The sequence below is a fragment of the Williamsia sp. D3 genome, assembly GCF_000506245.1.
Taxonomy (GTDB): domain Bacteria; phylum Actinomycetota; class Actinomycetes; order Mycobacteriales; family Mycobacteriaceae; genus Williamsia; species Williamsia muralis.
Window position 1 is genome coordinate 1 of sequence record NZ_AYTE01000001.1, and the last position, 215,711, is coordinate 215,711.

A 215,711-nucleotide genomic window follows, 5' to 3' on the forward strand; every position below is an offset into this window, starting at 1 on the left:
CGGTGGCCCGCTGGCGGGCGCGCCGATCGTGATCGCGTGTGGGGCGCGTCATCGCGGGCTTCCGGGGCCACGACGCCCGTCGGCGGTGGCGTTCGTCGCTCGGGAGCACGTCATGGTTGTCAATTCTCTGCTCCGCTAACGGGTTTGCCCTGAATTTGAGCCCGGCGCGCCGCCGGTTGGGGGAAGAACATTGGTGAATCCGGGTGTGGTGGCCGGATTTGCCGGAGTCTGCGGCTGGGCCGGCAGCGGTCCGCTGGTCGACTCCTCCGGCGGCGCACCGTTCACGGGGGCACCCTGCTCGACCGGAGCGCCTTGCTGAATCGGGGTTCCTTGTTGAACCGGGGTGCCCTGCTGGCCCGGTGTGGGGGCAGGCGAGGTTCGCGATGGATCCGAGTTCGCCGAAGAGGTCGAACGCGGAGTGTCGTTGAGTGAGGGCGCTTTTGGTCCGTCCGCCGGTGTGATGTCACCGACAACCGTTGATCTGCCGTCGGTGCCGACGACCAGGCGCGGTACGTCCGTGACGGGGATCATCCCGAGACGCCCTGCCTTGTCCGACAATTCGGGCGCAGAATCGCCTGACTCGTAGGTCTTGACGAGTGCGTTGAGACGGTCCGACAGCTGCTCGTTCTGCTCCCGGGCCACACCGAGTTGATACGAATCCTGAGCCGATTTCGTCGACAGCCACAAGGTGAGCGCCAGACCTGCCAACAGCAATCCGACCACCACCACCGCAAAGGGGATCCGCCGTGCGGCCTTGATCGGTGACGTGACGAGGCGAGCGACAAGATTCGAATCTCGTTCGTTCGCAACGGTTTCACTCGTCGCCCGCAGGGCGTCGCGTCGGTCACGCGACCGCACTGGCGCATTCGGCTCGCGCACAAGGCGTTTGCGTCGACGCTCGAGTGCCCTTTGCGCGGCCGCCGATCGCTGCCGGGTACCGGGCTCGGCCGTGCGACGACTCCGGGCACCGGGCTGATCATCGACTACGGTCACGGATTCCTCCTGGCGATTCGTTCGACTGCACGTACCCGCACCGAGGCCGAGCGTGGATTCTGTTCGATCTCGGCGTCCGAGGCACGCTCCGCTCCGCGGGTGATGAGCTCGAATTCGGGTGCGGTACCGGGCAAGTCGACGGGCAGCCCGCGCGGCGACGTGGATGTGGACCTGGCGACGAATTCACGTTTGACGATCTTGTCCTCGAGTGACTGGTAGGCCATGATGGCCAGCCGGCCTCCGACGGCCAAGTTGTCCAAGGCGGCAGGCAGCGCGTTGCGTAGCGACGTCAACTCACTGTTGACCTCGATCCGCAATGCCTGGAATGTGCGTTTGGCGGGATGTCCACCGGTTCGGCGCGTTGCTGCCGGGATGGCGCGGTACAGCAGTTCGACAAGCCGTCCGCTTGTCGTGAACGGCTCGGTCTCCCGCTCGCGCACGATGGCCGAGGCGATCTTGCCTGCGAACCGCTCGTCGCCGAATTCGGAGAGTATGCGCGCGATCTCCCCGTGTGAATACGTGTTGAGCACGTCGGCGGCGGTGAGGTCGTCGGCCGGGTTCATCCGCATGTCCAAGGGCGCGTCAACCGAGTAGGCGAACCCTCGTTCGGGTTGATCGAGCTGCATGGAGGAGACACCGAGATCGAACAATCCCGCGTCGTACGATTCGACACCCGCCTGCCGGAGCGCTTCGGCCACGGCGTCGTAGCGTTCGTGAACGAAAGTGATGCGGTCACCGAACGCCGACAGTCTGTCGCGGGCGAGTTCGAGAGCATTCTCGTCTCGATCGATCCCGATGATCGCGGCACCGGGGAAGGTTTTGGCCACGAGTTCGGTGTGGCCGCCGGCTCCGAGTGTGCCGTCAAGATAGGTCGCGCCTGTGCCGTCGTCGTGATGACGGGTGAGTGCGGGAGTGAGGAGTTCGACCATTCGCGCCGCCATCACCGGGACATGCCCGAATCGGCCCTCGACGTGATCCACGGTACTGCTGCCCTTCGTGCGGTGTGGGTACCGGAAAGACCGGCACCGCGGCGTCGATGGAATGCCGAACTCCGCGTAGAGCCGAAGCTCGAGTGGCGGGTGGATCCTGGTCCCTGCCCGATCGGCGAACCTGGCGCTGGGGAAGTGCGTCAGGGTCGGATCGGGCAGAGGCCTCGATGCACCCACGTGAGTTCTCTTCTGGTCCCGGCCTACAGAACCGTGTCCAGAGCGTCGAACCCAACGCTCGAATAGTTCTCCTCGTGCTCGTCCTGGTAGTCGCGCCAGGTCTGCGCGTCCCAGATCTCCAAGTGGCTCATGTTGCCGATCACCACACATTCTTTGGCCAACCCCGCATATCTGCGGTGGTCGACCGACAGGGTTATCCGGCCCTGCCCGTCGGGGCGTTGCTCATCGGTCGCCGAACTGAGTTGCCGCTGGAAGGCCCGGGCAGCGGGATCGTTCTTCGAGGCGGCCAGAACTCGTTTGGCCAACTCGTAGAAGTCATCTCGCAGGTACACGGCAAGGCTGCGGTCTTGACCTTTTGTGATCATCACGCCTCCTGCCAGTACGTCTCGGAACTTCGCGGGCAACGTGAGCCGCCCCTTGTCATCGAGCTTGGGCGTGTAGGTGCCGAGGAACATAGCGTCAGCCATGTCGACACCTCCAGCCCGAGGTCAGTGGGGAAAGTCCGGTTCTCTCCCACCAACGATCACCACTGTACCCCACAACACTCCACTTTCCACCCCAAAGTCCGCGTTGAACCCGACTGCTCGCCTAAAACTGCAGGTGAAAACCAAATCGACCGTGGGGGGTAAAATCTGCCATGGCGTGTCAGCACCGGTTGACCAGCTCAAAAGCGCGACACAGGTGCCCCTCCAGTCACAACTGCAAGAGAAACCGGCCATGGTGGGAGAAAGTGGGGAACGGGGTGGAGAGTGGGCGCTCAGCCCTTTTGAACAAACAAAAACCGCGTATCGCTGATGCGATACGCGGTTTGAGAGGTCTGTCGAGGGGCTTGCGGCCTACTCCTCTTCGAACCGACGATTGAAACGCTCTTCCATCCGCTCGGAGAACTTCCTCCCCCGTTGCTCGCGGCCGGACGAGCCACCACGTGGCGACTGGGGTCCCGCAGCAGCGTCGCGAGTCGGAGTTGATCCGGCACGCGATCCCCACAGGGCCAGCAGTCCGGCACCGAACATCACGAGGAAGCCGATCAGACTGATGATTGGGAAGCCGCCGAGTCGAACCTCGACGACAACTCCGCCGATCAGCAGGAACAAGCCCACGAGGAACAACACAGAGGCCTGTAGACGACGCCGAGCAGTGGAACCGCCGAAGCGACGCGACCGCACGTTCGAAGCAAACTTCGGGTCTTCGGCGTACAGAGCGTTTTCGATCTGTTCGAGCATGCGCTGCTCGTGCTCTGAGAGTGGCACCCGCCCCTCCTTCAGCACATGGTTTCGGTAGGGCTCACGGGGAGGCAGATTCCGGTTGCCCGAGTCCACTTTGGTGGGCTCACCTGAAATGATACGAGGTGTTGGGATTCTCGACCACCATTCCCTGGCACGAGTTGGTGAAGAAGGCCCTGAACGGCCGAAATTTGAGACATCAAGCCGCTCCCGCCGGAAAATTTGACGACTTTCCTTGCTCGCGACGCACCATTTCCATCTCGACAACGTGAAGGAACTCGTCGACACGGACGCGCAGCTCGTCGATCTGGGCCGAATCGACGGCCCGGATGCCGGCTTCGGCGTCAGCGCGCAGCCGCGACAGACCCGCGAAGTAGGTTGCCCAACCGGTCATCTCCGGGAGGGCATGCGGCAGACGGGACCAGGCGCTGCGCGAGCCGCGACGACGGGTGGGCCGTTCGGCCACGGCAAGCGCGGCGCCGGCACCCCGAAGAGCGGCTTGATAGAGGGCACTGAACTCGTCGGTGGGATCTGTGACGATGTCGGACTCGCGCAGCCGAACCTCGGCGCGTTCCAGGAGATCGCGTGCCGCGATGATCTGCGACGGCTCGAGCCTCGAGGCTTCGGACGTCCGGTTGCGAGCTGCGCCACGTGAACGCTGGGCGGTTGTCGGCGACATCTGCTCTACTCCCTTCTCCCGGAGGTGAACTGTGGAGGGTTCGGTCCGATGGCCCACGCTTCCCTCGTCGACCATCGGACCGTCCTCGCGTCTTGCGGGCAACGATGCGGCGTAGCCTTTGCGGAGGTTGAAGCCTCGAACACCCGTTCGACATATTCAATATACCTACGACGGTGTGAACCCTCAAGCGAAGAAGGCGGAAACTTCAGTGGCCATCCGGCTCGTGGACCTCGCGGCCCAAGATGCTCGGACGTGGCTCCCCGACGCCCTGACGGTGTATGTCAGGGCGATGAACTATCCCCCCGGCACCGAGATGCAGCGTTCTCCGCTGTGGGAAGACCACGTGCACCGGCCCGGGTGGAAAGCGGTCGCTGCCGTCGACTCGCCCGAACGTGCCGGAGCCCGCGACAGGCTGGTCGGGATCGCATACGGCTATCGCGGTGCACGAGACCAATGGTGGAACCAGCAGGTACGTTCGGGGCTGGCCCGGGCCGGTTGCAGTCCAGAACGGATCGAAGCGATCACCGGCGACTATTTCGAACTGACCGAATTGCACGTCCATCCGTCTGCCCAAGGGCGGCAGCTGGGAGAAGCCATGTTGTCCCGACTCCTGTCCGACCGGCCGGAACCCCAGGTCCTGCTGTCCACCCCGGAGGTGACCGAGGAGAACAACCGCGCGTGGCGGCTCTACCGACGCCTCGGGTTCGTGGACGTGCTACGCAGCTTCACCTTTTCGGGGGATCCCAGGCCGTTTGCGGTACTCGGCCGAACCCTCCCCCTCGGCCGATGACCGCCGGCATGATCGACACAGTCGTCATCGGCGCCGGGCACAACGGACTGATCGCGGCGTGCTACCTGGCCGCGGCCGGACAACGGGTTGTGGTGCTCGAACGCGACAGTGTGCCCGGGGGTGCGGTGTCCACGGTGGAGCGATTCCCCGGCTACAAGGTCGACCGCGGGTCGTCGGCACACCTGATGATCCGCCACACGCCGATCATCGACGAGCTGGGTTTGGCCGACCACGGTCTGCGCTACGTCGACTGCGATCCGTGGGCGTTCTCCCCCGGGACCGCGGACGGGCCGCCGATCGTCTTCCACCAGAGTCTCGACCGGACGTGTGCGTCGATCGAGGCGGCGTGCGGAGCGGCTGACGCCGATGCCTACCGGCGCTTCGTGGCCGTGTGGGGGCCCAGGTCGGACGCGATGATGTCGGCGTTCACCTCCTCGCCTTCTCCCATGGCCCTGGGCCGGGCCTTCTGGGGACTGACCGGCCGGATACCGGGCGGGGGTGGAACAGCCGGCATCGGCCTGTCCCAGGAATTCCTGATGTCCGGGAATGCCTTGCTGGACAACTGGTTCGAATCCGAGCACCTCAAGGCCGCGCTGGCTTGGTTCGGGGCACAATCCGGGCCTCCGATGAACGAGCCCGGCAGTGCACCGATGGTCGGCTTCTGCGCTGCGATGCACACCATTCCGCCCGGCCGGGCCATCGGTGGCAGCGGGGCACTGAGCGAGTCGCTACTGCGCAAACTCGACTCCGATGGCGGCCAGGTGTTCCTGTCCGCTGCCGCAACGGCTCTGGAGCCCCGCGGCGACGGCTGGCTGGTCCGCAGCGCCGACGGCGGCGAGCACCGCACCAGATCCGTGGTGAGCGCCTGCCACGTACTGACCACGCTGGAGTTGTTGCGGGCCGGCGGTTTCGATCGCACCGCTTTGGATCGCTGGCGATCGCAGATCCGTATCGGCAACGGCATCGGGATGGCCGTGCGGCTCGGCGGTACGGACGTACCGACCTACCCGGGCCTGCCTGCGGACACCGACGTACATGCCGCACTCGGCCTGCTGGTCACCGACCGGGGGCATCTCGCGCGGGCGTACGCAGACGCCTCCGCCGGCGATCTCCCCACGCGCCCGGCCCTCATCGCGATGAGTTACTCCGCGATCGACCCCACGCTGGCACCACCGGGACACCACATGACCAGCCTCTGGGCACAGTGGCATCCCTACCGGTTGTCGGGCGGGCGTAGCTGGACCGACCACGCCGACGAGGCCTCCGACGCGATCATCGCCGAATTGGAGCGCCACGCACCGGGTTTCACCGACTCCATCGAGCACGTCCATGTCCAGACACCCGCGGATCTCGAGTCCGAGCTCGGCCTCACCGGCGGCAACATCATGCACGTCGAGATGTCGCTCGACCAGATGATGATCTGGCGCCCCCATCCCGAATTGGCCCGTCACCGGGTACCCGGTGCGGCCGGGCTATTCCTTGCAGGCGCCTCGACCCACCCGGGCGGCGGCGTCTGCGGCGCAAGCGGCCGGATCGCGGCATCTGCCGTACTCGTCGATCGACGGTCGCCGCTCGCGAGGATCACTCGCGGCCGATGGGGATGACCTCCGGCGACGACACCCCGACGCGGGCGTCGACTCCGGGCGCCGCACTGCTGTGGCTGTCCACCGCATTGTTGGCCACATCCATAGCCGCCCAGATCATCTACCCGCTGGTGGAGGGCGCCGGCCGCGACCGCGCGACCGTTGTGGTGGTGCTGGCTTCCGCGGCAGCCATGATCGCCCATTCGGCCGCCCGGCTGGGGGCACTGCGCACCGTGGGTGTGTTCGCGGCCACCGCCGGCGTCGGCTGGACGGCCGAGATCCTCGGCACCGCAACATCTTTCCCGTTCGGAGCGTACGAGTACGCAACCGGGCGCATCGGCCCGTCCGTTCTCGACGTACCGATTGTCATCGGCCTGGCCTGGACGGCCGGCGGCTACTGCATGTGGTGGATCAGCTCGCTGGTGACCTCGAACCCGGCGTGGCGGATTCCACTCGCGACCGTCGGGATGGTGGGCTGGGACCTCTATCTGGATCCTCAGATGGTCAGTGCCGGCCTGTGGACGTGGGATGACCGCGACAGCGGGCTACCCGGAGTCGACCAGATCCCACTGACCAACTATGCGGGTTGGGCGGGCGTGGCGGCGCTGATGTTCGTACTGCTCGCCGCACTCGATCGCGAACCCGTCGACACCACGCCGCCGGCCCCCATCACCCCTGTCGGTTGGTTCTGCTGGACCTGGCTCGGTTCGGCCCTGGCCTTTCTGGTGTTCCTCGATGATCCGGACCTGCCACCTGCGGTGCCCTACGGATTGATCGTGATGGGAGTGCTCGGTGTGCCTGCCGGATCGGCACTGTGGCGGCGGCGGACGCGAAACCGTTCGCGGGACACGCTGTGAGTGCAAATGGCGCACCGGTGCCCGGATGCACCGGCCTGATGGAAAGATGATCGCGTGCCTGTGATCCAAACCCGCCCCCGTGGTCGCCGTACCGGCGGCCTCACGCTGGTCATGCTGCTGATGGCCCTCGTCGGGGCCCCACTCCTGGCGGCGTGTTCGGACTCCCCCGCCCAGTTCGGTGACCGCATGTGGGGCGCTCTTGTCCTCGCGGAGAAGGATGTCGGCCAGGAGAAGGGTCCCCAGATCGACGTGCCCCAGTCGCTGGAGACCGTGGTCAGCGCGACCGAATTCAAACGCGACGGACTGATCGGCACCCGTGCCACTTTCACCGAGGCGACTCTGGGCCAGTTCACCCAGCTGGGTGAACTCGTCGAAGATGCATATCCCGACGCGGCCGTGGCCATGGACCTGCAGGCTCAGCGTCGCGGCGACGCGGTCACGTTCCGCGGTACCGCCGACCTGCTGGGTCTGGCGCCCGGCCGCGACTATGTCGAGTTCTCGGTTCAGTTCGCCGGTCCGGTCAGCGCCACCAACGGACAACAGGATGGCGACGACGCGGTGTCGTGGAAGCCGGAGATCGGCAAGGCCTCCCCGATGACCGCGGAAGCGCGCTACGACGAACCCGGAACGGCGGCCTTCACCGGCTGGACTGGCCTGATGGCCGGCATCGCTCTGGCGGTGACCGTTCTCGTCGTCGCCCTGGCCTGGGTCAACCGGGACCAGTCCCCCCGTCCAGGTGCCCCGGCCAGGAGACCACGCGACAAACAGGGATCATCCCGCTGATCGGCAACCTCGCGGCTGCGGTGTCCATCGTCAATCTTGTTCTGACAGTGGTGAACACCCGGCGGTTCACCGATCTCGCAGCCGACGCCGACCCGGTGGTCGGGGCGGTGTGGGTGTGCGTCCCGGCACGCGACGAGGCCGAGCGGATCGCCGACCTGGTGGACGACCTGAAAGTCCAGCACGCGATGGCGGACCTGCGCGTGCTGATCTGTGATGACGATTCCACCGACGGCACCGCGGAGGTGGCCGTCGCGGCAGCGGCCGGGGATCCCCGTTTCACGGTGGTCCGCAACCAGCAGCCGCCACCGGCCGGATGGACCGGCAAGAACCATGCCCTGGATCTCCTGACGGCCCAGATCGGCGACGGAACCCTGGTGTTCGTGGATGCCGACGTGCGTCTGGGCCCTGCCGCATTGCACCGCGCGATCGGCACACTGGCCAGATCGGGCGGCGGGCTGCTCACCGTGTGGCCGTCGCAGCAGGCCGGATCGCTGCTCGAATACCTGGTTCAGCCCCTGCTCAGTTGGTCCTGGCTCAGCTCGGTGCCGTTGGCCATCTCCGAGCGTCTGCTACCCCGGTCGATGGCCGTGGCAAACGGGCAGTTCCTGGTGACGTCGCTGGATGACTACCGCCGCGCCGGCGGCCACAGCGCGGTTCGCGCCAACATCACCGAGGATCTCGCGTTGGCCCGCCGTTATCGCTCCGCCGGGATGTCGTCGGCGATCCGCAGCGGTCGTGGGGTCGTCTGGTGCCGGATGTACGACGGTGCGGCAGACACCTGGGGCGGATACCGGCGGTGGCTGAGCACCGAGTTCGGAAGCCCTGCGGGCGCGAGCGTCGTCGCCTTGGTCGCCGGTGCCGTCTATGTACTGCCGGTGGTGGACCTGGTCCGCGGTCGACGACGGTCCCGTGCGTTGCTGTCGCTGACTGCGGCGTCCGCGTCCCGAATGGTCGCCCGACATGCCGAAACCGGAGCGCTCAGCCCGGTCGACATCATCTCGGCCATCGCACATCCGGTGTCCACCGCACTGGCCGTTGCAGCGGTGGGCGACTCACTGCGAGCCCGCCGGCGCGGCACACTCGACTGGAAAGGTCGCGGTCTCACGCCACGCTGATCGACGGGCGGAGCCTGTCGGACTGTCAGGCAGCCATCACGTTCATACCGAGGCGCTCGAGGACCTCGCTGGTGGCCTTGGCGAAGTTGAGACTGCAGAAGTGCAGACACGGCACGCCCTCATCGATCAACCGCTGGGCCATCTCCGTGGCCAGGTCGATCCCGACGGCCCGCACAGCTTCCCGGTTCTCCTCCGAACCGTCGCCCGCCGCCGCGGCGAGCCGCCGGTCGACGGCCTCGGGCAGCACCGATCCCGACAACTCGACCATCCGCCGTACCGACGCCAGTGACGTGATCGGCATGATCCCGGGGATCAGCGGCTTGGCACCCTGTTCGGGGTCCATGGCGGTGACCCGGTCGCGCAAGCGCAGGAAGTCGTCGACATCGAAGAACATCTGCGTGATCGAATACTGGGCTCCGGCGCGAAGTTTCGACACCAGATACTTGGTGTCGTGGTCGAGGTCCGGCGCCCGGTGATGGCCTTCCGGGAACGACGCGACACCGACGTTGAAGTCTCCGAGTTCCTGCACGAGCCGCACCAGTTGCTCGGCGTACTCGACGCCCTCGGGGTGCTTGACCCACTCGCCGAGCGGATCGCCCGGGGGGTCACCGCGCAACGCGAGGATGTTGGTGATGCCCTTGTCCGCGTACCCACCGATCATCGCGCGCAGTTCGGCGACGCTGTGCCCGACCGCGGTCAGGTGCGCCACCGGCAGCAATGTGGTCTCCCGGGCGAGTTGACCGGTGATACGCAACGTGCGGTCGCGGGTGGACCCGCCCGCCCCGTAGGTCATGGACACAAAAGCGGGGCCCATTCGTTCGAAGATCCGCACCGTACGCCACAGACGCGCCTCGGCCTGCTCATCGCGGGGCGGGTAGAACTCGACCGAAAACGGCACCGGCCCCGGATGTGGCTCGGCCAGCCGCTGCACGATCGACGGGTGGGATTGCTGCGAACTCACCTGACAAGCATACGGTCGGCGCCGTGGTCGAGACCATGTGGTGCCACAGACGTGGTCATACCGCGACAACACGACGTGGATCGCGCCACCGCTAAGGTGAAGCCGTGGCAATCGAGTTCCTGCGCGACGTCCCGATGGCGACCACCGAGTTGTTACGGCAGGTCTTCGAAGATCGCAGGCCCACGGTCACTGCCATCTCCCCGGGTTTCGCCGAAGCAGTGGATGCGATGGAGGCTTTTGTACTGCGCGGCGGCAAACGGGTCCGGCCCACCTTTGCCTGGGCCGGTTACCGCGCTGCCGGCCCGGCCCGGACACTTCCCGTCGAGATGCTGACCGTGTGCGCGGCCCTCGAGCTCGTACAGGCCTGCGCCCTGATCCACGACGACATCATCGATCGTTCCGACACCCGCCGGGGTCACCCCACCATCCACCGCCAGTTCGAGGAAGGACATCGGGCTGCCGGCTGGCTAGGCGCGGCGGACCACTACGGCGAAGGCGCGGCCATCCTGCTCGGCGATCTCGCACTCGCGTGGGCGGACGATCTGCTCGCAGGCGCCGGATTCGCCCCCGACGTGTTCGGCCAGGTCACACCGGTGTGGTCCGGGATGCGGACAGAGGTACTGGCCGGGCAGCTGCTGGACATCCGGACCGAGGCGTCGGGGGACGAATCCCCTGCCGCTGCTCATCGGGTGATGCGGTTCAAGACGGCGGCGTACACCGTGGAACGGCCGTTGCAGCTCGGTGCCGTGATCGGTGGCGGCGATGACGCCCTGGTGGATGCTCTGCGCTCGTTCGGCACCGACATCGGAGTAGCGTTCCAGCTTCGCGACGACCTGCTCGGAGTGTTCGGCGATCCGTCGGTGACCGGTAAGCCGGCAGGCGACGACCTCCTGGCCGGCAAGCGCACCGCATTGCTGGCCGCCGCACTCGATTTCGCCGACACCAACGATCCGGTTGCAGCACAGAAGCTTCGGGACGGGATCGGGCACGACCTCGGTCCAGCGGACTTGGCGGAGATCACCGGGATCATCGAGAACAGTGGTGCAGTGCAGGCTGTGGAGCAGCAGATCGACGGTCTCGTCGACTCGGCGCTGACGACCTTGGCCGCCAGCAACGCGACCCCGGCCGCCAAATCCGAATTGACGGACCTGGCAACGGCCATGACCCGGCGGCAGACCTGAATGGCTCGCTCTGACACCGCGCGTCCGCGCACGCCGGTGGGCGACAACATTCGTCGGCTGCGTGAGTTCGGTGCGACGGCGATCGGCGGATCCGTCCTGCTCGGTTTCGCCGGATCATTGCTCGTCACCATCGGGAGCTTCGGAGTCGGCGACATCCCGCGGAATCAGACCTCACTGCAGGATCTGGGATTGTCATGGCTGTCGTTCGGACACGGGAAAACCCTGGCGGGGATGTCGTTCTGGCTTGGTGTCGCGGTGATGGTGGTCGCCTGGGTGCGCGTGGGTCGCACCCTCCGCGCCGCCACCCCGACCGACGGCGCCGCCCGCACTGTCGGCTGGGCAGCCATCGCGTGGTCGGCGCCCCTGATGGTCGCCGTGCCGCTCTACAGCCGAGATGTGTACGCGTATCTCGCCCAGGGGGCGTTGTTACGCGACGGATTCAACCCATATGCCGATGGGCCTGCCGTACAGCCCGGGGCCCTGCTCGACTCGATGGCCCAGGTATGGGCGACCACCACAGCTCCCTATGGTCCCGCGTTCATGTCGCTCACGGGCGCGGTCACCCGGGTGACCGGCGACGAACCCGTCGTGGGTGTGCTGGTCATGCGGCTGGTCCTGGTGCCCGGGCTGTTCTTGACGTTGTGGGCGCTTCCGAAGCTGGCGAGGCATTTCGGCACCGACCCCGCTCTGGCGCTCTGGCTCGCCGTCCTCAATCCTCTTGTGCTGGTGCACCTGGTGGGAGGACCGCACGTCGAGCTGCTGATGATGGGCGTCCTGATCGCCGGGGTCACGCTCGTGGTGACACGCAGACACGTTGTCGGCGTCGGCGTTCTCGCACTCGCCATGTCGATCAAGATCACCGCCGGTGTCGCCATCCCCTTCGTGTTGTGGATCTGGTTGTCCCACATCCGTGATGAGCGTGATGTCCGCCCCAAGGACGTGGCTCGCGTTCTCGCCTGGATCATCGGGGTGTCCGGGGCCGTCTTCGGACTGCTGACGTTGCTCGTCGGCCACGGGTTCGGCTGGCTGCTGGGGCTGACGTGGGCGGCAAAGATCATCAATTGGCTGACCATTCCCACCGCGGTGGCGCACCTCATCGCTTTTGGCGCATCACCTTTCACCGCCTTGCCCCTGTTGCCGGTGCTCGAGGTGACGCGCGCGGTGGGGTCGGTTGTCCTGGCGCTCACCCTGGTGGGTCTCTGGTTGTGGTTCCGACGAGGCGAGCGCGCCGCGGTCACCGGGATGGCGTGGGCCATGCTCGCCGTCCTGTTACTCGAACCGTCCACGCTGCCCTGGTATTACACCTGGGCGCTTGTGCTGGCTGCCGCCTTCACCATCGAGCGATGGGCGGTCGTGGCCATCGTGTTCTATTCGGTGTTCCTCCTCCAGGTGTTCGGGCCGGACGACGAGATCTTCATGTACAAGCTGACCGATGTGGTTGTCGCCGTTGCCCTCTCGGCACTTGCGGGTTGGTCGTTGATCCGCGAGGACCCCCTGCGTCTGCGCCGGGTGACCCGTGGACCCTCCCCCGCCCCCGTCACCGGAGCACCCGCATGATCGGTGATGGGCGACTCGAACCCGCCTACGAGCACTGCCGCAAGCTCACCGCCACCCATGGCCGCACTTACTACCTTGGTACGCAACTGCTCTCGCGGCGACAACGTGCCGGGGTCTATGCGCTCTACGGTTTCGCGCGCATGGTCGACGACATCGTCGACACGGGATCCGGGCAACACCGACTGTCCGCACTCGACGCGATCGAGGCCGACCTGCACGCGGCCCTGTCCGATCCGGGGCATCTCCCCCGCCGGCCCGAAGTGCTGGCGGTCGCGGACACCATCACCACTTTCGACATCGACCGCCGGTACTTCGACGCGTTCATGCGATCGATGAGGATGGACATTCCCGAGAGCGACGTCCACGTCGCGCGGTATCGGACGATGGCCGAACTGCGCGACTACATGTACGGGTCGGCAAGCGTGATCGGATTGCAGATGTTGCCGATCCTGGGCACGGTGGTCGACGGGGATGTCGCCATCGCTCCCGCCCGAGCGCTCGGCGACGCATTCCAGCTGACCAACTTCATCCGGGACGCCGGCGAAGACCTCGATCGCGACCGCATCTACCTACCTACCGACGAACTCGCGATCTTCGGGGTGGACGAATCCATGCTGCGACGGTGCCGACGCACAGGTCAGGTACCGGGTGAATTACGCCGTGCCCTGGCGCATCTGATCGCGGTGACCCGTGCCGAATATCGCCGCGCCGAACCGGGAATCGAGATGCTGTCGCCGTCGAGCCGGCCGGGCATCCGAGCAGCATTCACCATGTACCGCGCGATCCTCGATGAGGTGGAACGTAGCGGCTACCGGGTACTCACCGAACGCGTGCGGGTGTCAAAACCGGCCCGCCTCGGTCACGTCGCCCGTGCCGTGAGCACCCGGGGCCGCACGCTTGCCCGGTCCTGAGCACCGGTACCCGGCCGGACCGATCAGGAGGGACTGGTCAGAACGCTTCTGCCTGGGCCCGGCGCACCATCTCACGGGCCTGATGCCCGTGCAGTGCCTGAGCCGGGGTGATGGCGAGGTCATCGTGAGGCGTGAACAGCCACCGCAAGGCCTCGTCGCGGCTGAAGCCGCCGTCGAGGAGGACATCGATGAGCCCGGGAAGGTGTTTGGTGATCTCCGGGCCGTCCAAGAACAGGGCCGGGATGGCCACCTGCCCGTCACGGCGAACCGCGAGCAACTGGTGGTCGGTGATCAGGTTGAGGATCTTGCTGTTCGAGAATCCCATTCGGGAGGAGACCTGCGACACCGACAACACCTCGACGTCAGCAGGCAGCGTGTCTTCGGAAAGCGGTACGGAACCCACGGGGACGAGCGTACCCAGGCGATGGTCGAAGCGTCGAATCACCGGTCCGGGCGCGGGCGCCACACGTGTTCCGTGATCTTTTCTCGACACTCCCTCGCTAGGGTGGACTCGTTGCTCGTGTCCCGCCCTGCCGAGAAAGGCCCAAGTTGGTGAACGCCCCGTCCGACGTGTTGCTCGGCGTCCTGATCGAGCGTCGCTATCGGATCGATGCGCTGATCGCCCGCGGCGGGATGTCGAGTGTGTACCTGGGCATGGATCTGCGCCTCGATCGTCCGGTGGCGGTCAAGGTCATGGATCCGCGTTTCTCGGCCGACCCGCAGTTCCTTGCCCGCCTGGAGTTCGAGGCCCGGTCGGTTGCCCGGCTGAAGGACCCCGGCCTGGTCGCGGTGTACGACCAGGGCGCGGACGGCGACTACGCATTCCTGGTGATGGAACTCGTCCAGGGCGGCACCCTGCGCGAGTTGCTGCGTGAGCGCGGACCGATGCCACCCCACGCGGTCACCGCGGTCGCGGCGCCGGTCCTGGGAGCACTCGGTGCCGCGCATCGTGCCGGGCTGGTGCACCGCGACGTCAAACCCGAGAACGTCCTCATCTCCGACGACGGGGAGGTCAAGGTCGTCGACTTCGGGTTGGTCCGGGCGATCGCTGCCGCCGGGATCACCTCCAACAGCGTGATCCTCGGAACAGCTGCCTACCTCTCCCCCGAACAGGTGGAAACCGCGTCGGCCGATGCTCGTTCCGACGTGTACTCAACCGGCATCCTGGTGTTCGAGATGCTCACCGGCCGAACACCTTTCACCGGCGACACCGCCCTGGGTCTGGCCTACCAGCGGTTGCACAACGACGTCCCGCCGCCGGGTTCGGTGATCCCGGGTGTGCCCCGCGAGTTCGATGAGTTCGTCCTCACCGCGACCGCCCGCAACCCCGCGGATCGCTATCGCGACGGACATCACATGCGCGAGGTACTCGACGAGATCGCGGACGATCTGCAGCTGCCCGCGTTCACCGTCCCGGCGCCGACCCGCTCCGCCGAACGCGAGACCATGGTCGCGTTCCGCGACCGTCAGCAACACCGTCCCGGGGCCGCCGTCGACCCGGACCTCACCGACCCGTTGCCGGCCAAGTCCGCCGCGCAACCCGACGTCCGTAACCCGACTCGTGTGCAGACACTTCCACCGGACACCCGGCAACCCGAAGGTCACGGACCGCCTCAACCGCCCACGCCCCCACCCGCCTACGCCCAGGGCCCGCCGCCCGGCTCGCCCATGTTGCTGTCGCATGCCGCCGAGTTCGAGGAACGCCGGCGCAAGTCGCGCCGCAATGCGCTGATCTGGGTGCTCGTGGTGGTGCTGCTCGCCGCGACGCTCGGCGTCGCCGGATGGTGGCTCGGGTCGGGTCGCTTCACCACCGTTCCGGAACTGAACGGGATGGACCGCGTGGCAGCCACCGAGGCGATCGAAGACGCCGGACTCGACGTGGTGGACAAGCCGACTTACGACAACGAGCTGCCGGTCGACCAGGTGATGGCCGTCGAGCCCGCGCCCGGCACGCGCGTCAGCAGATTCTCGGACGTCGATCTGTCGTATTCGGTGGGACAGCCCAAAGTCCCGGACCTCTCCTCTGGTGATCCGCTCGCCGTGGTCGAGAAACGTCTACGCGACCGCACTCTCACACCCGTGGTTGCACGCCAGCAGTACAGCGCCACCGCGCCGAAGGGCTCGGTGGTCTCACTCAGTCCCAGTTCCGGCACCACGGTTGCGGTCGGCAGTGAAGTGCAGATCATCACCAGCAGAGGCCCCGAGCCGATCTCGGTGCCCGATGTGGCGGGACGCGATCAGGACGACGCCACCGCACTGCTCAAGACGGCGAAACTCAAGGCCGGCACCGTCCGCAAGGAGTTCAGCCCGGATGTCGACGGCGGCAAGGTGATCGGCACCGACCCCGGCGCGGGCACCCTCGCGGAGCCGGGCAGCACCGTCACACTCGTGGTGTCCGACGCGATCAAGGTGCCGGACCTGTCCGGCAAGACCCCCGACGAGGCGAGGCGGGTCCTGCAAGACGCGGGGCTGATCGCGCAAGACGGCGGCACGTCCACCGACGGTGACGCGAAGGCGGGCACCATCACCACGGCCAGCCCCGCCTTCGGGGCGCGGGTGGACCCTCGCGACCCGGTCGTGCGCATCTTCGTATCCGACGGCGTCGATGTCCCGAACGTCACCGGCGACACGGTCGGGACCGCGAAGAGCAAACTCGAGGCGGCCGGCCTCTCCGTGGACAGCCGGGGCCTGACGCGCTCGAGTGTGTCGCTCGTGGTCGGGCAGAATCCGGGTGGCGGTACCCGGGTGAAGCAGGGCAGTACGGTGCAGATCACCTCGTTCCCCTGAGGTTGCCCGACCGGCGAACATGCCCGGTCTCCTTCGAGTGGCCCGGTGTGATGTGATTGCCGGTGACACGGGGTGCCGAACACGTCGGCTGAGATCAGACCCGCTGTACCTGACCAGGTAATGCTGGCGGAGGGATGTCCATCGTGAACTCAGTTGCGCCCGAGAACGATTCCGATCACCGGCCACTGTCCGAGCAGATCGTCCTGGTGACCGGCGGGGCCCGTGGACTCGGCGCCGCCATCACCCGGGCGTTCGCTCTCCAGGGCGCGCGGGTGGTCATCAACTTCCACCGCAGCCAGGCGGCCGCCGACGCGCTCGCCGACCAACTGGGGGCCGGCCGATGCCTGGCCGTGCAGGCAGATGTCACCGATCGGAATGCCGTGCTGGACATGTTCGCAACCGCCCGTGCGCATTTCGGAGCTCCCGTCACCACCGTGATCAACAACGCGCTGATCGATTTCTCGTTCAACGGCGATGCACGGCCGGCAGTCGACGCCATCGAATGGCAGGCGTTCGACGCCCAACTACGGGGCAGTGTTGCCGGCGCCCTGCACACCACACAGGCAGCTCTGCCCGGGATGCGCGAGGCGGGATTCGGCCGCATCGTCACCATCGGGACCAACCTCGTCCAGAACCCGGTTGTGCCCTACCACGACTACACCGCGGCCAAGGCTGCACTGCTCGCGTTGACGCGGACTTTGTCGGCCGATCTCGGACCCGAGTCGATCACCGTCAACATGGTGTCCGGTGGCCTGCTGCGAACCACCGACGCCAGCGCCGCCACCCCCGAGGCGGTGTTCGATCTCATCGCCCAGAGCACGCCTCTGCGACGGGTCACCACTCCCGCCGAGTTCGCCGACGCGGTTCTGTTCTTCGCGTCACCGTGGGCACGGGCGGTGACCGGTCAGAACCTGGTGGTCGACGGCGGCCTCGTCAAGGACTGAGACACCGACCACGACGTCGAGCGGGTTACCCCCGGAGCATCTCCGCGACGAGGAACGCCAGCTCCAGTGACTGCTGGGTGTTCAGCCGCGGATCACACGCGGTCTCGTATCGGCCGGCCAGATCCATGTCCGAGATGTCCTGTGCACCACCGAGACACTCGGTGACGTCTTCCCCGGTGAGTTCGATGTGCACGCCACCGGGATGGGTTCCCAGTGCGTGGTGGACCTCGAAGAAACCTTGCACCTCGTCGACCACGCGGTCGAAGTGGCGGGTCTTGAAGCCGGTGCTCGCCTCGTGGGTGTTGCCGTGCATCGGATCGCACTGCCAGATCACCTTGTGCCCGGTGGCCTCGACCGCCGCGACGATCGGCGGCAGCAGGTCACGAACCTTGCCGTTGCCCATCCGGGCGACCAGGGTGAGACGGCCGGGCACGTTGTGCGGATCGAGTCGCTCGACGTACTCGGCGGCGAGCTCGGGCGTGGTGCTCGGGCCGATCTTGAGACCGATCGGGTTGGAGATCAGCTCGGCGAAGGCGATGTGCGCTCCGTCGAGCTGTCGGGTCCGGTCGCCGATCCACAAGAAGTGCGCGGACAGGTCGTACAGCACCTTCTTGCCGCTGTCGGGGTCTTCCGGGTCGTCGGCCAGCCGCAGCATCGCACGCTCGTAGTCGAGCACGAGAGCCTCGTGTGAGGCGTAGATGTCTGCCGATTCCAGGTTCGAGTCGCGAACCCCGCATGCGTCCATGAACCGCAGCCCACGATCGATCTCCGAGGCGAGCGCCTCGTAACGCGCACCGGCCGGCGATGTGCGCACGAACTCCCGGTTCCAGTCGTGCACGCGGTGGAGGTCGGCGTGACCTGCGCCGGTGAGCGCTCGCACCATGTTCATCGCGGCACTGGCGTTGGCGTACGCCCGCACCAGTCGAGACGGATCGTGCTCTCGGACGGACTGTTCGGCGACGAAGCCGTTCACCATGTCGCCGCGGTAGGACGGCAGCCCCAGGGCATCGGTGTCGGACGAGCGCGGCTTGGCGTACTGGCCCGCGATGCGGGCCACCTTGACCACAGGCATGCTGGCGCCGTAGGTCAGCACCACTGCCATCTGCAGCAGGGTGCGGATGTTGCCCTTGATGTGCGGTTCGGTGTTGTCGGCGAAGGTCTCGGCGCAGTCGCCGCCCTGCAGCAAGAACGCTCGTCCCAGCGCGACCTCGGCGAGCTGCGCCTTGAGGCGCTCGACCTCGTTCGGCAGGCAGATCGGGGGGACACTCTCGAGCACCGTGCGCATCGCACGTGCCTTGTCCTCAGGCCAGCTCGGTTGCTGCAGCGCAGGCTTGTCAAGCACCTGCGCAAATCGCTCTGCCAGGTCTCCCGGCAGCGGCGGCAGTTCGGGCAGTTCTTCAATCGGAACGTCTACGGTCCAGTTCACCACGTGCCCAGCCTAATGCCCCGCGCGATCGAGCTGCCCCTCACCTCGGAACGCCTCGATGGCCAGCCACTTGTTCAGGTTGTGCCGGGCGTCGGCGAGCGCGTCGTGGGCGTCGTCGGGAGCCGGAGGCAATTCGGGACGGCCGCTCAATTCCCAGTGTTGGCGCAGCTCACGGGTGTACCTCGGCATCGACCGGGGCAGGGCGGTCATCGGTCCCCACAATTGGCAGAGCACCACGTGGTCGTAGGCGCCCACCCAGGCCCACAGCTCGATGCGGCCTTCCCCGGCGGTCAGGAACTCCAGCAGGTCGTCGCGGATGCGCGCGCGGCTACGCCATGCCTTGGACGCCGGCGACGGCAGCTTGGGCAGAACCTGTGCGCGCACCCACTGGCCGGCCCGGTCGGGATCGAACTCTGTGGACACCGCGTAGAACTCACGTCCGTCCTCGGCGACGACCCCGATCGACACCAATTCGATCGTTCGTCCGTCCTCGATGAACTCGCAGTCGTAGAAATAACGCACCGGCGGCTCAGGCGGCCGGCGATGTGTTGGTGGCGGGCGGCTGACCCTGCTTCTTGAGCGAGGCGGCGTACACGTCCACGTATTGCTGACCGCTCAGGTGCATCAACTCGTACATGATCTCGTCGGTGACGGCGCGCTCGATGAAACGGTTGCCCTCCATCCCCTCGTAACGACTGAAGTCGAGGGGCTTGCCGATCTTGACGGTGATGCGTCCGAACCGCGGGATCGTCGTCCCGGGCGGGTTGAGTTCGCTCGTGCCGATCATGGCCACGGGGATCACCGGGACACCGCATTCCATCGCGATCCGCGCGAGGCCGGTCTTGCCCTTGTAGAGTCGCCCGTCCGGCGACCGGGTTCCCTCCGGATACATCGCCATCAGGTCGCCGGTGTCGAGTTTGCGTTTGGCGGCCGTCAGGGCTCCGGCCGCGGCGTCGGCACCGGTGCGATCGATGGGGATCTGACTCGAGGCGTTGAAGAACCACCGCTGGAAGGCGCCCTTGGCGCCCGTTCCGGTGAAGTACTCGCTCTTGGCGAGGAAGTACATCCGCCGCGGCACCATCAGCGGCAGATAGAAACTGTCGACCACCGCAAGGTGATTACTCGCCAGGATCGCCGGGCCCTTGGCCGGAAGGTTCTCCAGCCCTTCGACTTTGGGGCGCCCCAGCACTCGCAGCGCCGGCCCCATCAGGACGTATTTGAAGACCCAGTACCACATGTCTTCCCACTCTCCGACGAATCACTTCCGACCGCCACTGTCACCGACACCACATACGGACAAAACCTTACCCACCCCGCTGCGGTGGCGTCAGCGCCTGGCCTCGGTCCTCGCGATCTGGGCTGCGCCGATCATCCCGGCCGCCTCGCCCAGCTGGGTCCCGCGGATTCGCGCCATCCTCCGGTGTCCGGCACCGGTGAGCAACGCCGAGTAGTGTTCGCGCGCCTCGTCCAGGAACAGTCCCGAGGACGAACCGACACCGCCGGCGAGTACCACCAGGTCGGGGTCGAACACGTCACAGCACATCGCCAGCCCCAGACCCAGCCATCGGGCGAACTCGGCGAACGCCGCCAGCGCCAGCGCATCACCTTCGTGCGCCGCCGCCGCTATCCGCCGTCCGGTCAGCGAGCCGGGGTCGTCCGCGATGTCGCGGGCGAGTTTGCTGTTCCACATACCGCCGTCGGCGATCAGCTCGACCACCGTGTCGACCAGAGCCGTTCCGCTGCAATACCTTTCCCAACATCCGAACTTGCCGCACGAGCATGGCCTGCCGTCGGGCATCACCCGCAGATGGCCCAGTTCGGGGGCGACACCGAAGCTGCCGCGGTAGATCTCGCCGTCGAGCAACAACCCCGCTCCGATGCCTGTGCCGATCGCGATGACCAGCGTGTTGTGACCTCGCGCGGCCGCGCCGAAGTGATACTCGGCGACTGCGGCGGCGTTGGCGTCGTGTTCGCAGACCACCGGCAGTCCGATCCTGCGCGACATCTCCTCGGCCACACGCGCCTCGCGCCAGGGCAGATGAGGCGAGAAGCGGATGACCTGACGATCGCTGGTGAGGAACCCGGCGACGGCGAGACCCACCCCGATGACGTCCCAGCGTGCGGTCAGTTCGGCGACGGTGCGGTCGAGGCAGGTCTCGAGCGCGGACACCGTCGTGGGGGTCTGAGCCCGTACCGTGTCGTGCACCTGCCCCTGCTCGTCGACGATCGCGGCACGGATGCTGGTGCCCCCGATGTCGATACCGATCGCCATGTCCCCGCGCTGACCCTGACGGTTCGGCGTGGACTCGTGGGCACTCACGGATCACCCCGCGGGACGTCCCCCCACCGGCTCGAACAGCACGGTGATGGGCTGATAGCCGGCGTCACGGGCACTCGTGCCGGCCGGATGGCGCGGCCCGGGTTCCGGACGCGCCCCGATGACCTGCTCCAGCGCCTGCTGGACCGCCTCGAGGATGGCGATCAATTGACTGAGCAGCTGCCACAACAGATCCCCGGCCTCGTCGATGATCGTGTCGAACGCCAAGCGGGCCTGACCGGCGAAGTCGGTGGCCACGAACGAGGCGCCGTCCCCCGCCGCGCCGGCCGCCCTTCTCGCCGCTGCCCCGTTCTCGTCGAGCAGCACGGACGCGAAGTGGTCGACTCGCTCGAGGACACCGAGGACGAGGGTGCGCCAGGCCTCGGCTTCGCCACCTGACGGGGCGCCGCTGGGCCCACCTGCGGCCCTGCCCTGCTCGTCGCTCACGCCGGCCTTCTCTCGTTCGACTGCTTGCGCCATCGGACACTCTCGCGGTGCCCGCCATTCTTACTCATCTGTCAGTTCTGCGGCCACACGTCGGGGTCCGGCCGAAAGCGTACGGTGAGGTCGCCGGCGTCCCAGAACGCGCCCAGGACGACGCAGCGCCGCAAGACCGACGGCAACCGTATCCGCTGCCGCACCCCGCTCACGGTGATCATCAAATCGTCGCCGCTGCGGCCGAGCTGTAGTCCCGACGGGTCGGGAAGCGACTGCGTCCACGTCATCCGATAGACCGAATCGAGTCCGGCCCCGGACTCGCGTTCGACCCGCGCGGCCCGTGGACCCACCGCTGCCATCTGTCCCCCGGACAGATCGACGCCGAGCTTGCGCAACGACAGGACCGAATCGATCGGCCCGGACACCCACGGCACGCACACCACTTCGGCCTCGTCCTTGGTCGCCCGCAGATGATCGAGCGCGGCCGACTGGGCAGCGATCTGATGGTCGAGCCACGAAGAACCGCCTGGCGCGTCCGCTGTGTGCGCGTCGACCGACAACATCTCGGGCAGAACACGATTGGCCAGGATGGTCGACACCGGCAGCCCCATCACCTGCAAGACGGCCCGGGCACGGTCCAGCGAGGACGCACCGTCGCGGTCGACCCCGACCACCACGTGGACGTGAACACCGGACGCGTCGAACAGCAGCTCGTCGACGTCCGCGCAATCGCGCACCAGGGCATCGACCATCCCCACGACGCGGGCGATACGTGCGTTGTCCGCTGCGGCCGCCAGGCGTCGGTGACGCGGCCACAACCTCTCGATCATGTCGGCCACCATCTGCGGAACCCGCATGAGCTCGAAGGGATCGACACCACCGGACATGTCGATCACCACCTGCGCCCATTCACCCGACGCCGCCTCATCGCGAATCCGGCGCAGTGCCAGCAACGATTCGACTCCGGGCATCCCGAGGATCTCCTCGGGGTCCAGGCCGGACACCACCGCGCCGGCCCCGGGCACACCCGTACCGGTCAGTTCCCCAGCGGTCAGCGCAGAACGCACCGAACCCCACATCTGCGAGACCATCGCCAATGTGTCCAGTTCGAGTATGTCCACCTGTTGCGAGGCAGGGACAGGCTCGCCCGGCGATGCGAACACGCCAAAGATCGCCGAGACGTCACGGAATCGGCCGAGTGACACCAGAAGCGTCTTCCCGCGTCGTCCGGACCCGCTGTGGTGTTGCGGCAGGCCGACGGCACCGGCGGCGGCAACCGTCGACGTTCCGGCACCACCCGGCCCGAGAACGAGGTGGATGGGCGCTAGATCGATCAGTCTTCGACTCTCTTCTTCAGTTCTTTCAGGGCCGCGTCGGTGATGGCCTTCTCAGCCCGCCGCTTGAGCTGGCCGATCATCGGTATCGACAGGTCCACGGTCAGTTCGTAGGTGACCTTCGTCGACCCGGGTGCCTGCTGCACCAACCGGTAACTACCGTGCTGCGCGGTCTGCAGATCGCTGCTGACCAGGTCCCAGCTCACAGAGTGCCCATCGGCGGCCCATTCGTAACTCAATTCGTAGGTGTCCTTGAGGACGCCGGCATCGAGCACGAACCGAACCTGCTTCGCGCGACCTCCGGGGCCCGGGACGGTCACCTCCACCTTGCGCGCGGCCGAAACCCACCGCGGGTACTGCTCGAAATCTGCGATCACCGCCATGATGTCGGCTGCGTCTGCGTTGATCACGATGGATTGTTCGGTGCGGTCGGTCATCGCGACCCTCCCGCGGCCGGGGCACCGGCTGCCGGTCCGCCGACATGACGGGATTGCTCGAGGCGGTCCTTGACCTCGAACGACATGGCGCGACCGGCCACCCGGCGCCGGTGGTTCATCCGTGCCAGCTCGGTCCCGCGCGCCCTCGGCTCGGACGGAAGCGTCCCGGTCGGCTCCGCGTGCAGGAAATAGTGCAGCACGAAGCCGTCGAGCACCCGCTCGAGCCACAGCTCGGTCGTCCCCTCGACGGGGCCCGACACCTTCCAGCGCACACCTTGCTCTTTTCGGTCCTGAACCACGGTCAGCCGCAGATCAGGCCACCATCGGCGCCAATTGGCGCGGTCGGAGATCACCGCGGTCGCCGACTCGGGCGGCGCCGCGATGAAGGTTTGGTCGGCAACCTGGATACTGGTCACCGCATTAGCTTCACATATCGGTGCACCGGTCCGATCACAACCCTGCCTCCATGACGCGCTGAAGGGTCGTGGTCACAGCAGCTGCCGGAGCCGGCCGGCCATGTGCTCCCACCGCCACCGCGACTGGACCCAATCCCGTCCCGCAGCACCCATCGATGCGCACAGGTCCGGGTCTCCCAGCAGAGCTGTCAGGGCATCGGTGATCTCTCTGATCGACCGGCCGTCCACGACCAGACCCGTTTCGCCCTGCTTCACCGTTTCCGGGGCGCCTCCCGACTCACCGGCGATCACCGGGATCCCCGACGCCGAGGCTTCCAGGTAGACGATGCCGAGACCTTCGACATCCAGTCCCCGACCTCTGGTGCGCGCCGGCATCGCGAAGACATCCGCGATGTTGTGGTACGCGGCAAGCTCGTCAGCGGGTACCGAACCGGTGAACAGAACGTGCTCGGCGACACCGACTTTGCGTGCCAGGTCCCGAAGCCGCTCGGCATCGGGGCCACCCCCGACGATCACCAACGTGGCGTCGCGGATCTCTGCACGGACCTCGGGCAACGCCCGGATCAACATGTCCTGCCCTTTGCGTGGGACCAGCCTGGACAGACACAGTATGGTCGGCGCGTCACCGAGTCCGTGCAATTGCCGAAGACGTTGTCTGGCAACGTCATCCGGCTTGAACCGTTCGGTGTCCACACCCGGCGGTAGGTGTTCGAGTGCTGCGCGGGGGCCGAATGCCGCACTGAAACGGTCACGCGTGTACTTGCTCACGTACGTGATCACGTCCGTGCCTCGGCCGATCACGCCGAGACCCTGCCGCGCCACCGGAAGCATCGACCAGCCGACCTCGTGCCCGTGCGTACTGGCGATCACACGCTGTGCGCCTGCGCGTCGCACCGCCGGACCGAGCACGGCCAGAGGAGCCGCCGCCCCGAACCAGACGGTGTCGACCTGATGCGCCCGAACCAGATCGGCTGCCCGCCGCGCAACCGCAGGCGTGGGCAACATCAACGTCGTGGGATGGCGGACGACCTCGTAGTCCTGCTCCGCATCGAACCGGATGTGGCTGTCTTCGCGCCATCGCGGCGCATAGACGACCACGTCGCCGGCGGGCAACCGCTCGACCAGGTTCTGCAAGTACGACTGGATTCCCCCCTGCCGGGGCGGAAAGTCGTTGGTGACCAACAGCGTACGGTGCATTGGCTCACCGTAGCGGCGATCAGGGTGACGCAGTGAGCCAGCCACGCCACTGATCGACGAGTTCCTCGCGCGAGATCCCCAGAACGATGTTCGATGCGGTGTCCTGGGACTTGACCACCAGCTGAGGGTCGGTCGGCTGATCAGCGCCGGCCAACGCCACATAAAAACGTTTGAGTTTGTCCTCGCCGAACTTGTCCGCGATGAAGGCCGCCACAGACCATGCGGACTGGTAGGACAACGCCGCGTCGGGACTGCCCGGAGAGAAGTTCGCATCGCTGGGAAGGTCCGCAGGCACCTCACCGGCTGCGACCTGCCCGGCCAGGGTCGGGGCGGCGTCGGCGAGGCGGGTGTACGTCCCTCGGCGGCCGACATACTCGGCCACCCCTTCGGTCACCCAGACCGGGGCCGCCTGAGCGGTGACGGTGCGAGCGGCGACGTGGAACAGCTCATGCCGGAGCACCGCCGCGAGTGCGTTCGGATCGAGTTGCGCTGCTTGAGGACTGAAGACCACACGTTGTCCCAGGGCGGTCGGTCCAGCGGGATCGACTCCGGTGAAGATCGAGACGGCCGCGGCAGCCTGGGCGTCGGCGGTCGCAGCACCGGTGAGTGACCGGAACTCGTCGTCGGTGGGGGCAGCGATGATCCCCGCGCCTGCGGCCACTTGGTGCCCCAGAACTGCGTGACTGCTCCGGCGGCGGCCGGCAGCAGTTCCTTCAGGCGGGCGGTGAAGCCGGTGTCGGAACCGTTGGTCAACACCAAGGACTCTCCCGGCGCGGTGGCGACGGGCGTCGCCGACGGCGAGGGGAACTCCCACACCTGACCCGCAGGCGCGGGCTGCCCAAACAGCGGCCCTGCATCGGCGACCATCTTCCAGCCTCCGGGTACTGGGCCATCACCATGGGGAGGTCGAGCACAACCGGGATCGAGTCGATCCCCTCGTAGCCGTATCGCAACTGCACGGGGGCCACCCAGGAGTCGCTGCTCCCCTGCGCGTCGAGACGCTCCTGGAGTTCGGCGGGGACAAGACGCTCGAACTCGCGGCTCGCCGACAATCGGAAGTCGAAAGCACTGAGCGGCAAGGCCGGCAGACCCGCTGCCGATGCACCCGTCCGCTCACGCAAGGCAGTGGTCGCCGAGGCATCCAACTGCGCCAGAGCCGACTCGGCATCCCCCTCGCGCAGGGCATCGGTGTAGGCCTGCAAGGTCAGGGTGACCCCCAGCGACCGTGACTGTTCGTACGGATTCTGCGGACGCGCGGACTGAGTTGCAGCAGGTGGATCGGTGTCCGAGTCCGACGGCCTCACCAGCACTGTCGCGACGATGCCGACAACGGCCACCAGCACCACGGCGATCAGGACCCACAACCACTTCCGGCGCAGCGGATTCCGGCGCTCGGACGTGGCATCCGCTGCCGGTGCGGCGTCGAGGTCCTCGCGCTCTGGGGACTCGCGCTCGGAAGTCACTGGCGGTCCGGTGACTTCAGTATCGACGGGCCGAGTTGTACGGGCCGGCTCCGTCGATCGGAGCGACCTTGACCGGGACACCGAATGTCGAGGCGTGCACCACGTAGCCGTTACCGATGTACATGCCCACGTGGGTGGCGTCGGGGTAGTAGATGATCAGATCGCCGGGCCGCAGAGCATCTCGCTCCACCGGGGTGCCGCCCGCCAGTTGCGCCTGGCTGGACCGCGGCAGCATCTTCCCTGCTTGTTTGTACGCCCACACCATCAGCCCGGAACAATCGAATTGATCCGGCCCGGTGGCGCCCCACACGTAGGGATCGCCGATCCGGGTGAGCGCAGCACGAACAGCGATGACCTCGGGGGCCGTCCCGGCGGGCAACATCGAGGCGTCGAACTCGATCTTGGGCCCGGCCAGCGCAGCGAGCTGCTTGCCGGTCAACGACTCGTACATCGCCCTGATCTCGGTGGCCTTGAAGATTCGTTCACTCTGCTTGGCCTGCAGGTCTGCGCTGGTCTTCTCGGCGGCGGCGACTGCCTGCTCGGCCTTCGTCTTCGCGTCCTGCGCCACCTTTTGCGCTTCCAGCGCTTTGTCGTTGGCGATTTTGAACGTCTTCACGTCGGCAACGGTCTGACGCGAGATCATCTCGAGTCCGGACATCTGGTCGAGCAACGATTGCGGCGAGTCACTGACGAGGACGGCGTAGAGACGGTTGACCCGCGCGCCCCGGTAACTGGCGTTGACCAGTGCATCAACTGCGCCCTGCAGGCTCTCGGCCTGCTTCTCCTGCTCGGCAAGGGTGCGCTCGGCCGCCGACGCGGCCTCGTTCGCCGCCGTGACAGCGCCGCGCTGGTTGTTCAGTTCGATCGTGGTGTTGTGAATGGCCTCGGTGGCCTGCTCGGCCTCGCGGCCCAGCTGCGTGTATTCGGTGAGCATGTCATCCGGGCTCTGCGGTCCCGGCTCGGCCCCGGCCGGCGCACCTGCGCCCAGTGCAACCGCCAACGCCAACACCACAGCCGCGATCACGGTCTGCATGACGGCGGCATAACGCTTGCGCACCACGACGATGAAACTCCTCAACACTTCACGCGGGCCAACCCGAGCCCTTCTACCTCTGTGTGTACCGAACAGATCAGCTGCCCACTCGGTACGTCTTGTTCGACCGATCCCGCTGCACTGACCAACCCGGCCAGGCTACACAGGCCTTCCCCCCACCGAGCGCGGACGGCCAGACTGTCTGCAACCGGGTGTTCGGAAGCCATTGGGCGGGTGCCGCTCGAGTGCGGCCCCGCCCAATGGTCGTGTTCAGTTGTGCAGATCAGTAGCGACGGATGTCGACGATCGACTGGTCGTTGAGACCCATCCGACCGACGGGCACGCCCTCGGTCGAAGAGTGGACGACCTGGCCGCCACCGACGTAGATGCCTGCGTGGCCGCCACCGCTGTAGATCACGACATCGCCGGGCTGGATGTTCGCAGCGTCGACGTGAGTGCCACCGCCGAGCTGGCCGTAGCTGTCCCGGGGAATGGTCTGACCGGCCTGCTGGTGCGACCAGTAGACGAGACCCGAGCAGTCGAATGCGCTGGGGCCGGCTGCGCCGTAGACATACGGCGAACCGATCTTGCTCACTGCGGCATCAGCGGCGATCTGGCCTGCGGGCCGGACCGGCTGCGCTGCCTGCGGCAGGATGTTGGGGGATTTGAACTCATTGGGGATCTGGTTTTCGGCCAGGCCCGGGATCTCGAAGGTTCCGACACCGGGGACGGTGATCGGAGCAGCCATGGCCGGCGCTGCGGCCATTCCCATGGTGCCGAGAGTGATCGATCCGGCGATCAGTGCGCCCCGGGCGCTCTTGATGCCCCGGTTCGGCTGTTGCAAACGATGTTTCGCCACGAAGCGATGTCTCCTGTTTCTTCCCTATCCGCCTACCGGGTTAGCTGTCGGATTCGGGCCGGAAGATGGCCCTACCCGGTGAACCCAGAAGTCTGAAGACCTCAGGGTTCAATGGGATTCACCCCGGATGTGAACTCGCATTCGCATCAGTGGTTCCCCGGTTCACCAGGACGGTGATTGAGCGGCGACCCTACGATCCGCTCCGGTTGGAGTGGACGCTTTCGCAAGGTCTCAGAAAGGTTACGAAACCGTGATGGTCCGTGTCCACTAGGGGACCGACAGGAGACCGACCGGCGTGTCGGGTCATCCAGCTCGCAGATGACCGCCAGATCCGGGAACAAAAACCCTGTTACCTGCGTTGACTGCCACGTCCTGACCGTGACGGTCAGACTTGCCGATCATGCCCGCAGCATGGAACACCGCAATGGCGTCATCGATGCGCGCCTGGTGGTCAATAACGAATTCATCACAGCGAACTTCGTCGTTTGCGCTGTTGGGGACACCTACGGGACCCAGGAAAACGGTCATCATGCAGTCGTCGCAGGCGACCCGACGGCCTGGGCAGGTGTTGCAGTCTATGAGCATTGTGATCTCCGTCTCATTCGGTTTAGGGGGCCTTTTCTCAGGGTTCTCAGGGTTCTCCCTGACGTCCGGAGCCCTCTGATTCGACCCCGATGGCCGAACGCTAACTCCACGGTCTGACAAGCCATCTCGCACTGCGCCACCGCGGCGATGTCGGTGGATCGAACTAATGTTCGCGGTGTGAGTGTTGTTGGTGAGGCTGCTGGGACTCAGCTGTGTTTCGACGATCCCGTACTGGACCACCCCGACGACGTCCCGCTGCGGGAGACCACATTCGTGGTGGTGGACCTCGAGACCACCGGGGGCAGCCCGATGGGCGACCGGATCACCGAGATCGGCGCCGTGAAGGTCCGGGGCGGCGAGGTGCTGGGCGACTTCGCGACTCTCGTGGATCCACAGTGCGGCATCCCCCCACACATCGTTCGCCTCACCGGCATCACCGAAGCGATGGTCTACCAGGCCCCCACGATCGACCAGGTGCTCCCGGCCTTCCTCGAATTCGCCCGCGACTCGGTGATCGTGGCGCACAACGCCCGGTTCGACACCGGCTTCCTGCGCGCCGCTGCCACCGAGCTCGGCCACCCGTGGCCGTTCCGCCGGGTGCTGTGCACCGTGAAGCTGGCCCGTCGAGTTCTGACCAGAGACGAGGCACCGACTGTCAAACTCTCGGCTCTCGCCGACCTCTTCGCCGTCCAGACCCGCCCGACCCACCGAGCGCTCGACGACGCCCGCGCAACCGTCGAGGTGATGCACCGGCTCTTCGAACGGGTCGGCAATCTCGGCATCCACACCTTCGGCGACCTCCGCGACTTCCTGCCCGGGGTCTCCCGTGCCACGCGGAACAAGAGGGGCCTGGCAGACCACCTGCCGTCGGAACCCGGTGTCTATATGTTCCGGGGCCCCTCTGACGAGGTCTTGTACGTGGGCACCGCAACCGACCTGCGCAGGCGGGTCCGCAGCTATTTCACCGGTTCGGAGAACCGCACCCGGATACGCGAGATGGTCGAACTGGCGACGCGCGTCGACCACGTCCAGTGTGCCCACCGGATCGAGGCCGGGGTGCGCGAACTGCGCCTCCTCGGCGCCTACGCGCCGCCCTACAACCGCCGTTCGAAATTCCCGCATCTCGGCTGGTGGATATGCCTCACCGAGGAGGCGTTCCCGCGCTTGAAGATCAGCCGCAGCCCGACCGCGACCTCGTTCGGCCCCTTTCGTTCCCGCGCCATCGCCTATGACGTCGCAGACCTCATCGCCGACACATGCGGCCTGCGCACGTGCCGTACCGCACTACGGGCCACTGCACTTCATGTGTGCGAGGTGGGCCCGGGCGGGCGGCGCGTGGTCGGCGGCTGCCACGCGGCCACCACCGAACCACTTGCCGTCGAGGCATATCTCCCCCGAGCCCGAACCGTCGCCGAGCTGTTCAGTGGCCGAACCGACCTCCCTGTTCAGCTGGCTCTGGACAAACTCGAGTCGCTCGCCCGTGCCGAGCTCTTCGAGAACGCCGCGCGGTTGCGCGATCGCCTCGACCACCTCATCGCCCACCTGGAACGGTGTCAGAGGTTGGCTGCGCTGGCCCGCATCTCGGAAATGGTCGCCGCCGCACCCGATGGACGCGGCGGATGGGATCTGGCGGTGATCAGGCACGGCCGCCTCGCAAGCGCCGGGGTCGCCGCGCGGGGCGTTCCTCCGATGCCCGTGGTCGCCGCGCTCGCGGCCGGTGCGGAGACAGTGCTCCCCGAACCGGGACCGCTGTACGGCGCGCCCCACGAGGAAGTCGCGTTGGTGTACCGGTGGCTCACCGGACCAGGTGTGCGAATCGTCTGTGCCACCAGCGGGTTCAGCTTGCCGCGGCACGGTGGCGGCCGGCACGTCCACTGGCGCGACAAGGTGGGTACGGCGCGTCGCACCATCACACCCGAGGGCGACCTAGGCTGAGTCAATGATTACCGCCATCGTCTTGATCCAGACCGATGTCCATCAGATCCCGGAGACCGCCCAGGCTGTGGCCGACATCTCAGGCGTCACAGAGGTGTACTCGTGTGCCGGTGACGTCGACCTGATCGCGAAGATCCGAGTCCGGGACCACGCGGAGATCGCCGACGTCGTCACCGCCGCGATCAGTCGGCTGCCGGGTGTGAAGCACACCGCCACCCACATCGCCTTCAAGAGCTACTCCAGCGCCGACGTCGACGCCGGCTTCTCCATCGGCGAGTAGCGAGGGAACACCCGTCGGCCGCCCTGATCGGTGGCCTACCGGGGAGCCCGACGGACAACCCCTATCGAGGGTGCGTCATAGGGCGTTGCTCACGCGCACCCAGTTGTCGAGCAGGGTCGCGGCCGCGCCGGAGTCGATTGCGTCGGCAGCCACGCCGATCTGCGTGCGCAGCTGTTCGTGCAGATCCGCGCCGCGGTCGCGGCGGTAGGCAGCCAGCGCGCCGGCAGCATTGAGCACCACGGCGTCGCGTACCGGCCCCGTCGCTCCGGCGAACAAGTCCCGCGCGACCTGCGCGTTGTGGTCCGCGTCGCCGCCTCGAAGTGCTTCCAGCTCGACCCGGGCCAGACCGATGGTCGTGGGGTCCACAGTCTGTTTGTGCACGGCACCGTCGACGACCTGCCACACGGTTGACGTCGTCGTCGTGGTCAGTTCGTCGAGGCCGTCGTCGCCGCGGACGACGAGTACAGAATGACCACGATCAGCGAATGTCTGGGCGAGTACCGGCGCGAGATCGGCAAAGGCACACCCGACAAGACCGCTGGTCGGCTGTGCCGGATTGGTCAGGGGGCCAAGCACATTGAAGACCGTCGGTATGCCGATCTCCTTGCGGGGGGCCGCCGCGAACCGCAACGCGGGATGAAACACGGGGGCGAAACAGAAGGCGATGCCCGCCTGGCCGACACAGGTGGCGACGCCGTCGGCGCTCAGCGCGATCTTGACGCCCAGAGCCTCCAGGACATCGGCGCCACCGCTCTTCGACGACGCCGCGCGATTGCCGTGTTTGACCACCGGCACACCGGCTGCGGCCACCACGACCGATGCCATCGTCGAGATGTTCACCGTGTTCGACCGGTCACCACCGGTTCCCACGATGTCGACGCAATCGCCTGTTGTGGGCACCACAGTGGAGTGGGCGAGCATCCCCGTTGCCAGGCCCAGCAATTCCCCGGGTGTGGGGCCCTTGAGCTTCATCGCCACCCCGAAAGCGGCGATCTGCGCGGGGGTCGAGTTGTCGGTCATGATCTCGTTCATCGCCCACTCGGCACCGTCGGGATCCAGGTCGTGGCCATCGGCCAGAACACCGAGAATCTGCGGCCACGTACGGGCCGGAACGTTCGAGTGGGTCACAGGGGCAGCCTAGCCACCGCCCGCAACCCGATTCGTCGGCGGTTGCAGTACCTGCCAGCCCACTGCAGAGCCGCCGTGCCGCTGGGCCAGACCGGCCATCCGGGAGCGTTCCTGGGACACGTGCAGGGCATCGATCAGCTGCACGCGAGCCAGTGCCACCACCTCGTTGCCGCCGGCGGCCTCGACACCGGTCCCCGGCGGAACCGGAACGGGCCCGTAGTGGTCCTGGGCCGCGAGCTCCAGCGCCCTTGGGACGGCCCCGGACGGCAGCACCAGCAGGTGCCGCAGAACCGACTGTTCGTGCTCGCGCCAACCGGAATCGGCGAGCACCGCCGACGCCGCCTCCGCGTCGTCGAAACTCTCGGCTGTCACCACGAGAGAAGGATCGTCGGCAGACAACTCCCCGTTGGCCTTTCGGCCACCGGCGAGCCGACCGGACCATCGTTTCCACCAGGACACTTCGACCGGGTTCCCGTTCACGTCGCGAGGCACCCCACCAGCCTCCCAGGTGTGTGATTTCCAGCTCTCGGACACGCCGGGAACAGGGCAGATGCAGGCGTCTACCTGGGTCGGCGCGACCCGCCGGAAAAAATTCTGGACCCAAGTAGTCAGCGCTTACTACGAACCGTCATACTTCTGGGGTGACTAGCGCTGCAGCACCCACAGGATCAGCTATCACCCAGCGCGTGCACTCGCTGAACCGACCCAACATGGTCAGCGTCGGCACGATTGTGTGGCTTTCGAGCGAGCTGATGTTCTTTGCCGGATTGTTCGCGATGTACTTCGTCGCGCGAGCCGGAAACTACGGCAACTGGCCGATGGAGCCCACCGAGCTCAACCTGACGTTGGCGATCCCGGTGACCACCGTGTTGATCCTGTCGTCGGTGACATGCCAGCTAGGTGTCTTCGCCGCCGAGCGTGGCGACGTCTTCGGCCTTCGCCGGTGGTACACGATCACGCTGATCATGGGCGCGATCTTCGTCGCCGGTCAGGCGTACGAGTACTACCACCTGGTTCACGAGGGCACGACGTTGTCGTCGAGCGCCTACGGCTCGGTGTTCTACATCACCACCGGGTTCCACGGCCTGCACGTCATCGGCGGTCTCGTCGCCTTTGTCTTCTTGCTGATCCGCACGCGGTTGAGCAAGTTCACCCCGGCTCAGGCAACCGCCGCGATCGTCGTGTCCTACTACTGGCACTTCGTCGACATCGTCTGGATTGCCCTGTTCGCGACCATTTACTTCATCCGGTAACGCGCACCACACTTTCGCCCAGGCAGAGTCAGTCCGCTTAGCAGAGAGACACAGATGAGTTCATCTCCCCCACCCACCTCACCCGGGGATTCGGTTGAGGGCGCCCTGAGCGAGGGCGCAGGCAGGATCGACGCGAAAAAGGCCAAAGCACGCCGCAAGTTGCGACGTCGCGCGTCCGGCATCCTGCTGTTGCTCGCGGGTCTTGTGGTCGCCGGAGGCCTGGCCACCGCGATCACCCCGGACCCGCAGGTCGCCAAGGCGGACAGCGAGTCGAGTGCGGCGCTGATCCAGGATGGCCGCAAGCTCTACGAGACGTCCTGCATCACGTGCCACGGCGCCAACCTCGAAGGTGTGCTCGACCGCGGACCGTCACTGGTCGGCGTCGGCGATGCGTCGGTGTACTTCCAGGTCTCGTCCGGGCGTATGCCCGCGGTCCGTGGTGAGGCTCAGATCCAGCGCAAGCCGGCCAAGTTCACCCAGGCCCAGATCGACCAACTCGGCGCCTACATCCAGTCGGTCGGCGGCGGCCCGCAGGTCGTGTACGCCAAGGACGCCAACGGAAACGTCATCTTCGAGGACGGCTACCCGGTTGTCGAGCAGGAGCAGTTGCGCGGCGAGAACATCGGCCGCGGTAGCGAGCTGTTCCGGCTGAATTGCGCGTCGTGCCACAACTTCACCGGTCGCGGCGGCGCACTGTCGTCGGGCAAGTTCGCGCCGGTCCTCGACCCGGCCAATGAGCAACAGATCTACACGGCGATGTTGACCGGACCGCAGAACATGCCCAAGTTCTCGGACCGTCAGCTCACCGACGAGGAAAAGCGGGACATCATCGGCTACGTCAAGTACGCGACGCGCCCCGAAGCACCGGGCGGGTACGCCCTGGGCGGCTTCGGACCGGTCTCCGAGGGAATGGCGATGTGGGCTGTCGGCGTAGTGGCTATCGTCGCCGCCGCGATGTGGATGGGATCACGCACATGAGCGATCAACACAAATCTGTCCCCACCCAGGACGAGCTCGACGGGATGAGCAACGACCAGCTGGTCAAGCTCGGAACCAATCTCGATGGTGTCGAGATCATCCACCGTCGGGAACGGTTTCCCGAGCCCGGCAGCAAGGCGGAGAAGCGCGCGGAGCGGTCGGTCGCGTTCTGGTTCCTGCTGGCCGGCCTGTCAGCAGTGGCCTGCTTCGTGATCTTCATCTTCAACCACTGGGAATTCGTGATGCCCGGTGGCGACCACTACTGGCAGTACATCTTCAACACTCCCCTCCTGGGCGTGACCTTCGGATTGTCGATCCTCTCCATCGGAGTGGGCGCCATCCAGTTCACCAAGAAGTTCATCCCCGAAGAGATCTCGGTCCAGGACCGCCACGACGGCGGCTCCACCGAGGTCGACAAGAAGACTGCTGCCGCCATGCTCGGCAACACCATGACGTCGTCCACGATCGGTCGTCGGAAGATGATCATCGGGGCCGGACTCTTCGGCCTCGGAACCTTCGCGGTCACCGGCCTCGTCGCCCTGGTCGGTGGAATCATCAAGAACCCGTGGGCCGAGGGCAAGGACTCCCCGCTCTGGAACACCGGGTGGTCGCCGATCCACAACTCGCCCGAAACCCCCAACGAGACGGTCTTCCTGCGTCGCGACACCGGCAACCCACACCAGGTTGTCCTCGTCCGGCCCGAAGATCTTGATGCCGGCGGCATGGAGACGGTCTTCCCATGGCGGGTCTCCGATGGCGTCGGAGAGACGGAAGAATCTCGGCACAAGCTTCTCGAGGGACTGCGCGCGGTGGACAACCCCGTGATGTTGATCCGCCTGCGTCCCAACGATGCGGCCCGGGCCATCAAGCGCAAGAACCAGGAAAGTTTCAACTACGGCGACTACTTCGCTTACACGAAGGTCTGCTCGCACCTCGGTTGCCCGGCATCGCTCTTCGAGCAGCAGACCAACCGAATCCTCTGCCCGTGTCACCAGTCCCAGTTCGATGCCCTCGAGTTCGCCAAGCCGATCTTCGGTCCAGCTGCTCGCGCGCTCGCGCAGTTGCCCATTACTGTGAATGAACAGGGTTATCTGGTGGCGGCCGGCGACTTCATCGAACCCGTCGGGCCGGCGTTCTGGGAACGCGGCCAGGGGAAGGACAGACCATGAGCAAACTCGCGCAACGCGCAGAAGAGGTCGACAGCCGGTATCACCTGGCTCCCGGTCTCCGTCGGCAGATCAACAAGGTCTTCCCCACCCACTGGTCCTTCCTGCTCGGCGAGATCGCGCTCTACAGCTTTGTGATCCTGCTGATCTCGGGTGTGTACCTGACGTTCTTCTTCGATCCGTCGATGAGCGAGGTCGTCTACAACGGCGCCTACGAACCGCTCAACGGCGTGATGATGACCAAGGCGTACGCCACCACGCTTGACATCTCGTTCGAGGTTCGCGGCGGTCTGTTCGTCCGACAGCTCCACCACTGGGCAGCACTGCTGTTCGCGGCGTCGATCATCATCCACATGGCCCGCATCTTCTTCACCGGTGCGTTCCGCCGGCCACGTGAGGCCAACTGGGTCATCGGCTGCATGCTTCTGCTCCTGGCGATGTTCGAGGGCTTCTTCGGATACTCACTCCCCGACGACCTGCTCTCGGGCACCGGCGTCCGCGCTGCCATGTCGGGCATCGTCCTCGGAATACCGCTTGTCGGTACCTGGATCCACTGGGCCTTGTTCGGCGGTCAGTTCCCGGGCGACATCATCATTCCGCGGCTCTACATACTGCACGTGCTGCTTTTCCCAGGGATCATCCTGGCCCTGATCGGTGCACACCTCGCACTGGTCTGGTACCAGAAGCACACTCAGTTCCCCGGCCCCGGCCGTACCGAACAGAACGTTGTCGGCGTCCGCATCCTCCCGGTCTTCGCGGCGAAGGCCGGTGCGCTGTTCGCGGTCACCTTCGGCTTCCTCGCGATCATCTCCGGCATCTTCCAGATCAACCCGGTGTGGGTGCTCGGGCCATACAACCCGGCGCACGTGTCCGCCGGTTCGCAGCCCGACATCTACATGATGTGGACCGACGGACTTGCCCGCCTGATGCCGGCGTGGGAGGTCTACTTTGGAAACGCGTACACGATCCCAGCGATCTTCTGGGTGGTTGTTGTCATCGGGATCATCATCACCGTGATGTTCGCCTATCCGTGGATAGAGAAGCGCCTCACCGGCGACGATGCTCACCACAACCTGCTACAGCGGCCTCGCGACACCCCGGTTCGTACAGGTATCGGCGCGATGGCACTCGCCTTCTACATCGTGCTCACCGTGTCGTGCATGAACGACATCATCGCGTACAAGTTCCACATATCGCTCAACGCGACCACGTGGATGGGACGCATCGGTCTGATCATCGTGCCGCCGCTCGCGTACTACATCGCTTACCGTTGGGCCCTGGCCCTGCAGCGCAGTGACCGCTTCGTGCTTGAGCACGGCATCGAGACCGGAATCATCAAGCGTCTCCCGCATGGTGAGTACATCGAGCTGCACCAGCCGCTCGGACCTCTCGATGATCACGGTCATCCGCTTCCGATGCCGTACGAGGGCGCAGCGCTACCCAAGCGGATGAACAAGCTGGGCTCGGCCGGACACCCCGGTAGCGGTTCGCTCCTGGTGGCTGACCCGCCGGAAGAGCAACAGCGTCAGATCGAGCTCGACAGCGAAGCCCACCACGTCGAGAAGGACGCCCTGCGCGCTCTTCAGGCTCGTGGCGGAAGCCCGTTCACCGACTGATCTGCAACACCACAAGAGATCCGGGTCCCCATCACGGGGACCCGGATTTTTTGTGCCCGGGTTCTTAGTGTGAGGGAGGTTCCTCAGACGAGGCACCTCTCCCCTACCCCACCTTCATGCTCGCGGCCGGTGTGAACAGAAGGACGCCTCCGGAGCGTCTCGACAACGACGGGAAAGACTGAGCCACGGCGCGCGCACCGCGGCCGGTCAAAAGACGATCTGGCCCCGGAGACGCCCGACACGGAACACACGAGCAGGCAGATAGGCGGCGGCGCTACAGGGCCAGCAGGATCACCAGAGGTCGCCGGAGCGCCAGTCGCACAGCAGACGACCATCGGGCCGTCCGATTTCACCGAAGACGTGAACGCCTCCACGGTCGTCAGGCGTCGTGATCGAGCCGTCTGGCGTCAGCGCCCCGAGTTCGCCTTCCCAAGGGCGCCAGCCTCGTGCACGATAGAGGGCTTCGCCTGCCGCGCTGGCGCTGAGCGCCCCGAAGTCGTAGGCGTCGAGGACTATTCGCTCGCACGCTTCCATCACCTGGTGGCCGAGACCCTGTCGTTGCCGTGTGGGGTCGACTGCAACCGCTTCCACATACCCGACGCGGAGTGTTCTTCGTCGACGACCATGGATCTGGCCACCACTGCCGCATGGGCTACCACGTCGCCGCCGTCGGACGCGACCGTGACGTGCAGGCCGCCGAGGGCGTGGTCGTAGTCGGTGTCTGCGAACTCACCGTCGAAAGCGCGGTCGAAGAGCTCACGCAGGTGACGGCGCTGCAAAGCACTCAGCTCCCAGGTGTGCCGTATCTCTACGGACATCCCAGGAGCTGAGTGCAAAGAAGGATCGATGTTGTTCTGCTGGTCAGTGCTTTTCTTGCCCGGTGTGGTACTCGAACACCAGGCCGGCGACTGCACCGATGATGCATGCGGCTGCGAAACCCACAAACCAGAAGTTGCTTGTTGCCATGGCCACGGCGAGCACTGCGGCGCCGAGCGCGATCACCACAGGCCACCAGCTGCCGGGGCTGAAGAAACCCAATTCGCCTGAACCGTCGGACACCTCGGCGTCTTCGTAGTCCTCGGGGCGGATGTCCACGCGGCGAGCGACGAATCGGAAGTACGTTCCGATGATCATGGTCAGGCCGCCGGTCATGACCAGACCGGTGACACCGACCCACTCGACGTTCTTGCTGGACAACCCACTGGCCAGCCCGTAGGCGATGGCGACCAGGAAGAAGAACCCGGTGAGTACCTCGAAGAGGCGCGCTTCAATTCTCATCTCGTGGCTCCTGGGTACTAGTTCGAGGCCGTCTGGGTGCCGCGGCGGGTGTCGAAAGGCTTGGTGGTCAGCGCTGTGGCGGGCTCACCGATCGATTCGAGTGCCTGGGCGTTGGTGGCGTTGGGGTTCGATTCGCGGAACTTGATGTAGCGGTCGAACTCCTCGGGACTGACGGCACGCACCTCGAAGTTCATCATCGAGTGGTACGTACCGCACATCTCGGCACAACGCCCGACGAAGGCGCCTTCGCGGTCGATCGAGCTGACCTGGAAGCGGTTGTCGGTGTGGTTCTCCTCCGGGAAGGGGAACACGTCGCGCTTGAACAGGAACTCGGGGACCCAGAACGAGTGGACAACATCGTTCGAAGCGATCTCGAACTCGATGCGCTTGCCGGTCGGCAAGACCAAGACCGGGATCTCTTCGGAGTTACCGGTGGTCTCGATCTTGTCGTACATGAGGTACTCGCGGATGTTGTTGCGCTCCGCGTCGATTGCGTTCTGTTCGTTGTGGCCGGCCTGCTCGGCCTTCTCGCCGGCGTGCTCTTCCAGCTCGGCCCGCTGGTTCTCGTATGGGTTCTCGCGGGTGCCGTCGTAGCGGGAGCCGTCTTCCAGCTGCACCGTGCGGTAGCCGAACTTCCAGTTCCACTGGAAGGCAGTGACGTTCACGACCACATCTGGATCGGACTTCTTCGCCTCGACATCGTTCTGCACGATGATCGTGAAGTAGAAGAGCACCGCGATGATCACGAACGGGATGGCCGTATAGGTCAACTCGAGCGGCACGTTGTATGCGGTCTGACGCGGGAACTCGTCGCCACCGGGCTTCTTGCGGTGGAAGGTGACGGTCCAGAAGGTCAGCGCCCACACGATGATTCCCATGACGAGGGCAGCGATCACCGACCAGGTCCAAAGGTGACGCATGCTTTCGGCCTCGGGCGTGATGCCCTCTGGCCAGCCGAACCGCATCACTTCTTCAGCGCTGCAGCTCGACAGCATCATCGCGCCGACACCCAAGAACAGGGTCGCGCTGATCTGCTTGATTCGACGTCCGCGGTGCTGACGCTTAGTCGATGCCGGAGGTCGCCCACCGTGTGCCAATTTCACGCCTTCCTACCCTGCCCAGACTGCAAACAGCCACACCGCCACCCACGATTGGTAGCTCGTGTACTACGCAGCGTAGACCAACCGCCCGCAACATTCGTATCGGGGTTTGGGTTCGTGTCACCGACGCCCGGAATGCCGAGGACGGGCATGGGCCGGGCGGGCGGGGGTGGCCGTTGTTGCGGCATACTCGGGCATGTTCGAAGTGCTGTCCGGAGGACGAATTGAGGCTTTTTCGTGTGTGGTCTGCTAGGTCTGTTGTCCAGCGACGCGTCTGCGGGAGAGTCTGCCGAATTGGTGGCCGCGGCGTCGCACTGCATGCGCCACCGTGGGCCTGACGAGCCGGGTGGAACGTGGCACGACGCGGATGTCGCCTTTGGGTTCAACCGTCTCGCGTTCATCGACATCGAGCACTCGCATCAGCCGCTGCGCTGGGGTCCCACGGACAATCCGGAGCGGTACGCGTTGGTCTTCAACGGCGAGATCTACAACTACCTCGAGCTTCGTGAACAGCTGAGCCGGGACGAGGGTGCAGAGTTTCGCACCCAGGGTGACGGCGAGGCCATCGTCGCTGCCTTCCATCACTGGGGTCCTGACGCGGTCGCCCGGCTGCGTGGCATGTTCGCCTTCGCGATCTGGGACACCGAGGAGCGGTCGATGTTCATCGCCCGCGACCCCTTCGGCATCAAGCCGCTCTTCATCGCGACGGGCTCGGGCGGAACAGTCTTCGGCAGCGAGAAGAAGAGCCTCCTCGAACTTCTCGACCGGATCGGCGTCGCGGACGGTCTCGACCCCCGCGCAGTCCAGCACTACACGGTGCTGCAGTACGTACCGGAACCAGAAACCCTGCACGCGGGCATCCGTCGCCTCGAGTCCGGCAGCTACGCCACCATCAAGCCCGGACAACGACCGCAGGTGCGCCGGTACTTCACACCCCAGTTCAAGGTTCGCCCGTTCACCCCGGACACCCAACAGAAGCGATACGACGAGATCGCCGCAGCGCTCGAGGATTCGGTCGCCAAACACATGCGTGCCGACGTCACGGTGGGTTCGTTCCTCTCCGGAGGCATCGACTCGACGGCCATCGCGGCGCTGGCGATCAGACACAACCCGGACCTGATCACGTTCACGACCGGGTTCGAGCGCGAGGGCTACTCGGAGGTGGACGTGGCAGCCGAATCGGCCGCGGCCATCGGCGCTCGGCACGTCGTCAAGGTCGTCGGACCTGCCGAGTTCGCCGCCGCGATCCCGGAGATCGTGTGGTACCTCGACGACCCCGTTGCCGACCCGGCTCTGGTGCCGCTGTATTTCGTGGCGAAGGAAGCACGTAAGCACGTCAAGGTGGTCCTGTCCGGAGAAGGTGCCGACGAACTCTTCGGCGGGTACACGATCTACAAGGAACCGTTGTCGCTCAAGCCTTTCGAGCGGCTACCCCGAGGACTGCGAGTGGCAGCGGGCCGGTTGTCGGACCGCATACCAGAGGGCACACGCGGTAAGAGCCTGCTGCATCGCGGCTCGATGTCGCTCGAAGAGCGGTACTACGGGAACGCGCGCAGCTTCGACGACGCCCGGCTACGCGCTGTCCTGAAGGACTTCCGGCCGGACTGGACCCACACCGATGTGACAGCTCCGATCTACGCAACCTCGCAGGGGTGGGACCCGGTGGCGCGGATGCAGCATCTCGACCTGTTCACCTGGCTTCGCGGCGACATCCTGGTGAAGGCCGACAAGATCACCATGGCGAACTCGCTCGAGTTGCGGGTTCCCTTCCTCGACCCCGAGGTGATGCGGGTCGCCGAGGCCCTGCCCTTCGACGAGAAGATCTCGCACGGCACCACCAAATACGCGTTGCGGAAGGCCCTCGAGCAGATAGTCCCGGCGCACGTCCTGCACCGCAAGAAGCTGGGGTTCCCCGTTCCGCTGCGTCACTGGCTGGCCGGGACCGAACTCTACGACTGGGCTCAGCAGACCGTCGAGAAGTCTCAGACCGAGCACATCTTCAACAAGGACGCGGTGCGGCAGATGCTGACCGAGCATCGCGCCGGAGTGGTCGACAACAGTCGACGACTCTGGACGGTGCTGATCTTCATGGTGTGGCACGGGATCTTCGTCGAGGGCACCATCACGCCCCAGATCGAAGATCACCGCTACCCCGTCAAGCTCTAGCCTCGGCGTAGGCCGGGGCGGTCATCTCACGCCGTGATGACCGCTCCGATCTCGGCTGCGGCCTCGTCTCCGTACGCGCCCGCAATGCGTGCCAACGCTGATTCGCGGTTCCACGTCCAGTCTTGCGGCGCAATGGTTTCCAGCACCAGAACGGCGACCATCGAGCCGAGCTGGGCGCTGCGCTCATGACTCAGACCCGCTGCGTTGCCGACGAGGAATCCGGCCCGGAAGCCGTCTCCGACACCGGTCGGATCGACCTTCTCGGTTTCGGGCACCACCGGCACATGGGTACGTGTTCCGTCGGCCTCGACGATCTCGGCGCCGCCGCTGCCCAGCGTGGTGACACGCAAGCCGACCATCTCGGCGACCTGGGCATCACTGAGACCGGCCTTCTGACGTAGCAGGCCCCACTCGTACTCGTTGGTGAACAGGTAGGTGGCCCCGTCGATGAGTTCGCGTACTTGTTCGCCGTCGAGTCGCGCGAGTTGCTGCGAGGGGTCGGCGGCAAACGGTATGCCCAGCTCACGACATTCCTGACTGTGCACGATCATCCCCTCGGGATCATCGGCGCCGATCAGGACCAGCTCGGGCTTGCCGAACTCCTCGGCGAGCCGGGCGAGCGAGATCTGGCGGGATTCACTCATCGCTCCGGCGTAGAAACTGGCCAACTGGGCCATCTCATCGTCGGTGGTGCACATGAAGCGTGCCGTGTGGGCTGTCTCCGAGACGCGAACACCACGCGTGTCCACACCGTTGTCCTCCAGGAACTTGCGGTAGTCGTCGAAGTCGCTGCCCACCGACCCCACGAGCAACGGCGAACCACCCAGGACACCCATCGCATACGAGATGTTTCCGGCGACACCGCCGCGCCGGATGATGAGTTCCTCGACCAGAAAGCTGAGAGAGATGTGGTCAAGATGTTCGGAAAGCAGCTGCTCGGAGAACTTCCCCTGAAAACGCATCAAATGATCTGTTGCGATCGATCCACAAATGGCAATGGCCACGAAAACGAGCCTTTCTGTTCACCCGGTGATGGGGCTAACGCTACATACGCCCACAGACGAAGCAGGGCATACCCCGAATCCGTCGAAAGTATGGGCGGGCGCCTCCAGCCGGGCCGGCATGACATATGCCTGGACAGGACAACGGCCGCATCCGAGTGATCGGATGCGGCCGTTGCCGAGAGCCAGTGCCCCGTCGGGGCTGGGCGTCAGTTGAACGAGTCGCCGCAGGCGCAGCTGCCGGTCGCGTTCGGGTTGTCGATGGTGAAGCCCTGCTTCTCGATGGTGTCGACGAAGTCGATGCTCGCGCCCATGACGTACGGCGCGCTCATCCGGTCGACGGCCAGTCCGACGCCGTCGAACTCGACAACCAGGTCGCCATCGAGGTTGCGGTCGTCGAAGTAGAGCTGGTAGCGCAGGCCCGCGCAGCCACCGGGCTGAACCGCGATGCGCAGCATGAGCTCTTCGCGACCTTCCTGCTCGCGCAGGGCCTTGGCCTTCGCGGCAGCGGCATCGGTCAGAATCACACCGTGGGCAGGCGCTTCGGTCTCGGTCTGCACAGCGGTCTCATTCGATGCGGTCATGGATTCTCCTCAGTGTGCGGGGCGTAGGCGTGCGATCGGCACAGTTGCCAGGTATCGGATGCGAACTTCCAACGCCTATAACCGTACTCCTGTCCCACCTATTCCCGCGTCACGCGGGCGGGCGAAAGCGCCGGTCACCACTCCTCGGCGACGTGCCGCGCGAGTCGGCGCAGCTGGTTGTCGGCGTCATCCATCGCGAGCTGCACCGAACCTGCGATGTCGACGATCGAGTCAGCCCTGGCGATACCCGCCTCGGCGATCTGCGCGGGGGTGAGCGTCACCTGGCCTGCCAGCACAACGGTCGGGATACCTCGCCGACGCGCGGCGGTGGTGAGCGCCGCGACGACCTTGCCCTTGAGGGTTTGTTCGTCACACCGCCCCTCGCCGGTGATCACCAGGTCCACGTCGTCGATGAGTTGCTGTTGTCCGGTCGCCTCGGCGATCACGGTCGCCCCGGACACCCTCGTGGCCCCGAGCGCGATCAGCGCGGCGCCCAGTCCCCCGGCCGCACCTGCGCCTGCATCCTCGGTGATGTCGCGGCCGGCGAGACCATTGAGTGACGTGGCCCATTCGGCCATGCCTTCCTCCAACAAGGAGACGGTCTGTGGGTCGGCGCCCTTCTGTGGCCCGAACACATGTGCCGCGCCACCTGGGCCGAGCAGCGGGTTCTCGACATCCGAGGCAGCCACCAACGTGACCGACCTCAGCAAATGTGCGGCGCCGTCGAGACCACCGAGCGCGTCGATCAGACCGCGACCGCCGTCGGTACTCGCGCTGCCGCCCAGACCCACAACGATCTCGGTGGCGCCGGCGGCCACCGCGGCGGCCACCAGCTGGCCGACCCCGAATGTGTCCGCGGACAGCGCGGTCCGCGGAGTGGGGCCGCCTCCCAACTGGTGCAGCCCGCAGGCCTGCGCACATTCGACGTAGGCGGTCGCACGGTCCCCCCGACGATCCAGCAGCCAGTCGGCCCGAACCGACGCTCCGAGTGGACCTGCCACCGTCTGGCTGCGGCGATCGCCGAAGCGGCTGGCCAGGACATCGACGAATCCTGGTCCGCCGTCGGATTGCGGCACCGATATCAACTCGTCGCCGGGACGTCCGAGCTTCCACCCGGCCGCGATGGCCTGGGCGGCCGCGACCGCTGTGAGGGTGTCACCGAAGGAGTCCGGGGCGATCAAAGCCTTCATGGAGGGAGTATAGGAACGACAAAGCAGCTCCGGCAGCGCAGCGAAGACGCCGGCCGCCCCGGCCGGCGGGGAGTCCTGCACCACCCGGGGATCAGAACTGCCGCCGGGGAGATAATCTGACGGGGTGAAATTGCCCTGGAAGAAGGACGACGTCGAAGGCGACACCGTCGACACGACCCCCGGTCAGACAACGGTGGAAGAAACTGCGGGCAGTCGCAGGTACACCGAGGGCAAAGGTCGCCCGACTCCCAAGCGGCGTGACGCCCAGGGCAAGCGACGCGGACCGGTCAGCCCGGCCCCGCTGACCCGCGCCGAGGCACGGGCACGGAAGAAAGAACTCAAGGGGTCGAACGTCACCCTGACCAAGGCCGAGAAAAAGGACCAGGCCGACGCTCGGCGTCAGCAGCGCGCCGATCAGCGTCAGAAGATGATGGAAGGCGACGAGCGGTATCTGATGCCGCGCGACAAGGGCGAGGTGCGTCGTTACGCCCGCGACATCGTCGACTCCCGCCGGAACTTCGCCGGGATGTTCATGCCCTTCGCCATCCTGCTGATCATCGTCATGTTCGTGCCGGCCATCGCGGTGTACGCCACGCTGCTCATGCTGGTCTTTGTGGTCTTCCTGGTAATCGACGGAGTGTTGCTGGGACGGATTTTGAACAATCGCGTCCGCGAGCGGTTCCCGAGCACCGAAGACGGCGGATTCAAGCTCGGCTGGTACGGATTCAGCCGCGCTATGCAGCTGCGGTTCATGCGGGCACCAAAACCGAGGGTCAAGCCGGGTGACGCGGTCTGAGCGACGATGCGCACTCTGATCCTTGGTGGAATTCGTTCAGGTAAATCAGCTTTCGGCGAGGGACTGCTCCCGGCAACCGGCGTCCGATACATCGCCACCGCGGCCGATCCGGCGACTGGCGACCCACAGTGGTCACAGCGGATCGCCGCGCACCGGTCACGACGGCCGGTCGGTTGGCAGACGGTGGAGTCCGCCGACGTCGCCGGTCGACTTCGCTCCGACCCGGACGTGGCGACTCTTGTCGACGATCTCGGCGGGTGGGTCAGCAGACAGATCGACGATGTGGGCGGCTGGGACGACGACAACTTCGACCTCTCCGACAAGATTGCCGAATTCGTCTCTGCGGTAGCCGAATTCACCGGGGACCTGGTCATCATCAGTCCCGAGGTGGGCCTGTCCCTGGTGGCGCCCACGCCGGCGGGACGGCTGTTTCAGGATCAGCTGGGGCTTCTCAACAACGCCGTGGCGGCAACGTGTGACCGGACGGTCCTGGTCGTCGCGGGCAAGGTCCTCGAGATCGGCGACCCTCAGCCGGCTGCCACCGGCGCTGTCAGCGCGGCGCCCGCCCCGGCCCAGGCATCGACAGCCGATGACATCGACGCCACGTCGGCAACCTCACAGACCGAGGGGTCCGACGATTCCGGGCAGCACGCCGGCCTCGGCGCCGCATCGGAGTTCGAACTCCCCGAGCAATTCGACTTCATCGCCGCACCCGACCGTGATGCCGCCATTGCGGCCAGGGCACGACAGGGCGAACTGACCAAGCCCACCGGCTCGCTGGGTCGGCTCGAAGAGATCGCAGTGTGGGTCGCTTCATGCCAGGGGGTCTGTCCCCCATCGCCTTTCGGGCAGCCGACTGTTGTTGTGTTCGCCGGCGACCACGGGGTCGCCCGCGCTGGGGTGTCGGCGTACCCACCTGAGGTGACGGCACAGATGGTCGCCAACTTCACCGCGGGTGGAGCCGCGGTGAACGTGCTGGCCAGACTGCACGGTGCAAAGGTCAGAGTCGAGGATCTCGCGGTCGACGCCGAGACCCCCGAAGCCATCAGCCGGTTCAAGGTACGGCGCAGCTCGGGTGACCTGACCATCGAAGACGCACTGACCACCGAGCAGACCCGCGCCGCCCTCGCCGCCGGGCGGGCCATCGCCGACCAAGAGATCGACAGTGGCGCCGATCTGCTGATCGCTGGCGAGATGGGTATCGGCAACACCACTCCCGCAACGATTCTCGTCGGTCTTCTGACGGACAACGAGCCCGTTGTGGTGGTCGGCCGCGGAACCGGCATCGACGACAACGGCTGGATCCGCAAGACTGCGGCGGTGCGCGACGGGATGCGTCGTGCGCGCCCCCACGGCAGGGTTCCCCTCGAGTTGCTGCGCACCGTGGCCGGCGCGGAGATCACCGCGATGGCGGGGTTCCTGGCCCAGGCTGCGTTACGGCGCACACCGGTCATCCTCGACGGTCTTGTGGTAACAGCCGCTGCGCTGGTTGCCAATGACATGGCGCCCGGCGCCCGCGAGTGGTGGTTGGCCGGGCATCGATCCGCCGAACCGGCTCACAGCATCGCGCTCAAGCAGCTCGATCTCGAGCCGCTCCTGGACCTCTCGATGCGCCTCGGCGAAGGCAGTGGCGCTTTGACCGCTCTCCCGGTGGTGCAGTCTGCGGTGGCCACACTCGCCTCCATGGCCACCTTCGCCGAAGCCCAGGTCACCGGCGCACCGGAACCCACGCGCGCCGGTCGATGAGCCTTCGCCGCGCGCTGCGCGGTCCCCAGACCGCGCTGTCCTGGTTGACCATCCTGCCTGTGGCGGAACCACCGGGCCCGTTCGACCGCGCCTTGGGCGGCGCGGTGATCGGGTCCACGCCCCTGGTCGGTGCGGTCCTCGGCGGCATCGCCGCCACAGCCGCGTTCGGGTTGTCGTTCACCGACTTACCGGTATTGATGCTCGGTCTGTTGATCGTCGGGTTGTTGGCGGTCCTGACCCGGGGCATGCACCTCGATGGGCTGGCCGACACCGCCGACGGACTCGGCTGTTTCGGTCCGCCCGAGCGTGTTCACGAGGTGATGCACAGTGGCAGCACCGGTCCGTTCGGCGCGGCGACGCTGGTGCTGGTGATGGGTGCGCAGGCAACCGGATACGGCGCCCTCATCGAACAGGGAAACTGGGCCGCCATCGTCTTCGTGGTCTTCCTCAGTCGCGTGGCCCCCGTGATCGGATGCCGGATCACGTTGCACGCCACCGAGAAGTCCAAGTTCGGTGCGTTGACCGCGGGCACGCAAAGGCTGACCATCCCGTTCTGGGTGATGGGGGCTGTGGTCGCCGGGTTCGCCATCGAGCCGGTACCGCCCATCCCCGGTGCGTTCACCGCCGTGGTGGTCGCAGCCTTCGCCTGGGCATTCACCGCGCACTGTTCCCGACGGTTCGACGGCGTGAACGGCGACGTTCTCGGCGCTCTCGTCGAGCTGAGCGCGCTGATCGCCTTGTGCGGGATGTTGATCGGCTGACAGGCCGGACGCCGACCTCAGCCGTAGAGCTTGGTCATCCAGCCGTGCGTGTCGGCGAACGTCCCGCGCTGTATGCCGGTGAGGGTGTCGCGCAGGGCCATCGTCACCTTGCCCGGCTGGCCGTCGGCGATCGTGTAGTCGTCGACGTCGCCCTTGACGTGTCCGACCGGGGTGATCACCGCGGCGGTGCCACACGCGAAGACCTCCGTGATCTCGCCCGAAGCCACGCCTTTGCGTAGCTCCTCGACGCTGATCTTGCGTTCACTGACGTCGAACCCGGCGTCGGTTGCCAACTGCAGCAACGATTCCCGGGTGATCCCAGGCAACAGAGATCCCGACAGCTCCGGGGTCACGAGCTTGGCGTCGGCACCGGACCCGAACACGAAGAACAGGTTCATCCCGCCCATCTCTTCGATGTGACGACGCTCGATGGCGTCGAGCCAGACCACCTGGTCGCATCCGTGCTCGGCGGCCTGGGCCTGGGCGAGCAGCGACGCCGCGTAGTTGCCACCGAACTTGGCCGCGCCGGTACCGCCGGGCGCCGCCCGCACGTACTCGGTGGACAGCCAGACACTCACCGGATGAACGCCGCGGGGGAAATACGCGCCGGCAGGCGACGCGATCAGCAGGTACCGGTACTCGGTCGCGGGCCGCACGCCGAGACCGGGCTCGGTGGCGATCATGAACGGGCGCAGATAGAGCGACGACTCGCCGCCGGCTGCGGGCACCCACTCGTGATCCGCGGCCAGCAGGGCTTGCAGCGAGGCCATGAAGTCCTCGGTGCTCAGTTCGGGCATGGCCAGCCGACGCGCCGAACGCTGCATCCGTGCTGCGTTGGCGTCGGGCCGGAACGATGCGATCGTCCCGTCGGACTGCCGGTAGGCCTTGAGACCTTCGAAGATCTCCTGGGCGTAGTGCAGCACCATCGCCGAAGGATCCAGGGCGATCGGGCCGTACGGGACGATGCTCGCGTCGTGCCAGCCCATGTCCGCGCTGTAATCGATGATCACCATGTGGTCGGTGAAATGCCTGCCGAATCCCGGGGCTTCCAGGATGTCGGCGCGGCGCGACTGGGACACCGGCTGGGGATGCTCGGTCCGGACGAACTCCAAGGTCATCAGGCAATGGTAACGCTCACCCGTCAGCCGATTCCGACCACCGATTCCGTGTGGCCCGACCACCCCCGGTCCGCAGGCGAAATGGGTGGGGTCAGCCGGCGTTCGCGGTCACGAACGGCGGCAGCACCACCTCACACTCGAGAGCCCGCCCCCGGACATCGACCACCACGGTGTCGCCTTTGGCGACACCGGCGGCACTGTCGATGAGCGCCAGGGCAATTCCGGTCTTGAGCGTCGGAGAGAACGTGCCCGAAGTGCACACGCCGATCCGGTCACCGCCTGCTGCCGACAACACGGGCAGATCGGCACGCGGCACGCCGCGCCCGGTCGCCCGCAGCCCCCACAGTCGGCGCACCGGGCCCGCCTCTTTCTCGGCCAGCAGGGCGTCGCGACCGAAGAACTCCGGCTTCTTCCATCCGACAGCCCAACTGCAACGGGCCTGCAGTGGACTGATGTCGACGGACAGTTCGTGTCCGTGCAAGGGGTAACCCATCTCGGTGCGGAGGGTGTCGCGAGCTCCCAATCCGGCCGCCTGCCCGCCCGCCGCGACAACTGCGGACAGAAGGGCATCGAAGACCGGCGCGCTGTCGTCCCACGACGGCAGCAACTCGTAGCCGCGTTCACCGGTGTACCCGGTCCGGCACACCCGCACCGGATACCTCGCGTCACCCACCGCCAACTCGGCATCGGCGAACGACATGTAGTCCATCTCCGTCGGCACGCCCAGATCCGCGAGCACCTGCGCCGAGCGTGGACCCTGAACCGCGATGACACCGAAGTCGCGATGACGGTTCCGGACCTCGATCCCGTCCGGGGCGACGGCCGCAAGCGCCGCGACCACTGCAGCCGTGTTCGCTGCGTTCGGAACCATGAACACCTCGTCGTCAGACACCCAGTAGACGATCAGGTCGTCGATGACCCCGCCGGTTTCGTTGGTGCACAACGTGTATTGGGCCTTGCCCGGCGCGATCTTGTTCAGATCGTTGGTGAGGGTGCGGTTCACGAACTCCGCAGCTCTCGGTCCGTTGACGGACGCCTTGCCGAGGTGACTGACGTCGAATATCCCGACCGCCTCACGCACGGCGGTGTGCTCGGCGACGGTGCCCGCATAGGACACCGGCATGTTCCATCCGCCGAATGCCGCGAAACTCGCGCCCAGTGTGCGGTGCGATTCCTCGATCGGTCCGGCCAGCAATTCACCTTCGCTCATGGCGTTACGCTATCGCGCCCACGGCGGGCCCGGGAGCGAGGCGAACTAGGATCGACAATCGGGAAGCATGTCGGCTACGAGTGGGAGTGAAACGTGAGCAAGTCAAGCGCGAACCGTCGGCTGGGTCCGGAACTGTCTCTGGTGACCCAGATCGGCAAGGGCGACGACGTTCTGGTCATCGGATTGACGACCGCCGAGGACGACGGCACTCCCACATTGGTGATCGGCGACGGACTGCTCGACGATGCGCAAGCAGGCGCAGTGGACGCCGCGCTGTCTGCGGTCGGGGCCACCGGCGCGGCCGGCCAGCTCACCCGGATCCCGGCACCTCCCGGACTCGGCGTCTCCTCTGTCCTCGCGGTGGGCCTGGGTGCCCCGGCCAAACTCGATGACAGCGAACACGTTCGACGACAAGCAGGTGTTGCCGCCCGCAGCCTCGACGGGGTGGCCAGCGCGCTCACCACGCTGTCCACGATCGATCTGACCGCCGCCGCCCAGGGCTTCTTCCTCGGCTCCTACCGCTTCGACGAGTTCCGTTCGAAGGAACCGGAGAAGTCCGGGGTCACCGCGGTCAAGCTCCTGGTGCCCGCCGCGGACAAACAAACCAAGAAAGAACTCGAGCGCGCCGAAGCCATCGCCACCGCGGTCGCGACCGCCCGCGACTTCGTCAACACCCCGCCGAGCCATCTGTACCCCGACGAGTTCGCACAACGCGCCAAGGCCCTCGGCTCTGCCGCCGGCCTCAAGGTGGAGATCCTCGACGAGGCAGCCCTGGCCAAGGACGGCTACGGCGGCATCGTCGGGGTCGGCCAGGGCAGTTCCCGGCCACCGCGCCTGGTGCGACTCACCCACACCGCGGGCCGCAAGTCGAAAACCGTTGCGCTCGTGGGTAAGGGCATCACCTTCGACACCGGTGGCATCTCGATCAAGCCGGCAGCCGGCATGGACCACATGACCTCGGACATGGGCGGAGCTGCGGCGATCGTGGCCACCACCATCCTCGCGGCCACACTCGACGTCGGCGTCAACGTCATCGCCACCGTCCCGATGGCCGAGAACATGCCGTCCGGCACCGCCCAACGTCCCGGCGACGTCCTCACCCAGTACGGCGGCAAGACCGTCGAGGTGCTCAACACCGATGCCGAGGGCCGGCTCATCCTCGCCGACGCGATCGTGCGCGCGTGCGAGGACAACCCTGACTACCTCATCGACACCGCAACACTCACCGGGGCGCAGATGGTGGCCCTGGGGACACGCACACCCGGTGTGATGGGCACCGAGGAGTTCCGTGATCGTGTCGCGACGATCTCCCGCTCGGTGGGCGAATCAGGTTGGGCGATGCCGTTTCCCGAGGAACTGCGTTCAGATCTCGACTCCCGGGTCGCCGACCTGGCCAACATCACCAATCACCGTTGGGGCGGAATGCTCTCGGCCGGCGTGTTCCTGCGCGAGTTCGTCGTCGACGGAGTCGAGTGGGCGCACATCGACATCGCCGGACCTGCGTTCAACACCGAAGGCCCGTGGGGCTATACCGGTAAAGGCGGTACAGGCGTCCCCGTACGCACCATCTTCGCCGTGCTCGAGGAGATCGCTGCCGAAGGGTAGAGCAAAAGGTAGGGTTTAGACCGGCGGTTCGGCCCACCAGGAAGTACCGCCACAACGCCGCGTCACCAACACCGGTGGCCCGGACTCAGACCGCAGACCGTACACCGGATCTCGAAATCGAGGAGTCGACAACGATGGCCTTCTCCGTCCAAATGCCCGCCCTGGGTGAAAGCGTCACCGAGGGCACAGTCACCAGGTGGCTCAAGCAGGAGGGTGACACGGTCGAGGCCGATGAACCGTTGCTCGAGGTGTCGACCGACAAGGTCGACACCGAGATCCCGGCCCCTGCCTCAGGTGTCCTGACAAAGATCGTCGCCCAAGAGGACGACGTGGTCGAGGTCGGCGGCGAGCTGGCCCAGATCGGCGAAGAAGGCGAATCGGGCGGAAGCTCCGACGACGCAGACTCCGGCGATGCCGGTTCCGACGAGGCGCCCGCCGAGCAAGAAGCGGAACCCGAAGCCGAACCAGAGCCTGAATCCGAACCCGAGCCGGCCAAGCCCGCCGCTTCGGGGTCGGGATCGAGCGAAGGCACCGACGTCACCATGCCCGAATTGGGTGAGTCCGTGACAGAGGGCACTGTGACGCGCTGGCTGAAAGAGGTCGGCGACTCGGTCGAGGCTGACGAGGCCCTCGTCGAGGTGTCCACCGACAAGGTCGACACGGAGATCCCATCGCCGGCGGCCGGCACCCTGCTCGAGATCGTCGCCCAGGAAGATGACGTGGTCGAGGTCGGCGGGCGTCTGGCGGTCATCGGGTCGGCCGACGCCAAACCCTCCGCCCCCGAGCCTGAGCCGGAACCCGAGCCGAAAGCCGAGCCGGAACCAGAACCCGAGCCCGAGCCGGAACCTGAGCCCGAGCCAGAACCCGAGGCGAAGAAACCCGAACCCGCCCCGGCCCCGAAGTCCGAGCCCGCCCCGAAGTCCGAGCCCGCCGAGAAGTCGGCCCCTGCGTCCAGCGGTGGCGACAGCGGCTCGAGTCCATACGTGACGCCGCTGGTCCGCAAACTCGCGGGCGAGAACAACGTCGACCTGAACTCGATCAAGGGCACCGGTGTCGGTGGCCGCATCCGCAAGCAGGATGTGCTCGCCGCCGCCGAGGCCGCAAAGACCCCGCCGGCAGCCGAGAAGTCCGCCGAGCCCGCACCCGCGGCGCAAGCGTCCTCGTCTGCGGTCGCACCGCGGCCGGAGCTGGCCCAGCTGGTCGGTACCACGCAGAAAATCAACAGGATTCGCCAGATCACGGCCAAGAAGACTCGTGAGTCCCTGCAGGAGAGCGCTCAGCTCACGCAGGTCTTCGAGGTCGACATGACCAAGATCGTGACGCTACGCAAGGCGGCGAAGGAAGGCTTCAAGTCGAGCGAGGGCGTGAACCTCACGTTCCTGCCGTTCATCGCGAAGGCTGTCGTTGAGGCCCTCAAAGCCCATCCCAACGTCAACGCCTCGATCGATGAGGACGCCAAGGAGATCACCTACTACTCGAAGGTGCATCTCGGTATCGCTGTGGACACCGAGCAGGGTCTGCTCTCGCCGGTCATCCACAACGCCGACGACCTCTCGGTCGCCGGACTGGCGCGGGCGATCGCCGACATCGCGAGCAGGGCGCGGAGCAACAAGCTCAAGCTCGACGACCTGACCGGTGGCACGTTCACCATCACCAACATCGGCAGCCAGGGCGCGTTGTTCGACACCCCGATCCTGGTTCCGCCGCAGGCCGCGATGCTGGGCACCGGCGCGATCGTCAAACGCCCGGTGGTGCTCACCGGAGCAGACGGTTCCGAATCGATCGCGGTGCGGTCGATGTCGTACCTGCCGCTGACCTACGACCACCGATTGATCGACGGTGCCGACGCCGGACGCTTCCTCACTACGGTGAAGCATCGTCTGGAAGAAGCGGCGTTTGAGGCAGATCTCGGCCTCTAACCGATGCGCATCGCCGTTGCGGGATCATCTGGATTGATCGGCACGGCCCTGGTGGACAGTCTCACCGGGGCCGGCCACCAGGTGGTCCGTCTCGTTCGCAGGCCGACGACGGCGCAGAACGAGATCCATTGGCAGCCTGAATCTTTCGGCATAGATCCCAGTTCGCTGCGCGGCACCGATGCCGTCGTCAACCTGTGTGGCCGGGGCATCGGCGACCGGCGCTGGTCCGGGCATGTCAAGCAGCAACTGCGAGACAGCCGGATTATCCCGACACAGGTGCTCGCCGATGCCGTACGGGCCGCACAGATACCGGTACTGGTGAACGCCAGCGCAACCGGCTACTACGGCGACACCGGGTCGACGGCGGTCACCGAGGAGAGCCCGTCCGGGACGGGTTTCCTCGCCGACCTGACCACCGACTGGGAAGCCGCGGCGATGTCGGCATCGGTACCCGGCGAGCACCGCGTCACTCTGCTCAGGATCTCGCCCGTGATGTCGCCGACGGGCGGAATCCTCGGCAAGCTCCGACCTCTGTTCCGGCTGGGTCTGGGAGCGAAACTCGGTGACGGCCGTCAGTATCTCCCCTGGATCAGCCTCGTGGACGCTGTCCGCGCGATCGAGTTCGTGCTGGACCGGTCGCTTGCCGGGCCGGTCAACATCTGTGGCCCGGCGTCGGTGACGAACAACGAGTTCACCAAGACATTCGGTCGCACTCTAGGGCGCCCGGCTCCGTGGACGGTCCCGGGTTTTGCGCTCAAGAGGGGTGCCGGTGAGATGGCCGAGGAAATGTTGTTGGGGGGCCAGAACGTTGTACCTGCTGTGCTGACCGGCGACGAATTCGACTATCGGCATCCGACCATCGCCGCGGCGTTGGCGTATGCCACCGGCCGCGAGGGCCGAGGAGTGGCAGGATGAAAAAGTGATGACCAATGCACGACTGTCCCGAGACCCGATCGAGGTTCGCCGACTGGGCCGGGTGGACTACCAGGAGACATTCGACCTGCAGCATCGGCTCGCTACTGACCGTGCCGACGGTGTGCTGGACCACGACATACTGCTGTTGCTGGAACACCCGCCCGTCTACACCGCCGGCAGGCGAACCGAGGATGCCGACCGGCCGACGGACGGTTCACCCGTCATCGACGTGGACCGCGGCGGGAAGATCACCTGGCACGGCCCTGGCCAGCTCGTCGCCTATCCGATCGTCGCGCTCGCCCAGCCGGTTGATGTCGTGGACTACGTGCGCCGGCTGGAAGAGGCCATGATCGCCGTGTGCTCGCAGCTCGGCCTCCCGACGTACCGGGTCGACGGCCGGTCGGGCGTCTGGGTGCTCGGAACAGGAGGCGGAAGTGCGGATCGGAAGATCGGTGCCATCGGCATCAGGGTCGCTCGCGCTGTAGCCCTGCACGGGATCGCCATCAACTGCAATCCGGATCTCGATGCGTTCGGTTCGATCATTCCGTGCGGTATCCCCGACGCCGGGGCAGGTTCTCTGACAGGCGAATTGGGTCGCACGGTCACAGTCGACGAGGTGCTCCCCCTGCTGGAGAAGGCCGTGGTCGACGCGCTCGACGGCATCCTCCCGGTCAGCGACCACCCGGCGCCGACCGAGCCCTCCCCGCAGGTCTTCGCACCTGCCCGCACCGGCGTAGCATCGATCCAGTGACCGTTTCGCAGGACAAACCATCTCAATCCAGCGCCCCCGGGTCCGTAGGTCCCAATGGCCGAAAGTTGCTCCGGCTCGAGGCGCGCAACGCCGAGACGCCGATCGAGCGCAAGCCGTCGTGGATCAAGACCCGCGCCACCATGGGCCCGGAGTTCACCGAACTCAAAGCCCTGGTGAAGAGCGAGGGCCTGCACACGGTCTGCGAAGAAGCGGGATGTCCCAACATCTATGAATGCTGGGAAGACCGTGAGGCCACCTTCCTGATCGGCGGCGAACAGTGCACCCGTCGGTGCGACTTCTGCCAGATCGACACCGGTAAGCCCAGCGACCTCGACCGTGACGAGCCCCGCCGGGTGGCGGAGTCGGTTGCGACGATGGGGTTGCGCTACTCCACCGTGACCGGTGTGGCGCGCGACGACCTCCCTGACGGCGGTGCCTGGCTGTATGCCGAGACCGTGCGTTACATCAAGCAGCTCAACCCCAACACCGGCGTCGAGTTGTTGATCCCCGATTTCAACGCCGACCCGGACCAACTCGCCGAGGTGTTCGCCTCACGGCCCGAGGTGCTGGCCCACAACGTCGAGACGGTGCCGCGCATCTTCAAGCGCATCCGTCCCGCGTTCCGCTACCAGCGCAGCCTCGACGTGATCACCGCTGCGCGCGACGCCGGCCTGGTCACCAAGTCCAACCTCATCCTCGGGATGGGCGAGACACCGGACGAGGTCCGCGAGGCCATGGCCGATCTGCACAATGCCGGCTGCGACATCCTGACCATCACGCAGTACCTGCGTCCGTCACCGCGGCATCATCCGGTCGATCGGTGGGTCAAGCCCGAAGAGTTCGTCGAGCACTCCACGTTCGCCGACAACCTGGGGTTCGCCGGCGTGATGGCGGGGCCACTGGTGCGTTCGTCGTACCGGGCCGGCCGTCTGTACGCCCAGGCGATGGCTCACCACGGCCGGGAGTTGCCCGCCGAGATGGCCCATCTTACCGACGGTGGTAGCGCCACCCAGGAAGCCACGTCGCTGCTCGCTCGCCTCGCCCGCTGACCCGGCACTCCGCCGCCACCGGACGTTGACCATCGGGTTGGGACGGCCTGGTCAACTGATTTGGATGGTTCAGTATCCTGGACCTCATGGCTAAGGCACCAAAAGCGACAAAAGAGGCGAAGGCAGCAGCGAAGGCTGCCCGTAAGGAAGCGTCGCGGGCCCGCCGCAAGCAGCTCTGGCAGGCGTTCCAGATGCAGCGCAAAGAAGACAAGCTGCTGCTGCCCTACATGATCGGCGCGGTTGTCCTCCTGGTCGGCCTGGCCGTGCTCATCGGTGTGCTCACCGGGTCGCTGGTGTTCGTTCTGCCGCTGGGCATCGTTCTGGGTGTGCTGATCGCTTTCATCATCTTCGGTCGTCGTGTTCAGAAGACGGTGTTCACCAAAGCGGAGGGCCAGGCCGGCGCCGCAGCGTGGGCGCTGGACAACATGCGTGGACAGTGGCGGGTCAAGCAGGCGGTGACGGGCACCGCCCATCTCGACGCGATCCATCGGGTCATCGGCAAGCCCGGGGTCATCCTCGTCGCCGAAGGCGCGCCCCATCGCACCAAATCGTTGCTGGCACAGGAGAAGAAGCGGATCGCCCGACTGGTCGGCGATACACCGATCTACGACGTGACCGTCGGCAACGAGGAGGGCCAGGTACCCCTGAAGAGCCTCGAACGCCACCTGAACAAACTGCCGAGCAACATCAACAAGGCCCGGATCGACGCCCTGGAATCACGTCTTGCCGCGTTGGGCGGGAAGCAGCCCGGACCGGGAATGCCCAAGGGACCGATGCCGCAGGGTGCGAAGATGCGCAACGTCCAGCGCGCCGCCCGCCGCCGCTAGTCCTCCGCACTTCGCACTTCCCCCACTCCGCCCTTCCAGCACGTCAAATTCTCCTCACAGTCCGAACAGAACAGCGCCACCCGTTCTGGTCACATCCACCCTGCAATTGGTGGATGGGCCGAAACGGGTGGCGCTGTCGTCGGTGCGTGTTGTGGCGGGAGGCTAGCGCGTACGGACCAACGCGGTACCGGTTGCCCGATCGTGCAGTCCTCGGCCATCGGCATCATTGATCAGAGGCGGAACCAGGAAGACGATGAGGATCTGCCGGCCCAGCGACCGCAGAAGTCCCACCCGCTCGCCCCCGTCCACCCTGGCCACCCGCAAGCCGGTGATGAACTGGCCCGGGGTGAAGCCGAATGCGGTCAAGGTCACGGCTCCGACCACAAACCAGACGAGCAGGACGATCGTCGACAGCGACGACGACTGCAGGTCCTGGACAAACAGCAGTGAGATACCGCCGCACATCAGCCAATCCACGAGCAGACCCACGCAGCGGTGCCACGACGACGCCAGCGCCCCGGGACCCGATTCGGGCAGTCCGAGCTGTTCACCGCGGTAGGTGCCGTCGTCGACACCATCGTGGAGAGCCGACTGAGGGCCCGAGAGCCACGATCCGGTGATTCGTCCCATTGCCCAATCATAGATGTGCTGGCGAATCCGTCGGACCGGACGCGACTCGCCCCGACACGCCGTGATCGGTACCGTCGTTGCGTCGCGGACTTCCCTACGTAACACAGGCGAAACACCGAGGTATCTGCCAAGCAACCTGGTGTCAATACGGTCAGCGGTGATGATCCGCCGCTCTAGAGTGGCAAGGACAGTCGTCAGACCCAGGTAGAACCCAAGAATCGGTCTGACTACAACGGGTACGAGTGAAGGAGTCACCCACAGGTGTACAACACAAAAGAAGAACTGCTCGAGGGCATCAAGTCCGAGGGCGTCGAATATGTCGACATCCGGTTCTGCGATCTCCCCGGGGTGATGCAGCACTTCTCCATCCCGGCCTCGGCTTTCGATGAGAGCGTCTTCGAGGACGGCCTGGCATTCGACGGATCGTCGGTGCGCGGCTTCCAGTCGATCGACGAGTCGGACATGATGCTCCTCCCCGACCCGGCGACTGCGCGGATCGACCCGTTCCGCAAGGCGAAGACGATGAACGTCACCTTCTTCGTGCACGACCCGTTCACGCGCGAGGCCTACAGCCGCGACCCGCGAAACATCGCCCGCAAGGCCGAGGACTACCTGGCCAGCACCGGCATCGCCGATACCTGCTTCTTCGGCGCCGAGGCCGAGTTCTACATCTTCGACTCGGTGTCCTTCAGCTCCGAGATCAACGGCACCCACTACCAGGTGGAGTCCGAATCAGGCTGGTGGAACACCGTTTCGCAGACCGACCCCGACGGTTCACCCAACCTCGGATACAAGGTCCGCCAGAAGGGCGGGTACTTCCCGGTCGCCCCGTACGACCACTACGTCGATCTGCGCGATGAGATCTCGACCAACCTCCAGAAGGCCGGGTTCATCCTCGAGCGCGGACACCACGAGGTGGGCACCGCCGGACAGGCCGAGATCAACTACAAGTTCAACACCCTGTTGCACGCAGCCGACGACGTTCAGCTGTTCAAGTACATCGTGAAGAACACCGCATGGCAGAACGGCAAGACCGTCACCTTCATGCCCAAGCCCCTCTTCGGCGACAACGGATCGGGCATGCACGCCCACCAGTCGCTGTGGAAAGACGGCAAGCCGCTCTTCCACGACGAGGCCGGCTACGCGGGACTGTCGGATCTGGCCCGCCACTACATCGGCGGCATCCTGCACCACGCGCCGTCACTGCTGGCGTTCACCAACCCCACGGTCAACTCCTACAAGCGGCTCGTGCCGGGCTACGAGGCCCCCATCAACCTGGTCTACAGCCAGCGCAACCGCAGCGCCTGCGTGCGTATCCCGATCACCGGCAACAACCCGAAGGCCAAGCGCCTCGAGTTCCGTTGCCCGGACAGCTCGGGCAACCCGTACCTGGCGTTCGCCGCGATGATGATGGCCGGCCTGGACGGCATCAAGAACAAGATCGAGCCGCACGAGCCCGTCGACAAGGACCTCTACGAGCTCCCGCCCGAGGAGGCCAAGGGCATCCCCCAGGCCCCCACGTCGCTCGGCGCGGTCATCGACCGCCTCGAAGAGGATCACGAATACCTCACCGAGGGTGGCGTGTTCACCGAGGACCTGATCGAGACCTGGATCTCGTTCAAGCGTGAGAACGAAATCGAGCCGGTGCAGATCCGTCCGCACCCCTACGAGTTCTCTCTCTACTACGACGTCTGATCCGCCTCCGGCGAAGGACGTCTGATCCGCCTCCGGCGAAGGACGTCTGACCCGCCTCCGGCGATCAGCGCCTGAGTAAGTCAAACCCGGCCGCCCGGTGAACTGCCACGCAGTTCACCGGGCCGGTTCTGCGTATCCAGGCCCACACCCTGCCCACGGAATGAACCGACGAGCGCACCGGTTGGCGTGAAGAGGTTCAACAGTCACAACATCGCAGGGAGTCAATCGTGAAGATCGGCATCATCGGAGCAGGTTTTATCGGCGGAACGCTCACCCGTCGCCTCACCCAACTGGGTCATGAGGTCCGGGTCGCCAACTCGCGCGACCCGCAGACGCTCGCCGACCTGGCGTCGGAGACCGGAGCCACCGCGGTGTGGGCATCGGAAGCAGCCGAGGACGCCGATCTCGTGATCGTCAGCATCCCGCAGAAGAACACTCCTGACCTGGCGCCGGGCATCGTGTCGGCGCGCAAACCCGGTGCACCCATCATCGAGACGAACAACTACTACCCGCAGCAGCGCGACGGCAAGATCGACGCCATCGAAGACGGCACACCCGAGAGTGTCTGGGTCTCACAGCTCCTCGGCGAGCCGGTCTACAAGGTGTTCAACGGCATCTTCTGGAAGCACCTGCTCAACAAGGGTGTCCCGGCCGGAACACAGGGCCGCATCGCACTCCCGATCGCGGGCCCGGATGACGAGGGCAAGAAAGTCGTCTCCCAGCTCGTCGACGAACTGGGTTTCGATCCGGTCGACGCCGGCAGCCTCGACGAGTCGTGGCGTCAGCAACCGGGCACCCCGGTGTACGGCAAGGACTATGGGATCGACGGCACCATCGAAGCGCTTGCGCAGGCGACGCCGGAACGCACCGCCGAGTGGCGCGCCTGACCCCACGAGCGACGTCCGCCCGCGCCGAGTGATTCGTCGCGGGCGGATGTGTTTGCGTCACAGCACATTCGCCGACCGCAGTGATCGGTCAGCGATCAGCAACTGCTACGTTGCCTGGATGACCTACAAGCGTTTGCTCCCGGCCCTCATCGTGTCCTCGACGCTGATGCTGGCCGCATGCGGCTCCGACGCCGACTCCGCCACCTCTGAATCAACCGCCGCGGGGATCACCACCACCGCAGCACCCGCGGGATGCCCGACCGTGGCCCCGGAGTCCGATGTGGCACCGGAGTGGACGTTGTCAGGAACCACCGGTGAGGTCGCCGTCACCGGCTCCACCGACACCACCGCGCCCGCCGTCGAGGTCACCACACCCTTCTCCGTCGACCAGACGACCGTTCACACGCTGACCGAGGGTGACGGCGCACTCGTGCCCGACACTGCCGAGGTGACGGTCTGCTACATGGGGGTGAACGGCCGCGACGGCACCGTGTTCGACAGCAGCTACGAGCGCGGCGTGCCCGTCGACTTCCCGCTCGACCGCGTCGTTCCAGGCTTCCAGAAGGCCATCGCCGGCCAGAAGGTCGGATCCACCGTGGCCGTCGCGATGACGTCTGCCGATGGTTACGCGAACGGCAATCCCCAGGCCGGTATCGAAGCCGGCGACACGCTGGTTTTCGCCATCAAGATCATCTCCGCCGAGAGCTGATCAGAGGGCCAAGAAGCGAGGCCGTGGCCGGCTCGGTACCGAAGAGACGTCAGCTCGGTACCAGTGCGACCACCAGTGCGCGATGGTCAGACCTCGTCACCGAGAAGGTGGACAACGATGTCGCGGTGAATCCGCGCGTCACCACGTGGTCGATGCCGATCAGCGGCGGGTAGCTGCGGTCGTCCGGGTAGGTCAACTGCACGCCCTCGCCCGCCTGCTCGGTCGCATCCCGGAATCCGCGCTCCAGTAGCGACCGGTACTGCGCGTGGTCCCATGTCGCGTTGAAGTCTCCGCTGACGATCACCCGATCTCCGGTGACCCCGTGCAGCGTTTCGCGCAGGCGTTTCATCTCGTCCACCCATCGATCCGGGTCGTAGGGGTAAGGCGGGATCGGATGTACGGCGAAGACGGTGGTGCCGGGCGCGCCCGGAAGGTCCACGTCCGCACGCAGATTTCCCAGCGCGAACCCGTTCAGTTCAGCAGTGTTGCGGAGGGGGTAACGGCTGAATATGCCGGTGCCGGTACCACCTTCGCCGGGTACCACGAACTCGTACGGCATCATGCCGCGTAGATCTGTGCCCTCGAGTGCAGCAAGGGACTCGGGCGTGAGCTCCTCGACGGTGAGCAGCGCCGCACCCGTCGCCCGGACCCGCGACACCACTTCCCCGGCATCGGCCTTGCCGAGCTTGAGGTTCGCCTGCACCACTGTCACCGACCCGCGAGCGGGTGCATCGGCCGCTTTGAACAGCGGCGCCTGGGTCCAGATGCCCACCCCCAACAGGACAACGGCCAGCACTGTGGAGATCCACCGTCGTGTCACGGCGAGGATGAGGATCGCAGGAACGATGGCAAGCAACATCAGCGGTACGGCACTGGCAGCAGCGATCGCCACCTGCCCACGGCCTGGGAAGAAATGCAGCCACACCGCCGCCAGGGCAACCGCGAACAGCGCCCAGCCGATCACCACGGCAAAGAAGTAGAGGACCTTGAACGCGGCTCCCCGGTCTGCCAGACGCTGCGAGCGCCGCCTCACCCGCCGAATACCTTCAGTACCACGGCTTTTGCCCGCCGGGTCACGCGCAGATAGTTGTCCAAGAACTCCCCCGAGTCGTCATCGTGCCATCCGGCCGCAAAAGCGACCGCGCGCAACGTCTTTCCCGGCGCCGGCAACTGGTCCACTGCCTTACCGCGCACCAGCACCAGCGCATTGCGTGCCTTCGTCGCCGTCAGCCACGCCTCCTTGAGGAGGTGGACGTCATTCTCCCCGAGCAGTTCCGCCGAGCCGATGGCGTCGAGACATTGCAAGGTCGATGTGTTGTGCAGGGCCGGGATCCGGTGCCCGTGCCGCAACTGCAACAGCTGAACCGTCCACTCGACGTCGGCGAGGCCACCTCGTCCCAGTTTCGTGTGAGTTGCCGGGTCGGCCCCGCGTGGGAGACGTTCGGCATCCACCCGGGCTTTGATCCGCCGGATCTCACGGACCGCATCCGAGGACACGCCGCCCTCCGGGTATCGGATCTGGTCGGCCATGTGCAGGAAGGCGACTCCGAGGTCCTCATCGCCGGCGACCTGGTGCGCTCGCAGCAACGCCTGGATCTCCCAGGCCTGCGCCCACTGCTGGTAGTACGTCGCGTAGGCGGCGAGGGTGCGAACCACCGGGCCGTTGCGGCCTTCCGGGCGCAGCCCGGTGTCGACCTCGAGCGGAGGGTCGGCACTCGGCGTCCCGAGGAGTTGGCGCACCCGGTCGGCGATCGAGTTGGCCCATCGGACCGCCTCGGACTCGTCCACGCCTTCCACGGGGTCGCAGACGAACAGCACGTCGGCGTCCGACCCGTAACCCAGTTCACCGCCACCGAGCCGGCCCATGCCGATCACGGCCATCCGGGCGGGAGCGGGTGATTTCCGTTCGGCGACCGAGGCTTTGGTGACCACCGTCAGCGCGGCATTCAGCACACCGGCCCATACCAGCGACAGCGCTCGGCACACCTGCGGGACGTCGAGCATGCCCAGGATGTCGGCCGAAGCAACCCTGGCCAGTTCGGCTCGCCGGTGTGAGCGCGCCACTGCGATGGCCGATTTGAGGTCACGCTGCCGGACGGCCGAGGCGACCATGCCGCCGACCACGTCCTTGGGATCGACCTCGACGAGCTTGGGACCCAGCGCGCCGTCCGCATACAACCGGATCACATCTGGGGACCGCATCAGCAGCTCGGCTGCGTAGGCCGAAGTGCCCAGCACCGTCATCAACCGTTCGGCGACCACACCCTCGTCGCGGATCAGGCGCAGGAACCAGTCGCGATCGGCCGCTGCGTCGCACAGCCTCCGGTAGTTGAGAAGGCCCGCGTCCGGATCTGGTGTGCGACTGAGCCATTCGAGCAACGTCGGCAGAAGCAGTTCCTGGATCTGACCGCGGCGCCCGGTCTCGGAGACCAGCGCTTTCAGATGCCCCAGCGCGTTCTGCGGTTTGCTGTAGCCGAGCGCGCCCAGACGCCGGATCGCCGATTCGTCCGACAGTCTCAACTCGTCCTTGTCGAAACGTGTGACCGCTTCGAGCAAGGGACGGTAGAAGATCTTCTCGTGCAGGCGGCGAACCCGATGCGACTGTCGTCGGATCTCTTCGCGCAGCACGCCCCCCGCATCGAGGTCGCCGGTGGGTCTGATGTGTGCGGCGCGGGCCAGCCACCGCATGGCCTCCACATCGGTGAACTCGGGAAGCGTATGCGTGCGCTTGAGCCGTTGGAGCTGCAGGCAGTGTTCCAGCAAACGCAAGAACTCGTAGGAGGCAATGAGATTGGCGCCGTCGTCGCGGCCGATGTACCCACCGTCCCGCAACACCGTGAGGGCCTCGACGGTTCCCTTGACCCGAAGCGTTTCGTCGACCCGGCCGTGCACCATCTGCAAGAGCTGAACGGCGAACTCGACATCGCGCAGCCCACCGCGACCGAGTTTGATCTCGCGCTCGCGCATGTCCTCGGGCAGCATCGACTCGACGCGGCGGCGCATCGCCTGCACGTCGATGACGAAGTCTTCGCGCTCAGAGGCCTCCCACACCATCGGGCTCAGCGCGTCCACGTACTGGCGGCACAGTTCCATGTCGCCGGTCATCGGCCGCGCCTTGAGCAGGGCCTGGAACTCCCACGTCTTGGCCCAGCGCTTGTAGTAGGTGACGTGCGCATCGAGGGTTCGGGTGAGAGCGCCCGCCTTGCCTTCCGGCCGTAGCGCGGCATCCACCTCGAAGAAGGCAAGCGATCCCACGCGCATCATCTCGCCGGCGATACGGCTGGTCTGCGCATCGGCGGGCTCGCTGACGAAGATGACATCGACGTCGCTGACGTAATTCAGTTCGCGCGCACCGCATTTGCCCATGGCGATCACACCGATGCGACAGGTCAGCGGGTCGTCACCGCAGATCTCGGCAATGGCGACCGCCAAGGCCGCCGTGAGAGCCGCGTCGGCGAGATCGGCCAAGAAGTTGCTCACATCGCTGAACCACAGGACCGGTTCGTCCTCGACGGTGGGCGCGAGGTCGCGGGCGGCCACCTGCAGCAGCAGGTCGCGATAGGCGAGCCGCAGCGCAACCACTGCTTTCGGGCCTGTCTCGCGTGCCCGGAACAGCAGGTTCCCGTTGTCTTCGTGTCCCGACTCGGGTTGTGCGTCAACGGCATCGAGCATCGACTGCAGAACCTCTGCCGGTTCGGGCAGGTCCTTACGAGTCAGCAATCGCCACGCGTGGTTTTCGGCGACGATGTGGTCGCCCAACGCCGTCGACGAACCCAGTACGGCGAACAGACGTCCCCGGAAACCGCGGTCGGTGCGTAACAGTGCGTCGATGTCCGCCCATTCCGGGCCGACGGCCGCGTGCAGCCGGACGAGCGCTCGGAGCGCGATGTCCGCACTCGGTGCGCGCGAGAGCGCCCACAACAGATCGACGCTCTCTTCTGCATCCCAGCCGAGCGTCGCCAGATCCGCAGCCGCTGTTGCTTCCAGCAGTCCGAGTCGGCCGACACTGGGCACTCGAGATCGCGAGGCAGGTGGGTTCACAACACACAACGGTACTGGTCGAGCTGTCGACGGCACCATCAGCCCACACGGGCCGGCGCCGCCGGAGAGTTACAGGGCCAGGTAGTTCTTCAGTTCGAACGGCGTGACGTGGCTGCGGTACTCGGTCCACTCCGCCCACTTGTTGCGCAGGAAGTACTCGAAGACGTGTTCGCCGACGGCCTCGGCGACCAATTCGGACTTCTCCATCTTCGTGAGAGCCTCGGCCAGACTGCCGGGCAACTCGCGATACCCCATGGCCCGGCGCTCTGCCGGGGTCAGCGCGAACACGTCGTCTTCGGCGTGTTCCGGGAGCTCGTAGCCTTCCTTGATTCCCTTGAGCCCTGCAGCCAGCAATACGGCGAAGGTGAGGTACGGGTTGCATGCGGAGTCGGGGCTGCGGACCTCGATCCGGCGTGAGGAGGCCTTGTTGGGCGTGTACAGCGGCAGGCGGATGAGCGCCGAGCGGTTGGCCGCGCCCCAGCTGGCGGCGGTCGGGGCCTCACCACCGTGGATCAGGCGCTTGTAGCTGTTCACCCACTGGTTCGTGATGGCACTGATCTCGTCGGCGTGGTGCAGGATGCCGGCGATGAACTGTTTTCCGGTGTCCGACAGCTGCATCGGGTCGTCGGGATTGTGGAAGGCGTTGGTGTCGCCCTCGAACAGGCTCATGTGGGTGTGCATCGCCGAGCCGGCGTACTCGCTGAACGGCTTGGGCATGAACGTCGCCCAGACGTTCTCACCGATCGCGACCTCTTTGACGACGTAGCGGAACGTCATCACGTTGTCGGCCATGGACAGGGCGTCGGCGTACCGCAGGTCGATCTCCTGCTGTCCGGGTGCACCCTCATGATGCGAGAACTCCACCGAGATGCCCATCGACTCGAGGGCTTCGATGGCGTGGCGCCTGAAGTTGGGCGCCGAATCGTGTACTGCCTGATCGAAATAGCCACCGCTGTCGGCGGGGATCGGGATCGACCCGTCGACACTGGGCGGGTTCTTGAGCAGGAAGAACTCGATCTCGGGGTGCACGTAGCAACTGAATCCTTGATCGGCGGCCTTGTTCAGCTGCCGACGGAGGACGTGGCGCGAATCTGCCCAGGACGGTTCACCGTCGGGCATCACGATGTCGCAGAACATGCGCGCGGAGTGGTGCCGCCCGGTGCTGGTGGTCCAGGGCAGGATCTGGAACGTGGACGGATCGGGCTTAGCGATCGTGTCGGCCTCGGACACCCGTGAAAAGCCCTCGATGGCCGACCCGTCGAACCCGATACCCTCGGCGAAAGCGCCTTCGAGCTCGGCAGGCGCGATCGCAACCGACTTCAGATATCCGAGAACGTCGGTGAACCAGAGGCGAACAAAACGAATGTCGCGCTCTTCAAGGGTCCGGAGCACGAATTCTTTTTGGCGATCCATGACATCGGAGCCTAGGAGCGCGGTGTTAAATCGATGTTACAAGCGCGCATCAACCAGAATATCCAGCGGATTTCACCCTGGAATCTCAACATTTGAGGTTTTCTTCCGGAAGTGTGAGATCGACGAAGTATGCGGTGATCGCGTCGTCCACACAGTCATCGCCCTGCAATGATGCCGTGTGCTGATCGCCTTCGAACGTGATCAGCCGGGCGCGTAGTTGCCGCGCGAGTTCCACACCCGCCTGGTAGGGAGTCGCCGGGTCGTTGGTGGTGGACACGACGACCGTGGTGGGCAGATCGGGGACATCGAGTTCATGGGGCGTGCTACTCGGTGGTACCGGCCAGAACGCGCACGCGTCACGGGCGCCCCGGCCGGTTCCGCGACCGTCGTCGGCAAACGGCGCCACCCTGCGGGATTCGACATCGAGACGATCGATCTGGGCCTGATCGGTCAATGGCGGGTCGTCCACACAACGCACCACCGTGAAGGTGTCCAAGGTGTTGGTGTACGCGCCCGAGGAGTCGCGGCCCTCGTACAGGTCCGCCAGCCGCAGCAACGTACTCCCGGTGCCCTCGGTCAGCTGCGCCAAGCCCTCTCGCAGCGGTTCCCAGAGCGTGTCCGAATACAAGGCCTGGCTCACCCCTGTCATCGCGTCGCCGTAGGTGAGTCGACGGTCTTGCGTCGTCGGGACCGGCGCGTCGATCAGCGGCCGGGTCAACTGCTGGAACCGTGCCGTGGCCTTCGACGGGTCCGGACCGAGTGCGCAGTCGGAGTACCGGGCGCAGTCGGCAGAGAACGCATCAAACGCCGATTGGAAACCTCCTCGCTGCGCCACGGCATCCTCGACCGGGTCGGCCGACGGATCCACTGCTCCGTCGTTGACCATGGCCCGGACCTTGGTCGGGAACTGCTCGGCGTACGTCGCACCGATGCGGGTGCCATAGGAATAGCCCAGATAGTTCAACTGCTCGTCGCCGAGTACCGCACGGAGAACGTCCATGTCCTTGACCACGTCGTCGGTACCGACATGCGCGAGATACTCCGTACCCAGGCGTTCGGCGCACTTCTGGGCGAACGACCGCGCACGGTCCTCGATCGCGGCGATGCCATCGGGCGTCATGTCGACGAGGGTCTCGGCCCGTTCCGCGTCGCGTTCCTCGTCGGTCAGGCAACGGATCTCCGGCGTCGATTTGCCGATGCCCCGCGGGTCGAACCCGATCAGGTCAAAACGTTCGGAGACGTCGAGATCGCCGAGGAAGTCGGCCTGCGCCGCGATGAACTCGACCGCGGAGGCTCCCGGTCCGCCCGGGTTCAGCAGCAGCGAGCCGATCTTGTTGCCGGACGCCCGCAGCCGGAACATCGCGATCTGTGCCACCTGCCCTTCGGGGTCGGCGTAGTCCACCGGGACCGACACGGTCGCGCAGTCGCTGCGGTCGGCCGGATAGCCGTTCAGCTCCTGGTCGGCGAAGTCGGTGCACGGACCCCAGCGGACCTTTTGTCCGTAGAACCGGTCGAGGTCCGGAGTCGGGGCCACACCGGTGGTGAACGTTGCGTCGGTCGGTGTGCCCGACACACCTTCGGTGCATGCGGCCGTCAGCAACAGCGCCATCAGGATCGTCACCACCGTGACGACTCGTCGCTGCCCGGTCGGGCCCTGGTCCACGAGCCGGGTCGGCCTCTCATCCATGCTCACCGTCATCATCGTGCCACGCGAACGACGCCGCACAGGCCCGCTGCGAAGTCGGTGAGGTTCCGTCGAGATCACGTCCGTGTGACAAGTTCCACTGCCGACACCATTTCTCCGCGCGCCGCGGAGTGCCACACTGGTGGGGTCATCCACCCACCCGGGTACCCGCGGATGCGGGACTCGAGGCACGAAAGAGACAACGATGTCCGAAAATTCGGTTTATGGCGCTGCTCCCTCCGCACCAATTTCTGGCGAAGCAGCCACCTCCTCCCCCCGCCGCCGCATCACCCGCGTGCATCACCTGGCCCAGATGAAGTCTGAAGGCGAGAAGTGGTCGATGCTCACCGCGTACGACTACTCCAGTGCCCGGATCTTCGACGATGCCCAGATCCCGGTTCTCCTCGTCGGTGATTCCGCGGCAAACGTCGTCTACGGCTACGACACCACCATCCCCGTCAGCATCGACGAACTGCTCCCCCTGGTCCGCGGGGTCGTGAAGGGTGCGCCGCACGCGCTGGTGGTCGCCGATCTCCCCTTCGGCAGCTACGAGGCCGGGCCGCAGCAGGCCCTGGAGTCCTCGATCCGATTCTTCAAAGAGGGCGGTGCCCATGCCGTCAAACTCGAGGGCGGCGAACGCGTCGCCGACCAGATCGCCACTCTGACCGCGGCAGGCATCCCGGTGATGGCACACATCGGCTTCACTCCCCAGAGCGTCAACGGCCTCGGCGGTTTCCGCGTTCAGGGCCGTGGTGATGCCGGCGACCAGCTGATCGCCGACGCCATCGCCGTCCAGGAGGCCGGCGCGTTCGCTGTGGTGATGGAGATGGTCCCTGCCGACCTCGCGGGACAGATCAGCCGCAAACTCACCATCCCCACCGTGGGCATCGGGGCCGGCAACGAAACCGACGCACAGGTACTCGTATGGCAGGACATGGCCGGCTTCACGCACGGCAAGACCGCCCGGTTCGTCAAGCGCTACGCCGACGTCGGCGGCGAATTGCGCCGTGCCGCAGAGCAGTACGCGGACGAGGTGCGTCGCGGACAGTTCCCCGGACCCGAGCACAGCTACTAGGGCTTACAACTCGGTCGGCCACAAATGCGAGCCCGTCCGCGGACGGACCGGCATAGTGGTCGGATGCGCGACTTCTATCCGGCCATCGAGCCGTACGCCTCCGGACATCTCGATGTCGGTGACGGGCAACAGATCTACTGGGAGCAGAGCGGCAACCCGGGCGGCAAACCCGTGGTGTTCGTCCACGGCGGTCCGGGCGGCGGTACGTCACCGAATCAGCGACAGTTCTTCCACCCCGACGCCTATCGGATCGTCTTGTTCGACCAACGGGGATGTGGGCAGTCCCGGCCCCACATCGCCGACGGCGCCGACTTGTCCGTCAACACCACCGACCACCTGATCGCCGACATGGAGAAGTTGCGCACGGAGTTGGCGATCGACCGGTGGCAGGTGTTCGGCGGTTCCTGGGGGTCGACGCTGGGACTCGCCTACGCACAGCGGCATCCCGAGCGGGTCACAGAGCTGGTGCTCCGTGGGATCTTCCTGCTGCGCCGCAGCGAGATCGACTGGTACTACAACGGCGGTGCCGCCAACATCTACCCGGATCTGTGGGAGTCGTACCTCGAGCCGATTCCCGAGTCGGACCGCGACGGCGACCTCGTCGAGGCCTACCACCGGCTGTTGACAGGCGACGATCGCGCCGCAGCGGTGCGGGCCGCAGTGGCGTGGACGACGTGGGAGAAGTCGACCAGCTACCTACTTCCTCAGCGCGCCAACGCAGACGAGGACGGCGACTCCGAACGCTTTGCTCTCGCTTTCGCCGGCATCGAGAACCACTACTTCACGCACCGCGGTTTCCTCGACGAGGGGCAACTGCTGCGCGACGCACATCGGATCGCGCACATCCCGGGTGTGATCGTCCAGGGTCGCTATGACGTGGTGTGCCCCGCACGAAGCGCCTGGGACCTTCACCGCGCGTGGCCTGCGGCCGAGTTGCATATGGTGGACGATGCCGGGCATGCCTCGTTCGAAACGGGTATCCGCCACCAACTGATCGAAGCAACGGACCGCTTTGCCGGTCTCGACCAACAGAAGGGAAGAACCCGGTGAGCGCCGACGAGGTTCTGGAAGTGGAACTCAAGTACGACCTGAATGCCGGAGCGTCCGTACCCGATCTGACCACTCTCGACGTGGTGCATTCGGTGTCCGGACCGGTGGTCGAGCACTTGGACGCAACCTATTACGACACCGAAGCTCTCGATCTGGCCAGCAACAAGATCACCTTGCGCAGACGGGCCGGAGGACACGACGAGGGCTGGCATCTCAAACGTCCCGCCCCCGCGAACAGCAATGCCCGCCGCGAGCTACACGCCCCGCTGGACTCGGTGACCGACGCCAGCACCGAAACACAGACGGACCATTTCGCGGCGGTGGTGCCCCACGCACTGGCCGACCAGGTCGGTGTTCACGTCCGCGGTCGACGCCTGGTCCCCATCGCGACGATCGCCACCGTGCGGCACATCACCGAACTGCGCGACGCGGACGACAACGTGCTGGCCGTCCTGTGCGACGACAACGTGACCGCCCAGTCGCTGCTTCCCGGCGGACACGCCCAGAGCTGGAACGAGTGGGAACTCGAACTGGTCAACGGCAACGAGAAGCTGCTCAAGAAGGCCGACAAGTTGTTGCGCGTCAACGGGGCTCGTACCGCGTCCAGTGCATCGAAGTTGGCCAGGACGATCGGGCCGACCCCCACCGGCAAAGCCCACTCCATCGGGAAGAAACCAAGCGCTCTCGAGCTCGTCATCTCGGAGCTTGCCGAGCACCGCGACCACCTGATCGCTCAGGATCCCCTCGTCCGCGAGAATGCGCCCGATTCTGTGCATCAGATGCGGGTGGCAACCAGACGAGCGCGTAGCGTGCTGCAGTCGTTCCCGCATGTGCTGTCCGCCGACACGGCCGAACATCTGGGCGGCGAGCTGAAACATCTCGCAGCAGTTCTCGGCGAAGCCCGGGACGCCGAAGTACAACTCGAACGCAACGAACACCTGCTCGAGAACGAAAAGGCATCGGAGTCGATCGTCACCGCACTGATCGACGACCAACGCGAAACGCACCGCATCGCACTCGAACTGGCCATCGACTTCCTGCGCTCGAAGCGGTATTTCGAGCTGCTCGAAGAGCTCGACCGCACCATCGCCGAGCCCGAAGCCGGCGAGGATGCAGAACTCACCGCCGCCGACGCGCTCGACCACGCGATCAAACGCAGCGCCAAGCGTGTCGAGAAAGCTCAGCACAAACTCGAGGAACTCACCGACGGCACACCTGAATGGGTGGAGCAACTCCACACCATCCGCAAACGCGCAAAGCAGTTGCGGTACAGCGCCGAATCGGGTGAGCAGCTGCAGAGCAACAAACACCGCAAGATCGCAAAGGTCGCCAAGGGCGAACAGAGCGTGCTGGGCGATTTCCACGATGCAGAAGTCAGTCGCGAGCACCTCGCATCGCTGGCATCCGCATCCGGCATCACCCCGGCTGATGCCTTTGTCTACGGTCGCCTCGACGCACGTGAGGAGTTCGCGGCCAAGGCTGCGCTCGCCGAGTACGACAAGATCCGCTTGGCTCGGTGATCGCGTGGCCGATCATCACGGCACAGCGGTGAAGACCACCGTCGGTTCGTGAGGGTCGGCCTCGGTCAGCCTCACCTGGATCCGAGTGCCTTCCGGCGGGTCGCCGAGACAGCTGCCGAACACCGCTGGGTCGGAGATGAAGACCTGAGCGTGACGGTTACCCCGCTTCCCGTGCAGGACTGTGGCAGTGAAACTCTCGCCCACCCGGCTCGACAACAGCATCGCCTCGGCGAGGTCGAGGCCGGCCCGGTCGGCCTTGCCGGCAACCGAACTCGAACTCCGCATCACATCGGGAAGAGTCGGTAGCGCCGTGCGGACCCACGGAGGAATCGACTCCCCCGACGCGAGCGCCAGGCACACCTCGGTCGCGAAACGATCGGCAAGCCGGCGCAGCGGTGCCGTCACATGCGCGTACACACCGGCGATACCGCCGTGGCCGGTGACCGTGTCCGGCGGGATCTCCCCCAACATCGCCAGATAGTCACTGCCACGCAGAAGAGTGGTCGCATCCGACATCAACGCCAGGGTGCTCGGAGCGGCCGGATCGAGCCCGGCCAAGAAGGCGCCCGCCGAAACACCTTGTGCCCAGGGCACATCAAGAGCAGAGGCGGATGCACGCAGTTTGTCCACGTCTTCCGGACGGGCATCGGGCAGGGTCCGCAGGAGCCCGGTCTTGGCCTCGAGCATCATCTGGCCGGCGCACATCCCGGTGAGCAGCGACACCTGCGAGTTCCACATGTCGGCGCGAGTGCGGGGTTGCACCACCAGCTGCCAGTCGCCACCCGGCTCGCGGACGACCTCTTGTTCGGGCAACCCCAATTCGATGGCGCCGCGGCTGATCGACAGTCTGCTGCGGAGTTCTCCGAAGGCGGGCAGCGCCGCGATCGACGGGTGCAGGCGACCTGTGTCCGCGTCGCGCTGCACCGCCTCGTAGTCCAGACGAGCCACCGAACGCACTGACGCCCGGTGCACGTCCACCGACGTCGGCTCCCCCGCGGTGTCCACCGTGATCCGCCACAGCACCGCGGGCCGCGTCTGATCGGGCAGCAACGACCCGATGTTCTCCGAGAGCGGCCGAGGATGCAACGGCACGTTCCCGTCGGGGAAGTAGACGGTCTGCCCTCGCCGACGAGTCTCCTGGTCCAACGGCCCCTCGGGAGGGACGAGCGCGGCGACGTCGGCGATGGCGTAGTGCACCACGAAGCCGTCACCGTCGGCAATGATATGGACCGCCTGATCGAGATCAACCGAACCGGGAGGGTCGATGGTGACCAGTGGGAGGTCGGTGCGGTCGGTGCGGGAATCGGCGAGCCGGTCGGTTGCGTTCTGCGCCTGTTCCTGTGCGGCGGCGCCGAAGTCTTCGGACAAGCCCAGGTCGGTCCGGATGGCGCCGAAGTCTATGTCCGCTGCGCGGAGTCTGCGTTGCACCGCCCAAGACTAACGGCGGGCTCCCCCGGCAACGGCTTGACGGGACAAACATTCGGATGTGGGCGAACGAGCCGGCCTGTAAGCCGGATCCTGTACCGGCGACCTTGCGGTCGCCGGTGGCGGCCATCCATCTGGGTACACCGTCGCCGGGTACCTCGAGCGGTCCACCCGCAGGCTCGGGCGAGCCGCCCTCGAACACCTGCGCAGCCGCACCAGTTACCTGATGCGACCTTCGACCTTGCTCCGGGTGGGGTTTACCGAGCCATCACGGTCACCCGTGATGCTGGTGCGCTCTTACCGCACCGTTTCACCCTCACCGGCTTTCGCCGGCGGTCTGTTTTCTGTGGCACTGTCCCGCGAGTCACCTCGGGTTGCTGTTGGCAACCACCCTGCTCTGTGGAGTCCGGACTTTCCTCGACCGCGGGCAGGTCGCTGGAGCAACTGTTCCCGCGATCGCGGCCGCCCGGCCGACTCGTTCGCTCCATCACTGTACGTTCCCTCCTGTCCGATTGGTCCACCCGGCCGGGCGCAGGGAACAATCAGCGCGTGGATGTTGCGGCTCTGGTGCTGTTGGTCGCGACGCTGGGGATTGCTGTCTGGCGGCCGCGTGGGCTTCCCGAGGCCGCAGCCGCAGTTCCGGCAGCCGGGCTCGCGATCGCGATCGGCGCGGTGGCCCCTGATCGGGCCTGGGCCGAGATCCGAACCCTGTCACCGACCGTCCTGTTCTTGGCGGCCCTGCTCGTGTTGTCGCACGCGTGTGCCGCACTGGGGATCTTCACCTGGCTCGCCAGGACCATCGCGCGCCGATCGGTTCCAGCCGCAGGCACGCCGGCGCCGAAGTACCGGCTCCTCGGTTTCGTCTTCGTGGCCGGCGCCCTCACCACTGCCGCCCTGAGCCTCGACGCAACCGTGCTGTTGCTGACACCAGTCCTCCTGTCGATGACCCGGACGCTACGGGTGGCCGCACGTCCGTACAGCTACGCCTCTCTCACCCTGGCGAACTCGGCATCGACGCTGATGCCCGTATCGAACCTGACCAATCTGCTGGCATTTGCCGCGACAGGCCTGGGTTTCGTCGAGTTCACCTTGTTGATGGCGCTGCCGTGGCTGGTGATCGTGACAGTCGAGTACATACTGTTCTGCTGGTACTTCCGTGACGACCTGAAGACCCTCCCGCGTCCAGAACACACCGAGGAACCCGGCCCCGCCCCCACGGCAGCCTTGGCCGTACTCGCCGCCACACTGTTGCTGTTCGGGCTCAGTTCGGTGATCGGTATCGAACCGGTGTGGTTTGCCGTCCTCGGTGCCACGGTGATGGCGGCGTTGGCAATTCGCTCACGCAGCACCTCCGTGGTCGAGATCGCGCGGTCGGCAAACGCAGGATTCCTCGCCTTCGTGTTCGCGCTCGGTGTGCTCGTCGTCGGGATCGCCGACGGCGCACTGGGCTCCCGGCTCGCCGAGTTCCTCCCCGACGGAACCGGCCTGCTCGACCTGCTGCTCGTCGCAGTCGTGTCAGCGGTGATCGCCAACGTGATCAACAACATTCCCGCGACCCTGCTGATGCTCGCCGCGCTCGGTGCCGGATGCCCGACTCCCCTGGTGCTCGCCATGTTGCTCGGCGTCAACATCGGCCCGACTCTCACCTATCTCGGATCGTTGGCGAACATGTTGTGGCTCAAACTCGTCCGCGTCGGCGGTCAAACCGTGACGGTCAAGGAATTCACCGCAGTCGGTCTGCTCACCGTTCCCGCCGCCCTCGTCGCCTCCGTGGTGGCGCTCTGGCTGGTGACCTGAACAGCCCACCTCCGCTCGAGCTCCGCTACGCTTCGTCTCCGGTCCGCCTGTGTACGGCCTGCAACGTTGCGATCAGATCATCCACGATCTCCGAATGCGCACCGGGCGAACGAACAACAGCAGACACCGGAACCCTCAGTGCGCGTTCGCGGTCCCGCGTGAAGGCGATACCCGCCAGCGGCATCCGTTCGTACAGCACCGTCCATTCGTCGGGGTGGTTCAGCAGTTCCATGGTGGCCGTGTGATCCACCGGCAACGGCGGCGCCTGACGAGGGCGATCCAGTCCATGCCGGTCGAATGCATCCCGGATCACGTTGTGCAACAACACCTGATCGCGCGCAGGCGGCAACAACAGCGGATAGGCACCCAGTTCGGCCAACGGGACGTCGCCGGTGCCCGCGAGGGGATGCCGATCCGACATCGCCACCACCAGATCGTCCACCCACAGTCGCTGCACCGCCAGGCCCGGGCGTCGATGTCGCCTCGGATCAACGCGAGGTCGACGTCACCACCGAGCACCGCCTCGATGCGCTGATCGAAACTCTTGATGATGAACTCGATCTCGACATCGAGATGCTCGGTACGCAGTTGCGCGATCGCGGCCAGCGACTGCTGAGCGAACGACATGTTCGCCGCCATGCGTACGCGGCCACCAGGCGCCCGAGCCGCGGCCGTGATCATCGATTCGATGCCCAGCATCTGCCTGGCTAGCGGGAGCACCTGCGCGCCCAGCTCGGTCAGCCCCACGGCCCGGGTGGACCGTTCGATCAACTTGGACCCCAGCTCGTGCTCGAGCCGGGCAACCTGATGACTGATCGCCGACTGCGAGATGAAGCAGCGCTGCGCCGCCCGGCTGAAGCTCAGCTCCTCGGCGACAGCCACGAAATACGTCAACTGGCGAAGCTCCATGTGAGCAGCATATATGTCGAATCGCGATAAGTCCTATCTTTAGAATTCGTTTGATCAGGGGCTGAAGAGGGATTACTCCTTGATGAGTCGACGCTGTACTTAGCAGATGTCGCACCCAGGAGATAAAAGGATCATGGACGCACCTTTCGCAACGACCAGCACGAATCAGCAACTCGACGCCGACGTCGCCATCGTCGGATCGGGTTTCGGTGGGCTCACCGCAGCGCAGCGGCTCGCCAAGTCGGGTCTTCGGGTGGTCCTCGTCTCGAGCACTCCCGAGCACCTGTTCCAGCCGTTGCTCTACCAGGTCGCCACCGGCGTCCTGAACAGCGAGGAGATCGCCCCGGACGTGGCCGGCATCCTCCGTCGCCACAAGAACATCGAGGTGCGGCTGGGAACGGTGACCGCGGTGGATCCCGATGCCGGGCTCCTCACATTCCGCGGAGAGGGCGCAGCCCAGACCGTCCGGTTCCGCTATCTGATCGCGGCCACAGGTGCCACCCAGTCGTACTTCGGTCGTGACGAGTTCGCACGATATTCCTTTGCGCTCAAGACGATCGACGATGCCACCCGTCTTCGCGCACAGATCCGACGCTGCTTCGAGGAGGCCGCGCGCACGGACGATCCTGACTTGCGTCGCCGGTTGCTCAGCTTCGTGGTGGTGGGCGCCGGCCCCACCGGCGTGGAGGTGGCCGGCCAGATTCGCGAATTGGCCACGCGCTATTACAAGCTCGATGACGTCTCGGTCTACCTCGTCGAGGGCGCGGGGGCCGCGCTCCCCGTGTACGGGGGTTCGCTGTCCGCCTATGCGCAGAAGGCCCTGGAACGTGGCGGTGTCGAGGTGGTACTGAACGCCTTTGTCACCGAGATGGATTCAGAAGGCGTCACCGTCAAGATCGGCAACGGGGCGGCAACGCGCCGCATCGCAGCCGACACCATCGTGTGGTCGGCCGGAGTGCAGGCAAGCGCCTTCGCGGGCGTACTCGCCGAGGTCACCGGAAGCGCGACCGACCGCGCCGGCAGGCTGTTGATCAACCCCGACCTGACGGTCGGTGGCTACGCGAACGTGTTCGCCATCGGCGACATGACGTCGTTGAACGGCTACCCCGGTCAGAGCCCGGTCGCCATGCAGGAGGCGCGCCACGCTGCGGACATCATCAGCCGGAAGAAGCAGCCGGGCACCCCGTTCCAGTACCTCGACAAGGGCAGCATGTCGGTGATCAACCGCTTCAGCGCGGTGGTGGCCATCAACGAGCGAATCCGGTTCGGCGGCTTCATCGCCTGGCTGACGTGGCTGGCAGTGCACCTGTTCTACCTGGTGGGGTTCCGTAACCGGTTCGCGGCCGTCGCCTCGTGGCTCTTCGCCTTCGTGGGCAGCAACCGTCCCGGATTCGACCAGGCCGAGCGGATGCCGGCAGAGAAGCAACGTCGCCGCAAGGCCAGTTGAGTCAGATCTCGCCGAGGTGGTTGGTGTCGTTCACCAATCGCACCGACGCACCGCCGTCGGGATAGAACTCGGCGAGGCTCAGCGACGCCAGATCCAGGTGCAGTCTATAGAGAATCGACGGACCCACATCGAGCGCTGAACGCAGCAACACTTTGATGGGTGTCACGTGGGATACCACCAGAACAGTCGACGACTCGTTGCCTGCGACGATCTCTGACCGTGCCTGCAGCACTCGTTCGGTGACGGTGTCAAAACTCTCGCCCCCGGGCGGGGCGACGCTGGTGTCACCGAGCCAGGTCTTGAAGAGCTCGGGATCGCGCTCTGCGGCCTCTCGGAACGTCAGGCCCTCCCACGCCCCGAAGTCGGTCTCGATCAGACCGTCGTGCACCGTGACCGGCAAACCCAATGCGGTAGCGGCTGATTCGGCGGTCTCCCTGGCGCGGCCCAACGGAGAGCTGATCACAGCACTGACGTCCGAGGGGGTCCGTGAGGCCAGCCGCTTGGCGGCCAGTGCTGCTTGTTCGCGGCCCAGCTCGGTCAGTTCGGGATTACCCCTACCCGAGTAGCGACGCTCGACCGACAGCGCTGTCTGCCCGTGCCGTAACAGCAACAGACGTGTGGGAGCACCGCGCGCGCTGTCCACCCCGCGACGTCGCCGGCGCTTTTACCGTTGTGCCGGTGTCGGATTCGAACGACGCGGCAGGCGTCACACCTGCAGCGGCGTCCATTGCTTCGTTCGCCAATCGATCTGCGTGCCCGTTCTGATTGCGCGGTATCCAGACGAACTCGACGTTGTCGAACCGTCCGGTCAGGCTCTTGGCCTCGCGAGCCAGCGGGATCATGTCCGGATGCTTGATCTTCCAGCGGCCCGACATCTGCTCGACAACGAGTTTCGAATCCATCCGCATCGTGACCTCAGCGGCCCCGAGCTCGGAAGCAGCTGTGAGCGCCGCGATGAGGCCCCGGTATTCAGCCACGTTGTTGGTGGTCACCCCGAGCGCCTCTTTGCGTTCCGCGAGAACCGCAGAGTGGTCGGCGTCGAAGACGACCGCCCCGTAACCGGCCGGACCGGGATTGCCGCGTGAGCCCCCGTCTGCCTCCGCTATCACCTTCACCGGTTCCTCACCCTTCGTGCCGTCGGTGCACCGTCGTCGCGTGCGATGTCGTCGAGCGCACAGGCGCCGCGGTCATTGCCGGGTCAGACCGGATTCGTTGGTGCGTACCAGGATTGCGCCACACTCGTCGCATCGGACGACCTCGTCGGCCGGGGTGGCAGCGATGCGGCCGAGCAGACCGCGGTCGAACTCCATGCGGCATCCGCCGCAACGTCCGGCCCGGAGCAATCCGGCTCCGACCCGTCCCGCTTTCGTCTGCCGTTCATAGATCGCCATGAGGGCGGCATCGACGTGTTCGAGCATCGCGTCACGTTTGGTCTGCGCCGCAGCTTCTGCCTCCGCGATCTCGGCCAACGCGACCTCGCGGCGGGCCGTGGCGTCGTCGATCAGCCGTTGGGTGTGGGCCGTCATCGCCGACGCGCGCTGCTCGTCCGCGCTGACGGCTTCCTGCTGCTCCATAACCTCGAGCATCTCGTCCTCGAGATTGGACCGACGACGGATCAACCCGGCGACCTCGTGCTCGAGTTCGGTCAGTGCCTTGGCAGGCAGATTGCCTGCCGCCAACTGCTGGTTGTCCTTGGCCTCGCGCATCGACATCGAGTTGATCTCGTTGTCGAGCCGACGCGATTCACGCAGCAGGTCTTCGGCGGCGATCTGGGCGCGGATTGCCTCGTCGCGCTGGGTCTGCAGCTGTTCGGCAAGCCTGCTCAACTCGGCGTTCTCTGGAAGGACCGCCCGCCGATGCGCGATGCGGTGCAATTCGGCATCGATGTCGGCGATGTCCAACATGAGTCGTTGGCTGGCCGGGTCTGCTTTCACCAGTGCCCTTTCGTTTTATGCATGGATGTGCAACCGTACGCGGTCTGCGACGACCCACTCGGTTCAGCTCCCGCCGCCCTCATCCGCCGTGACCCCCTCGATGGACGGTCCACGGATCAGTCGGGTTGGCGAACACGGTGGCCGAGAGCCCCGGCAGCTCGGCACCCAGGAGATCGACAACCTGCTCGCACCAAGGAAACTCGGTGCTCCAGTGGCCGGCGTCGATGAGCGCCGGACCACCCCCGCGCAGATGTTCGTCGACCGGGTGATGGCGTAGATCCCCCGTCACGTAGACGTCCGCTCCGGCGGCCCGCGCGGCCCTGAGCAGCGAGTCGCCCGCTCCACCGCAGACCGCAACGGTCCGGACCGCCTGTTCGGGATCACCGGCGGCGCGTACCCCTGACGTCGATACGGGCAGGGCGTCGGCGACGAGCTTGGTGAACGCGCCCAGCGTCAGCGGTCCGGCGAGCTCACCAACCCGGCCGAGTCCCTCCCCACTGATCCCTGCGGCCGGCTCGATGAGATCGAAGGCCGGTTCCTCGTAGGGATGGGCTGCTCGCAGCGCGCCGAGAACGGCTGCGCGCACCGTTCTGCGTGCAACCATCTCGACACGGTCTTCGGCAACCTGGGTCAGCTCACCGCGCGCACCGACCGCCGGGTCCGCATCTGCGCTGGGAAGGAATTGTCCGGTTCCGGACGTACTCCAGCAGCAGTGGCTGTACTCCCCGATCTCGCCCGCTCCCGCAGCGAACATCGCTTCCCGTACGGAGTCGGCCTCGGCGGCGGGAACGAACACCGACCACTTGTCCATGGCCGCAGCAGGTTTCGGGTCGAGCGGCCGCAGGTCGGTCAGTCCGAGCGCGCCGGCCAACGCATCCGACACTCCCGGGGATGCCGAGTCCGCATTGGTGTGTGCGGTGTACAGCGCGCACCCGTTCCGGATCAGCCGGTGGATGAGCCGGCCCTTGGGGGTATGGGCGCCCACTGTGTCGACGCCACGGAGGAGCAGGGGGTGGTGGGCCACGATGAGGTCGACCCCTCCGGCCACGGCGAGATCGACCACCGCGTCGGTCACGTCCACGCAGCACAGCACCGAACCCACCGTCTCGGCAGGGTCACCACACACCAGACCCACCGAGTCCCAGTCCTCGGCGAGCCGTACCGGGTATGCCCGTTCGAGTACTTCGATCACGTCTGCAAGGGCGGTCATCAGCCCACCTTTCCGATCGCATCGATCAACCCGGAGACAGTGCTCTCGTCGCGGACCGCGAGCCGGAGCACGTCCGGCCCCATCCCGACGAAGTTGGCGCAGCTGCGCACCGCATACCCATGATCGCGCAGCCGTTCTTTGAACGCAGTGCCGTTCGGGACGGCGATCGTGACAAACGACGCCGAAGGCCGTCCCAACACCTCGACACCTACTCCCTGCAGTGCCGCGATCATCGAGGCGCGATGCGCCTGTACCTCCGCAGCCTGCGCCGCCGCGTACGCAGCACCCTCGGGGCCCGCACACACCTCGAGCGCGACCAGCTGCAACGTCCCCAGTGGCCAGTGCGGTCGGGCCCGGGCCAGCCGGCGCAGCAACAGGGGGTCGCCAAGGAGATAGCCGGCACGCAGCCCCGCGAGTGCAAATGTCTTCGTGATGCTCCGCAGAACCAGCACACCGTCGAGACGATCACCCGCGAGGCTCTCCGGCTCCCCCGGCACGATGTCGGCGAACGCCTCGTCCACCACGACGACGCGACCGGGACGTCGCAGGGCGTCGATCGCGGCGCGGGGGTGGAGCACGGACGTGGGATTGGTGGGGTTGCCCAGCACCACCAGGTCGGCGGACTCGGGCACGAGATCGGGGTCGAGATTCCAGGGTGGCGGGAGCACCACCTGTTCGATCGCGACGTCCGCTGCGCGCAAGGCGCGCTCGGGTTCGGTGAACGAGGGTTGCAGAAGAGCCGCCAGCCGGGGCTGCAACTGCGGCAGCAACGCGAAACCCTCGGCGGCCCCGGCCAGCAACAACACCTCGGACGGGTCGCGGCGGTGATGCCTGGCAATGGCCTCCACGGCCCGCCGCTCATCGTCGACCCCGGGATAGCGGGCGAGATCACCGATGCGGGCATTCAGCGCTCGCAGCAGGAAGTCAGGGGTGGTGCCACGCACGTTGACCGCGAAGTCGACGAGTCCGGGCTCGACGTCACGGTCGCCGTGACGAGCAAGGTCCGTGAGCAGCTGCCCCGCAGGAACTCGGTGTTCTCCCCCGGTCGGTGCGCTCGGCGATTTCACAGTTGTCGAGCCTACGGGCAGGATGGACTGGTGAGTTCGCGCATCGACACCAGCCTCCCCGACCCCGCTGATCTGCCCGACCCGACCGCCGCGTCGACGGTGCTCCTGTTCGACCTCGACGGCACCATCACCGATTCGTTCGCAGGCATCGAGAAAAGTTTCCGCCATGCCCTCGACACCGTGGGCGCACCGCAACCAGATGAGTCGGTGGTGGCCGGGATCGCGGGGCCACCCATGATCGACAGCCTTCGGCGACTCGACCTCGATGAACCAACCGTCGATGCCGCGATGAAGGCGTACCGCGAGCGGTACGTCAGTGTCGGCTGGCTGGAGAACTCGGTGTTCGACGGTATGGACGGACTCCTCGCCGACCTGTCCGCGTCCGGTCGCAGGCTCGCGGTGGCGACCTCAAAGAATCAGGCCACCGCCCGGCGGATCCTCGAGCACTTCGGACTCGACAAGCACTTCGAGTACATCGCGGGGGCATCCGACGACGGCTCACGGCGCACCAAATCCGACGTGATCGGGCACGCACTGACCTCCCTGGGGATCACCGACGTCTCCGATCACGCGGTGGTGATGGTCGGCGACCGTTCGCATGACGTTCACGGGTCGGCCGAGTACGGCATTCCCGCGGTGTTCGTGCGGTGGGGATATGCGGTGTCCGACGAACACACCGACGCGGCGTGGGCTGTGGAATCGGTGGACCAGCTCCGCGGGTTGCTTTATGCCTGAACGCCTGCACGTCACCTTCGTCTGCACCGGGAACATCTGCCGCTCACCCATGGGGCAGAACATCTTCCGGCATGCGCTCGACGAGGCCGGGCTCGCGGAGCAGGTCCGGGTGACCAGTTGCGGTACGGGCCACTGGCATGTCGGCGATCCCGCCGACCTCAGGGCCCGTACCGAATTGACCTCGGCGGGGTACGACGACGACCACACCGCAGCCCAGATCGGACCCGAGCACCTCGGAGCCGACTTGTTGCTGGCGATGGACAGCGGGCATCTGCGTGCACTGCAGGAAGAGGGTGTCGGCGAACGAGCACGGTTGCTGCGCAGCTTCGACCCCGACGCCGATGGGCCGGATGTCGCCGACCCGTACTACGGATCGGACGACGGTTTCGCCACCGTTCGTCAGCAGATCGAGGCCGCCGTCCCGGGGCTCCTGGCCTGGGTGCGCGAACGCCACTGACCCCGGGAACCCGCGGGGTCAGAGCACGGCCGGCGCGATCAGTCCGTGGATGAAGCGCATCTTCGACAACACCTGTTGCGGGAGCACAAACGGGTACAGATCCTGATGTCCCATCGATCGGTTGATCTGGTTGAGCGCCCACGTCAGCGGGAGCCACAGGTCGATGATCTGGTCGAATCCCACATCGCCGAGCAACACGCTGTCGAGGGTGGCTCCTGCCGGCGCCATCGCGAACGCCGCAGCGGTGTCGAGGGTGTCGCGGATGTGCAGGTAGTGCGCGAACGTCTCGGCCCAGTCCTCGGCGGGGTGCATCGTGGCGTAGGAGGAGACGTACTTGCGCCGCCAGTCCGTCGGGGGTCCATCGCCATAGTGGCGGTCGAGTGCCGCCTGGTAGTCCTCGTCCGGGTCTCCGAACAGTTCCTCGAACCGTTCCCGGTGTTCACCTGAGCCGACCAGGACCATTTGGTAGTAGTGCCCGATCTCGTGACGGAAGTGTCCGATCAGGGTGCGATAGGGCTCGTCCATCGACACCCGCAACTGCTCGCGGTGCACATCGTCGCCCTCTGCGAGGTCGAGGGTCACCACCCCGCTGGCATGTCCGGTGATGACCGGGTTCACGGCGCTGGACAGCAGATCGAACGCGAGGCCCGTGTCGGGGTCCACGTCGCGGCCCCGGATGGGAAGCCCCAATTCGTCCAGTTCGAGGATCACCCGGCGTTTGTTGGTCTCGGCAACCCCGAACGCCTCCATCGCGGTGGTGTCGGTGTCGGCGGGCCGCGTTCGGGTGAGCCGGCATGACTCGCACAGAGTCGACGGATTTGGTTCGCCTGCAGGTGTTTTCGCGCCGGGTTTGACTTCCGGGATGATCCAGTTGCAGGAGATGAGCGCGAAGTTGGTGCATCGCACCAGCTTTTGCCCGTCGAGTTCGGTGGTCGCCTCGTCGTCGAGCACATACATGGTGCGCGTCGGCATGTGGAATCCGAGCGGGCTCTTGCAGTTCAGGCACAACGTGTTCTCGAACGACAGTCGCTGACCACACTTACGGCAGACCAGATCGCGCATGGGTGACGCTCCCCTCGTGGTGATGATGACGGCGTGATGCCGGCCCGTCGCCGGGCGGACCGCAGTTTTTGCACCGTCCCACTGCGTTGAGCGTAGTCGCTGGTCCGGCCGCGTCGGACATGGCCGATCGGGGAATCGGACGCGACACCGTGTCGGACCTGGTGGGTGGACTCGGTACCGTGGTGATGTGCGTGTCCTGCGAAACTTCCTGCGTCCCGGATGGATCGCGCTTGCCGTCGTGGTGATCGCGTTCGCCGTCGCGTGCTTCTGGGTGCTGGCCCCGTGGCAGCTGGGTAAGAACTCACGCACCGAGCATCAGAACGACCTCATCAAACGAGCGGAGTCGTCTCAGCCCGTTCCCATCGGCGACCTCTATCAAGATGGTCGTCCGGTCGAGGACGCCGAATGGAGCCGTGTCTCGGTCACCGGCAGGTACCTGCCGGACAAGCAGGCGGTGGTACGGCTGCGCTCCATCGAAGGGTCGCCCGCCTATGAGGTGCTCACCCCGTTCGCGGCCGACTCCGGCGACACCTACCTGGTCAACCGCGGATACGTGAAGCCTGTCCAGGGCACGGCCTTGCCTCCGATCACCCCGCCGCCGTCCGAGCAGGTCACGCTGGTCGCCCGCATCCGTGCGGCGGAGGGAACGAGTCCGGGGCGTGAGCCGCGTACCGAGGCCGGCGCCACACAGGTCTATTCCATCGACCCGGTGGTCCTCGGCCGTGCCGTCGACGTGCCTCTGGCCGCCGGATATCTCCAGCTGACCGACGACCAGCCCGGCGGACTCGGCGTGATCGATCTCCCCCAGCTCGATTCAGGCCCGTACCTCTCCTATGGGTTGCAATGGCTTGCCTTCGGCGTGATGGCGCCGTTGGGGCTGGGCTACTTCGTGTGGTCGGAGGTCAAGCAGCGGAAAGCTGCGAAGACTGGTGCCCCGATACCCAAGAAGCCACGCGAGCGGGGCCGCCGGACGCGGGAGGCACTGGCCGCGTCGTCCACCGGCGCAGTAATCCATTCGGAGGCGCGTGGGCCGATCGGCTCAGGACCGACGAGCGCGCCGGACGACAAGCTGTCCGACCGCTACGGTCGCTAAGGCGCCGATCTGCACCCGCCGGGACAACGCCGCGGCGCGGTACAGGTCGCGGCCGGTGGGAGCGCGACCGTCGCCCAGCGTCGGGCGAATCTCGGTCCGGTGCCGGTAGACCGTGACACCGCCGAGCTCCACGCCGAGTGCTCCCGCGAACGAGGCCTCGACCACACCCGCGTTAAGACTGGGGTGTGCCGATGCGTCCCGACGCACAGCGGTGGCCGCCCCCGCCCGGTCGTCGCCGAGCGCCACCACCAGGAGTGCGGTCAGGCGGGCGGGCAGGAAGTTCGCCACGTCGTCGAGTCGAGCGCTCGCCCAGCCAAAGTTGGAATATCTGCTGTTGCGATATCCGACCATCGCATCGAGCGTGTTGATCATCCGGTACGCCAGCAGTCCCGGGATCCCGGCGATCGCTCCCCAGACCAGCGGACCCACTGTTGCATCCGAGGTGTTCTCGGCGACGGATTCGAGCGCGGCGCGGGCCATCCCGTCTGCGTCGAGACTGTTCGGGTCACGGCCGCACAGACTGGGTATCAACGCGCGGGCGCCCTCGAGGTCGTCGGACGCCAGCGAGTCGGCCAGACGCTCGCCTACCGACGTCAGGGAGGTACCGCCCAAGGTCGCCCAGGTGATCAGCGCCGTCGGCAGCACCCCGGTGCGGCGGCCCATCATGCCCGCACCGGTGACCACTCCCACGCACGTGACGGTGAACATGGTTCCGGCCCAACGTGAGTCGCGATACAGGACGCTCTCGAGCCTTCCCGCGGCGATACCCATGCCGGCCACGGGGTGATAGCGGGTCGGGTCGCCGAAGATGCGGTCGAGGAGATATCCCGCGGTCAGCCCGAGGGCGCGGTCCCAGCCAGCAGTCACCATGGTGTGCTCATCCTAGGACTTGGTGAGGCGCGCCCAGCGACGAGAGCAAGTGAGGGTACCCTCATCCTGCTTGGTGCCGCTTCAACGACGCAGCGGTGCCCGGCCCACCCGGGGCACTGGTTCCGACATCACGAACAATGGTGAGCTAATGAGAACGACCAACCTGCCAGACGACCTTGACCATACCGGCGACCAGCGATTGTGGTTGTCGGGTTTCCTGGCCGGTTTCGACGCCGGCTCGACAACGGATGGCGTCGTCGCGGCCGACCGCGACGCGGTTCTGGCCGCCGCCCGAGCGGCACTCGCCGAGCTCGACAGCGGGGTGTCGGCCCCGGAGATCCCCGGCGCCGAGGAGATCGCAGACCGCCCGGCCAAGCCGAAAAGGTCGCCGTGGACCCGCAAGAACCCCTATGCCGCCACGCTTGTCGCCAATCGACCACTGCGCGGGTCGGACTCGGCCAAAGACGTCCGTCATGTGGTCTTCGATCTCGGCGACAGCGACATCGACTACGAAGCGGGCGACGGCCTCGGCATCCGGCCGGTGAACGACCCGCACCTGGTGTCGGCGTTGATCACCAGGATCGGGGCAGATCCGCACCAAGTGATCACCACTCGCGCCGGCGAGTTCACCCTGGTGGACGCGTTGACACACGAGTACGAGATCTCGCTGCCCACCCGCGACCTGATCGACTTCATGGCCGAACGGTCGCGCGATGCCGAACTCGATCACGTTCTGTCCACCGAGGAACGTGAGGCCCTCGAGGGATGGTTGTGGGGCAAGGACGTCCTCGACCTGCTCGACCTGGAACCCGCGCTGGAAATATCCGCGACCGAGCTGCTCGAACTCCTCAGACCGCTGACCCATCGGGTGTACTCGATCTCGTCGAGCCCACTGACACACAAGGGGATGGTTCATCTGACCGTGTCCGCGGTTCGGTATCGCTCGGCGCAGCGCGACCGCCGAGGGCAGTGTTCGACCTACCTCGCCGACCGGCTCAAGGCGGGCGATACGGCCGGTGTCTTCTTGTCGAAGAACCGCTCGTTCCGCCTGCCCGACGACGACTCGGTACCGGTGATCATGGTGGGCCCGGGTACAGGCGTCGCCCCGTTCCGCTCCTTCCTCTACGAACGCAAGGCCAGGGGCGCTCGGGGACGCAACTGGCTCTTCTTCGGGGACCAGTTCCGGGCAACGGACTTCATGTACGAAGACGAGATCGTGCAATTCCGCCGCGACGGCGTCCTCGACCGGCTTGATCTGGCGTTCTCGCGGGATCAGGAGGAGAAGGTCTACGTGCAGGACCGGATGCGGGAGAACGGCGCCGACCTGTTCACCTGGCTGGAGGACGGTGCCCACTTCTACGTGTGCGGCGACGCCTCGCAGATGGCGAAAGATGTGGATTCCGCTCTTCATGACGTGGTCGCCGAGCACGGTGGGTTCGATGCCGAGACCGCGGAGGACTACGTCAACACCCTCAAGCGGGAAAAGCGGTATCTGCGAGATGTGTACTGACCTCTGATGGGCCGCGCATCGCGACAACCCAGGGCCCGCAACGATTCCGGTGGGCCTCAGCCCGGCGTGTACCCGATCGACACCGGCAGCTGCGAGCTGGTTCGTGACCACCTCACCGACGGTTGGATACTGAACGTCAACGGCGTGCAGAGTTCTCACATCAACCTCTCCGACCCCACCCAGCTCGACTTCGAGTACATGCAATGGATGGCCGCGCTCATCGCTGACCGCTGGCCGGCCTCGAGCCGACTGCGCGTACTTCACCTCGGCGCCGGCGCGTGCTCGATGGCTCGCCATCTGGCTGCGAACTATCCGCAGGCCCGCCAGGTCGCGGTCGACATCGACGACACACTGGCTCGATTGGTGCGGGAATGGTTCGATCTGCCTCGTGCTCCCCTGCTCCGACTGCGGGTGGGTGACGCCCGCGAGGTCACCGAATCACTCACCGACAACAGCCGGGATCTGATCATTCGTGACGTGTTCTCCGCCGCCGTCACCCCACCGGCACTGACCACCGCCGAGTTCACCGCCCAGGTTCGTCGGGTGCTGGCCCCTGGCGGTGTCTACATGGTCAATTGTGGTGACACCCGCGACCTTTCACTCGCCCGATCAGAGGCCGCCACCTTGGGGACCTTGTTCGAGCACCTCGCGATCATCGCCGACCCTGCGATGCTCAAGGGCCGTCGTTACGGCAACATCGTGATCGCCGCCGCTGACACCCCGCTCGGCGAGTCACCAGCAGTTGCCCGGACACTCCTCGGCGGCGGCGTTCCGGCGCACATCTGGCTCGACCCGAAGGTGCGTTCCTTCGCCACGGGTGGTCGCGTTCTGCACGATCAGGCCGGGTGACCCCGCCGGCAGCACAAGGGTGTGATCACGGCCCGATGTTGCCGCCGTAGGTCGCGATCTTGTACTCGGTGGCCGCCAGCGACAGCTCCAGTTCGCGGATGCGCCGGGTGATCGTGTTGCGTTGCTCCACCATGATCTCGAGGCGCTCGGCAACCGTCCGCTCCCCTTGGTCGGCCAATTCCACATAGTGCTGCAGATCCCGCATCGGCATGCCCGACAAGCGCATTCGGGAAACGAAGACCAGCCGCCGAACGGCGGCGCCATCGTAGGCACGGTGGCCGGCGAGATCTCGTGGCACCGTGACCAGGCCGGCCCGCTCGTAGTAGCGAAGTGTGTGCGCAGACACGCCGAGCAGTTCGGCCACGTCGGCGATGCCCAGCGGGCCGTCCACGTCGCCGGTGTCGACCAGACCGTGGACCACCTCGACGGTCATCGACTCGTCGCCGCCCTGCAGCGCCTCGAGCGCTCGACTCATCAGATCTCGGGTCGCCATGATCCAACGCTAGACCGGTCGAACCGATTCCGGGACGCCCGGAAAGTCAGCGCTCTCGGACAGTGCGGCGATCTTGTCGAGCTCCTCGAGTCCACGTCGGTGAGCGGTGGCGAGCCGACGTACCGCTTCACGTCCGAGTGGGACCCGCAACGGCGCGCTCTCGGCGTCCACCAACGACCGGATGATGTCCGCCGCCCGAGCGGGATCGCCCTCCTGCTTTCCGTCCACGGCCAGCATGTCGGCGCGCACCGCAGCCAGCAGAGGGCCATAGGTCTTCGATGGCGTTGCGAGTTTGAGTACGTCGGGTGCGTTGAAACCGGTTCGGAAGCGGCTCGGCTCGACGATGAGAACTCTGATCCCGAATGGTTCCACCTCGCCGGCCAACGCTTCAGACCACCCTTCGAGCGCGAACTTGCCCGCGGAGTAGGACCCGGCACCCGGGAATGACACGCGTCCGCCTTGGCTGCTGATCTGCACGATTGTTCCTTTGCCCTGCTCTCGCATACCGGGCAGTACCGCCCGTACCAGGGCCGCAGGACCGAACAGGTGCTGGTCGAGCATGTCTCGCAATTGCCGGTCGTCGATCTCCTCGGCTGCCCCGATCTGCCCGACTCCACCGTTGTTGACCAATACGTCGATGGCACCGAAGCGCTCCACGGCTCCGGCGACGAGGTGGGCCGCAGACGCGGTGTCGCGCACGTCGTGGTGAACCGCCAGCAGAGCGTCGGGGTACGCCGTGAGCAGATCGGCGATCCGCTCGGGTCGTCGCATCGCGGCCACCACGCAGTCCCCTGCTGCCAACGCCGCCTCGGTGAGAGCCCGTCCGATGCCCGAGGATGCGCCGGTGATGATCCAGTTCTTTTGCATGGAGGAGACGCTAGGTCTTTGAGCGCACTCGAACGCAACCCTTTGTCAGAAGGCCGACTTGTCAGAGGCCGACGTTAATCTCCCGGCACAACGATCTGCACCAGCCAGACAGCCAAGGAGGACGCCATGCGTCAGCAATCCGATCCGGTCGATTTCGCCCACCGCGCGATTGCCAAACGCTATTGGACGGTCACCGCGGTACGGGCGGCCGTCCAGGTCGGATTCCCGTCGCTCGCCTACACCACCGGGCTGACCTCGCTGGCACACCCCGAACTGATCATCTACGGACTCGAACCGGGCACCGCCGGATCCATCCTCAACACTGTCGGGCACCGAATCGCAAGAGCCGGAGGCAGCCTCACCGCCGGTGAACGCCTCTCGGGTTTCTTCGACAACGACCTTGACCTGGTGGCCATCGAAGCACTCACCACATCGGACCTGCGCGTCGCGAACCGCGTCTACGGCAGTGTGTCGGCGTGGCAACTGGTCTGGCCGGATTCGGCAGGGCTCTACCCGTGGAGTGCCGGCTACGGCATCGCCAAGACCGTGCAGCCCCTGGCGGGCCTGCCTGCTGCATGACCTCGGATCGGATCGGCTGATGGGCCGACATCAGATGCGTGTTCGGCGCACCATCGTCGATACTGAGCGCCATGGTCACCCTGTCGCGAGGCGCAAACACACCCATCTCTTCCGGCGTACTCACTGTCGCGATCACCGGAGTGGCGCCCGGCGCGGTTGACGTGATGGCGTTTCTTCTCGGCGACAACCACAAGACGCGAACCGATTCGGATTTCATCTTCTTCAACCAGCCGCAGTCGGCCGATGGCGCGGTTGTGCTGTCGGGTGGCACCACCCTGACGGTCGACCTCGCGAGGGTGCCAGCCGACGTCCACACCGTTGCCGTTGGGATTGCCTGCGACGAGGGGTACTCGTCTCCCCTGTCGGCGCTACCCGCTCTGGCGGCCTCTGCGAGCGGCACCGGGTTCCAGATCGAGCTACCCGCAGCCGGGTTTAGTACCGAACGTGCCGCGGTGTTGGTCGAGATCTATCGGCGGGGCGGTGAGTGGAAGATCCGCAATGTCAGCGCCGGATGGGATCGCGGCTTCGCGGATCTGGTTCGGGAACACGGTGTGGAGGTCGATGACGAACCCGCGGCCACATCGCCCGCCCCCGAGGTCCCGGCGGTGAGATCTGTTGCGGGCGAGGAGAAACTATCCCTCGACAAGCGCCAGCGCCTCGACATGCGCAAGCGTGAGGTGCACAAGGTGCTGCTCAGCAAGAACGCGACCGGCGTCCGAGCCCGGGTGATTCTTGTCATCGACAAGACCGGGAGTATGTCCAGGCAATACTCCGGCCGGGTGGTGCACCGCGTGGTCGAACGGATGCTGGCGGTGGCCACCCAGATCGACGACGACGGCCAGTTGGAGCCGTACATGTACGCCCGTGGTTTTGCGCGTGTCCCCGACATCAGCGTGACGAACGTCGAGTCGTGGACCGAGGAGTTCCTCCACCTGTCGGGTGTTCACGGGGGCATCGACTACGACGCGATCGGAGCGTCGAACGATGAACTGCCGATCATGAACGAGATCCTGAACACGGTTGTCCCCGGACGGCCGGTACTTGTCCTGTTCTTCACCGACGGCGGTTTCCGGAAAAAGGGACCGATCAGCGAGCTGATGCGTGCTGCGTCGAGCGCTCCGGTGTTCTGGCAGTTCGTCGGGATCGGCAGGGCCAACTACGGAGTCCTCGAACGACTCGACGACATGGACGGCCGCGTCGTGGACAACGCCGGCTTCTTTGCTCTCGACGACATCGATCAGGTGTCCGACGACGATCTGTACCAGCGTCTGCTCTCGGAATTCCCTGATTGGATTCGGGCTGCCAAGACCGCAGCCATCCTGCCCTAGAGGATGCGAACCGCAGTCTGGCCTTGTCACGCACTCCGCCGAGGAGTGCGTGACAAGGCCACATCTGGTGATGGGATCAACTGCGCGACGCCGCACTGATCGCCCGCACACCTGCGGCAATTCCACCGACGGCCACGATGAGAGCCGCGATCACACCGGATAGCACTGTCTTGGTGTCGAAGTCGCCGACGAACAGCGCGCGCTCTGCTTCCACCACGTAGTGCAACGGGTTGATGTTCACCAACACCTTCATCCATCCCGGCGCGTCATCGAGCGGGAGCATGGTGCCCGACAGGATCAGCATCGGGAACATCAGCGTCTGCTGTACCGTCCAGAACACCCAGTCCTGTTCTCGCACAGCAAGAGCCAACGTGTAGGACAGTGCCCCTAGTCCTACGCCGAACACACCGAGGATGAGGATGCCGATGGCCGCTCCCCCGAGGTTGATGTCGAAGCCCAACGGCAGACCGACCAGCAAGATGATCACGGCCTGCGCTGCGAGCGGCACCATTTCCTTCAACGCGCGTCCGATCAGCAACGAGCTGCGGCTCAACGGCGTGACGAGCATCCGCTCATGACTGCCCGAGTGGATCTCGTCCATCAGGTTGGAGCCGGTCATCGACGTGCCGAAGATCGCGATCATCGCCAGCACACCCGGAATGAACCAGTTCCACACATTGCCCGAATCACCGGCACCCGGAACATCTTTCAGAAGCGGGCCGAACAGGGCAAGCAGGATCAGCGGCTGCACGAGGCTGAAGATCACGGTGAACGGATCCCGGACCGTCGGCCGCAATTCACGGGTCAGAACGATGGAACTGTCGCGGATGATTGATGTTGTCATCGGTTTCTCCTGAATACTTGGCAAAGGGTTTGAGAAAAGGTGTTCAGACGGCTGCGGTTTCGCGCAGGCTTCGGCCGGTGAGTGAGAGGAAGACGTCGTCGAGGGTCGGGCGCGTCGATGATGCACTGCGTACCGCAACTGCCCTGGCCGCAGCTGCAGTGATCACCTGGGGCAGCACCTTGTCGGCACCGACAACCTGCAGCTCAACCGACTCGCCTGTCACCTCGGCACTGCGTACTGCATCGATCGAGGTAGCGATCCGGGCCAGTTCTACGGCCCCGTCGGAGGAGTCGGCGGTGAGGCTGATGCTGTCGCCGGCAAGAGTGTCTTTGAGCGCCGCAGCAGAGTCGTCGGCGATGACCGTGCCCTTGTCGATGACGACCACTCGCTCGGCCATCGCGTCGGCCTCGTCGAGGTAGTGCGTGGTCAGCACGATCGTGGCGCCGGTCTCCGCGCGCAACCGCTGGATATGTGTCCACAGGTTGGCCCGGCTCTGCGGATCCATGCCCGTGGTCGGTTCATCGAGGAAGATCACCGGAGGGCGGTGCACGATGCCGAGCGCGATATCGAGTCGGCGACGCTGACCTCCCGAGAGAGTGCTCACCTTTCGGCTCTCCATACCCGTGAGGTCGAGAGCCGCGATCAATTCGTCTGCGCGAAGCGAACTCTCGGCTTTGCCGAATCCGTAGCACAGACCCTGGGTGATGAGTTCTTCACGCACGCGGTGGTTGTTGCCGCCACCGTTGCCCTGGCCCACGTAGCCGATCTTGCGCCGGACCGCATCGGGCTCGTCTGCGATGTTGTGGCCGGCCAGCCACGCCGCGCCGGACGTGGGCCGCAACAGCGTGGTGATCATCCGCAGCGTGGTGGACTTACCCGCCCCGTTGGGCCCGAGGAATGCGACGAGTTCCCCCTCCTTCACCGCTAGATCGATGCCCTTGACTGCTTCGACGATGCTCTTGCCCTGCTTGAAGGTCTTGGTCAGGCCCACCATCTCGATGGCCTGCATGTCGTGTGTCTGAGTCATCTCTGTTGTCCTCCCGGAATGAGTCGCGAACTGCGATGAGGAGAACCTATGACCCATTGCGGACAGTAACGGTCCGCAATATCTGGCATTGTCGAAAACATGTTGGATACCTCAGCGCGACTACTCCGGCTCCTGAGCCTGCTTCAGACCCGTAAGGACTGGTCGGGAGCAGACCTGGCGGCACGGCTCGGCATCACCACCCGCACCGTGCGCCGCGACATCGACCGGCTACGCGAACTGGGGTATCCGGTGGACGCCAGCGTGGGCGTCGGCGGCGGGTACCAACTCGGCGCCGGAGCCGAGATGCCACCCTTGCTTCTGGACGATCACGAGGTGCTGGCGGTGGCACTGAGTCTGGGCGCCGGCGCAGCCAACTCGGTCAGCGGCCTCGATGAGGCGTCGGTGCGCGCGATGTCCAAGTTGCGCCAGGTAATGCCGTCCCGGCTTCGGCACCGGCTCGATTCGCTGCAGGTCGACGCCACCCCCACCCGAACCCGGGTGGCGGTGGATGCCGGCGTTCTCGCCGATGTCGCGGCGGTCTGTCACCGACACGAGCGACTCCGGTTCGACTACAAAGCCCGTGACGGAGCAGAGAGCAGGCGTGAAGTGGAGCCCTACCGCCTGGTTCGCAGCGGCGCGCGGTGGTACCTGCTCGCGTGGGACCTCGGCCGCGATGACTGGCGTTCGTTTCGCCTAGACCGGCTCACCCCGAAAATCCCGACGGGCCCGCGCTTTTCACCTCGGCTGCTGCCCGAAGGCGGCGCCGCGGCATTCATCGCGCGCAGCCTGGGGTCCGTGTACCGCCAGGCCAACGCGCGGGTGCAGATCCACAGTCCCGTCGAAAAGGTCGCCGACATGGTCGACGCCGAGTGGGGCGTGGTGGAATCCGGCGACACCGACAGCTGCGAGGTACAGCTCTACGGTCAGTCTGTCGCGTCGATCGCACGGTGGCTGCACGCGTTCGACGCCGATTTCACAGTTCTGTCGCCCACCGAACTGCGCGACGAATGTGTGTCGCTCGCCGAGTACCACCTTCGGGTTGCCGAGCGTTATCGCAACGCCTAACGCCGGCTTCCGGGCGAGGCGCACAACCCATCGACGGTCTTGGCGAGGTCGTCCGCGAGATGGCGCGCGTCCTGGAACACCCGCTTGGCGCCGGCACCCCGGAGGGCATCACCGCCGATGCCGCCGGTCAGCACGGCCACCGAACGAACACCCACCTTTGTTGCCGCGATGGCATCCCAGGTGGCATCGCCCACCATGACCGCGTTCGAGGCACTCACCCCGGCGCGCTCCACCGCGATCTTCACGACGGTCGCGTCGGGTTTGGCGGTCTCTACGTCTTCCCCGGAGGTCACCGCATCGATGTGGTCCTCGACCTCGAGCAGATCACGCAGGATCTCCAGTTCCTGTTGCGGCGCCGAGGTCGCAAGGACCACAACGTATCCGAGCTCTTTGGCCCGTCTGACGACGTCGCGCCCACCGGGCAAGATGGTCAACGAATCGGACCGACGGAGATAGGCCTCGGTGTGTTTGCTCGACGCCGCATCAGCCAGATCCGACCTCCCCGGTGCGTCCGCGCCCACCCCCGCGATGTCCAGGAGTTCGTCAACCAGGAGCGACCCATCCATCCCGATGCGGCGGTGGATCTCCCAGTGGGGAACGGTGAGATCGACCTCGGCCAGCGCCTCATGCCAGGCCGCGACGTGGGCATACACCGAGTCCACGAGGGTACCGTCGATGTCGAACAGGACCGCGAGTTTCCCGTGGTCGATCTCTGCCATGCCCTACGCCTTCTGCTGCATGCCGGCGCGAGCCGGATTGCCCTGGTCTGCGGCCTTGGGATCGGACTCCCCGGCCTTGGACTCCACACCATCCCGGATCGCCTTGCCGACACCCGGGTCGATGCGCTCCCAGTACTCGAAGGCCCGGCCGAGCACCGGCTCCTCTACTCCGTTCAGCAGATGGCCGACAACGTTGTCCACCAGCCGATCTCGGGCATCCTGATCCATCACCTCTCGGATGAGCGTGCCGGCCTGACCGAAGTCGTCGTCCTGTGGGTGGTCGACGTATGCGGTGCGCACGATGTCACCATCGGCCGCCCAGCCCGGCTCACCCTGGAAGTCGTTACGCGCGGCAGGACCGCCTTTGGAGTTGGGCGCGTACACGGGATCGGACACGTTGGTGACCCGCATCGCGCCGTCCTTGGAGTAGCTGTGCACCGGATACTTCGAGGCGTTGACCGGAATCTGCTTGTAGTTCACGCCGATTCGGTATCGGTGTGCATCCGCGTAGGCAAACGAGCGCGCCAGCAACATGCGGTCCGGACTCAACCCGATCCCGGGGACGAGGTTGTTGGGCTCGAATGCGGCCTGCTCGATCTCGGTGTGATGGTCGGTGGGGTTCCGGTCGAGCTTCATCCGGCCGACCTCGATCAGCGGATAGTCGTCGTGCGGCCAGACCTTGGTCAGATCAAACGGATTGAACCGATACGACGTTGCGTCGTCGAACGGCATCAGCTGCACCTTCATGGTCCACGTCGGGAAATCGCCACCGTCGATGGCCTCGTACAGATCACGGGTGTGGTAGTCGGTGTCGGCGGAGGCCATCTGGTCGGCCTCGTCCTGGGTGAACGTCTCGATGCCCTGATCGGTCTTGAAGTGGTACTTCACCCAGTGCTTTGCACCGGAGCTGTTCACCCAGAGATAGGTGTGGGAGCTGTAACCGTTCATGTGCCGCCAGGTCCGCGGAATCCCGCGGTCACCCATGAGCCAGGTGACCTGGTGCGCCGACTCCGGGGACAGCGTCCAGAAGTCCCATTGCATGTCGTGGTCGCGTAAATTGTTGTCCGCGCGCCGTTTTTGTGACCGGATGAAGTGCTGGAACTTCAGCGGGTCCTTGATGAAGAAGACCGGCGTGTTGTTGCCGACCATGTCGTAGACACCCTCGCTGGTGTAGAACTTGAGCGCGAAACCGCGGGGGTCCCGCCAGGTGTCGGGGCTTCCACGCTCGCCCGCCACGGTGGAGAATCTCGCGGCCATCTCGGTGACGGTGCCCGGCTGGAAGACCGCTGCGCAGGTGTATTCGGACACATCAGCGGTGACCTCGAACGATCCGAACGCGCCACTGCCCTTCGCGTGGGGCTGCCTTTCGGGCACTCGCTCGCGGTTGAACTGGGCCATCTGCTCGATCAAGTAGTGATCGTGCAAAACGATGGGACCACCGGCGCCCACTGTCAGCGAGTGCTCATCGCTGGTGACCGGAGCACCGGAATCCGTTGTCGTGTTGAACCGTTCGTCTGCCATGCGCGCCTCCAGGGCTTGCTGTTCGATCGGTCTGTCGACCCGGGGGCTACAGGCCGACTCTTCGTAGCCTAGCGACTGGCCTACCGCTTTTCATTGCTTCTACGGTCGCCGATCCACCGATAGGCGCTACGACCAGCTGCTTCTCGGCGCGGGTCACGGCCGATGTTCGGCGTCGCCCGAGCCGACGACCGCGCCATCGGTCGCCGATCCCGGGTGCGGCTGTGGTGTCAGCCGAGCGATGTCGGCCCGCAGGTCGCGGACCTCGTCGTGCAGCGCGTCGATCTGACGCTTGGTGGCCGCGAGATTGGCTTCGTCGGTCTCGTTGACGCGTTCGACGATCCAGGTGGCGATGCTGGCCGTGACGACGCCGATCAGGCTGATGCCACCGATCATCAGACCGACCGCGATCATCCTCCCGGTGAGGGTGGTCGGCGCGTAGTCGCCGTAGCCGATGGTGGTGACCGTGGTGATGGACCACCACAACGCGTCTTCGAAGTTGCGGATGGTGGCGTCGTCGCTACCCCGCTCGGTGTCGAGGATTGCCAGCGACGCGACGAAGATCAGCATCAGGCAGGCAACGACCGTGTACGCCAGCACCCGCCCGCGGATTGCCTGACCGGCAACGCGATGGAGTACGGCAAGTACCGCGAGCAGACGCAGCAGACGTAGCGGGCGCAAGACGGGTAACGCGACGATCAGCAGTTCGGGTAGGTGCCGGACGAACCAGCGGAGTCGCTCACCCGCGAGACCGAGCCGTACGAGATAGTCGATGACGAAGCCGGCCCAGGTGATGAAGATGACCGCCTCGAGGAGGTCCTCCGCCGTTCCACCCGGTTGGGCGAGTACTTCGACGGCGTAGCAGAGCACGAACACGATCCCGGCGATGGCCAGCGGCCACTCGGTCAGATGGATCCACCGGTCCTGCTGTGAGATCGCAGGGCTGTGCGCGCCATCGTCGACCTCTGTGGCCACCTGGTCCCCTCACGTCGCGAACGCCCTCCCGACGGGTGTGACCCCGTGGGGTTGTTCGATTCGCCCATTTCAGCAAATTGTCGACGGTCACCGCATGAAAACAGCTGTGCCGCGGACCAGCGGTCCGCGGCACAGCATTGCCAGAAGTGAGACTCAGGCAGTCACCGGCTTCTTCGTGGTGTCCACCTTCGTGCCGGAGTCGTCGTCTTTGTCCCAGCTGTCGTGGCCGTCGTCGACCATCGTCAGCTCGTCGAACGGATCGTCACCGCGCAGCACGCTGTCGACCTGATCCTTGTCGATCGTCTTGGTCCAGGAACCGACCAGCATGGTTGCCACCGCGTTGCCGGAGAAGTTGGTCACCGCACGCGCTTCGGACATGAACCGGTCGATTCCGACGATGATCCCGACGCCGTCGAGGAGTTCGGGACGGTGGCTCTGCAGACCGCCGGCGAGCGTGGCCAGGCCCGCGCCGCTGACGCCGGCCGCCCCCTTGGAGGCAACGATCATGAAGACCAGCAGCGAGATCTGCTCCCCGAGCGAGAGCGGCTGGCCCATGGCATCGGCCACGAACAGCGAGGCCATGGTCAGGTAGATCGCCGTGCCGTCGAGGTTGAACGAATAGCCGGTCGGGACAACAACTCCGACAGTGGTGCGCTCGACACCGAGGTGCTCCATCTTGGCGATCAGCCGCGGCAACGCCGACTCCGACGAGGAGGTGGCGAAGATCAGGAGATATTCACGGGCGAGGTAGCGCACCAACTTGAAGATCGAGACGCCGGCGACAAAGCGGAGCAGCAGGCCGAGGATCCCGAAGACGAAGATGACGCAGGTGACATAGAAGCCGAGCATCAACGTCAGCAGTTCGGTGACCGCACTCCAACCGGTTTGGCCGACGACGTTCGCGATCGCGCCGAAAGCGCCGATCGGGGCGAGCCACAGCACCATGGCGAGCACCTTGAACACGATCTTCTGCAGCGTCTCGATGGCTCGCAGTGCGGATTCGCCCGACTTGCCCAGACTCTGGATGGCGAAGCCGACCAGCAATGCGATGAACAGGGTCTGCAGCACACTGCCTTCGGTCAGCGCCGAGAGCATCGACGTCGGGATGATCGACTGGATGAAGTCCAGCGTGCCGCCCGATTCGTGGGCCTTGTCGGCGAGTTCGGTGCCCTTTCCCATCGCTGAGGGGTCGAGGGTCAGGCCATCACCGGGCTTGAGCAGGTTGCCGACCACGAGTCCGATTGCCAGTGCGACCGTCGACATACCCAGGAAGTAGGCGAAGGCCAGGCCGCCGACCTTTCCGACGGTGGCGGCTGCGCGCACCGACCCGATGCCGAGGACGATGGTGCAGAAGATGACCGGGCTGATCATCATCTTGATCAGGCTGACGAACATCGTGCCGAGGACTCCGAGGTCTTTGCCGACCCCGGGAGCCAGGATGCCGACCAGGACACCGGCGATCACAGCCACGATCACCGCGATGTACAGCCAGTGCGTTCGATCGCGTCGTTTCGGAACGGCAGCGTCCCCGTCGGCCTGACGATCGTGTGTGGTTGTCATGATCGAACTTCCTTCTGACTGGTGACAAGAATGGGTCTGCAAGGATGGTGTTCTACGGGGGTGAGCCAGGTCACTATTTAGTTCATTACGTTCAACCGACGGAGAGGTTTCATGGCCAGGTTGGTGCCCCGTTCACTTGCCGGCCAAACGTTTGTGCTGCAGCTGGTCGTGATCGCGGTGATGGTCCTGGGCGGCAGCGCGCTGGCGATCGTCGACGCGAGACGCGACGGTGACGCCGCGGCGCGGTTGCAGGTCACCGGCATCGCCAGCGCGCTGGCCGAATCGCCGGCGACCGCAGCGGCCATCGAATCCGGAAGCGCGACAGCGGTGCTGCAACCGGTGACCGAACGGGTTCGGGCAGATACCCAGATCGCGTTCATCACGATCATGGCGCCCGACCGGACACGTTTCACCCACACGAATCCCGAACTCATCGGCCGGCCCTACATCGGGACCATCGAGCCTGCGTTGCAGGGCCGCACCTTCACCGAGGTTTACACCGGCACTCTCGGTCCGTCGATCCGCGCCGTCGCGCCGGTGCGCTCGTCGTCCGGCGAGGTCGTCGGACTGGTGTCGGCCGGGATCACCCAGCAGACGCTGTTCTCGCGCTGGCAGCAGCAGTTGCCTCAGATCCTGCTGATCGCCGCCGGCGCGTTACTCGTGTCCCTCGTCGGGATCTGGGCGATTCGCCGTCGCCTGCTGCGGCAGACACATGGGTTGGCTCCCACCGAACTGCAGGTGATGTATGAACATCACGACGCCATCCTTCACTCGGTGTCGGAAGGATTGATCGTGCTGGATCGACATGGCGTGGCCCTGGCCAATGACGAAGCCCGGCGCTGCTGGCACTGCCCGCCGGCGAGGTGGACAAAGGGAGCCTGCCCGCATTTCTCCGGTCGTACTCCCCCGGCGCACGCGACGAAGTCCACGTGACGGGTGACCGGGTACTGGTGGTCAACAGGTCTCGGGTCCCCGGCAATCGGTCGCCGGAGACCGAGGTGGTCACCATTCGTGATCGGACCGAATTGCAAGGCGCCCTGGGCGAACTCGACTCGATGAAGGTGTTCACCGAATCGCTGCGATCGCAGGCTCACGAATCGGCGAACCGTCTGCACACCATCGTGACGCTGGTGGAGATGGGACGCGGCGACGAGGCCGTTCGCTTCGCCACCACCGAATTGGAGCTGTCGCAGCAGTTGGTCGACCGGCTGTCCGAATCGGTCGGTGAACCCGCACTGGCCGCCCTGTTGCTGGGCAAGAGTGCTCAGGCCGATGAACGGGGTATCGAGTTGACGATCACCGACGACACCGTGATTCCCTCGGACAACGAACACGCTGTGTTGTCGGGCCAAGAACTCGTCACCGTGGTGGGCAACCTCGTCGACAACGCCTTGGATGCATGCGACCGGTCCGACCCCTGGGTGGAGGTGACCGTACGGCAAGATGGCGAACATCTGCTGATCCAGGTCGCCGACAGCGGCCCGGGCATGGATGCCGAGGAGTTCAGAAAAGCCAGGCAGCGCGGGTACTCCACCAAGTCCGGTGGCGAATCCGGCAGGCGCGGACTGGGTTTGGCGCTCGTATCCCAGGTTGTGGATCGCCACGAAGGGACCCTCACTGCCGAGGTGACCTACGGATCGGTTGTCACCGTCACCTTCGGGCCGCAAGCATGATCAACGTTCTCGTCGTCGAAGACGAACCGCTGATCGCCGAAGCCCACCGCACGTATCTTGGCCGGATCGACGGCTTTTCCGTTGTCGCCGTGGTGCATACGGCGCAGGACGCCATGCGATCGGCCGCAGAGGCCGCGACAACGACAACACCCATCGACCTCGTACTCCTCGATCTGGGACTGCCCGACGCCAGCGGGATCGACCTGGCATCAGCACTGTCAGGGTTACGCCCGGCCCCCGACATCATCGCCATCACGTCCGAACGAGATCTGGAGATGGTGCGAGCCGCCGTGGCCCACGGGGCGCTGGCGTACCTGCTCAAACCGTTCACGTTCGCCGCTTTCCGCGACCGCCTCGAGCGGTACCAGCGTTATCGACAGGCGTTGCCCGCGGGCACCGACGCGGCCAGCCAGATCGAGGTCGACCGGGCGATCGCCGAATTGCGGGGCACCACAGACAAATCCGCGGCCCCGAAAGGCGCGGCACCCGGCACCACCGACGAGATAGCCCGCCGGATCCGCGACAGTCCCGAAGGTCTCACTGCCGCCGAGGCCGCCAACCAGGTCGGGGTGTCGCGGGTGACGGCCTGGCGTTATCTCGAACGCCTGGCCGACGAGGGAACCCTCTCTCGCCACACGGACTACGGCAATGCCGGTCGACCCAAGATTCGTTACCAGTGGCGGCGCTGAGCGGCTATGTCTCGCACGCCACCCCGTCGCCATCGCGGTCGAGGGCGGGCCGATAGCCCGCTTCTCCCTGCATGATCGGAGCAGCACCCGCCGCTTTCACCGCTGTGCAGTTCTCGTAAAAGACCGCTCCGGCATCTGAATCGGGTGCGACGGGCACATACACCGGTGTCGACGTCCGCGGCATGACAGGCAGCGGCGCCTGAGTCGCAGTGTTCGAGTCCGGAATGTCGCGGGTGACCGGCACCTCCACGATGGAGGTCACCACTGAGGTCACGATTCGGGTCGGCGGTGCCGTGGTCGTGGTCGTGGTGGTGGTCGTCGATGTTGTCTTCGGCGGTGACGTCACCGCAGGTGTCGACGTTTCGGCCACAGCTTTCGGTTTCTCGTCAGCCTTCTCCTCCGAAGGCACGACCAAGCCGACGATCACGAAAAAGGCGAAGACTGCAGCGACAATCCACGGCCATTTCCGCTTTTTCTTCGGTGGCTGGCCATATGGGGAACCACCGGTTGGCCGATCCCAGTTGTCGGGCATGGAGAACTGCTGCGTCATGAGAATGAAAACCTTTCGGAAGGGTAATGAAATGCGCTGCTACCAGCGACTTCCCCACCGGTCCGAGCCATTCACCCACCTATATCGGTGGGCCACCAGTTCGTTACACACAGGGCCCGTCGTGGCTTTTTACGAGTTATAGCTGCTTTCCCCCAGCCTCCTCCTGTCCGCGTTGCAATGTTGCCCTGGGACCATGCCGCGGAGTTTGCCGTCGATGATCAACGGGTATCTGCCGGATCGAGTCAGATCATGGTCGTATCTATGAAAGGACAACCGATGGTGTCGGAAACACACGTCCGGGAACTTCTCGAGAGTTCATACGAGGATGCGCATCTGATCTTGGAGATGGGCCAGCTGTCGGTCATCGACGGGGCCAGTGCGGAGAAGGATGAGTCGGCGCTGGTGGTAGCCACCGCGCGCGAATTGCGCGAGAGTCATGACGTCGCGCACGTCAACGACGAGGAACTGACATCCATCGCGGCGCTCCTCGATGACCGCATCGCCAAGCTCGGCGCCTGATCGCCGGACGCGTCACAGCGCACTCGAATAGCGGATGGCGGTAGGGCCAACAGGCCGTGAACAAACTAGAGGGTCGGACGTCCGCGCCGTACGGTCAAAGCTATGAACCCCGAGGATCAAGAGCAGCAGCAGATCGAGCAGATCGCCGACAAACTCGCGGACAAGCACGCTGATGTGCCGACGGAAGCTGTCGCCGAGGTCGTCGAGGACGCGTACCGGAAGTTCGATGGCCAACCCATCCGCGACTTCGTCCCGCTTCTCACCGAACGCAGGGCAGAAGAAGAGCTCGGCGGAAACCCGGTCGCCACGCCTGAGTCCCTCGAAGAATCGAGCTGAGGGCTACTACGTCGAGGAAACGGGAAGCGACATCACGCGCTTCCCGCGGTCTCCTTTGGCCGACCCGCAGACTGCAGAGCGCGAAGGTCTGCGGCCTCGGCTTCGAGATCTGCGTGACTGATCACGCGCGCCATCACCATGGCGACAAAGATCGAGATCAATACCCAAGCGGCTACGGCGACGCTTATCCAGATGAACACGTCGAAAGTATGGCCCAATATCCCGAATTGGGAAACTGTTCTTTTGGAAGTAATTTCGAATTGATCGTGACGATCAGAGTTTTTGATTCTGACGATCAGAACCGTCGGATTCCAAAGCCTGTTCGAACAATGTCGAATCACATTCGCGGCCCGGTTCCCACCCTGATCGTCCCACCACGACAGCCTTCCTGCAACGTTGCCCCTGGCTGGGGAGCCGCGGACCAGCGGGCTGTCTTGCGTGCGGCACCGGGCCGGTGTGCGGTGCGCGGGACTCCGCGGGTCGCCTCGCCGTAGCTTTCCAGAGCCGCAGCCTGGCGGTGTAGCCGTCCGGTTCATTCGTCTCGCCATCGCGCATCGCCCGACCGACCACGTCGAGAAATTCAATTGCGAACCCTTGCTAAGCGGGTTGGATTGGTTCTGCGAACAAATACTCACCGACTCAAATCGATCTTCGCCGACAAAGCCGATTGAACAATTCAGTTTCGCCATTGTGGCGATTCAAAACAGGCCTGTGGTAATCGGGTCGGTCCAGCACCCCCACCGTGGACACACCTGCTCACCAAGTCGGGGTGTCGTACGCTCGCACCTGTGGGCATAACGAACGACGATGTACAGCACCTACGGCGATGCGTGGATCTGGCACGCGAAGCACTGGCGGCCGGCGATGAACCCTTCGGTTCGGTGCTCGTGAGCGCAGACGGCCGAACACTTTTCGAAGACCGCAACCGCGTCAAAGACGGCGACAACACCAGGCATCCCGAGCTGACGATCGCGTTGTGGGCAGTGGAGAACATGGAGCCGGCCGAGCGGGCAGCGGCCACGGTGTACACCTCCGGAGAGCATTGCCCGATGTGCGCCGCCGCGCACGCCTGGGTCGGGCTGGGCCGAATCGCCTATGCGGTGTCGTCGTCTCAATTGTCGGAGTGGCTCGCGGAATGGAATGCTCCGCCCTCACCGGTCGCCGGGCTGCCGATCAACACCGTTGCGCCCCAATTGCCGGTAGACGGACCGGCTGATGCTCTGGTCGACGAGATGCGGGCCCTGCACGCACAGCGATTCAGCGTTTAGCCGGGGCTCTGTCTCCGACCGGCGGTGTGTAGCACCTACCGCTCAAGTCGGTTCAGATCTCGCACGCCGACGTCCCTTCGTGGCCTCCACCGGATCGATCGACCCGCCCGACCACTCGGCGGCCATGGCAAGACTTGCCTGCCGGCCCGAATGAACGTGATGGAACGCTGATTCGGCCGCACGGTCGGCGTCGTGGGCCGCGATGGCGGCAAGAATTTCCTCGTGCTCGTGGCACTGACGGCCCGGATCCCGGTCTTTTGTCAGATGAAAGAGCCACTGTGTGCGCGCCTCCAGAGGGCGCAACAACGACTCCAGCAGAGGGTTCGCGGACAGGTCGACGATCATTTGGTGGAACTTGGCATTGGCCGCTGCGATCGCTGGGCGGTCCCGCTTCAGGGTCGCGGCACGAGCGGCTTCGAGTTGCTCCGACAACCGGGCGAGACCCTCTTCGTCGGCACGCTCGGCAGCAAGCCGGGCCGCGAGAACTTCTAGGCTCTCGCGGACGTCGAACAGGTCTCGGACGTCGTTCTCGCTGAAGGGCGAGACGATTGCACCCTGTCTCGGCACCAGAACCACCAGTCCGTCCTGCTGCAGCAACTGCAATGCCTCGCGCAGCGGGATACGCGAAACATCGAGTTCTGCAGCGAGATCGCGCTCGACCAGCCTTGACCCCGGCGCCAGCCGCAGATCTACGATCTGGCGCCGAATTTCCTCATACGCGTGCTGGCGCAATGACTTTCGATCGTTTGCCGAACCCGTCAGCTCTTCTACCGCAGGCATGAACACCAAGTCCTCTCGCGGATTTCGCCTCGTTCAGCCGAGTCTAGCCAGACCCACTTAGCGGTATACCAATAACTAACCGCCTCGTAATCGGATGGAAACACTCAGCCCCCACTCTTCTCGTAACGGTATACCGCTAAAACACAGCGGCCGACGACAGGAGACACGATGAGATTTCGATCCACAACCGTCCGCGTACCGGTGGCGCTGCTCGCGGCCGGAGCCATTGCGGTAGGAATGTCAGGGTGCGGCACATCGGGAGCCGACGCCAACGACGGGAGTCTGTCCGTCGGAGTCTTCTTCCCCGGCTCCGTCACCGACACCGGGTTCATGGAGTCGGGCTACCTCGGATACCAGAGGGTCGAGAAGGCACTCGGTGACCAGGTGGACCTCAGCTATGTCGAGCAAGTTGCACCAGCCGACTACCAGCAGGCATTGCAGCGCTTCGCATCTGAGAACGAATTGGTCATCTCGGTTGGCGGCCAGACGGACGCCGACGTGCGAAAGATCGCCCCTCAGTTCCCAGACGTGAAGTTCGTCGAAATCGGTGGCCCTTCCGACGCCGAACCTATGGACAATCTCGCTTACTACGATCCGCAGCAGGCCGAGGCCGAATTCCTTTCCGGCGCAGTGGCAGCGGCATCATCGACCACCGGAACGGTCGGATTCGTCGGAGGCGTCGAGTTGCCGGCCATCGTCAATGCGGCCAAGGCGTTCTCGAACGGGGCGACGTTTGTCCGACCCGACGTCAAGGTTCTCAGCCCCCAATATGTGGGCGACTTCAACGATCCCGCCAAAGCCAAACAGGCAGCGGGCACCGGGTATGCGGGAGGTGCCGACATCCTCGGTCAGATCGTCAACCTCGGCAAACAAGGCATCGAACAAGCTGCACGCGACTCGGGCAACCGCATGGTCGGCGGACCGATTCCCGGAGATTGCGCAAACCCGGTATACGCAGGTTTTGTCCGCACCGACATCGGGACCGAGATCGAATACGCCGTCTCTTCAACGCTCGACGGCTCGTGGGAGGCTGCACAAGTTCCGTTCGGTCTGACAACAGACAAAGGTGGCAGCGACTTCATCCTCTGCTCGGAAGACCCCGCCGCCACCAAAGCGCTGACCGACGCAAAGGCGGCGTTGACATCCGGCTCCGTCGCGGCCTACTGAACCGGCCGACGCGATGACCCCAGCAACCAGCCCGCTGTTGACGCTCGACCGAATCGGTAAGTCGTATGGCGGTGTTCGCGCGCTCGACGATGTCACCATGGCCGTCGAACGCGGCACGGTGCACTGCATCCTCGGAGAGAACGGAGCAGGCAAGTCAACACTGTGCAACGTCGTGTACGGAACGGTGTCTGCGGACCAGGGCAGTATGACCATCGACGGAACCCCGTATCGCCCCTCGACACCGGCAGCGGCACTCGAGTCCGGCGTCGCCATGGTGCATCAGCACTTCTCACTCATACCCACCATGACGGTGGAGGACAACCTGCTGTTGGGCCGACGGGGGTTTCGCCAGCCACACGATGAGGTGAAGCAGGGCCTGGCGCGCATAGCCGATTCGTACGGATTGACCGTGGACCGCACCGCTCGCGTCAGTGACCTGCCGATCGGCGCACGACAGCGGGTCGAGATCGTCAAAGCCCTGCTTCGCCGGCCAGACCTCATCCTGCTCGACGAACCGACTGCGGTGCTCGACCCTGGTGAGATCGACTCGCTGATCGAGACCTGCAATGCCCTTGCCGCCGATGGCAGGTCGGTTGTCCTGATCACCCACAAACTCGGGGAGGTCGCCCGCGTGGCCGACGCGGCAACCGTGCTTCGCGGCGGGACGGTCGTCGGCGGAGGTCGACTATCGCAGACACCGCTGGACTCATTGCTCGACCTGATGCTCGGTGGCGCACAACCTGTTGCGTCCGAACGACGTCCGGCATCGTCCCCGCATCACACAGCACCCTGCTTGGAAGTCAGGGGTGTCACGCTGTCCCGCCCAGACGGCAGCACAGCCCTGTCAGACGTCGATTTGACTGTCCCCTCAGGAGAGATCGTCGGTATCGCAGGTGTCGAAGGCAATGGCCAGTCGGAGCTGGCGGCAGTGTTGTCCGGGTCCGTCGCCGCTGATCGCGGAACAGTCAGTGTCGACGGACTCGACATCACCGAACACACTCCAGCGCAGCGCACCCGTGCGGGCATGGGTGTCATTCCCGAAGACCGGCATGCCGAGGGCATGATCGCTGAACTATCAGTCGCCGAGAACTATGCGCTCGGCCGATTGAGTGACTACCGGAGCTGGGGCCTCCTGGATCGCCGACGCATGAGAGCTGATGCCGCGCAGGCCATCACGGAGTACTCGATCCGCGCCGATGGTCCCGACGTCCCCATCGGATCATTGTCCGGCGGCAACCAGCAGAAGGTTGTGCTGGCCCGGGAATTGTCGACCCCAGGGCTGCGTGTTGTCGTCGCGGCGCAACCCACCCGCGGGCTCGACGTCGGCGCCGTCGCTTTTGTGCTCGACCGCCTTCGGGACGCCGCGGCGTCTGGCGCAGCAGTGTTGGTGATCTCCAGCGAAATCGACGAGCTCGTCACACTCTGCTCGCGCATCGTCGTCGCCTACCGCGGCACCATCCGCGGGTCGGTCGACTCCGAGTCCTCCTCTGCCACCAACGACATCGGCGAGCTCATGATGGGGGTGGCACGATGATGCCGACCTCTGGGCTGCTCCGTCCCAAACTGCGGCAGGGCGATTGGGCCCACAGCCCACTTGTGGTCGCCGTCGTTGCCCTGGCGATCGCCGCAGGCGTTGGACTGCTGCTGGCCGCAGGCGCTGGGGCCGGACCCGCCGAGGTCGTCGACGCCCTCATCCAGGGAACATTCGGCTCGCCCTTCGCCGTCGGCACCTCGCTGAACAACGCTGCCATCATCATGTTCATCGCGGCGGGCTTCACCGTCGCGTATCGGGCCGGTCTGGTGAACGTCGGGGGCGAAGGCCAGATCTGTCTCGGCGGCATTGCTGCCACCGCGGTGGGCGTGACCATCCCCGACGCCACGCCTCTCTTCCTCGGAGTCACCCTGGCGCTGGTGGCTGCCGTAGTGGCCGGCGCTTGTTGGGCGGCCATCGCGGCGTGGCTCTATGTTCGGCGCGGTACCAGCGAGATCATCACCACCCTGCTGCTCAACTTTGTCGGCCTGGCGTTGGTTGTGTTGATGGTCCAGGAGCCGAGCTTGCTTCGGCAGCCGATGACCTCGTCGGAGACGCTCCCCCAGTCCGAGTCGCTGAGCGAAGCGAGCCACCTCCCGCTGCTGGGACTGACCAAATCGCCTGCACGGTGGCCATCGTCATTGCTATCCTTGCCATCACGGCAGTCGGAGTAGTCCTGCGGCACAGTGCAATCGGACTACGGCTCCGCTCAGTGGGTCTGTCACCGACTGCGTCGGCCCGACTTGGTGTCCCGGTTGATCGCGTCCGTTTCCTGGGGCTCTCCACCGCAGGTGGGTTTTCCGGACTTGCCGGTGGAATCCTTGTCACATCCGCCCCGTTCGTTCTGGCCGAAGGGTTCTCGTCGGGCTTCGGTTTCACCGGGCTCGTGGTCGGTTTGCTGGCGCGCGGGTCGATGACAGCAGTTGCCGGGGTGTCGCTGTTCCTGGGATTCCTGGTTGCCGGCGGTATCAATCTGCAGTTGGCCGCGGGAGTTCCGTCCTCCACCGTGACCGTGGTGCAGAGCGTGCTGATCATCTTGATCGCGGGCGCTGCCTTGTGGACCACCCGGTCGAGATCAGTGGCGCCCCCCGAGGCCACTTTGGCACCCGCCATCACAGCCCCCGCAAAGGCGACGTCATGAACATCGACATGCTCACCCAGGTCCTCACCAGCGGGGTGGCCTTCGCGATCCTGCTCATCGTGGCCGCAGCAGGTGAATCGATCAGCGAACGTGCAGGCGTGCTCAACCTCAGCATGGAGGGCATCATGCTCACCGGCGCTTTCGCGAGCGTGTTGGCCTCGGCCACACTCGATTCGGCGATGCTCGGCCTTGTCAGCGGGGTGCTTGCCGCAATCATCTTCGGAATCATCCAGGCGCTGCTCACCGTGCGGTTCCGCGCCGACCAGATCGTTGTCGGAATTGCCGGCAACGCGTTGGCGCTGGGGTTGACCACCTACGGTGCCCGCATCTTCCTCGAGGACGGCAAGGGCCAGGGTGTGCCCGGCTTCAACGGCGTCGATATCCCCCTGCTGACCGACATCCCGATCGTCGGTCCGGCCCTGTTCGGCCAATCAGTCCTCGGTTACCTATGCGTGCTCGTGGTCGTCGCGCTGGCACTGCTGTTCTCCGGCAAGACCATGGCGGGCATCCGCGTGGACGCCGTCGGCGAGGACGCCACATCGGCCGGCTGGACAGGATTGTCCGTCAACAAGATCCGGGCCGCGTGCGTCTTGCTCGCTGCCGCAACAGGCGGTCTCGCAGGATCTCAACTGGCCCTGTCGGAAGTGCAGTCGTTCAGCGAGAACATGACTGCCGGCCTCGGCTACCTCGCCGTGGTGGCAGTGATCGCGGGGCGCTGGAAAGTGATCGGAATCGTGTGGGCGTGCCTGTTCTTCGGGATCGCCCGATCGCTTCAGTTCGCCTTGCCTGCCGTCGGAGTCGACATCCCTTACGCGATTCTGCTGATGCTGCCGTACGTCATTGCCATCGTCGCGATCAGCGGCGTGGTCGGTGGCCGCCGAGCCCCGTCGTGCCTCACCGTGCCGTACGCCGGCCGTTCCTGAACCTCTTTGCCCCGGAAGGCGACATGACACTCATCCTCACCCACTCCGACATCGACGCGCTCATCGACCGGACTTCGGTCTACCGCGCCGTGGAGCAGGCTCACGCTGATCTGACATCAGGTGCTGCGAGTAACCCCGCTCCCCCTCAGTTGCCGATCGCTGACGGCGGCACCGCTCTCCCGATGGTGGCGTCGTCAGAACCGTTGGGCGCCAGCGTCGTCAAGATGTTGTCGGACATGCCGGCCAATGTCGGCCGCGGGCTCCCGAGTCAGCGATCGACCATCCTGCTGATGTCTGCACAGACCGGCGAGTGCGAAGCAGTACTCGACGGCCGCCTCATCACAGCCATCCGTACTGCTGCGGCGAGCGCGGTGGCGACGGCTCACCTTGCCACGCAACGGAGCTCGATTCTGGGACTCATCGGTGCCGGAACCCTCGCAGTGGAGCACGCCCGCGCCATCTGCCGCATCCGAAACATCGAGAAGGTTTTGGTGTGGTCGCGGTCGGCGTCGACCGTCGACAGCTTCCGCCGTCGGACAGCCGATCTCGACATCCAGATCGAATACGCCGAATTCCCTCGGTCTATTCTCGCCTCCGCCGACATCGTCTGCACACTGACGCCGTCGCGCGAACCGATCGTCGAGGGCGCGTGGTTCCGCCCGGGCCTGCACCTCAACGCCGTCGGCGCTCCTCCCCGCGCAGACCACCGTGAGATCGACGGCCCCGGGATCGGCAGCAGCCGGCTGATCGTCGACAGCATTCCGACCGCACTCACCAAATCGGGAGATGTCCTGTTGGCGATTGCCGAAGGCCACCTTCAGACGCAGGACGTTGACGTCGAACTCGGCGATGTGATCGTGAACCCCGCCCTCGGCCGCCGAAGCGACGACGACATCACCCTGTTCAACTCCGTGGGGATCGGCCTACAAGATCTCGTGACCGCCCGGACGCTGGTCGATGTGGCGAAGCAACAGGGTGTTGGCGCGAGTGTGCGGCTGAATGCTTAAAGGAATCGGCGTTGATGGTGGTGCGCGCAAAGGGATTCGAACCCCTGACCGCTGGTGTGTAAGACCAGAGCTCTACCGCTGAGCTATACGCGCGGGGCGACCGAACCGAAGGCGAGTTCGACCGGCCGCGACGGCGAGAGAAAACATGGACTCGCCGCCCGTCCGACACCCGAAGGCGTCAGACACCTTCAAGAATCTAGCGCGGCCAGGGCTTTCTCCCAAAGCGACTGGTCACGGACCTGCCCGGCGGCCATCTGCTCGGAGAATGTGATGTGTCCGGTCTTGTCGATGACAAAGGTGCCGCGGTTGGCGTAGCCCTTGTCCTCGTTGAAGACGCCATACAGCTGAGCGACGCGGCCGTGGGGCCAGAAGTCCGCGAGGATCGGGAAGAGATACCCCTGGGCCGCCGACCACACCTTGTGGGTGGGCGATGTGCCCACCGAGATCGCGATGAACGCCGAGTTGTCGTTGTCGAAGTCCGGCAGCCGGTCGCGCACCATGCTCAGCTCGCCTTCACAGGTGCCGGTGAACGCCATCGGGAAGAACACCAGCAGCACGTTCTTCTTACCGAAATGGTTGGACAGGGTGATGTCCTGATTGTTCTGGTCACGCAACGTGAAGTCAGGAGCCGCGGTTCCCACCGCGAGCTCCTGATGAACGGAGTCGGTCATGCCTTCTTGCCGGCTCGCGTCTTCGGTTGAACCAGACGAGATCCCAGCCAGTCACCGAAACTCACGGCACTGGTCTGGGTGAGGCCCGCGGTCGGCGCGGCTTCGGCGACCTCACTGGGGTCGACGTAACCGTCGCTTCCGGTCTTCGGCGACAACACCCACACGAACCCATCGTCGGCGAGCGGTGTGATGGCATCCATCAGGGCGTCGACCAGATCGCCGTCACCGTCCCGCCACCACAGCACCACCATGTCGACGACCTCGTCGGAGTCGTCGTCCACCATCTCGGCGTCGATGGCATCCTCGATGTCGGCACGCAGGTCGTCGTCGGTGTCCTCGTCCCACCCCAGCTCCTGCACGATCATGCCCGCTGTCACTCCCAGCTTCTGGGCGCGATCACCATCTGAAGCGGCAACCAACGCGACGACCTCCTGTCAGTAGAAAAATAGGCGAACACTGTCCGTGTCCGCTTCGATGACTCAAGCGAACAGGGTAAACCCCCAAGTTGCAAGCCGAATGGCACCTTTTTCAACCGGCAACTTTCCCGCACGCGTCCACAGCCTTGTTCCTGGCGTCGATCCACTTGTCCGCCGGATCGTTGAGGCCGGCCCGATATTCGTTCCTCACCGCGGTCACCAACTCCCGGTTGCGGTCGAGAAAATTCCGCACCAACGTCTGGACGGGCTGCTCGACGCCGACCACCAGTTTCGCGGTAATTGCCTGCTCACCGGCGGTGAGCTGGTCGATCACCACCCGACTGCTGTCGCCCATCTGCGAATAGGACTGCACGTCATTGAGTTTGGTGACGAACTCGTTGTAGCCGTTGAGCATGGTCACCACGGTCGTGGTGAATTGCGCGCAGAGGCCAACCGTCAGCGTGCGTGCAGCCTCCGCGGCCCTCGACGATTCTGCGATCCTCGATTGCTCCGCCGCGACGGACACGTCGCTCTGATAGGCACGCACGTCGTTGGGGTCCACGCCACTGGAACCGTCGACAGTGGTGGCACATCCGGTGAAAAGTGCCCCGGCCACCACAACGCCGGCCACCCACCTGGACTTCACAGAGCAGATACTGCCCCATGTACCGCTCGAACATCCAGAGCAACACATGTAGGTTCGGCTAGTTTGCCGTCCTCCGATGCCAACGAACATCACATGCGGCACGATTGAGAGAACGCCGAGGACCTCACCAGGGTCCAGCGCCACATTTGGTTTCTGGCAGTCACCCTGCCGGACGACTCGAGGAGAAGACCAGCGTAGTGACTGACAGCACGAAAGCACCGAAGAACCAGCAGCGGGTTCGCGTCATCCGAGAGGGAGTCGCGTCCTACCTCCCGGACATCGACCCGGATGAGACCACTGAATGGCTGGAGTCCTTCGACGGTCTTCTCGAGAACGCCGGCCCCGGCCGGGCCCGGTACCTGATGCTTCGCCTGCTTGAGCGCGCCGGGGAGAAGCGGGTCTCGATCCCAGCCCTCACCTCGACGGACTACGTCAACACCATCCCCACCGAGAGCGAGCCCTGGTTCCCCGGTGACGAAGAAGTCGAACGCCGTTTCCGCGCGTTCATCCGCTGGAATGCCGCGATCATGGTGCACCGCGCACAGCGTCCCGGCGTCGGCGTCGGCGGCCACATCTCCACCTATGCCTCGTCGGCCGCCCTGTACGAGGTCGGTTTCAACCACTTCTTCCGTGGCCAGGACCACGCCGGTGGCGGCGACCAGATCTTCATCCAGGGTCACGCCTCCCCCGGTATCTACGCGCGTGCGTTCCTCGAGGGCCGCATCGACGAGAAGCGGATGGATGGGTTCCGCCAGGAGCACTCCCACGCCGGCGAGGGCGGTGGGCTGCCGTCATATCCCCACCCTCGGCTGATGCCCGACTTCTGGCAGTTCCCGACCGTGTCCATGGGCCTGGGCCCGATGAACGCGATCTATCAGGCGCGGTTCAACCACTACCTGAACGACCGCGGCATCAAGGACACCAGCGATCAGCACGTATGGGCGTTCCTCGGCGACGGCGAGATGGACGAGCCGGAGTCACGCGGCCTGGCGCACGTCGCCGCAACCGAGGGCCTCGACAACCTGACGTTTGTCGTCAACTGCAACCTGCAGCGCCTCGACGGTCCGGTGCGCGGCAACGGCAAGATCATCCAGGAACTAGAGTCGTTCTTCCGCGGAGCCGGCTGGAACGTCATCAAGGTCGTGTGGGGCCGCGAGTGGGATTCGCTGCTGCACAAGGACCGCGACGGCGCGCTGGTGAACCTGATGAACAGCACCCCCGACGGTGACTTCCAGACCTACAAGGCCAACGACGGTGCCTACGTCCGCGACCACTTCTTCGGCCGCGACCCGCGAACCAAGGAACTCGTCAAAGACCTCAGCGACGCCGACATCTGGAACCTCAAGCGCGGCGGCCACGACTACAAGAAGGTGCACGCGGCCTATGCCTCGGCGCTGGCCCACAAGGGCCAGCCGACGGTGATCCTGGCGCACACCATCAAGGGCTACACACTCGGCAAGCACTTCGAGGGCCGTAATGCCACGCACCAGATGAAGAAGCTGACCCTCGACGATCTCAAGGACTTCCGCGACAGCACGCGCATCCCGATCAGCGACGCCGAGCTCGAAAAGGATCCTTACCTGCCGCCGTACTACCACCCCGGCAACGACGCACCCGAGATCCAGTACATGCTCGATCGTCGTAAGACGCTCGGCGGTTTCCTGCCCGCTCGGCGCACCAAGAGCAAGGTGCTCAAACCGGACACCGCGCCGGCACTGAAACTGGCCGCGAAAGGTTCGGGCAAGCAGCAGGTCGCCACGACCATGGCCGTCGTCCGCATCTTCAAGGAACTGATGCGCGACAAGGAGGTCGGCAAGCGCCTCGTGCCGATCATCCCCGACGAAGCCCGCACCTTCGGCATGGACTCCTGGTTCCCGTCGCTCAAGATCTACAACCGCAACGGTCAGCTCTACACCTCCGTCGACGCGGAGCTGATGCTCGCGTACAAGGAGAGCTCGGTCGGACAGATCCTGCACGAGGGCATCAACGAAGCCGGTTCCACGGCATCGTTCACCGCTGTCGGTACGTCGTATGCAACACACGACGAGCCGATGATCCCGCTGTACATCTTCTATTCGATGTTCGGCTTCCAGCGCACGGGCGACGGACTGTGGGCGGCGGCCGACCAGATGGCACGAGGATTTGTCCTGGGAGCCACCGCCGGTCGCACCACACTCACGGGTGAAGGTCTGCAGCACGCAGACGGCCATTCGCTGCTGCTCGCGGCGTCGAACCCGGCAGTGGTGGCCTATGACCCTGCGTTCGGATACGAGCTCGGGCACATCATCGCCGACGGCCTGCGCCGGATGTACGGAGAAGATCCCGAGAACATCTACTACTACATCACCATCTACAACGAGCCGATCAGTCAGCCGGCGCAGCCCGACAACCTCGACGTCGCCGGACTGCTCAAGGGCATCTACCGCTACGCCGAAGCTCCCGAAGGCAAGGAGTACCCGGCGAACATCCTGGTCTCCGGCATCACCATGCCCAGTGCCCTCAAAGCACAGGAGTTGTTGGCCGAGGAATGGAACGTGGGCGCAAACGTCTACTCGGTGACGTCGTGGAACGAGTTGTCCCGTGATGGTGTGGAGTACGAGAAGGCATCGCTCCGCGATCCCGACGGTGAGCACCAGCAGCCGTACGTCACCGAGGCGCTCGCCGAGGCCGCGGGTCCGTTTGTCGCGGCCAGCGATTTCATGCGTGGGGTTCCCGAACTGATCCGCGCCTGGGTCCCGGGCACCTATCTCACCCTCGGTACCGATGGATTCGGTTTCTCGGACACCCGGCCGGCCGCGCGTCGGTTCTTCACGTCGACGGTGAGTCGATCGCGGTGGGTGTGCTGTCGGCGCTGGCCCGCGACGGCCACATCGAGGCCAAGGTCGCTGCCGAGGCCGCCGCGAAGTACAAGATCGACGACGTACTCGCAGCGCCGAAGCAGACGAGCGACCCGGGTCCCGGCGCCTAGGCCGAGTCCCACCCCGCCCGACGAGGGGATCGCCTGCGGGCAGCGTCCGACCTGAAACCGTCCCGCTGACATAGATTGGTCAGATGGACGAGTCACGTGCGGTCGAGCAGCCCGCCGGCGATCTCTTCGGGCCGCGGGGTGCCCATGTGCCCGCCCCGGCCAACGTGCACGACGCATTGCCGGACACACTGCTCCGCCGGGTGAAGCAATACAGCGGCCGGTTGGCCACCGAGGCTGTGCACTCGATGCAGGACCAACTGCCCTATTTCGCCGACCTCGAGGCAGGGCAGCGAGCCGATGTGCAGCTGGTCGTGCAGACCGCGGTGGTCAACTTCGTCGAGTGGCTTCAGGATCCTGAAGGCAACGTGAAGTTCACGGTGCAGGCGTTCCAGGTGGTGCCGCAGGATCTGGCCCGGCGGATCAGCTTGCTGCAAACCGTCGAGATGGTCCGGGTGGCCATGGAGTTCTTCGAGAAGTGGCTGCCCCTACTTGCCCGAAACGACGCCCAGCTGCGGGCACTCACCGAATCGGTGCTGCGCTACGGGCGCGAGATCGGGTTCGCGGCGGCATCCATCTACGCGTCTGCAGCCGAATCGCGCGGTGCCTGGGATTCGAGGCTTGAAGCGCTGGTCGTCGACGCCGTGGTGCGCGGCGACTCCGGACCCACCTTACTGTCGCGAGCAGCCGCGCTGAACTGGGACACCGAGGCCACCGCAACGGTGCTGGTGGGTATGCCGCCACCCGAGCGCAACGTGTCGGTTCCGCTGGCGGTGCACAACACCGCCCGCCAGCACGACCGCGCGGCGTTGTCCGTCGTCCAGGGCAGCCTTCTGGTCGCCATCGTCAGTGGGCCGGTCGCCGTGAGCGAGCCGTTTGTCACCGATCTGCTGAAGCTCTTTGCCGAGGGCCCGGTGGTGATCGGCCCGACAACACCCAATCTGGGGGCCGCGCACGCCAGCGCCATAGACGCACTCGCCGGTATCGAAGCAGTGGCGGGTTGGCCCAGCGCTCCGCGACCGGTGCATTCCTGGGAGCTGCTGCCGGAGCGGGCACTGCTCGGCGATCAGACCGCGATGACCACCCTCAACGACTCCCTGATCACTCCGCTGACCAAAGGCGGCGACACTTTGACCGTCACGCTGGACGCCTACCTCGACTCCGGAGGGTCGGTGGAGTCCTGTGCCCGTGAACTCTTCGTTCATCCAAATACTGTCAGATATCGACTAAAGCGGATTTCGGACATAACTGGCCGCGATCCGATGAACCCGCGAGATGCGTACGTACTTAGGGTTGCCACAACTGTCGGCAGATTGGCACGAGTTCGACACGACATGCGCACAGTTTTCTCTTCAGTCACACGAGCAACAGGACACTAGGGGCCTAGGTGACAATTGTGCATCACTTCACATTCGGCTAACGCATATCGATGTGGTGACGATGCAGGCACGCTGATGTGGTCATTTGTGGGAACCCCACAAAGGCCTTGCTCAAGGTTCATCGCGTCCAACACCCTCACCACAGGCCGATAGGGTGTTCTCTTGTCAGGTGCTCTCCTTGCTTGCGCCCGGACAGGGTTCCCAGACCGTCGGTATGCTCACCCCTTGGCTAGAGCTGCCCGGCGCCCGCGACCAGGTTTCGACCTGGTCGAAGATGACGAAACTCGACATCGCACGACTCGGCACCACCGCGACGGCTGACGAGATCACCGATACCGCCGTCACCCAGCCGCTGGTCGTGGTGTCCGCACTGCTCGCATTCGACGAACTCTCCAAACGCTCTCCCCTGCCGGTCGACGCTCTCGTCGCCGGCCACTCTGTGGGCGAGTTGGCCGCAGCCGCCATCGCCGGCGTACTGACTGCCGATGAGGCCGTGGCCCTGGCCGCTGTTCGCGGCGCCGCCATGGCTAAGGCATGTGCACTCGAACCCACCACCATGGCTGCGGTGCTCGGTGGCGACGAAGCTGCCGTCCTGGCCCGTCTCGAAGAACTCGACCTGGTTCCGGCCAACCGCAACGCGGCGGGACAGATCGTCGCTGCGGGCGCAGTCGCGGCCATCGACGAGTTGATCGCGAACCCGCCGGAAAAGGCGCGCATCCGTAAGCTCGCGGTCGCCGGCGCCTTCCACACCAAATACATGGAGTCTGCGCAGGAAGCGGTGGCCCAAGCTGCCGCGGACATCGTCCCGCAAGACCCGAACAGGACGTTGCTCTCCAATTCCGACGGCCAGCCCGTCACCTCCGGGCGCGATGCGCTCGACAAACTGGTCGCCCAGGTCACCAGCCCGGTGCGGTGGGACCTGTGCTCAGCCACGATGCGCGACAAAGCCACCACCGCGCTCGTCGAGTTGCCGCCCGCCGGCACACTCACCGGAATCGCCAAGCGCGAACTCAAGGGAACTCCCACCCGGGCCCTCAAGACCCCCGACGACCTCGAGGGACTCACCGATCTTGGATAGCGGTGGCGACGCACCTCGCGTCTCCATCCCCGGAAAGTGACAGGCCGAGCACGCAGGTCGTCACAGTCCAACGCGGCGTTCGCACGCCGTCCGGAAGACACCCCGCAATACGAAGAAGAAGGGAGCCACATAGTGGCCGCCGCACAGGAAGAAATCATTGCCGGACTCGCTGAGATCATCGAGGAGGTCACCGGCATTGAGCCCTCTGAGGTGACTGTGGAGAAGTCGTTCGTCGACGACCTTGACATCGACTCGCTGTCGATGGTCGAGATCGCAGTGCAGACCGAAGACAAGTACGGCGTGAAGATCCCGGACGAGGATCTGGCCGGACTGCGCACCGTCGGTGACGCCGTGTCGTACATCCAGAAGCTCGAGGCTGAGAACTCCGACGCCGCTGACGCGATCCGCGCCAAGATCGAGGCCGACAAGACCACCGGTGAGTGATTATCAGTGACTAACTCTCTTCGCGATTACTCCACCCTCGGCGGGAATTTCCCGAACGTCGTCGTGACATCGATGGTTGCCACCACTTCCGTCGGCGAAGACCTCGATTCCACGTGGAAGGGTCTTCTCGCCGGAGAGAGTGGCATCAAAACGCTCACCGACGACTGGGTCGAGGAGTACGACCTCCCGGTCCGGTTCGGTGGGCGGCTTGTCAAAGATCCGACCGACGAGGTCTCGCGGGTCCAGGCCCGCCGCATGGCCTACGTCGAGCGGATCGCCTACGTGATGGGCAAGCGCCTCTGGGTACATGCCGGCGAGCCCGACGTCGAGAAAGATCGTCTCGGGGTTGTCATCGGCACCGGACTCGGTGGCGGCGACGCTCTCATCGAGGCCGACAGGGTCATGAAGACCACGGGCAACTACCGCAAGGTGTCCCCGCTGGCAGTACCCATGTCGATGCCCAACGGTCCCGCCGCGGTCGTCGGCCTCGAGATCGGGGCCAAGGCCGGCGTCATCACGCCGATCTCCGCCTGCTCCTCGGGATCTGAGGCAATCGCCCACGCGTGGCGTCAGATCGTCATGGGTGACGCCGACATCGTCGTCACCGGTGGCGTCGAGGGTCACATCGACTCGGTGCCCATCGCGAGCTTCGCGATGATGCGTGCGATGAGCACCCGCAACGAGGACCCGGCCGCAGCCTCGCGCCCGTTCGACAAGGACCGCGACGGCTTCGTCTTCGGCGAAGCCGCTGCACTCATGGTCATCGAGCGTGAGGACCACGCTCGTGCTCGTGGCGCGCACATCCACGCGCGCGTGCTCGGTGCGGGCATCACATCCGACGGCTACCACCTGGTCGCACCCGACCCGGAAGGAACCGGCGCCGCGCGGGCAATGAAACGCGCGATGTCGACAGCGGGGCTGAGTGCATCGGACATCACCCACGTCAACGCCCACGCCACGTCCACCTCGGTGGGAGATACGGCTGAAGCGTTCGCGATCAACGCGGCCGTCGGCGATCATGCCGCGGTCTACGCACCGAAGTCTGCCCTCGGGCACTCCATCGGTGCGGTGGGGGCACTCGAATCGGTTCTGACCATCAAGGCCATCGAAGAGGGAGTCATCCCTCCGACCTTGAACCTCGACAATCAGGATCCGGAAATCAACCTCGACGTGGTTCACGGTGAACCCCGTTACGGCCAGATCGAATACGCCATAAACAACTCGTTCGGATTCGGTGGGCACAATGTCGCGCTCGCCTTTGGGCGCTACTGACCCGTTGCCCCCTGTTCCTTCACGACAGGGCGCTTGAAGATCTACCTGTAAGGAGATTCCATGACCACCATGGCCCCGATCACCAAGCACGAAGAGTCGGTCGATCCGCGAGATCCATTGCTGCGCTTGACCAATTTCTTCGACGAAGCGTCGATGTCGTTGCTGCACCCCCGCGACAAGTCGGGAGTGCAGGCTGCAGTCGGGCGAGTCAACGGTGTTCGCACTGTCGCCTACTGCACCGACGGCACCGTGATGGGTGGGGCCATGGGGGTGGTGGGATGTAAGCACATCGTCAACGCCATCGACACCGCCATCGCCGAGCAGGCACCGGTCATCGGTATCTGGCATTCCGGCGGAGCGCGGTTGGCCGAAGGCGTCGAGGCACTGCACGCCGTCGGCGAGGTGTTCGAGGCGATGGTCCGCGCGTCGGGTTACGTCCCGCAGATCTCCGTGGTCGTCGGCTTCGCAGCCGGCGGCGCCGCATACGGCCCAGCCCTCACCGACATCGTGATCATGGCCCCGGCCGGACGCGTGTTCGTCACCGGCCCCGACGTGGTCAAGAGCGTCACGGGCGAGGTCGTGGACATGGAGTCGCTCGGCGGCCCACTCACCCACGGCAAGAAGTCGGGCGTCTCGCACATCACCGCAGACTCCGAGCCCGACGCCTACTGGCGAGCACGCCGGCTCATCGCCACCTTCAGCCAGCAAGGACACTTCAGCCGTCAGAAGGCCGAAGCCGGCGACACCGACCTGCGGGCCCTGCTGCCCGAGTCGAACCGTCGCGCGTACGACGTCCACCCGATCGTGCGGGCCCTGCTCGACACCGACATCGCGGCCGACGGCGAAACCGAGATCTCGAGTTTCGAAGAGCTGCAAGCAAAATGGGCTCCGAACATCACCATCGGGTTCGGCCGACTGTCCGGCCGAAGCGTCGGCGTCATCGCCAACAACCCCCTGCGCATGGGCGGCTGCCTCAACTCCGAAAGCGCCGAGAAGGCCGCACGTTTTGTGCGTCTCTGCGACGCATTCGGCATCCCCCTGATCGTGATGACCGACGTCCCGGGCTACCTCCCCGGAGTCGGCCAGGAATGGGACGGCGTCGTCCGACGTGGAGCCAAACTGCTCCACGCATTCGCCGAATGCTCGGTTCCACGCGTCACCCTGGTCACCCGCAAGATCTACGGCGGCGCCTACATCGCGATGAACTCGCGTGCCCTCGGTGCCACCGCCGTGTTCGCATGGCCGGGATCCGAGGTCGCCGTCATGGGCGCCAAGGCCGCGGTCGGCATCTTGCACAAGAAAGCTCTGGCAGCAGCGCCCGACGACGAGCGCGAGGCACTGCACGAACGCCTCGCCGTCGAGCACGAAGCCATTGCCGGGGGCGTGGGTCGCGCACAGTCGATCGGCGTGGTCGACGAGATCATCGATCCCGCCAAAACCCGCAGCATAATCGCCGAAGCCCTGGCATCGGCGCCGGCGCGACGCGGACGCCATAAGAACATACCCCTATAACTGTTCGCTTTGGTGTGGGCCTTGTTGCGTGCTCTTCGCTCGTCACGTGGCCGCTTCGCGACCGCGTTCCTCACTGCATCGCACGCGGCCCACACCTTCGCTCACGTAGGGCCGCGTTCCTCGCTGCATCACGCGCGGCCTACGCCTGCGCTCACGTGAGGGGCGGCATCAAGAGCACCAACGACACCGGCCCGGACTTTTCAGTCCGGGCCGGTTTTCGTTGTCTTGTCTACGCGTTCAGCCCACGCGCTGATGCAGCCAGGTGACCTCTGCGCCATCGCCGCCCATGCGGAATGACTCGAGGGCCTCGTCCCACGCGGTGCCGAGCGCGGCATCGAGCGCGCCGGCCAATTCCATTCCGTCGGTGTGCGATTCGATGAGTGCGCGCAATTGCATCTCGCCCACGATCACGTCGCCGTTGGCGCTCATCGAACCGCGCCACAATCCGAGACCGGGTACATGGCTGAAGCGTTCACCGTCCACACCTTCGCTGGCGTTCTCGGTGACCTCGAACCGCAGGACAGTCCATTCACGGAGAGCATTGGCCAGTCGGGCACCCGTACCCACGGGCCCCACCCAGTCGACCGTGGCACGCTGCAACCCCGGCCCTGCGTCCTGCGCCGACCATTTCAGGTTGGCGCGGGCGTCTAGGGTCGACGAAAGAGCCCACTCGACATGTGGGCACAACGCGACGGGTGCGGAGTGTATGTACACAACACCCGATGTCACGTCCGCAAACTGATTCAGATTGCGCACTTTCCACCTCCGGTTTCGACGAGAACGTCTTCCCCAACGTCTGTCGCACCAGGAGCAGATATCACACCTTTGGTGTTTATTGTGCCTTAAGTGACCCGTGTTGCGCTAGTGCGCGGTGATTTCAATGTGTCAGCGACTCGACAACTGAATCGTTGAACTCGCTCCACAACGGCTTCGCCCACGGCCCAAAAGCGCGGTCGGTCAACACAACGCACGCAGCCGACAACGCCGGATCGACCCATAAGAACGTGCCCGACTGACCGAAGTGCCCGAAAGTCCCCGGGCTGTTAGCCGCGCCGGTCCAGTGCGGATCCTTGTTCGAGCGCAATTCGAACCCCAGACCCCAATCGCACGGACGGTGCTTTCCGTACCCCGGCACGAATCCGTCGAGCCCGGGAAACTGAACCGACGTCGCATCAGCGAACAACGAGGGCGACACCAATTTCGGGTTGAGCAGCTCGACCGCAAAAGCCGTAAGGTCCCCGACCGACGAGTGCGCCATGTGCCCCGCCGACCCCTGCAATGATGTGGACCCCATGCCGAGTGGCTCGCACACGCCCTGCTGCAGGTAGTCCGCGAACTCGATGCCCGTCTCCGCCCCGATCAGATCGGCGAGCACCTCGAATCCTGCACTGGAGTAAATCCGCTGCTCCCCCACACCCGCCGTCGGGGCACGGCCCTCGAACGGCAGGCCCGATGCGTGCGCCAACAGATGGCGAACGGTGGAGCCCTCCGGCCCGGCCGGCTGATCGAGCTCGATCGCCCCCTCTTCGACCGCAACCAGTGCTGCATGTGCTGTGAGCAGCTTGGTGACCGACGCGAGCAGGAACACCCGCTGCTGGTCGCCATGACTTTCGACGACCTCTCCGCCGGCAACCACCGCGGCCGCCACCGTGTCGACCGGCCATTCCTCGAGTTGTCTGAGCATGGGTTCATGCCATCACGACCGAGGCGACACGAGCAACACGCCGCAGCTACACACCTTGAAAATCGTTGCCGCGCAGCGGTTGGGTTACTCCTGTGTAGGCGCCCGACCGATCCCAAGAGACAAAAAAGGGGCCGGCGAGTGTGCGCTCGCCGGCCCCGGTGAGAGGGTTTCGGGTTGATCAGACCGCGTGGTCTTCTTCGGTGAAGCGGATGACTCCACGAATGTTCTTGCCGTCCAGCATGTCCTGGTAGCCCTCGTTGATCTGGTCGAGGCGGTACTGGCGGGTGACCATGTCGTCGAGGTTCAGCTTGCCCATCTTGTACAGCGACAGCAGCTGCGGGATGTCGAGCTTGGGGCTGGCGCCACCGAAGATCGTTCCCTGCAGGTTCTTCTGGAGCAGGGTCAGCATTGCGAGGTTGAGGGTGACGTCGGACTCCATCATGTTGCCCATACCGGTGAGCACGCAGGTGCCGGCCTTGGCCGTGATGCCCATCCAGAGATCGACATCCTTGCCGTGCACCTCACCGACGGTGACGATCACCTTCTTTGCCATCTGCCCGGCGGTCACCTCGGCGATGGTCATGGCTGCTTCTTCGACGCTGGCGAATGCGTGCGTGGCCCCGAACTTCATGGCCTGCTCGCGCTTCCACTCCACCGGGTCGATCGCGAAGACGTAGCGCGCGCCCGAGAGCACAGCTCCCTGGAGAGCGGAGATACCGACACCACCGATGCCGACGATCGCGACATCTTCACCCGCCTGCACGTTCGCACTGTGGGTGGCCGAGCCGTAACCGGTGGGAACACCGCAACCCACCAGGCAGGCGACCTCGAACGGGATCTCTGGATCGATCTTCACCACCGAGGTCTCGTGGACCACCATGTAGGGCGCGAACGTACCGAGCAGGGTCATCGGGTAGACGTTCTCGCCGTCTGCGGTCTGCACGCGGAAGGTGTGGTCGGACACCGCTTCTCCCTGCAGGAGCATGGCCCCCATGTCGCAGAGGTTGCTCAGCCCGGAACGGCACGACGGACATTTGCCGCAGGAGGGAATGAACGAGAGGACCACATGGTCGCCGACCTGGAAGTCGGTGACGCCTTCGCCGATCTCGTCCACGACTCCGGCGCCCTCATGGCCGCCGAGCACCGGGAACCCAGCCATCGGGATGCCGCCTGTCACCAGGTGGTGATCGGAGTGGCACATCCCGGCGGCTTCCATCCGGATCTTGACCTCGCCCTTGCGGGGGTCACCGATCTCGATCTCTTCGATCGCCCACTTCTCGTTGAAGTTCCGGAGCAAAGCGCCTTTGGTCTTCATTCAAACCCTCCACTCGCGGCGCCCGACGCGGCACCGCTCTTCTGCATTGAAGGTGACCACGTCACCACGGTTCGACCACTGCAGTGACGACGGTCACTGGTCTTCGAGAAGTGTAACGTGTTTCAGTTTTGAGGGCCAGAACGAGTCTTGACCTGTGTCAGAAGACTTTCCGAAAATCGGGCAAACGGCGAGAAATTACGAGGACCCCCGACCGTCTCGCAAAGACCCCCGACCGTCTCGCAAAGAGTCGATCGGGGGTCCCGCGGTGTTCTCTGGGTGTCAGTGTTTGAGACCGGCGTCCTTGCCGCCGTACTCCTTGCGCAGCGACGGCTTGACGACCTTGCCCGACGCGTTGCGTGGCAATTCGTCGATGACGATCATTTCCTTGGGCTGCTTGAAGCGCGCGAGATGTTCGTTCAAGAACTCAATCAATTCGTCGAAGGTCAGCTCTTCGCCGGGCTTGAGCACCACGATCGCGACAGGTACCTCACCCCAGCGGTCATCGGCCTTGCCGACCACCGCTGCCTCGAGGATCTTCGGATGGGCGAACAGTGCATTCTCCACCTCGGCGCAGTAGATGTTCTCGCCGCCGGAGATGATCATGTCCTTCTTGCGGTCCACGACGTAGATGAAACCCTCGTCGTCCATGCGGACCAGGTCACCGGAATGGAACCAGCCGCCGGCGAATGCGTCGGCGGTGCCCTGCGGGTTCTGCCAGTAGCCCTCCATCATCGTGGGACCGCGGTAGACGATCTCGCCCACCTCGCCCGGAGCCACATCGTTCATCTCGGCGTCCACCACACGGGCCTGAACCGCGGGGATCACCTGGCCCACCGAACCCAGCTTCCGGAGCGCGTCCTTGCCCTCGAGCACACAGGTGATCGGCGACATCTCGGTCTGACCGAACACCGCGACGTTGATCGCTTCCGGGAAGGTGTCGGCCATGGCCTGCAAGACCGTGTCCGATGCGGGAGCCGCACCCCAGGAGATCACGCGCAACTTGAGGTTGCGGGGCTTGGCCTGCTGCACCGCGCACACCACCTGCCACTGAGCCGGGACCAGGAAGATCGAGGTGATCCCTTCCTTCTCCAGCACGTCGAGCAGCGATTCCGGGTCGAAGGCCCCGAGGGGATGGATCACGGTGCGGATGCCCATGTAGAACAGCGGAGCCATCGCACCCATCGCGGCGATGTGGAACATCGGAGCCACACAGGAGCCCACGTCATCGTTGCGGATGTGCAGAGCCGAGATGCAGGTGACCGCCTGCGCCTGCATGTTCGCGTGAGAAAGCATGGCGCCCTTAGGGTTACCTGTGGTTCCCGAGGTGTACATGATCATCGCGATCGAGTTCTCCGGCACGTCGATCGCCGGCAGATCGGAGGGGTCCTCTGCAACAAGGTGCTCGTAGTCGAGCGCGTCGGCGACGTCGGACGGGCCGACGATGATCAGGTTCTCGATGCCATCGGTGCCCTTGCGGACCGCATCAGCCAACGGCGCCAGCAGCGACTCGGTGATGACAACCTTCGCACCGCTGTCGGCCACGAGGAATCCGACCTCGGGAGGCGTCATCCGGATGTTGACCGGCACCGCGATCGCGCCGATGAGGTTGGCGCCGAAGATCGCCTCGACGTACTCACTGCGGTTCAGCATCAGGATCAGCACCCGGTCGCCGAAACGCACACCCCGTCGGTACAGGGCCGCAGCGAACGCGACCGAGCGGTCGTCGAGTTCTTTCCACGTGGTGTCCTGACCCTGGAAACGCAACGCCACGTCGTTCGGCTTCATCGTCGCGTGCCGCCGCACGTGGGTGTTCCAGTTGTTCCGGCGCGACCGGAAAGGCTCTTCTACCAAGTGGTCTGATTGGGCCAACGTGGTGCTCGTCATGTTCTGCTTCCTGTCGTGGGACCGCCCGTCCGCGTCGAACGGGCCATGTTGTCAATTACTGGTCGGACGCCGATACGGGCGTGCGCGCTTTGCCTCGGGAGGCGAATGCTTCGATGAGCGCCGCGAACTCGGGCGACTGCAGCAATTCGATCTGACCCTCGCGTTCGAGGTCGAGGGCAAGGTCGAACCCCGCCAGCGTCTGAGCGTCGACTGCCTGTTTGGTCAGCTCCAATGCCCGTGGCGATGCGGCCAGCAGTTTGTCGATGACCTTGTCGACCTTGGCCTGCAGCGCATCCGGTTCCACCACCGCCGTCACCAGACCGTCTGCCCAGGCCTGCGCGGCCGGCAGCTTCTCTCCGAGGAGCGCCATCGCGTTCGCCCGGGCCCGGCCGACCGCGGCAGCGACAGTGGCGGTGGCGGCACCGTCCGGCATCAGCCCGATGTTCACAAAGGCGAGCAGGAAGTAGGCGTCAGACGCGGCGTAGACGAGGTCCGAGGCAAACGCGATCGAGGCCCCGATACCGACAGCCGCCCCACCGACCACGGCGACCACGGGAACCTTGATCGCGCGAATGGCGCGGACCACATCTGAACCGGTGTCGATGGTCTGTTCGGCACGGGCCCTGGCTTCTTCCGGCGACTGCGGCGGCTCGGCTGTCGCCATCGCCACGATGTCTGCCCCGGTGCAGAAGTCGCGACCCGGTGCGCCCAGTACAACCACACGCACGGAGTCGTCCCTTGCCCACGCGGTCATCACCTCGATGAACGCCACACTGGTCTCGGAGGCCATGGAGTTCTTTCGCTCAGGCCTGTTGATCACCAGCCGAGCCACTCCACGTTCGTCGATCGACGTTGTCAGGCCGTCTTGCCCTTGCATAGATGCCACCCTCGGCTCAGATCTGGCAGCTGCGACACAGATCACGTGAATCCACATTAACTTCTCAGATCGTGGTCGGGGGCGTCAAGTGACGTCGCACGTCGCCTGTGGCGACGCACAACACAGGCGGACCACCCCTGCGCCCACGCGGTACCTGCAGCTAGCATGATCGGATGGCATCTGCCAACGGCCGGTTGAAGACGGCCCAGACAACCACCGGCGACACGCCGAAACCTCGGCAACGACCGAAGGATCGACGCGATCAGATCATTCGCGTCGCTGCCGAGTCGTTCAGCCAACAAGGATATTTCGCGACGGGCGTGGACCAGATCGCCGGCGAGGTCGGGATCAGTGGACCCGCCCTGTATCGCCACTTCCCCAACAAGTACGCGCTCTTCTCAGAGACGGTGCGCACGCTCGGCTCCGACCTGGAACGTGCCGTCGAAGTTGTCCCCGAGTTAACGGAAGACCCCGAACAGGAACTGCGCCTGTTGATCACCGAATTGACCAGGACCACGATCGACAACCGGTCGCGGGGGGCGCTGTACCGGTGGGAGGCGCGATACCTGACTCAGCCTGATCGGCAGGCACTGGGCGAGATGGTCGGCCGCATGCACACCCGCTTCGCAACGCCCCTCGGCAGGATGAGACCAGAACTCACCGAGACCAATCCGACCGTCGCCGGCCGACTCAACACCGATGCCAAATACCTCAGCGGATCGGTGCTGAGCGTGATCGGCTCGATCACCACGCACCGGGCGTCCCTGCCGCGCAAGCGCATCGAAGCGATCATCATGTCCGCGGCGATGACGGTGGCGTGCACCGAACTCCCGCCCGTGGAGGCCCCTGTCGGGGACGCCGCCGCCGGCCCGGTCGGAATGGCGATGGCGTCCAAACGCGAAGCCCTTCTGACCGAGGCCATTCGGCTGATGCGTGGGCGCGGTTTCCACGACGTCACGATGGAAGAGATCGGCGCAGCCGTCGGCATGAATCAGTCCGGCGTGTATCGGCACTTCGACACCAAGGTCGCGATGCTGACCGCCGCTTTCCAACGTGCCAGTGAGCGTCTCACGGCCGGGATCAGCGACGCCCTCGCGGAATCGGCTACCCCGCGAGAAGCCCTCGACAACCTGGTGTCGCGGTATGTCGAAATGTCTTTTGTCAACAGTGACCTGCTGAACCTGTACCTCTCCGAAATTGGTAGCGTGCCCGACCCGCTACGCGCCGAGCTACGCGACCAGCAACGCCGCAATGTCGAGGAATGGGCGCAACTGGTCGTCCAGATCAGGCCGGATCTGAACCCCGTGGAGGCACGGTATCTCGTGCACGCCGCCACCAACACCGTTCTGGACCTTGGGAACTGGGAACGCTACGACGCACGCCCCTCCACCCGCAGACGCATCGAAGCGGTCATGTCGGCGATCCTTCTCGGCAACGGGCAAAACATCACCTGACCTGCTTCAGATCACCTTGAAGTCGGCCAGCTTCCAGCCGTCCGGCATCCACTGGAGTGTCACCTCGACGCGCGACTGGTAGGGCACGCCGTCCGGGAACTGCTCCGCGGTCCCAGGCGCCATCACGGTCTGGTCGATGGCCAGAAGGACAACTGCCTCGGTGGACGACGCCGAGACCACACCGGCAGAGACCACCTCGGCCTTGGCGACCGCCTGGGCGTTCGCCGTCCCTTCGCGGGCCTGCCGCGACCCTTCGATGAAGTCTCGGGCGAATGCCGGTGTGGAGATCTCGGTGATGCGCTCGTCGAGCGCGGCAAAGTTGGCCGAGTCATAGGTCAGGAGTGTGGTTGCGTACTCGCCGGCGAGCTGGACTGCGCCCGGGCGCAACTGGTTGACCTGGTCTGCCGAGTCGGCGCGGCTGTCCGCATCTCGGTAGAGGTAGACGAAGACACCCGCGACGGCCAGTGCGACAACTAGCAGTACCGACAGCACCCGAACGGTCCAACGGCCATCACCGGATCGCTCGAGTTCAGCATCGGCGGACTCTGATTCGGCGGCCGTGGCCGGTGCGGCGGCGGCCGACCGCCGCCACCACCGGCCCGACCGTCTGCGCGCACGAGCCTCCTCCTTGGCACGGCGCGCTTGGGCAGCGGCCCGCATCTTGTCGCGGTTCCGGCGGTTGGCCTCGAGGAACTCCGCAGAATCGAACGGAGAAGGATCGTTCCCGGCCGCGGCGTCTCGGCGGGGGTTCGACGAAGTCGTGTCCGTCTCGGGAATGTCAGGAGCATCGGGCGGCGTCGAATCGGCACCACGATCGCCGGTTCCCCCCAGCTTGGCTTTCGGGCTCATGCCGACAATGTAGGCCCTGTGGCCCCTGACACAGCAACAGGCCATCAAATATATTTGATGTGATACCTTCGCGACAGCAGGCCACGAACTGATCTAGGAGCCGTTTTCATGTCGATTCTCACCCCCGAGCAGACCGACTTCGCCAAGTCGGTCGCCGATTTCTGTCAACGCGAAGCGGGGACCCGCGAGCAGCGCGACGCCCTCACCGCCGCCGGTGCCGAACTGCACTCGGTGGAGCTGTACAAGAAGATGGCCGACCTCGGCTGGGCAGGCATCCTCGTTCCCGAGGAGTTCGGCGGAGCCGGCGCCGGCAATGTCGAGATGTGCATCCTCCTCGAAGAGGCCATGCGCGGCAACGCCCCCATCGGCGGCATCGGCCCCACCTTGATCGCCGCGGGCGCTTACCAGAAGTTCGCCGACGAGCAGCTCAAGAAGGAAGTTCTCGCCGATGTTGTTGCGGGTGAATCACTTTCCATCTCGATGTCGGAGCCCGAGGCCGGTTCCGATGTTGCCGCACTGACCTGCCGTGCCGAGAAGGTCGACGGCGGCTGGGTCATCAACGGTCAGAAGACCTGGTGCTCCAACGCGCACTTCGCCAAGAGCATCCTCCTCGTGGCTCGAACCGATCGCACCGGCAAGAAGCACGAGGGACTGACCTTCTTCCACATCCCTGCCGGCACCGAGGGACTGGAGATCAAGGGCATCGACACGCTCGGCGGCCGAGAGGTCAACGACCTCTACTTCACCAACGTCCGTGTTCCCGACAGCGCTGTGGTCGGCGAGGTCGGAGGCGGCTGGATGCAGCTCATGAGTGGCCTCAACACCGAACGCCTGATCCTGGCTGCCATGCAGCTCGGTGTTGCAGAACGGTCCTTCGCCAACACCCTCGAGTTCGTCACCGAGCGCAAGCAGTTCGGCCGCCCGGTCGGCACATTCCAGTCGCTGCGTCATCGGCTGGCCGACCACGCCACCGAGATCGAGTGCACCAAACTGCTGGTCTACAGCGTGGCCCAGAAATCCGACGCCAATCCCAAGAAGATGCTGCCGCGTGAGGCATCGATGGCCAAACTCAAGGCCACCGAGGTGTCGAAGGCGATGACCATCGACGGCATGCAGATGATGGGTGGTTACGGCTACGCGACGGAGTTCGATGCAGAGCGTCTGATGCGGGGTGCGATCATATCGACCGTGTATGGCGGAACCAACGAGATCCAGCGCGACATCATCGGCAAGACGTACGGACTCTGACGTCTTGACGACACCACCGCGAGCGACGATGCGCCGGCGACCTGGCCTCTCCGAGGAGGTCGCCGGCCATCTGCGTCACCTGATCATGTCCGGGACGATTCGGCCCGGCGAGTTCATCAGGATGGACGAGACCGCGGTGGAACTGGAGGTCAGCGTCACCCCCGTGCGAGAAGCCCTGCTGACGTTGCGGGGCGAAGGCATGGTCAACCTGGTTCCGCATCGGGGGTACGTGGTCGCCGACCTCACCCGCCAGGACGTGGCCGACATCTTCTGGCTACAGAGTGTGCTGGCCGTGGAACTGGCGGTGCGGACTGCTTCGACCATCACCTCTGCCGAGCTCGACCGCCTCGCCGAATTGAACGAGGCCCTGCAGGACGCGCTGGCCGCCGGCCGAGTGTCCGAGATCGTGTCGGCCGAGTTCGAGTTCCATCGGGTGCACAACCGAATCGCCAACGGCGACAAGTTGGCGTGGTTCCTGCTCAATGCCACCCGGTACACCCCGCAGGAGCTCTACGCGAACGACCCACAGTGGGGGCAGGTCGCCTACGACAGTCACCTCAAGCTCATCGACGCGTACCGGCGTGGCGACCGCGACGAGGTCGTCGAACAAACTCGCCGGCAGTTCACCGACGGTGCCGAGCGGCTGATGCGCCACCTCGAGAGCATCGGGTTGTGGTCTGACGACGCGGACAATGCGGCTGCCCCGGGCTGAACCGCCCGACAGGATCGTGGAGTTCGCCGGGTGATCTACCCGCTCGGGTGTCGAAGGTGCACCGATGTCTCTATCGTCGGTGTCTATGTCTGACATCTCGGTGCGAGTTCTCGGCGCACTCACCGTCATTCGCGACGGTGAACCGGTCACCCTCGGTGGTCCCCTCCCCCGCGCCTTGCTGGCGAGATTGATCATGTCGAACGGCCACATGGTCCCCGACTCCACCCTGATCCAGGATCTCTGGCGCGACAACCCGCCTCGTTCGGCCCAGCTGACGCTCCAGACATACGTGGCAGCTCTGCGCAAAGCCCTCGAACCCGAGCGCGGACGCGCGGCACCGGAAATCCTGGTCCGCCGAGGCACCGGGTATGCGCTGGTGGTCGACCCCGGCCAGGTCGACGCCGCCCGATTCGAGACGCTCGCCACCGCGGGCCGTGAACAATTGGCCGCCGGGGACAGCGAATCCGCCCGGCGCACCATCTCTGAAGCACTCGAACTGTGGTGGGGCCCGGCGTATGCGGATGCGGCGAATTGGGAGTTCGCCGCCATCGAGACGGTGCGGCTCGAACGTCTGCGGGCAGATGCCACCGAAGACCTCCTTGCCGCGCGATCTGATTGCGGCGAGTTCACCGCCGTCACAGCGCAGCTCGAGTCGGTCATCGCGACCGATCCCCTACGCGAACGTGCCTGGGAGTTGCTCGCCCTGGCCCATTATCGAGCCGGCAACCAGGGCGACGCCCTCCAGACACTGCGCGAGGCACGCAGCCGGATCGCTGACGAGCTGGGTGCCGATCCCCGGCACAGCCTCCTCGAACTGCAGGACGCGATCCTGCGGCAGGACCCGACGCTGATGCCACGTGAACGACATTCGGCAACCGTCACCGCGCCCGGGCCAGTCGGTAATCCGGAACGTCCGACCGGCAACATCCCGTTGGCGCTGACCTCCCTGGTCGGCAGGGAAGAACAGATCGAACAGATCAGCGACCTCTTGAACTCACAGCGAATGGTCACCCTCACCGGTCCGGGCGGGATGGGTAAGACCCGCGCTGCCCTCGAGGTGGCCCGTGAACGCAAAGATGCCGATGGGCCCTGGCTGATCGAGCTCGCCGGGGTCACCCGTCCCGGTGACACGCTGGACACCGTCATCGCGACACTCGGGCTGACCATCTCCGGCGGAATCGGCGTACTGACTTCACTCCTGCACGACCGCAATTTCCTTCTCGTTCTTGACAATTGCGAGCATCTGCTCGACGAGGTCGCCGCACTCGCCACCACGGTGCTACAGACGTGTCCGAAGATCCAGATCCTGGCCACGAGTCGAGAAGCAATCGGCGTCGCCGGGGAGACCGTCTACGAGATGCCGCCGCTGGACGATTCGGCGGACCTCTTTCTCGAGCGGGCGGGCTCGGCCGCGGCCGATGCCGAGCATGCTGATATCGAACACCTCTGTGCCGCACTCGATCACATGCCTCTGGCCATCGAACTCGCCGCCGGCCAGTCCTCCACCCTCTCCGTTCGCCAGATCATCGACATGCTCGACGACCGTTTCGATGTGCTGCGCGGCGGACCCCGTACCAACAAGCGGCACGCCACCATGCAGGCAGCCATCGACGGCTCGTACTTCTCCCTCACCGACAGTCAGCAGCAACTGTTCTGCGATCTGGCGGTGTTCAGTGGCGGATTCGATCTGGACGCGGCGAGACAGGTCACCCGGCACCGACATCTCCTCACCGACCTCAACGCCCTGATCGACAAGTCGATGCTCAAAGCCGTCGGCGGAGATCCGCGGCGTTATCTCATGCTCGAGACCCTGCGCAGTTACGCTCTCGTGCAACAAGATCCGGCTCGAGCGACGGAACTCGAAAAGGCCCACACCGCGTGGGTGGTGGCGGTGGCCACCGACGCCTACCTCGGACTGCGCGGCCCGCAATGCCTGGCGTGGACGCGCAGGCTCGGTGCCGACATGGACAATATCCGCGCCGCGCTCTCTCGGGAGAGCACCTCACCGGAGACGTACCTCGAAGTGGTCGGGAACGTGTACTGGTTCTGGTACCGCCGCGGGCACACGGACGAAGGTATGCGGATGCTCGCACCCGCCCTGACCGCCCCCACCGACATCCCGATCGCGACCAGGGTCCGAGCCATTGCCGGCCGGACCATCATGAGCTACCTGGCTGCCGATCTCCCGGCGTTGTTCGCGGCCCTCGGCACTCTCGGCGAGGTGTTTGCAACGTTCGATGTGGACTCTCCGGACGCAGGCGAACAGGTTGCCCGCGGCGACGCAGCGGTCACCCTCGCCTTTTTCGAATCCGGCTCGGGGCTGGTGGATGCCGGCCGGGAGCATGCCGCCATCGCGCTCGAGATCGCGCGGCGATACAACTACCCCTGGACTGCAGCCGAATCCTTGATGTCGCTGGGCACCGCAGATTTCCGTGCCGGCGATCACGCCGCCGCTGCAGCGCATTTAACCACCGCGCTGGAGACTGCCCGCGGTTGCGGTTACGACTGGTGCGCTGCCTCGATCCTCTGGATCCATGCCAAAAGCGATATCGCACAGGAGAACTGGAACGGCCCCGCCGAACGAAAACTCGGACACATGCTTGCGTACTGCGAGCGGGCCGATGACCTCACCTCGGCGATGGTGGGCCTCTTCACACTCGCCTACGTCCTGTTCCGCCGCTCTGAGCCGGCTGCGGCTGCGCAGCTGATCGGAGCCGTGGATGACCTGACCGAACTCACCGGGTTCTCACCCGAGCGGATGGATGTGGTGGAGCTCGCGGCATTCGGGGCCACCATGCGCGACGAGATAGACCCGGATGTGTTCGCGGCGGAATCCGCTGTCGGGCGCACCCTGGGTCTGGCCGGCGTCCGGGACCTCGTGTACCACTGGGTCGGCGTACCCGACGTCAGGTGACGCGGTCTTCCTGGCCATTCTCCGGCTCGAGTGGACAGGCCCCGCAGCCGGTTCCATACTGGTCAGCAATGGTCTCCACCAGGAGGTTCAGCATCCAGCACGCCCCTCGGCAACCCGTTCCGATCACCGGTCGACGCCTGCCGGGTTCGGCCGGCGAGCGATGACTGCGCAGCGGGTGGACGTCGCCATCGTCGGTGCAGGACTGATGGGCGCGTGTGCCGCGTGGCAATTGACCGGGCGCGGGCTCTCGGTCGCGTTGATCGAAGCATTTGATCTCGGGCATACCCATGGCAGTTCGCACGGGCGCTCCCGGATCTTCCGCCGCGCGTACCCCGATCCCCTGTACGTCGCGATGACCGGTTTGGCACTGGAGAAGTGGCAGGCGCTGCAACAGGAATCGGGCACGACTCTGATCACCGGTACCGGTGGCCTCGACCACGGGGTCGAGCGGATGCCCGCGACGCTGGCCGACCAAATGGCCCTGCACGGCGTCGACCACGAGTTGCTCTCCCCCACCGAGGCCGCCCAGCGTTGGCCGGGCATGCGGTTCGACACCGACGTGATGTTCCACCCATGTTCGGGCGTGATCGACGCGGAGAGCACCGTGTTCGCGGCCGCGTCGCTCGCGGCTGCCGCGGGCGCGCAGATCCTTCCCCGGACCCGAGTCGTCGACGCGAATCCGACACCGACGGGCGAGGTCACCTTACGTACGGCCGGCGGTGATCAGATCATCGCCGACGTGACGGTTCTCACCGCGGGCGCCTGGTTACCCGACTTCGCCGGCGCACTTCTCGAGTTCGGTCGGCCTGATGACAAGTTGTTGCCTCCCTTGACCATTCGTCAACAACAGGTGTTCCACTTCCCGATGCGGCCTGGCCACCCCACCCTTCCCACTTTTGTCCACATGGACGGCCGACAGATGTACGGTCTGGCCTCGGGCGAGGACGTTCCGGTGCCGGCGATGAAGGTGGCCCGATTCGACGACGGCGTCGCCACCACTGCCGACAGCCGGGACGGTCGCATCACCGATGAGCAAAGACAAGACGTCGTCGACTACGTCAGCGAATGGCTGCCGGCCCTGCATCCCGAACCGATCGCCGAGTCGAGTTGCCTGTTCACGATGACCAGCGATGAAGACTTCATCCTCGACCGCAGTGGCCCCTTGGTGGTCGCCTCCCCCTGTTCGGGACACGGGGCAAAGTTCGCGCCGCTGATCGGGAGCATGATCGCCGATCTGGTGACCGGCCAGGCACAGCCGGCACCTCGGTTCCGGATGGATCGAGGCGCCGGGATGACGCCCACCTGACCGGACGTCGGATGCGTCTGTGATCAGCGCGCCAGCGCACCCGCGAGTTCGTGTAGGTAGTTCGACACGGGTCCAAGAGTCAGCAATCCGCTTCCCGCTCCGGCGATCTCGCCCTCGGCCGGTAAAAGCGCCTGATGGGCACGAGTCATCATGCCGCGGTCATTCACAGCGATGGCGGCCCGCGCGGTGAGACACCACAGCGCCTCCTGCAGATGGTCCGGCGGCGGATCGGCGAGGCGTCGAAGGGCTTCTGTCGCTTCGTCTTTCCGGTGATGAGTGGCCAGGAGGAGCGGGCGCACCCAGGGTTCGTAGGGCCCCCAGTCCGTATCGCCTCCGTCTGAAGCCTGCGGCGGATGCGCCCGCTGAAGGCGCAACGACAGGAGAGCCAGAGCAAGCAGGCCGTGATGCAGTCCGGGCATACCCGCGTTCTCCGAACCGGAGGCTGCCGCACGGTACGCCACGGTGACGTCGTCGAACGGCGCGTCGGTCAACGCGAGCCGCAGCGCCCGGAACCACTGCGTGAAGACGGCCACCAGCGGTGATTCGTAGCCTTCGGCGAGCCGATCCGCCGCAGCGGCATGATGGTCGGCGCCCGTCAGATCGCCGATGGCACAGCAACTCTGCATCGCTATCAGGTGCCCCAACACCTCGTACGTGACCAAGTCGTGCCGTGATGAGAGGGTGATCAGTTCACTGGCGATGGCGGCGCGCCTACCGGCCAGCCCCGCGCGCGAGAACGACTGCATGAACGCTCCGTTGAGCGCGAATACAAAAAAGGCCCGGATCATCGACGCTACGCGCGATCTGTTCGGCTTCGCGGGCGGCGGCCGCGGCTCGCTGATCCGATGATCCCCTGGTCTCCAGGGCAATCGTCGCCAGCAATCTGGCGCGGATCGAGGCTACGGGCCCGGAGGGCAAGGTCGCCAGCGCCCGCTCGGCCGCAGCGACAACTGCTGCCGCGTTCTCCGGATCGTCTGACCGTGACCAGATCGCCGGGACGTCATATGCCCCGATCACCTTGGCCGTCAGACCAACATCACCCAGTTCCTCGGCAGCAGCAATCGTGGCGAGTCGTTGTTGCTGCGCCACCCGCATCCCTTCGCCTCCGGTGGTGGCGAGACTGCGCAGGAGGTCGACGGTGGAACGCAGCCGAGCTCGCGAGCCGGTCGCCACAGCCCGGTTGTATGCCGCGGCGGTCTGCGCCCACACTCCTTGCGCGCTCTGCCGGATCGGCGAGGTGGATCCCAGATTCGGCGACTGCCGCAAGATGTCGGTGTACAAGTCGGCGAGGGCGGGTCCCGGCTCGACGCCCAACTGATCGACCAACAGCCCACGAGCCCGCCGGAGAACGGTGAGCGCATCCCCTTGTCGGCCCGTCCGATACAACGCGAGGGCCAGCAACCGCCAGCCTTCCTCGCGCCAAGGATGTTCTGCGACATGGGAATCGAGATCGGGAATCGCCTCGGCGTCGAGACCCAGGTCGAGGCGAGCCATCGCCAGGAGTTCCACCGCGTGCAGGCGGACCTCGGTGAGGCGGGATCGTTCAGAGCGGCTCCAGTGTTCGTCGAGAAAGTCCGCGTATGCAGGGCCACGCCAGAGTGCCAGCCCGTCGAGCAGTGTGGTCAGCGCGTCCTGTGGGCTGAGGTTTCGTACCGACTCGACGGCCTGCCCGAATCGCCATGCGTCCACATCCGATGCGCGTGCACGCAGCGCATAGCCGGTTCCCTCGGTCACGAGCAGTCGGGCCGGCGACCGTGGTGCCCGTTCGGGTTCGATCGCTCGTCGCAAGGCGCTGACGAATGTCCTCATCGCGCCGACGGCGTCCGGCGGCGGGTCCTCCCAGAGGTCGTCGATGAGCGTTGCCAGAGGCACACTCCTGCCCCGAGCGATGAGCAACCGGGCGAGTACGGCTCGATGGCGGGGGCCTTTGAGGGCGATCGTGTTGCCTTCGCCATCGTGGGCTGTGACCGACCCCAAGACGCTGAACTCGATCGACACCTCACCATTGTCCCCGCCGAGTCGGCCCTGCCGTGGCGAGGGGCGTTGCGAGTGGGGCTTTGTGCTGACTGGATGCTCATCGGGACGCGGCACGGTGACGAGGTACATCCAACGTTCGCCAGAGAGGCCACCCATGAAGCCGTCCATTCCTGATTTCCGGTACCAGGAGATCCCCGTCGCCGACGGCGTCGCACTGAATGTCGCGACCGCAGGTACGGGTAGCCCGATCGTGCTGCTGCACGGATTCCCGCAGACCCACCTGATGTGGCGTCACGTTGCGGCGGATCTGGCCGCGGACCACACCGTGATCTGTCCCGATCTGAGGGGATACGGCGACAGCGACAAACCCTCCGACACCGATGCCTCCACGTATTCCAAACGAACCATGGCCGCGGACATCGTGGCGGCCGCCGCGGCGCTCGGTCATGAGCGGTTCGCGCTGATCGGGCACGACCGCGGCGCGCTGGTGGCGTTCCGGGCCGCCCTCGATCATCCGGGCGTCGTGTCCCATCTGGCGTCGCTCGATGTGCTTCCCACGCTCGACATGTGGGACGTCTTGCACGGAACCTCGGCGGCAGTGGGCTTTCACCTCTACCTGATGGCACAGCCGCCCGGCCTGGCCGAGACCATGATCGCGGCGAGCGCCGACGCCTTTTTCGGCTACTTCCTCGACATCTGGACGCGGGATCCACAAGCCATTCCCGGCGACGTGCGTAATGAATATCTCGCCGCGAGTGCGAAGGCGGTGCCCTCGATCGTTGCCGACTATCGCGCTTCGGCCGGCATCGATGTTCAGCACGATCTCGAGGATCTGAACTCATCCAGGCGGTTGTCGATGCCGGTGACGGTCATTGCTCAGGACTGGGGCTCAGCTCTGGGATTCGATGCCGAGGCACTATGGCAGAAGTGGGCAATCGATGTGCAGCACCGCATCATCGAGAGCGGACATTTCATGGCGGAGGAATCACCGGACGAAATCTCCGCAGCGATTCGCGAACTGCTATTGCGATAGTTCGCCAAGAGATCCGCGCACACGGCTGACAGTTCGATACACCCTGCATTACCGCGTGCGCGGATGTACTTTCATTCAGTGACTTCTGCGAACAAATCGCCCTTGGGCTCGTCAGCACGCTCCACCCTCGCGTGGTTCTGCGTCCTCGCCGGCGTACTACTGACCGCTCTTGCGGTCTACGACCTCATCGACGGCGAACGCAACGTCAGCTTGTGGGTCGGGATCGTCTGCTGGCCGATCGTGGCGATCTCGGGCGCACTGCAGCTGGTTCGGATTCGTCGAGAAGGCTGAGTTCGCGGGCCTTCTCGCAGCCGATTCCACCGCCCGCGGGCTGCCGCTTGGTCCATGATGATGCGATGGACGACAATTCGAACCGCGCACCCGATGAGCTGAACGACGACGAGCTCATCGCATTCATCCACGACCAGACAAAGCTTGTGCAAATGGAGTTCGATTCACTCCAAGCAGACGGTGATCGCGCATCGTACGACGACAGAATCGCTCAATTGGACAATGCAAACAAAATCGCCGAGCAGCGTGGACTCGAAGTTCCGCGGCGCGCCTGATCGGTCGGAGTTGGATTTCGGCGCTGAGTTGCGAAACGGATTCGCGAGCGACCCATCCAGACCCATAGATGAGTCGAACCACTGGTGCTGGGAGATCCCCCGACCCTTCCGGCACGAATGCCCCTTGGCTCGCGCCAAGGGGCATTTCTATGTTCGCGGTGGTGGGGCGGGCGGGGCTCGAACCCGCGACCAATGGATTATGAGTCCACGGCTCTAACCAACTGAGCTACCGCCCCGAGGCTGCGTCATCGACGCTGCGAACGTGCTGATGCTACCGAGCCGCGCGCACCACGTCGTACTCGACCCGCCGCGAGCCGCACTCGCGCGACCCTTGGATACAAAAGAGCCCAGGCGGTCCGGCGAAAACCGGTCTACCTGGGCTTATCTGCTCCCCCAACTGGACTCGAACCAGTAACCGTCCGATTAACAGTCGGAAGCTCTGCCAATTGAGCTATGGGGGAATATCTGGCGCGAGCGCCGAACAATGACTTTAGCCTACAGGTGCGGTGACATGCCAAATCGCCTGCTCGCCGGGCGTCCGACCAGGCGAGTTCCGCGTGCGGAGACCACATCAGGCAGGATGGGGCGAGCAATCGCGAACACGGCGCCGTGTTCGCCCGTCACCTGCACTGGAGGCAAGACTTCCTATGGTTCGATTCCTCGCCGCTGTCAGCGTCGGTTACGTCCTCGGGGCGAAAGCCGGTCGCAAGCGCTACGAGCAGATCAATCGCGCCTATCGCACCGTCGCCGCGTCGCCCGCCACCAAGAAGGCTGTGGACGTGGGCAGGCAGAAGTTGTCGGAGAAGCTCAGCACCCAGCCCAAACTCACCGAGTTGCGCGAGATCGACGACACCACCACCGTGTTGGGCCCCGACGAGGTCCGCAACAACTGACCCCAACCGGTCAGCCGGCGTCCTGGGTGGGCGCCACGGCTTGCTCGAGCAGGCTGCGTCGATAGGCCTCCAAGGCCACCAGATCGCCGAACAGCGCGTTGTAGGCGTCGGGGTCGTCGCCGGGTGACATACGACGTAGCTTCGACTTGAGGTCGGCGATCTGGGCCCCGACCCACACTTCCTGCAGCCGGGCCAGCACGCTGCCGACGTACTTCGGGATCATGTACTCCGACACCGGCATCGACTCGACGGCGAGTTCGGTCACCAGCGACTCCAGCACAGCGCCTTCAAGGCACTGACTGACGCTGTCCACCCACTGCGCTCCCCCGTGCGACGTCCCCGTGCCCCCGGCAGTGGCAATCGCTTCGCGGATGACCTGGTACGCGGGCTCGGTGAAGCATTCGGGCGGCAGGGAATCGAACACCGTCCCGGCGATGGCGGGGTACTGCAATGCCGCCTTCAGCGCCTCACGTTGCGCCCACAACCGCGGATCAGACGGACGCGGCCGAACCACGGTCGGCGTCTTCGAGTCGGCCTTCGGCCGATCTGCGTCCTGCACTGCATCAACCCGGCGGTCTCGGTTCTTCGATGTGTCCGCAGCGCCGGACCGGGCCGCTTTGGCCTGCTTGCCCGCTTCTTCGCGTACCCGCCGCAACACCTGCGAGGTGTCGTCCCAGCCGACCCATCCGGCCAGCTGCCGCGCATACTCGTCCCGCAGCGCCACATCGCGGATCCGTGCGACAACGGGCACCGCCTCCCGCAACGCGTGTACCCGCCCCTCGGCCGTATCCAGGTCGTAGTTGCCCAGCAGCGCCTTCACCGCGAACTCGAACATCGGGATGCGCCTGGCGATGAGATCCCGGACAGCCGCATCCCCGTGTTGCTGGCGCAGCTCGCACGGATCCATCCCGTCGGGCGCCACGGCGACAAACGTCTGACCGGCGATGCTCTGTTCACCCTCGAATGCCTTGAGCGCGGCGGCCTTTCCGGCCTCGTCACCGTCGAAGGTGTAGATCACCTCGCCACGGAAGTAACTGTCGTCCATCATCAGTCGACGCAGCAGCGCGAGGTGGTCCTCACCGAATGCGGTGCCACACGAGGCGATCGCCGTGGTCACGCCGGCCTGATGCATCGCCATCACGTCGGTGTAGCCCTCCACCACGACGGCTTGATGGCCCTTGGCAATTGACTTCTTCGCGTGGTCGAGACCGAACAGCACCTGGGACTTCTTATACAACATGGTCTCTGGCGTGTTCATGTACTTGCCCATGTTGTCGTCGTCGAACAACTTGCGGGCACCGAAACCGATGACGTCGCCACCGAGGTTGCGGATCGGCCAGAGCAGACGGCGATGGAACCGGTCGATGGGGCCGCGCTGTCCCTGCTTCGAGAGCCCCGCGGCCTCGAGTTCGGCGAACTCGAAACCCTGAGACAGCAGGGCTTTGGTCATCTTGTCCCAGCCGGCCGGCGCATAGCCCAAGCCGAACTTCAGCGCCACAGCGCCGTCGAACGACCGCTCGGTGAGGTAGTCGCGGGCGGTCTGGGCTTCGGGAGTCTTGAGTTGCTCCGCGTAGTACTTCTGGGCGGCGGCATTGGCCGCCACCAGTCGTGCCCTGGTTCCCCGATCACGGGCGACGCTGGTGCCGCCCCCTTCGAAGCTGATCTGGTACCCGACCCGGTCCGCAAGCTGCTCGACAGCCTCGACGAAGCTGACGTGTTCCACCTTCTGCAGGAATGTGTAGACGTCGCCGCCTTCACCGCAGCCGAAGCAGTGGAAGTGACCGTGATTGGGCCGAACATGGAACGACGGCGACTTCTCGTCGTGGAACGGGCACAATCCCTTGAGTGAATCGGCGCCGGCCTTGCGCAGGGCGACATACTCACCGACAACTTCCTCGATGTGTGCCTTTTCGCGGATAGCGGTGATGTCGCGATCGGGAATTCGGCCTGCCACGACAGCAAGTCTAGGCCGCTGCGGGCGACCGGTACCCGCCCCCCGAAATGGTGGGTTTCGGCGACGCCGACCTGCATAAACGCTCACCCGAACCCACCAGAACCGGGCTAGCCGAGGTGGGCTGACGCTCCGAGGTTCTGCTTGTCCATGCGCTCGAGACGGCCCTCGGTCATCGACGCGATCTGGTCGATGATCACCCGCATGCGTCCCGCGTCGTCGGTTGCCTGGTGCCACGCGGGAACCAGCAACGGGTCCAGACCACCGGGAGCGGCGTGCACCAGCCAGTTGGCGACCCGGTGGATCCGATCACGCTGGCGGGCCTGATGGGCGCGATGGCGTGGATCGGAGAAGATGAACCGCAACGCCAGGGTCTTGAGCACCGCGACCTCGGCTGCCACGGCAGGCGGGATGACCAGATCCGCTTGATAGCGGCTGACACCGCGCTCCTGAGCCTCTCGACGGGTCATGCTGATCGCGGCGGACGCGAAACGGCCGACCAGTTCGCTGGTGAGCCGTTTGAGAGCGACTGAGCGAGCCAGTGTCCCGTCGTACTCCCCCACCTCGTTCACGATGTCCATCCCCCACAGCCGGGCCGCCGCCTCGATCAGCACGTTCTCTTCGAGGCCGGGGAACTCACGTAGTCCGACTGCGGCCAGGTCGCGCTGATCGGTGGGGTTTCCGAGGCTGCGCAGGTCGATGCGGCCGGCCATCACGCCGTCTTCGACATCGTGCACCGAGTACGCCACGTCATCCGACCAGTCCATCACCTGACATTCGAGCGATTGCCGGGTATCGGTGCGGCCGTTGCGGATCCAGTCGAGCATCGCTGAATCATCGCCATAGGCGCCGAACTTCGCACCGGGAGACGGCCGCGTCCAGGGATACTTCAACGTGGCATCCAGGGACGCCCTGGTGAGGTTGAGCCCTGCGCTGCGTCCTTCCGCGTCAAGGATTTTCGGTTCGAGCCGCGTCAGGATGCGAAGGTTCTGGGCGTTGCCCTCGAAACCGCCATACTCGCTGCTGACCTCGTCCAACGCGCGCTCACCGTTGTGGCCGTACGGCGGGTGTCCGATGTCGTGCGCCAGGCCCGCAAGGTCCACCAGGTCGGGATCGCATCCCACCCCGATCGCTATCCCGCGGCCGATCTGGCCGACCTCGAGGGAATGGGTGAGCCGGGTACGGGGCGTGTCACCCTCGTGCGGACCGACCACCTGGGTCTTGTCGGCCAACCGACGCAGCGCAGCACAGTGCAGAACCCGCGCCCGGTCCCGGGCGAAGGCACTGCGATAGTCGTTGCGGGTGCCGGCGAGTCCGGCCACCTTCGAGCCTTCGGGGACCAGCCGCTCTACATCGGCCTCGTCGTACTCGGCTCGTAGGACCGGCGGGGGCGTTCCCGCGGACGAGTCAGTCAAACACCCAGCCCCGGGCGATGGCGAAGTCGGTGACCCGCTGCCGGATCGCCAGGATCTGCGCGGCGGTCAGAGTTCCCGAAGCGTCGAGGAGGAGCTCGGTGATCTCCTCCGAGAAGGTGCCCGCATCCAGGGTGGCCGCATCGTTGTGCCGCGGCTTCCGGCGGTCGTCGCGGCTGTCGTGCTTGCGATCCGGGCGTCCGCTGTCGCGCCCGCCCTCTGAACGCCGCGGACGCTCCGGAGCAGACCCGGCGGGTGCCGCACCGGTCACCACCAGATTGATCGCCTTGGATCCACGGTCGGTCTCTTCGATGTCGAACTCGACGGCCGCACCCGGTTTGAGCGAATGCTCGTCGATGTCGATGTCGTTGATGTGGAGGAACACATCCGAGCCACCGGCATCGGGTGCCAAGAACCCAAATCCCTTGTTGGGATCAAAATGAACGATTTTCCCGCTTACAGACACAACTACCCACTCTCCTGCCGTCACTCTCGGCCGCGCCCCATGCGCGCCCAGACGGCTTGCTACAGAACCCGAGTATCCCAGATCAGACGGATTTCAGACAGTTCAGCTGCTGAATACGTCCACGGCGCGACCACACCGGTCGTCAGCGGTTGTCCTTCTTCGCCTGCCGACGTTTGCCCGCAGCCTTCGACGACGCCGCAATCTTCTTGCGGCCGGGCGACTTCCGCGTCTTGTCAGCACGGGTGGTGCCCTCGGAGATCACTGTGCCCTTGCCGTCGGCAGGACCGCTGAACGGAGTGCCTTTGCCCTTCGCGTTCGACAGGCGTTCCTTCTTGAGCTCGGCAGCACTGCGTTTCGCGACAACACCCAGCTGCCTGCTCACCCGCGCCAGAGCGGCCTCGAAGGCCTCCGCCTTGGCCGCGTTGTGCTTGGTGGCGGGCCGGGCGGCACCGCGTCCACCCTTCGCTCGTACGGATTGGGCAGCGGCCTGCCGGTAGTTCTTCACGTGTTTGTTGCGGGCCCGGCGGGTGCGCACGTGCAACGCGATCAGGGAGTCCTCGTCCAAATCGGTCAGTTGCTTTCGCTTGGTTTGGTGAACCAAGCGGTACTCGTCCTCGGACAGAGACTTCAAGACCTTATTCATGACCCGCTCCTGACTGATCGGCGACGCTGCCTACGGCGATCATAGGCAGCGGCGCCTGCGGTCAGCAGCCGATCAGGCGGACGGCCAGATACTCGACGACCTTGTCCAGGGCGACTCGCTCCTGGGTCATGGTGTCGCGCTCGCGCACTGTCACCGCATTGTCCTCGAGGGTGTCGAAGTCGATGGTGACGCAGAACGGTGTGCCGATCTCGTCCTGGCGGCGGTACCGCTTGCCGATGCCCTGGGCGTCGTCGAAGTCGACGTTCCAGTTCTGGCGCAGCTCGGCGGCGAGGTCTTTCGCCTTGGGTGACAACTGCTCGTTGCGCGACAGCGGCAGCACGGCGACCTTCACCGGGGCCAGTCGTCGATCGAGCTTGAGAACCGTGCGGGTGTCGGTGCCGCCCTTGGCATTCGGGACCTGCTCTTCGGTGTACGCGTCACAGAGGAAGGCCATCAACGAGCGGGTCAGACCGGCGGCCGGCTCGATCACGTACGGCACGTAGCGCTCACCGGACGCTTGATCGAAGAACGACAGGTCCTCGCCCGAATGCTTGATGTGGGTCCCGAGGTCGAAGTCCGTGCGGTTGGCCACACCCTCGAGTTCGCCCCATTCGCCTCCGGCGAAGCCGAAGCGGTATTCGACGTCCACCGTTCCCTTGGAGTAATGCGACAGCTTCTCTTTGGGGTGGTCGTACAGACGCAGATTGTCCCGATCGATGCCGAGGTCGGTGTACCACTTGAGCCGGTAGTCGATCCAGTACTGATGCCAGGTCTCGTCCTCGCCGGGCTTGACGAAGAACTCCATCTCCATCTGCTCGAACTCCCGGGTACGGAAGATGAAGTTTCCCGGCGTGATCTCGTTGCGGAAGCTCTTGCCGATTTGCCCGATGCCGAACGGCGGCTTCTTGCGCGTTGTCGTCATCACGTTCTTGAAGTTGATGAAGATGCCCTGCGCGGTTTCCGGTCGCAGATAGTGGAGGCCGGCCTCGTCGTCCACCGGGCCCAGGAAGGTCTTCATCAGACCGGAGAACGCCCGGGGTTCGGTCCAGGATCCGGGCTGGCCGGTTTCCGGGTCGTTGATGTCGGCCAGTCCGTTGGGCGGAAGGTGGCCGTGCTTGTTCTCGTAGGCCTCGATCAGGTGGTCGGCGCGGTAGCGCTTGTGCGTGTGCAGCGACTCCACCAGGGGGTCGCTGAAGGTCTCCACGTGGCCGGATGCTTCCCACACCTGGCGCGGCAAGATCACCGACGAGTCGAGACCGACGACGTCATCGCGCGAGGTGACCATGTTCCGCCACCACTGCTTCTTGATGTTGTCCTTGAGCTCCACGCCGAGAGGGCCGTAGTCCCAGGCCGACTTGGTGCCGCCGTAGATTTCTCCACACGGATACACCAGCCCCCGTCGTTTACAGAGGTTGACGACGGTTTCCACGAGATTGGTTTTGCCTGCCACGCGACTAGCCTAACGGTCGCGCGCGGGGCCTCTGTCCCCCGGCAGCGCGCGGCCGGGACACGGCCGCGGACGTCCTGGCCGAGTGCGCCACGTTTGACATAGCGTCCAACGCATATGAAAATGGTTGTCAAGAGCTTTCGTTCGTTCGAACCCCGGGAGTAGTCGTGACAACCCAACCCCTCAGCGGCCGTTCCGCCGGTACCGGCCAATCAGAGATGGCTGCTGCCGCGGGAACAGTCAGGCCATCCGCCGAGAACCGTGTGGACAAACAGGTCCTCGACGCTGCCGGCGAATTGCTCCGCGCGCTGTCGGCTCCCGTCCGGATCGCGATCGTTCTCGAACTGCTCTCCGGCGGACGATGCGTGCACGAACTCGTAGGTGCATTGTCGGTACCGCAGCCGCTGATCAGCCAGCATCTCCGGGTGCTCAAATCGGCGGGCGTCGTCGAGGGCCGCCGTTCGGGTCGAGAGGTGCTGTACACGCTCGTCGACGACCACCTCGCGCACATCGTCACCGATGCGATCGCACACGCGACCGAGGAGTCCACGAACGGCGGGGCCCGGCCATGAGCTCAGGCACCGAACAGCGTCCGGTCACCGGCGTCCGATCCACCAGGCAGCGCAGCGCCATCGCCGAATTGCTCTCGGGCAGCGAGGAATTCCGCTCCGCCCAGGACCTCCACGATCAACTCAAGGCCTCCGGACAATCCATCGGCCTGACAACGGTGTACCGCAACCTGCAGGCCTTGGCCGACGCCGGACAGGTCGACGTGCTGCGGACCGATTCGGGCGAATCGGTGTACCGGCATTGTTCGTCGAACGATCACCATCATCACCTGGTCTGTCGCGAGTGCGGCACCACCGTGGAGGTGCAGGCCGACGTCGTCGAACAGTGGGCCACCGAGGTCGCGGCCCAACACGGGTTCGTCGACATCAGTCACACGGTCGAGGTGTTCGGCCGCTGTAGCGCCTGCTCCTGACCGGCCGCCGAAACAGCCGAGACACCGTTCATCCCCGAATCCGGGCACCCACCTCGGCCCCTACACCGAGCACCATCATCAGCATCGTGCGCAACGCTTCATTGGACAGGGTGCCGGCCGGAAACGTGTAGTGCAACAACACATCTGCGGTCACTTCGTGCACCGCGAGTTTGACGGTGCCGAAATTGGACGATCCCGACGCCTGCTCCACGTCGGCTCGCAGTTGATCGGTCACCGGTAGGTCCCACGCGAGCACTTGGGTCAGGGACAGCACGTCGAGTCCGGGCGCGAGAGACAAGGCACGCATCGAGACCACGGTGCCCTGGAAATACACGGTGAGCGAATCATCCTCGCCCGGCTGCACCGAGACCTCCGACGCCAGCACCTCGGCGGTTCGCGCGATGAGTCCGGCCTCGTCCTGCGCCTCAGGCACCGGAAGACCCCGGCACGCCACCGAAACGTCGGTCGCGGCTTGCGTATTCGACGCACGCATCCCACAGGTCCCGGCGATCGAAATCAGGGAACAGTTTGTGCTGATACACCATTTCTGCGTAAGCCGATTGCCAGAGCAGGAAATTGGAGATGCGCTGTTCCCCGGAGGGGCGCAGGAACAGATCCACGTCCGGCATGTCGGGTTCATCGAGATAGCGCGCGAAGGAGGCCTCGGTGATGCGTTCGGGGTCCAGCGTTCCGGCTGCTGCGCGACGGGCGATCTCGCGGGCGGCATCTGCGATCTCTGCCCGGCCGCCGTAGTTGACGCACATCGTCAAGGTCATGGTGGTGTTGTCCTTGGTCAGCTCCTCGGCGACCTCGAGCTCACGAATGACGCTGCGCCACAGCCGTGGTCGTCGCCCGGCCCAGCGCACACGCACACCCATCTCGTGCATCTCGTCGCGCCGACGCCTGATGACGTCGCGGTTGAAACCCATGAGGAAGCGGACCTCGTCCGGACTGCGGCTCCAGTTCTCGGTGGAGAACGCGTACGCGGACAGCCACCCGACACCCATCTCGATGCACCCGCAGACCGTGTCCATGAGCACCGCCTCGCCGCGCTTGTGGCCTTCGGTGCGCGGGAGGCCGCGGTCGGTGGCCCAGCGGCCGTTTCCGTCCATGACGAGGGCGACGTGTTTGGGAACGAACTCGGCCGGTATCTCCGGAGGCCGAGCGCCCGACGGATGCGGGTCGGGCGGACGGATCACCCGTGATGTCGCATCCGCTGCGGCCTGTGCCTCAGCTTGCCGCGCCGCGCTGCGTCGTCGCTGGATCACTGATGTCCTTTCTGACAGGGGCGATGGGCACGCCGGCGGGGACGAGCCCCCGGTGTGGCGCCTCGCGTTCGATCAGCGGCAGTGTGCGCAGCTGGCGTTCGAGATGCCATTGCAGATGCGCTGCGGTCAAACCGCTGGCCTGCCGCCGAGCCGATTCGGTGATCTCTGTGGTGTGTTCCCACTGGCCACGGTAGAGCGCATCCATCAGGTCGAGTACCCCGGGTGAAGGCGTCGCCGAGCCGGGTGGGCGGCAGTGCACACAGACCGCACCGCCGGCCGCCACGTGAAAGGCACGGTGAGGCCCGGGATCACCGCAGCGCGCACAGTTCTCCAGCGCCGGCATCCAACCGGCGAAATCCATCGCGCGCAACAAAAATGCGTCGAGTACGAGCTCTTTGGGCCGATCCGCCGCCGCGACCGCTCGCAACGCACCCACCGTCAACCTCTGGAGGCGGGCCGCCGGGGCCCGTTCCTCACCGGCCAGACGCTCCGCGGTCTCCAAGATCGCACAGGCCGTGGTGTACCGGCCGTAGTCGGAGACGATGGCCGAGGCGAACGTGTCGAGACTGTAGACCTGGGTGACGATGTCGAGGTTGCGACCCGGGTGGAGCAACACGTCGACGTGCGCAAACGGTTCGAGCCGGGCACCGAACTTCGAGCGGGTACGCCGCACTCCCTTGGCGACGGCACGGACCAGCCCGTGCTCCTTGGTGAGCAGCGTGATGATGCGGTCGGCCTCGCCCAGCTTGTGCTGGCGGACGACCACCGCCTCATCCCGATACAACCTCACCCGGACATTGTTCCACCGGGCACCGACCTGCGTCCGATCCGACATGCCTCACCAGGCCCCCGATCGGGTCCGGCGATCACGCCAGTTGCACGATGGCCGTCGCCTTACCGAAGATGCGGCTTCCGCGAGCGGTGGCGTTGAGCACGATCGTGGCGGTCCGGGTCGACTCGTCGAGCTCTTTGATCTTGCCGGTGTAGGTCACTTCTGCCGGCGTGGTCGCCTCGACGAACACCGGCCGGGTGAAACGCACGCCGTACTCGATCACCGCCCCGGGATCGCCCACCCAGTCGGACAGGTAGCCGCCGCCGAAGGCCATGGTGAGCATCCCGTGTGCGACGACATTGTCGAGGCCCGCGAGATCGACCACCTGCTCGCTCCAGTGGATCGGGTTTTCATCGCCCGACACCCCCGCATAGTTCACCAGATCGCCGCGGGCGACCTGCACGGTGCGGGCCGAGATCTCGTCACCGACGGAGACGTCGGCGAACCGCCGCTTGGGTTGCGGCGCAACGGACTCGGCGACTGTCAGCGCGCCGGTGTCGTCCTCCACGAGATGCACGATCGACGAGCCGATCTCGCCGCCGGCCTCGGTGGCGGCGCGCATCAAGATACCCTCCACGGCCTGGGCGATGTTCTCGTCGACAACCCCGCCCGAGCGGGCGACCGCGGTGGTCCACCCGGTCTGCACAAGGGCGCCGGTTTGATCCGACATGTCGGTTCTCAGGACAAACGAGTCCTGTCCGTGACCGGCCCGGAAGCCATCGAGAGTGATCCGGCAGGTGATGTCGTCGCCCCCGCGCAACGGCCGATACTGGCGGATGCGCTGTTCGGTCTGCAGCACCTGGCTCAAGTCGTAGCCGGGCAGGAACTGTTCGAAGACACAGCGCTGCGATATGCCGCCCAGGATCGCGGTGAAGGTGACCGGCGCCACCAACCCCTCGTGTCCCAGAGCGCGCGCGACCCGCACGTCGTAGTGCGCAAGGTGGTGATCCTGCACTGCCCTGGCGAACTCCCGGATCTTCTCCCGCCCGACCTCATAGGTGTCGGACAGGCGGTAGGGCCGACCCAGGAGGGAGGTTGCCACGTCTGCGGTTGGAACCGCTTCTTGCTGCACGCTCATTGCTGCGCTGAAAGAGGCTGCTGCTTGGACAAACTGAATTGCATGACGTCGATATAGCCTTTCCGGAAATAGTCCACACATCCACTGAGGTATTTGACGTAGGTGTTGTACACCTCGGGTGAAGCGATGGCGATCGCCTGGTCTTTCTTCTCTTGCAGCGTGGCCGACCAGATCTCCAATGTCCGCGCGTAGTGCTGCTGCAGAGGGTGGATCCGCTCGACGGCGAAGCCTGCGGCCTCGGCGCCGTCGACAACCCACTTGGGTTCGGGCAACTGACCTCCGGGGAAGATCTCGTTTTGGATGAATTGGGCGAACTCCAGCACTTCCCTGTTGATCGGTAGACCACGCGCACGGATGTCATGTCGATTGTATTGCGTGATGGTGTGCAGCAACATTCGACCGTCCGCGGGAAGAATGTTGCGACACTTTTCGAAGAATGCGTCATAGCGCTCACGCCGGAAATGTTCGAACGCGCCGATGCTGACGATCCGGTCGACCGGTTGGTCGAAGTCTTCCCAACCCTGCAGTCGCACTTCGGCACTGCGACCGGTGTTACCCCGCTGCTCGAGCAGCGATGCCACGTGGTCGTGCTGGTTCTGGCTCAACGTCAGTCCGATGACGTTGACGTCGTACTGGTCCAGTGCTCGCAGCATCGTCGAACCCCAGCCACAACCTACATCGAGCAGTGTCATACCGGCCTGCAGGTTGCATTTGCCCAGCGCAAGATCGACTTTCGCGCGCTGCGCCTCTTCGAGCGTCATGTCGTCGCGTTCAAAATATGCGCAGCTATATGTCCTGGTCGGGTCGAGGAAAAGTTCGAAGAACTCGTCAGACAAGTCGTAATGAGCTTGGACATCGTCGTAGAAAGGAGTCAGGTCATTCGTCATCGCGGCATGGCCTTTCAGCGTTCGAACACGTGGAATTGCCGTGCCGCTGATTGGACACCGCGTCACCGGCATCAGCCGATGTCCCTACCGCTGCGGCGCACGCCCCGACTCACTCGCCGCCGTCACGGATTGAACGTGTTATTCCCCACTAAGCGAGGGATCAAACGTCATTTAATCGCCAGTATTTGATACCACGCGTATTCAGATGGCTGATTTCGACGATTCCGCAAGGTGGCGAGGGGCCAATCCCCCGGGTGCACGCAGCCAGCCCTTGCGGTCGTACAACTGGGTCACCACGGCGCCCAGCACCAACCCGATGACCAGGCCCACGCCGGTCATCACCAGCGCCCGACCGAGCCCGGCAGAGAAGTTGACGTCAAAGTACAGGATCGCTCGCGTGCCCAGATATACCTGATGCATCGGTTCGAACCACGCGAGCCAATGGAACACCGAGGGGGTGGCCTCCAGCGGGACGGTGCCCCCCGAGGACGGCAGTCCCAGCACCACGAACACCACCATGTTCACCAGCAGACCAAAGGATCCGAGGGCCGCGGCCACCGACATGCACGTCACCCCGACCGCCGTGATCACCAGAACCCCGAACATCCAGAGGGCGAAGGCATTGGAGAGATCCATCCCGACCACTCGGCACACCAGCAGATACACCGACGCCAGAACCAGAGCGATCACGAACATGATCCACCACTTGATCACCAGGGTCCCCCACCGCGAGATCTTCAGCGGAGCCATCAGTCGATACAGGGGTCCGACCTCCATCGGACCGAAGCCGAGCATGCCGTCGACGAGGGTCTGCACGATCACCGACCCCGTGAACCCGGCGAGCACCAGCAGCAACGCAAAGTAGAACGCCGTCAGTCCGTTGCCGGCGTTGCCCGGGAGTGGATCAGCAGGGTCGATCCGGATGTCGATGGGAGCGGCCAACCCGAGCAGGGACGCTCCGGTCACGGTCAATCCGGCCTGTTTGGCCTGATCGATGACCCCGGCCGCCAACTGCTTGCCGAACGTGGTGTTGGCCTCGGTGAGAGCGGTATCCGCGTAGGCGGTGACTATCGAGGACGCGAGTGCGCCGGCACCCGGATTGGTCCAGACCTGGATCACCGGGCGATCGACCTGGGTGAAACCCACAGCCGATCCGGCGAACTCGATCGATGTCGAGGTGAAGTTCCGCGGAATGACAATCGCCCCGTAGGCCTCGGCGTTGTCCAGACGGCGGAACGCGGTGTCCGAGTCGACCACCTCGAGATCGAATTTCTGTGTGTCCGAGCCCTTCTCGAGCCCGGACACGATCTGCGCGCCGAAGTTCTGCTCCGGTCCCTCGCCGCCCCCCGGCGCGGGCAATCGACCCCCCTCGTCCTCGTTCACCAAGAGCACCGGGAACTTCTCGAGGTGTTTCTGCGGGTCGGCCACCGAACCCACGTACGTCGCGGCCAGCAACGACATCAGCACCACCACCGCGCCAACGGGAACGAGCCAGAGCCACGGCGAACGGATTTTGCGCGCTACGTCCGGATCCATCGGGCGGCTCCCTCGATCGTCGTTGTCGCGCGCCCGTCAGAAGCCGAGTCGTCCCAACTGCTTGGGGTCGCGCTGCCAGTCCTTGGCCACCTTCACATGAAGGTCCAAGTACACCTTGGCACCCAGTACTTTCTCGATCTGAACGCGGGCCACCGTGCCGACCTCTTTGAGTCGAGCACCCTTCTTCCCGATGATGATGCCCTTCTGGCTATCGCGTTCCACGTACAAATTCGCGTGCACGTCGACCATCGGGATCTGCCCTTCCGGAGCCTCCCGTTCGATGATCTCCTCGATCACCACGGCGAGGGAATGGGGCAGCTCGTCGTGGATTCCCTCGAGTGCGGCCTCCCGGATGAACTCGGCCATCAAGGTGGTCTCGGGTTCGTCGGTCAATTCGCCGTCGGGGTAGTACGCCGGGCCCGGCTCCATCAATCCGCGTAGGACGTTGACGAGCACGTCCAATTGTTTGCCCTTGGCAGCGGAGATGGGCACCACCTCGCTGTCGGGTCCGAGCAGTCCGGACAATGCCATCAGCTGCTGAGCGACGCGGTCGGGTTTGACCTTGTCGATCTTCGTGACCAGGCCGACCACGGGCGTCTTCGGGGCCATCTCTTTGAGCTGCTGAGCGATCCAGCGATCCCCGGGCCCGATCTTCTCGTCGGCAGGGACACAGAATCCGATTGCGTCGACTTCCGAATACGTGTCGCGCACAAGGTCGTTCAGTCGTTTACCGAGAAGGGTGCGGGGCCGGTGCAAACCTGGGGTGTCCACCAGGATGAGCTGGGTGTCCTCGCGGTTCACGATGCCCCGGATCGTGTGCCGAGTGGTCTGCGGCCGACTGGAGGTGATCGCGATCTTCTCCCCCACCAGCGCGTTGGTCAACGTCGATTTACCGGTGTTCGGCGCGACGAAACAGACGAAACCCGACCGGAAGTCGGAGTCGCTCTCTGGAACACTCACGCTGGTACCGCCAGATGCCGGACATCGCCCGAAGAGTTTACTGCCAGCGCGTACGCACTGGCGCTGACCTCGGTCAGCGGTGCCAGACCCGGATCCTCGCCCACATCGGCACCGGACGCGATGACCGCCGCCTCGAATCCCTCGGCGCCGCTGGCCACTGCCATCGCCACTGCCACCTGCAGCGCAGACAGCCGCAGCGAGGTGAGAGCGACGGGACCGGCGGCATACGTCCTGCCATCGGTGTCCCGTACCGCCGCGCCGGTGTCGCCGCCGGATCGAGCCATCGCACCCCGCGCCAACGTCAACAGTTTGCTGTCCTCGTCATCGAGTCCGGAAGCCGCTGGTCGGCTCATGACGCCTCCTCGTGTAGCTGGGTGGTGCGTTCGGCGGTGTCCGGCTGGTGGTCGGCCGTGTCGACGTTCTCGGCTTCGGAGACGTCGCGCTTCTTCTTCCGCTTCTTCTTCTTCTCGAGTTCTTTCTCGGGAACCCGGTGCACCACAACCGACGTGATCCGTACGCGCCCCTGCCGATTCGGCCCGCCCTCGGCGATCAACTCGAGTCCGTGCAATTCCACAACGGCTCCGGGCAGCGGAACCCGGCCGAGGACAAGGCCGAACAATCCACCGACGGTCTCCACGTCGTCTTCGTCGAACTCCACGTCGAACAACTCCGCGAGGTCCTGGACCGGCAGTCGCGACGACACCCGGTATCCGTCCGTGCCGTCGTCGAGAGCCTCGATGGGCGGGGTTTCGTCGGTGTCGTACTCGTCGTTGATCTCGCCCACGATCTCCTCGAGCACATCCTCGATGGTCACCAGACCGGCGATACCGCCGTACTCGTCGACCAACAGCGCCATGTGATTGCGACTGCGCTGCATGTCGGCGAGCACCTTGTCCAGGGGCTTGGAATCGGGGATGAACTCGGCTTCGCGCATCAGTTCGCGTACTTCCACCGCAGTCGGCTGAGCCGGTGGAAGTCCGCGCTGCACCAGGTCTTTGAGGTACACCACCCCGAGAACGTCGTCGGGGTTCTCGCCGATCACCGGCAGACGGGAATGTCCCGACCGTACGGCCAGCGACGTGGCCTGGGCAGCGGTCTTCGTCGCCTCGATCCACACCATCTCACCGCGGGGAACCATCACCTCGCGTGCGCTGGTGTCGCCGAGGTCGAACACCGACTGGATCATGCGTCGTTCGCCCGCGGCCACGACACCGGTGAGCTCGGCCATGTCGACCACCTCACGCAACTCGACCTCGGTGGCGAACGGTCCGTTGCGAAAGCCCTTTCCGGGGGTGATCGCGTTACCGAGAGCGATCAGCAGCCGGGTCAGCGGGGTGAGCAGCACCCCGATGATCTGCAGGACAGCCGCGGAGTTCACCGCGAACGAGTAGGCGTTCTGGCTGCCGAGGGTGCGTGGGCCCACTCCGATCACCACGTAGCTGACCACTGCCATCACGCCGATGGCCACCACGACACCCCAGGGGGTACCGAGCACCTCGACGGCGTATCCGGCGGCGAAAACCGTTGCGGCAGTTTCGCAGACGATGCGCAGCAGCACGGTCAGAGCAACGTACTTGGCCCGATCGGTGAGCACGTCGCGAAGCCGGCGAGCGCCAGGACGGCCGTCTTTGACCAGGTCCTCGACCCGCGCGGGCGACACCGTCACGAGTGCGTTGTCGATGGCCGCGAAGACGCCGCCGATCGATACCAGCGCAACTGCGGCGATCAGCGGGGCTATATCAGCGGGCACTGGTGATCAGCTTCCCTCGGAGGTCGGTGAGTCGTCGTCGAAACCAGTGCTGTGCAGCAGCTTCGCGTCTCGCTGGGCCATCCGGGCGGCACGGGCGCGAGCGCGCCGGTCGTCATACCAGTCTTCGATGATCTGGCCCTGTAGACCGAACATCGCCTTCTCTTCCTCGGGCTCGGCATGGTCGAAGCCGAGGAGGTGCAGCACGCCGTGCACGGTGAGGATGGACAATTCGTGGTCGGTGGAGTGCCGGGCGGTCGCGGCCTGCTCCGCCGCGAACTCCGGACACAGCACGATGTCACCGAGCATCGAAGGCCCTGGTCCTGCGGTGTCGGGGCGTCCGCCCGGACTCAGTTCGTCCATCGGAAAGCTCATCACGTCGGTGGGACCGGGCAGGTCCATCCAGCGCATGTGCAGCTCTGCCATCGTCTCGCTGTCGACCAGCACCATCGACAACTCGGCCGCCGGATGTACATCCATGCGGCCGAGCGCGAAGGTGGCGACGTCGATGAGCATTTCTTCGGGCACATCGACGCCGGATTCGTTGGAGACCTCGATACTCACAGGTCTCCGCCCGTCGTTCGGGGTGAGTCCGCGTTCATCGGTGACGCCCGCCGGCTGCGGCACGGCGCTGTGCGCGATTGCCGTGCAATTCTGCCGCTGCCTCATCTCGGCCATAGGCGTCGACGATGTCGGACACCAGGCGATGGCGTACGACGTCGGCGCTGGTGAGGTGCGAGAAGAAGATGTCGTCGATGTTCTCGAGGATGCGGCTTGCGGCACGCAGCCCACTCTCGGAGTTGCCCGGCAGGTCCACCTGGGTCACGTCGCCCGTCACCACGATCTTCGACCCGAAGCCGAGCCGGGTGAGGAACATCTTCATCTGTTCGGCCGTGGTGTTCTGCGCCTCGTCGAGAATGATGAACGCGTCGTTGAGGGTGCGGCCACGCATGTAGGCCAGCGGTGCCACCTCGATGACCCCGGCTTCCATCAGTTTCGGGATCGCCTCGGGATCCATCATGTCGTGGAGGGCGTCGTGCAGTGGCCGCAGATACGGGTCGATCTTCTCGTGCAAGGTGCCCGGAAGGAACCCCAGACGCTCGCCGGCCTCGACCGCAGGACGGGTCAGGATGATCCGGCTCACCTCTTTGGCCTGCAACGACTGCACAGCCTTGGCCATCGCGAGGTAGGTCTTGCCGGTACCGGCCGGACCCATCCCGAAGACGATGGTGTTCTTGTCGATGGCGTCGACGTAGTGCTTCTGGTTGAGCGTCTTGGGCCGGATGGTCTTGCCGCGCCTGGAGATGATGTCCAGACTCAGCACCTCCGCAGGCGAAGCCCCCGACCCGTCGGTCAGCATGCCGACGCTGTGGCGGACGAGGTCCGGCGTCAACGGGGTTCCGCGCCGCACCACCGAGGACAGTTCGGCGAGAACGCGCTCGGCGATCGCCACGTCGGCGGGTTCTCCGGTCAACTTCACGGCGTTGCCACGTACATGGATGTCGGCGGTCAGATCGGACTCGAGCTGCTTCAGATTCTTGTCACCAGCGCCCAGCAGTCCGAAGATGACGTCCGGTGACACTTCGAGGGTTGTTGTCACCGTTGTACGCGCCGATGTCCCGTCCGCGTCGTCGCTGGTTCGGGTCGCGCTGTTGTCATCTCTCACGAAGTTCTTTTCTCCTGCTCTGCCGCTGGGTTCGATTGATTCTACGTCGATGAAACGCCCGGTTTCACGTCAATATTTCGCTGCTCGCCGAAGGCGGACCTCGCGCCGTCAGATACCCAGTACCCGGACCGTCTCCCGATGACCCCTGCTGCGCGGATTGACGAACACGTCATGACCCTCACCGGGGACCACGATCAGTTCGGCCGACTGGCCGGCGTGCACCACGCGGTGCACGTAGTCGCGACTCACCTCGACCGGCACGGACTCATCGAGCTCGCCGTGGATCGCCACGACATGGGCGGGAAAGGGTGCCTGCTCCACCGGCGAGGCGTCGCGGTAGAGCTGCGGCGCCTGCTTGATCGAAGCCCCCATCAGCGCACGCAGTGACGGGCGTCCGGCGCGTCCACCCGACTGCAGATCGAGCGGTGCTGCTTGCGCGATCACCGTGGAGATCGCTGCTCTCTTGGTCGCGGCGCCCAGCTGGGCCACGGCCCACACCCCGAGCTGGCCGCCCGCCGAGTGCCCGATGACGGTGACCCGCGACCAGTCGGCTGCGGACGCGATGTGCTCGGGCAAGGCGTATCGGACCGGGCCGTCGAGCGCGGAGATCGCGGCGACGACGTCGTTGCCCGTGCGTGGCCATCCGCCGCCTTCTTCCCCGACGCGGCGGTACTCGATGTTCCAGACCACAGCTCCGCGGGCGGCGAGATCGCGGGCGATGGCGGTCTCGATGGTGAGCCCGAACTCGGTGCTCCAGTAGCCGCCGTGCACGAGGACGATGACCGGCACACCGTTCTCGGCGGGCGATGTCGGCAGGTAGACGTGTCCGAACTGCGAATTACGCTCGCCGTAGGCAAGTTTCACCCTTGTGACCCTCACCTCCATGGCGTGCCCACCGCCCACCGCGGGGTCAGCGCGCCGATGGCACCGAGCGCGACCGCCGCGGCACTGGAGGTGCGCAGCACCTCGGGTCCGAGCAGGACCGCGACCGCACCGACCGACACGAGGGCATCGATCTCTGAATCGTCCAGTCCGCCTTCGGGTCCCACGATCAGCATGATCTCCGCAGCGCTCGACAGGTCCAGCGCGGCAAGGCTCGTCCGGGCACTCTCGTGCAGGACCGCGACGATGCCGCCGGCCGCGACGACCTGTTGTGCGCGCGCCACGACGTCCCGCGTCGCCGCCAGGTCTTCCACCTCCGGGATGAAGGCCCGCCGGCTCTGCTTGGCCGCCGACCGAGCGGCCGCCCGCCACTTCGCCACACCCTTGTCCGCTTTGGGCCCAACCCATTTCGCCACGCAGCGCGCGCTCTGCCACGGCACGATCGCGTCGGCACCAGCCTCGGTGGCGAGGTCGACAGCGAGCTCGGATCGTTCAGATTTGGGCAGGGCCTGCACCACGGTCACCCGCGGTCGCGTCGCGGACCTGCGACGTGATCGAGTACCCGCGCCTGAAGCGACGCCTTGCCCTCGGTCGTGATCACCTCGGCCAGCCCGGAGGTCCCCAGACCGTCGGCCACGATGATGCGTTCGCCCGGCGAAACCCGGGTGACGGTGACGGCATGGCGACCCTCGTCGCCGTCCACGGTGGCGATCTCCCCGGCAGGCGGCACGGTGCCGACCCAGAACAGCGGCGGACTCATGACGGCGTTCTCGGCACGGCCCTGCGTCAGCGCCCGGCGAAGGCGTTGCGCAGCCGCGAGAACAGTCCCCCGGTGTTCGACGATCCGGCGTGCACCAGTTCGATCTGGTCCTCGAGTGTCAGCTTCCGGAACTCCTTGAGACGCTTGGTCTGTTGCGAATCGAGGCGCGTCGGCACCACCACGTCGAGGTGCACATGCAGGGTGCCGCGCACCCCGGTGTGCAGGTGCGGCATTCCCTGACCACGGATCTTGGCGATCTGGCCTGGCTGCGTTCCGGGTTCGATGACCACGCGGGTGGAGCCGCCCAGGATCGTGTCGATGTCGATCTCGCCACCGAGGGCGGCGTCGACCATCGGGACGCGAACGGTGCAGTGCAGATCGTCGCCGTCGCGGACGAACACGCTGTGTTGCTTCTCCTGGACCTCCACGTAGAGGTCGCCGGCAGGACCGCCACCGGGCCCCACCTCGCCCTGGCCGACGAGACGAACCCGCATGCCATCGGCGACACCAGCGGGGATCTTGACCGTGAGGGTGCGGCGCGAGCGCACTCGTCCGTCACCACCGCATTTGTGACACGGATCGGGAATCGTCTCACCGGCGCCCCCACAGGTGGGGCACGGCCGCGACGTCATCACCTGGCCGAGGAACGAGCGTTGCACCGACTGCACTTCGCCTGCGCCACGGCAGGTTTCACACACGACGGGCTTGCTGTTTCCGTTTGTGCCCGACCCGGTGCACACGTCGCAGAGAATCGCCGTGTCGACCGTCACCTCTTTGCTGACACCCGCCGCGCACTCGTCGAGGTCGAGTCGCATCCGCAGCAGCGCATCGGAACCTGCTTGGACGCGACCACGCGGACCCCGTCCGCCGCCGCCTCCCGCGCCACCGAAGAACGCCTCGAAGACGTCGCCGAGGCCACCGGTGAACCCGCCGTTGCCGAAGCCACCGAAGCCACCGGCGCCTGCCGATTCGAGCGGGTCACCGCCGGCATCCACGATTCGCCGCTTCTCGGGGTCGGTCAGCACCTCGTAGGCGGCGGTCACGTCCTGGAAGCGGTTCTGGGCCGACTCATCAGGGTTGACGTCGGGGTGCAATTCGCGCGCCAACTTGCGGTACGCGCGTTTGATTTCCTGGTCGCTGGCGCCTCTGTCCACACCAAGGATCCCGTAGTAGTCACGTGCCACGGCGATGCATTTTCCGTTCTTTGATTCATCTCCGGGAGCACCGAGCAGGCGCGTCCGGATGGGTTGTTCAGGTCAGTGTGCGGCGTTGCACGTCATCGATCGGCGAGTACCTCGCGACGTATCTGGCAACGGCGGCGACGGACGCGATCGTTCCCGGATAGTCCATCCGGGTCGGTCCGAGCACGCCGAGACCACCGAACACAGTGCCCGAGGCACCGTACCCGGTGGAAACCACGGCGGTGCCACGCAGGTTCTCTTCTCGGGTCTCCTCGCCGATCTGCACCGTGACGGTGCCGGTGTTCTGTGTGGCGGCCAGCAGTTTGAGGACCACCACCTGCTCTTCGAGCGCTTCGAGGACCGATCCCATGGCGCCGGCCATCGGCGCGAAATCGGCGGCGGCCCGAGTCAGATTGGAGGTGCCACCCATCAGCAGCCGATCGGCCGATCGCTCGACCAGTGTCTCCACCAGGACGGTCGCGACCCTGATGAACGGCTGACGCAGGTCTTCGGGCGCCTTGTTGGCCAGCTCCGCGACCGCGTGGGAGGCGACCTCGAGCCGCTGACCGTTGAGCGCGGCACCGAACATGTCGCGCAGCCGGCTGATGTCCTCGTCGTTCAGGTCGGAGCCGAGGTCGACGATGCGCTGTTCGACACGGCCGGTGTCGGTGATCACCACCAGCAGCAACCGCGCCGGGGTCAGTGCCACCACCTCGAGGTGACGGACCGAGGACGACGAGAGCACCGGGTACTGGATCACCGCGACCTGCCGCGTGAGTTGCGCCAGCAACTGCACCGACCGCCGGAGTACGTCGTCGAGGTCGACGCCGGAATCGAGGAAGCTGAGGATCGTGCGCCGCTCCACCGGTGACAGCGGCTTCACCTCGCTGATGCGGTCGACGAACAGGCGGTATCCCTTGTCCGTCGGAACGCGGCCGGAGCTGGTGTGCGGCTGGGTGATGTACCCCTCGGCCTCCAGGACGGCCATGTCGTTGCGGACGGTGGCGCTGGACACACCGAGGTGGTGGCGATCCACCAGTGCCTTGGAGCCGATCGGCTCCTGCGTCGCGACATAGTCGGTGACGATGGCGCGAAGTACTTCGAAACGACGTTCATCGGTGCTCGACATGAGCAGTTCACCTCCAGCCCTCGGCTTTGGACAATGGGCACTTCACAGCATTCATCAAGTCTACGGCGACGGAGAACCGATACGGTGAACCGGTGATTTTCAAGGGCGTCCGCGACGGGAAGCCGTACCCGGACCATCAGTTGTCCATTCGCGATTGGGCCAAGATCCCCCCGCGCCAGTTGCGGCTCGATCAGCTCATCACCGTCACCACGGTGCTCGCTCTGGACAAGCTGCTCTCGGAAGACTCGACCTTCTACGGAGACCTGTTCGCACACGCCGTGCGCTGGCAGGGCGACATCTACCTCGAGGACGGCCTACATCGCGCAGTCCGGTCGGCGTTGCGCAACCGGCACGTCATCCATGCACGACTACTCGACCTGGACAACGTGTCCGAACTCACCCGCGAACCGAGTACCGGTGTCGAGAGTGTCAGCCCGCCAACAGGTCACGGACCACGCCATCAGCCAGCAGACGCCCACGGTTGGTCAGAACCAGGGACGATCCGACCCGTTCGGTGAGCCCGTCGGAGATCGTTCGCGCGGCCCGCTGTTGCTCGTCGGGACGGAGTTCGGACCACGCGAGCCCGACCGAACGGCGGATCGACAGCATCACCCGTTCGGTGTGTTGATCGTCCGGAGTCAGCTGTTCGTGGCCGGCAACCGGTAGTTCTGCGGCGGCTACCGCGGCGGCATACCTGGCCGGGTGTTTGTGGTTCCACCAGCGGACCCCCGCGACGTGCGAGTGCGCCCCGGGCCCGGCACCCCACCAGTCGGCGCTGTCCCAGTAGCCGAGATTGTGCCGACAGAACGCGTCGGGCACCGAGGTTCGCGCCCAGTTCGACACCTCGTACCACCGCAGCCCCGCGGCCGAGAGGCGCTCGTCGATCATCTCGTACCGGCTCGCGAGCACGTCGTCATCGGGAGCAGGCAGCTCCCCCCGGCGCACCCGGCGGGCCAGGGCGGTGCCGTCTTCGACGATCAGCGCGTATGCCGACACATGGTCGACCCCGGCATCGAGAACCGCATCGAGGGACGAGGCGAGATCCTCGTCGCGCTCTCCGGGGGTGCCGTAGATCAGATCGAGGTTCACATGTCCGAGCCCGGCGGCCCTGGCCTCACGCGCGGCGGTGACGGCCCGGCCGGGGGTGTGCGTGCGGTCCAGCACTGCGAGAACGTGACCCGCCGCCGATTGCATCCCCAGTGACACGCGGGTGAACCCGGCCGCGAGGATGCCGTCGAAGAATTCGGGTGACGTCGATTCGGGATTCGATTCGGTGGTGATCTCGGCCCCCGGCGCGATGTCGAAGTGAGTTCGCACCGATGCCATGACGCGCCCCAAACCCTCCGCACCCAGCAGGGATGGGGTCCCACCGCCGACGAAGATCGTCGACACGGGCCTGGACTGATCGAGGTGGGTCGCCGCCATCGACAGTTCACCGTCGAGTGCGGAGAGCCACTGCTCCGGCGACGAGCTGCTGCCCAGCTCACCGGGTGTGTAGGTGTTGAAGTCGCAGTAACCGCACCGCGTCGCACAGAACGGGACGTGGATGTACAGCCCCAGAGGGGTCTCGGATCGCGACTTCGGGATGAAGGTGTTCGGCATCGTGGTTCGATCATCCCAGTACTGGCGACAACATCAGAATCAGTGCAACTGGCGAGGGACAAAACCGATGACAGGACCCGGTAGGTCAACAAATTTCATCCAGTTGCCGAAGAGCGTCCTGGTGTGGGCTCTGCTGCGATCGGTCGGCAGCGTGGTCCTTTATCTGATCGCGTACTTCGCCCTGCCGTGGACGGTTGTAGACGACTGGGGCGCGGTGATCATCATCCTCGTATTCCTCGCCGCGGCGGCTCTGGCCGCCGTCTGGCAGGTTGGTCGAATCTTGCGTGCACAGGCGCCGGCGGTCCGGGCGTTCGAGGCGCTGGCGATGATCACCCCGCTCTACCTGCTCGCGTTCTCGCTCGGGTATTTCATGCTCTCGGCCCACGACCCTGCCCAGTTCAACGAGCCGCTGTCCCGGATGAGCTCGCTCTATTTCACCTTGTCGGTGTTCGCGACCGTGGGCTTCGGGGACATCACCGCGGCCGTCGATCTTTCTCGCGCGATCGTGGCGATACAGATGGTCCTCAATCTGATCGTCGTCGGCGTGGGCATCAAGGTCATCGTCGCGGCCGTCCAGTGGAGCAGGACAAAGAAGAAAGAATCTGGCGGGGAGGAATGACCACGGCTCGACGGGTGTTGACACCTGAATACGTCGGTGTCGACCGCGCCGATGGACTTCGGCTCAGAGTGAGCCAAAGTAAGCCCAAGTAGACGCATCAAGGAAGGCCGTGGCACTATGGGCGACGTGACTTCTCAAGGGGTGTGGCTCGCGATGCGACGGCACATCGATCTCAAGCGCGTTTGCAGCGCTTTCTGTCTTAACTGACAAGCGGCACAACCCACGGTCCCCAGCCCGGACCGCAGATGGTGACATGCCCGCGCCACGCTCTTCCCTTGTACCAATCCTTTGCAGGACTCCCGGGTGCCTCGAGCCCTGATCACCCGTGCTGCCCGGAGTCCGCCAGACAGGAGAATCAATGACGTCGACCGCAGACGCCCCCGGCAAACCGGCGCGGCGGGCACGTCCGACGAAGCGCCGCGCCGAGGGCCAATGGAAACTCGGATACCGGGAGCCGCTCAACCCCAACGAGCAGGCCAAGAAGGACGACAATCCGCTCAACGTCCGCGCCCGCGTCGAGAACATCTATTCCAAGCAGGGCTTCGATTCGATCGACAAACAGGATCTGCGCGGCCGGTTGCGTTGGTGGGGTCTCTACACCCAGCGCGCCGAGGGTTATGACGGCACCTGGACCGGTGACGACAACATCGACCTCCTCGAGGCCCGCCATTTCATGATGCGGGTCCGCTGCGACGCCGGCGCACTGACTGCCGAGCAGTTGCGCACGATCGGTCAGATCTCCACCGAGTTCGCCCGCGATACAGCGGATCTCTCCGATCGTGAGAACGTCCAGTATCACTGGATCGAGATCGAGAACGTCCCCGAGATCTGGCAACGACTCGAGGCCGTTGGCCTCAAGACCACCGAGGCGTGCGGGGATTGCCCCCGCGTGGTGCTCGGTTCCCCGCTCGCCGGTGAGGCCGTGGACGAGATTCTCGACCCCACACCGGCGATCGACGAGATCGTCCGCCGGTACATCGGCGACCCGAAGTACTCGAACCTCCCCCGCAAGTTCAAGACGGCGATCTCCGGCCTGCAGGACGTAGCCCACGAGATCAACGACGTCGCCTTCATTGGCGTCAACCATCCCGAGCACGGGCCCGGACTCGACCTGTGGGTCGGCGGCGGGCTCTCCACCAACCCGATGCTGGCGCAGCGGGTCGGTGCATGGGTCGCACTCGACGACGTCCCGGACGTCTGGGAGGGCGTGGTCTCGCTGTTCCGCGACTACGGATACCGGCGTCTGCGTACCAAGGCCCGGCTGAAGTACCTGCTCAAGGACTGGGGCATCGAGAAGTTCCGCCAGGTGCTCGAGGACGAATACCTGGGGCGCAAGCTGATCGACGGACCGGCGCCTGCCCCGCTCACCGCACCGCGCGACCACGTGGGCGTGCAGAAGCTGAAGAACGGCCTCAACTCCGTCGGGTTCGCAGCGATCGCCGGACGCGTGTCGGGCTCCAAGCTCACCGCTGTCGCCGATGCCGCAGCCCGGGTCGGGTCCGACCGCATCCGCTTCACCCCGTACCAGAAGCTGGTTGTCCTCGACGTCGCCGACGACAAGGTCGAGCAGCTCATCTCCGAACTCGCACCTCTCGGGCTGATCGCCAGGCCGTCGCCCTGGCGGCGCAACCTGATGGCCTGTTCGGGTATCGAGTTCTGCAAGTTGTCGTTCACCGAGACGCGCAAACGATCGCAGGTGCTGGTGCCCGAGTTGGAGTCGCGGCTCGCCGACATCAACGACCAGCTCGACGTCCCGATCACGGTGAACATCAACGGCTGTCCCAACTCGTGCGCCCGCGCACAGATCGCCGACATCGGATTCAAGGGCATGCTCGTCGAGGACGCCGATGGCAACACCGTGGAAGGCTTCCAGGTTCACCTCGGCGGCAGCTTGGTCAGGATTCGGCATTCGGCCGCAAACTCCGTCAGCACAAGGTGCTCTCCGGCGAGATCGGTGACTACATGGACCGCGTGGTCCGCAATTTCGTGAAGCAACGCAGTGACGGTGAGCGTTTCGCCCAGTGGGCGATTCGCGCCGACGAGGAGGATTTGCGATGAGTACCGCAGTTCGCAGTGAGACGGAGTTGCGCGATCTGGCGGCGGAAGGGGCTGCGCTGCTGGGCCCGGACGCCTCAGCACACGACCTGATGCGCTGGACCGCAGACACTTTCGGCACCGACTTCATCGTCGCATCCAACATGCAGGATGCGGTGCTCGTGGACGTTGCGGCCTCTGCCGTCACCCCCGAGCAGTTGAACGGCAGCAAACTCAAGGTGCTGTTTCTCGACACCGGCTATCACTTCGCCGAGACCCTCGGCACCCGCGACGCCGTCGAACAGGTCTACGGCGTCGAGATCGTGAACGCCAAAGCGGAGCAGAGCGTCGCCCAGCAGGATGCGATCGTGGGACGCAATCTGTTCGCCTCCGATCCCGGCGAGTGCTGCCGGTTGCGCAAGGTGGTGCCGCTCAAACGTGAGCTGTCGGGCTATCGCGCGTGGGTCACCGGTATCCGCCGGGTGGAGTCCCCCACTCGTGCCAACGCGCCTCTGATCTCCTTCGACGAGGCATTCGGGTTGGTGAAGATCAATCCGATCGCCGCCTGGACCGACGACGAGTTCCAGGACTACATCGACCGCAAGGGCGTACTGGTCAATCCCCTTGTGGACGAGGGATATCCGTCGATCGGATGCGCTCCCTGCACCACCAAGCCGATCAACGGCGCCGATCCCCGAAGTGGCCGATGGGCCGGACTGGCCAAGACAGAATGCGGGTTGCACGCGTCATGACAATCGACCAGAACACCGACGTACTGCCCATCGAGACCGCGGATGAGTTCAGCACTCTCGACGCCCTCGAGTCCGAGGCGATCCACATCTTCCGGGAGGTGGCAGGCGAGTTCGAACGCCCGGTGATCCTGTTCTCCGGAGGCAAGGACTCGACGGTGCTGCTGCACGTCGCACTCAAGGCGTTCTGGCCTGCGCCACTGCCGTTTTCACTGCTGCACGTCGACACCGGGCACAACCTGCCCGAGGTGCTGCAGTTCCGTGACGACGTGGTGGAGCGGCACAGCCTGCGCCTGCACGTCGCCAAGGTCGAGGACTACCTGGCCGATGGCAGGCTGACCGAACGCCCGGACGGCATCCGGAATCCGCTGCAGACCGTTCCCCTTCTCGACGCGATCACCGAGAACCGGTTCGACGCCGTGTTCGGTGGCGCCCGCCGGGACGAGGAGCGTTCGCGCGCCAAGGAGCGGATCTTCTCGCTCCGCAACGCCTTCGGGCAGTGGGACCCCAAGCGCCAGCGGCCCGAACTGTGGAACCTCTACAACGGCAAGCACGCACCCGGCGAGCACGTTCGCGTGTTCCCGTTGTCGAACTGGACCGAACTGGACGTGTGGCGGTACATCGCCCGCGAGCAGGTGCTCCTCCCCTCGATCTATTACGCGCACGAGCGCGAGGTCTACTCACGCGACGGCATGTGGATGACGCCCGGCCCCTGGGGCGGACCCGCCGACGGTGAACAGATCCAGAAGCTCTCGGTCCGGTACCGGACCGTGGGCGACGGATCGACCACCGGGGCCGTGTTGTCCGACGCGTCCGACAACGAGGCCGTCCTGGCCGAGGTCGCGGCCTCGCGCCTGACCGAACGCGGTGCCACCCGCGGCGACGACCGGGTCTCGGAGGCCGCGATGGAAGACCGTAAGCGCGAGGGATATTTCTGATGAGTGCTTCACCTGATCTGCTGCGTCTGGCCACTGCCGGCAGTGTGGACGACGGCAAGTCGACCCTCGTCGGCCGGTTGCTGTACGACACCAAGTCCGTGCTGGCCGACCAGATCGACGCGGTCACCCGCGCCTCGGTCGACAAGGGCCTCGATCAACCGGACCTGTCGCTGCTCGTCGACGGTCTGCGCGCCGAGCGCGAACAGGGCATCACCATCGATGTCGCCTACCGCTACTTCGCCACACCGACGCGTTCGTTTGTGCTGGCCGACACGCCAGGGCATGTGCAGTACACGCGCAACACGGTGTCCGGCGCGTCCACTGCGGGCCTGGTCATCCTGCTCGTTGATGCCCGCAAGGGTGTCATCTCGCAGACCCGCCGGCATGCCGCGGTGATGGCCTTGCTGGGTGTGCCCCGACTTGTGTTGGCAGTCAACAAGATCGACCTGGTCGACGACCCGGAGAAGGTGTTCGGCGAGATCCGGACCCAGTTCACCGACATGACAACCTCGCTCGGTTGGAGTGCCGATCGGGTCGTCTCGATCCCGGTGTCGGCGCTACACGGCGATAACGTCGCCGTGCGTTCGGACAACACGCCCTTCTACGACGGACCGACACTGATCGAGCACCTCGAGTCCGTGCCCGTCGAAGACGACCGCAAGCCGGTCGGTTTCCGCTTCCCTGTGCAGTACGTGATCCGGCCCCGCACACCTGAGTACCCCGACTACCGGGGATACGCCGGTCAGGTCGCCGCCGGACGGGTCACCGTCGGCGACGAGGTGGTTGTCCTGCCTTCGGGCACCCGCACCACCGTCGAACGCATCGACACCGCGGACGGTTCGCTGCAGTCCGCCCACACCGGGCGCAGCGTAACCGTGCTCCTCGCGGACGACGTCGACGTCTCCCGCGGTGACGTGATCGCCGCAGTCGCCGATGCGCCAGAACCCATTTCGCAGTTCAGTGCCACGGTCTGCTGGCTCGGCGACAAGGCTCTGCGTCCGGGTGCTCGACTCCTGCTCAAGCACGGCGCCCGCACCACCCAGGCGATCGTCGGCGAACTCGAGGTGCTGTTCGACGAACAGGAACTGGTACTCCGCGATCAGCCCGAATCGCTGGAACTGAACCAGATCGGCCGGATCTCGGTGCAGACCGCACAGCCGATCAGCGCCGACGATTACAACACCAACCGCGAGACCGGCAGTTTCCTGTTGATCGACCCGCAGGGCGGCAACACCCTCGGCGCCGGACTGGTGGGCGACGCCCTGTCACAGCTACACCTGAAAGAACTTGTGTGACAACACTTGTGCTCGCCGCCCATGGCAGCCGCGACCCCCGGTTCGCGGCCACCATGGAACGGATCACCCATGGTGTCCGCATCCGGCTTCCCGGGGTCGATGTGCGCCTCGGCTACCTCGACCTCAATTCTCCGAGCGTCGCCGGAGTCCTCGCGGGCTGCACTGGCCGGGTGATGGTCGCTCCCCTGCTGCTGTCCAACGCTTTTCACAGCAAGGTCGATCTTCCGGCGATCGTCTCCGACGCCTGCGCCGCCAACCCCGACATCGAGGTCCGGCAGTTGCCTCCACTCGGAGATGATCCCCGGATCGTCAGCGCGCTGATCGGCCGGCTGGACCAGGCCGGCATCCGCGCCACCGACGGCGTCGTGTTGACCGCGGTCGGATCCAGCGATCCCACTGCCGACGAGGCCGTTCGGGCCCGCGCCGCAGAACTCGCCGTCCGGCTCCGGACACCGTTGGTGCAGACGGTCTTCGCGACCCGACTGGGCCGGGATCACAGCGATCTGCATCAGGCTCTACGGAGTCTGCGTCGCGGCGGTGCACGACGTGTTGTTGTCAGCCCGTATTTCTTGTCCGCAGGATTGCTGACCGAACGCGTCGACGCGGCCGTAGACCATCTTGCCCCGGGGTCTTTGATAGCCGGCCCGATCGGGGCTCATCCTGACCTGATCGACGTGGTGTGCGACCGCTTCCGCGGCGCGACCATGGCCAGCCCGGCTCCGTTCTCTGCGTTCAGGTAGAACGCTTGGTCGTCGCTTTCTCGGTCAGCGGCATCCCTTGGTAAGTACCTGCCAAGGCCGCCCCGGCCGCGAGTAGTGGGGCGGTGTCGCGCAGGGTCCGGGTCATCACAAAGGCCCCCTCCAACGCGCAGATGATGGCGATGATGACCTCCCTCGCCGTGTCCGGGTGGATGCCTCGACTCTCGAAGTACGCCGTTCCCAACGTGATCCAGTCACCGAACACCGATGCTGCGGCCAACCGGAGCGATTCGTCGGCATTTGCGACCTCACCGGCAACGGTGGACACGGGACACATGTTTGCAAAACCGGTCTGCTCGATGTCCTCGGCAGCCAGGGCGAACGCCGCTCTGATGCCGTCTGCGAGGTCGGCCTGGTCGGCGAAGACCGCCGGGATGATTGCGGCGTAGGCGACGCCCGCGTTCACCAGTGCCTCACGGGCGATCTGCGCCTTGCCCTCGGGAAAGTGATGGTAGATGGACCCGATCGGCGCACCGGAGCCGGCGACGATCTGCTTCATGCTCAGCGCTGCGTACCCGTGCACCCGCATCAGTTCGACCGCCGTGGTCAGGATCGTCTCGCGCGTTCCTCTTGCCATCATCACCTCCGCGTCCCATACTAGAGCAATCGTTCTAGAACGATTGCTCTAGTGCCGGGGAGGTCACCATGCAGACAGTGCAGCTGAGCGCAGGAACCATCGAGTATCGCGAGGTGGGAAATCCGGAAGGCCCTCCCGTGGTGCTCACCCACGGATTGCTGATGAACGACCACCAGTGGGATCTGGTGCTGCCACTCCTGCCTGACGGCTTCCGCTACCTGTTGCCTGTACTGCCATTGGGCGGCCATCGCATCCCGATGCACCCCGATGCCGACCTGACGATGCCCGGAATGGTCGGCATCCTCTCCGAGTTTTTGGCGGCACTGCACCTGCAGCAGGTGACGCTGATCCTGAGCGACTGGGGCGGGCCGTTGTTCTTGCCCGAGCTCACGTCCGGTGAACGGATCACCCGCCTGGTGGTCTGCCCGGCCGAAGCGTACGACAACTTCCCACCGGGGTTCCCCGGCAAGGTGGTGAAGGTCGCGGTCTCGGTACCGGGCGGAATCCTGTTCGCGCTGCACCAGTTTCGCAACCGCTTCTTACGCCGGACTCCGATGGTCCTCGGGCTGATGGCAAAAAACGCATCCCGGACGACATCATCGCGCAATGGACCGATCCCGGGGTGGCATCAGCCGACGTCCGCCGAGACGTACTGGCCTACTGCCGAACGAGATTCGACAAGGCAGCTCTGATCGCTGCAACCGAGAAGCTGCGCGACTTCGCGGGGCCTGTGCTGATCATCTGGGCGCCGGAGACCAACGTGATGCGGCGTGAGCACGGGCAACAGCTCGCCGACCTGTTCCCCAAGGGCACCCTCGCCGAGGTCGACGACGCCTACGTCTTGATCATGCTCGATCAGCCCCAGCGCACCGCCGAGCTCATCGGTGAGTTCCTGGTGAGCACCTGACTCTCGCCCCGGGGGCGTACACACGTGAAAACGACCCAACCGGCCGGCTGGGTCGTCTTCACGTCAAGGGTCAGGCGAGCGCGGCGTCGGGCACCCGAGTAGCCCTGACGTACACGTCGTCGCCATCCCTCAGGCCCAGCGCCGCGGCATCACCACGGGTGATCTGGGCGTGGAAATCCTCGTTCGTGGCAGCGTTCTTGAGTTCGACTCGCACCTCGAATCCGAGGTACACCACGCGCTTGACCCGCGCCTTGAGTACTCCGGTCTCCGCCGCGTTCTTGTCTGCGGACGCCAGTGCGAGGTCGGGGGTTCGGCCGACGCGGATGTCGTGTGGCCGGACGAGTACCCCGTTCAGCTTTGCCACCGAGCCGAGGAACGACATCACGAACTTGTTGTCCGGCCGGTCATAGAGGTCGGCCGGTGAGCCGATCTGCTCGATGCGACCCTTGTTCAGCACTGCGATACGGTCGGCGACGTCAAGCGCCTCCTGCTGATCGTGGGTGACCAGCACGGTGGTCACCTGGACATCGTCGTGAAGCCTGCGCAGCCATGCCCGCAGATCCTCTCGGACCTTGGCGTCGAGTGCGCCGAACGGCTCGTCGAGCAACAACACCTTGGGGTCCACGGCCAACGCTCGCGCCAGCGCCATGCGCTGTCGCTGTCCGCCGGACAGTTGTGCGGGATAACGGGTCTGGAAACCTGCCAGGCCCACCACCTCGAGCAGCTCGTCGACCTTCGCCTTGATCTCGTTCTTGGGCCGCTTACGGATCTTGAGCCCGAACGCCACGTTGTCCCGCACCGTCATGTGCTTGAAGGCCGCGTAGTGCTGGAACACGAACCCGATGTCGCGACGCTGTGGGGAGATCCGCGTGACATCGTCACCGTTGATGAGCACGGTTCCCGAGTCGAGCTGATCCAGTCCTGCAATGGCGCGCAGGAGCGTCGACTTGCCCGATCCCGACGGTCCGAGCAGTGCGGTCAGCGAGCCGACCGGGATGTCGATGGACACGTTGTCGAGGGCGGCGAAGTCGCCGTAACGCTTGTTCGCGTCGATAACCGAGATCGTCATACCAGTTCACTCTCCTGCGTTTTCGGGGCTGTCTCGGCCGGGTCCGCGGCAGCGTCGGACTCGTTGCTCGCCTGTCGGCGCTCGATTTGATTGGTTCCGGTACGCCGCTGCACGAGTGTCATCAGCAGCAGCACGATGATGGCGATGATCATCAGCAGCGTCGCCGCCGCGTAGGCGCCGTATTCGTTGTAGTCGTCGGTGTACCGCGACGACACCAGCAGCGTGAGGGTCTGAGAGATGCCAGGCAGATTCGACGACACGATGATCACCGCGCCGTACTCGCCGAGCGAGCGCGCGATGGTCAGGACCACGCCGTAGGAGAGTCCCCATCTGATGGCGGGCAACGTGATCCGCCAGAAGGTCTGCCAGCCGTTGGCCCCCAGCGTCGCCGCAGCCTCCTCCTGCTCGGTTCCGATCTCGCGCAGCACCGGTTCCACCTCACGGACCACGAAGGGCAGTGTGACGAAGATGGTTGCGAGCACCATGCCGGGCAGCCCGAAGATCACCCGGAAGCCGAGGCTCTCGACTCCGCCGAACCAGCCTCCGTACCCCCACAACAGGATCAGGGCGACACCGACCACGATCGGAGAGACTGCGAACGGCAGGTCGACGATTGCCTCGACGACGCCTCGACCGCGGAAACGTCCACGTACCAGAGCCATTGCGGTGAACACACCGAAGACCACGTTCAACGGGACCACGATGAGAACGATCAGCAGACTCAGCTGCAGAGCGGAGATCGCTGCGGGCGTGGTGATCCAGTCCCAGAACTGGCCGATGCCGTGCTCGAACGACCGATAGAAGATGAGTGCCACCGGAACCACCAGCAGCACAAAGAGATACAGCAGTGCGATCACACGCAGGGTGAGTTGCGGGAATCTGGAGATCTTCATCAGTTCGCCTCCTCACGGCGCGAGGTCCAGCGACCGAGTACTCGCAGGACGAGCAGCACGACAAAGGCGATCAGCAGCAGGGCCACCGATACCGCGGCGGCATCAACTGGTGAGTCGATCTCGAGTTGCTGCTGGATGTATTGCGACGCCACCTGGGTGTCGCCGGGGATGTTGCCGCCGATCAGCACAACCGATCCGAACTCGCCGATGGCGCGGGTGAAGGCCAGACCTGCACCCGAGAGCACCGCCGGAGCCAGTGACGGGAAGATGATCCGCCACCAGATGGTCCAGTTGCCTGCACCCAGAGACGCGGCTGCTTCTTCGACCTCTTTGTCGATCTCGATCAGCACGGGCTGCACCTGACGAACGACAAACGGCAACGTGACGAAGGTCAGAGCGATCACCAGTGCCGGGCGGGTCGCGTTGAGTTCGATGTCGATCGGACTGCTCGGTCCGTACAGGGAGAGCAGTACGAGGCTGGCGACGATGGTGGGGAGCGCGAACGGTAGATCGATGAGCGAGTTGACGATTCGCTTGCCCGGGAACTCGTCCCTGACCAGGACCCAGGCCACGATGGTGCCCATCACCACGTTGATCAGTGCGACGACCAGTGAGACGAGGACCGTCACCTTCAGGGCGTCGACCGCGCCGTCGTCGCTGACGGCGGCCCAGAATCCACTCCAACCGTCGTCGAATGCCTCACTGGTGATCGCGGCGAGCGGCAGGAGCACGATGATGCTCAACCACAGACCGGCAATACCGATGCTGAGCGGCCCGACGCTGCCCCATCCTCGCTTGGGTGGACCTGATGAAGCGGGTGGCTTCAACGGCGTCACTGTGGCGGTCATACCTTGCCTCCGGCGTCGTAGATCTCGGTGATTGCCCCGGAGGTGCCGAACAGCGCTTTGTCCACTGCCGGCCAGCCTTTGAGGTCTTTGCCTTTGTTCTCCGCGGCGGTGCCCTCGCCGAGGACCTTGCCCAATTCGCTGATCGTCCACAGTTTGGTGATCACACCGGGGAACAGATCCTTGGTCTCCTCGATGACCGTCGGGTCGACGGGACGGAAACCCTGCTGCGCCCAGAGCCGTTGCGCCGGTGGGGTGAACAGATAGCTGACGAAGGCGTTGGCCGCCTCCTTCTCCTTGCTGAAGTTCACCACTGCGACCGGGTTCTCGATCTTGAACGTCTCGGGTGGGATGACGTAGTCGACGCGCTGCCCCGGCTTGGCGGTGGGGTTCTGGTTCTTGAGGAAGATCGCCTCGTTCTCGTAACTGATCAGCACATCGCCTTGACCCTGCTCGAATGCGGTGGTCGCCTCACGGCCGGACTTGGGCTGTACCCGGGTGTGGTCGCGGACGAGTTCGGCCACGTAGTCCAGCCCGGCTTGCTCGTTCAGCCCACCGTTGCTCTTGGCGGCGAACGGCGCCAGCAGATTCCATTTGGCCGATCCCGAACTACCGGGGTTCGGGGTGACAACCTGGACACCGGGCTTCAAGAGGTCGTCCCAGGTACGGATGTTCTTCGGATTTCCCTCGCGGACCACGAGCGCGACCACGGACCCGAACGGGGTACTGCCGTTGGGGTATTGCTCGGCCCAGTCCTTGTCCACCACCCCTTCTTTCACCAGGCGGGTGATGTCGGGTGCGACGGAGAAGTTGACGACATCGGCCGGGACGCGGCGGGCGACCTTACGTGACTGGTCGCCGGACGCGCCGTACGACTGCGAGAAGCCGATGCCCTTGCCCTCCTCGGTGTCGCGGAAGGCCGGGATGATCGCGTCATAGCCGATCTTCGGCACCGCGTACGCGAAGAGGTTGAGGTGCCGTGAACCGCTGGAGATGTCCTGGCCGCCGGGCTCGTCGGTGGAACCGCCGCCGCAGGCCGAGAGCACCAGCGCGGACACGGTCAGCATGGTGAGGATCCCGGCCGACGATCTCCGAGCGCGCCTTCGCGTACTCGTTCGGCGGGAGAGACGGAAAAGCACGGTTGTGTCCCCTTGTTTCAGGTCGGATGTGTTCGAGTCGAATCAGCGCAGGGCAATGCCCTGGAAAACGTGTTCAGCGACAGAGCGCGTCGAAAACGCAGCGGTAATCGACCGCGAACAACGCCAGGGTGTGGCGTACGCGGTAACCGACGGCTGCAGACATAGGCCGAAGACTAGCAGGATGAATTGGTCGGCAAACTCACCAAAAGAGGGCCGGATGAGCCCCTGCTCAGCCGAGCAACAACCAGGCCACCACTACCAACAGGATCAAACCGATCAGGGCCATCGTGACCTTCGAGCGAGGCATCAGTGTTCTCCGGAATCGGATTCGGTGGACTCGCGCCGGTCGACAACCCGAAATGAGGTGTCTACCAGCAGATTCATCAGATAGGACAGACCGATGGCCAGCGGTACGACCACCGCGGCGCAGACAAGAATCTGGGGGACGAACGACAATGACGTCAGCCACTCCTCGACGCCGTCCCACCACGTTGTCATCGCATCCACCACCACAGCCTAGCCCGACGACTTTTGTTCACCGTGATTCAAAATCGGCCAGGACTGTGTTCGGTGGAGTCGGACGCTGTGCGGCTCGCCCCTACGAGTATCGCTGCATCGGTGGCATGGGGCATCGCGCAACCGCATGATAGAGCGATGACAACCCCAACCGAGGGCAGCAGCATCTCTGACCTCACCGGCAACACAGCGGTCCCCCGCCCGCATGTGAGCCATTCCGCCCTCAGCGGCGCGGCCCCCCATCAGTCCGCTCCAGTGGTGCAATCTGCGTTCCCACCCATCGGTGACTACGCCTTCTTGTCCGATTGCGAAACCAATTGTCTGATCGCCCGGAACGGATCAGTGGAGTGGATGTGCGTTCCGCGGCCGGACTCCCCCAGTGTGTTCGGTGCGGTGCTCGACCGTAGTGCCGGACATTTCAAACTGGCCCCTTACGGGGTGAACGTCCCCGTCGACCGGCGGTACCTTCCGGGAAGCCTGATGGTGGAGACCACCTGGCAGACGGATACGGGTTGGTTGATCGTGCGCGACGCACTGGTGATGGGACCGTGGCACGACAACGATGCCCGCTCCCGCACCCACAAGCGGACACCTACCGACTGGGACGCCGAACACATCTTGCTGCGGACCGTGCGGTGCGTGAACGGCACCGTCGAATTGGCGATGAGCTGCGAGCCGGCATTCGACTACCACAAGGGTGGCACGAAGTGGGAGTACTCCGGGCCCGCGTACGGAGAGGCGATCGCCACCGCGACCGGTGTGACCGGCGACTTCCCGGCACTCAAACTCACCACCAATCTCAAGATCGGCCTCGAAGGTCGTGAGGCCCGGGCCCGCACCCGGATGACCGAGGGAAGCGAGATCTTCGTCGCCCTGAGCTGGGGTAGTCCTCCCGCCCCGCAGACCTGGGAAGATGCGGCCCAGATGATGTGGGAGACCTCCGAATCCTGGCGGCAATGGATCAACGTCGGCAGCTTCCCCGACCACCCGTGGCGAAATCATCTGCAGCGCAGCGCACTGACCCTCAAAGGGCTCACCTACTCGCCCACCGGTGCACTCTTGGCCGCTGCGACCACCTCGTTGCCGGAAACACCCAAGGGCGAACGCAATTGGGACTACCGCTACGCTTGGGTTCGCGACTCCACATTCGCCCTGTGGGGCCTGTACACCTTGGGCTTGGACCGCGAGGCCGGCGATTTCTTCTCGTTCATCGCCGATGTGTCGGGAGCAACGAACGGCGAGCACCATCCACTCCAGGTCATGTACGGGGTGGGCGGCGAGCGGACTCTCGAAGAATCTGAGCTCAATCACTTGTCCGGTTACGACGGGGCACGCCCGGTGCGGATCGGCAACGGCGCCTACAACCAGTCACAGCACGACATCTGGGGCACCATGCTCGACTCCGTCTACCTGAACACCAAGACCACCGAAACCGTCTCGGAGACATTGTGGCCTGTGTTGAAGGCACAGGTCGAAGAAGCCATCAAACATTGGCGCCACCCCGACCGCGGGATCTGGGAGGTGCGTGGCGAACCGCAGCACTTCACCTCGTCGAAGGTGATGTGCTGGATCGCACTCGACCGGGGGGCCAAACTGGCTGCCATCCACGGTGAGACGTCGTACGCCAAGACGTGGGCCGAGAAGGCTCAGGAGATCAAGGCCGACATCCTCGAGTTCGGGGTCAACGATCGCGGGATCTTCACTCAGCGCTACGGCAGCGACGCCCTGGACGCGTCTCTTCTGCTCGTGCCGTTGCTGAGGTTTCTGCCCGCCGAGGACCCCCGCGTGCGCAACACCGTGCTCGCGATCGCCGACGAACTGAGCGAGAACGGTCTGGTGCTCCGGTACCGGGTGGAGGAGACAGACGACGGCTTGTCCGGCGAAGAGGGATCGTTCACCATCTGTTCCTTCTGGCTGGTGTCCGCCCTGGTGGAAATCGGTGAGCTGCCGCGGGCAAAAGCCTTGTGCGAGCGTCTGTTGTCGTTCGCGAGTCCGCTGAAGCTCTACGCCGAAGAGATCGAGCCCACCACCGGCCGCCAGCTCGGCAACTTCCCGCAGGCCTTCACCCACCTGGCGTTGATCAATGCGGTGATGCATGTGATCAGGGCCGAGGAAGCTCAGGCCACGGGATGTTCATCCCCGCCAACTGAACCCGATGATGTGCGGTTCTGGCGACGAAACCGCCAGGTCGGCACCGCCAGAACCCCACATCATCGGAGAGCCTGCGGCGATCAGACCATCGGTGGGTTGAGTCGGGCGAACCCCTCCTGCCGGTGATATGGAAAGTAGGGGTAGGGCGCCTCGCGAACACTGACCGCGTCGAGCCGGGCGATCTGTTCGGCGTCGAGGCGCCAACCCACAGCACCCAGGTTGTCGCGGAGCTGCTGCTCGTTGCGAGCGCCGACGATCACCGAGGAGACGGTCGGTCGGCGCAACAACCAGTTGAGGGCGACCTGCGCGACCGTGTGCCCGGTCTCGGCTGCGACGTCGGCGAGCGCATCAACGATGTCGAAGAGCAGCTCGTCGTCGACGGGCGGGCCCGCATCGGCGGTCGCGTGCAACCGGCTTCCTTCCGGCAGGGGTTCGCCCCGTCGGATACGTCCGGTCAGCCTGCCCCAGCCGAGTGGGCTCCACACGATGGCGCCGACACTTTCTTGGTCCGCTAGCGGCATCAGTTCCCATTCGTAGTCCCGCCCGACCAGCGAGTAGTAGACCTGGTGCGCGACGTACCGCGAATAGCGCTGGCGGTCAGCAATTCCGAGAGACTTCATCAGTTGCCACCCCGAGAAGTTCGACACACCTGTGTACCGGATCTTGCCCTGCTGCTGAAGGAGGTCGAGAGTGCTGAGCACCTCGTCGATCGGCGTACTCGAGTCGTAGGCGTGTAGCTGGAACAGATCGATCCGGTCGGTCCGCAGCCGCGTGAGCGCGCGCTCGACGGCACCGATCAACCGCGATCGCGACGACCCGTGGTCGGACGGCCCGTCTCCCGTCGGCAAGCTCGCCTTCGTGGAGATGAGCACATCGTCTCGGCGCCCTTCGATCGCCGCGCCCAGAACCTCCTCCGAGGCTCCGGCGGAGTAGACGTCTGCTGTGTCGAAGAGGGTGATGCCCGCCTCCAGACACACGTCGACGATCCTCCGGGCCTGGGTGACATCGGTGTCGCCCCAGGCTCCGAAGAGTTCGCCCGCGCCGCCGAATGTGCCTGCGCCGAAGCTTAGTTCGGACACCACCAGTCCTGAATTACCCACGCGCCGATACTCCACGATCTTCCTCCTTAACGGGACTTTTGTTCCTTTAATGAAGGTAGCACGACAGCTCGGTTAACGAAACGGCGTTCCCGTTACACTCTTGGCATGACTGAGCCAGGGATGGTCAGACCAGGCGGCCGAACGGCGGCGGTCCGCGCTTCGGTTCTCCGTGCGACCGGAGATGTACTCGCCGAATCAGGCCTACCCGGCCTCGACCTCACCGACCTGGCCAGTCGTGCCGGTGTGGGCAAGACCACCGTGTATCGCCGGTGGGGTTCGGCGCCCGGCCTGGTGGCAGACCTGTTGTCGGAGATGGCCGCCGAATCCGTGCCGCGGGCAGACACCGGCACCCTGTCCGCCGACCTGCACGCCAATGCCGCGTTGGTGCGAAAAACCCTGTCGGACAAGCGTCAAGGTCCGTTGTTCAAGGCGATCATCGCTGCGGCGACCTGCGACGCGCGCACCGCTGACGCACTGGCGCATTTCTACGACACCCGCGTCGCCGAATGGGCACCGTGTGTGCTCGACGGGATCGCCCGTGGGGAAGCGCCCGCCGGCACAGACGCCGCAGCTGCGATCCGGCAGGTGTCAGCACCGCTCTACTATCAGTTCCTCACCTCGACAAGGCCTCTGAAGAAGGTCGATGCCGAACGCGCCGCCGAGTCGGCACTGGCCGCGATCGCGGCGGGCGTGCTGGTCTCAGGCAGGTAGCAGACCGCGCCGACGCAGCAGGGGTTCGATCTCGGCGGGACGGCCCAGGAGGTCCTGGTGCGCGGCAATGGGGTCCACGCTGTCGCCCCGAGAAAGGGTCGTCTCGGCGAACCGGGCCCCCAGATCCGAAGACAGGCCACCGCCGGAGAGGAACCACTGTTCGGTCTCGGCGTCGAGGACCTCGGACCAGATGTACGAGTAGTAGCCGGCCGAATATCCGCCGCCGAAGATGTGATTGAAGTAGGCGCTGCGGTATCGCGGCGGGATGAGGTCGGCCGCGGCACCGGCGTTGGCCAGTGCCGCCTTCTCGAAGGCCTCGACGTCGTCGATGTCATCCTCGACGGTCACCCGATGCCAGGCCATGTCGAGGATCGCGGCCGCCAGGTACTCGATGGTGCCGTGGGCCGACTCGACGTCCGCGCTTGCCCTGGCGGCCTCGGCGAGGTCATCAGGGATGGGTTGTCCGGTCTCGTGGTGTTTTGCGTACTGTCGCAACACCTCTGGGTGCAGCGCCCACATCTCGTTCACCTGTGACGGGAACTCGACGAAGTCCCGAGGGACCGATGTCCCCGATTGCGACGGGTACCGCACCGCCGACAGCAGGCCGTGCAGTGCGTGTCCGAACTCGTGGAACAGTGTGGTCAGCTGGTCCATGGTGAGCAGGCACTTCTCACCTTCATCGGGTTTTGTCAGATTCAGTACGTTCACGATCACCGGACGGGACTCGAGCAGCAGGCTCTGATCGATGAAGTTGTTCATCCAGGCGCCGCCCCGCTTGCTCGGGCGGGCGAAGAAGTCGCCGAGGAACAATCCGATCGAGGTGTTGGTGCGGTCGAACACCTGCCAGACGCGGACATCAGGGTGATACGTGGGCACGTTGTCCAACTCGACGAACCGCAGACCATAGAGTCGGCCGGCGGCGTAGAACACTCCATTGGCAAGCGCGCTGTCGAGTTCGAGGTAGTCCGACAGCCCGCTCAACGAGACCGCAGCACGCTGTTCTTCCTGCCGCGCAAGCCAATACGTGAGATCCGCCGGACCTATGTCGGTGCCGACGGTCTCGGTGATGGTGGTGAGCTCGCGCCCCCCTGCCCGCATGGCCGACGCGATCAGGTCTCTCAGCAGTTCCTCGACGGCCTCGGGACTCGGAGCGGTCTCTTCCGCGATCACATACTCGGCGTGGTCGCGATAACCCAGTAGACGTGCCCGTTCGGCACGAAGACGGACGATGTCGAGGATGAGTGCCCGGGTGTCGTTGTTGTTGTCACGCGAACAGCGGTTCACCGACGCCTCGTACAGCCGGATCCGGGTGTCGCGATCCTCCAGCACGGCGAGAGCGGATTGGCTCGACGGCAATTCGAGGGTGAGGAGATACCCGGTGTCGTGTCCTGCATCCTGCGCGGCGCGGCGCGCAGCCGCGATCTGGCCGTCGGACAAACCGGCGAGCTTGCCCACGTCGTCGACGAGCACCGCAGAGTCGTTGCTGTCGTTCAGTATTCGCTGACCGAACTCGGTCGTGAGGGTGGCAAGGCGCTCGGAGATCTGCCGCATCCGGGCCTGGCCGTCGGCGTCGAGACCGGCCCCGGCGCGGATCGCGTCGCGATGGCGCCGTTCGAGCAAACGCAGCGATGGCTCGTCCAGACCGAGGCCGTCGCGGTTCTGGAACAACGTGTCGATCCTGGCGAACAAGCCGGCGTGCAGTGCGATGGCGTTGCCGTGCGCGGTGAGCTTCGGTGCGAGCTCGGTGGCGATCGCATTGCGCTTGGGGTTGGTGTCGGCACCGGTGAGGTTGAAGAAGATGCCTGCCGCCCGCGCCAGCGCCTGCCCGCTGCGTTCGAGTGCCTCGATGGTGTTGGCGAAGGTCGGTTCGGCGCGAGCGCCGGCGATCTTCTCCACTTCACGCAGGTGCTCGGCCATCGCCTCTTCGAAGGCGGGCACGAAGTCGTCGTCGGTGAACGACGGGAAGTCGGGCAGACCGTGCAGATGGGGACTACGGGCCAGGACCGGGTTAGAGGGCATGGCCCGATGGTACTGCGGTGCTTGACTTTCGGTCCTGATTCCCTCCGGCCTTATTTGCCCTTGGGTTTGTCGCTCGACGCATCCGACGACAGTGCAGCCACAAACGCCTCTTGCGGGACCTCCACCCGACCGATCGTCTTCATCCGCTTCTTGCCCTCTTTCTGCTTCTCGAGCAGCTTGCGCTTACGGCTGATGTCGCCGCCGTAGCACTTGGCCAAGACGTCTTTGCGGATCGCCCGAATGTTCTCGCGCGCAATGATCTTGGCACCGATGGCGGCCTGGATGGGGACCTCGAATTGCTGGCGGGGAATGAGTTCCTTTAGCTTGGTTGTCATCTTCGTGGCGTAGGCAGCGGCGCCGTCCTTGTGGACGATTGCACTGAAGGCGTCGACGGCTTCACCCTGCAGGAGGATGTCCACCTTCACCAGGCTCGACACCTGCTCGCCTGCCTCCTCGTAGTCGAGGCTGGCGTAGCCGCGGGTACGCGACTTGAGCGAATCGAAGAAGTCGAAGATGATCTCGGCCATCGGCAGGGTGTAGCGCAGTTCCACGCGGGTCTCGGACAGATAGTCCATCCCGCCGAGTTCGCCACGCCGGGACTGACACAGCTCCATGATCGAACCGACGAATTCGCTCGGTGCGATCACCGTCGTCTTCACAATCGGCTCGAAGATGTTGCGTGCCTTGCCGTCCGGCCAATCGGACGGATTCGTGACGATGTGCTCGGTGCCGTCCTCCATCTCCACGCGGTACACCACGTTCGGTGCGGTGGAGATCAGGTTCAGGCCGAATTCCCTTTCGAGTCGTTCGCGGCTGATCTCCATGTGCAGCAACCCGAGGAAGCCGCAACGGAAACCGAACCCCAACGCCACCGACGTCTCTGGCTCGTACGCCAGTGCGGCGTCGTTGAGCTGCAGCTTGTCGAGGGCTTCTCGCAGGACCGGGTAATCGGACCCGTCCACCGGGTAGAGACCGGAGTAGACCATCGGCCGTGGCTCGCGGTAGCCCGTCAGCGGGGTCTCCGCGCCATGACGCGCAGAGGTGATGGTGTCACCGACCTTGGACTGGCGGACGTCTTTCACACCGGTGATCAGATAGCCCACCTCGCCGACGCCCAGCCCCTTGGACGGCTTCGGGTCCGGCGAGACGATGCCGACCTCGAGGAGTTCGTGGGTGGTGCCGGTGGACATCATTTTGATCTTCTCGCGGGGCACGATCTTGCCGTCCACCACACGGACGTACGTGACGACGCCGCGATAGGTGTCGTAGACCGAGTCGAAGATCATCGCGCGGGGCGGGGCGTCGGAATCGCCGACCGGAGCCGGGATCAGCCGCACCACCTCGTCGAGCAGCTCCGTGACGCCGACGCCGGTCTTGCCCGAGACCCTCAGGACGTCGTCGGGTTCACAGCCGATGATGTGAGCGATCTCGGCTGCGTAACGGTCGGGGTCGGCGGCCGGCAGGTCGATCTTGTTCAGAACCGGGATGATCGTCAGGTCCTTGTCCAGCGCCAGGTACAGGTTGGCCAACGTCTGAGCCTCGATGCCCTGGGCCGCGTCGACGAGCAACACTGCGCCTTCACACGCTTCCAGTGCACGTGACACCTCATAGGTGAAGTCCACGTGACCGGGGGTGTCGATCAGGTGCATCACGTAGTCGGTGCCGTCCACGTTCCAGGGCAGCCGGACGTTCTGGGCCTTGATCGTGATGCCGCGCTCACGTTCGATGTCCATCCGGTCCAGATACTGCGCCCGCATGTCGCGCCCCTCGACCACACCGGTGACCTGCAACATCCGGTCCGCCAACGTCGACTTGCCGTGGTCGATGTGAGCGATGATGCAGAAATTCCGGATCTTCGCGGGATCGGTGAACGTGGTGTCGGAAAGCCTGGGAATTGAACTCACTCCTTGCAGTGGCCGAGATACCCGTCCAGTTTCTCATGCGCAGGCACATCGACCATCCATCGGCGGTCTCGACGCTAATGTTCAGGACGTGAGCGTCGAGGAGTGGCAGTCAGAAGGTGTGGCCGGCGCATTGCATCGGCCCGATGGCGACCCGCTCGCCGTGGTCGTGCTCGCGCACGGCGCGGGCGGTGACCACAATGCGGTCATCCTGCGCCGCATCGCCGAGGAATTGTGCGACCGCCGGATCGCTGTCGCCCGCATCGACCTGCCCTACCGTCAGAAACGACCCAAGGGGCCGCCTCATCCTTCCGGCGCGGCAGCCGACCGCGCAGGGATAGCCGCGGCGTGTGACGCCTTCCGCGATCAGGCTGCCGGCCCCCTGATCGTCGGCGGCCATTCGTACGGAGGACGCCAGGCCTCGATGACGGTGGCCGAGAACCCCGACATCGCCGATGGACTGTTGCTGACCTCGTACCCGCTGCACCCACCCGGACGACCGGAGAAGATGCGCACCGATCACCTGCCCTCCATCACCAAGCCGGTCCTGGTGATCCACGGCGCCACCGACCCGTTCGGCACCACGGACGAGCTGACCGCCGCCATCGCGATGATCCCGTCACCGACCCGATTCCTCGATCTCCCCAAGGTCGGCCACGACCTCAAACCCGATCGGTCAGGCGCGCCGCGGCTGATCGCCACCGAGGTGCTCGACTTCTTCTCGATAGGCTGACGGCGTGGCAGGCACCTTGGGGCAGATGGCGATGTCGTTGATCCGTCGACACGGGCCGCGCGTGGTGCGCGAACTCACCCGCTCTGCGGCCACACGGCCCGGCCGGGAATCTGCGCCCTCACCGCGTGGGAACCGGGTGACGCGCACGTCGCCGACGGCCACACACGCGCGGGAGATTGCTTACTCTCCCCGCCTCGACGGCGCAGCCGATCCCGGCGAGGTGGTGTGGACCTGGGTCGAGTTCGAAGATGATCCAGGTCGAGGTAAGGACCGTCCGGTCGTGGTGGTCGGACGGGAGGGACCCGATCTCGTCGGACTCATGCTCTCCAGTCAGGAGCACCGGCGCGACGACGCGAACTGGATGAGCATCGGGACCGGCGAGTGGGACAGCGCCCACCGCGAGAGCTTCGCCCGGCTCGACCGGGTGCTCACGGTGCCCGAAAATGCCATCCGCCGCGAGGGTGCGATCGTCGATCCAGGCCAATTCGATCGGATCGCAACAGTTCTGCGAGACCGGTACGGGTGGCGTTGAATCCGGCCACCCACGTCTAACTCAGGACAGCGGCGCCTGCGTCCAGTTGTTGACGAAGTCGAGACCGCTGCGCACGAAGAGCTGCGAGACAGGGCACCGTCGTTCGGTTTCGGCGACGAACTCGGAGAATTGTTGCTCGCTTGCGTCTGATTCGACCACGGCCGACACGGTGACCTTGTCGAAGTTGGCGTTACCTTCGGAGCCTTGCACGAGGACTGCGGTGTCGAGATCACCCTGCACCTCGAAGGTGAACTCCCCCAACGCGATCCCGAGGTCCTTGGCAACCAGCGACGCGGTGACCTGATTGCACGACGTCAGTGCGCCGAGAGCGTAGAACAACGGGCTCGGGGCCTTGTCCTCACCGCCGAACGCTGGGTAGGCATCGGTGTGGAACTCGTGAGCCGAGCCGCCGGTGACAAGACGTTGCGCGACCCCGCTACCGGTTGCGCTGACAACAAACGGGACAACGGATCGCTTTGCTGCAATGGTCATTGCACGACTGTGACACCGGAACGGCCGCACACCGAGGGTTTGGTGCACAGCGAGCGAATGGGTGGCGATCACGCCAAACGGGTGATCTCTACCTTCACCTCGAGGTCCTTGGCGCCCGCGCCTGTGTAGATCCCCTTGAGCGGAGGCACGTCAGAGTAGTCGCGGCCCACACCGACCGACACATGCTGCTCGGAGATCGCGAGGTCGTTGGTGGGGTCGTACCCCCACCACCCGCCGGTCCAGGCCTCGACCCACGCATGACTCTGCCCCTCGACCGTGCGGTCGATGACTGCCGACCTGCTCGGGTGCAGGTAGCCGGACACATAGCGCGACGGGATGCCGAGGCTGCGCAACATCACCAAGGACAGGTGCGCGTAATCCTGGCAGACGCCTTTCTTTTCTTTCCAGGCCTCGACCGCGGAGGTGTGGACGCCGGTGGTGCCGGGAACGTACTCCATCTCGGTGTGCACCCATTGGCACACGGCGAGCACAGCCTCTTGAGGGGTGAGCCCCTTGGTGAGGCGTTTGGCCACCTGACCGAGCTGCCTGCTCACCGGTACGTATCCGGTGTTGCTCAGCACCTCGTCATATCGGTCGATCACCGAGTCGTGGTGCAGCGATTCCCAATCGAGCAATTCGTCGTCCGAAGGCATTGCGTCGGGCTCGGTTTCGACCACCGACAGGCCCGACACCTCGAGTTCCTCGTGAGGAGCATGCAGGTCGAAGGCGGTGACCGCGGTCCCCCAGTAGTCGGTGTACCGATACGACCTCGTCGCGGGGATCGTCTCCACGCGGTTGATGATCACGTTCTGCCGGGTATCGCTCCGGGGCGTCAGCCGGGCCTCGTTGTACGAAGAGGTGACCGGGGCGTTGTAGGCAAATCCCGTCGAATGCACGACCCGCAATCGCCAGCTCACAGCTCACTCTCCTCGATGAATCGGTCGACCGAATCGCTTGCGGACGTATCCGCCCACGCGACATACGGCGACACGTGAAAGTACTGGGCCGTCACGGCCTCGCTGACCTCGCGGCACGTCTCCTGCAGATCGAGCAACCGGGTCTGCAAGTCGTCCAACAACATTCCTGGCTGCATGAACTCGAGCCCGCTTCGTGCCCGGCCCAGGAGACGTTGCGCCTCGGCCTGCGCGCCCACCCGGCTCGGCCGGTTGTCGAGCTCGATCAATTGCCGTTCGGCCAGGCTGATCGCGTGGAACACCGATCGTGGGAACAGCCGGTCGAGGAGCAGGAATTCGACCACCCGGGTCGCATCGAGTGCGCCCCGGTAGGTCCGTAGGTAGGTGTCGTGTGCACCCGCGGACCGCAGCACCGTCACCCACGCCGGTGAACCCGATCGGTCACCCGCGCGCGACAACAACATCCGGATGGTCATGTCCACACGCTCGACCGATCGGCCGAGCAGGAGGTAGCGATAACCGTCATCGTGGCTGAGGGTGGCGTCGGCCAGTCCGGCGAACATCGCCGCCCGGTTCTTGACAAAGGACAGGAACTCGTACGGCCCGAGCTTGCGCGACGCCCGCTCGGCGTCACCCAGGCCGTTGTAGGTGGTGTTGAGACATTCCCACATCTCGCTCGACGTGACTTCGCGTGCGCCCCTTGCATTTTCCCGGGCCTGACCCACGCTGTCGACGATGGAGCCAGGTTCCTTCTTGGAGTAGGCGACCCGGTCGGTCAACGACCAGGCGTCCAGCTCCACATCGGCTGGGGGCAACTCCATCCCCAGCACCTGCAAGACCAGTCGACACCGGCCGTCGGGATCAACCGTGGCGTCCTCGAGCAGTTGGTGTACCGCCACATCAAGGATCCGGGCTGTGTCGTCGGCGCGTTCTACGTAGCGTCCGATCCAGTACAGGGATTCGGCGTTGCGTGCGAGCATCATCGGCGGGCACCACCCTGCTGCGACATCGACTGGCTCTGCCTCTGACCGGTCGGACCCTGACTCTGGATCTGACTGTGTCGACCGGTCACACCCGCCTGCTGTTGCTGCTGTTGTTGCTGATCCTGCATGGCGGCGGTGTCCGGCCCCTGCTCGGTGGGAGTACTCGGAGCCCTGAGGTCTTGGCTCCGGACGAGTTCGTCGCCCGAGAGTTCCCGCTCCTCACCCGACGTACGGGTCGCGAGAACCCAGGTGTCCTTGGAGCCACCACCCTGGCTCGAGTTGACCACCAGACTGCCCTCCGGGAGCGCCACCCGGGTCAGCCCGCCGGGCAGCACCCACACCGACTCGCCATCGTTGACGGCAAACGGACGCAGATCCACGTGACGCGGCGCCAGCTTGCCACCGATCTTGGTGGGCACCGTCGAGAGCTGCACCACCGGCTGCGCGATCCAGCCACGAGGGTCGAGTCTGACCTTGCGGGCCAGCACGTCCAGTTCCTCCGATGTGGCATCGGGACCGAAGACGATGCCGTAACCCCCTGATCCCTCAACGGGTTTCACCACGAGTTCGTCAATCCGGTCGAGCACCTCCTCGCGCTCGTCGTCGAGCCAGCAACGCAAGGTGTCGACGTTGCCGAGGCTGGGCTTCTCGCCCAGGTAGTACTCGATGATCTCGGGAACGTAGGTGTACGTGAGCTTGTCGTCACCGACCCCGTTGCCGACGGCACTGGAGATCACCACGTTGCCGGCACGTGCCGCGTTGAGCAGTCCGGCGACGCCCAGCATGGAGTCGGGGCGGAACTGCATCGGGTCGAGGAAGTCGTCGTCGATGCGGCGGTAGATCACGTCTACTCGCTGCTCCCCCTCCGTGGTTCGCATGTACACCACGTTGTCGCGGCAGAAGAGGTCGCGGCCCTCCACCAATTCCACACCCATCTGCCTCGCGAGAAGCGAGTGCTCGAAGTACGCAGAGTTCGCCACGCCGGGGGTGAGGACGACGACGTTCGGGTCGGCCTCGTTGAATGCCGCCGACGCCCGCAGGGCCCGGAGCAGGTGGGTCGAGTAATCGCCGACCGCCCGAACCCGGTGTGAGGCAAACAGATCCGGGAACACCCTGGCCATGGTGCGACGGTTCTCCATCACGTACGACACACCCGATGGCGAGCGCAGGTTGTCCTCGAGCACCCGGAAGTCACCGTGCTCGTCGCGGATCAGGTCGATGCCGGCGACGTGGATACGAACCCCGTTGGGAGGCCTGATACCCACCGCCTGGCGATGGAAGTGCTCACATGAGGTGATCAGCCGTTTGGGAACGACCCCGTCGCGCAGGATCTCCTGCTCGCCGTAAATGTCGTCGAGGAACATCTCCAGGGCTTTGACCCGCTGGGTGATTCCGCGTTCGAGCTTGGCCCATTCACCTGCCGAGATGACTCGGGGAACCACGTCGAGCGGGAAGGGGCGCTCCTGCCGCACAGCGAGAACGTGATGCCCTGATCGATGAAGGCCCGACCGAGAGCGTCGACGCGGGTGTCGAGGTCGGCACCGTCGTAACTGCCCAGGGACTTGTGGATCCCCCGGTACGGTCCGCGAACCTCGCCGTTGTCGTCGAACATCTCGTCGAACGCGCCGTCATAAGGGCCCGCGGCGTAGCCGTTGAAGATGCCGCTCGGCTTCGCAGCGCCCTTCGCCGCGGTCTTCTTGGCCGGCGGCTTGGAACCGTTGCCTTTCGGCCCGGCCACCTTTGCCGGCTTCTTCTTGCCCGTCGTGGTCTCGGCTGACACCTTGGTACCGGTGGCACGAGTGGCCACGGCGCGCTTTGACCCTGCTGCAGTTGCCGCACTCATGTGAACATCGTGCCGTAAGTGGCTGGTGTTGGCAGTCTTGCCTGCGGTATCCGCTACCTGCGCCGCTGCGATTTGGGTGCACACCGGGCCGGCTGGTAACGTAGTGCGCTGGTGCTGACACCAAAACCCGTATCGCTGAGCTAAGGAAAACACACGCGTGGCAAACATCAAGTCGCAGATCAAGCGGAACAAGACCAACGACAGCGCACGGCTGCGCAACCAGTCGGTGAAGTCGTCGCTGCGGACCGCGATTCGCTCCTTCCGCGAGGCTGTCTCAGCCGGCGAGAAGGACAAGGCTTCCGAGCTGCTGGTCAGCACCAGCAAGAAGCTCGACAAGGCCGCGAGCAAGGGCGTCATCCACGCCAACCAGGCAGCCAACAAGAAATCGGCGATGGCTGTCTCGCTCAACAAGCTCTGATCGAGCCCGCCCGATAACCGGGCACAACTGAACTTTTATAACTCGCTCACCCCGACGATCCCCCACGCGGTCGTCGGGGTGAGCGTCGTCTGTCATCACCGCGTTTTTCGGACCAAAGCCGTTGACCGTGCCGAAACTCCCGTTCACCGGGCCCTAGTTCGCATCGACCGTGCCGAAACGCTAGTTCACCGTGCCGTAAGTCGAATCGAGTGGGCCTAAGCACCTCAGTCTCCCGATCGCTACAGCGAGTCGAGATGCTCGTGCCCACTTTTTCGGCACGGTCAGCGGCTGTTACGGCACGGTCAACGGCTGTTTCGGCACGGTCAACGGCGTCAGCGACGACGAGAGGGACGCAGATCTGCGACCGCGGCCACCGCGCGTTGCAGACTGTAATCCGCGTCGGCGGCTTGACCTTTCACCTCGCCGTTCAAGGTTGCCACCACGGTCATCGCCTTGGCGATGGACACCGAGTCCCACGCCGACGCCTGGCCCTGAACCTTTTTCACCCGCCACGGCGGCATGCCCAGTTCCGACGCAGCCGAATACTGATCCATTCTGCCGATACCGCGAACCCGGGCGATCGCATGCACCGCTTCGGCCAACGCATCGGCGAGCAGAACGTGCGGAACACCGTGATGATGAGCCACTGCAACGATTCCAGCGCTCCAGGCCGGTCACCGGTGACCGCCTTGTCTGCGACTTCGAAGCCGGTGATCTCCGGGCGACCCGAGTAGTAGCGGGCGACCGCGGCCACATCCACCTTGCCCCCGGTGTCGGCGGCCAACTGACTGCATGCTGCAGCCAGCTCGCGCAGGTCTGCCCGTACCGAATCCAAGATCTTCTCGATGACGTCGGGGCCCGCCTTCACCCCGTGACTGCGTAACTCGTTGCGGACGAAATCCGCTCGCGCCGATGGTTTGAGCGCAGCGCAGTCATGTTCTTCGACACCCGACTTCCGCAGGGCAGCGACCATGGATTTCGCACGCCCCGATCCTGAATGGACCACCACCAGCGTGACGCCTTCAGGTGGACTCGCTGCCACTTCGGTGACCAGCTTGGCCGGTTCCTTCCCGGCTTCACCGGCGGCCTCCAGGATCACGATGCGATCTTCGGCGAACAACGACGGACTGAGCAGTTCTGCGAGTTCGTGTTCGGTCGCATCTCCGGCGCGCAGCCGCGTCACCGGGATATCGCCAGGATTGTCGACCGCCCCCCTGACAGCGGCAACGATGCCCGCGGTTGCCCGCTCACAGAGGAACTCGTCGTCGCCCAACACCAGATGCACACTGCTCACCCGGTCATCGTGCCAGAGACCGACGACAGGTCACCACAGAGTGATCGTGGCCATCGGAAGAGAACTCAACTGCTCGGCCACCACCACCATCCACCACAGCGCCGGACCGACGAACCGGACCAGCAACGTTGCCAGCGGCGGGCAGAGCACCACCAGGGCCGCAGCGGCCGTACCCAGCACCGTGATGGGCGGGACCGCAAGTGTCACCGCGATGTTCGCGACGATCGCCACCAGGCTGATCTGACCGCTGATCATCACGACGATCGGAAGGGTGACCACCTGCGCCGCGACGGCGACGGCAAGCACCTCGGCGAGACCACCCGGAACGCGGTGCCGTCGAAGCCGATCCACGATCGGCGGCGCCATCACGATCAGCCCAGCGGTTGCCGCGATCGACAGCATGAACCCCGGATGGACGGCAAAGGCGGGCCAGATCAGCAACAGCACAACGATGGCCGTACACAGCGCTGGCATCGCCTGGGCCCGTCGCCTGACCAGCAATGCGAGCAGTCCCACCGCACCCATCACAGCTGCCCGCACCACACTCGGACTCGGTCGGACCAGCAGCACAAAAACCACGATGGCGCAGGCGATCACAGCCACCGACAGGCGGGGCCCGGCACCCACCGCTCGCACGGCCAGGAGCAGAGCACCGATGATGATCGCAAAATTAGCGCCCGACACAGCCGTGAGGTGCGACAGCCCGCACGTTCGAAATGCGGTCTTGAGGTCATCGTCCAGAGTCGAGATGTCCCCCAGCACCATTCCGGGCACCAACCCCGATTCCGGGGTGACCAGTGCCCGTGAGGCCGTCTCCTGGAACCGGGTTCGGACCTCTGCTCCGACGCGCTGGTACCAGGGCGGCGCTCTCACGCGGCTCGGCGGCGCGGAGACGGTCAGCGTGGCCACGGTGAGGTCAGGGCGCCGCGGCGCGGACACCTTGGCAACAGTCGAGAGTGTTTGTCCCGGAACAAGACCGGACCATCCGTCCATCGGCCCCAGCACGGTTGCCGCCACGTCGGTGACGTCCCGGCCCCGCACCGCCACCACATCGACCGCAAGCACCACTCGATCCGTGCCGGCGATGATGCGCGGGTCGTCTGACACCCGAAGGGTCATGGTTGTCTTGCTTCCGCGCATCGACTCGGCCGCCAGCGGGTGCTCGGCCAGTTGGTGCTGACGCACCACCAGCGCCCACCCGAATCCGGCCATGGTTCCGGCGACCCCCAACACCACAGGCAGAACCAGCAGACGAGATCCGCGTGCCGTCCAAGCGATCGCCACGAGCGCAACCACACTGGCCGATACGCTCGCCGCAACCGTGATGCCAAGGGGGCCAACAATCCCCACGACCGTCATCGTCCACGCTCCGACTGCCGCGGGCACCAGCCGCACGTCGAGACCCACCGACGTGGGCGCCCGGACGTCGGTGCCGTTCACACCGTGACCTTGTCCTTCAGCTTCTCGAGGCGGGCGGGACCGATCCCGTCGACTTCGGCCAGCTGATCGACCGAGGTGAAGTTCCCGTGGGCCTGCCGCCACGCGATGATCGCGGCCGCGGTGACCGGGCCCACCCCGGGTAGCGTGTCCAGCTCGGCTTCGGTCGCCGTGTTCAGGTTCACCGTGCCCGCCCCATCGGCCGTTCCTGCCGCACCGGGCCCGGTGGTGCGGTGCCGGCAGCGGCCGGCGGACTCCCGGCACCGTCCACCGCGACGACGGCACTGCGCATCTGGAACCCTCCCGCCGGGTCGGTGAAACCGACGAGTACCTGATCACCATCCCGAAGTGGCTGGGCCAGGTTGAGGCTCAACAGATCTGCGTTCTGCTTCGCTCCCCCCGCCTTGTCGATGGCGTCGGCAACACGAGCTTGTGGAGGTAACCGAACCAATCCGGGACGGTGCACCAAACCGACCACACTCACCACCAGTTCCGCCGGGGGTGCAGGGCTCGGCGGCGACGGCGTCGCTTCCGGGGCCGGAACCCCTGCCGATTCCGGAAAGCTCACGGGCACCTCGGATCCCGCGTCAGGCCCGGCGAACGCGGTGTACAGGGCGATCAGAGTTGCCACGATGCCGACCGCCACCAACCCGATCGCCGCTGCCGGGGTCGAACGCCACCGCCGTCGCAGCGGTCCGGCATCGAGGTCGTCGGGGTCATCGGGGTCATCGGTCCAGTGACCACGTGCGCCGCCGGCCGCACCCGCCGGCGGGGCATCGCCACCGCCATCGGGCGAATCCGGGTTGTCGTGCATCCACTGCGCCGAACCGAGCCAGGCAGGGGCCATCGGTTCTGCCACCGGGACGGATGGCTCAGGCGTGTCCGGCGCGGTCGGCGACGCCGTCAACCGGTCCAGGTTGCTTCTCATACCCGAACGGTAGGAGACAGATTTCTGCGTTCAGATCAGAACGCCACCCGGCGGCGCGGTGCTGTGGACAACCCGGCGAGTGTTGACAAAGTCAGTCGACATCGATGTGGTCGAGCGACGTTGTCACAGCGATCCCCACCGCACCGCTCCCCACATGTCGCGACAACACGGGCCCGAGGTCGGATTGCACCAGCGAGGTGATGGTGAGCTTGGACTGCAGGGAGTCGATGATCTGCTCTGCTAATTCGGGTGCGTCGCAATGCTGTACACCCAGCGTGATGGGACGGCGTTCGGCGACGTCCACGGCCGTGTCGATCATCTTGGCGATCGCCTTGGACATGGTTCGCTGTTTTTCCTTGAGCGCCAGCGTGCCATCGACCACCCGAAGTATCGGCTTGATCGCGAGGGCCGAGGCGAACAGGCGGGTGGTGGCACCGATGCGACCACTCGACCGCAGGTTCTCGAGTTGTTGTACACACAGCAGACACTCCGTGGTGGACCCCACCCGGATCGCTGCCTCATACGCCCGGTCCATGTCGGCGCCGGTCTCCGCGGTCTGCGCGGCGGCGATCGCCGCAAACCCGACCCCCAGACCCACGGTGCGGGAATCGACCACTCGGATCCGGCCTTGGAACTTTTCGGCCGCCAGTCTCGCCGAGCCCCATGTCCCACTGAACCGACGCGACAGATGCACGGCGATCACGCCGTCGCCGTCGCTGAGGTCGACCGCCTTCTCGTAGGCGGCCTCGAGATCGGCCGGGGAGACGCCGGACGTGGTGGTCTGCGGATCGTTGAAGATGTCCGGGCCGATGTCGTCGACATCTTCGAGCAAATCCTGATCGGCGGTCAGCACATGCATGGGTACTTGCTCGATGCGGTACCGCTCGCGGATCGGCGCGGGTAGGCGGGCCGACGAGTCGGTGACGATGGTGACGGTCACAATGCCACGCTAGTCGCGGTCGCGGCGGCGACGGCATCGCCCACCAGGTCGGCCACTTCCCGATGACAGCCGAACCCCCAGTGGATCCCGTCCGGGTTGCCTTCACCGTGGTCGAAATGGCGTGCCGTCGGGTCCAGCAGGTCGACCAGGGGGACCTGCGCCTGCGTGGCCCAATCAGTCATCGCGCCAACGGTTTTCGGTCGCCCGGCATGCACTTTCCCGTAGTACGGACTCCGATGGGTGGACGGCAGGCAGGCGACCACCGGCAGGTCGGGCCGAACCGCGACCAGGGCCTCGTGGATCTTCGTCAGGTAGTCGGTGGTCAACGCGGGCGGCAACGCCAACGGCCATCCGAGCGGCGAGAGTCTCGGCTGCAGCCACCCGTATGCGTTGCGAACCTGCTGCCGAAGCGCCGGGGGACGGATGTACCGAATCTGCTCACGGAGCGCCGTCGGTAGCGGGGACGGCAACGAATCCATCCCTCCGAAGGCGAACACCACGGCCTTGGCCCTCGGAACCGCCGACCAGATGCGCGGGTCCTGGGTGAGGGCCCACCACACGTCACGACTGGTCCACCCGATGCGCCCGAACAACTCCAGACGCAGATCCAGGCGTTCGGCCGCCAGAACCGGCCAGATCCGGGAGTCATCGGCAGGTAGACCACCGGTGGGTCCGTAGTAGGCCAGAGAGTCGGACAGGACCAGCAGGCTGTCGCGGACCGGCGGTCGACCCGCCGAGGTGCCGTCGCTTGAACTCATCAACAGGTCACTGCACTGCGTCGTCGGCGACCTCGGCCGATGCGTTCCACACATCGAGCCGCCACGTGGTCTCGTCGTCGGCACCGTGACCGCTCAGCTGAACCCAACTCGTGTTCGCGAGACCCCCGAGCACAGGCCAGTGGCTCACCGGCAACCGCAGCAGGCCCGCGGTCATCGCAGCGATGACCCCGCCGTGAGCCACCAGGACCACGGGGGCATCCGCGTCGTCTCCGCGACCCCAGTCCCCCAACTCGGCCACGAGTTCGTCGACCACCGGCATGCTGCGCTGGGCCACATCGGTGCGACTCTCGCCACCTGGTGGTCGCCATGAAGCATCGTCGCGCCACACCTTGCGGGCCCCGGGCATCTGGGCATCCACTTCATGGTGGGTCAGACCCTGCCACTCACCGAGATGCGTTTCACGCAGACGACGATCGGTGGCAACCTCCATGCCCACCTGATCGGCAAGGGCAGCTGCAGTGTCGCGGGCCCGCCGCAGATCAGAGGAGATGATCAACCGTGGGCCGCGGGAAGCCAACACTTTCGCCGCCGCAGCGGCCTGCCGAACTCCGAGTTCGGACAGGTCGGTGTCGAGTTGCCCCTGCATGCGGCTGCCTGCGTTGTAGTCGGTCTGACCGTGGCGCAGGAGAAGCAGTCGTCGTACAACCGGGGTCATCCGTTCGACGCTCGAGTCGTGGCCGTCCGGCCGAATCGACTCATTCACCAAGGTCACCCCGATCGCTGTCACCGGCTTCCGCAGTGGATTCGATTCCGGGGATCTCGATGATCGGGCAGTCTTTCCACAGCCGTTCGAGGGCGTAGAACTCGCGCTCCTCGTTGTGCAGCACGTGGATCACCACGTCGATGTAGTCGAGAAGGGTCCAGCGGCCTTCTCTGGTCCCCTCCCGACGGACAGGTTTGTTGCCGGCCTCGCGGAGCTTTTCTTCGATCTCGTCGACGATCGACGCGACCTGACGTTCGTTGTCGGCCGATGCGATCACGAAACAGTCGGTGATCACGAGCTGTTCGGACACGTCGATCACGATGACGTTGGCGGCCAACTTGTCGGCGGCCGCGTGGGCGGCCACGGTTGCCATGGAAACCGCCTCGGATGACGCTGTCACTGAATGCCTTTCGATTGGTATAACTTTCGCTTGCTGATGTACTGCACCACCCCGTCGGGAACGAGGTACCACACCGGCCGGCCGGTGCCGGCACGCATCCGGCAATCGGTCGAAGAAATGGCCAGCGCCGGTATCTCCATCAGATGAAGGGTATCGGGCGGCAGCTTGTCGAGGTGCTGGTCGAGATGGGCGGCGCCAAGTTCATACCCCGGCCGACTCACGCCGACGAAGCTCGCGAACTCGAACAGACCCTCCCAGTTCTGCCACGACAGGATCGACGCCAGCGCGTCGGCGCCGGTGATGAAGAACAACTCCGCGTCCGGGTTGAGTGTGTGCAGGTCGCGAAGGGTGTCGACCGTGTAGGTATCTCCCTGGCGATCGATGTCCACCCTACTCACCGAGAACCGGGGGTTGGCCGCAGTGGCGATCACCGTCATCAGATAGCGGTCTTCCGGCGGGCTCACGTTCCGGTCCGACCGGTTCTTCTGCCAGGGTCGTCCGGTGGGGACAAAGATGACCTCATCCAGGTCGAACCGGTCGGCAACCTCGCTCGCCGCCACCAGGTGACCGTTGTGGATCGGATCGAACGTGCCGCCCATCACCCCGATCCGCCGACCGCGCGGCTCCTGTCGGTGTGGCGCGATCTCGGGCATAGGGGCTGAGTGTACTGAGCGTGTGAGGTCCACAGCAGATCAGACCGGCAACAGGTTGGCGATGACCTTGGCGAGTTGACCGGCGTTGCGACATTCGTGCATCTCGATGACCGCCGAGTAGGTGCCTGCCACCGAGTCCCCCGTGTCCCAGTTCACTGCGGCTTCCGGATTGAGCCAATAGGCATGCCGGGTGCTCTCGACCATGCGCGTGAGCGCTTCGAGTTGGGGGTCGTGGTAGTTGTTGCGCCCGTCGCCCAGGATCAGCAGGGCGCCCCGGCGCGTGAGGGCGTCGAGGTGGTCGTCCGCAAATCCGCCGAACGCGTGACCGTAGTCCGAGTGGCCGTCGCGGGTGATCAATCGGGCGCCGGCGAGCATCTCCCGCACAGCTGTCGCGAAATCGAGATCGGGCCCGTCGAAATGCTCGGTGACCTCGTCCACGGTGTCGACGAAGGCGAACACCCTGACCTTCGAGAACTGTTGGCGTAGGGCGTAGACGAGCTGCAGGGTGAACTGCGAGAACCCCGCCACCGAGCCCGAGACATCACACAGGACAACCAATTCCGGCCGACCGGGCCGAGGTTTGCGGCGCACCAGGTCGATGGGCACACCGCCGGTGGACATCGACGCCCGCAGCGTTTTGCGCACGTCGATCGACCCACGGTGGGCGCGTCGCCTGCGGATCTCGAGGCGCGCCGCCAGTAACCGTGCCAGCGGAGCGATGGTGCGACGGACCTCCGCAAGATCAGCGGCGCCGGCGGAGAGGAAGTTGACCCGTTCGGGAAGATTGGGGACCGCGTACTGCGAGACCTGCTCGCGGCCGTTCCGCTGGGCCATCCGGCGCCTGGTCTCCTGTTCGATCAACGACCTGAACTTCTGTACCCGGTCGGCCGCTGCCCGCCGGTACAGCGGTTCGGTGCCGGCGGACTCGTCTCCCGCGCCGGCTGCCATGGCGGCGGCGATCTGCGCGATGAGGGTCTGGGGATTGATCGTCGACATCGCCTGATAGGTGGAGAACGCCGGACCGCGATTGGATCGGTAACTGCCGAGCTGCGCCACGGCCATCGCCGCGAATGCGGCCAGTTCGGCCTGCGCCTGCGGTGAGTCGTCCGCCAGCAACTCGGCGAGCCGTTCACGCACCGCGTCCACATCGATGTTCCCGTCGGCGTCAGGCGTGAACGCGTCGTCGTCGACGCCGCTGCGTTCGCCCATGCCCAACGGGAACCAGAGGTCGAAGACCGAATCGAACACCCGGCGGTGTCCGTTGTCGTGCAGGAGTGTGCACGCCATGCCCTCACGGAAGCTGTCCCGGTCGAGCAGATCCAGCACTGCCGTCGCCTGGCCCGCATCGATCAGGTTGGCCGGTCCGACGACGATGCCGCGGGCCCGCAGATCATCCACGAATCTGGTGAGCTGGCTGATGAACGGGGCATCCACGGGCGCGCTCAGCTCAACTTCAGCTCTTTGAGCGCCGTGGCGAGGTCGGGACGATGTTTGAGGACCACGCCGAGGGTCTTCGCGATGACCCCCTCGTCGATCCGTGACCCCGGCTTCTCCCCCACTCCCAGAGCCAGCAAGGTGTTGGCCCAGTCGATCGTCTCGGCAACCGACGGCTTCTTACGGATGTCGAGGGTGCGGAGAACTCCGATGATGCGCACCAGTTCCTTCGCGACGGATTCGGCGAGCTGCGGGACACGACTGGCGAGGATCTCGCGCTCGCGGGCCGCATCGGGGAAGTCGATGTAGAGGTACAGGCAGCGTCGTTTGAGGGCTTCGGACAGTTCGCGCGTCGCGTTGGAGGTGAGCAGGACGATGGGCCGCCGGTCGGCGGTCACGGTGCCCATCTCCGGAATGGTGATCGCGAAGTCGCTGAGCACCTCGAGCAGCAGGCCCTCGATGTCGACGTCGGCCTTGTCGACCTCATCGATCAGCAGCACCGTCGGGCCGGGCTGCGAGATCGCTTTCAGCAGCGGCCGGGGCAGGAGGAACTCGTCCGAGAAGATGTCGGCTTTCGTCTCGTCCCATCCGCGCTGCCCTGTCGCCTGGATGGCGAGGATCTGCTTGGCGTGATTCCACTCATACAGTGCGCGAGCCTCGTCGATGCCCTCATAGCACTGCAGTCGCACCAGATCGGCGTTCGTCGACTGCGAGATGGCGCGCGCGAGTTCGGTTTTACCCACACCGGCCGGTCCCTCGACCAGGAGCGGTTTGCCCAGCCGGTCGGCAAGGAACACCGACGTGGAGGTCGCGTCGTCGGCGAGATAGCCGACGCCGGCGAGCGTTTCGCGGACGCCGGGCACATCGGTGAAACTAGGCTGTACGCCCACAGGTCACTCCTCAGGATCGAAAATCAGGTGTCAGCCGGCTCGTCCACCGGGTCAGCGAGGCCGCGTCTGGCCGTTCCCCCACGCGATCCACTTCGTGGACGTGAGTTCCGGAAGTCCCATCGGTCCACGGGCGTGCAACTTCTGCGTGGAGATACCGATCTCGGCGCCGAAGCCGAACTGTTCACCGTCGGTGAATGCGGTGGACGCGTTCACCATCACCGCGGCGGCATCGACGCGGTTGGTGAACTCTTCGGCGGCAGCGAGGTCCGTGGTGACGATGGCCTCGGTGTGGCTGGTGCCGTACCGGTCGATGTGGTCGATCGCCTCGTCGATCCCACCCACGATCTTCACAGCGATGTCGAGGGTGAGGTATTCGTCGGCCCAGTCCTGCTCGGTCGCCGGAACCATGCCCGGTTCGTCCCCGTGGATGGTCACCCCCGAGGTCTGCAAGACCTGGGTCAGTCGCGGCAGGGCGGTCTCCGCGATGGCCCGGTCGACCAAGACGGTCTCGGCGGTGTTGCACACGCTCGGTCGGCGGGTCTTGGAGTTGACCACCAGATCCTCGGCCATGTCGAGATCGGCGGCTGCGTGAATGTAGATGTGGCAGTTGCCCGTACCGGTCTCGATGGTCGGCACGGTCGCGTTCTCCACGACTGCTTTGATCAACCCGGCCCCGCCACGTGGGATGACCACATCGACCAGTCCACGAGCCCGGATCAGATGGGTAACACTCGACCGGTCGTCGGACGGGAGCAGTTGGACGGCATCAGCGGGCACACCAGCGGCGGTCAGCGTCTCGCGCAGGATGCGTACCAGCTCTGCGTTCGAACCCGCCGCGGACGACGACCCACGAAGAAGCGCTGCGTTACCCGATTTCAGCGCGATACCGAATGCGTCGACGGTGACGTTGGGCCGCGCCTCGTACACCATCCCGACGACACCGAGGGGCACGCGGACCTGACGCAACTGCATCCCGTTGGGCAACGTCTTGCCCTGGATGACGTCGCCGATCGGATCGGGCAGAACGGCGACTTGCCGCAGGCCCTGGGCGATGCCCTCGACGCGGTCGGCGGTCAGACGCAGGCGGTCGATGAGACTGGCCTCCACACCTGCCGCCTCGGCCCGGGCGACATCGCCCGCGTTCGCCGCCAGGATGGCATCGGTCTGGACGAGAAGAGCCTCCGCTGCGTCATGCAGCACCTGGTTCTTCTGGATGGTCGTCAGTCGGGCCAGCATCCTGGACGCAGCTTTCGCCGCGGTCGCCTGGGCACGAACGATCTGTTCGACATCAGCCGCAGTGGTGATGGAAGCACTCATCGGTCCAGGATAAGGGTTCAGGGAGTTCATCCCTGATCGACGTCATCCTGGCGGCCGTCTTGTGCGCTGTCGAACGAGCCATGGCGGCCCGCTCCCCCTGCGAACCGAGAAGCACCGGCCACGGTGTCGCTTGCCAACGACGTCAGTCCGTGCGCGAACTCATTGCTCAGTGCATCTCTCTCTGCCATACCTTCCTGCTCGATCACCGACAGCCGGTCCTGACGTAGACACGTCTGCGGGAAGGCAGCGATCTCGCGCGCGAGATGCTTCGCGGCGCGCACCGCTTCGCCGTGCGGCACCACCCTGTTCACCAAGCCGATGTGATGGGCTTCTGAAGCCGAGACCGCCCGTCCGGTCAGGATGAGATCCATCGCATGCGAGGTGCCGATCAGGCGCGGCAACCGCACGGTGCCGCCGTCGATCAGCGGCACACCCCAGCGGCGACAGAACACACCGAGCACCGCGTCATCCTCGGCTATGCGCATGTCGGCCCACAAGGCCAGTTCGAGTCCGCCGGCGACCGCGTGTCCGCTGATGGCCGCGATCACCGGTTTGGACAGTTGCATCCGGGTCGGTCCCATCGGGCCGTCGCCATCGGGCTCCACCCGGTTGACCTTGTCTCCGGTCGCGACCGCTTTGAGATCTGCACCGGCGCAGAAGGTTCCACCCTCTCCGTGCAGTACCGCGACCGCGGCGTCGGGATCGGCGTCAAACGCGCGAAAGGCGTCCGCCAGCGCTGCGGCGGTCTCGCCGTCGACGGCGTTGCGCACCTCGGGCCGGTTGATGCCGATCGTGGTGACCGATCCTTCGCGGCGCACCACCACTGTGTTCGTCATGTGTCTCCCTTGGCCGGATGGGTCCGAACGTATCGCCGAAACCGCAGCGGCGACGCCTCTTCGACGCACATGCGCGCGGCAGAGCTACCTGAGGGAAGCGACGTAGTCCGTCGCCCTGGCTGCGGACCGGCGTGCCGCCGACTGCAGATCCGATCCCGCGGCCAGGTATGCAGCAAGAGAACCGACGAAGTGGTCACCGGCTCCCGTTGTGTCATGTGCGTGCACCTTCTCGACGTCGAATGTCTCGACCGAGCCGCCTGTGGCAACCACCACGCCGCGGGCGCCGAGAGTGATGACCACCGACCGCGCCACCTCCAGCAGTCGCCGGGCCATGTCGCCGGGATCAGTGAGCCGCCGGTCGCCGCAGTAATACTCGGCCTCCACCGCGTTGACCACCAACGGGTCGGCCGCGCCCAAAATGTTGTTGTCCAGCGGGGCGACCGGGCTGGGGTTGAGGATGAAACGGCAGTCGCCGGCTTCGTTCCATCCCACCACGGCCGCCGTCACCGATCGTGGGGATTCCAGTTGCGTCAGAACCACTTTCGGGGCGAGAGCGTCGAGCGCAGCGGTGACATGGTCCGCCGAGACCTGATCATTGGCACCGGAGATGACGATGATGCTGTTGTCTCCATCGGCATCGACCTCGATGACGGCGCGGCCACTTGCGCCGGCCACCTCGACGACGTGGCGGGTGTCCACACCGGCGGCGTCCTGGTGCCGGCGCATCGTTGTACCCGCGTCGTCGTCGCCCACTGCACCGATCAGGGCGGTGGGGCCGATGTCTACTGCCGCAAGTGCCTGATTCGCCCCTTTACCGCCGGGCCGTTCCACGTAGCTCGTGCCCATCACCGTCTCGCCGACCCGTGGCCGACGGTCGGTGCGGACCACGAGGTCCAGGTTCAACGTGCCGACCACTGCGACCAGTGGCGAGCCGACGTCCGATGCTGCTCTCGATTCGGGACTACGCATGTCTGCGATTGTCCCCCGACGACCGCGCCGTTGTCGCCGTCCTGATCCAAGGCGGAAAGCCAGGCACGCTCGACCAGCATCTCGGCCCGATCCGCGGTCGCATTCAACAGGTTGCCAGGGCCTTTCGGAGCACTGGATACGACGCGCGGTCGAGATACAGCCCGTACGCTCGCACCACCCTGACGAACTGGCTTGCATACTGGCAGTGAAACGCCGCGTTGGCGGGCATCCATCGCGAGGGCTGCTTGTCGCTCTTGTCCTGGTTCGCTTCCCCGTCGACCGCCACCAGGTTCGCCGGATCGTTCGCAAACCGTTGTCTCACAACGGCATCCCAGCGACGCGCACCCATCGACCAGGCGTAGGCCAACGGCACGATGTGGTCGATCTGCACCTTTGCGCCGGACCCTTTGCCCCGCCGGAAGACAATCCAGCGCCCGCTGTACGGGCTCTGCAGTTCACCGGCGGCCACCGCTCGCGGACAACTGTCGATGGCCGTGAACACCTTGTCGCGCAGGTCCCGATCGAGTATGTCGTTGCGGGTGTCGCATCCGTTGCCGGCTCCCCGCGCATCGGTACCGTCGGTCCACGCCTCGCCGAAGGAGCTGCGTTCGTAGTCGGTCGATTTCGGGCGCTCCGCGAGTGCCGGGATCACCGCCAAGTCGGCCAGAACCGCTCGGGCATCGGTGGACCCGATGTGCGGATCCACACCGGTGAGCCCGTCGCTCGCCGCGAACACCGCCGCCATCGCGAAGGCGAACAGCGCCAACCACCACTTCAGGGCAACGGTACCGCCGTCACGACTTGTCCAGATAGGCCAACCGGACGGGCCCGAGGATCGAGTCGACGAGACCCGCCATCGGCTTGTGGTCGACGAGCGTGAGGTCGCGGCCCACCACTTCGTCGGCCAGCGCGCGGGTGTCCTCGATGAGGTCGCCGTCGGTGAGGAGAGAGAGGAACTTGAGCGACGACGTCTGCCCCGATTGGAGGGAGCCAAGCAGATCACCTTCCCTCCGCTGCGCCAGGTCGACGATCGACAACGCGAATCCGTCATTGGACTCCGCGACAGCCCGTAACCGTTCCATCGCCGGCGACATCTCCGACGCACCGGTCACCAGAAGACACAATCCGGGCAGACCACCACGGCCGACGCGGCCCCGCAATTGGTGCAGCTGACTGACCCCGAAACGCTCGGCGTCCACGATCACCATGGTGGTCGCATTGGGCACGTCCACTCCCACCTCGATCACCGTTGTCGATACCAAGATGTCGATGTCCCCTGCGGTGAAGTCGGCCATCAGCAGGGCCTTCTCGTCCGCGGGCAGTCGACCGTGCAGGAGGCCGAGGCGATGAACACCCAACCGCCCTTCACTCAGCGTTGTGAACATGTCCACCGCGGACGTGGCCGGTTCGGCTGCTGCTTCGGCGCCTTTGCGCTCCGACTTCTGCCCGGCCGCAGTCCCGTCGTCGCCGATCCGGGCGCACACCACATACACCTGTCGACCGGCCTCGACCTCCTCGTTCACCCGTTCCCAGACACGCTGGACCCATTTCGGATTCCCACGCGGGACCACACTCGTGGTGATGGGTTGACGACCACGCGGCAGCTCTCGGAGCGTGGAGGTCTCGAGGTCTCCGAACACGGTCATGGCCACAGTGCGCGGGATGGGGGTTGCCGTCATCACCAGCAGATGCGGGACGATTCCGTCGCGTCCACGGGACCGCAACGTATCGCGCTGTTCCACACCGAATCTGTGCTGCTCGTCGACCACGACAAAACCGAGGTTGAAGAAGTCGACGTGTTCCTGGAGGAGCGCGTGGGTGCCGATCAAGATGCCCACCTGGCCGGTGACGGTTTCCAGAAGCGCGGTGCGTTTGGCCGCCGTCTTCATGGATCCGGTGATCAGCGCGATCCGGGTGGCTCCCTCCTCTCCGTCGAGCTCACCTTCTCGCGCGAGTCCTCCGAGCATCGCCTCGAGCGTCCGGAGATGCTGAGCGGCAAGGACTTCCGTCGGAGCCAGCAGCGCGCACTGGTAGCCGTTGTCGATCACCCTCAGCATCACCAGCAGCGCCACCAGGGTTTTGCCCGACCCGACCTCTCCCTGCAGCAGCCTGCTCATCGGCGCGACGCTGGACTGATCGGCCGCGGCGATCGGGGCCGCGAGGTCGGCGCTGATCTCGTCGATCACGGCCGCCTGACCTTCGGTCAGAGTGAAGGGCAGCCGCGCGATCATCTTGTCCTCGAGGCCACCGGGTACATGCCGACAGACAGGGCCGGCCGCACCGCGGTCGACGTGGCGTCGCTGCGCCAGTGCCAGTTGCAACGCGAGCGCCTCGTCGAACTTGAGTCGGGCGCGCGCCTGGTCGATGTCGTTCTGCCCCTCGGGCACGTGAATCTTGCGAAGTGCCTCGTCGGCACCGATCAACCCGCGGGCGAGCCGCTCGGTGTCGGGCAACGGGTCGTCGATCGGATCGAGTTGGCCGAGAACGGCGCGCACGCACTGCCAGATGGTCCACGCCTGCAACTTGGCCGTGCCCCGGTACACGGGGATCACATCGCGCAGGAACTCGGCGAAGTCGATCGACCCATCTTTTTCTCCGCCGCCGTCTCCTGCGTCCACCGCAAGCGCTTTGGCGATCCCCGCCATCACCGCCGACCCCACCGCATCGTCGGCCTCGATCGAGGTGCCGTCCTCTGGCAGCAGCAGCCAGTTCGGGTGTGTGAGCTGTAGTTCGTTGCGGAAGTACTTGACCTCGCCGGCCATCATCACCCGCGTCCCCTTGGGAAGCTTCGCGGCGATCCACGGCGAGTTGAAGAACGTGACAGCGATCCGGACGTTCCCGTCGAAGACAACGAGTTTGACCATCTTCCGGCGGGAATTGCGGATCGGGATCGTCTTGTTCTCCTCGACCCGGGCCACCACGGTGAGGCGCTCACCGGGTTCGGGTTTGCGTTCGCCCGAGAGATCACCTTGTTTGACGTAGCGGTCGGGAACGTAGCGTAGGAGCTCACCGACGGTCTGCACCTTGATCTGTTCCTCGAGCATGTCGGCTGCTTTGGCGCCGAGCACCGTCTCGAGCGAGTCGGACAGCGAAACCACTAGCGTGCCATGCCTATTCGACTCCGACCTGCAAGAGCTCGCCGACCTGGCCGCCGGGGTAGCTGACGAACTCGACACCGGGGTGGTTGGTGTTCACATGGTGCTCGAGCTGCTCCAGAACCCCTGGATCGAGGTTCCGGCCCGCCAGCACGCTGACCATCTCGCCACCTGTGCTGAGCAGCAGATCGATCAGACCTGTCGCAGCGCCGAGGATCTCCCTGTCGATCACCAGGACTCCGTCGCCGATGAGTCCGAGATGGTCACCCGGCCGACAGGTTCCGGCAAAGGTCAGGGCGGTCTCGGTGGCCACCACCACCGCGCCGAAACGCGTTGCGGCGGCTGCTTCAGCCATCGCGTAGGCGTCGTCGTCGGCCAGTTCGGTCGGGTCGTGGACTGCCATCGCCGACAGACTCTGCACCATCGACCCGCCCGGGAGGATGACCACCGAGCGCTCCCGCGAGCGGGCAGCGGCAGCGACGGCGACGAGTTCCTGCGCCGGCAATGCCCCATTGCCCATCAACACCACATGTGCACTGTCGACCTCGATGATCGCCTTGGCCAACGCGTCCGCATCCAGTTCGCCGGCACCGTCGGTGTCGGCGCGGACCACCACGGCCCCCTCCTGTTCGAACAACTCGGCAGCCTCGTCGCCGGTGACCACGGCCACGACCGCGCGTTTACGTTTGGGAAGGTGACCGGAGTCGTCGTCCTGGCCTCGATGGGCATCGAGCAAAAAGCAGCTGATCCGGATGTCGGAGACCCTTCCCAGGGCCAGCCCCGCCTCGATCGCCGCACCCGGTTCACAGGTGTGCACGTGAATCGAGAATCGTTCACCTGCTTCGTCATCGGCACTGTCACCGACGATCACCACCGCATCACCGAGATTGTCCAGATCGCGCCGCAACGTCGAGATCTGCTCTGCGGCAGCGCCTTCGAGGAGATACATCACCTCGAAATCCATCTCATCGTCGCTCTCGCACGTCTCGCCGATCTGGTGCCCGATGCGGTCACCGCCACCGGCAAGCGCGCCCTGATAACGACGGCGGCGTGCAGATACACCGGTGAGTACCTTGACCAGTTCGTCGAAGATCACGAGCAGACCTCGTCCACCGGCGTCGACCACCCCGGCCTGAGCCAGCACGTCGAGTTGGCCGGTGGTGAGGTCGAGATCCTCGGCGCAGCCGTCGGCGATCGCCCTGGCGAGGTCGGCAGGCGTCGCCTCGATGTGTTCGGCGGCATTGTGCGCCGCGCGCCGCAGCAACGTGAGGACGGTGCCTTCACGCGGCTGGCTCACCGCGCGCGTGGCGGCCAGCGATCCGAGACGCAGGCCCGCGACCCACAATTGGTTGAAGGAGACACGGCCGCCGATGGAATTGACCTCGGCAGCGTCGGCCAGTCCGACGAGGACCTGCGAGAGAATGATGCCCGAGTTACCCCGCGCCTTGCCCACGGCACCATCAGCCATCGCCCTGGCGACCGTCGCCGTGTCGGCATCGGCCTGTACCTCGCTCACTGCGTCGGCTGCCGCCATCATCGTGTGCAGCATGTTGCTGCCGGTGTCCGAATCCGGGATGGGGAAGACGTTGAGGTCGTTGATCTCGGCGCGGACGGCGCCGAGTCCTGCCACCGCACCCTCGATCCAGTCGCGCAACAACCCGGGATCCATGGCGGGTACACCAACCTGCTCCGTCAATGTCCGCACCTCCCCTCATGTGGTCTGTTCCACAGACTAATCTGAGGGGACGACCAACCGGACCCGGCCGTATCAGCGGGACGGGGACGTGAGGCTATTTGGATCGCGGCCCACCGAGCCGCTATCCTTGCAGGGTTGCCTATCGGACGCCGGCGTCACGCCGAACACCGAGGGGCCATGACCACCAGTTTCTCACTAAGGAGTTCGACGATGGCTGCCGTCTGCGACGTATGCGCCAAGGGCCCCGGCTTCGGTAAGTCGGTCTCTCACTCACACCGGCGTACCAACCGGCGCTGGAACCCGAACATCCAGACCGTTCGGGCCCAGATCGCTCCCGGAAACCGCAAGCGCCTGAATGTTTGCACCTCATGCCTGAAGGCCGGCAAGGTCGTCCGGGGCTGACCCCGTGACCGACACACGGCCGGAATCGACCGTCGAGTCCGATTCCGTCCAGCTCAGCGACGACGGCGTTCTGCGGATCGCCGTCGCCTCTGACAAAGCGGGCAACTCCTTGGACCGCGGTTATTTCAACCGCGGCACAGAGGTCTTGCTCCAGGTGGCGCGTGGCGAGATCAAAGCCGGTGCCATTCTTCTGATCGGTACCGGCGCCAACTTCTGCGCGGGCGGCAACGTCCGCGATTTCGCGGCTGCCGACGATCGACCTGATTTCCTCGGCGGTCTCGCCGGTGACTTCCACCACTTCATCCGAGCCCTCGTCGGAGCCGATCTCCCGATCGTCGCAGCGGTGCACGGTTGGGCCGCCGGCGCGGGGATGAGTTTGGTGACGCACAGCGATGTAGCCATCGGTGGCACATCCAGCAAGATGCGTCCGGCCTACATCGGGATCGGCCTCAGTCCGGACGGCGGCCTCACGTGGTCGCTCCCCCGGGTCGTCGGAGCCGCCCGTGCGCGCGACATCATCTTGACCAACCGGATCGTGGACGCGGCCGGTGCACTCGAACTGGGTTTGCTCTCACGCGTCGTCGAGGACGACGAGGTTCTGGCGACCGCAGAAGCCGCTGCATCCGCGATCGCGGCCGGTCCGTGGCGGGCGTTGTCCGCCACCCGGGCACTTCTCACGAACTCCCCGACATCCACGCTGAGCGATCAGCTCGATGCCGAGGCCGCATCGATATCGGCACTGTCCGGCCAGCCCGACGGAGTCGAAGGCGTCGACGCGTTCGTCGGCAAACGCAAGCCGGACTTCTCTTCCATCAACGGCAAGTAGTCGCCGGTACCGGACTTGCTGTGACGCTGCTGTCACGGCAGGCGCCAGTCCACCTCATCGGCGCCCTGTTCGGCGAGCGCTGCATTGGCACGCGAGAACGGCTTCGACCCGAAGAATCCGCGACTTGCCGACAGCGGCGACGGATGGGGAGACGTGATCGTCGCGACCCCGGGCAACCAGGGCGCAAGTGATGCGGCATCTTTCCCCCACAGAATCGCGACCAACGGCTGATCTCGGGCCGCCAAGGCCTTGATGGCGCACTCGGTGACTGCCTCCCACCCCTTGCCGCGATGGCTCGCCGGGGTTCCGGGCGCGACCGTGAGAACCCGATTGAGCAGCAGTACCCCTTGATCTGCCCAGGGCGTCAGGTCCCCGTTCGACGGTCGCGGAAATCCGAGATCGGAACCGTACTCGGTGAAGATGTTCCCCAGGCTGCGAGGAACCGGTCTCACCTCCGGTGCCACCGAAAAGCTCAGTCCCACGGCATGTCCGGGCGTCGGGTAGGGATCTTGGCCCACCACGAGAACTCTCACCTCGTCGAAGGGACGGGTGAACGCACGCAGGACGTTGGGCCCCGACGGCAGATACGTTCGCCCTGCGGCCAACTCGGCACGCAGGAACTCGCCCATCCGCGCGACATCGTCGGCCACCGGTTCGAGGGCTTTTGCCCAGCCCGCGTCCACGAGTTCGGACAGTGGTCGCCCGTCGGACATATCGCTCCTCACCGTGGGAAAGTGCCGATCACCTAGTCGAGCCGCCTCAGGGCGGTTCGATAGTAGGCGGCATTGTTGGCATACAGATCGACGTTCAGGTCGATGTGACCTTCCGGAACCTGGTAGCCCTGACGTATTTTCGCCGGAACACCGAGCGCCATCGAACGGTCGGGTACCTCGAATTTGAACGGCACCACTGCCCCGGCACCGACAATGGAACCGGCTCCGATCCGAGACCCGTTGAGTACCACCGACCCTGAGGCGATCAGGCAGTTGTCGCCGATCACGGCGCCTTCGATGTGCGCGTTGTGCCCGATGGTGCACCGCGCCCCGATCACCGTCGCGTCCACGAGTGTGCAGTGGATGACGGTGCCGTCCTGGATGTTTGTCCGCTCGCCGACGGTGATGGTTCCGTAGTCGCCCCGAAGCACGGCACCGGGCCATACCGACACCCCCGCGCCGAGCGTGACGGCTCCGATCACCACCGCGTCGGGATGGATGTAGACCCCTTCGCCCAATTGCGGTTCTCGGTCGTCGAGTGCGTAGATCGCCATGGCAGTCACAGTATCGCGGGCGCCCCGGCGGTCGACCGGAGCGGTCAGAATGTCCGCCAGCCGCTATCGAGGTCGGACAGATTCAAGCCCGAGACCACCACCGACGGGCCGCTTTCAGCCGCATGCACCGACCCGATCGCGGTCCACCCCGTCGGCAGCTCACCGGGCGCGAAGGCAGCCAAGAGTTCATGGTCTTCTCCGCCGGCCACGGCCCAGCGGACCGGGTCGACACCCAGCTCGACTGCTGCCGCGGCGAGGTCGGGGGGCACCGGAATGGCAGCGGGGTCCACCCGAAGCGACAGACCCGACATCCTTGCCATCGTGTGCAGTTCACTCGACAAGCCGTCCGAGATGTCGGTCATCGCGTGCACGCCCGACTCCGCCGCGGCCAGGGCCAGCTGCAGGTGCGGTTTCGGAACGCAGTGCGCGGCAACAAGATCGGCGAACTCATCGACGCCTGCCAGCAGGAGAGCAAGGCCCGCGGCGGATCCACCGAGCGGGCCCGATACGGCGAGAACGTCGCCGGCTACCGGTGTGGAGAGTCGAACCGGTGCGCGGTCGTCCATCGCACCGATCGCCGTCACCGCGATCACCAGTTGATCGCCCGCGGTGAGATCGCCACCGACGACCTGCGCCCCGTACCGCGCTGCGGCCTCACGCATTCCGTCGCGGACACCGACCAGTGTTGTGGTGGGGGTTCGATCCGGGCACGTCAGCGACACCACAAAACCGGTGACCCTGGCGCCCATCGACATCACGTCGGCGGCATTGGCCACCACCGCTTTGGCGCCCACCTGACGTGGCGTGCTCCAGTCGAGTCGAAAGTGCTGTCCGTCGACGAGTGCATCGGTGCTCACCACCACCGGTCCGCTGCCGACGAGAACCGCGGCGTCATCACCCGGGCCCAAGATCACCCCATCTGCAGGAGCGGAGTCGTTCTGTGCGGTGAACAACGCGATCAGCTCGTGCTCACCGACGTCGCCGACCGTGCGGACGGGATCGCTGGACAGGTTCCCTCACCGCCCCTCTGTTCATCTCGAGTCTGTTGATTGGCCTCTGAGCACCGTTGTCGGTGAGAATATGTGCCAGTGTATTTGGGTCAGCCACCGGTTGATCGCAGTCGCCAGCGAAAGGAACGCCGTGGTTCAGGCATACATACTGATCCAGACCGAGGTCGGAAAGGCCGCCGTGGCAGCGGCCACCATCTCGGAGATCGACGGCGTCGCCTCGTCGGAGGAGGTCAGCGGCCCTTACGACGTCATCGTGCGCGTGGATGCGACCGATGGGACGCACCTCACCGAAGCGGTGGTACCGAAGATCCAGCAGGTCGAAGGAATCACCCGGACGTTGACCTGCCCGGTGGTGACCGGTACGCCGAGGCAGGGGTGAGCGACTCGTCGACACGCCGGCTCAGTCCGGCCGTGATCGCCAGCATCGTAGCGATCCCGGTCATGGTGATCGTGGGGTTCATCACCTATGCAGTGGTCGGCACAGACGGTGCAACCTCCGACGACACCCCGCTGAAGACGATGGCAGCGCCCGAAAGGGACTCTCCGGAGTGCGCGAAACTCATTGCCGCCCTTCCCGAGAGTTTTGAGGGATTCGGTAAGCGAGAGACCGCTGCGGACGGCCTGGTGACCTGGGCGCCGGGCGACCAGGTGGCCGGACCCGTCCAGGTGCGTTGCGGAGTCGATCGGCCCGAATCGCTCTCGCCGACCTCTGGTTTGCAGGTCGTCGATCCGGTGCAGTGGTTCTCGGTGTCGGCGACAACCGAGGCCAAGGGCTTCCTCTGGTACGCCGTCGACCATCGGCCCTACGTGGCCATCTGGCTACCCGAGAACGTCGGAAATGGCCCCATTCAACAGGTTTCGCAACTGATCGACCAGAACCTCACGAGCGCACCCATCGATCTGGGCGGCTGAGGACGTCACGTCACTCGGGCTTGGTCCGCCGGCCGAGCAGTGAATAGATGGCCTCGGTGACCGTGAGGCCCTCGTGGCAGACCTGGTGAACCGCTTCGGTCAAAGGCATGTCCACACCGTGTTTCTCGGCCAGTGCCCGTACCGACGTGCACGACTTCACACCCTCGGCGACCTGACCGTTGGTGGCTTCTTGAGCCTCTGCCAGAGTCTTGCCCTCCCCCAGCCTGCTGCCGAAAGTGCGATTGCGCGACAGCGGCGAGGAGCATGTGGCGACGAGATCGCCGACCCCGGCCAGCCCGGCGAGTGTTTCCGGTCTCGCCCCCAGCGCGACCCCCAAGCGGATCGTCTCGGCCAGACCGCGAGTGATGATCGATGCCAGGGTGTTCTCCCCGAGGCCGACACCGGACGCCATCCCACATGCGAGGGCGATGACGTTCTTGACCGCGCCCCCGATCTCGCAGCCGACCACATCCGTGTTGGTGTACGGCCGAAAATATCTCGTACTGCACGCCTTCTGGATGTCGCGCGCCCGGGACTCGTCCTCACACGCGACCACGGTCGCGGCGGGTTGGCCGACTGCGATCTCGCCGGCGAGATTGGGCCCCGACAGCACCGCGACGCGATCTGAGGCGGCACCGGTCACCTCGGCGATCACTTCGCTCATCCGCAGCAGCGTCCCGGTTTCCACGCCTTTGGACAACGACATCAGGGTTGCGGTGTCGGCGAGGTGCGGCAGCCAGGTCTGCATACTCGCGCGCAGCGACTGGGAGGGCACGGCACAGACCACCAGGTCGGCACCCGCGAGAACCTCGGCGAGGTCGGCGCTGGCGCGCAGGCCCTCGGGCAGAGGTACCTGTGGCAGGTAATCGGGGTTGGTGTGGGTGCGGTTGATGGCGTCCGCCAGTTCGGGCCTCCTCGACCACAAGACCGTCGGGGTGCCCGCGTCGACCAACACCTTGGCCATCGCAGTGCCCCACGAACCCGAGCCCATCACGACCGCCTGCATCACGCCACCACCTTCTCCATCGTTCTCTGCCGTCCGACTGTGTCGACATCCGCTGCCCGGACCGACCCGATTCTCTCGAACGGTCCAAGACTAGAGGCCACGGAGGTGGTGGGGTGCCTTTTCCCCCCGCGACCACCGGCGACCATGATGGAGGTCATGGATACGCGATCGATCGCAGTCGTCATCGCGGTCAAAGAGCTGAGCGCAGCCAAGACACGGCTGTCGCCGGGCGTCGACGGCAACGCCCGACGCCAACTGGTGCTGGCCATGCTGACCGACACCCTCGCAGCGGTGCGAGCCGCGGGACTCGATCAGGTGGTGGTGGTCAGTCCCGACACATCGGTGGCCGAGGCGGCGCAGGCGAGTGGCGCTCGCACTGTGGTGGACCGCGGCGACGTGCTCAACGGCGATGTTCTCAACGCGGCGTTCGCGATCGGCATCGACCACGCTCTGTCGTTGTGGCCCGGCAGCCGAATCATGGTGCTGCAGGCCGATCTCCCCGCCGTGAGGCCCGAGTCGCTCACGGCCGCCATCGACCGGTCCGCGGATCTGGAGCGGGCCTTCATCGCCGACCATTCGGGCACCGGCACCACCGCACTGTTCCTGAACGCAGCCGATCTCAGCGCCGCCGACACCCTTCGGTTCGGGGCCCATTCGGCCCGAGAACATCGTCGCCGGGGTGCGGTCGAACTCACCGAGGACTCCGGTCGCTGGCCGGACCTGAGGATCGACGTCGACACCGTCGAGGATTTGCTGACCGCACGACGCCTTGGCCTGGGAACTTCCACCAGTGCGGTTCTCGAACGCTTGCAATTGGATGAACAAACCTGATCTCCCGGTGTCGGGGCCCTGACAGATAGGCCATGATGGTCTGGTGAGCACAGCCGAATCAACGACCCCCGCTCCCCGGCCGCGATCGTCGATGCCGGCCGCCCCGCCGGCAGCCACCGCCGCCCCCACCGCCACAGCGGACCTTCCCGAAGACCGTTACCTGAACCGGGAACTGAGTTGGCTCGATTTCAACGCCCGGGTTCTGGCGCTGGCAGAGGACACCTCGCTGCCCTTGCTCGAGAGGGCAAAGTTCTTGGCCATCTTCGCCTCGAACCTCGACGAGTTCTTCATGGTGCGTGTCGCCGGGCTCAAGCGCAGACACGAAACCGGCCTGTCGGTACGGTCGGCCGACGGGCTGTCACCGCGCGAGCAGCTCGCACTCATCGCACAGCGCACACAGGTGCTGGCCGAACGCCACGCCCGAGTCTTCCTCGACTCGGTCCGCAAGGCTCTGGCGGACAACAACATTCACGTCATCACCTGGGACCAGTTGACTGACGACGAGCGCCGCCGGATGGCCGAGTACTTCCACGAAGAGGTCTTCCCGGTTCTGACGCCACTCGCGGTCGACCCGGCGCACCCGTTCCCGTACATCTCCGGCCTCAGCCTCAATCTGGCGGTGACCGTCAAAGACGTCACCGAAGGCGGCGAACATTTCGCGCGCGTCAAGGTGCCCGACAACGTCGACCGCTTCGTTCAGGTCGATCGGTTCATGCCGCCGGAATTCCGGCAGAACTACGCGAAAACCGCCGACACCCCGGCGAAAACGGTTCTGCTGCCGCTGGAGTATCTGATCGCAGCTCACCTCGATCAGCTGTTCCCCGGGATGGAGATCGTCGAGCACCACGCTTTCCGCATCACTCGCAACGCGGATTTCGAGGTGGAGGAAGACCGCGACGAGGATCTCCTGCAGGCACTCGAACGAGAACTGGCGCGGCGACGTTTCGGTTCGCCGGTGCGCCTCGAGGTCGCCGACGACATGACCGAGCACATGCTCGAACTGTTGCTGCGTGAGCTCGACGTCGATCCGGCAGACGTCATCGAAGTTCCCGGGCTGCTCGACCTGTCGAGTCTGTTCCAGGTGGCCGCCGTGGACCGTCCGGCTCTCAAGGACCCGCCGTTCGTCCCGGCCACCCACCCGGCTTTCGGTGAGCGCGAAACACCCAAGAGCATCTTCTCGACCCTGCGTGACGGCGACGTCCTGGTCCATCACCCGTACGACTCGTTCTCCACGAGTGTGCAGAGGTTCCTCGAGCAGGCCGCGGCAGATCCCCAGGTGCTGGCGATCAAGCAGACGCTGTACCGCACCTCGGGCGACTCCCCGATCGTGAACGCATTGATCGACGCCGCCGAGGCCGGCAAACAGGTTGTCGCGCTTGTGGAGATCAAGGCCCGCTTCGACGAGCAGGCCAACATCAAGTGGGCTCGACAGCTCGAGCAGGCCGGCGTGCACGTCGTCTACGGGCTCGTCGGGCTCAAGACACACTGCAAGACATGTCTCGTCGTGCGCCGTGAAGGGTCCACCATCCGCCGGTACTGCCACATCGGAACGGGTAACTACAATCCGAAAACCGCGCGGCTCTACGAAGACGTGGGCCTGTTCACCGCGGCCCCGGACATCGGTGCCGACCTGACCGATCTGTTCAACACCCTCACCGGCTACTCACGGAAGGTGGCCTACCGCAACCTGTTGGTCGCCCCGCACGGAGTGCGGGCGGGCATCATCGACCGGATCCTCGGAGAATGTGAACGGCGTCAGGCCGGTCACACCGATGCTCGGATCCGGTTGAAGATGAATGCTCTGGTTGACGAGCAGGTCATCGACGCCCTGTACCGGGCGTCGCAGGCCGGTGTTCCTGTCGAGGTCGTGGTGCGTGGGATCTGTGCGCTGCGGCCGGGCGTTCCGGGTATGAGCGAGAACATCACCGTCCGCTCGATACTCGGACAGTTCCTGGAGCACTCACGGGTTCTGCATTTCCAGTCCCTCGACGAGTTCTGGATCGGCAGCGCCGACATGATGCACCGCAATCTCGACCGCCGCGTGGAAGTGATGGCGCAGGTGCGCGATCCACGACTGACCCGCGAGCTCGACGACGTCTTCAATTCCGCGATGGACCCGACCACCCGCAGTTGGGTGCTCGGCGAGGACGGCGGCTGGACGGCGTCGCCTGCCGCGGGTGAAGAGGTACGTGATCATCAGCGCCAGATGATGCGTCGCAACCGTAGCCGGGCCGACCTGATCCAGTGAGCAAAGGGGCAGACGGCAAGAACACTGTTGTCTATGCGGCCGGCGGAGTCGTGTGGCGCGAGAACTCCGCCGGTGACGTCGAAGTCGTGATCGTCCACCGCCCGCGGTACGACGACTGGACGCTGCCCAAGGGCAAGGTCGAGCCGGGCGAGACGTTGATCAGCACCGCGGTACGGGAGATCAAAGAAGAGACCGGTTACGACGTCCGGCTGGTACGGCACCTACGCATGGTCAGCTACGACCTACGTGGACCCGGTCGCAAGCACGTGCACTACTGGTCCGCCGAAGCGGTCGGCGGCAGCTTTACACCCAACCACGAGGTTGACGAAATACGTTGGCTGCCAATTGAATCGGCTGCCGAGCAACTTTCCTTCCGGCTGGACCAGAAGGTCCTGGCAACTTTCGAACAGCTACCCGCACGACTCGATACGGTCCTGCTGGTGCGTCACGCCAAGGCGGGCCGCAAATCTCGGTACCACGGCGATGACCGTCTGCGACCGTTGGAGAAGGTCGGCCGAACTCAGTCCGAGGCATTGCTCGGACAGCTCCTCGCGTTCGCGCCCACGCACGTGCACTCCGCTGACCGCGTCCGGTGCGAGCAGACAGTGGCACCGCTTGCTGATGAGCTGGGTGTGTCGATCATCAGTGAACCCAGCCTGGCCGAGGAAGCGTTCAACGAAGATCCCAAACCGGGTCGACGGCGGATCCGAGAGATCGGTTGCGAGAGCGGGATCCATGTCGTGTGCAGTCAGGGCAAGGTCATCCCGCCGCTGATGAAGTGGTGGTCGGCGCACGACGGTGTGAAGCTGCCGCCCGCACGAAATCGTAAGGCGAGCGTGTGGGTGCTTTCTTTGTTGGACGGCAAATTGGTTGCTGCCAACCACATCGACAGCCCACTGCCCGGCAACCCCGGCATCTGATCTCAGGACGTCCCCCGTTGCCTTGGCGCAGGGGTGGCCACACAACGCAAAACAAACCCCGGCGGAGGGAAGGTCCGCCGGGGTTTGTTCGGTCTGGTGCTGGTCTGGCTACTTGCTTGTGCGCTTTGCAGCGGTCTTCTTGGCCGGAGCCTTCTTGGCAGCGGTCTTCTTGGCCGGTGCTGCCGTGGTCTTCTTGGCAGCGGTCTTCTTGGCCGGTGCTGCC

The 215,711-nt window shown here is 65.4% G+C and carries 203 protein-coding genes, 3 tRNA genes, 1 other RNA gene, 11 pseudogenes and 2 riboswitches; of the genes and pseudogenes, 91 read left to right on the forward strand and 127 right to left on the reverse strand.

What is annotated here, in order from left to right; genetic code table 11:
* Window positions 1-135: 135 nt before the first annotated feature.
* The 5 genes from W823_RS31160 to W823_RS0127320 all read right to left on the reverse strand — a co-directional run bounded on the left by W823_RS31160 (window position 136) and on the right by W823_RS0127320 (window position 4,136).
* Window positions 136-993 carry a hypothetical protein gene (locus W823_RS31160; protein WP_023953694.1) on the reverse strand — a complete coding sequence of 286 codons (858 nt, stop codon included), beginning with the start codon at window positions 991-993 and terminating at the stop codon, window positions 136-138.
* Window positions 990-1,934 carry a 16S rRNA (cytosine(1402)-N(4))-methyltransferase RsmH gene (rsmH, locus tag W823_RS31165; protein WP_051406294.1) on the reverse strand — a complete coding sequence of 315 codons (945 nt, stop codon included), beginning with the start codon at window positions 1,932-1,934 and terminating at the stop codon, window positions 990-992. The genes W823_RS31160 and rsmH overlap by 4 nt, the downstream gene beginning before the upstream one ends.
* 248 nt (window positions 1,935-2,182) lie before the next feature.
* On the reverse strand, window positions 2,183-2,614 hold the full coding sequence (mraZ, locus tag W823_RS31170; protein ID WP_023953698.1) for a division/cell wall cluster transcriptional repressor MraZ: 432 nt from the start codon (window positions 2,612-2,614) through the stop codon (window positions 2,183-2,185).
* Between the two features lie 381 nt (window positions 2,615-2,995).
* A complete protein-coding gene (locus tag W823_RS31175) occupies window positions 2,996-3,409 on the reverse strand; it encodes a DUF3040 domain-containing protein (RefSeq protein WP_031330998.1) in 414 nt (137 codons plus the stop codon).
* 172 nt (window positions 3,410-3,581) lie between these two features.
* Window positions 3,582-4,136 carry an SAV_6107 family HEPN domain-containing protein gene (locus W823_RS0127320; protein ID WP_023953702.1) on the reverse strand — a complete coding sequence of 185 codons (555 nt, stop codon included), beginning with the start codon at window positions 4,134-4,136 and terminating at the stop codon, window positions 3,582-3,584.
* A gap of 133 nt (window positions 4,137-4,269) precedes the next feature.
* Between W823_RS0127320 and W823_RS31180 the strand changes: the two genes are divergently transcribed.
* From W823_RS31180 to W823_RS31200, 5 genes are read left to right on the forward strand one after another with little or no spacing between them, the layout of a single operon-like run.
* Window positions 4,270-4,851, forward strand: a complete 582-nt coding sequence (locus W823_RS31180; RefSeq protein WP_023953704.1) for an N-acetyltransferase — start codon at window positions 4,270-4,272, stop codon at window positions 4,849-4,851.
* Window positions 4,852-4,859: 8 nt separating this feature from the next.
* Window positions 4,860-6,455, forward strand: coding sequence for an NAD(P)/FAD-dependent oxidoreductase (locus tag W823_RS31185; protein ID WP_023953706.1), 1,596 nt, complete (start codon window positions 4,860-4,862; stop codon window positions 6,453-6,455).
* Window positions 6,446-7,291 (forward strand): carotenoid biosynthesis protein, encoded by an 846-nt coding sequence (locus W823_RS31190; RefSeq protein ID WP_023953708.1) that lies wholly within the window; start codon window positions 6,446-6,448, stop codon window positions 7,289-7,291. Before W823_RS31185 ends, W823_RS31190 begins: the two co-directional genes overlap by 10 nt.
* 54 nt (window positions 7,292-7,345) lie before the next feature.
* On the forward strand, window positions 7,346-8,074 hold the full coding sequence (locus W823_RS57935; protein WP_158599261.1) for a DUF3153 domain-containing protein: 729 nt from the start codon (window positions 7,346-7,348) through the stop codon (window positions 8,072-8,074).
* A gap of 20 nt (window positions 8,075-8,094) precedes the next feature.
* Window positions 8,095-9,189 (forward strand): glycosyltransferase family 2 protein, encoded by a 1,095-nt coding sequence (locus W823_RS31200; protein WP_023953712.1) that lies wholly within the window; start codon window positions 8,095-8,097, stop codon window positions 9,187-9,189.
* Window positions 9,190-9,214: 25 nt separating this feature from the next.
* On the opposite strand, the gene W823_RS31205 is transcribed toward W823_RS31200, so the two are convergent.
* A complete protein-coding gene (locus W823_RS31205; RefSeq protein ID WP_023953714.1) occupies window positions 9,215-10,150 on the reverse strand; it encodes a methylenetetrahydrofolate reductase in 936 nt (311 codons plus the stop codon).
* Window positions 10,151-10,254: 104 nt separating this feature from the next.
* Here W823_RS31205 and W823_RS31210 point away from each other — a divergent pair, with 104 nt between their 5' ends.
* The 3 genes from W823_RS31210 to W823_RS31220 are packed head-to-tail and all read left to right on the forward strand — an operon-like array spanning window position 10,255 to window position 13,799.
* Entirely contained in the window at window positions 10,255-11,331 is a 1,077-nt protein-coding gene (locus W823_RS31210) for a polyprenyl synthetase family protein (RefSeq protein WP_023953716.1), read from the forward strand.
* The gene (locus W823_RS31215; protein ID WP_023953718.1) at window positions 11,332-12,888 is read left to right on the forward strand and encodes an alpha-(1->6)-mannopyranosyltransferase A; all 1,557 of its coding nucleotides are present in this window, start codon (window positions 11,332-11,334) and stop codon (window positions 12,886-12,888) included.
* Window positions 12,885-13,799: a phytoene/squalene synthase family protein gene (locus tag W823_RS31220; protein WP_023953720.1), complete on the forward strand. Its 915-nt coding sequence runs from the start codon at window positions 12,885-12,887 to the stop codon at window positions 13,797-13,799. Before W823_RS31215 ends, W823_RS31220 begins: the two co-directional genes overlap by 4 nt.
* A gap of 37 nt (window positions 13,800-13,836) precedes the next feature.
* Here W823_RS31220 and W823_RS31225 read toward each other — a convergent pair whose 3' ends face one another.
* On the reverse strand, window positions 13,837-14,202 hold the full coding sequence (locus W823_RS31225; RefSeq protein WP_031331005.1) for an Rv2175c family DNA-binding protein: 366 nt from the start codon (window positions 14,200-14,202) through the stop codon (window positions 13,837-13,839).
* 149 nt (window positions 14,203-14,351) lie between these two features.
* Here W823_RS31225 and pknB point away from each other — a divergent pair, with 149 nt between their 5' ends.
* Both pknB and W823_RS31235 read left to right on the forward strand, forming a co-directional pair.
* On the forward strand, window positions 14,352-16,586 hold the full coding sequence (gene pknB / locus W823_RS31230; RefSeq protein WP_031331008.1) for a Stk1 family PASTA domain-containing Ser/Thr kinase: 2,235 nt from the start codon (window positions 14,352-14,354) through the stop codon (window positions 16,584-16,586).
* 58 nt (window positions 16,587-16,644) lie between these two features.
* A riboswitch (TPP riboswitch) is annotated at window positions 16,645-16,738 on the forward strand.
* Entirely contained in the window at window positions 16,721-17,530 is an 810-nt protein-coding gene (locus W823_RS31235; RefSeq protein ID WP_023953726.1) for a 3-oxoacyl-ACP reductase, read from the forward strand. (Overlaps the previous riboswitch by 18 nt.)
* A gap of 25 nt (window positions 17,531-17,555) precedes the next feature.
* Here the strand turns inward: W823_RS31235 and W823_RS31240 are convergent, their stop codons facing one another.
* From W823_RS31240 to W823_RS31300, 14 genes are all read right to left on the reverse strand, one after another.
* Entirely contained in the window at window positions 17,556-18,959 is a 1,404-nt protein-coding gene (locus W823_RS31240) for a class II 3-deoxy-7-phosphoheptulonate synthase (protein WP_023953728.1), read from the reverse strand.
* A gap of 9 nt (window positions 18,960-18,968) precedes the next feature.
* On the reverse strand, window positions 18,969-19,478 hold the full coding sequence (locus W823_RS31245) for a polyadenylate-specific 3'-exoribonuclease AS (protein WP_023953730.1): 510 nt from the start codon (window positions 19,476-19,478) through the stop codon (window positions 18,969-18,971).
* A 7-nt stretch (window positions 19,479-19,485) separates the two neighbouring features.
* Complete coding sequence (locus tag W823_RS31250; RefSeq protein ID WP_023953732.1) at window positions 19,486-20,193, reverse strand: 1-acyl-sn-glycerol-3-phosphate acyltransferase; 708 nt, start codon at window positions 20,191-20,193, stop codon at window positions 19,486-19,488.
* Between the two features lie 90 nt (window positions 20,194-20,283).
* Entirely contained in the window at window positions 20,284-21,228 is a 945-nt protein-coding gene (locus tag W823_RS31255; RefSeq protein WP_023953733.1) for an ROK family protein, read from the reverse strand.
* Between the two features lie 51 nt (window positions 21,229-21,279).
* Window positions 21,280-21,753: a hypothetical protein gene (locus tag W823_RS31260; protein ID WP_023953735.1), complete on the reverse strand. Its 474-nt coding sequence runs from the start codon at window positions 21,751-21,753 to the stop codon at window positions 21,280-21,282.
* A 38-nt stretch (window positions 21,754-21,791) separates the two neighbouring features.
* Window positions 21,792-23,048: an ArsA-related P-loop ATPase gene (locus W823_RS31265; RefSeq protein ID WP_081729570.1), complete on the reverse strand. Its 1,257-nt coding sequence runs from the start codon at window positions 23,046-23,048 to the stop codon at window positions 21,792-21,794.
* Window positions 23,045-23,482 (reverse strand): SRPBCC family protein, encoded by a 438-nt coding sequence (locus W823_RS31270; protein ID WP_023953741.1) that lies wholly within the window; start codon window positions 23,480-23,482, stop codon window positions 23,045-23,047. The genes W823_RS31265 and W823_RS31270 overlap by 4 nt, the downstream gene beginning before the upstream one ends.
* Window positions 23,479-23,898 carry an SRPBCC family protein gene (locus tag W823_RS31275; RefSeq protein ID WP_023953743.1) on the reverse strand — a complete coding sequence of 140 codons (420 nt, stop codon included), beginning with the start codon at window positions 23,896-23,898 and terminating at the stop codon, window positions 23,479-23,481. Before W823_RS31275 ends, W823_RS31270 begins: the two co-directional genes overlap by 4 nt.
* A 72-nt stretch (window positions 23,899-23,970) precedes the next feature.
* Window positions 23,971-25,095 (reverse strand): glycosyltransferase family 4 protein, encoded by a 1,125-nt coding sequence (locus tag W823_RS31280; RefSeq protein WP_023953745.1) that lies wholly within the window; start codon window positions 25,093-25,095, stop codon window positions 23,971-23,973.
* A gap of 19 nt (window positions 25,096-25,114) precedes the next feature.
* Window positions 25,115-25,756 carry a hypothetical protein gene (locus W823_RS56140; RefSeq protein WP_051406291.1) on the reverse strand — a complete coding sequence of 214 codons (642 nt, stop codon included), beginning with the start codon at window positions 25,754-25,756 and terminating at the stop codon, window positions 25,115-25,117.
* Between the two features lie 88 nt (window positions 25,757-25,844).
* A complete protein-coding gene (locus W823_RS56145) occupies window positions 25,845-26,558 on the reverse strand; it encodes a hypothetical protein (RefSeq protein ID WP_051406292.1) in 714 nt (237 codons plus the stop codon).
* 16 nt (window positions 26,559-26,574) lie between these two features.
* Window positions 26,575-27,618, reverse strand: coding sequence for a C40 family peptidase (locus W823_RS31290; RefSeq protein ID WP_235189325.1), 1,044 nt, complete (start codon window positions 27,616-27,618; stop codon window positions 26,575-26,577).
* 256 nt (window positions 27,619-27,874) lie between these two features.
* Window positions 27,875-28,450, reverse strand: a complete 576-nt coding sequence (locus W823_RS31295) for a C40 family peptidase (RefSeq protein WP_023953749.1) — start codon at window positions 28,448-28,450, stop codon at window positions 27,875-27,877.
* Between the two features lie 14 nt (window positions 28,451-28,464).
* A riboswitch (cyclic di-AMP (ydaO/yuaA leader) is annotated at window positions 28,465-28,644 on the reverse strand.
* A gap of 109 nt (window positions 28,645-28,753) precedes the next feature.
* Window positions 28,754-28,978 carry a hypothetical protein gene (locus W823_RS31300; protein ID WP_152537944.1) on the reverse strand — a complete coding sequence of 75 codons (225 nt, stop codon included), beginning with the start codon at window positions 28,976-28,978 and terminating at the stop codon, window positions 28,754-28,756.
* Window positions 28,979-29,182: 204 nt separating this feature from the next.
* On the opposite strand from W823_RS31300, the gene W823_RS31305 reads away from it, so the two are divergent.
* Together W823_RS31305 and W823_RS31310 are read left to right on the forward strand one after the other, a co-directional pair.
* A complete protein-coding gene (locus tag W823_RS31305; RefSeq protein ID WP_051406293.1) occupies window positions 29,183-30,970 on the forward strand; it encodes a DEDD exonuclease domain-containing protein in 1,788 nt (595 codons plus the stop codon).
* Window positions 30,971-30,974: 4 nt separating this feature from the next.
* Window positions 30,975-31,250 (forward strand): Lrp/AsnC family transcriptional regulator, encoded by a 276-nt coding sequence (locus W823_RS31310; RefSeq protein WP_023953755.1) that lies wholly within the window; start codon window positions 30,975-30,977, stop codon window positions 31,248-31,250.
* Window positions 31,251-31,325: 75 nt separating this feature from the next.
* Here W823_RS31310 and trpD read toward each other — a convergent pair whose 3' ends face one another.
* Together trpD and W823_RS31320 are read right to left on the reverse strand one after the other, a co-directional pair.
* Complete coding sequence (gene trpD, locus W823_RS31315; protein WP_023953757.1) at window positions 31,326-32,378, reverse strand: anthranilate phosphoribosyltransferase; 1,053 nt, start codon at window positions 32,376-32,378, stop codon at window positions 31,326-31,328.
* 9 nt (window positions 32,379-32,387) lie between these two features.
* Complete coding sequence (locus W823_RS31320) at window positions 32,388-32,870, reverse strand: hypothetical protein (RefSeq protein ID WP_023953759.1); 483 nt, start codon at window positions 32,868-32,870, stop codon at window positions 32,388-32,390.
* Between the two features lie 218 nt (window positions 32,871-33,088).
* Between W823_RS31320 and W823_RS0127330 the strand changes: the two genes are divergently transcribed.
* The 4 genes from W823_RS0127330 to W823_RS31335 are packed head-to-tail and all read left to right on the forward strand — an operon-like array spanning window position 33,089 to window position 37,391.
* On the forward strand, window positions 33,089-33,631 hold the full coding sequence (locus W823_RS0127330) for a heme-copper oxidase subunit III (RefSeq protein WP_197037988.1): 543 nt from the start codon (window positions 33,089-33,091) through the stop codon (window positions 33,629-33,631).
* Window positions 33,632-33,685: 54 nt separating this feature from the next.
* Complete coding sequence (locus W823_RS31325; RefSeq protein ID WP_023953761.1) at window positions 33,686-34,609, forward strand: c-type cytochrome; 924 nt, start codon at window positions 33,686-33,688, stop codon at window positions 34,607-34,609.
* Window positions 34,606-35,778 carry a ubiquinol-cytochrome c reductase iron-sulfur subunit gene (locus W823_RS31330; RefSeq protein WP_023953763.1) on the forward strand — a complete coding sequence of 391 codons (1,173 nt, stop codon included), beginning with the start codon at window positions 34,606-34,608 and terminating at the stop codon, window positions 35,776-35,778. Before W823_RS31325 ends, W823_RS31330 begins: the two co-directional genes overlap by 4 nt.
* On the forward strand, window positions 35,775-37,391 hold the full coding sequence (locus tag W823_RS31335; protein WP_023953765.1) for a cytochrome bc complex cytochrome b subunit: 1,617 nt from the start codon (window positions 35,775-35,777) through the stop codon (window positions 37,389-37,391). Before W823_RS31330 ends, W823_RS31335 begins: the two co-directional genes overlap by 4 nt.
* Window positions 37,392-37,682: 291 nt before the next feature.
* Here W823_RS31335 and W823_RS58290 read toward each other — a convergent pair whose 3' ends face one another.
* The 4 genes from W823_RS58290 to W823_RS31350 are packed head-to-tail and all read right to left on the reverse strand — an operon-like array spanning window position 37,683 to window position 39,709.
* Entirely contained in the window at window positions 37,683-37,982 is a 300-nt protein-coding gene (locus W823_RS58290) for a GNAT family N-acetyltransferase (protein ID WP_235189326.1), read from the reverse strand.
* Window positions 37,925-38,209 carry a hypothetical protein gene (locus W823_RS58295; protein ID WP_200866329.1) on the reverse strand — a complete coding sequence of 95 codons (285 nt, stop codon included), beginning with the start codon at window positions 38,207-38,209 and terminating at the stop codon, window positions 37,925-37,927. The genes W823_RS58290 and W823_RS58295 overlap by 58 nt, the downstream gene beginning before the upstream one ends.
* Window positions 38,210-38,252: 43 nt before the next feature.
* Window positions 38,253-38,669 carry a cytochrome c oxidase subunit 4 gene (locus tag W823_RS31345; RefSeq protein ID WP_023953767.1) on the reverse strand — a complete coding sequence of 139 codons (417 nt, stop codon included), beginning with the start codon at window positions 38,667-38,669 and terminating at the stop codon, window positions 38,253-38,255.
* Window positions 38,670-38,686: 17 nt separating this feature from the next.
* A complete protein-coding gene (locus W823_RS31350; RefSeq protein WP_369792554.1) occupies window positions 38,687-39,709 on the reverse strand; it encodes a cytochrome c oxidase subunit II in 1,023 nt (340 codons plus the stop codon).
* Between the two features lie 297 nt (window positions 39,710-40,006).
* On the opposite strand from W823_RS31350, the gene asnB reads away from it, so the two are divergent.
* Window positions 40,007-41,935: an asparagine synthase (glutamine-hydrolyzing) gene (gene asnB / locus W823_RS31355; RefSeq protein ID WP_023953771.1), complete on the forward strand. Its 1,929-nt coding sequence runs from the start codon at window positions 40,007-40,009 to the stop codon at window positions 41,933-41,935.
* A gap of 26 nt (window positions 41,936-41,961) precedes the next feature.
* On the opposite strand, the gene W823_RS31360 is transcribed toward asnB, so the two are convergent.
* The 3 genes from W823_RS31360 to W823_RS31370 all read right to left on the reverse strand — a co-directional run bounded on the left by W823_RS31360 (window position 41,962) and on the right by W823_RS31370 (window position 44,710).
* On the reverse strand, window positions 41,962-42,939 hold the full coding sequence (locus tag W823_RS31360) for a carbohydrate kinase family protein (protein WP_200866330.1): 978 nt from the start codon (window positions 42,937-42,939) through the stop codon (window positions 41,962-41,964).
* A 206-nt stretch (window positions 42,940-43,145) separates the two neighbouring features.
* Window positions 43,146-43,520, reverse strand: coding sequence for an iron-sulfur cluster assembly accessory protein (locus W823_RS31365; RefSeq protein ID WP_023953775.1), 375 nt, complete (start codon window positions 43,518-43,520; stop codon window positions 43,146-43,148).
* A 134-nt stretch (window positions 43,521-43,654) separates the two neighbouring features.
* Complete coding sequence (locus W823_RS31370; RefSeq protein WP_031331016.1) at window positions 43,655-44,710, reverse strand: glycerate kinase; 1,056 nt, start codon at window positions 44,708-44,710, stop codon at window positions 43,655-43,657.
* 124 nt (window positions 44,711-44,834) lie between these two features.
* Between W823_RS31370 and W823_RS31375 the strand changes: the two genes are divergently transcribed.
* From W823_RS31375 to W823_RS31385, 3 genes are read left to right on the forward strand one after another with little or no spacing between them, the layout of a single operon-like run.
* The gene (locus tag W823_RS31375; protein ID WP_023953779.1) at window positions 44,835-45,506 is read left to right on the forward strand and encodes a DUF3043 domain-containing protein; all 672 of its coding nucleotides are present in this window, start codon (window positions 44,835-44,837) and stop codon (window positions 45,504-45,506) included.
* A gap of 6 nt (window positions 45,507-45,512) precedes the next feature.
* Window positions 45,513-47,252, forward strand: a complete 1,740-nt coding sequence (cobT, locus tag W823_RS31380) for a nicotinate-nucleotide--dimethylbenzimidazole phosphoribosyltransferase (protein WP_023953781.1) — start codon at window positions 45,513-45,515, stop codon at window positions 47,250-47,252.
* The gene (locus tag W823_RS31385; RefSeq protein WP_023953783.1) at window positions 47,249-48,013 is read left to right on the forward strand and encodes an adenosylcobinamide-GDP ribazoletransferase; all 765 of its coding nucleotides are present in this window, start codon (window positions 47,249-47,251) and stop codon (window positions 48,011-48,013) included. The genes cobT and W823_RS31385 overlap by 4 nt, the downstream gene beginning before the upstream one ends.
* Window positions 48,014-48,030: 17 nt before the next feature.
* Here W823_RS31385 and W823_RS31390 read toward each other — a convergent pair whose 3' ends face one another.
* Complete coding sequence (locus tag W823_RS31390) at window positions 48,031-49,131, reverse strand: branched-chain amino acid aminotransferase (protein WP_023953785.1); 1,101 nt, start codon at window positions 49,129-49,131, stop codon at window positions 48,031-48,033.
* A gap of 91 nt (window positions 49,132-49,222) precedes the next feature.
* Complete coding sequence (gene gcvT / locus W823_RS31395; protein ID WP_023953787.1) at window positions 49,223-50,341, reverse strand: glycine cleavage system aminomethyltransferase GcvT; 1,119 nt, start codon at window positions 50,339-50,341, stop codon at window positions 49,223-49,225.
* Window positions 50,342-50,434: 93 nt separating this feature from the next.
* Between gcvT and W823_RS31400 the strand changes: the two genes are divergently transcribed.
* The 6 genes from W823_RS31400 to W823_RS31425 all read left to right on the forward strand — a co-directional run bounded on the left by W823_RS31400 (window position 50,435) and on the right by W823_RS31425 (window position 57,407).
* Window positions 50,435-51,946: a leucyl aminopeptidase gene (locus W823_RS31400; RefSeq protein WP_023953789.1), complete on the forward strand. Its 1,512-nt coding sequence runs from the start codon at window positions 50,435-50,437 to the stop codon at window positions 51,944-51,946.
* A 134-nt stretch (window positions 51,947-52,080) separates the two neighbouring features.
* Window positions 52,081-53,865, forward strand: coding sequence for a 2-oxoglutarate dehydrogenase, E2 component, dihydrolipoamide succinyltransferase (gene sucB / locus W823_RS31405; protein WP_031331018.1), 1,785 nt, complete (start codon window positions 52,081-52,083; stop codon window positions 53,863-53,865).
* A 3-nt stretch (window positions 53,866-53,868) separates the two neighbouring features.
* Window positions 53,869-54,780 carry a TIGR01777 family oxidoreductase gene (locus W823_RS31410; RefSeq protein WP_023953793.1) on the forward strand — a complete coding sequence of 304 codons (912 nt, stop codon included), beginning with the start codon at window positions 53,869-53,871 and terminating at the stop codon, window positions 54,778-54,780.
* Between the two features lie 7 nt (window positions 54,781-54,787).
* Complete coding sequence (lipB, locus tag W823_RS31415; RefSeq protein WP_031331019.1) at window positions 54,788-55,531, forward strand: lipoyl(octanoyl) transferase LipB; 744 nt, start codon at window positions 54,788-54,790, stop codon at window positions 55,529-55,531.
* Window positions 55,528-56,580 (forward strand): lipoyl synthase, encoded by a 1,053-nt coding sequence (gene lipA / locus W823_RS31420; RefSeq protein WP_023953797.1) that lies wholly within the window; start codon window positions 55,528-55,530, stop codon window positions 56,578-56,580. The genes lipB and lipA overlap by 4 nt, the downstream gene beginning before the upstream one ends.
* 86 nt (window positions 56,581-56,666) lie before the next feature.
* Window positions 56,667-57,407 (forward strand): DUF4191 domain-containing protein, encoded by a 741-nt coding sequence (locus tag W823_RS31425; protein WP_023953799.1) that lies wholly within the window; start codon window positions 56,667-56,669, stop codon window positions 57,405-57,407.
* 162 nt (window positions 57,408-57,569) lie between these two features.
* On the opposite strand, the gene W823_RS31430 is transcribed toward W823_RS31425, so the two are convergent.
* Window positions 57,570-58,037: an RDD family protein gene (locus W823_RS31430; RefSeq protein ID WP_023953801.1), complete on the reverse strand. Its 468-nt coding sequence runs from the start codon at window positions 58,035-58,037 to the stop codon at window positions 57,570-57,572.
* Window positions 58,038-58,298: 261 nt separating this feature from the next.
* Here W823_RS31430 and glnA (W823_RS31435) point away from each other — a divergent pair, with 261 nt between their 5' ends.
* The 3 genes and pseudogenes from glnA (W823_RS31435) (at window position 58,299) to W823_RS31445 (ending at window position 61,328) form a co-directional block, all read left to right on the forward strand.
* Window positions 58,299-59,732 (forward strand): type I glutamate--ammonia ligase, encoded by a 1,434-nt coding sequence (gene glnA / locus W823_RS31435; protein WP_023953803.1) that lies wholly within the window; start codon window positions 58,299-58,301, stop codon window positions 59,730-59,732.
* A gap of 194 nt (window positions 59,733-59,926) precedes the next feature.
* Window positions 59,927-60,619, forward strand: a pseudogene (locus tag W823_RS31440) (NADPH-dependent F420 reductase); the annotation flags it as partial.
* 118 nt (window positions 60,620-60,737) lie between these two features.
* Window positions 60,738-61,328, forward strand: a complete 591-nt coding sequence (locus W823_RS31445) for an FKBP-type peptidyl-prolyl cis-trans isomerase (protein WP_031331023.1) — start codon at window positions 60,738-60,740, stop codon at window positions 61,326-61,328.
* 49 nt (window positions 61,329-61,377) lie between these two features.
* On the opposite strand, the gene W823_RS31450 is transcribed toward W823_RS31445, so the two are convergent.
* The 4 genes from W823_RS31450 to W823_RS31465 form a co-directional block, all read right to left on the reverse strand.
* The gene (locus W823_RS31450; protein ID WP_023953809.1) at window positions 61,378-62,361 is read right to left on the reverse strand and encodes an endonuclease/exonuclease/phosphatase family protein; all 984 of its coding nucleotides are present in this window, start codon (window positions 62,359-62,361) and stop codon (window positions 61,378-61,380) included.
* Entirely contained in the window at window positions 62,358-65,369 is a 3,012-nt protein-coding gene (locus W823_RS31455) for a bifunctional [glutamine synthetase] adenylyltransferase/[glutamine synthetase]-adenylyl-L-tyrosine phosphorylase (protein ID WP_235189327.1), read from the reverse strand. The genes W823_RS31450 and W823_RS31455 overlap by 4 nt, the downstream gene beginning before the upstream one ends.
* Window positions 65,370-65,438: 69 nt before the next feature.
* A complete protein-coding gene (gene glnA / locus W823_RS31460; protein WP_023953813.1) occupies window positions 65,439-66,782 on the reverse strand; it encodes a type I glutamate--ammonia ligase in 1,344 nt (447 codons plus the stop codon).
* Window positions 66,783-66,867: 85 nt separating this feature from the next.
* Entirely contained in the window at window positions 66,868-68,391 is a 1,524-nt protein-coding gene (locus tag W823_RS31465; protein WP_031331027.1) for an alpha/beta hydrolase, read from the reverse strand.
* Between the two features lie 280 nt (window positions 68,392-68,671).
* Between W823_RS31465 and panB the strand changes: the two genes are divergently transcribed.
* The 3 genes from panB (at window position 68,672) to W823_RS31480 (ending at window position 72,111) form a co-directional block, all read left to right on the forward strand.
* Window positions 68,672-69,541: a 3-methyl-2-oxobutanoate hydroxymethyltransferase gene (gene panB, locus W823_RS31470; protein WP_023953817.1), complete on the forward strand. Its 870-nt coding sequence runs from the start codon at window positions 68,672-68,674 to the stop codon at window positions 69,539-69,541.
* Between the two features lie 63 nt (window positions 69,542-69,604).
* Window positions 69,605-70,591: a prolyl aminopeptidase gene (gene pip, locus W823_RS31475; RefSeq protein ID WP_023953819.1), complete on the forward strand. Its 987-nt coding sequence runs from the start codon at window positions 69,605-69,607 to the stop codon at window positions 70,589-70,591.
* The gene (locus W823_RS31480) at window positions 70,588-72,111 is read left to right on the forward strand and encodes a CYTH and CHAD domain-containing protein (protein ID WP_023953821.1); all 1,524 of its coding nucleotides are present in this window, start codon (window positions 70,588-70,590) and stop codon (window positions 72,109-72,111) included. Before pip ends, W823_RS31480 begins: the two co-directional genes overlap by 4 nt.
* Window positions 72,112-72,126: 15 nt before the next feature.
* On the opposite strand, the gene W823_RS31485 is transcribed toward W823_RS31480, so the two are convergent.
* Together W823_RS31485 and rnpB are read right to left on the reverse strand one after the other, a co-directional pair.
* Complete coding sequence (locus W823_RS31485; RefSeq protein WP_023953823.1) at window positions 72,127-73,539, reverse strand: RNB domain-containing ribonuclease; 1,413 nt, start codon at window positions 73,537-73,539, stop codon at window positions 72,127-72,129.
* Between the two features lie 63 nt (window positions 73,540-73,602).
* Window positions 73,603-74,014, reverse strand: an RNA gene (gene rnpB, locus W823_RS56155) — RNase P RNA component class A.
* Window positions 74,015-74,085: 71 nt separating this feature from the next.
* On the opposite strand from rnpB, the gene W823_RS0127340 reads away from it, so the two are divergent.
* On the forward strand, window positions 74,086-75,333 hold the full coding sequence (locus tag W823_RS0127340; RefSeq protein ID WP_031331030.1) for an SLC13 family permease: 1,248 nt from the start codon (window positions 74,086-74,088) through the stop codon (window positions 75,331-75,333).
* A 25-nt stretch (window positions 75,334-75,358) separates the two neighbouring features.
* Here the strand turns inward: W823_RS0127340 and W823_RS31490 are convergent.
* A pseudogene (locus W823_RS31490) lies at window positions 75,359-76,242 on the reverse strand (LysR family transcriptional regulator).
* A gap of 133 nt (window positions 76,243-76,375) precedes the next feature.
* Here W823_RS31490 and W823_RS31495 point away from each other — a divergent pair.
* Window positions 76,376-77,689 carry an NAD(P)/FAD-dependent oxidoreductase gene (locus W823_RS31495; RefSeq protein WP_023953825.1) on the forward strand — a complete coding sequence of 438 codons (1,314 nt, stop codon included), beginning with the start codon at window positions 76,376-76,378 and terminating at the stop codon, window positions 77,687-77,689.
* Window position 77,690: 1 nt separating this feature from the next.
* Here W823_RS31495 and W823_RS31500 read toward each other — a convergent pair.
* From W823_RS31500 to cobC, 4 genes and pseudogenes are all read right to left on the reverse strand, one after another.
* Window positions 77,691-78,804, reverse strand: a pseudogene (locus W823_RS31500) (bifunctional RNase H/acid phosphatase).
* 72 nt (window positions 78,805-78,876) lie between these two features.
* Window positions 78,877-79,623: a zinc ribbon domain-containing protein gene (locus W823_RS31505; RefSeq protein ID WP_023953827.1), complete on the reverse strand. Its 747-nt coding sequence runs from the start codon at window positions 79,621-79,623 to the stop codon at window positions 78,877-78,879.
* Between the two features lie 79 nt (window positions 79,624-79,702).
* Window positions 79,703-80,833, reverse strand: a complete 1,131-nt coding sequence (locus W823_RS31510) for a Nif3-like dinuclear metal center hexameric protein (protein WP_023953829.1) — start codon at window positions 80,831-80,833, stop codon at window positions 79,703-79,705.
* Window positions 80,833-81,900: an Rv2231c family pyridoxal phosphate-dependent protein CobC gene (gene cobC / locus W823_RS31515; RefSeq protein ID WP_023953831.1), complete on the reverse strand. Its 1,068-nt coding sequence runs from the start codon at window positions 81,898-81,900 to the stop codon at window positions 80,833-80,835. The genes W823_RS31510 and cobC overlap by 1 nt, the downstream gene beginning before the upstream one ends.
* Window positions 81,901-81,930: 30 nt before the next feature.
* Between cobC and W823_RS31520 the strand changes: the two genes are divergently transcribed.
* Together W823_RS31520 and W823_RS31525 are read left to right on the forward strand one after the other, a co-directional pair.
* A complete protein-coding gene (locus tag W823_RS31520; protein WP_023953833.1) occupies window positions 81,931-82,635 on the forward strand; it encodes an HAD-IA family hydrolase in 705 nt (234 codons plus the stop codon).
* Complete coding sequence (locus tag W823_RS31525; protein ID WP_023953835.1) at window positions 82,628-83,092, forward strand: low molecular weight protein-tyrosine-phosphatase; 465 nt, start codon at window positions 82,628-82,630, stop codon at window positions 83,090-83,092. The genes W823_RS31520 and W823_RS31525 overlap by 8 nt, the downstream gene beginning before the upstream one ends.
* An 18-nt stretch (window positions 83,093-83,110) precedes the next feature.
* Here the strand turns inward: W823_RS31525 and W823_RS31530 are convergent, their stop codons facing one another.
* Window positions 83,111-84,154 (reverse strand): putative zinc-binding metallopeptidase, encoded by a 1,044-nt coding sequence (locus tag W823_RS31530; RefSeq protein ID WP_023953837.1) that lies wholly within the window; start codon window positions 84,152-84,154, stop codon window positions 83,111-83,113.
* A 187-nt stretch (window positions 84,155-84,341) separates the two neighbouring features.
* Here W823_RS31530 and W823_RS31535 point away from each other — a divergent pair, with 187 nt between their 5' ends.
* Entirely contained in the window at window positions 84,342-85,247 is a 906-nt protein-coding gene (locus W823_RS31535; protein ID WP_023953839.1) for an SURF1 family protein, read from the forward strand.
* Here W823_RS31535 and W823_RS0127355 read toward each other — a convergent pair.
* Window positions 85,194-86,117, reverse strand: a complete 924-nt coding sequence (locus tag W823_RS0127355) for a cobalamin biosynthesis protein (RefSeq protein ID WP_031331037.1) — start codon at window positions 86,115-86,117, stop codon at window positions 85,194-85,196. The genes W823_RS31535 and W823_RS0127355 overlap by 54 nt on opposite strands.
* A gap of 148 nt (window positions 86,118-86,265) precedes the next feature.
* On the opposite strand from W823_RS0127355, the gene W823_RS0127360 reads away from it, so the two are divergent.
* Together W823_RS0127360 and W823_RS31540 are read left to right on the forward strand one after the other, a co-directional pair.
* Complete coding sequence (locus W823_RS0127360; RefSeq protein WP_031331038.1) at window positions 86,266-87,627, forward strand: sulfite reductase subunit alpha; 1,362 nt, start codon at window positions 86,266-86,268, stop codon at window positions 87,625-87,627.
* Between the two features lie 6 nt (window positions 87,628-87,633).
* Window positions 87,634-88,476 (forward strand): spermidine synthase, encoded by an 843-nt coding sequence (locus W823_RS31540; RefSeq protein WP_023953841.1) that lies wholly within the window; start codon window positions 87,634-87,636, stop codon window positions 88,474-88,476.
* A 25-nt stretch (window positions 88,477-88,501) separates the two neighbouring features.
* On the opposite strand, the gene W823_RS31545 is transcribed toward W823_RS31540, so the two are convergent.
* Window positions 88,502-88,969: a MerR family transcriptional regulator gene (locus W823_RS31545; RefSeq protein WP_023953843.1), complete on the reverse strand. Its 468-nt coding sequence runs from the start codon at window positions 88,967-88,969 to the stop codon at window positions 88,502-88,504.
* Between the two features lie 9 nt (window positions 88,970-88,978).
* Window positions 88,979-89,836 carry an SDR family NAD(P)-dependent oxidoreductase gene (locus tag W823_RS31550; protein WP_023953845.1) on the reverse strand — a complete coding sequence of 286 codons (858 nt, stop codon included), beginning with the start codon at window positions 89,834-89,836 and terminating at the stop codon, window positions 88,979-88,981.
* Window positions 89,837-89,962: 126 nt separating this feature from the next.
* Here W823_RS31550 and W823_RS31555 point away from each other — a divergent pair, with 126 nt between their 5' ends.
* Entirely contained in the window at window positions 89,963-90,415 is a 453-nt protein-coding gene (locus W823_RS31555) for a DUF4262 domain-containing protein (protein ID WP_023953847.1), read from the forward strand.
* A 71-nt stretch (window positions 90,416-90,486) separates the two neighbouring features.
* Window positions 90,487-91,743: a VWA domain-containing protein gene (locus W823_RS31560; protein WP_031331039.1), complete on the forward strand. Its 1,257-nt coding sequence runs from the start codon at window positions 90,487-90,489 to the stop codon at window positions 91,741-91,743.
* 76 nt (window positions 91,744-91,819) lie between these two features.
* Here W823_RS31560 and W823_RS31565 read toward each other — a convergent pair whose 3' ends face one another.
* Window positions 91,820-92,587, reverse strand: coding sequence for an ABC transporter permease (locus W823_RS31565; protein WP_023953851.1), 768 nt, complete (start codon window positions 92,585-92,587; stop codon window positions 91,820-91,822).
* 43 nt (window positions 92,588-92,630) lie between these two features.
* On the reverse strand, window positions 92,631-93,614 hold the full coding sequence (locus W823_RS31570) for an ABC transporter ATP-binding protein (protein ID WP_023953853.1): 984 nt from the start codon (window positions 93,612-93,614) through the stop codon (window positions 92,631-92,633).
* Window positions 93,615-93,713: 99 nt separating this feature from the next.
* Between W823_RS31570 and W823_RS31575 the strand changes: the two genes are divergently transcribed.
* Window positions 93,714-94,679, forward strand: coding sequence for a YafY family protein (locus W823_RS31575; protein ID WP_023953855.1), 966 nt, complete (start codon window positions 93,714-93,716; stop codon window positions 94,677-94,679).
* Here W823_RS31575 and W823_RS31580 read toward each other — a convergent pair.
* From W823_RS31580 to W823_RS31595, 4 genes are all read right to left on the reverse strand, one after another.
* Window positions 94,676-95,398: an HAD family hydrolase gene (locus W823_RS31580; RefSeq protein WP_023953857.1), complete on the reverse strand. Its 723-nt coding sequence runs from the start codon at window positions 95,396-95,398 to the stop codon at window positions 94,676-94,678. The two genes, W823_RS31575 and W823_RS31580, sit on opposite strands and share 4 nt — an antisense overlap.
* Before the next feature lie 3 nt (window positions 95,399-95,401).
* The gene (locus W823_RS31585) at window positions 95,402-96,919 is read right to left on the reverse strand and encodes a catalase (protein ID WP_023953858.1); all 1,518 of its coding nucleotides are present in this window, start codon (window positions 96,917-96,919) and stop codon (window positions 95,402-95,404) included.
* Between the two features lie 153 nt (window positions 96,920-97,072).
* Window positions 97,073-97,891 carry a potassium channel family protein gene (locus W823_RS31590; RefSeq protein ID WP_023953860.1) on the reverse strand — a complete coding sequence of 273 codons (819 nt, stop codon included), beginning with the start codon at window positions 97,889-97,891 and terminating at the stop codon, window positions 97,073-97,075.
* A 153-nt stretch (window positions 97,892-98,044) separates the two neighbouring features.
* Window positions 98,045-99,451 (reverse strand): cation:dicarboxylate symporter family transporter, encoded by a 1,407-nt coding sequence (locus W823_RS31595; RefSeq protein ID WP_023953862.1) that lies wholly within the window; start codon window positions 99,449-99,451, stop codon window positions 98,045-98,047.
* 111 nt (window positions 99,452-99,562) lie between these two features.
* On the opposite strand from W823_RS31595, the pseudogene W823_RS31600 reads away from it, so the two are divergent.
* Both W823_RS31600 and W823_RS31605 read left to right on the forward strand, forming a co-directional pair.
* Window positions 99,563-101,124, forward strand: a pseudogene (locus W823_RS31600) (ATP-binding protein).
* Window positions 101,121-101,813 carry a response regulator gene (locus W823_RS31605; protein WP_023953864.1) on the forward strand — a complete coding sequence of 231 codons (693 nt, stop codon included), beginning with the start codon at window positions 101,121-101,123 and terminating at the stop codon, window positions 101,811-101,813. Before W823_RS31600 ends, W823_RS31605 begins: the two are co-directional and overlap by 4 nt.
* A 4-nt stretch (window positions 101,814-101,817) precedes the next feature.
* On the opposite strand, the gene W823_RS57605 is transcribed toward W823_RS31605, so the two are convergent.
* The gene (locus tag W823_RS57605; RefSeq protein ID WP_200866331.1) at window positions 101,818-102,363 is read right to left on the reverse strand and encodes an excalibur calcium-binding domain-containing protein; all 546 of its coding nucleotides are present in this window, start codon (window positions 102,361-102,363) and stop codon (window positions 101,818-101,820) included.
* A 276-nt stretch (window positions 102,364-102,639) separates the two neighbouring features.
* Here W823_RS57605 and W823_RS31610 point away from each other — a divergent pair, with 276 nt between their 5' ends.
* Both W823_RS31610 and W823_RS31615 read left to right on the forward strand, forming a co-directional pair.
* On the forward strand, window positions 102,640-102,882 hold the full coding sequence (locus tag W823_RS31610) for a hypothetical protein (RefSeq protein ID WP_152537945.1): 243 nt from the start codon (window positions 102,640-102,642) through the stop codon (window positions 102,880-102,882).
* A 102-nt stretch (window positions 102,883-102,984) separates the two neighbouring features.
* On the forward strand, window positions 102,985-103,218 hold the full coding sequence (locus W823_RS31615; protein WP_023953870.1) for a three-helix bundle dimerization domain-containing protein: 234 nt from the start codon (window positions 102,985-102,987) through the stop codon (window positions 103,216-103,218).
* A 32-nt stretch (window positions 103,219-103,250) separates the two neighbouring features.
* On the opposite strand, the gene W823_RS57940 is transcribed toward W823_RS31615, so the two are convergent.
* Window positions 103,251-103,418 (reverse strand): hypothetical protein, encoded by a 168-nt coding sequence (locus tag W823_RS57940; protein ID WP_156045586.1) that lies wholly within the window; start codon window positions 103,416-103,418, stop codon window positions 103,251-103,253.
* A 588-nt stretch (window positions 103,419-104,006) separates the two neighbouring features.
* Between W823_RS57940 and W823_RS31625 the strand changes: the two genes are divergently transcribed.
* Window positions 104,007-104,486, forward strand: a complete 480-nt coding sequence (locus W823_RS31625; protein ID WP_023953874.1) for a nucleoside deaminase — start codon at window positions 104,007-104,009, stop codon at window positions 104,484-104,486.
* Between the two features lie 42 nt (window positions 104,487-104,528).
* On the opposite strand, the gene W823_RS31630 is transcribed toward W823_RS31625, so the two are convergent.
* The gene (locus W823_RS31630; protein WP_200866332.1) at window positions 104,529-105,266 is read right to left on the reverse strand and encodes a GntR family transcriptional regulator; all 738 of its coding nucleotides are present in this window, start codon (window positions 105,264-105,266) and stop codon (window positions 104,529-104,531) included.
* A gap of 168 nt (window positions 105,267-105,434) precedes the next feature.
* Between W823_RS31630 and W823_RS31635 the strand changes: the two genes are divergently transcribed.
* The 6 genes from W823_RS31635 to W823_RS31655 are packed head-to-tail and all read left to right on the forward strand — an operon-like array spanning window position 105,435 to window position 111,035.
* A complete protein-coding gene (locus W823_RS31635) occupies window positions 105,435-106,433 on the forward strand; it encodes a BMP family protein (protein ID WP_023953878.1) in 999 nt (332 codons plus the stop codon).
* Window positions 106,434-106,446: 13 nt separating this feature from the next.
* Entirely contained in the window at window positions 106,447-107,967 is a 1,521-nt protein-coding gene (locus W823_RS31640; RefSeq protein WP_023953880.1) for an ABC transporter ATP-binding protein, read from the forward strand.
* Window positions 107,964-108,638 carry a hypothetical protein gene (locus W823_RS59415; RefSeq protein ID WP_369792548.1) on the forward strand — a complete coding sequence of 225 codons (675 nt, stop codon included), beginning with the start codon at window positions 107,964-107,966 and terminating at the stop codon, window positions 108,636-108,638. The genes W823_RS31640 and W823_RS59415 overlap by 4 nt, the downstream gene beginning before the upstream one ends.
* The gene (locus W823_RS59420; RefSeq protein WP_369792549.1) at window positions 108,593-109,105 is read left to right on the forward strand and encodes a hypothetical protein; all 513 of its coding nucleotides are present in this window, start codon (window positions 108,593-108,595) and stop codon (window positions 109,103-109,105) included. The genes W823_RS59415 and W823_RS59420 overlap by 46 nt, the downstream gene beginning before the upstream one ends.
* Window positions 109,102-110,028 (forward strand): ABC transporter permease, encoded by a 927-nt coding sequence (locus tag W823_RS31650; protein WP_023953883.1) that lies wholly within the window; start codon window positions 109,102-109,104, stop codon window positions 110,026-110,028. Before W823_RS59420 ends, W823_RS31650 begins: the two co-directional genes overlap by 4 nt.
* A 23-nt stretch (window positions 110,029-110,051) precedes the next feature.
* Window positions 110,052-111,035, forward strand: a complete 984-nt coding sequence (locus W823_RS31655) for an ornithine cyclodeaminase family protein (RefSeq protein ID WP_031331051.1) — start codon at window positions 110,052-110,054, stop codon at window positions 111,033-111,035.
* An 18-nt stretch (window positions 111,036-111,053) separates the two neighbouring features.
* Here the strand turns inward: W823_RS31655 and W823_RS31660 are convergent.
* From W823_RS31660 to W823_RS56150, 4 genes are all read right to left on the reverse strand, one after another.
* Window positions 111,054-111,128 (reverse strand) — tRNA-Val (locus W823_RS31660).
* A gap of 95 nt (window positions 111,129-111,223) precedes the next feature.
* On the reverse strand, window positions 111,224-111,706 hold the full coding sequence (locus W823_RS31665) for a peroxiredoxin (protein WP_023953887.1): 483 nt from the start codon (window positions 111,704-111,706) through the stop codon (window positions 111,224-111,226).
* Window positions 111,703-112,125, reverse strand: coding sequence for a DUF3052 domain-containing protein (locus W823_RS31670; RefSeq protein ID WP_023953889.1), 423 nt, complete (start codon window positions 112,123-112,125; stop codon window positions 111,703-111,705). Before W823_RS31670 ends, W823_RS31665 begins: the two co-directional genes overlap by 4 nt.
* A 109-nt stretch (window positions 112,126-112,234) precedes the next feature.
* The gene (locus W823_RS56150; RefSeq protein WP_152537946.1) at window positions 112,235-112,768 is read right to left on the reverse strand and encodes a hypothetical protein; all 534 of its coding nucleotides are present in this window, start codon (window positions 112,766-112,768) and stop codon (window positions 112,235-112,237) included.
* A 197-nt stretch (window positions 112,769-112,965) separates the two neighbouring features.
* On the opposite strand from W823_RS56150, the pseudogene aceE reads away from it, so the two are divergent.
* The 6 genes and pseudogenes from aceE to W823_RS31700 all read left to right on the forward strand — a co-directional run bounded on the left by aceE (window position 112,966) and on the right by W823_RS31700 (window position 121,418).
* Window positions 112,966-115,736: pseudogene (gene aceE / locus W823_RS31675) on the forward strand (pyruvate dehydrogenase (acetyl-transferring), homodimeric type).
* Between the two features lie 83 nt (window positions 115,737-115,819).
* On the forward strand, window positions 115,820-117,112 hold the full coding sequence (locus tag W823_RS31680) for a CdaR family transcriptional regulator (RefSeq protein WP_023953892.1): 1,293 nt from the start codon (window positions 115,820-115,822) through the stop codon (window positions 117,110-117,112).
* Window positions 117,113-117,281: 169 nt separating this feature from the next.
* Window positions 117,282-118,190, forward strand: a complete 909-nt coding sequence (locus W823_RS31685) for an ACP S-malonyltransferase (protein WP_023953894.1) — start codon at window positions 117,282-117,284, stop codon at window positions 118,188-118,190.
* A 132-nt stretch (window positions 118,191-118,322) separates the two neighbouring features.
* On the forward strand, window positions 118,323-118,634 hold the full coding sequence (gene acpM, locus W823_RS31690) for a meromycolate extension acyl carrier protein AcpM (RefSeq protein ID WP_023953897.1): 312 nt from the start codon (window positions 118,323-118,325) through the stop codon (window positions 118,632-118,634).
* A 6-nt stretch (window positions 118,635-118,640) separates the two neighbouring features.
* The gene (locus W823_RS31695) at window positions 118,641-119,906 is read left to right on the forward strand and encodes a KasA/KasB family beta-ketoacyl-ACP synthase (protein WP_030171718.1); all 1,266 of its coding nucleotides are present in this window, start codon (window positions 118,641-118,643) and stop codon (window positions 119,904-119,906) included.
* 60 nt (window positions 119,907-119,966) lie between these two features.
* The gene (locus W823_RS31700; protein ID WP_023953901.1) at window positions 119,967-121,418 is read left to right on the forward strand and encodes an acyl-CoA carboxylase subunit beta; all 1,452 of its coding nucleotides are present in this window, start codon (window positions 119,967-119,969) and stop codon (window positions 121,416-121,418) included.
* 237 nt (window positions 121,419-121,655) lie between these two features.
* On the opposite strand, the gene W823_RS31705 is transcribed toward W823_RS31700, so the two are convergent.
* The 5 genes from W823_RS31705 to W823_RS31725 all read right to left on the reverse strand — a co-directional run bounded on the left by W823_RS31705 (window position 121,656) and on the right by W823_RS31725 (window position 127,178).
* Window positions 121,656-122,174, reverse strand: a complete 519-nt coding sequence (locus W823_RS31705) for a DUF3145 domain-containing protein (protein ID WP_023953903.1) — start codon at window positions 122,172-122,174, stop codon at window positions 121,656-121,658.
* Window positions 122,175-122,295: 121 nt separating this feature from the next.
* Window positions 122,296-123,102 (reverse strand): serine hydrolase, encoded by an 807-nt coding sequence (locus W823_RS31710; RefSeq protein ID WP_023953905.1) that lies wholly within the window; start codon window positions 123,100-123,102, stop codon window positions 122,296-122,298.
* 178 nt (window positions 123,103-123,280) lie between these two features.
* The gene (locus W823_RS31715) at window positions 123,281-124,417 is read right to left on the reverse strand and encodes an NDMA-dependent alcohol dehydrogenase (RefSeq protein WP_023953907.1); all 1,137 of its coding nucleotides are present in this window, start codon (window positions 124,415-124,417) and stop codon (window positions 123,281-123,283) included.
* A 279-nt stretch (window positions 124,418-124,696) separates the two neighbouring features.
* Window positions 124,697-126,301: a fatty-acid--CoA ligase FadD5 gene (gene fadD5 / locus W823_RS31720; RefSeq protein ID WP_023953909.1), complete on the reverse strand. Its 1,605-nt coding sequence runs from the start codon at window positions 126,299-126,301 to the stop codon at window positions 124,697-124,699.
* Window positions 126,302-126,356: 55 nt separating this feature from the next.
* The gene (locus tag W823_RS31725) at window positions 126,357-127,178 is read right to left on the reverse strand and encodes an enoyl-CoA hydratase-related protein (protein ID WP_023953911.1); all 822 of its coding nucleotides are present in this window, start codon (window positions 127,176-127,178) and stop codon (window positions 126,357-126,359) included.
* Window positions 127,179-127,351: 173 nt separating this feature from the next.
* Here W823_RS31725 and W823_RS31730 point away from each other — a divergent pair, with 173 nt between their 5' ends.
* Window positions 127,352-128,632 carry a TetR/AcrR family transcriptional regulator gene (locus W823_RS31730; protein WP_023953913.1) on the forward strand — a complete coding sequence of 427 codons (1,281 nt, stop codon included), beginning with the start codon at window positions 127,352-127,354 and terminating at the stop codon, window positions 128,630-128,632.
* Window positions 128,633-128,638: 6 nt separating this feature from the next.
* Here W823_RS31730 and W823_RS31735 read toward each other — a convergent pair whose 3' ends face one another.
* Window positions 128,639-129,481 carry a hypothetical protein gene (locus W823_RS31735; protein ID WP_023953915.1) on the reverse strand — a complete coding sequence of 281 codons (843 nt, stop codon included), beginning with the start codon at window positions 129,479-129,481 and terminating at the stop codon, window positions 128,639-128,641.
* A 108-nt stretch (window positions 129,482-129,589) separates the two neighbouring features.
* Between W823_RS31735 and W823_RS31740 the strand changes: the two genes are divergently transcribed.
* The 4 genes from W823_RS31740 to W823_RS31755 all read left to right on the forward strand — a co-directional run bounded on the left by W823_RS31740 (window position 129,590) and on the right by W823_RS31755 (window position 135,661).
* The gene (locus W823_RS31740) at window positions 129,590-130,729 is read left to right on the forward strand and encodes an acyl-CoA dehydrogenase family protein (protein WP_023953917.1); all 1,140 of its coding nucleotides are present in this window, start codon (window positions 129,590-129,592) and stop codon (window positions 130,727-130,729) included.
* A gap of 28 nt (window positions 130,730-130,757) precedes the next feature.
* Window positions 130,758-131,441 carry a GntR family transcriptional regulator gene (locus tag W823_RS31745; RefSeq protein ID WP_023953919.1) on the forward strand — a complete coding sequence of 228 codons (684 nt, stop codon included), beginning with the start codon at window positions 130,758-130,760 and terminating at the stop codon, window positions 131,439-131,441.
* Window positions 131,442-131,526: 85 nt separating this feature from the next.
* On the forward strand, window positions 131,527-134,355 hold the full coding sequence (locus W823_RS31750) for a BTAD domain-containing putative transcriptional regulator (RefSeq protein WP_023953921.1): 2,829 nt from the start codon (window positions 131,527-131,529) through the stop codon (window positions 134,353-134,355).
* A 160-nt stretch (window positions 134,356-134,515) separates the two neighbouring features.
* On the forward strand, window positions 134,516-135,661 hold the full coding sequence (locus W823_RS31755; protein WP_023953924.1) for an FAD-dependent oxidoreductase: 1,146 nt from the start codon (window positions 134,516-134,518) through the stop codon (window positions 135,659-135,661).
* A gap of 23 nt (window positions 135,662-135,684) precedes the next feature.
* Here W823_RS31755 and W823_RS58545 read toward each other — a convergent pair whose 3' ends face one another.
* Window positions 135,685-136,407 (reverse strand): hypothetical protein, encoded by a 723-nt coding sequence (locus W823_RS58545; protein ID WP_235189329.1) that lies wholly within the window; start codon window positions 136,405-136,407, stop codon window positions 135,685-135,687.
* The gene (locus tag W823_RS58550; RefSeq protein WP_235189330.1) at window positions 136,373-137,794 is read right to left on the reverse strand and encodes a BTAD domain-containing putative transcriptional regulator; all 1,422 of its coding nucleotides are present in this window, start codon (window positions 137,792-137,794) and stop codon (window positions 136,373-136,375) included. Before W823_RS58550 ends, W823_RS58545 begins: the two co-directional genes overlap by 35 nt.
* Between W823_RS58550 and W823_RS31765 the strand changes: the two genes are divergently transcribed.
* The 3 genes from W823_RS31765 to W823_RS31775 all read left to right on the forward strand — a co-directional run bounded on the left by W823_RS31765 (window position 137,793) and on the right by W823_RS31775 (window position 139,237).
* Window positions 137,793-138,671, forward strand: coding sequence for an alpha/beta fold hydrolase (locus W823_RS31765; RefSeq protein WP_023953926.1), 879 nt, complete (start codon window positions 137,793-137,795; stop codon window positions 138,669-138,671). The genes W823_RS58550 and W823_RS31765 overlap by 2 nt on opposite strands.
* A gap of 78 nt (window positions 138,672-138,749) precedes the next feature.
* A complete protein-coding gene (locus W823_RS31770) occupies window positions 138,750-138,962 on the forward strand; it encodes a hypothetical protein (protein ID WP_156045590.1) in 213 nt (70 codons plus the stop codon).
* A gap of 65 nt (window positions 138,963-139,027) precedes the next feature.
* Window positions 139,028-139,237: a hypothetical protein gene (locus W823_RS31775; RefSeq protein ID WP_023953930.1), complete on the forward strand. Its 210-nt coding sequence runs from the start codon at window positions 139,028-139,030 to the stop codon at window positions 139,235-139,237.
* 159 nt (window positions 139,238-139,396) lie between these two features.
* Here W823_RS31775 and W823_RS31780 read toward each other — a convergent pair.
* Window positions 139,397-139,473, reverse strand: a tRNA-Ile gene (locus W823_RS31780).
* Between the two features lie 152 nt (window positions 139,474-139,625).
* A tRNA-Asn gene (locus W823_RS31785) sits at window positions 139,626-139,698 on the reverse strand.
* A 186-nt stretch (window positions 139,699-139,884) separates the two neighbouring features.
* Here W823_RS31785 and W823_RS31790 point away from each other — a divergent pair.
* On the forward strand, window positions 139,885-140,130 hold the full coding sequence (locus tag W823_RS31790; protein ID WP_023953933.1) for a hypothetical protein: 246 nt from the start codon (window positions 139,885-139,887) through the stop codon (window positions 140,128-140,130).
* Between the two features lie 10 nt (window positions 140,131-140,140).
* Here the strand turns inward: W823_RS31790 and dnaG are convergent, their stop codons facing one another.
* The 5 genes from dnaG to W823_RS31815 all read right to left on the reverse strand — a co-directional run bounded on the left by dnaG (window position 140,141) and on the right by W823_RS31815 (window position 146,052).
* On the reverse strand, window positions 140,141-142,084 hold the full coding sequence (dnaG, locus tag W823_RS31795) for a DNA primase (RefSeq protein ID WP_023953935.1): 1,944 nt from the start codon (window positions 142,082-142,084) through the stop codon (window positions 140,141-140,143).
* 107 nt (window positions 142,085-142,191) lie between these two features.
* Entirely contained in the window at window positions 142,192-143,496 is a 1,305-nt protein-coding gene (locus W823_RS31800) for a deoxyguanosinetriphosphate triphosphohydrolase (RefSeq protein ID WP_023953937.1), read from the reverse strand.
* The gene (locus W823_RS31805) at window positions 143,489-143,959 is read right to left on the reverse strand and encodes a cold-shock protein (RefSeq protein ID WP_023953939.1); all 471 of its coding nucleotides are present in this window, start codon (window positions 143,957-143,959) and stop codon (window positions 143,489-143,491) included. The genes W823_RS31800 and W823_RS31805 overlap by 8 nt, the downstream gene beginning before the upstream one ends.
* Before the next feature lie 142 nt (window positions 143,960-144,101).
* Window positions 144,102-144,602 carry a hypothetical protein gene (locus W823_RS31810; RefSeq protein WP_023953941.1) on the reverse strand — a complete coding sequence of 167 codons (501 nt, stop codon included), beginning with the start codon at window positions 144,600-144,602 and terminating at the stop codon, window positions 144,102-144,104.
* A 61-nt stretch (window positions 144,603-144,663) separates the two neighbouring features.
* A complete protein-coding gene (locus W823_RS31815; protein ID WP_023953943.1) occupies window positions 144,664-146,052 on the reverse strand; it encodes a glycine--tRNA ligase in 1,389 nt (462 codons plus the stop codon).
* Window positions 146,053-146,267: 215 nt separating this feature from the next.
* Here W823_RS31815 and W823_RS31820 point away from each other — a divergent pair, with 215 nt between their 5' ends.
* Entirely contained in the window at window positions 146,268-146,621 is a 354-nt protein-coding gene (locus W823_RS31820; RefSeq protein WP_038252056.1) for a helix-turn-helix transcriptional regulator, read from the forward strand.
* Window positions 146,618-147,031: a Fur family transcriptional regulator gene (locus tag W823_RS31825; RefSeq protein ID WP_023953947.1), complete on the forward strand. Its 414-nt coding sequence runs from the start codon at window positions 146,618-146,620 to the stop codon at window positions 147,029-147,031. The genes W823_RS31820 and W823_RS31825 overlap by 4 nt, the downstream gene beginning before the upstream one ends.
* Before the next feature lie 28 nt (window positions 147,032-147,059).
* Here the strand turns inward: W823_RS31825 and W823_RS31830 are convergent, their stop codons facing one another.
* From W823_RS31830 to hrcA, 15 genes and pseudogenes are all read right to left on the reverse strand, one after another.
* Window positions 147,060-147,464, reverse strand: coding sequence for a hypothetical protein (locus W823_RS31830; RefSeq protein WP_023953949.1), 405 nt, complete (start codon window positions 147,462-147,464; stop codon window positions 147,060-147,062).
* The gene (locus tag W823_RS31835) at window positions 147,457-148,230 is read right to left on the reverse strand and encodes an isoprenyl transferase (protein WP_120802956.1); all 774 of its coding nucleotides are present in this window, start codon (window positions 148,228-148,230) and stop codon (window positions 147,457-147,459) included. The genes W823_RS31830 and W823_RS31835 overlap by 8 nt, the downstream gene beginning before the upstream one ends.
* Window positions 148,231-148,261: 31 nt before the next feature.
* Window positions 148,262-149,089: a DNA repair protein RecO gene (gene recO, locus W823_RS31840; protein WP_031331065.1), complete on the reverse strand. Its 828-nt coding sequence runs from the start codon at window positions 149,087-149,089 to the stop codon at window positions 148,262-148,264.
* A 76-nt stretch (window positions 149,090-149,165) separates the two neighbouring features.
* Window positions 149,166-150,209 carry a fused (3R)-hydroxyacyl-ACP dehydratase subunits HadA/HadB gene (locus W823_RS31845; protein ID WP_023953955.1) on the reverse strand — a complete coding sequence of 348 codons (1,044 nt, stop codon included), beginning with the start codon at window positions 150,207-150,209 and terminating at the stop codon, window positions 149,166-149,168.
* Window positions 150,206-151,096: a cyclopropane mycolic acid synthase family methyltransferase gene (locus W823_RS31850; protein ID WP_023953957.1), complete on the reverse strand. Its 891-nt coding sequence runs from the start codon at window positions 151,094-151,096 to the stop codon at window positions 150,206-150,208. Before W823_RS31850 ends, W823_RS31845 begins: the two co-directional genes overlap by 4 nt.
* A 201-nt stretch (window positions 151,097-151,297) precedes the next feature.
* Window positions 151,298-152,632, reverse strand: a complete 1,335-nt coding sequence (locus W823_RS31855) for a YhgE/Pip domain-containing protein (RefSeq protein WP_023953958.1) — start codon at window positions 152,630-152,632, stop codon at window positions 151,298-151,300.
* 36 nt (window positions 152,633-152,668) lie between these two features.
* Window positions 152,669-153,592, reverse strand: a complete 924-nt coding sequence (gene era, locus W823_RS31860) for a GTPase Era (protein ID WP_023953960.1) — start codon at window positions 153,590-153,592, stop codon at window positions 152,669-152,671.
* Window positions 153,589-153,945 (reverse strand): cytidine deaminase, encoded by a 357-nt coding sequence (locus tag W823_RS31865; protein ID WP_023953962.1) that lies wholly within the window; start codon window positions 153,943-153,945, stop codon window positions 153,589-153,591. Before W823_RS31865 ends, era begins: the two co-directional genes overlap by 4 nt.
* Complete coding sequence (locus W823_RS31870) at window positions 153,942-155,342, reverse strand: hemolysin family protein (RefSeq protein WP_023953964.1); 1,401 nt, start codon at window positions 155,340-155,342, stop codon at window positions 153,942-153,944. Before W823_RS31870 ends, W823_RS31865 begins: the two co-directional genes overlap by 4 nt.
* A 6-nt stretch (window positions 155,343-155,348) precedes the next feature.
* Window positions 155,349-155,903, reverse strand: coding sequence for an rRNA maturation RNase YbeY (gene ybeY / locus W823_RS31875; RefSeq protein WP_031331071.1), 555 nt, complete (start codon window positions 155,901-155,903; stop codon window positions 155,349-155,351).
* Between the two features lie 34 nt (window positions 155,904-155,937).
* On the reverse strand, window positions 155,938-156,939 hold the full coding sequence (locus W823_RS31880) for a PhoH family protein (protein WP_099384646.1): 1,002 nt from the start codon (window positions 156,937-156,939) through the stop codon (window positions 155,938-155,940).
* A 174-nt stretch (window positions 156,940-157,113) separates the two neighbouring features.
* Entirely contained in the window at window positions 157,114-157,890 is a 777-nt protein-coding gene (locus tag W823_RS31885; RefSeq protein ID WP_023953970.1) for a S9 family peptidase, read from the reverse strand.
* Window positions 157,881-158,647, reverse strand: a pseudogene (locus W823_RS31890) (16S rRNA (uracil(1498)-N(3))-methyltransferase). The gene W823_RS31885 and the pseudogene W823_RS31890 overlap by 10 nt, the downstream one beginning before the upstream one ends.
* Before the next feature lie 26 nt (window positions 158,648-158,673).
* The gene (dnaJ, locus tag W823_RS31895) at window positions 158,674-159,831 is read right to left on the reverse strand and encodes a molecular chaperone DnaJ (RefSeq protein ID WP_023953972.1); all 1,158 of its coding nucleotides are present in this window, start codon (window positions 159,829-159,831) and stop codon (window positions 158,674-158,676) included.
* Window positions 159,832-159,923: 92 nt separating this feature from the next.
* Window positions 159,924-160,957, reverse strand: a pseudogene (hrcA, locus tag W823_RS31900) (heat-inducible transcriptional repressor HrcA).
* Window positions 160,958-161,049: 92 nt separating this feature from the next.
* Here hrcA and W823_RS31905 point away from each other — a divergent pair.
* Window positions 161,050-161,475, forward strand: a complete 426-nt coding sequence (locus W823_RS31905; protein WP_031331075.1) for a type II toxin-antitoxin system VapB family antitoxin — start codon at window positions 161,050-161,052, stop codon at window positions 161,473-161,475.
* Here the strand turns inward: W823_RS31905 and hemW are convergent.
* A complete protein-coding gene (gene hemW / locus W823_RS31910; protein WP_023953978.1) occupies window positions 161,387-162,559 on the reverse strand; it encodes a radical SAM family heme chaperone HemW in 1,173 nt (390 codons plus the stop codon). The genes W823_RS31905 and hemW overlap by 89 nt on opposite strands.
* Before the next feature lie 67 nt (window positions 162,560-162,626).
* On the opposite strand from hemW, the gene W823_RS31915 reads away from it, so the two are divergent.
* The 6 genes and pseudogenes from W823_RS31915 to W823_RS31940 all read left to right on the forward strand — a co-directional run bounded on the left by W823_RS31915 (window position 162,627) and on the right by W823_RS31940 (window position 168,934).
* On the forward strand, window positions 162,627-163,178 hold the full coding sequence (locus tag W823_RS31915) for an ion channel (protein ID WP_031331076.1): 552 nt from the start codon (window positions 162,627-162,629) through the stop codon (window positions 163,176-163,178).
* A 358-nt stretch (window positions 163,179-163,536) separates the two neighbouring features.
* Window positions 163,537-165,236, forward strand: a pseudogene (locus W823_RS31920) (nitrite/sulfite reductase).
* On the forward strand, window positions 165,233-165,964 hold the full coding sequence (locus tag W823_RS31925) for a phosphoadenylyl-sulfate reductase (RefSeq protein WP_023953982.1): 732 nt from the start codon (window positions 165,233-165,235) through the stop codon (window positions 165,962-165,964). The pseudogene W823_RS31920 and the gene W823_RS31925 overlap by 4 nt, the downstream one beginning before the upstream one ends.
* On the forward strand, window positions 165,961-166,899 hold the full coding sequence (cysD, locus tag W823_RS31930) for a sulfate adenylyltransferase subunit CysD (RefSeq protein WP_038252058.1): 939 nt from the start codon (window positions 165,961-165,963) through the stop codon (window positions 166,897-166,899). The genes W823_RS31925 and cysD overlap by 4 nt, the downstream gene beginning before the upstream one ends.
* Window positions 166,899-168,194: a sulfate adenylyltransferase subunit 1 gene (locus tag W823_RS31935; protein WP_023953986.1), complete on the forward strand. Its 1,296-nt coding sequence runs from the start codon at window positions 166,899-166,901 to the stop codon at window positions 168,192-168,194. The genes cysD and W823_RS31935 overlap by 1 nt, the downstream gene beginning before the upstream one ends.
* Window positions 168,191-168,934 (forward strand): sirohydrochlorin chelatase, encoded by a 744-nt coding sequence (locus W823_RS31940; protein ID WP_023953988.1) that lies wholly within the window; start codon window positions 168,191-168,193, stop codon window positions 168,932-168,934. Before W823_RS31935 ends, W823_RS31940 begins: the two co-directional genes overlap by 4 nt.
* Here the strand turns inward: W823_RS31940 and W823_RS31945 are convergent.
* Entirely contained in the window at window positions 168,927-169,529 is a 603-nt protein-coding gene (locus tag W823_RS31945) for a TetR/AcrR family transcriptional regulator (protein ID WP_031331078.1), read from the reverse strand. The two genes, W823_RS31940 and W823_RS31945, sit on opposite strands and share 8 nt — an antisense overlap.
* A gap of 68 nt (window positions 169,530-169,597) precedes the next feature.
* On the opposite strand from W823_RS31945, the gene W823_RS31950 reads away from it, so the two are divergent.
* A complete protein-coding gene (locus W823_RS31950) occupies window positions 169,598-170,221 on the forward strand; it encodes an alpha/beta fold hydrolase (protein ID WP_369792550.1) in 624 nt (207 codons plus the stop codon).
* Complete coding sequence (locus tag W823_RS59425) at window positions 170,152-170,436, forward strand: alpha/beta fold hydrolase (RefSeq protein ID WP_369792551.1); 285 nt, start codon at window positions 170,152-170,154, stop codon at window positions 170,434-170,436. Before W823_RS31950 ends, W823_RS59425 begins: the two co-directional genes overlap by 70 nt.
* A gap of 70 nt (window positions 170,437-170,506) precedes the next feature.
* On the opposite strand, the gene W823_RS31955 is transcribed toward W823_RS59425, so the two are convergent.
* The 6 genes from W823_RS31955 to W823_RS31975 form a co-directional block, all read right to left on the reverse strand.
* A complete protein-coding gene (locus W823_RS31955; RefSeq protein ID WP_023953992.1) occupies window positions 170,507-171,505 on the reverse strand; it encodes a sulfate/molybdate ABC transporter ATP-binding protein in 999 nt (332 codons plus the stop codon).
* Complete coding sequence (gene cysW / locus W823_RS31960; protein ID WP_023953994.1) at window positions 171,502-172,398, reverse strand: sulfate ABC transporter permease subunit CysW; 897 nt, start codon at window positions 172,396-172,398, stop codon at window positions 171,502-171,504. Before cysW ends, W823_RS31955 begins: the two co-directional genes overlap by 4 nt.
* Window positions 172,398-173,246 (reverse strand): sulfate ABC transporter permease subunit CysT, encoded by an 849-nt coding sequence (gene cysT, locus W823_RS31965; protein ID WP_023953996.1) that lies wholly within the window; start codon window positions 173,244-173,246, stop codon window positions 172,398-172,400. The genes cysW and cysT overlap by 1 nt, the downstream gene beginning before the upstream one ends.
* Window positions 173,243-174,310: a sulfate ABC transporter substrate-binding protein gene (locus W823_RS31970; protein WP_031331080.1), complete on the reverse strand. Its 1,068-nt coding sequence runs from the start codon at window positions 174,308-174,310 to the stop codon at window positions 173,243-173,245. The genes cysT and W823_RS31970 overlap by 4 nt, the downstream gene beginning before the upstream one ends.
* Window positions 174,311-174,455: 145 nt before the next feature.
* The gene (locus W823_RS59430; protein WP_317615613.1) at window positions 174,456-174,545 is read right to left on the reverse strand and encodes an Ms4533A family Cys-rich leader peptide; all 90 of its coding nucleotides are present in this window, start codon (window positions 174,543-174,545) and stop codon (window positions 174,456-174,458) included.
* 143 nt (window positions 174,546-174,688) lie between these two features.
* A complete protein-coding gene (locus W823_RS31975) occupies window positions 174,689-174,889 on the reverse strand; it encodes a hypothetical protein (RefSeq protein WP_197037973.1) in 201 nt (66 codons plus the stop codon).
* Window positions 174,890-175,036: 147 nt separating this feature from the next.
* On the opposite strand from W823_RS31975, the pseudogene W823_RS31980 reads away from it, so the two are divergent.
* Window positions 175,037-177,052 (forward strand): annotated as a pseudogene (locus tag W823_RS31980) (glycoside hydrolase family 15 protein); the annotation flags it as partial.
* Between the two features lie 77 nt (window positions 177,053-177,129).
* Here the strand turns inward: W823_RS31980 and W823_RS31985 are convergent.
* Window positions 177,130-178,164, reverse strand: a complete 1,035-nt coding sequence (locus tag W823_RS31985; protein WP_023954004.1) for an aldo/keto reductase — start codon at window positions 178,162-178,164, stop codon at window positions 177,130-177,132.
* Between the two features lie 90 nt (window positions 178,165-178,254).
* Here W823_RS31985 and W823_RS31990 point away from each other — a divergent pair, with 90 nt between their 5' ends.
* A complete protein-coding gene (locus W823_RS31990; RefSeq protein WP_031331084.1) occupies window positions 178,255-178,860 on the forward strand; it encodes a TetR/AcrR family transcriptional regulator in 606 nt (201 codons plus the stop codon).
* Here the strand turns inward: W823_RS31990 and W823_RS31995 are convergent.
* Together W823_RS31995 and lepA are read right to left on the reverse strand one after the other, a co-directional pair.
* Window positions 178,849-180,879 carry a M3 family metallopeptidase gene (locus tag W823_RS31995; RefSeq protein WP_023954008.1) on the reverse strand — a complete coding sequence of 677 codons (2,031 nt, stop codon included), beginning with the start codon at window positions 180,877-180,879 and terminating at the stop codon, window positions 178,849-178,851. The two genes, W823_RS31990 and W823_RS31995, sit on opposite strands and share 12 nt — an antisense overlap.
* A 50-nt stretch (window positions 180,880-180,929) precedes the next feature.
* Window positions 180,930-182,792, reverse strand: a complete 1,863-nt coding sequence (lepA, locus tag W823_RS32000) for a translation elongation factor 4 (protein ID WP_033335880.1) — start codon at window positions 182,790-182,792, stop codon at window positions 180,930-180,932.
* A 79-nt stretch (window positions 182,793-182,871) separates the two neighbouring features.
* Here lepA and W823_RS32005 point away from each other — a divergent pair, with 79 nt between their 5' ends.
* Both W823_RS32005 and W823_RS0127415 read left to right on the forward strand, forming a co-directional pair.
* Window positions 182,872-183,513: an alpha/beta fold hydrolase gene (locus tag W823_RS32005; protein ID WP_023954012.1), complete on the forward strand. Its 642-nt coding sequence runs from the start codon at window positions 182,872-182,874 to the stop codon at window positions 183,511-183,513.
* Window positions 183,514-183,517: 4 nt separating this feature from the next.
* Entirely contained in the window at window positions 183,518-184,045 is a 528-nt protein-coding gene (locus W823_RS0127415) for a type II toxin-antitoxin system PemK/MazF family toxin (RefSeq protein ID WP_023954014.1), read from the forward strand.
* Between the two features lie 21 nt (window positions 184,046-184,066).
* Here the strand turns inward: W823_RS0127415 and W823_RS32010 are convergent, their stop codons facing one another.
* From W823_RS32010 to W823_RS32025, 4 genes and pseudogenes are all read right to left on the reverse strand, one after another.
* Window positions 184,067-184,537, reverse strand: coding sequence for an OsmC family protein (locus tag W823_RS32010; protein ID WP_031331087.1), 471 nt, complete (start codon window positions 184,535-184,537; stop codon window positions 184,067-184,069).
* A gap of 68 nt (window positions 184,538-184,605) precedes the next feature.
* Window positions 184,606-185,454, reverse strand: coding sequence for a transglutaminase family protein (locus tag W823_RS32015; protein ID WP_023954018.1), 849 nt, complete (start codon window positions 185,452-185,454; stop codon window positions 184,606-184,608).
* Window positions 185,451-186,431, reverse strand: coding sequence for an alpha-E domain-containing protein (locus W823_RS32020; RefSeq protein WP_030171937.1), 981 nt, complete (start codon window positions 186,429-186,431; stop codon window positions 185,451-185,453). Before W823_RS32020 ends, W823_RS32015 begins: the two co-directional genes overlap by 4 nt.
* Window positions 186,431-188,046 (reverse strand): annotated as a pseudogene (locus W823_RS32025) (circularly permuted type 2 ATP-grasp protein). The gene W823_RS32020 and the pseudogene W823_RS32025 overlap by 1 nt, the downstream one beginning before the upstream one ends.
* Before the next feature lie 388 nt (window positions 188,047-188,434).
* Here W823_RS32025 and rpsT point away from each other — a divergent pair.
* Window positions 188,435-188,695: a 30S ribosomal protein S20 gene (gene rpsT / locus W823_RS32030; RefSeq protein WP_023954022.1), complete on the forward strand. Its 261-nt coding sequence runs from the start codon at window positions 188,435-188,437 to the stop codon at window positions 188,693-188,695.
* Between the two features lie 332 nt (window positions 188,696-189,027).
* Here the strand turns inward: rpsT and holA are convergent.
* From holA to W823_RS32105, 17 genes and pseudogenes are all read right to left on the reverse strand, one after another.
* Window positions 189,028-189,989, reverse strand: a pseudogene (holA, locus tag W823_RS32035) (DNA polymerase III subunit delta).
* Between the two features lie 30 nt (window positions 189,990-190,019).
* Window positions 190,020-191,429, reverse strand: coding sequence for a ComEC/Rec2 family competence protein (locus W823_RS32040; protein WP_023954025.1), 1,410 nt, complete (start codon window positions 191,427-191,429; stop codon window positions 190,020-190,022).
* On the reverse strand, window positions 191,426-191,611 hold the full coding sequence (locus W823_RS59435) for a ComEA family DNA-binding protein (RefSeq protein ID WP_369792552.1): 186 nt from the start codon (window positions 191,609-191,611) through the stop codon (window positions 191,426-191,428). The genes W823_RS32040 and W823_RS59435 overlap by 4 nt, the downstream gene beginning before the upstream one ends.
* Window positions 191,608-192,354 (reverse strand): SLBB domain-containing protein, encoded by a 747-nt coding sequence (locus W823_RS32045; protein ID WP_369792553.1) that lies wholly within the window; start codon window positions 192,352-192,354, stop codon window positions 191,608-191,610. Before W823_RS32045 ends, W823_RS59435 begins: the two co-directional genes overlap by 4 nt.
* A gap of 91 nt (window positions 192,355-192,445) precedes the next feature.
* The gene (locus tag W823_RS32050; protein ID WP_023954026.1) at window positions 192,446-193,294 is read right to left on the reverse strand and encodes a DegV family protein; all 849 of its coding nucleotides are present in this window, start codon (window positions 193,292-193,294) and stop codon (window positions 192,446-192,448) included.
* Window positions 193,291-194,052: a diglucosylglycerate octanoyltransferase gene (octT, locus tag W823_RS32055; RefSeq protein ID WP_023954030.1), complete on the reverse strand. Its 762-nt coding sequence runs from the start codon at window positions 194,050-194,052 to the stop codon at window positions 193,291-193,293. Before octT ends, W823_RS32050 begins: the two co-directional genes overlap by 4 nt.
* A gap of 7 nt (window positions 194,053-194,059) precedes the next feature.
* Window positions 194,060-194,728 carry a histidine phosphatase family protein gene (locus tag W823_RS32060; RefSeq protein WP_051406300.1) on the reverse strand — a complete coding sequence of 223 codons (669 nt, stop codon included), beginning with the start codon at window positions 194,726-194,728 and terminating at the stop codon, window positions 194,060-194,062.
* 40 nt (window positions 194,729-194,768) lie between these two features.
* On the reverse strand, window positions 194,769-195,176 hold the full coding sequence (rsfS, locus tag W823_RS32065) for a ribosome silencing factor (RefSeq protein WP_023954034.1): 408 nt from the start codon (window positions 195,174-195,176) through the stop codon (window positions 194,769-194,771).
* Window positions 195,173-195,829, reverse strand: coding sequence for a nicotinate-nucleotide adenylyltransferase (gene nadD / locus W823_RS32070; protein WP_023954035.1), 657 nt, complete (start codon window positions 195,827-195,829; stop codon window positions 195,173-195,175). The genes rsfS and nadD overlap by 4 nt, the downstream gene beginning before the upstream one ends.
* Window positions 195,830-195,868: 39 nt before the next feature.
* Window positions 195,869-197,263 carry a VWA domain-containing protein gene (locus tag W823_RS32075; protein ID WP_023954037.1) on the reverse strand — a complete coding sequence of 465 codons (1,395 nt, stop codon included), beginning with the start codon at window positions 197,261-197,263 and terminating at the stop codon, window positions 195,869-195,871.
* A gap of 8 nt (window positions 197,264-197,271) precedes the next feature.
* Window positions 197,272-198,153 (reverse strand): MoxR family ATPase, encoded by an 882-nt coding sequence (locus W823_RS32080; protein WP_030171966.1) that lies wholly within the window; start codon window positions 198,151-198,153, stop codon window positions 197,272-197,274.
* A gap of 51 nt (window positions 198,154-198,204) precedes the next feature.
* The gene (locus W823_RS32085; protein ID WP_023954041.1) at window positions 198,205-199,470 is read right to left on the reverse strand and encodes a glutamate-5-semialdehyde dehydrogenase; all 1,266 of its coding nucleotides are present in this window, start codon (window positions 199,468-199,470) and stop codon (window positions 198,205-198,207) included.
* 26 nt (window positions 199,471-199,496) lie between these two features.
* Window positions 199,497-200,306: a crotonase/enoyl-CoA hydratase family protein gene (locus W823_RS32090; protein WP_023954044.1), complete on the reverse strand. Its 810-nt coding sequence runs from the start codon at window positions 200,304-200,306 to the stop codon at window positions 199,497-199,499.
* An 84-nt stretch (window positions 200,307-200,390) separates the two neighbouring features.
* On the reverse strand, window positions 200,391-201,275 hold the full coding sequence (locus W823_RS32095) for a ribokinase (RefSeq protein ID WP_023954046.1): 885 nt from the start codon (window positions 201,273-201,275) through the stop codon (window positions 200,391-200,393).
* Between the two features lie 103 nt (window positions 201,276-201,378).
* Window positions 201,379-202,020, reverse strand: coding sequence for an HNH endonuclease family protein (locus tag W823_RS0127435; protein ID WP_051406301.1), 642 nt, complete (start codon window positions 202,018-202,020; stop codon window positions 201,379-201,381).
* 49 nt (window positions 202,021-202,069) lie between these two features.
* On the reverse strand, window positions 202,070-204,373 hold the full coding sequence (gene recG / locus W823_RS32100) for an ATP-dependent DNA helicase RecG (RefSeq protein ID WP_023954055.1): 2,304 nt from the start codon (window positions 204,371-204,373) through the stop codon (window positions 202,070-202,072).
* A gap of 13 nt (window positions 204,374-204,386) precedes the next feature.
* Window positions 204,387-206,039, reverse strand: coding sequence for a DAK2 domain-containing protein (locus W823_RS32105; protein WP_023954057.1), 1,653 nt, complete (start codon window positions 206,037-206,039; stop codon window positions 204,387-204,389).
* 237 nt (window positions 206,040-206,276) lie between these two features.
* On the opposite strand from W823_RS32105, the gene rpmB reads away from it, so the two are divergent.
* Both rpmB and W823_RS32110 read left to right on the forward strand, forming a co-directional pair.
* The gene (gene rpmB / locus W823_RS56980) at window positions 206,277-206,468 is read left to right on the forward strand and encodes a 50S ribosomal protein L28 (RefSeq protein ID WP_023954059.1); all 192 of its coding nucleotides are present in this window, start codon (window positions 206,277-206,279) and stop codon (window positions 206,466-206,468) included.
* Between the two features lie 4 nt (window positions 206,469-206,472).
* Window positions 206,473-207,294, forward strand: a complete 822-nt coding sequence (locus W823_RS32110; protein ID WP_023954061.1) for an enoyl-CoA hydratase/isomerase family protein — start codon at window positions 206,473-206,475, stop codon at window positions 207,292-207,294.
* Window positions 207,295-207,326: 32 nt separating this feature from the next.
* Here the strand turns inward: W823_RS32110 and W823_RS32115 are convergent, their stop codons facing one another.
* From W823_RS32115 to W823_RS32125, 3 genes are read right to left on the reverse strand one after another with little or no spacing between them, the layout of a single operon-like run.
* The gene (locus W823_RS32115) at window positions 207,327-208,007 is read right to left on the reverse strand and encodes a uracil-DNA glycosylase (RefSeq protein ID WP_023954064.1); all 681 of its coding nucleotides are present in this window, start codon (window positions 208,005-208,007) and stop codon (window positions 207,327-207,329) included.
* 32 nt (window positions 208,008-208,039) lie between these two features.
* Entirely contained in the window at window positions 208,040-208,561 is a 522-nt protein-coding gene (locus W823_RS32120; RefSeq protein ID WP_023954066.1) for a gamma carbonic anhydrase family protein, read from the reverse strand.
* 44 nt (window positions 208,562-208,605) lie between these two features.
* Complete coding sequence (locus W823_RS32125; RefSeq protein ID WP_031331096.1) at window positions 208,606-209,571, reverse strand: thiamine-phosphate kinase; 966 nt, start codon at window positions 209,569-209,571, stop codon at window positions 208,606-208,608.
* Between the two features lie 70 nt (window positions 209,572-209,641).
* Between W823_RS32125 and W823_RS32130 the strand changes: the two genes are divergently transcribed.
* Together W823_RS32130 and W823_RS32135 are read left to right on the forward strand one after the other, a co-directional pair.
* Complete coding sequence (locus tag W823_RS32130; protein ID WP_051406303.1) at window positions 209,642-209,950, forward strand: Lrp/AsnC ligand binding domain-containing protein; 309 nt, start codon at window positions 209,642-209,644, stop codon at window positions 209,948-209,950.
* On the forward strand, window positions 209,947-210,483 hold the full coding sequence (locus W823_RS32135; RefSeq protein ID WP_023954071.1) for a DUF3515 domain-containing protein: 537 nt from the start codon (window positions 209,947-209,949) through the stop codon (window positions 210,481-210,483). Before W823_RS32130 ends, W823_RS32135 begins: the two co-directional genes overlap by 4 nt.
* Window positions 210,484-210,493: 10 nt before the next feature.
* Here W823_RS32135 and W823_RS32140 read toward each other — a convergent pair whose 3' ends face one another.
* Window positions 210,494-211,489, reverse strand: a complete 996-nt coding sequence (locus W823_RS32140) for an NAD(P)H-dependent glycerol-3-phosphate dehydrogenase (protein WP_023954073.1) — start codon at window positions 211,487-211,489, stop codon at window positions 210,494-210,496.
* A gap of 156 nt (window positions 211,490-211,645) precedes the next feature.
* On the opposite strand from W823_RS32140, the gene cofC reads away from it, so the two are divergent.
* From cofC to W823_RS32155, 3 genes are all read left to right on the forward strand, one after another.
* Window positions 211,646-212,320: a 2-phospho-L-lactate guanylyltransferase gene (cofC, locus tag W823_RS32145; protein WP_023954077.1), complete on the forward strand. Its 675-nt coding sequence runs from the start codon at window positions 211,646-211,648 to the stop codon at window positions 212,318-212,320.
* A gap of 91 nt (window positions 212,321-212,411) precedes the next feature.
* A complete protein-coding gene (locus tag W823_RS32150; protein WP_152537948.1) occupies window positions 212,412-214,568 on the forward strand; it encodes an RNA degradosome polyphosphate kinase in 2,157 nt (718 codons plus the stop codon).
* Window positions 214,565-215,488 (forward strand): bifunctional NUDIX hydrolase/histidine phosphatase family protein, encoded by a 924-nt coding sequence (locus W823_RS32155; protein WP_023954081.1) that lies wholly within the window; start codon window positions 214,565-214,567, stop codon window positions 215,486-215,488. The genes W823_RS32150 and W823_RS32155 overlap by 4 nt, the downstream gene beginning before the upstream one ends.
* Window positions 215,489-215,711 lie beyond the last annotated feature (223 nt).

What these genes read in the sequence shown, in the direction of transcription:
- W823_RS31325 (WP_023953761.1), top strand. Translation starts at nt 33,686, where the DNA reads ATGAGTTCATCTCCCCCACCCACCTCACCCGGGGATTCGGTTGAGGGC.
- W823_RS31305 (WP_051406293.1), top strand. Translation starts at nt 29,183, where the DNA reads ATGTCGGTGGATCGAACTAATGTTCGCGGTGTGAGTGTTGTTGGTGAG.
- W823_RS31445 (WP_031331023.1), top strand. Translation starts at nt 60,738, where the DNA reads ATGACCTACAAGCGTTTGCTCCCGGCCCTCATCGTGTCCTCGACGCTG.
- W823_RS31845 (WP_023953955.1), bottom strand. Translation starts at nt 150,209, where the DNA reads ATGAGCGTGCAGCAAGAAGCGGTTCCAACCGCAGACGTGGCAACCTCC.
- W823_RS32090 (WP_023954044.1), bottom strand. Translation starts at nt 200,306, where the DNA reads ATGACGAACACAGTGGTGGTGCGCCGCGAAGGATCGGTCACCACGATC.
- W823_RS31925 (WP_023953982.1), top strand. Translation starts at nt 165,233, where the DNA reads ATGAGTACCGCAGTTCGCAGTGAGACGGAGTTGCGCGATCTGGCGGCG.
- W823_RS31635 (WP_023953878.1), top strand. Translation starts at nt 105,435, where the DNA reads ATGAGATTTCGATCCACAACCGTCCGCGTACCGGTGGCGCTGCTCGCG.
- W823_RS31270 (WP_023953741.1), bottom strand. Translation starts at nt 23,482, where the DNA reads ATGACCGACCGCACCGAACAATCCATCGTGATCAACGCAGACGCAGCC.
- W823_RS32140 (WP_023954073.1), bottom strand. Translation starts at nt 211,489, where the DNA reads ATGCAGGCGGTCGTGATGGGCTCGGGTTCGTGGGGCACTGCGATGGCC.
- W823_RS31280 (WP_023953745.1), bottom strand. Translation starts at nt 25,095, where the DNA reads ATGCACCGTACGCTGTTGGTCACCAACGACTTTCCGCCCCGGCAGGGG.
- W823_RS31995 (WP_023954008.1), bottom strand. Translation starts at nt 180,879, where the DNA reads ATGCCCTCTAACCCGGTCCTGGCCCGTAGTCCCCATCTGCACGGTCTG.
- W823_RS31185 (WP_023953706.1), top strand. Translation starts at nt 4,860, where the DNA reads ATGATCGACACAGTCGTCATCGGCGCCGGGCACAACGGACTGATCGCG.
- W823_RS31735 (WP_023953915.1), bottom strand. Translation starts at nt 129,481, where the DNA reads ATGAGCCCGAAAGCCAAGCTGGGGGGAACCGGCGATCGTGGTGCCGAT.
- cobT (WP_023953781.1), top strand. Translation starts at nt 45,513, where the DNA reads ATGCGCACTCTGATCCTTGGTGGAATTCGTTCAGGTAAATCAGCTTTC.
- W823_RS32060 (WP_051406300.1), bottom strand. Translation starts at nt 194,728, where the DNA reads ATGACCCCGGTTGTACGACGACTGCTTCTCCTGCGCCACGGTCAGACC.
- W823_RS31300 (WP_152537944.1), bottom strand. Translation starts at nt 28,978, where the DNA reads ATGACCGTTTTCCTGGGTCCCGTAGGTGTCCCCAACAGCGCAAACGAC.
- W823_RS0127360 (WP_031331038.1), top strand. Translation starts at nt 86,266, where the DNA reads ATGAGAACGACCAACCTGCCAGACGACCTTGACCATACCGGCGACCAG.
- W823_RS31215 (WP_023953718.1), top strand. Translation starts at nt 11,332, where the DNA reads ATGGCTCGCTCTGACACCGCGCGTCCGCGCACGCCGGTGGGCGACAAC.
- W823_RS31750 (WP_023953921.1), top strand. Translation starts at nt 131,527, where the DNA reads ATGTCTGACATCTCGGTGCGAGTTCTCGGCGCACTCACCGTCATTCGC.
- W823_RS31825 (WP_023953947.1), top strand. Translation starts at nt 146,618, where the DNA reads ATGAGCTCAGGCACCGAACAGCGTCCGGTCACCGGCGTCCGATCCACC.
- W823_RS31680 (WP_023953892.1), top strand. Translation starts at nt 115,820, where the DNA reads ATGGACGAGTCACGTGCGGTCGAGCAGCCCGCCGGCGATCTCTTCGGG.
- W823_RS31235 (WP_023953726.1), top strand. Translation starts at nt 16,721, where the DNA reads ATGTCCATCGTGAACTCAGTTGCGCCCGAGAACGATTCCGATCACCGG.
- W823_RS31495 (WP_023953825.1), top strand. Translation starts at nt 76,376, where the DNA reads ATGGACGCACCTTTCGCAACGACCAGCACGAATCAGCAACTCGACGCC.
- W823_RS31565 (WP_023953851.1), bottom strand. Translation starts at nt 92,587, where the DNA reads ATGACAACATCAATCATCCGCGACAGTTCCATCGTTCTGACCCGTGAA.
- cysD (WP_038252058.1), top strand. Translation starts at nt 165,961, where the DNA reads ATGACAATCGACCAGAACACCGACGTACTGCCCATCGAGACCGCGGAT.
- W823_RS31605 (WP_023953864.1), top strand. Translation starts at nt 101,121, where the DNA reads ATGATCAACGTTCTCGTCGTCGAAGACGAACCGCTGATCGCCGAAGCC.
- nadD (WP_023954035.1), bottom strand. Translation starts at nt 195,829, where the DNA reads ATGCCCGAGATCGCGCCACACCGACAGGAGCCGCGCGGTCGGCGGATC.
- W823_RS31730 (WP_023953913.1), top strand. Translation starts at nt 127,352, where the DNA reads ATGGCATCTGCCAACGGCCGGTTGAAGACGGCCCAGACAACCACCGGC.
- mraZ (WP_023953698.1), bottom strand. Translation starts at nt 2,614, where the DNA reads ATGTTCCTCGGCACCTACACGCCCAAGCTCGATGACAAGGGGCGGCTC.
- W823_RS31855 (WP_023953958.1), bottom strand. Translation starts at nt 152,632, where the DNA reads ATGGATCCGGACGTAGCGCGCAAAATCCGTTCGCCGTGGCTCTGGCTC.
- W823_RS32120 (WP_023954066.1), bottom strand. Translation starts at nt 208,561, where the DNA reads ATGGCGATCTACGCACTCGACGACCGAGAACCGCAATTGGGCGAAGGG.
- sucB (WP_031331018.1), top strand. Translation starts at nt 52,081, where the DNA reads ATGGCCTTCTCCGTCCAAATGCCCGCCCTGGGTGAAAGCGTCACCGAG.
- lipB (WP_031331019.1), top strand. Translation starts at nt 54,788, where the DNA reads ATGACCAATGCACGACTGTCCCGAGACCCGATCGAGGTTCGCCGACTG.
- W823_RS31190 (WP_023953708.1), top strand. Translation starts at nt 6,446, where the DNA reads ATGGGGATGACCTCCGGCGACGACACCCCGACGCGGGCGTCGACTCCG.
- W823_RS31365 (WP_023953775.1), bottom strand. Translation starts at nt 43,520, where the DNA reads ATGACCGCATCGAATGAGACCGCTGTGCAGACCGAGACCGAAGCGCCT.
- octT (WP_023954030.1), bottom strand. Translation starts at nt 194,052, where the DNA reads ATGAGTTCAAGCGACGGCACCTCGGCGGGTCGACCGCCGGTCCGCGAC.
- W823_RS31950 (WP_369792550.1), top strand. Translation starts at nt 169,598, where the DNA reads ATGCAGACAGTGCAGCTGAGCGCAGGAACCATCGAGTATCGCGAGGTG.
- W823_RS31595 (WP_023953862.1), bottom strand. Translation starts at nt 99,451, where the DNA reads ATGACAACCACACACGATCGTCAGGCCGACGGGGACGCTGCCGTTCCG.
- W823_RS0127355 (WP_031331037.1), bottom strand. Translation starts at nt 86,117, where the DNA reads ATGGTGACTGCTGGCTGGGACCGCGCCCTCGGGCTGACCGCGGGATAT.
- W823_RS31560 (WP_031331039.1), top strand. Translation starts at nt 90,487, where the DNA reads ATGGTCACCCTGTCGCGAGGCGCAAACACACCCATCTCTTCCGGCGTA.
- fadD5 (WP_023953909.1), bottom strand. Translation starts at nt 126,301, where the DNA reads ATGACGAGCACCACGTTGGCCCAATCAGACCACTTGGTAGAAGAGCCT.
- W823_RS31700 (WP_023953901.1), top strand. Translation starts at nt 119,967, where the DNA reads ATGACCACCATGGCCCCGATCACCAAGCACGAAGAGTCGGTCGATCCG.
- hemW (WP_023953978.1), bottom strand. Translation starts at nt 162,559, where the DNA reads ATGCCGAACACCTTCATCCCGAAGTCGCGATCCGAGACCCCTCTGGGG.
- W823_RS31580 (WP_023953857.1), bottom strand. Translation starts at nt 95,398, where the DNA reads ATGGCAGAGATCGACCACGGGAAACTCGCGGTCCTGTTCGACATCGAC.
- cofC (WP_023954077.1), top strand. Translation starts at nt 211,646, where the DNA reads ATGGATACGCGATCGATCGCAGTCGTCATCGCGGTCAAAGAGCTGAGC.
- W823_RS31575 (WP_023953855.1), top strand. Translation starts at nt 93,714, where the DNA reads ATGTTGGATACCTCAGCGCGACTACTCCGGCTCCTGAGCCTGCTTCAG.
- W823_RS31255 (WP_023953733.1), bottom strand. Translation starts at nt 21,228, where the DNA reads ATGGCGATCGGTATCGACATCGGGGGCACCAGCATCCGTGCCGCGATC.
- W823_RS31370 (WP_031331016.1), bottom strand. Translation starts at nt 44,710, where the DNA reads ATGAAGGCTTTGATCGCCCCGGACTCCTTCGGTGACACCCTCACAGCG.
- W823_RS58295 (WP_200866329.1), bottom strand. Translation starts at nt 38,209, where the DNA reads ATGTCCGTAGAGATACGGCACACCTGGGAGCTGAGTGCTTTGCAGCGC.
- W823_RS31310 (WP_023953755.1), top strand. Translation starts at nt 30,975, where the DNA reads ATGATTACCGCCATCGTCTTGATCCAGACCGATGTCCATCAGATCCCG.
- W823_RS32045 (WP_369792553.1), bottom strand. Translation starts at nt 192,354, where the DNA reads ATGAGAAGCAACCTGGACCGGTTGACGGCGTCGCCGACCGCGCCGGAC.
- panB (WP_023953817.1), top strand. Translation starts at nt 68,672, where the DNA reads ATGTCCGAAAATTCGGTTTATGGCGCTGCTCCCTCCGCACCAATTTCT.
- W823_RS31945 (WP_031331078.1), bottom strand. Translation starts at nt 169,529, where the DNA reads ATGGCAAGAGGAACGCGCGAGACGATCCTGACCACGGCGGTCGAACTG.
- W823_RS31885 (WP_023953970.1), bottom strand. Translation starts at nt 157,890, where the DNA reads ATGGAGGTGAGGGTCACAAGGGTGAAACTTGCCTACGGCGAGCGTAAT.
- cysW (WP_023953994.1), bottom strand. Translation starts at nt 172,398, where the DNA reads ATGAAGATCTCCAGATTCCCGCAACTCACCCTGCGTGTGATCGCACTG.
- W823_RS31430 (WP_023953801.1), bottom strand. Translation starts at nt 58,037, where the DNA reads ATGGGACGAATCACCGGATCGTGGCTCTCGGGCCCTCAGTCGGCTCTC.
- W823_RS31745 (WP_023953919.1), top strand. Translation starts at nt 130,758, where the DNA reads ATGCGCCGGCGACCTGGCCTCTCCGAGGAGGTCGCCGGCCATCTGCGT.
- W823_RS31915 (WP_031331076.1), top strand. Translation starts at nt 162,627, where the DNA reads ATGACAGGACCCGGTAGGTCAACAAATTTCATCCAGTTGCCGAAGAGC.
- W823_RS0127435 (WP_051406301.1), bottom strand. Translation starts at nt 202,020, where the DNA reads ATGGCGGCGGTGTTCGCGGCGAGCGACGGGCTCACCGGTGTGGATCCG.
- W823_RS32010 (WP_031331087.1), bottom strand. Translation starts at nt 184,537, where the DNA reads ATGACCATTGCAGCAAAGCGATCCGTTGTCCCGTTTGTTGTCAGCGCA.
- W823_RS31935 (WP_023953986.1), top strand. Translation starts at nt 166,899, where the DNA reads ATGAGTGCTTCACCTGATCTGCTGCGTCTGGCCACTGCCGGCAGTGTG.
- W823_RS58550 (WP_235189330.1), bottom strand. Translation starts at nt 137,794, where the DNA reads ATGGGTGGCCTCTCTGGCGAACGTTGGATGTACCTCGTCACCGTGCCG.
- W823_RS31570 (WP_023953853.1), bottom strand. Translation starts at nt 93,614, where the DNA reads ATGACTCAGACACACGACATGCAGGCCATCGAGATGGTGGGCCTGACC.
- W823_RS31755 (WP_023953924.1), top strand. Translation starts at nt 134,516, where the DNA reads ATGACTGCGCAGCGGGTGGACGTCGCCATCGTCGGTGCAGGACTGATG.
- W823_RS31655 (WP_031331051.1), top strand. Translation starts at nt 110,052, where the DNA reads ATGACACTCATCCTCACCCACTCCGACATCGACGCGCTCATCGACCGG.
- glnA (WP_023953813.1), bottom strand. Translation starts at nt 66,782, where the DNA reads ATGGATCGCCAAAAAGAATTCGTGCTCCGGACCCTTGAAGAGCGCGAC.
- W823_RS31250 (WP_023953732.1), bottom strand. Translation starts at nt 20,193, where the DNA reads ATGTGGTACTGGGTCTTCAAATACGTCCTGATGGGGCCGGCGCTGCGA.
- W823_RS31425 (WP_023953799.1), top strand. Translation starts at nt 56,667, where the DNA reads ATGGCTAAGGCACCAAAAGCGACAAAAGAGGCGAAGGCAGCAGCGAAG.
- W823_RS31810 (WP_023953941.1), bottom strand. Translation starts at nt 144,602, where the DNA reads ATGAATAAGGTCTTGAAGTCTCTGTCCGAGGACGAGTACCGCTTGGTT.
- W823_RS31650 (WP_023953883.1), top strand. Translation starts at nt 109,102, where the DNA reads ATGAACATCGACATGCTCACCCAGGTCCTCACCAGCGGGGTGGCCTTC.
- W823_RS59430 (WP_317615613.1), bottom strand. Translation starts at nt 174,545, where the DNA reads ATGTCTGCAGCCGTCGGTTACCGCGTACGCCACACCCTGGCGTTGTTC.
- W823_RS32150 (WP_152537948.1), top strand. Translation starts at nt 212,412, where the DNA reads ATGCCGGCCGCCCCGCCGGCAGCCACCGCCGCCCCCACCGCCACAGCG.
- W823_RS31715 (WP_023953907.1), bottom strand. Translation starts at nt 124,417, where the DNA reads ATGAAGACCAAAGGCGCTTTGCTCCGGAACTTCAACGAGAAGTGGGCG.
- rsmH (WP_051406294.1), bottom strand. Translation starts at nt 1,934, where the DNA reads ATGGCGGCGCGAATGGTCGAACTCCTCACTCCCGCACTCACCCGTCAT.
- gcvT (WP_023953787.1), bottom strand. Translation starts at nt 50,341, where the DNA reads ATGAGCGAAGGTGAATTGCTGGCCGGACCGATCGAGGAATCGCACCGC.
- W823_RS31510 (WP_023953829.1), bottom strand. Translation starts at nt 80,833, where the DNA reads ATGACCGCCCTTGCAGACGTGATCGAAGTACTCGAACGGGCATACCCG.
- W823_RS31410 (WP_023953793.1), top strand. Translation starts at nt 53,869, where the DNA reads ATGCGCATCGCCGTTGCGGGATCATCTGGATTGATCGGCACGGCCCTG.
- W823_RS31970 (WP_031331080.1), bottom strand. Translation starts at nt 174,310, where the DNA reads ATGCTGACCGTGTCCGCGCTGGTGCTCTCGGCCTGCGGCGGCGGTTCC.
- W823_RS57605 (WP_200866331.1), bottom strand. Translation starts at nt 102,363, where the DNA reads ATGACGCAGCAGTTCTCCATGCCCGACAACTGGGATCGGCCAACCGGT.
- W823_RS31330 (WP_023953763.1), top strand. Translation starts at nt 34,606, where the DNA reads ATGAGCGATCAACACAAATCTGTCCCCACCCAGGACGAGCTCGACGGG.
- W823_RS31790 (WP_023953933.1), top strand. Translation starts at nt 139,885, where the DNA reads ATGGTTCGATTCCTCGCCGCTGTCAGCGTCGGTTACGTCCTCGGGGCG.
- W823_RS32085 (WP_023954041.1), bottom strand. Translation starts at nt 199,470, where the DNA reads ATGAGTGCTTCCATCACCACTGCGGCTGATGTCGAACAGATCGTTCGT.
- W823_RS31615 (WP_023953870.1), top strand. Translation starts at nt 102,985, where the DNA reads ATGAACCCCGAGGATCAAGAGCAGCAGCAGATCGAGCAGATCGCCGAC.
- W823_RS32130 (WP_051406303.1), top strand. Translation starts at nt 209,642, where the DNA reads ATGTGCCAGTGTATTTGGGTCAGCCACCGGTTGATCGCAGTCGCCAGC.
- W823_RS31545 (WP_023953843.1), bottom strand. Translation starts at nt 88,969, where the DNA reads ATGGCGACCCGAGATCTGATGAGTCGAGCGCTCGAGGCGCTGCAGGGC.
- W823_RS31525 (WP_023953835.1), top strand. Translation starts at nt 82,628, where the DNA reads ATGCCTGAACGCCTGCACGTCACCTTCGTCTGCACCGGGAACATCTGC.
- W823_RS31955 (WP_023953992.1), bottom strand. Translation starts at nt 171,505, where the DNA reads ATGACGATCTCGGTTATCGACGCGAACAAGCGTTACGGCGACTTCGCC.
- W823_RS0127320 (WP_023953702.1), bottom strand. Translation starts at nt 4,136, where the DNA reads ATGGTCGACGAGGGAAGCGTGGGCCATCGGACCGAACCCTCCACAGTT.
- W823_RS31630 (WP_200866332.1), bottom strand. Translation starts at nt 105,266, where the DNA reads ATGCCTGCGGTAGAAGAGCTGACGGGTTCGGCAAACGATCGAAAGTCA.
- W823_RS31865 (WP_023953962.1), bottom strand. Translation starts at nt 153,945, where the DNA reads ATGAGCCGACCAGCGGCTTCCGGACTCGATGACGAGGACAGCAAACTG.
- W823_RS31345 (WP_023953767.1), bottom strand. Translation starts at nt 38,669, where the DNA reads ATGAGAATTGAAGCGCGCCTCTTCGAGGTACTCACCGGGTTCTTCTTC.
- W823_RS32020 (WP_030171937.1), bottom strand. Translation starts at nt 186,431, where the DNA reads ATGCTCGCACGCAACGCCGAATCCCTGTACTGGATCGGACGCTACGTA.
- W823_RS31390 (WP_023953785.1), bottom strand. Translation starts at nt 49,131, where the DNA reads ATGACCTTGGAGTTCGTCCGGACCGAGCATCCCCAGCCGGTGTCCCAG.
- W823_RS31540 (WP_023953841.1), top strand. Translation starts at nt 87,634, where the DNA reads ATGGGCCGCGCATCGCGACAACCCAGGGCCCGCAACGATTCCGGTGGG.
- W823_RS31585 (WP_023953858.1), bottom strand. Translation starts at nt 96,919, where the DNA reads ATGGCAGACGAACGGTTCAACACGACAACGGATTCCGGTGCTCCGGTC.
- W823_RS31740 (WP_023953917.1), top strand. Translation starts at nt 129,590, where the DNA reads ATGTCGATTCTCACCCCCGAGCAGACCGACTTCGCCAAGTCGGTCGCC.
- W823_RS32105 (WP_023954057.1), bottom strand. Translation starts at nt 206,039, where the DNA reads ATGGATCCCGGGTTGTTGCGCGACTGGATCGAGGGTGCGGTGGCAGGA.
- rpmB (WP_023954059.1), top strand. Translation starts at nt 206,277, where the DNA reads ATGGCTGCCGTCTGCGACGTATGCGCCAAGGGCCCCGGCTTCGGTAAG.
- W823_RS31385 (WP_023953783.1), top strand. Translation starts at nt 47,249, where the DNA reads ATGAGCCTTCGCCGCGCGCTGCGCGGTCCCCAGACCGCGCTGTCCTGG.
- W823_RS31665 (WP_023953887.1), bottom strand. Translation starts at nt 111,706, where the DNA reads ATGACCGACTCCGTTCATCAGGAGCTCGCGGTGGGAACCGCGGCTCCT.
- W823_RS31775 (WP_023953930.1), top strand. Translation starts at nt 139,028, where the DNA reads ATGGACGACAATTCGAACCGCGCACCCGATGAGCTGAACGACGACGAG.
- W823_RS31640 (WP_023953880.1), top strand. Translation starts at nt 106,447, where the DNA reads ATGACCCCAGCAACCAGCCCGCTGTTGACGCTCGACCGAATCGGTAAG.
- W823_RS31850 (WP_023953957.1), bottom strand. Translation starts at nt 151,096, where the DNA reads ATGACGAATGACCTGACTCCTTTCTACGACGATGTCCAAGCTCATTAC.
- W823_RS31260 (WP_023953735.1), bottom strand. Translation starts at nt 21,753, where the DNA reads ATGGCGCAAGCAGTCGAACGAGAGAAGGCCGGCGTGAGCGACGAGCAG.
- W823_RS32095 (WP_023954046.1), bottom strand. Translation starts at nt 201,275, where the DNA reads ATGCGTAGTCCCGAATCGAGAGCAGCATCGGACGTCGGCTCGCCACTG.
- W823_RS31465 (WP_031331027.1), bottom strand. Translation starts at nt 68,391, where the DNA reads ATGGCGCTGTTGCTGACGGCCGCATGCACCGAAGGTGTGTCGGGCACA.
- W823_RS31820 (WP_038252056.1), top strand. Translation starts at nt 146,268, where the DNA reads ATGGCTGCTGCCGCGGGAACAGTCAGGCCATCCGCCGAGAACCGTGTG.
- W823_RS31550 (WP_023953845.1), bottom strand. Translation starts at nt 89,836, where the DNA reads ATGCAAAAGAACTGGATCATCACCGGCGCATCCTCGGGCATCGGACGG.
- W823_RS31610 (WP_152537945.1), top strand. Translation starts at nt 102,640, where the DNA reads ATGGTGTCGGAAACACACGTCCGGGAACTTCTCGAGAGTTCATACGAG.
- W823_RS32115 (WP_023954064.1), bottom strand. Translation starts at nt 208,007, where the DNA reads ATGTCCGACGGGCGACCACTGTCCGAACTCGTGGACGCGGGCTGGGCA.
- W823_RS31765 (WP_023953926.1), top strand. Translation starts at nt 137,793, where the DNA reads ATGAAGCCGTCCATTCCTGATTTCCGGTACCAGGAGATCCCCGTCGCC.
- W823_RS0127330 (WP_197037988.1), top strand. Translation starts at nt 33,089, where the DNA reads ATGGTCAGCGTCGGCACGATTGTGTGGCTTTCGAGCGAGCTGATGTTC.
- cysT (WP_023953996.1), bottom strand. Translation starts at nt 173,246, where the DNA reads ATGACCGCCACAGTGACGCCGTTGAAGCCACCCGCTTCATCAGGTCCA.
- W823_RS59415 (WP_369792548.1), top strand. Translation starts at nt 107,964, where the DNA reads ATGATGCCGACCTCTGGGCTGCTCCGTCCCAAACTGCGGCAGGGCGAT.
- pip (WP_023953819.1), top strand. Translation starts at nt 69,605, where the DNA reads ATGCGCGACTTCTATCCGGCCATCGAGCCGTACGCCTCCGGACATCTC.
- W823_RS58545 (WP_235189329.1), bottom strand. Translation starts at nt 136,407, where the DNA reads ATGCAGTCGTTCTCGCGCGCGGGGCTGGCCGGTAGGCGCGCCGCCATC.
- W823_RS31220 (WP_023953720.1), top strand. Translation starts at nt 12,885, where the DNA reads ATGATCGGTGATGGGCGACTCGAACCCGCCTACGAGCACTGCCGCAAG.
- W823_RS31710 (WP_023953905.1), bottom strand. Translation starts at nt 123,102, where the DNA reads ATGCTCAGACAACTCGAGGAATGGCCGGTCGACACGGTGGCGGCCGCG.
- W823_RS31335 (WP_023953765.1), top strand. Translation starts at nt 35,775, where the DNA reads ATGAGCAAACTCGCGCAACGCGCAGAAGAGGTCGACAGCCGGTATCAC.
- W823_RS31725 (WP_023953911.1), bottom strand. Translation starts at nt 127,178, where the DNA reads ATGCAAGGGCAAGACGGCCTGACAACGTCGATCGACGAACGTGGAGTG.
- W823_RS31555 (WP_023953847.1), top strand. Translation starts at nt 89,963, where the DNA reads ATGCGTCAGCAATCCGATCCGGTCGATTTCGCCCACCGCGCGATTGCC.
- W823_RS31530 (WP_023953837.1), bottom strand. Translation starts at nt 84,154, where the DNA reads ATGCGCGATCTGGTCTGCCGTAAGTGTGGTCAGCGACTGTCGTTCGAG.
- W823_RS31990 (WP_031331084.1), top strand. Translation starts at nt 178,255, where the DNA reads ATGACTGAGCCAGGGATGGTCAGACCAGGCGGCCGAACGGCGGCGGTC.